Raw genomic sequence first — 226,751 nt, 5'->3', positions numbered from 1 at the left:
AGCGCGTCGCCGAGCGCGCCGCGCAGGGCCGCCGCCTGCGGGACCTCGCGGGCCTCGGCGACTGACGGTCCTTGCCCTGGCCCGGCGGCGCGGGCCCACCTCTGCCGCCGTGCCTCCGGGGCGTCACTCCACGGCAGTGATGAGCACCGCCACCGACGGGCGGCCCGGCAGGGCCTCGCTCACCGCCGCGCGGACCGCGAGCGCCACGTCCAGGGCACGGTGCCCGCGGTCCGTCGCGAGCTCCACACGCGCGTGGCGGCGGGGCAGCGCGCCCGCCGCCGGGCGGCGCTCCTCCAGGTGCACGGCCGGACCGAGCGTCCCCGTCAGCCGGGTCACGCCGGGCACCGCGAGGGCGGCCCGCCCGCGCGCGCCTCGTCGCCGTCGCCCGGGGGCGCCTGACCCGCGGGCGTGCGGGGCGTTTCCGGGCGTACGTTCCCGTCGCCGGCGCCCTCGTCCAGGAGCGCCGTCACCCGCAGGTCCACCTCGTCGACCACCAGGCCGAGCCGGTCCGCCGCCTCGTGGAGCGCGGCCCGCAACCGGTCCGCCGCGGTCGGCAGGGGCTGGACGGCGGCCGCGAAGTCCGCCGTGATCCGCAGTGGTCCGGGCGGCAGCGCGCTCGGCGGTGGCGGCACGGCAGCGACGTACGACCCACCCGGATCGGCCGGGGCGACGCGGACCGTGCCCAGCCGCACCCCGGTGACCCGTTGCGCCGCATGGCGCAACACACCGTCCACCGCCGATTCCGTCACCCACGTGCCGTCCCGCGCGCCGCCGAGCGGCAGTACCCGCCCGAGGCCCAGCTGCCTGCGCACCGCCTGGGTCCACCCGTCACCCGTCATGACTCCACCCTGCCGCATCCCTGGAGCGCTATCGCGCAACCCGTCTTAATGTGGGCAAAGAAAGCAGATCCCCTTGCGAAACGGACGGGACGGCCATGACCGACACCGGAGAGCGGAACACGTCTCAGACGCTCCAGAAGGACTTCCCTGGTGACGGCGCGGCGGGCGCCACCAGGCGCGGCGGCGGCGCCCCCGGGAGCCGGGGCCGTACCACCATCGCCGACGGAGTCGTCGAGAAGATCGCGGGACTCGCCGCGCGTGACGTCGAAGGCGTGCACGCGATGGGCGGCGGCCTCGCACGCACTTTCGGGGCCGTGCGCGACCGGGTCCCCGGCGGCACGAAATCCGTCTCGCGCGGCGTGAAGGCCGAGGTCGGCGAGGTGCAGACGGCGCTCGACCTGGAGATCGTCGTCGAGTACGGCGTCTCGATCGCAGACCTCGCCCAGGACGTACGGGAGAACGTGATCGCGGCCGTCGAGCGCATGACCGGCCTCGAGGTCGTCGAGGTCAACCTCGCGGTCAGCGATGTGAAGCTGCCCGACGAGGAGGACGAGGAGCAGCCACAGGGCCGCCTCCAGTAGCGCGTCAGATCCAGATCCCACTCACCCAGTCGCGTCTCGCGACGCGAAGGAGCGCACGATGAGCATGGCCGTGATCGGCATGGTGGCGGGAATGGCGCTCGGTTTCGCCGGATACTTCGGCGGATTCGGGGCGTTCCTGCTGGTGGCCGCCCTGGGCGCCGTCGGCTTCGTGGCCGGGCGGTTCCTGGAGGGCGACCTCGAGCCCGGCGAATTCTTCCGCGCCCGCGGCGACCGGCGGCGGTGAGCGGTGGCGGCACAGGTCGCGCCGGGGGAGCGCGGCGCCACCCGGATCGCCGACCGGGTCGTCGCGAAGATCGCCGCGCGGGCGGCGCGCGAGGCGGTGCCTGCCGTGCCCGACGGCGGGTCCCCGCCGCACGCCACGGTCTCCGTGGCCCCCCAGGCCTCCGGCTCCGCCGGAGCGGGGGAGGCGCCCTTCGGTACCGCCCGCGTCCGCGTCAGTCTCGAACTGGACTACCCCTGCGACATCGGCCGCCAGTGCGGTGCCGTGCGTCACCAAGTCGCCCAGCGGGTAAGGGCGTTGGCGGGGATGGACGTACCCGAGGTGGTGGTCCAGGTGGAGCGGCTGCACTCGGCGCGGACACGCGCCGCGGCACAGGGGAGGACACGATGAGCGAACCCCCGGGGAGCGGCGGCACACAGCCGCTGCCGGTCGTCGAACAGGCGCGGCGGGACGAGGACGAGCTCGGCCAGTCGGCCTCCGGTGCCACCTACCATCCGCTGCCCACGCTCTCCGCCGACGGCAAGGCCGCCCGCTTCTGGTCGCCGCGCCGGGTGCCCGCCGCCCTCCTCGCCCTGCTGGTCCTGGCCGGCGCCGGACTGCTCCTGTACGACGTCGTCGCCGTGCGGGCCGGCCACCCCGCGATGGGCTGGCGGCGCGAACTCGCCCACCAGCTCGGTGAGCGGCCCCTCGACGACGCCGCGGTGCTCGCCGGGGCCGCGGTCGCCGCACTCGCCGGACTGTGGCTCGTCGTGCTCGCCGTCACGCCCGGGCAGCGCGCGCTGCTGCCGATGCGGCGCAGCGACCCCGACGTACGCGCCGGGCTCCACCGCGGCGCCGCCGCCATGGTGCTGCGCGACCGGGCGACGGACGTGGCGGGCGTGCAGAGCGCGCGGGTGCGCATGACGCGTTCCAAGGTGGATGTGCGCGCCGTCTCGCACTTCCGTGAACTCGACGACGTACGCGGCGACCTGGACGCCACGCTGACCGAGGGCATCCATGGCCTCGGTCTCGCGCACACCCCACGGCTCTCGGTCCACGTCGCCCGGCCCGGAAGGAAGGGATGAGCGCCATGCTCCGCACGGTCAACCGCGTGCTCCTCGCCCTCACCGGGCTCGTCCTGCTCGTCGCCGGCGGCTCGGTGCTGGCCATCGGGCTCGGCGCCTCGCCGCCCTCCTGGTGGCTCCACGAAGGCCGCCACGACGTGCTGGTCAGCGCCGCGGACCGGGCCCGCTGGCGGGACGAGGGATGGTTCTGGCCCACGGTCATCGCGGTGCTCGCGCTGCTCGTCCTGCTCTCCCTGTGGTGGCTCTCGGCGCAGCTGCGCAGGCGCCGCCTCGCGGAGGTCCTGGTGGCGACCGGGGACGGCGAAGGCGCGCTGCTGCGCGGACGCGCCATGGAGGACGTCCTGGCCGGGGAGGCCGAGACACTGGACGGTGTCGAGCGCGCCCAGGCCGCACTGAGGGGACGGCGCACCACGCCGCGGGCGCGCGTGGACCTCGCCCTGGCACCCGACGCGTCGCCCTCCGACGCGCTGCACCGCTTCTCCTCGGAGGTCCTGACACACGCCCGCGACTCGGCCGGCCTGGCGAGCCTGCCCGCCACAGTGCGGTTGCGCGGCGTCAGACACCGCGCGGAACGGGTCAGCTGAGGCTGAGGCTGAGGTCCGGGTGTCAGGACCGCGGCGCGGTCAGAAGCCGCTGCGTGCCCCTCCGTCCACCGGCAGCATGATTCCCGTCAGGTACGAGGCCGCGGGCGAGAGCAGGAACGCCGCTGCTCGGCCGAACTCCTCCGGTGTGCCGTAGCGGCGCAGTGGGATGCCCGCCTCGTTGGCCGCGCGGGTCGCCTCCGGGTCCGGGGAGAGGCCGTCGAGCTGGCGCATGCGGTCGGTGCCGATGCGGCCGGGCAGCACACCGACGACGCGGATGCCGCGCGGGCCCAGCTCGTCCGCCAGGGACTTGGCGAAGCCGGCGAGCCCCGGCCGCAGCCCGTTGGAGATCGTCAGGCCCGCGATCGGCTCGTACACCGAACCGGACAGCACGAACCCGATGACGCCGCCTTCGCCCAGCTCGGCGGCGGCGGCCCTGGCAAGCCGTACCGCGCCCAGGAAGACCGCCTCGAAGGCCGCCTGCCACTGCTCGTCGGTGTTGTCCGCGACGAAGCCGGGCGGGGGCCCGCCGACGCTGATCAGTACGCCGTCGAAGCCGCCGAAACGCTCGCGCGCCGCCGCGATCAGCCGGCCGGCGACCGCCGGGTCGGCGTTGTCGGCGGCGACACCGACCGCGTTCGGGCCGAGCTCGGCGGCGGCCTCGGCGACGGTCTTCTCGTCGCGCCCGGTGACGACGACCTTCGCGCCGTCCGCGACCAGCTGGCGCGCGGTGGCGTTGCCGAGGCCGCGGGTGGCGCCGGTGACTACGTAGACACGGTCCTTCAGTCCAAGATCCATGGCCCTATCCTCCCGCTTCCTCGGCGAAGAGCGCGAGGGCGGTGTTCACCAGTCCGATATGGCTGAATGCCTGCGGGAAGTTGCCGAGCTGACGGCCGGACACCGGGTCGTACTCCTCCGCGAGCAGCCCCACGTCGTTGCGGAGCGACACCAGGTGCTCGAACAGTGCGTGCGCCTCCTTCACGCGCCCCGTCATGTGCAACGCGTCCACCAGCCAGAACGAGCAGACGAGGAAGGTGCCCTCCTCACCGGGCAGACCGTCGATCTCCTTCTGGTCGGAGGTGTAGCGGCGCAGCAGACCGTGGTGGGTGAGGTCCGCGCGGACCGCGTCGATCGTGCCGATGACGCGCGGGTCGTCGGGCGGCAGGAAACCGGTGTGCGGGATGAGCAGCAAAGAGGCGTCCAGTTCATTGGAGCCGTAGGACTGCGTGAAGGTGTTGCGCTCCGGGTCGTACCCCTTCTCGCACACCTCGCGGTGGACCTCGTCCCGCAGCTCCCGCCAGCGGTCCGGGTCGCCGCGCAGCTCGGGGTTCTCCTCCAGGGCGCGCACCGCACGGTCCGCGGCGACCCACACCATCACCTTCGAGTACACGAAGTGGCGGCGCGGACCCCGCACCTCCCACAGCCCCTGGTCGGGCTCGCGCCACTTCTCCCGCAGGAATTCCAGGAGGCCCAGCTGAAGGTTCCAGGCCACCGGGCGGCGGGTGAGGCCGGAGCGGTGCGCGAGCGCGAGGGAGTCGATGACCTCGCCGTACACGTCCAGCTGGAGCTGCTCCACGGCTTCGTTTCCGACGCGCACGGGTGCCGAGCCCTCGTAGCCGGACAGCCACGGGATCTCGTACTCCGGAAGGCGCCGCTCACCGGCGAGGCCGTACACGATCTGGAGGTCGGCGGCGCTGCCCGCGACCGCCCGCAGCAGCCAGTCGCGCCAGGCCTCGGCCTCCTCCAGATAGCCGGCCATGAGCAGCGCGCCCAGCGTGAGCGTGGAATCGCGCAGCCAGCAGAAGCGGTAGTCCCAGTTGCGTACGCCGCCGATCTCCTCGGGCAGGGAGGTGGTGGGGGCGGCCACGATGCCGCCGGTCGGGGCGTAGGTGAGCGCCTTGAGGGTGATGAGGGAGCGCATCACCGCGTCGCGGTACGGACCGTCGTACTGGCAGCGGGCGGCCCAGGCGCGCCAGTCCTCCAGGCAGTGGCGCAGCGCCTCGTACGGGTCGACGAGGGGCGGGCGCGGCTCGTGCGAGGGGTGCCAGGTGAGAACGAACGCGACTTTCTCCCCCTCCTGGACGGTGAACTCGGAGTAGGTGCCGAAGTCGCGGCCCCAGGTGCGCACCTCCGGTTCGCTGCGCAGCCACACGGAGTCGGGCCCCGCGACCGCGACGCGGTGGCCGTCCACCTTGCGCATCCACGGCACGACCGAGCCGTAGTCGAAGCGCAGCCGCAGCGTGCTCTGGACGGTGACGCTGCCCTTGAGGCCCTCGACGATGCGTACGACGTCGGGGGCGCGGTCGCGCTGCGGCATGAAGTCCGTGACGCGCACGGAACCCTCCGCCGTGTCCCACTCGGAGTCCAGGACGAGGGTGTCGTCGCGGTAGGCGCGGCGGGTGCAGGGGCCCGCGTCCTTCGGGGAGACGCGCCAGTGGCCGTTCTCCTCGTCGCCGAGCAGCGCGGCGAAACAGGCGGCGGAGTCGAAGCGGGGCAGGCAGAGCCAGTCCAGCGAGCCGTCCCTGCCGATGAGGGCGGAGGTCTGGTGGTCGCCGATGAGTGCGAAGTCTTCGATGGGTCGGGACACGGTGAACGGGTTCCCGGGAAAGGGCCCGGTCAACCGGCGGAGGTCAGACGGCTGCCGGCGCCGTCTCCTGCGCGGGGGCCTCCGCGGCGGCCGCCCGGTCACGGCGCTCCCTGCGGACCAGCACCACCCAGCCGATGGGGACGCCCGCGGCGAACAGCCACCACTGGACCGCGTACGCCATGTGCGCGCCGATGCCGCTGTGGTCCGGTTCGCCGATCAGTTCGGGGGAGCCGTCGCGGGGCTCGGGCGAGGTCAGCTCGATGTAGCCGCCGAGGACCTGCTTGCCGAGGCTGTCGGCCTGCTGGCCGCTGCTGATCAGCATGATCTGACGGTCCGGCAGGCCCCGGACGTCCTTGATGCCGCTGGCCGCGGACGTCTCGTCGGCCATCAGACGGCCGGTGACGATCACTTCGCCCTTCGGCGGGGCGGGGATCTCGGGGAAGGCGGTCTGCGGGCCGTCCGCCGGGATCCAGCCGCGGTTGACGAGCAGGACCTTGCCGTCGTCCAGGACGAACGGCGTCAGGACGTGGAAGCCGACCTTGTCGTCGTCGTTGGTACGGCGCCGCACGACGACCTCGTGCTCCGCGTCGAACGTCCCCTTGGCGCTCACCCGGCGGTACAGGTCCGTCCTCGGCACCTCGTGGCCGGGGGAGGTGAGCTCCTCGGCCGGGACCGGATCGGCGGCCAGCGCCTTGGAGATCCGCTCGTTCTGCGCGACGCGGTGCTCGTGCCGGTGCAGCTGCCAGAAACCCAGCTCGACCATCACGGGGATGAGAACGAGGGCGATCAGGGTGAGGATCACCCACTGCCGGGTCAACAGGAAGCGGTACACCCCACGACGGTACAACTCGGTCGTGGGGCGTCTGTGCGTGGGGTGGGGCAATTCAAGGGCCGGGCATGTCGGGCGTTCATACCTTGTCGATGATGCCCACCCGCCCCTCGGCGCGTGAGCAGTGGGCGCCGCAGTACCAGTGGCCGTCCGCCTCGACGCCCTGGCCGATGATGCGGCACCGGCAGTGCTCGCAGATGGGCGCCATGCGGTGGATGGCGCAGGAGAAGCAGTCGAAGACGTGCACCGCTCCTTGGGCATGGATCTCGAAGGACATGCCGTAGTCGTTTCCGCAGACCTCGCAACGTGCCATGCGCCACAGGGTGGGACGCCTCGGCGGCACGGGGCGGGTGGCCGGCGGGCGAGTCGCCGGCAATCACCCGTCTGACGGTCACCGCCCCGGTCTCACTGCCCTGCTCTCCCCGCGACGCTCCCCGCCCGGTCTCACTCCGGTGTCGCGGGCGTCACGTCCTGGAGGAGCTGCCCGAAGGCGGCCTCGTCGATGACCGGCGTGCCGAACGAGCGCGCCTTGACGGTCTTGGAGGTGCCCGAGTCCGGGTCGTTGGTGACGAGCAGGCTGGTGAGCCGGGACACACTGGTCGCGATGTGCAGACCCGCCTCGACCGCCCGGTCCTCGAGCAGCTCGCGCTCCACGGAGGTGTCTCCGGAGAACGCGACCCGCATGCCCTGCTTGAGCGGTTTGCCCGGTTCGTAACGCCCGGGGTTCGGATACGGGCACGGCTGCCGCTTGCGCGAGGGGCGCCAACTCCCCGGGCGGTACGACGAGGAGGGTGCGGGCCCCGTCGACTGGCGGCCGATGCGGGGCGCGCCGTCCGACCACTCGGTGAGCGGGCGGCACTCCAGGAGCGGCAGGCGCACATTGCCGCCGGCCGCCGCGAGCAGGCTCGGGCGGAACGCCTCGGCGAGCACGCGCGCGTCGTCCAGGGCGTTGTGCGCGTGGCGCTGCTCGACGCCGAAGTGCGCGGCCAGCGACTCCAGCTTGTGGTTGGGCAGCGGCAGCGCGAGCTCCTTGGAGAGCGCGATGGTGCACAGCCGTTGGCGCACGGGGGCGGTGCGTTCCGCGCGCGCGTACTCCCTGGCGATCATCGACCAGTCGAAGACGGCGTTGTGCGCGACGAGGACACGTCCTTCGAGGCGGCTCGCGAACTCCTCGGCGATGTCCTCGAACAGGGGCGCGCCCGCGAGCGTCTCGCTGGTGAGGCCGTGGATCCACACGGGTCCCGGGTCGCGCTGGGGGTTGACCAGCGTGTACCAGTGGTCCTCGATCTCCCCCTGGGCGCCCACCCGGTAGACGGCCGCCGACACTATGCGGTCGTCGCGGGCCAGGCCGGTGGTCTCCACGTCGACGACCGCGTACCCCGTTGGATACGCGGCCGGCCAGGGGGCGGCGGACGCTGCGGTCGTGCGGTCTTCGAGCATGGTCAATGAGGATACGGGCCGCGACCGACAGTCAGGTCCCCGGTCAGGTTCCCGGTCGGATTGCCGGTCAGTTCCCCGGCCCGAGAAGGCCCGTCACCAGAGCCGTGACGGAGGTGGTGAACAGCGCCTCCGGATCGAGGGGTCCGGCCAGCGCGCGGGCGAGCGCGGCGTCCCGCTCCGCCGTCGTCGCCGTCCACAGTTCGTCCTCTCCGGGGTGTTGCGCGGGCGCGCGTTCCCGGTTGCGTTCGACCAGGACGTGGCCGACGACGAGGACCTGGACGGCGCGCACGGCGTCGGCCGCGCGGGCGCCGCGCAGCCCCGCCTCGTGCACCTCGTGGACCAGGGAGCGTTGGGCGGGCAGGAACATCCGTTCCGTGAGGCCGCGTTCGTGGACCATCGCGACGAGGTGCGGGCGGTCGAGCAGCCGGCGGCGCAGGGTACGGGCCACGGAGACGACGCGCCGGGCGGGGGTGCGGCCGACGGGACGGATCTCACCGAGATCGGCGAGGGTGCGCTCGACGAGGGCGTCCAGGAGCGACTCGCGGTTGCCCACGTGCCAGTAGATCGAGGTGACGGCGGTGTCGAGCTCGGCGGCGAGCCCGCGCATCGTCAGGGACCGCGGGCCGTCCCGCTTGACGAGGCGCGCGGCGGCGTCGAGCACGTCCTCCCGGCTGAGGTGCGTACGCGCCTTTTCGCCCTTCGCGTCTTTACCCTTCACGGCTCCTGTTGTAACTGTGTTACAGAACCCCCGCAAGTCGGGCCCCGCAAGTCCGGCCCCCGCAATCCCGGCCGCGGACCCGTGAGTCCGCGCTGACGAAGGGTGGTACGACATGGCACGCGTACGGTACGGGGCGCGCACCGAGGCGGAGATCGCCGCCGCGCGCACCGCGAGTTCCCGGCTCCCCGACATCTGGTCCACGGGCGTCGTCGCTCTCTGGGAGAGCGATCCCGACGCGGTCGCGGCGGTCCTGCCGCCGCCCCTGAAACCCACCGGGCGCCCCCTGGTGCGGGCGAACATCAGCAGGGTGGACCTGCCGGGCTATCCGCTCGGCGCGGGCTCCGTGGCCGTCGCCGCCGAGCACGGGGGAGTGTCCGGCTGGTATCCGCTGGTGATGCCGATGACCCATGAGCGGGCCCTGATCGGCGGTCGCGAGGTCTTCGGGGAGCCGAAGAAGCTCGGCGAGGTCGAGGTGGAGCGCGACGGCCTGGTCGTGCGCGCCTCGCTGGCCCGGCACGGCATCGCGTTCGTGGAGGTGCGCGGCGCGGTCAACGGCGCGCTCCCCCTCCCCGAGCCGACCCGCAAGACGGACTTCTACTTCAAGTTTCTGCCCGCGGTGGACGGTTCGGGCTTCGACGCGGACCCGGTGCTCGTGCACTGCGTACGCAACGAAAAGGTCCGCAAGCTGGAGAGCGTCACCGGCGACGTCGTCCTGCGGGAGTCGATGTACGACCCCGTGGCCGACCTGCCGGTGCGCGCGGTCGTGGAGATCACCATCGGTGAGAAGACCATCGACCAGCGGGGCCGCGTCGTGGAGCGCGTCAGCGCGCAGGCCCTGCTGCCCTACATCCACCAGCGCTACGACGACCCGGCGCAGATCCTCGACGGCCCGCCCGAGGGGAGCGTCTGAGATGGAGCTGCGCGAAGGGCAGGTCGCCGTCGTCACCGGCGCGGCGAGCGGCATCGGGCTCGCCATGGCGCGGCGGTTCGCGGCGGACGGCCTGCGGGTGGTCCTCGCGGACGTCGAGGAGGGCGCCCTGGAGAAGGCCGCCGCGGGTCTGCGCGCGGACGGGGCGACCGTGCACGCGCGCGTGGTCGACGTCGGCGCGCGCGAGCAGGTGCTCGCCCTCGCCGATGACACGTACGACAGGTTCGGCGCCGTCCATGTGCTGTGCAACAACGCGGGCGTCGGATCGGGCGCCGAGGGCCGCATGTGGGAGCACGACCCGAACGACTGGAAGTGGGCCTTCGAGGTCAACGTCTGGGGCGTCTTCCACGGCATCCAGGCCTTCGTGCCCCGGATGCTCGCGGGCGGTGAGCCGGGGCACGTCGTCAACACCTCCTCCGGCGACGGCGGCATCGCGCCGCTGCCCACCGCCTCCGTGTACGCGGTCACCAAGGCGGCCGTGGTGACGATGACCGAGTCCCTGTACGCGCACCTGAAGGCGGAGCACGCGCGCGTGGGCGCATCGGTGCTCTTCCCCGGCCCCCACATGCTGCGCACCGGCCTGTGGGAGTCGCACCGCAACCGGCCCGGCAGGTACGCCAAGTCCCGCCCCCGCAGGACTCCTTACCGCAGCCTCGACCAGTGAGAGGCCGCGATGAAGGAGGCCGGCCAGGAGGTGCGGTTCACGCCCGTCGAACAGGTCGCGGACTTCGTGGCCGAGGGCATCGCGGCCGACCGTTTCTGGCTGCTCCCGGAGAGCGAGCACAGCGACCGGCAGATCAGGGCGCGATCGCGGTCGATGCTGGACCGCTCCGACCCGGCGTACCTCGAACACTTCATCCTGGACTGAAGGGAGCGCCGTCGATGAGCGCTCAGGACCCGTACCTGATCATCTCCTCCGACTGCCACGCCGGTCTCCCCACCGAGGAGTACCGCCCCTACCTGGACAGCCGTTTCCACCGTGCCTTCGACGACTTCCTCGGCGAGCGGGACGCCCGCCGCGAGGAGGCGACCCGGCTCGGCATCCGCAACGACGCGTTCGCCGCCAAGTGGTTCCAGGACAACGAGGAGGGCCTGCGGGGCGGCTGGGACACCGCGCAGCGCCTCAAGGAGCTGGACGGCGACGGGGTGGCCGCCGAGGTCGTCTTCCCCGACGCGGACGCCGTGGACAGCCGGACGGCCGCCCCCTTCGGCGTGGGTCTCGGCCTCTCCGGGGACCAGGACCCCGACCTCGGCATGGCGGGCGCGCAGGCGCACAACCGCTGGCTCGCCGACTTCGTCTCGGAGCACCCCGAACGGCACTGCGGCGTCGCCCTGCTGCCGATCACCGGCGAGGTCGACCGGGTCGTCGCCGAGGTCCACCGCGCCAAGGAGTCGGGGCTCGGCGCGCTGATGATCCCCTCCATGTGGGTCGACAAGGCGCCCTACCACGACCGGCGTTACGACCCGGTGTGGGCGGCGGCGGCCGAGTGCGGCATGCCCGTCGTCACGCACTCGGGGGCCGCGCCCCGCCATGAGTACGGCGACCACCTCGGGATCTACGTCTCCGAGGTGACGTGGTGGCCCGCGCGCCCCCTGTGGTTCCTGCTCTGGTCCGGCGTCTTCGAGCGCCACCCCGGGCTGAAGTTCGGCGTCGCGGAGTCGGGCTGCTGGTGGCTGCCGAACCTCCTGTGGTTCATGGACCGCCTCTACCTCGGCGCGCACGGCGGCAAGAAGCTCTCCCCGTTCGCCGAGCTGAAGCGCCCGCCGCACGAATACCTGGACCGGCAGCTCTTCGTCTGCGCCACCAACACCAAGCGCCGCGAACTCGCCCAGCGCTACGAGATCGGCGTAGACAACATCCTCTGGGGCAGCGACTTCCCGCACCCCGAGGGCACCTGGCCCGACACGCGCGCGTGGCTGCGGAAAACCTTCCACGACATCCCCGTGGCGGAGACCCGCCGCATGCTGGGCCTGGCCGCCGCCGAGGTCTTCGGCTTCGACACGGAGAAGCTGGCGCCGCTGGCCCGCCGCATCGGCCCGACGCCCGCCGACCTCGGCCAGTCCGTCGAGGGCGCGGGGCAGGCGGCCGTGGAGGCCTCCTGGGCCCGCTCGCGCGAGGTGGGCCGCCACTGGCTGACCGACCACGACTTCCCGGCGCTGGGGGTGACCCCGTGACGGAGGAGCGCTACACCGTCATCTCCGCCGACTGCCACGCCGGCGCCGATCTCCTCGACTACCGGCCCTACTTGGAGTCCCGCCACCACGACGCGTTCGACGCCTGGGCGGCCACGTACGTCAATCCCTACGAAGACCTCCTCGCGGACACCGCCGACCGCAACTGGAACTCGGACCGCCGCATCGCCGAGCTCGAAGAGGACGGCATCGTCGCGGAGGTGGTCTTCCCGAACACCATCCCGCCGTTCTTTCCCTCGGCGTCACTGATGGCCCCGGCCCCGACCCGCGAGGAGTTCGAGCTGCGCTGGGCGGGGCTGTGCGCCCACAACCGCTGGCTCGCCGACTTCTGCGCCGCCGCGCCGGGCCGCAGGGCGGGCGTCTTCCAGATCCTCCTGAACGACGTCGACGAGGCCGTGGCGGAGATCCACCGCGCGGTGACGGCGGGCCTCACGGGCGGGCTGCTGCTGCCCGGCACACCGCCGGGCTCGGGCCTGCCGGAGCTGCACTCATCGGCGTACGACCCGATCTGGGCGGCCTGTGCCGAGTTGGGCGTGCCGGTCAACCACCACGCGGGCTCGGCCTCGCCGCCGCTCGGCGAGGAGCCCGCGGCGCGCGCGGTGTTCATGGTGGAGACGACGTGGTTCTCGCACCGGGCACTGTGGCACCTCGTCTTCGGCGGCGCCTTCCGCCGCCACCCGGGCCTGCGGCTCGTCCTCACCGAGCAGGGCTCCGGCTGGATCCCCGGCGTCCTGGACATGCTGGACTACTACCACGCGCGCCTCGTCGCCGCCGCGACGAAGGCGGGCACCGCCGACACGGCCGAGTCCAAGTTCGGCGCGGGCCTCGCCGATTCCATGGGCAAGGGCCCCTCCGAGGTGTGGCGCGAGAACTGCTTCGTCGGCGCCAGCTTCATGCGCCCGCACGAGGCGGCCCTGCGCCACCGCATCGGCCTCGACAAGATCATGTGGGGCAGCGACTATCCCCACGACGAAGGCACCCACCCCTACTCGCGCGAAGGCCTGCGCGTCGCCTACGCCGGCCTGCCCAGGGACGAGATCGCGGCCATGGTCGGCGGCAACGCCGCCCGCGTCTACGGCTTCGACCTGGAGCGGCTCGGCCGCATCGCCGCGCGCGTGGGACCGACGGTCCAGGAACTGGACCAACCCCTCAAGGAGGCCCCCGCCGACGCGACGAGCCCGGTCTTCGCGCCGGGAGGGTCGGTACGGGTCTGGTGACGCGGGTGGTGCGATGCTCCCTGCGTGACTGAAGCAACGCACGAGGAAGCACACGGCGGCGCCCTCGGCACCCGGCTCAACTGGCTGCGGGCCGCCGTCCTCGGGGCCAACGACGGCATCGTCTCCACCGCGGGCCTCGTCGTCGGCGTCGCGGGCGCCACCGACGACCGCGGCACCCTGCTGACGGCGGGCCTCGCGGGGCTGCTCGCCGGGTCCATGTCCATGGCCGCGGGCGAGTACGTCTCCGTCTCCACGCAGCGCGATCGGAGAAGGCCGCCCTGGCCATGGAGAAGCGCGAACTGCGCGAGCAGCCCGAGGCGGAACTGGCCGAGCTGACCGACCTGCTGGAGGAGCGCGGGCTCAGCCGTGCCGTGGCCCGCGAGGCCGCCGAGCAGCTCACCGAACGCGACGCGCTGCGCGCCCACGCGCGCGTGGAGCTCGGCATCGATCCCGACGACCTCACCAACCCCTGGCACGCCGCCTGGGCCAGCTTCGTCGCGTTCACGGTGGGCGCGCTGCTGCCGCTCCTCGCCATCGTCCTGCCGCCGGCCGGCTGGCGCCTCGGCGTCACCGTCGGCTCGGTCCTCGCAGCCCTCGCGCTGACGGGCTGGAGCAGCGCACGCCTCGGCGCGGCGGCGGCGCGCCCGGCCGTGGTGCGCAACGTGGGGGGCGGGGTGCTCGCGATGGCGGTCACCTACGGGGCGGGGGCCCTGCTCGGCGCCGCCGGGGTGTGAGACCGGCCCGGCGGCCCATGGCCCCGGCTTTGGCGGGGATCACCAACAACTGCTCCCGTACCGCCGGTAATACTTGTCGGTAACAACCCCTAGTCGCGGACGAAGAGCCGTTCTACGGTGCACGCATGTCCCCGAACCTGCCCGATGTCGTGCTGTGGTCCATACCCGCCTTCGTGCTGCTCACGGTCGTCGAGATGGTGAGCCACCGGATCCACCCCGATGAGGAGGCCGCGGGGTACGAGACCAAGGACGCCGCCACCAGCGTCACCATGGGCCTCGGCAGCCTCGCCTTCGACTTCCTGTGGAAGATCCCGATCGTCGCGATCTACTCGGGCGTCTACGCGCTGACGCCGCTGCGCGTGCCCGTCCTGTGGTGGACGATCCCGCTGATGCTCCTCGCGCAGGACTTCTTCTACTACTGGTCGCACCGGGGCCACCACGTCATCCGCATCCTGTGGGCCTGCCACGTCGTGCACCACTCCAGCCGCAAGTTCAACCTCACGACAGCGCTGCGCCAGCCCTGGACGAGCCTCACGGTATGGCCGTTCTACCTGCCGCTCATCGCCTGCGGCGTCCACCCGGCGGCGCTCGCCTTCTGCTCGTCGGCCAACCTCGTGTACCAGTTCTGGATCCACACCGAACGCATCGGGAAGCTCCCACGCCCCTTCGAGTACGTCTTCAACACGCCCTCGCACCACCGCGTGCACCACGCCTCCCAGGGCGGCTACCTGGACCGCAACTTCGGCGGCATCCTCATCATCTGGGACCGCCTGTTCGGCTCCTGGGTCGCCGAGACCGACCGGCCCGTCTACGGCCTGACGAAGAACATCACCACGTACAACCCGCTGCGCGTCGCCACCCACGAGTACGTCGCCATCGCCAAGGACCTGAAGGCGGCCACCAGTTGGCGCGAGCGGGCCGGGCGGGTCTTCCGCGGCCCGGGCTGGCAGCCGAAGGCCACCGAGCCGCCCACGCCCGCCGTGCGGGGCGCGGAGACCGCCCCGGCCACCGTCGCGGAGCGCGCGGCGTGACGGCCCCGCCCGCGCCGAGGCTGCTCCTCGGTCTCTTCGGCCTTGCCGCGCTCGGCGACCTCGTCGCGCTTCTCGCCGCCTGGGACCCCGGCCACGCCGTCCTCAAGCCGCTGCTCATGCCGCTCCTCGCGGCGTACGTCCGGACGCGGCGCGGCCCGCGGCTGCTGGTCACCGCCCTCCTCTTCGGCTGGGGCGGCGACACCCTGCTGCTCTTCGACACCGAACCCGCCTTCCTCGCGGGAATGAGCTCCTTCGCTGCCGGGCACCTCTGCTACCTCGCGCTCTTCAAGCGGTACGGCGACACCGGGAGGTACGCGGGCCCCGGCGGCTCACCCCGCGCGCGTGGGGCGGCGCTCGGGGCCGCGTACACCCTCGCGCTCCTCGGGACCGTGGCGCTGCTCTGGCCGGACCTGCCCGCCGACATGCGCGGCCCCGTCGCGGGCTACAGCCTGCTGCTCACCACCATGGCGTTCGGTGCGACCACCCTGGGGGCGGCGGCCGCGGCGGGAGGGGCGCTGTTCCTGCTGTCGGACACGCTCATCGCCACCGGCGTCGCCGACTGGCCGCAACTGCCCAGGCCCGACTTCGCGATCATGCTCACCTATCTCGCGGCGCAGTTCCTGCTGGCCCGAGCCGTGCTGCGGGAAGCGGCGCTGCGGGGCAGCGGAAGTCACCACCGGATCGGCACCGGCACCGCGGTCAGCAGCGCCGACAGCGCCACGACCACCCCCAGCGCCACCACTTCCCGGCGCGCGGGAGCATAGGCGCCGGCCCGGTCGCCCGCGCCGCGCAGCCGGCGGCGGGCCAGCAGCGCGAGCACCGCGATGACGGCCACCAGCAGCCCCTTGGCGAGCAGCGTGCGGCCGTACGCCGTCCCGGTGAGCTGGTCGGCGACCGTGCCCGGCGGCATCCGGCGCAGCGTGCTGAAGACCCCCGTCACGGTGATCGCCGCGAACAGCAGGGCGGCCACGCGCGCGTAGAGGCCGAGAACGCCGACGCCCGCCTCCGGAGCGGTCGCCCGCCACTGCCGCAGTATCCGCAGGACGTACAGCAGACCGCCCGCCCAGAGCGCCGCGCACGTCAGATGCACGAGCGTCAGCCCGCTGCCGACCAGGGGGTGGTCCTCCACCGGGGGATGGGCCCGCAGCGCCTCCGCGACGATCACCGCCGCCAGGGGGAGCGCGGCCGAGGAAGGGCGCCGTGAGCGGGCGCACAGCGCGGCCACGACGAAGGCGTTGACCTCCAGGAGGGCGAGCCTGCCGTCACGGGAGCCGGACAGCCGCCCGAGGTCCAGGTCGGACAGCTGCTGCGGGACGAGGTTGCCGTTCGCCACGATCGTGGCGAGCACCAGCGCCGCCCCGCACCCCGCCCACGCCGCGTACGCCGACCAGCAGCGGGGCGCCCGGTCCAGCGGCGCCCCCGGGACACGCCGCGCGAGCCGCGTCGCGAACACCTCGCCCACCTGAAGGCACAGCGCCGCGAACATGACCGTCCGCAGGAACGTGATGCCGCTGGTACCGGGCGCCAGGGCCTCGCCGGTGCCGCGCAGCGCCGCCGGGGGGCCGAGCAGCGGGATCAGCGAGGCCGCGGCCAGCAGGACGAGCACGGCCACCGCGCGGCCCAGGGGACGGGCCGCCACGTCGGCCGTTGCCTCGCCCCCGGGCTCGGCGGACGGTCGTATGGGGCTCACCACAAGATCTTCACCAGGGGTCCGCGAGGCGGGCAAGTCCTGAGGGACAAGTGGGGCAATACCGTTCCGACCGGACCATCGCGTTCGGCCCGGTACCGCCCGCCCCCTCAGAGCCAGCGGGGCAGGTCGCCTCCCCAAGGGCCGGGTGGCCGAGCCCAGTTGGCCGGGCCGCCCGCGAAGGAGAAGGGCGGCAGGGCGTGCCGGAGCCGCCCGAGCGGCCCGTCCGTCTCGGCGAGCCAGGGCCAGGGGCCGTCGTACGCCGCCGCGGGACGACCGTCGCTCGGGCCGCCGCTCGGACCGCTCCCGTCCGCCTCGCCGGGCTCTGCGAGGTCTTCGCCGGGCTCTGCCAGGTCCTCGCCGGGCTCTGCCAGGTCCTCGCCGGGCTCCGCCAGGCCCTCGGCGGCCGGCCCCGTCAGCCACGCGGCCGTGTGCGCCAGCGCGAGCCGCGCCAGGTACGTCCCGCCCGTCAGGGACCGCTCCGTGAGCGAGCGCAGGACGGCCGCCGCGAGGAGATGGCCCGTGCCGTGGTCCAGCGCCTGGGCGGGCAGTGCGCCCGGCCGCTCGGCGGACCCCTCGACGGCGGCGATCCCGGTCGCCGCCTGCACCAGACTGTCGAAGCCGCGCCGCCCCGCCCACGGCCCGTCCGCCCCCCACGCGGACAGCTGGGCGAGGACGGCGCCGGGCCTGCGCCCGGCCAGTGCCTCGGGTGAGAGGCCGAAGCGGTCGAGGGCGCCCGGCCGGTAGCCGGTGACGACCACGTCGGCGCGTTCCAGCAGGTCGTCGAAGGCCCGCCGGTCCGCGCGGGCGCCCAGATCGAGCGTGGCCGAGCGCTTTCCGAAGCCCGTGTCCGCGTGCTGGTCGGGCAGTTCCGGCAGCCCCGGCGGATCGACCCGCAGCACGTCCGCGCCGAGCAGCGCGAGCGTGCGGGTGGCGACGGGGCCCGCGATGACCCGCGTCAGATCGAGCACCCGCAGCCCCTGAGCGGGCAGCGCCGGATCGCCGTCGAGCGGCGGGAGGGGCCGCGCGGGCCCCTCATCGATCCGCTCGCGCAGCAGCAGCGGGCGCCCGGCCACCGCCGCGCCCTGCGGATGCGCGGCCCACTCCCGTGGCGACCGCAGCGCCACGGCGAGGCCCCCGGCGGCGTACACGGCGTCCTCCACCTCCACGGCCGACCGCTCGGCGAGGAGCGCGCCGACCGCGTCCGCTTCAACGGACGGTGTGAGCCCGAGGGCGGCCGTCAACGCCGCCCGGTGGTGCGGGTAGTTGGCGTGCGTACGCACCCAGCCGTCCGCGGTGCGCCAGAAGCGGGACAGCGGCGCGAAGGAGACCGGCGCGCGCCCGTCCACCAGCAGCTGCCGCTCACTGGTGAACGCGGTCGCGACGGCCCCGTCGTCGACCCGCACCCGCGGTACCTCCCGCCCCGTGCGGTACGCGGTCGACTCGGCGGCGGCCAGCGCGCAGACCCCCACGCAGGCACGGGCGAGCCCCATGACGGGCAGCCGTGCGGGCAGGGCGCCCGCGCGCGGGACGACCGAGACCCGGGAGACGAGGGCGGGGTCGCCACCGAGCGCCGCCCAGGCGGCGCGCGTACCGTTCAACGGTGTTTGCATCATGCACGCACTATGGCGTACGGAAAAGGCCCCACGGACGGTGAGGGCCGGGCGGTGCGCACCGCCCGGCCCCCAGCGTCACGCAGGCGCGCTACTTCCGCACGGCGTCCAGCGCGTCGGCCATGCCCGCGCCGTAGAAGCCGTTCTTGTTCGTGCCGCCCTCACAGACCGCGTCCACCTTGCCGTCACCGTCGAAGTCGTACGGATCGGTGCACGCCATCGCGTCCGCCTGGCGGTACAGGAGCGACTTGATCCGCGCCACCGAGGCGTGCGGATGCGTGGACTTCAGCAGCGCGACGACGCCCGCTGCGTGCGGGGACGCCATCGACGTACCGCCCTTGTAGCCGAACTTGCCGCCCGGCAGCGTGGACAGGATCCTGCCGTCGACGGCCGGCGGCCGCGGCGCCTGGTACTCGGTCCTGTCGCCGCCGGGTGCCGTGATGTCGATGACGCCCCGGCCGTAGTTCGAGTACGACGCCTTGAGCCCCTTCGCACCGGTCGCCGAGACGGTCACGACGCCGGGCAGCTGCGACGGGAGGTCGAGGCAGTCCTTCGTCTTGATCGTGCGCGGCACCGGTGTGGTGTCGTCGGGGCTCGTCTTGTCGAGGATCTCTTCCTGGGCGAGGTCGGTCTTGGCGTTGCCCGCGGCCGCGACGTTCACCGCGCCCTTGCGCTCCGCGTACCGCGCGGCCCGGCCGACCGCGTCGACCAGTGCCTTCTGGTCGGCGTCCGTCTTGCAGTTGAAGAGCCACGGGTCGGTGTAATAGCTGTTGTTGGTCACGTCGACGCCGTGGTCGGCCGCCCACATGAAGCCGCAGACGACGGCTTCCGTGTAGTACATGCCGGTCGCGGGCTCCGCCACCTTCAGGCTCGCGACCTTCACGCCGGGCGCGACGCCCGTGACACCGGTGCCGTTCTTCGCGGCGGCTATCGAGCCCGCCACATGCATGCCGTGGTCGCTCTCCTTGGCCACCGGACGCCACGCGTTGTCCTTCTGGACGGGCACGCCGCCCAGACAGCTCGCGGACGCCCGCCGGTCGAAGTTCGGCGCTATGTCGGGGTGCGTGTCGTCCACCCCGGAGTCGAGCACCGCGACCGTGACCTCGCGGCTGCCGAGCGAGATCTCGTGGGCCTTGTCCGCCTTCATGGCGGGCAGGTCCCACTGGAGCGGCTCCAGCTCGTCCTGGCCCGCGGCCGCCTTGCCCGCCGCGGCCTTCGCCTCGGCGGCGGTCAACGGCCGCTCGGAGTCGAGGGCGTTGTCGGACTGCGCGGACAGCGGAGCCGTCCGGGTCGCACCCGCCGAGTCGACGCCCTTCACCTTGCGGATCGTCTTCGCGAAGTCCGGGTTCGCCGAGTGGACGACGATGACGCCGATCTTGTCGTACGCGATGACGACGTCACCGCCGGCCTTGGCGATGGCCCGCTGGACGCGCGCCGAAGTGCCCTTGCCCGGGCGGACGTTGACCACGTAGCTCATCGACGCCGCATCCGAACCGGCAGCCGACGCGGAGGACGCCGAAGCGGGCGCGTCCGGCATCGAGGCGGGCCGCGCCGACGCCGAACCCGGCAGGAAGGCGACGGCCGAGGCCACCGCGACCCCGACGGGAAGGGCCAGCGCCCGGCGGGAACGCGGGAAGCCGGTGGTGGTCCTGCCGTGGGACCTGGACATCTCCATGCCCCCCGTCACTTCTTCTTCACGGCGTCGAGCGCGTCGACGAGACCGCTGCCGTAGAAGCCGTTCTTGCCCTTGCCGCCGCTCTCGCAGACCGCGTCGACGTCACCGTCGCTGTCCGGGTCGTACGGCTCGGCCGGGCACTCCAGGGGATCGGCCTGCTTCTTCAGGAGGCGCTGCAGTTCGGCGGGGCCCGCATTGGGGTGCGTGGACTTCAGCAGCGCGGCTACGCCCGCGGCGTGCGGCGCGGCCATCGACGTACCGCGCAGCCAGCCGTACTCGCCGTTCGGCATGGTGGACAGGATGTTGCCGTTCTTCGACGGGGTGTCGGCCGGCAGCTGGAACTTGTCGCCGCCCGGCGCCGTGACGTCCACGACGCCCTTGCCGTAGGTGGAGTACGACGACTTGAGGTTCTTGACGCCCGTCGCGCTCGTCGTGACGACGCCCGGCAGCTGGGTCGGCACGTCCAGGCACTCGCTCGGGTCGATGGTGCGGGTGACCGGCGTGGAGTCGTCGGGGCTCGACTTGTCGACGATCGCGTCGGAGGCCAGGTCGTGGTTGGAGTTGCCCGCCGAGGCGACGTTCAGGATGCCCTTGCCCCGGGCGTACAGCTGGGCCCGGTTCACCGCGTCCAGGATGGCCTTCTGGTCCGGGTCGTCCTTGCAGTTGTACAGCCACGGGTCCACGTAGTAGCTGTTGTTGGTGATCTCGACGCCGTGCTCGGCGGCGAACACGAACGCGCAGACCACGTTCTCCGGGTAGAACAGCTCGTCGACCGGGTCGGCGACCTTGATGCCCGATATCTTCACGCCGGGCGCGACACCCGCGACACCGACGCCGTTGCGCGCGGCGCCTATCTCACCCGCCACATGCGTGCCGTGGTAGTGGTCCTTGTTCGCCGGACGCCAGGCGCCGGCCGAGGTGTCCGCCTTGCCGCCGACACAGCTCGCGGACTGTGCCGCCGAGAAGTTCGGGGCCAGGTCCGGGTGGGTGTCGTCGACACCGGTGTCGATCACCGCGACGGTGACCTTCTTGCTGCCCGGGTTGATCTTCGCCGCCTTGTCGGCGCCGATCGCCCGCAGGTCCCACTGGTCGGCCTCCATCGGCTCGGCGCCCGGCGTGGCGCTCCGCTTCAGGGACGTGGCTTCGGCCTTCGACAGCAGCTTGGCCTTGCCGTCGTCCGTGGTGCCGGCCGCCCGCAGCGGAGCGGTGTGGGTCGCGCCGGCGGACTGCACACCGCGGACGCCACGCATCCGCTCGCCGAACCCCGGATCCGAGGAGTGCGCGACGATGACGCCGATCTTCTCGTGCGCGACGACGACGGAGCCGCCGGCCTTGGCTATCGCCCGCTTCACGTACGCGACCGTCTTGTGGTCGGTACGGGTGTTGACGACGTACGCGAAGACGGGGGCGTCCTTCGCGGCTCGGGCCGACACGGGGGCGGGTGACTCGTTCGGGGCCGCCGACGCGGCGCCGGGGACGAAGCCCACCGAGGCGGCGAGCGCGACACCGAGCGGCAGGGTGAGCGCTGTGCGGCGTCTTGAACGCAGATGAGCCATGGGGTCTCCACATCATCCGGATACGGAACTGCCCGAACACAGCTGGGTGCTCGGGCAGGTACATGACGGGTCGTGCAGGGGTGAAGCTATCCCCCGAACTCCCAGGCCAGCAATGGCCCGTAACAGAATCCGGAAAGATCCGGGAGTGATCAGGGAGTCGGGGCGCGTCGTACGCGCCGTCGTGACGTTGAGCAGACAACAGAAGCAACATCAACCCCTGTCGGATCACGCCCCATGGCCCTAGCATCGCCAACCGTGGCTCACGTGATCCGCGTCACGCCGGAAAGTGAGACCAGGCAGCACATGGAAAAACTGTCCGTCCCCACCCCACCCGCACCACGAGGAGACTCCGTGGCCACCGACGCACCGCCCCCTTCGAAGGGTGGCGCAGGAAAAGAACCCGCTCCCCACGCGCCCTCCACGGAGGAGTTCACCGAGGTGCAGGAGAGCGCGGAGTTCGGCGAACTGCGCCGCGCACACCGCTCGTTCGCCTTCCCCCTCACCGTCGCCTTCATCACCTGGTACCTCGTGTACGTCCTGCTCTCCAACTACGCGGGCGACTTCATGGGCACCAAGCTGTTCGGCAACATCAACGTCGCCCTGGTACTCGGCCTCGGCCAGTTCCTGACGACGTTCCTCATCGCCTGGTTCTACTCGCGGCACGCCGCGGCGAAGCTCGACCCGAAGTCCGAGGCGATCAAGTCCCGTATGGAGTCCGGAAACTCCGGTGGTTCCGGCAACTCCGGCAACTCCGGCAACTCCGGCAACTCCGGCAACTCCGGTAACTCCGGCAACAAGGAGGGCGACGCATGAGCCGCGCGCAGACCGCCGTCATCGACCTCGCGGCGGCGTCCGACGCCTCCCAGCACCGGCCGCTGATCATCAGCCTCTTCGCCGCCTTCGTCGTCGCCACCCTCTTCATCACCGTCTGGGCCGGCCGCCAGACCAAGAGCGCCGCCGACTTCTACGCGGGCGGCCGCCAGTTCACCGGCTTCCAGAACGGCCTCGCGATCTCCGGCGACTACATGTCCGCCGCGTCCTTCCTCGGCATCGCGGGCGCCATCGCCCTCTTCGGCTACGACGGCTTCCTGTACTCCATCGGCTTCCTCGTCGCCTGGCTCGTGGCGCTCCTCCTGGTCGCCGAACCGCTGCGCAACTCCGGGCGCTACACCATGGGCGACGTCCTCGCCTACCGCATGCGCCAGCGCCCCGTCCGCACGGCCGCCGGCACCTCCACCATCGTCGTCTCGATCTTCTACCTGCTCGCGCAGATGGCGGGCGCGGGCGTCCTGGTCTCCCTGCTGCTCGGCATCACCTCCGACGCCGGCAAGATCCTCATCGTCGCCCTCGTCGGCGTCCTGATGATCGTCTACGTCACCATCGGCGGCATGAAGGGCACCACCTGGGTGCAGATGGTCAAGGCCGTCCTGCTCATCACGGGCACCGTGCTCATCACCTTCCTCATCCTGCTGAAGTTCGACTTCAACGTCTCCGACCTGCTCGGCTCGGCCGCCTCCAACAGCGGCAAGGGCTCGGCGTTCCTGGAGCCCGGCCTCAAGTACGGCGTGAGCGCCACCTCGAAGCTGGACTTCATCTCGCTCGGCATCGCCCTCGTCCTCGGCACCGCCGGCCTGCCGCACATCCTGATCCGCTTCTACACCGTGCCCACCGCCAAGGCCGCCCGTAAGTCCGTGAACTGGGCGATCGGTATCATCGGCGCCTTCTACCTGATGACCATCGTGCTCGGCTTCGGCGCCGCGGCCCTCCTCAAGCCCGGCGACATCATCGCCTCCAACAAGGCGGGCAACACGGCGGCGCCCCTCGCCGCCCTGGAGATCGGCGGCGGTGGCGACTCCACCGGCGGCGCGATCCTGCTCGCGGTGATCTCCGCGGTCGCCTTCGCCACTATCCTCGCGGTCGTCGCGGGCCTCACCCTGGCCTCGTCGTCGTCCTTCGCGCACGACATCTACGCCAACGTCATCCGCAAGGGCAAGGCCACCGAGAAGGAGGAGATGAAGGCCGCCCGCTGGGCGACCGTCTTCATCGGCGTCGTCTCCATCGCGCTCGGCGCCCTCGCCCGCGACCTCAACGTCGCGGGCCTGGTCGCCCTCGCCTTCGCCGTCGCGGCCTCCGCGAACCTGCCGACGATCCTCTACAGCCTGTTCTGGAAGAGGTTCACCACCCAGGGCGCGCTCTGGTCGATCTACGGCGGCCTCACCGCCGCCGTCGGCCTCGTGCTCTTCTCCCCGGTCGTCTCCGGCAAGCCCACCTCGATGTTCCCCGACGCGAACTTCGACTTCTTCCCGCTGGAGAACCCCGGCCTGATCTCCATCCCGCTGGGCTTCCTGCTCGGCTGGCTCGGCTCGGTCCTCTCCAAGGAGAAGCCCGACAAGGGCAAGTACGCCGAGCTGGAGGTCAAGTCCCTCACCGGCGTCGGAGCCCACTGACCGGCATTTGTTCACACGTTCGTAGCGGCCGCGTCGTAGAGTCCTACGACGCGGCCGCCGCGTTCCTCGTGGCAAATGGCCCATGGCGTTGTCAGAGGTGTCGCGTAAGGTCGAAGGCAGTGGGACCCATGAGAAATCCGACCGCCGGGGAGGGGGCCGCAGTGCTCATCGACACGTTTGGCCGCGTAGCCACTGACCTGCGCGTATCGCTGACCGACCGCTGCAATCTGCGGTGCACGTACTGCATGCCGGAAGAAGGCCTGCAGTGGCTCGCCAAGCCGGACCTGCTCACGGACGACGAGATCGTCCGCCTCGTCCGGATCGCCGTCACCCACCTGGGCATCCGCGAGGTCCGCTTCACCGGCGGCGAGCCCCTGCTGCGCCCCGGCCTCGTCGGCATCGTCGAGCGCTGCGCCCAGCTGGAACCCCGCCCGAAGATGTCCCTGACGACGAACGGCATCGGCCTCAAGCGCACCGCGAAGGCGCTCAAGGCCGCCGGCCTGGACCGGGTCAACGTCTCGCTGGACACCCTGCGCCCCGACGTCTTCAAGACGCTCACCCGGCGCGACCGCCACAAGGACGTCCTCGAAGGCCTCGAAGCCGCCCGCGACGCCGGCCTCACCCCGGTCAAGGTCAACACCGTCCTGATGCCGGGCCTGAACGACGACGAGGCCCCGGACCTCCTCGCCTGGGCCGTCGAGAACGACTACGAGCTGCGCTTCATCGAGCAGATGCCCCTCGACGCCCAGCACGGCTGGAAGCGCGACGGCATGATCACCGCGGGTGACATCCTGCAGTCCCTGCGCACCCGCTTCGAGCTCACCGAAGAGGGCTCCGGAGAGCGCGGCTCGGCACCCGCCGAGCGCTGGATCGTCGACGGCGGCCCGCACCGCGTCGGCGTCATCGCCTCCGTGACCCGCCCCTTCTGCTCGGCCTGTGACCGTACGAGGCTGACGGCCGACGGCCAGGTGCGCACCTGCCTCTTCGCCACCGAGGAGACCGACCTGCGCGCGGCCCTGCGTGCCGCCCCCGAAGGCGGCGCGGACGGCGCAGAGGGCTCGGACGCCTCGGACGAGGAGATCGCCCGCATCTGGAAGCTCGCCATGTGGGGCAAGAAGGCCGGCTCCGGCCTGGACGACCCCTCGTTCCTCCAGCCGGACCGCCCGATGTCGGCGATCGGCGGCTGACCCTAATAACTTAACGCCGACGCGACCTGCGCTGTAGTATTTCCCCGTCGTGAACGGTCTCTCCGGGCATGACGAAGGGCCCGGCTCCTGCCAGAGCGAGGCCCTTCGCGCAGTAGTTCACGAGCCCGGTCGCCTTCTACTCGACCGGGCTCGCTGCGTTTCGCAGCACACCGATCGCGACCGTCTCATGGGTGGGCGCCCTATCGGACGAACTGCCCCACACATCCGGTGATCGTTACGAGTAAGCCGAGCAGCCCGATCCAGACCTGCCACTTCTCAGGACCGGTCCAGCGCTCACGTGGCTCCCAGCGACGATCATTCATTTATCCACCCCCCTTCACCAGGGAAATGGCCGCACGGAACCACACGCGGAAAGACTGTGGTGGTGTGCGTCGTTCCGACGGGGGATGCGGAACGCGAAGGAAGTATCCCATGGTGGTCCCCGCACCCGGCACTGGAACCACATGATTGATCTGAGCTTTTCTTGAGCTGGGCAGGTCAGGCGCCATGCCCAAGGAGCCCTGAAGGGTGGAGAGTTGCCGGAGTCCGCTCAGCGCTTCCCGGCTTCACCTCTCGTTGGCGCGGGACTCCCACTCGGACAGCGTCACGACTTCCTTCAACATGCCGCGTATGCCGAGGAATTGGGAGAGGTGCTCGCGGTGCTCCTCGCACGCGAGCCACGTCTTGCGGCGCTCCGGGGTGTGGATCTTCGGGTTGTTCCAGGCGAGGACCCAGACCGCGGCCGCGCGGCAGCCCTTGGCGGAGCAGATCGGCGTCTCGTCACTCACAGTCGCGTCCAAAAACGTTCCGGAACAAGGCGACGCCGAGCAGCCACGGGGGGAGCTGCCCGGCGTCGGTCTGTCGCTCCGACGGGGGATGCGGAGCGCGTACGAAGTATGTCACGGGCGACCCGGTGACCGGCACCGGAACTACATGATTGATCTGAGCGTTTCTTGAGCTTGGCGGAACGTCGACGGTCAGTTCTGCCCGCGTGAAGGGCCGCGCTGCTGGTCGTACGCGGCACCCAGGGGATCTTCCGGGACGGATTCCGCGGGCCCGACCGTGGCGGGCGGCGCCAGCATTGGCCGAGAAGGAGCGGGTACGAACGTCGACGGAAGCGAACGGTTGCTCTCGCGGCCCGCGTTGGCGATCACCACGGAGATGTACGGGAGCAGGACGCCGAGCACCAGGGCGACGATGGCGACATGCCGCTCCACGTTCCACAGCACGGCCGCGGCGACGACGGAGACGGTCCGCACCGACATCGAGATCACATACCGGCGCTGCCGGCCACGTACGTCCTCCGCGAGCCCCTGCCGGGCTCCCGTGATCCGGAAGACCTGGTTACCGCTCTGCTTCCGCATCACGTTCCACCACCCTGTCCGCTGTGCCGGACTCTCCCCGGTATCTACCCCGGCCCGGCTCACTCCACGTTACGCCTGAGCTGCGCAGCCCACGAGACCGGGGCAGGCCTCGCCTCGGCGGGAATCCTGCGCCCCGCCACGTATGGGGGCGCCCGACATGCGCGGTACGGCGCACGGGCCGACACTGGCGGTAATGCTCACGTAGAGCCGTACAAGGAGGCAGCTATGGGCTGGTTGTGGGCGATCATCGTGGGATTCGTGCTGGGGCTGATTGCCAAGGCGATCCTGCCCGGTAAGCAGCACAGTCCGATCTGGCTCACCACGGTGTTCGGCATCATCGGAGCCGTCCTGGGCAACTGGCTCGCGACGCAGTTCGGCATCAACGAGACCAAGGGCATCGACTGGGGCCGCCACGCCCTGCAAGTGGCCGCGGCGGTCGTGATCGTCGGCCTGGGCGACGCGCTCTACAAGATGGTCCGGGGCAACAGACGCACGGCCTAGCAGCCGCACGGAAACGGCATGGCAGCCGCACAGAAGGGGCCGGTCCGCATGGACCGGCCCTTCTGTGCGCGTCTGCGTGCCGGGCGCGGGCTGGTCAGCCCGCCGCCGTGACCTCGACCGCCGCCAGGTTCTTCTTGCCGCGCCGCAGCACCAGCCACCGCCCGTGCAGCAGGTCCTCGCGGGCCGGCACGGCGTCCTCGGCGGCGACCTTGACGTTGTTCACGTAGGCCCCGCCCTCCTTCACCGTGCGCCGGGCGGCGGACTTGCTCGCCACCAGGCCGACCTCGGCGAACAGGTCCACGACCGGGCCCAGCTCGGAGACCTCGACACGCGGCAGCTCGGAGAGCGCCGCCGCCAGCGTCGCCTCGTCCAGATCCGCCAGCTCGCCCTGGCCGAAGAGCGCCTTGGACGCGGCGATGACCGCCGCGCACTGGTCGGCGCCGTGCACCAGCGTCGTCAGCTCCTCGGCGAGGGCGCGCTGCGCGGCGCGCGCCTGCGGACGCTCCTCGGTCTGCTTCTCGATCTCCTCCAGCTCCTCACGGGACTTGAAGGACAGGATCCGCATGTACGTCGTGATGTCCCGGTCGTCCGTGTTCAGCCAGAACTGGTAGAACGCGTACGGCGTCGTCATCGTCGGGTCGAGCCAGACGGCCCCGCCCTCGGACTTGCCGAACTTGGTGCCGTCCGACTTGAGCATCAGCGGCGTGCCCATGGCGTGGACCGTGGCGTCCGGCTCCAGGCGGTGGATCAGGTCGATGCCCGCGGTGAGGTTGCCCCACTGGTCGCTGCCGCCGGTCTGCAGCGTGCAGCCGTACCGCCGGTAGAGCTCCAGGAAGTCCATGCCCTGGAGGAGCTGGTAGCTGAACTCCGTGTAGGAGATGCCCTCCTGGGACTCCAGGCGCCGGGCGACCGAGTCCTTGGTGAGCATCTTGTTGACCCGGAAGTGCTTGCCGATGTCGCGCAGGAACTCGATCGCGGACATGCCCGCGGTCCAGTCGAGGTTGTTGACCATCGTCGCGGCGTTCTCGCCCTCGAAGGACAGGAACGGCTCGATCTGCGAGCGGAGCCGGGCCACCCAGTTCGCGACCGTCTCCGGGTCGTTCAGGGTGCGCTCGGCGGTGGGCCGCGGGTCGCCGATCTGTCCCGTGGCGCCGCCGACCAGCGCCAGCGGGCGGTGCCCCGCCTGCTGGAGCCGGCGGACGGTGAGGACCTGCACGAGGTGCCCGACGTGCAGGCTCGCCGCGGTGGGGTCGAAGCCGCAATAGAACGTGACGGGACCGTCCGCGAGCGCCTTGCGCAGTGCGTCTTCATCGGTGGAGAGGGCGAAGAGCCCTCGCCACTTCAGCTCGTCGACGATGTCCGTCACGGGTCTCGCGTCTCCTTGGATGTACTGCTGCGTGTGCTGGTCTGCACGGATGTGCAGGGTCCGAGGTTATACGCCCTGGCTGATCGAACTCATATTGAAATCCGGGACGCGCAGCGCGGGCATCGCGGCCCGGGTGAAGTAGTCGCCCCACTCGCGCGGCAGCGTCTTCTCCGTACGGCCCGCCTCCGAGGCCCGGCCGAGCAGGTCGACCGGCGATTCGTTGAACCGGAAGTTGTTCACCTCGCCCACGACCTCGCCGTTCTCGACGAGGTAGACGCCGTCCCTGGTCAGGCCGGTCAGCAGCAGGGTGGCCGGGTCGACCTCGCGGATGTACCAGAGGCAGGTGAGCAGCAGGCCGCGCTCGGTGGCGGCGACCATCTCCTCCAGGAAGCGGTCGCCGCCGCCGTCCAGGACGAGGTTGTCGATGGCGGGCGTCACCGGCAGGCCGGTGAGGGCGGCGCCGTGCCGGCTGGTGGCGAGGTGGGCGAGTTCTCCGGCGCGGATCCACTCGGTGGCGGTCAGCGGCAGGCCGTTGTCGAAGACGGACGCGTCACCGTCGGAGGCGTGCGCGAGCACGAACGGCGCCGACTCCAGACCGGGCTCGTGCGGGTCGCTGCGCAGCGTCAGCGGCAGCTGAGCGATCCGCTCGCCGAGGCGCGTGGCACCCCCCGGCTTGGAGAACACCGTGCGGCCCTCGGCGGCGTCCCGGGCCGAGGAGGACCACATCTGGTAGATCAGCAGGTCGGCCACGGCGGTCGGCGGCAGCAGCGTCTCGTACCGCCCGGCGGGCAGGTCGATACGCCGCTGGGCCCAGCCGAGGCGCCGGGCCAGCTCGGCGTCGAGGGCGGCCGGGTCGACGTCCTTGAAGTCCCGGGTGGCGCGTCCCGCCCAGGCCGACTTGGTGCGGTCCGGCGACTTGGCGTTGAGCTCCAGGGTGCCGTTGGGCTGGTCGTGCCGCAGGCGCAGCCCCGTCGACGTACCGAGGTAGCTCGACACGAACTCGTGGTTCGCGAAGCCATACAGCTCACGGCCGCCCGCGCGGGCCCGGGCGAAGGCCTCGCCGAGGGCGGGGGCGAAGTCCGCGAAGACCGCCGAGGAGGTCTCCGCCGGAGCGTCCGTGAAGTCGGGGGAGGCGGCGGTGCCGGTGACCAGGGGCTGCGCGTCCTCGGCGGGGCCCGCGTGCCGGGCGGCCTCCTCGGCGGCCCGCACCAGCGGCTCCAGGTCGTTCGCGGTGACGGCCGAGCGCGAGACGACGCCCGAGGCGGTGCCCTCCTTGCCGTCGACGGTGGCGATGACGGTCAGGGTGCGGCCGCGGGTGACGCCGTTGGTGGTGAGGGCGTTGCCCGCCCAGCGCAGGTTCGCCGTCGACTCCTCGTCGGCGATGACGACGCAGCCGTCGGCGGTGGACAGTTCGAGGGCGCGCTCGACGATCTCGTGCGGCTTGGTGGCGCTGCGGCTCATCGGCCGGCCTCCTGCGTGGTGTTCAGAATGTTCACGCCCCGGAACAGGGCCGAAGGGCAGCCGTGCGAGACCGCGGCGACCTGGCCCGGCTGGGCCTTGCCGCAGTTGAAGGCGCCGCCGAGTACGTACGTCTGCGGGCCGCCGACGGCGGCCATGGAGCCCCAGAAGTCGGTGGTCGTGGCCTGGTAGGCGACGTCGCGGAGCTGTCCGGCGAGCCGCCCGTTCTCGATCTTGTAGAAGCGCTGCCCGGTGAACTGGAAGTTGTACCTCTGCATGTCGATCGACCAGGACCGGTCGCCGACCACGTAGATGCCGCGGTCGACGCCCGCGATCAGGTCCTCCGTGGAGAGCCCGCCGGGGTCCGGCTGGAGCGACACGTTCGCCATGCGCTGCACCGGCACGTGGCCGGGGGAGTCGGCGTACGCGCAGCCGTTCGAGCGCTCGAAGCCGGTGAGCTTCGCGATGCGCCGGTCCAGTTGGTAGCCGACGAGCGTGCCGTCCTTGATCAGGTCCCAGGACTGCGCGGCGACGCCCTCGTCGTCGTAGCCGATGGTGGCGAGTCCGTGCTCGGCGGTCCGGTCGCCGGTGACGTTCATCAGCGACGAGCCGTACGCCAGCTTGCCGAGCTGGTCGAAGGTGGCGAAGGACGTGCCCGCGTACGCCGCCTCGTAGCCGAGCGCGCGGTCGAGCTCGGTGGCGTGGCCGATGGACTCGTGGATGGTCAGCCAGAGGTTCGACGGGTCGACGACGAGGTCGTAGGAGCCCGCCCGGACGCTCGGCGCCCGCATCTTCTCCGCCAACTGCTCGGGGATGCGCTCCAGCTCGCCCTGCCAGTCCCAGCCGGTCCCGGTGAGGTACTCCCAGCCCCGTCCGACCGGCGGCGCGATCGTGCGCATCGAGTCGAACTCACCGCTCGACCCGTCCACGGCGACCGCGGTGAGCTGCGGGTGCAGGCGGACCCGCTGCTGCGTGGTCACCGTGCCCGCCGTATCCGCGTAGAACTTGTTCTCGTGCACGGTGAGCAGTGAGGCGTCGACGTGCGCGACCCCGTCGGCGGCCAGCAGCCGTGCGCTCCAGTCGGCGAGGAGCCCCGCCTTGTCCTCGTCGGGCACGGAGAAGGGGTCGATCTCGTACGACGACACCCAGGTCCGGTCGGCGTGCACGGGCTCGTCCGCCAGCTCCACCCGCCCCCACTGCCCGAAAGGCGTGGGAGGTGCCCCCACGGACCCCGCGGCCTTGATGACCTGCGCGGACAGCTTGGCCATGGCCACGGCCTGCGAGGCGACCCGGGCCGCGGCGTCCATCGTCAGGTCGACGCCCGAGGCGAACCCCCAGGTCCCGCCGTGCACGACCCGGACCGCGTACCCCAGGTCCGTGGCGTCCGAGGTGCCGGACGGCCGGGCGTCCCGCAGCTGCCAGGACGCGCTGCGCACCCGCTCCAGACGGAAGTCCGCGTGGTCGGCGCCGAGCGCCCGCGCGCGGGCGAGCGCGGCGTCGGCGAGAGCCCGCAGCGGCAGCGCCGTGAAGGCTTCATCGATGGAATGAGGCACGAATGTCTCCCTGCTGTCGGCACCGGTCGGTCCGATCATGTCGCGCCCGACGGGTCGGCGGCCAGAGCTTTCTGTAGGGACCCCACAGCGAGTCCTTCGCGCCACTGTCGGTCACCGATTCTCCGTATCGCGGAAGGTACCGATAGGTTTTCGAGGTACCAGACCGCTTATCGAAAGGGTGATCCGTTGAGCCGCTCGGTTCTCGTCACCGGAGGAAACCGGGGCATCGGCCTCGCCATCGCCCGCGCCTTCGCCGACGCCGGCGACAAGGTCGCGATCACCTACCGCTCGGGTGAGCCGCCGAAGGAGCTCACCGACGCCGGGGTCCTCGCCGTGAAGTGCGACATCACCGACGCCGAGCAGGTGGAGCAGGCCTACAAGGAGGTCGAGGAGAAGCACGGGAACGTGGAGGTCCTGGTCGCCAACGCGGGCATCACCAAGGACCAGCTCCTGATGCGTATGTCGGAGGAGGACTTCACGTCCGTCCTCGACACCAACCTCACCGGCACCTTCCGCGTCGTCAAGCGCGCCAACCGCGGCATGCTGCGGGCCAGGAAGGGCCGCGTCGTCCTGATCTCCTCGGTCGTGGGCCTCATGGGTGGCCCGGGGCAGGCCAACTACGCCGCCTCCAAGGCGGGTCTGGTCGGCTTCGCGCGCTCGCTCGCCCGTGAGCTCGGGTCGCGCAACCTCACCTTCAACGTCGTCGCGCCCGGTTTTGTCGACACCGACATGACCAAGGTGCTGACGGACGAGCAGCGTGAGGGCATCGTCTCTCAGGTGCCGCTCGGCCGTTACGCGCGCCCCGAGGAGATCGCCGCCGCGGTGAAGTTCCTCGCGTCCGACGACGCCTCGTACATCACTGGAGCCGTCATCCCCGTTGACGGCGGATTGGGCATGGGTCACTGATCACCATGAGCGGAATTCTCGACGGCAAGAAGATCCTGATCACCGGCGTCCTGACGGAGGCCTCCATCGCCTTCCACGCGGCGAAGGTCGCCCAGGAGCAGGGCGCCGAGGTCATCCTGACCGCCTTCCCGCGGCCCACCCTCACCGAGCGCATCGCGCGGAAGCTGCCCAAGCCCGCCAAGGTCATCGAGCTGGACGTGACCGACCAGGAACACCTGGACCGGCTCGCGGGCCTGGTCAAGGACGAGCTCGGCGGCCTGGACGGCATCGTGCACTCCATCGGCTTCGCGCCGCAGGGTGCCTTCAACTTCCTGGAGGCGACCTTCGAGGACGTCTCGACGGCGATGCACGTCTCGGCGTTCTCCCTGAAGTCGCTCACCATGGCCTGCCGCCCCCTGATGACGAACGGCGGCTCCGTCGTCGGTCTCACCTTCGACGCGCAGTACGCCTGGCCGAAGTACGACTGGATGGGTCCGGCCAAGGCCGCCCTGGAGGCCACCTCGCGCTACCTCGCCCGTGACCTGGGCAAGGAGAACATCCGCTGCAACATGATCTCGGCGGGCCCGCTCGGCTCGATGGCCGCGAAGTCCATCCCGGGCTTCTCGGAACTCGCCGACGTCTGGAACAGCCGCTCCCCGCTGGAGTGGGACATGGCCGACCCGGAGCCCGCGGGCCGTGGCATCGTCGCCCTGCTCTCCGACTTCTTCCCGAAGACCACCGGCGAGATCATCCACGTCGACGGCGGCGTGCACATGATGGGTGCCTGACCAGGCCTTACGTACGAAGATGACGCCCCGTCCCCCGCAGTGCGCGGGAGGCGGGGCGTCACCCGTTCGGCCCCCCGGCCGGGCGGCGGCGGGGGAGGGCCGCGCACCCTGAAGTGTGCGTCTCTCCGGTGCGGTGCTCGCCGCTCTCGCCCTGCTGGTCGCCGTGCCCACGGGCGCCGCGTCCCTCGGCGACACCGGTCCCGAGCGCCACGCGCGCGGGAAGCAGGGCGACCGGGAGCCCCGGCCCTTCGGCGCGGAGTGCCGCGTCGGCGTCCACGGCTCCGCGGTCATCGCGTACTGCCACAACCCGTACCCCGAGACCGACCGGGTCCGGCTGCACGTGGAGTGCGACCGGTGGTGGGACATCGACGTCGACAGCGCCCCGGTCGAGGCGGGCCCCGCCCAGACCGTGCGGCTGGCCGGGCGGTGCTGGAAAGAGGTCCGCTCGGCCTGGGTCAGCCACGAGAAGTGAGGGCCGGCCCCGGCCACCAGAAGTGAGGGTCAGCCCCGGGTGAGCCGCTCCGGGCGGCACATGAAGGGGTAACTCGCCGCTTCCGCCGCGGCGGCCTCGGTGTCCCGCGCGCGGATCGCCTCGACCAGACGGGCATGGTCCATGTGGGCCTCGGGGCTCAGGTCCTTGCCGATGTCCTCGCGCAGCCAGTCCCGCAGGACCTCGCCGAGGTCGGCGTACAGCGCCGTCATGACATCGTTGTGGGACGCGGCCACCACGGCCATGTGAAGGGTCGCGTCGGCCGTCACGAAGGCCTCCGCGTCTCCCGCCGCCCAGGCCTGCTCGCGGCGCGCGAGCAGGCCGTCGAGCTGCTTGAGGTCGCGCTCGGTGCGGCGCTCGGCGGCGAGCTTCGCGGCGCTCGACTCCAGCGTGCTGCGCAGTTCGGCGATGTGCCGGGGGTCGGCGTCGGCGAACCTGCGGTGCATCACGCCCGCCAGCTCGCTGGTCGCGACGACGAAGGTGCCGGAGCCCTGGCGGATGTCGAGCAGGCCGTTGTGCGCGAGGGCGCGGACGGCCTCCCTGACGGTGTTCCTGGCCACGCCCAGCTGTTCGACCAGCTCCGGCTCGGTGGGGATGCGGGAGCCGACCGGCCACTCGCCCGAGGCGATCTGGTTGCGCAGCTCGGAGATGACCTGTTCGGAGAGCGCCGAACGGCGCGGAGTGGTCAGCGGCATGACGTTCCTTCGTGCGAGAACCGGAACCGATTGGACAGCCAATCATCCCATGATTCTATGATGGACCCATGGCTAGTGAGGAAACCACGACGATGACACCGACGGCGACACCCTCCCCGCGTACCGGGACGACGGAGAAACAAGCCCCCACGCGCGCGTGGGCGACGCGTCTGGTCATCGTCGGCATCGTCCTCGCGGCCCTCAACCTCCGCCCGGCCATCACCAGCCTCGGTGCCCTTCTCGAAGAGGTGCGCGACGGCCTCGGCATGAGCGGCACCCTCGCCGGACTCCTCACCTCCGTGCCGCCGCTCTGCTTCGCGTTCTTCGGCGTCATGGCGCCCAGGTTCGCCCGCCGCTTCGGCCCGAGCGCGGTGGTCTGCGTCGGCATGGCCGCGATCGCCGCTGGCCTGGTGATACGTCCCTTCGTCGGGGGCACGGCCGGCTTCCTCGCCGCCACCGCGCTCGCCCTCATGGGCATCGCGGTCAGCAACGTCCTGATGCCGGTCATCGTCAAGCGCTGGTTCCCCGACCGGGTCGGCTCCATGACCGGCCTGTACTCGATGGCCCTCGCGCTCGGCACCTCCCTCGCCGCCGCCCTGACGGTCCCGATGACCGACGCGCTGGGCGGCCGCTGGCAGACCGGCCTCGCCGTCTGGGCGGCGCTCGCCGTCGTCGCCGTCGTGCCGTGGATCCCGCTCGTCCGTGACCGGAGCGCGGCCTCCGCCGCCCCGGAGCACGTCAGCACCACCGTCCGGCACGAGGACGCGGAGCTGCGCATCACCCACAGCCGCACCGCCTGGGCCCTCGCCGTCTTCTTCGGACTCCAGGCCACGGCCGCGTACATCACGATGGGCTGGATGCCGCAGATCTTCCGGGACGCGGGCGTCCCCGCGGGCGAGGCGGGCGTCCTGCTCGCCGTCACGATGGCCATGGGCGTGCCGCTGGCGTTCGTCATCCCCAGGGTCGCCACGCGCCTGACCAACCAGGGCCCCGTCGTCCTCGTCCTCGGTCTCTGCGGCCTCTCCGGATACGCGGGCCTCTACCTCGCCCCCGCGGGCGGCGCATGGGTCTGGGCGCTGCTGCTCGGCGTCTCCAACTGCGCCTTCCCGCTCGCCCTCACCATGGTCGGCATGCGGGCCAAGAGCAGTGTGGGCGTGGCCAAGCTCTCCGCCTTCGCGCAGAGCACCGGCTATCTGATCTCGATCCCCGGACCGCTCCTGGTGGGCGTCCTCTACCAGCACAGCGGCGGCTGGGGCCTGCCGATCGCGCTGATGGCGGGCCTGATGGTGCCGCAGATCATCGTCGGCACCCTCGCGGGCCGCAACCGCACGGTCGAGGACGAGGTGGCCGCCAGGGCGGCCAGGACGGCCCCGACGGCCTGACCCCGGCGGCGGGGGCACGGGTCAAGGGTGCGAGACTTGCGGTATGCCCGTCCTTGACCCGAACCCCCAGAACGGCCAGAAGAAGCTGCTCATCGTGCTCGGCTCGATGCTGGCCATCACCGTGATCATCGGCATCATCGCCTCCATCGCCTCCCCGTGAGCTGACCCCGGCAGCGGTCCGAACGCGCTCCGAGAGGGCGGATGGTGGGGTTAGCACCCCCATCCCCTAGGGGGTCAGTGTCAGGGTCAAGTGGGTGGATCACCGGATGGGCCCAGGGCCGCCGATCGCCTAGTTTCGAGTTGTGCCCGCGACGCAGCGGGCACGGACCACTCGAAGACCACGGAGGCGGCATGTCGGTCCGTACGCACACCCGGCGCGACCCCGCGGAGTCCGGCAGCGTCGAGATCCAGCTCCCGTGGTGGGCCGTCGCCCTGCCCGCCATCGCCTTCGCGGCCCTGCTCCTGCTGGTCCTGAACCCCGCGGACGCGCACGCCGCGAGCAGCGAGCCCGTCGTCACCACCCTCATCGAGCGCATACAGGCCCTGATCTCGCGGACGACCCCGTGAGGCAGGCCCCGCCGGAGGCGTCACCCGTGCCGGGCCACCGCCTCAACTACCTGCGCCCCGTGGCGCGTTTCATGCGAAGCTGGGACGCATGAGCGTCGCAGAACCCCGCAGGATTGTCCTCTTCCGGCATGCGAAGGCCGACTGGCCGCAGGTCTCCGACCACGAGCGGCCGCTCGCCGACCGGGGCCGCAGGGACGCCCCCGTCGCCGGACGCAAGCTGGCCGACAGCGGCATCCCCTTCGACCTGGCCCTCTGCTCGACCGCGACCCGGACCCGCGAGACCTGGAAGCTCGCCGTCCAGGAGCTGCCGCAGCGGCCGAAGACCATCTACGAGGAGAGGCTGTACGAAGCCTCTCCCGGCGAGCTGATCGCCGTGCTCAACGAAACCCCGGACGACGTGCGGAACGTCGTCCTGATCGGTCACAACCCCGGCATCCAGGGCCTGACCGACGTGCTGGCCGGGGAGGCCGAGGACGACGCCCGGGAGCGGCTGAACCGCCGGGGCTTCCCGACCGCCACCTTCTCCGTCCTCACGTACTCCGGCTCGTGGAAGGCGCTCGAACCGGGCGTGGCCACCCTCGTCGACTACTGGGCGCCGTCCGAGTAACCCTCCACCGTCCCTCCTTTCCGTTGATACGCGGACGGGGCCCCGCACCACGCGGTGCGGGGCCCCGTCCGTGCGTACGCCGGGCAGCGAAGGAAGCGGCCGGCTGTCAGTCATGGGAAGCGGCAGGCCGTCAGCCGTGGGAAGCGGCCGGCTGTCAGTCCAAGTGGGTGTCCGCCGCCTCGACCTCTTCGCGGGTAATGCCGAGGAGGTAGAGGACGGTGTCCAGGAAGGGCACGTTCACCGCGGTGTGCGCGGCCTCGCGGACCACCGGCTTGGCGTTGAAGGCGACACCGAGCCCGGCCGCGTTCAGCATGTCGAGGTCGTTCGCGCCGTCGCCGATCGCGACGGTCTGCTCCAGCGGGACCCCCGCCTCCTTGGCGAAGCGGCGCAGCAGCCGGGCCTTGCCCGCCCGGTCGACGATCTCGCCGGTCACCTTGCCGGTGAGCTTGCCGTCGACGATCTCCAGGGTGTTGGCCTGGGCGAAGTCGAGGCCGAGACGCTCCTTCAGATCATCGGTCACCTGGGTGAAACCGCCCGAGACGACGCCCACTTGATAGCCGAGGCGCTTGAGGGTGCGGATGAGGGTGCGGGCCCCCGGGGTGAGCCGGACCTCGGCGCGGACCTTGTCGACGACCGACGCGTCGAGACCCGCCAGCAGCTCCACGCGCGCGTGCAGCGACTGCTCGAAGTCCAGCTCGCCGCGCATCGCCGCCGCCGTCACCTCGGCGACCTCGGCCTCGCAGCCGGCGTGCGCGGCGAAGAGTTCGATGACCTCGTCCTGGATGAGCGTCGAGTCGACGTCCATCACGACCAGGCGCTGCGCGCGGCGGTGCAGGCCCGCCGCGACGACCGCGACGTCCACGCCGAGCTTCGCGGCCTCTATGGCGAGGGCGGTGCGCAGCGGCTCGGTCCCGGTGCCGGACACCGCGAACTCGACGGCGGTGACCGGGTATTTGGCGAGCCGGAAGATACGGTCGATGTTGCCGCCGGTGGCCGTTATCCGGGCGGCGATCGCGGCCGTCGACTCCGACGTCAGCGGGTGGCCGAGCACCGTCACGAGCGAGCGCCCGAGGCCGCGCGGACGGTTGTCGCCGATGCCCGAGATGATCTCGGCCTGCATCTTCATGGACTCCGCCCAGCTGTGGACGGTGGCGCGCAGATCGCCCTCCAGGCCGGCGGGCGGCGCGGTCACGAGCGCGCACAGCACGATCCGGCCGCGGGTGACGACCTGCTCGATGTCGACGACGTCGACGGAGTAGGCGGCGAGGGTGTCGAAGAGGCCGGCGGTGAGGCCGGGGCGGTCCTTGCCGAAGATCTTGACGAGGAGCGTCGGGATGTCGGCCGGCTGAGGGGGCTGCGGAGCACTCATGGTGATCCCTACGGTATCCGCCCCCTCCGCGTCGGCGCCCGGGCGGTCCGCGTGCCGGACACCGCGGACCGCCACGCCGCACGAAGGCGTACGTCAGCGTGGCCCGCGCGGTGCCTTCGGGGGTGGCGGGGGTGGCGGCGGCGGGGGAGGCCAGTCGCCCGGCCGGGGGCGGGGGCGGGCCGGCTTCGGCCGAGGACGAGGCGGCGGCACGATCGGCCCCACGACCGTGGGCGCGCTGGACACGTCCGGTGGCGGCCGCAGGTAGGGGTTGGTGTCCGGGTTCGGCGGCCGGTGCGGTGCGCCGGGGCGGTACGGCCCCGCCTCGTCCCTCGCGGCTCCGGCTCCGGCTTCGTCCCGCCCCGCAGCGGCCTCGTCCGCCGCCTTCGGGTTCCCCGAGCCGGACCCTGATCCCGAGCCGGACCCTGATCCCGAGGCCGAGCCTGACTCCGAGGCCGAGCCTGACCCTGGTTCCGAGGCCGAGCCTGATTCCGAGCCCGGTCCAGAGCCCGACCTCAAGTCAGACTCCGGCCCCAAGCCCCAGCCCGAGCCAAACCTCGCAGCCGCAGCCGACCTCGCACCCGTACCCGCAGCCGTACCCGACCCCACAGCCGCAACCGACCCCGCAGCCACAGCCGCCCCCGAAGGCGGACGCAGGGCCAGGGCCAAAGCCAGCGGCGCAGCCCGCCCGCCCGCTGCCCCCGTCGCGTACGCGAGCACCGCCCCCGCCGCCCCCGCCCCGAACCCCCACGCCGCCCCGAGCCACGCCGCCGCACCCACGCGGCCGTGCAGCTCGATCCCCGCGCCGAACGCGTCGATGCCGAACACGGACAGCGAGGCGTCGGCGGACACCCCGGTCAGCCACACCAGCAGCGGAAGCCCGACCGCGGTCGCGGCCCCGAGCCGAACCCCGCAGCGCCCGGCGAACCCCAGGGCGCCCGCCGTGCGCGCCGAAGCTTCCCGAGCCACTGGAGTCCGTACCGCCGTCAGCACCCCCGCGAACAACATCATCAGGGCGGCCGCCACCCCCAACAGCCATACTCTGCCGTCGAGTTCGGCAAGGCGCCCCAGTGTGAGCGCCCGCTCCGAGCTTCCGGAGAGCAGGTCGTCCACCGGATCCGGCAGGAAGCGCGCGAGGACGCCCGTCGCGCTGCCGTCCCACGGGACGCAGAGCCCCACGGGGACGCCGAACCACACGCCGTTCGGCGCCCCGAGCAGCGCGGCACCGGCGATCCGCCGGGGGTGATCGTCGCCGGTCATCGCGTACGCCGCCGCGGCGAACCCCGCGGCGACCGCCACCAGCGCCACCGTGATCAGCGCGGAAGCCGCGGGCCGCACCACCCGGTGCAGCGCGCCGAGGCCCCGCGGCAACGGCGTGCGGCGCGACGCGAGCAACGCGATGAGCAGGACACCGGCCGCCCACACCGTCCCGCCGAGCAGCGTCGGCGCGGTGTCGACGGTGAACCCGACCGAGGCCTTGGCCTGCGCCAGATCCCCGAGCCGGTCGGGCAGCAACCCGCCGATGCCCCCGATATCCCCGACGTCCCCGATGTCGCCAAGGCCGTCGCGCAGCTTGTCGCCGATCCCGCCGGGCAACCGGTCGAGCCCTTCCTCGATGCCCTTGTCGATCTCCTTGTCCATCTCCTTGTCGAGGCCGAGCCGCTCGCCGTCGATCGTGACGACGTCATGCCCCGCCCAGACGAGCCCCGCGAGCATCGCCAGGAAGAGCGCGATCACCGCGCCCGCCCGCGCGATGAGTTCGGCGGGGCTGATGACGACCCCCGCCATGCGCAGCGACCGCAGGAAGAAGTGGGCGAGGAGCAGCGCTCCGACCAGGCCCACGCCCAGTGGCGCGATATCGACCGCCGTGGTCGCCTCGGCCTCGTCCAGACCGAACGCCGAGACGTCACCGGACGGTGTGACCGAGCCGCCCGCGCCGAGCGCCACCGTCGCGGCCGTCACCGGCCCGAGGGAGCCCACCGAGTCCGCCCCGAGCAGATGCAGCCCCAGCGCGGCCGTCCCCGCCATGCCGATCAGCGACCAGCTCACCGCGGCGACCGCGCAGAGCAGTACGTCGCCCCACCGCACGCTCCGGCCTTCGCCCTTGTCCGCACCGGCCTGCATAGGACCCCCGAACCGCAGTGCGCCGCCCCGTCACCACGCCGTTCGCGCTCCATACGAAACATGCGTTTCACGCATCTCATGCGTGTAATGGCCGGGATGGGCGCTTACTACTCTCCAGGGCGGTTTCTGCCCCGTCAACGGGGCAACCGAACAGGCCCGTACTCAGTCTTCACAAGGCCCGACTTTCGGTCAGAGGCCTCCTCCTGAAATAGTTCCTCCCGATGTTCGACATCCCTAGACTCCCCATCGACGGGGGCTAGCTCGGGGGACAACTCAGTGGGGCATGGAGTGCCGGAACTCGTACTGGAATTGAATGGAAGGACCTGGACGCTTGACGCGTCCAGGCCATACACCCTCGGACGTGATCCGCAGGGGGATATCGCGCTCGACGACGCCAGGGTCTCCTGGCGTCACGCCACGATCAGCTGGAGCGGGCGCAGTTGGGTCATTGAGGACCACGGCAGTACCAACGGCACCTTCGTGCAGGGCCAGCGGATCCATCAGATGGAGATCGGCCCCGGTTCGGCCGTGCACCTCGGCAACGCGACCGACGGCCCGCGGCTGAATCTGTCCGGCGCCGTAGGCGCGTCCGCGGCGCAGCAGTACGCCCAGCAGGCCGCGCCGCAGCAGCACGCGCCCCAGCAGGAGGCTCCCGGCTGGGCCGCGCAGGCCGGCGGGCAGCAGGCCCCGCACCAGCAGGCCCCGCACCACCAGGTCCCGCACCAACAGGCACCCCAGCAGCAGGCCCCGTACCAGCCGCAGCAGCAGGGCTGGCAGCAACAGCACCAGCCTCAGCAGCACCAGCCGCCGCAGCAGCCACACGTGCCGCAGCAGTCCGGTCCCGCCGAGCAGCTCGCGCAGAAGAATCCCGGTTCCGGCGGCGCTGCGGGGGCCCCGCCGGTCTACGGCGATCGCAGCCCGACGACGTTCCACCAGCTGGCGCTCGGCCGCAAGATGCGCATCGGCCGCGCCCTGGAGAACGAGCTGGTCGTCTCCGACCTCCAGGTATCGCGCCACCACGCCGAGTTCACGGCGACGCCCGACGGCCGCTTCGAGATCCACGACCTCGGCTCGCACAACGGCACGTACGTCAACGGCCAGCCGATCGCGAAGTCCTCGACGGTCCTCATCGGCCCGAACGACATCGTCGGCGTCGGCCACTCGACGTTCCGCCTCGTCGGCGGGCAGCTCGAGGAGTTCGTCGACACCGGTGACGTCTCCTTCTCGGCCCGCCACCTCACGGTCACGGTCGACGGCGGCAAGCAGATCCTCAAGGACGTCTCCTTCGGCGTCCCGGAGAAGTCGCTCATCGCGGTCATCGGCCCCTCCGGTTCCGGCAAGTCCACCCTGCTCAAGGCGCTCACCGGCTACCGGCCCGCCAACCAGGGCGACGTCCTCTACGACAACCGGAACCTGTACAAGCAGTTCGCCGAGCTGCGCCAGCGCATCGGTCTGGTCCCGCAGGACGACATCCTGCACAAGGAGCTGACCGTCAAGAAGGCCCTGAAGTACGCGGCCAAACTGCGCTTCCCGGCCGACACCACGGAGGCCGAGCGCCAGTCCCGCATCGACGAGGTGCTGCGCGAGCTCAAGCTGGACATCCACAAGGAGAAGAAGGTCACCTCCCTCTCCGGTGGCCAGCGCAAGCGCGTGTCGGTCGCCCTGGAGCTGCTGACCAAGCCCTCGCTGATCTTCCTGGACGAGCCGACCTCCGGCCTCGACCCGGGCATGGACCGCGACGTCATGCAGCTCCTGCGCGGCCTCGCCGACGACGGCCGTACGGTCCTCGTCGTCACGCACTCGGTCGCCGAGCTGGCGATCTGCGACAAGCTCCTGGTGATGGCACCCGGCGGCTCCGTGGCGTACTTCGGCCCGCCGGAGGAAGCCCTCAACTTCTTCGGCTACAGCACCTGGGCCGACGTCTTCTCCGCTTTCGAGAACTACCGCGACTACGACTGGGCGGGCCGCTGGAAGGGCTCGCAGCACTACCAGATGTACGCCGCGGACATCGACGCCGTCGCCGCGCAGTCCGCACCGATGCCGCCCCCACAGGCGGTGAAGCCGCCGAAGCCGCAGGGCTGGGGCTCCCAGCTGTGGACCCTGATCCGCCGCTACACCTCGGTCATCGCCTCCGACAAGGGCTTCCTCGGCCTGATGGTGATCCTGCCGGCGGTCCTCGGCATCGTCAGCGTCGTCATCCCGGCCGACTTCGGCCTCGCCCCGCCGAAGCCGCCCGCCAAGTTCAACGGCGACGCCGGCACGATCATGCTGATCCTCGCGGTCGGCATGTGCTTCTCGGGCGCGGCCAACTCCGTACGTGAGCTGATCAAGGAACGGGTCATCTACGAACGGGAACGGGCCACCGGCCTCTCCCGCTCGGCGTACCTGATGTCCAAGGTCATCGTCCTCGGCGTGATCACGGCCTTCCAGGGCGTCATCATCTGCGCCATCGGCTTCGCCCCGCGCGAGCTGCCGGAAGAGGGCCTGATCATGCCCCCGGCCGTGGAGATCTGCCTGACGATCATCGCGCTCGGCTTCACCTCGATGATGTTCGGCCTGGTCATCTCCTCGCTGGTGAAGACCGCCGAGAAGACCATGCCGCTCCTGGTCATGTTCGCGATCGTCCAGGTCGTGTTCACCGGCGTCCTCTTCCAGGTCTACGGCTCGCCGGGCCTGGAGCAGTTCGCCTGGCTGATGCCGTCGCGCTGGGCCATCGCGGGCGCGGGCGCCACGCTCGACCTCGCGCACCTGATGCCGCCCTGGGACGCGAAGAACCCCACCGACCTGGACCCCCTGTGGGAGCACTCGGCCGGACAGTGGGGCATCAACATCACGGTCCTGCTCGCGCTCGGCATCATCTGCGGTGTCGCGGTCGCCCGCCTGCTGCGCCGGCACGAGCCCGAGGTCATGCGCAAGTAAGCACGCCACGACGTACTGAAGACGTACTACGTGCGTACCGGCATACGAGAAGGGCGGCACCCCACGCGGGGTGCCGCCCTTCGGCGTCTGCGGACCGAGTCTTCGGCTGAAGAGGTCCAGTGATCAGGCGATCAAGGTCAGTAGGCGCCGTTCACGTTGTCCATCGAGCCGTACCGGTCGGCGGCGTAGTTGGCCGCGGCCGTGATGTTGGCGACCGGGTCGTAGATGTTCGTGGACGTGCCCTCGACGTGATACGCGTCGAACGTCGGCTTGATGACCTGGAGCAGGCCGATCGACGGGGTGCCGTTGATCGCGTTGATGTCCCAGCCGTTGATGGCGTTCGGGTTGCCCGAGGACTCCCGGAGGATGTTGCGGTGCAGACCCTCGTAGGAGCCGGGGATGCCCTTGGCCTTCATGATGTCCAGGGACTGGCGGATCCAGCCGTCCAGGTTGTTGGCGTAGACGGGCTTGCGGGCGGCGGCGCGGCTCGCCGCCTCCTTGGCCTTGCGCTCGTCCTCGGCCTTCTTCTTCGCGGCGGCCTCGTCGGCGGCCTTCTTGTCGGCGGCGGCCTTCGCGGCGGCGTCCTTCGCCTGCTTGTCGGCGTTCGTCTGCTGCTTGGCGACACCGGCGTGCACCGCCTGCTGCGCGTGGGAGGACGCGGCGAAGGCGACGGGGGAGACGTCGGCGGCCTGGGCACTGGCCTCGGGGCTGCCCGGCACGAGGGAGAAGGCGAGGGCGGCGGCACCGAGCGTGGCGACGCCGGCGATCGAGAACTTCTGGGCCTTGGTCAGGTTGTTGCGACTATGACCAGGAGCGGTGTACTGGGACATGCGAAAGGGACCTCTTCAAGTAGCGGAGGTCGCCCTGGGCCGGTGGGGGACAGTTGCTTACCCGACACAAACGCCGCGGTGCGAGAACCGCGGCGCCGAGCGACGAGTGCAATTCTTAGCGGCCGCAAAATTCTGTGGCAAAGGTGTGACGTACGATCCCGGGTAGTGGATCAGGGGGTGCGAGCACACCCCAAAGGACCCCGTGCCCCGCGTACGCAAAGGGGCCTCTCCTCCACTAGGCACCCTCGTACGTGACGCGTGTCCTATGCGCGGCCTCACATCAGGGGCGTAACAGTCTCACCAATAGTTGCCGCAGCAATGCGCTCCGTGAGGCCCCGAAATCCCGGCCGTCCCACCCCCTGCCCACACGCGGCGCACGCACACATGCCCCTCCTATGGGCCTAGGGCTCGGGGCCCAGGCGGGGGCCGCCACAGGTCGGATACGCACTGTCACACCCCGCCGGTACGGTGTGGCCATGAGTCAAGGACCCCGATCAGGTCTGAACGCGGTGAGTGCCGCGCTGCTCGCCATGAGCAGGCATCTGGAGGTGCGCGACGTCCTCAAGACGATCGTCGCCTCGGCCCGCGACCTGCTCGACGCCGAGTACGCCGCGCTCGGGGTCCCCGACGACCACGGCGGCTTCGCCCAGTTCGTCGTCGACGGCGTCAGCGACGAGCAGTGGAAGGCCATCGGCCCGCTCCCCAGACAGCACGGCATCCTCGCCGCGATGCTCCGGAAGGCCGAGCCCGAGCGCCTGGCGGACGTGCGCGAGGACCCCCGCTTCGAGGGCTGGCCCGCCGCCCACCCGGACATGTCCGACTTCCTCGGCCTCCCGATCCGCTACGGCGACGAGACGCTCGGCGCCCTCTTCCTCGCCAACAAGCGATGCCCCAAGCCCCAGGGCGGCTGCGGCTTCACCGCGGACGACGAGGAACTGCTCTCCCTCCTCGCCCAGCACGCCGCGATCGCCCTCAGCAACGCCCGCCTGTACGAGCGCAGCCGCGAGCTGACCATCGCCGAGGAGCGCTCGCGCCTCGCCCACGAACTGCACGACGCGGTCAGCCAGAAGCTCTTCTCGCTGCGCCTGACCGCCCAGGCCGCCGCCGCCCTGGTGGACCGCGACCCCTCCCGGGCCAAGGGCGAACTGCAGCAGGTCGCCGCGCTCGCCGCCGAGGCCGCCGACGAACTGCGCGCCGCCGTCGTGGAGTTGCGCCCCGCCGCCCTGGACGAGGACGGCCTGGTCGCCACCTTGCGTACGCACATACAGGTGCTGCACCGCGCGCACTCCGCCGAAGTCACCTTCGAGAGCAACGGCGTACGGGCGCTGCCGGCCTCCCAGGAGGAAGCCATGCTCCGCGTCGCCCAGGAAGCCCTGCACAATGCCCTGCGGCACTCCGGGGCCGCACGGGTCCAGGTGCTCCTCGACAAACGGGGCGCCGGCGCCGTGCTGCGCGTCGCCGACGACGGCACGGGCTTCGACCCGAAGGCCATACGGCGCGCGGGGCGGCACTTGGGCCTGGTCTCCATGCGGGACCGGGCGAGCGGGGTCGGCGGACGGCTGACCGTGGAATCGGTGCCCGGCAAGGGCACGACGATCGAGATGGAGGTCCCCGGTGGCTGACGCGGTGCGCAGAGCGAGGAACGGGATCCGGGTGCTGCTGGTCGACGACCATCAGGTGGTGCGCCGCGGTCTGCGGACGTTCCTGGAGATCCAGGACGACATCGAGGTCGTCGGCGAGGCCTCCGACGGCGCCGAAGGGGTGGCGCAGGCCGAGGAGTTGAAGCCGGACGTCGTCCTGATGGACGTCAAGATGCCCGGCATGGACGGCGTAGAGGCGCTGCGCAAGCTCCGCGAACTGGCCAACCCCGCGCGCGTGCTCATCGTCACCAGCTTCACCGAGCAGCGCACGGTGGTCCCGGCCCTGCGCGCGGGCGCCGCGGGGTATGTCTACAAGGACGTCGACCCGGACGCCCTCGCCGGCGCCATCCGCTCGGTGCACGCGGGACACGTCCTGCTCCAGCCCGAGGTGGCGGGCGCGCTGCTCTCCCAGGAGGAGGCGCACGGCGGCCACGGCAGGGGCGGTTCACTCACCGAGCGCGAGCGGGAGGTCCTCGGCCTGATCGCCGACGGCCGCTCGAACCGCGAGATCGCCCGCGCCCTGGTGCTCTCCGAGAAGACCGTCAAGACGCACGTCTCGAACATCCTGATGAAACTGGACCTGGCCGACCGCACCCAGGCCGCGCTCTGGGCCGTACGCCACGGCATGGCCGGCTGAGCCGCAGCGGATCCTCTCCTTCCGCAATGAGATGCATCCGGAATGAGATTCATACCGTCGTGTGAGTGTCACCCGGATGGCGCATCCTGCGCGCCGCCCGACCGTTCTCCAGTGCGTGCCGCGGCGGCTGGCCGCGGGAAACGCAAGGAGGGCGCAGAAGTGAAGAACCTGAAGAAGGCGGCGGCCGTCACGCTCGTGGCGGGTGGCCTCGTCGTCGCCGGTGCCGGTCTCGCCTCCGCGACCGGCGGCGCCCACGCGCACGGCAAAGCCGTCGAGTCGCCGGGCGTCGGCTCCGGCAACCTGGTCCAGGCGCCGGTGCACGTCCCGGTGAACGCCGTCGGCAACACCGCGACCGTCATCGGCGCGCTCAACCCCACCTTCGCCGACGACGGCGTCAACCACTGACGGACGCCCGTCGGCCAACGGGCAGAAGGAAGACTTCCCATGAACATCGCCAAGAAGGCCGCGCTGGCCGTCACCGTCGCCGGTCTCGCCGCGGGCGCCTCCGCCGGTGCCGCTTTCGCCGACACGACCGCCACCGGCGCCGCCACGCAGTCCCCGGGCGTCGGCTCCGGCAACCACGCCGAGGCCCCGGTCGACGTCCCGGTGAACGCCACCGGCGACAGCGCCAACGTGATCGGCGCGCTCAACCCCACCTTCGGCAACGCCTCGGCGAACCACTGACGCACCACCCACGCGCCACGCCCCTGGCATGGAAGGCCCCGCGGACCACTCGGCCCGCGGGGCCTTCCCGCACCCCGCTCCGCGCCCCGCCCCGCGCGGAGCCGCCGTCAGCCCCGCTCCCGCTCCTCCACGTATGCGTTGTAGGCGGCCACCTGCGCCCGCCTGGCCGTCCGCTCGACCGGCCGCAGCGCCTGCCCCCGCGCGGCCATCTCCGAGGCGCTCACGGCGCCGCCGTGGCCGTTCTCGTACGCCAGGGAGATCAGCAGGCCGACCCGCTGCGCCAGCTCCAACACCCGTACCGCACGCGGCGGATACCCGGGCGCCAGCAGCTCGCGGCCCGCCTCCGCCCGCGCCCGGTACGCGTCGAGCGCGGCCTCCGCGACCGGCCCCGACGCCGCGACGTCGAGCTGGGACAGGACCCGCGTCGCGTCCCGCAGCGCCTCCGCGAGCTCGCGCTCCGCCTCACCGAGCGAGGGCACGTCGGCCGGCGGCGCCTCACGGACCGGCAGACAGTGCCAGAGGACCTCCACATGCACGTCGCCCTCGGGCCCCGCCTCGTACACCTCGGGCACCAGCCCGTACGGGGCGCCGAACCCGACGACGGCCTCCTCCGCCTCCAGGGCGCGCGCGTTGAACTCGGGCGGCCCGCTCAGCCCGAGCGGGTGCCCCGGCGCGGGCAGCGCCACCCGAAGGCCCGTCACACCGAGCGTGCGCAGCCGGCCCATCGCGAGCGTCAGACCGACGGGCCCCGATTCCCCGGGAAGCCCTTCCACCCGGTGCACCGCGTCGTCGCCGACCATCGCGAGCACCGCGTCATCCGGAGATGCAAAACCGGCCAAAAGGGCATTTCCCCATGCGGCCAACCGTCCTGAGCGTGGATCCGAGAGCATGCACACAGCCTAAGGACCGGCCTCGCGACAGGAACGCCCGACCGGTGGCGTAGGTTTTATCCGGGGGCCGCGTCCACCGGCGCGAGCGACGACCGAGACTGCAATGGGAGACAGCGCGCTCATGAGCGATGTACTGGAGCTTGAGGACGTATCTGTGGTCCGCGAGGGCCGGGCTCTGGTGGACCAGGTCTCCTGGTCGGTCAAGGAAGGGGAGCGCTGGGTCATCCTCGGCCCGAACGGCGCCGGCAAGACCACCCTTCTCAACATCGCCTCCAGCTACCTCTTCCCGAGCACCGGCTCCGCCACCATCCTCGGCGAGACCCTCGGCAAGCCCGGCACCGACGTCTTCGAGCTCCGCCCGCGCATCGGCGTCGCCGGCATGGCCATGGCGGACAAGCTCCCCAAGCGCCAGACCGTCCTCCAGACGGTGCTCACCGCCGCGTACGGCATGACCGCCGGCTGGCGCGAGAACTACGAGGACGTCGACGAGCAGCGCGCCCGCGCCTTCCTCGACCGCCTCGGCATGAGCGACTACCTCGACCGCAGGTTCGGCACCCTCTCCGAGGGCGAGCGCAAGCGCACCCTGATCGCCCGCGCCCTGATGACCGACCCCGAGCTGCTGCTCCTCGACGAGCCCGCCGCGGGCCTCGACCTCGGCGGCCGCGAAGACCTCGTACGCCGCCTCGGCCGCCTCGCCCGCGACCCGATCGCCCCCTCGATGATCATGGTCACGCACCACGTCGAGGAGATCGCCCCCGGCTTCACCCACGTCCTGATGATCCGCCAGGGCAAGGTCCTCGCCGCGGGCCCGCTGGAGCTGGAACTCACCTCCCGCAACCTCTCCCTCTGCTTCGGCCTCCCCCTCGTCGTCGAACAGCGGGGCGAGCGCTGGACCGCCACGGGCCTGCCCCTCTCCTGAGGGGCGCGCCCCCGCCCGCCTGATCGCGCCCTGTCCCGAAAGGGACACGCGGTCCTACCATGGCCCCCGTGGACATCGACGCATGGGTGTGGTGGCTGATCGGCGCCGCCGCGCTCGGAATCCCGCTCGTACTGACCGCGATGCCGGAGCTCGGCATGCTCGCCGTGGGGGCCGTCGCGGCCGCCGTGACCGCGAGCCTCGGCGGCGACACGGTCCTCCAGGTGCTCGTCTTCGCCCTGGTCTCGGTCGCGCTCATCGCCGTCGTACGCCCCATCGCCACCCGGCACCGGGCACAACGGCCCGAACTGGCCACCGGGGTAGAGGCGTTGAAGGGCAAGTCGGCCGTCGTCGTCGAACGGGTCGACGGCTCCGGCGGCCGCATCAAGCTCGCGGGGGAGATCTGGTCGGCCCGCTCGCTCGACAGCGACCTCGCCTACGAGGCGGGCCAAGAGGTGGACGTCGTGGAGATCGACGGAGCGACGGCCATCGTCATGTGAATGCCCCACGGGCCGTGCGGCGGTCTGACAGACTCGACCAGCAAGATCTTTGAGAACCCGCGGACAAACGCCGAGGCATGAAGGGTACGGGGAGTCACGATGCAACCCATCATCATCGTCCTGATCATTCTGGTGGTGCTGGTCTTCATCGCCCTGATCAAGACCATCCAGGTCATCCCACAGGCCAGCGCCGCCATCGTTGAGCGCTTCGGCCGCTACACCCGCACGCTGAACGCCGGACTGAACATCGTCGTCCCGTTCATCGACTCCATCCGCAACCGCATCGACCTCCGCGAACAGGTCGTCCCCTTCCCGCCCCAGCCGGTGATCACCCAGGACAACCTGGTGGTCAACATCGACACGGTCATCTACTACCAGGTCACCGACGCCAGGGCCGCGACCTACGAAGTCGCCAGCTACATCCAGGCGATCGAGCAGCTCACCGTCACCACGCTGCGCAACATCATCGGCGGCATGGACCTGGAGCGGACCCTGACCTCCCGCGAGGAGATCAACGCGGCCCTGCGCGGCGTCCTCGACGAGGCCACCGGCAAGTGGGGCATCCGCGTCAACCGCGTCGAGCTCAAGGCGATCGAGCCGCCGACCTCCATCCAGGACTCGATGGAGAAGCAGATGCGCGCCGACCGCGACAAGCGCGCCGCGATCCTCCAGGCCGAAGGTGTCCGCCAGTCGGAGATCCTGCGCGCCGAGGGCGAGAAGCAGTCCGCGATCCTGCGCGCCGAAGGTGAGGCCAAGGCCGCGGCCCTGCGCGCCGAGGGCGAGGCCCAGGCGATCCGTACGGTCTTCGAGTCCATCCACGCCGGCGACCCGGACCAGAAGCTCCTCTCCTACCAGTACCTCCAGATGCTCCCGAAGATCGCCGAGGGCGACGCGAACAAGCTCTGGATCGTCCCCAGCGAGATCGGCGACGCCCTCAAGGGCCTCGGTGGCGCGCTCGGCAACTTCGGCCCCATGGGCGGCGGTTCGGTCCCCGCACAGGCCAAGGAGCGCCGCGAACAGCCGCCGATCGACTGACGCGAGAAACCCGCGCCCCTTCGGGGGCGCGGGCACGGCGCTAGGCGGCGGGCTGCGCCAGCCACTCCGGCAGCGAAGCCAGTTCGCCCCGGCCCAACGACAGCAGCATCGCGTCCGCCGGCGTCGGCTCGAACGGCTGCCGCAGCAGCGGCATCCCGGCCTCCTCGGGCGTCCGATTCGCCTTGCGGTGATTGTCCGGCGCACACGAAGCCACCGTGTTCAGCCAGGAGTCGGCGCCGCCCTGCGAGCGCGGCACCACGTGGTCCACCGTCGTCGCGCGTCTGCCGCAGTACGCGCACCGGTGCTGGTCGCGGACGAGGACTCCCCGCCTCGACCAGGGAGCCCGTCTTCGGAACGGCACCCGGACGTATCTGCAGAGCCTGATCACCCGCGGCACCGGAATCTCGACCGCCGCCGCACGCACACGGAGTCCCGGGTGGGCCTGCTCGACCACCGCCTTGTCCTGGAGCACCAGAACGACGGCCCGGTTGAGCGACACCGTCGAGAGCGGCTCGAAGCTCGCGTTCAGCACCAGCGTGTCCCGCATCAACCTGCCCACCTCCCGTATGCAGCGGCCCACCGCCCGGCGGGCTGGGATCAACTCTGGCCGGGCACGCCGAGATGGACAACGCAATAAAAAATGCCCGTCCCTGATCACTTCCATGACCAGGGACGGGCAAACAATCGGTGAACGGTCAGTTCTCCGCGGGGACGGCGTACTCACCGACGAGCTGCGCACGCGCGAGCGTGTGGAACCGCAGGTTGAAACCGACGACCGCGGGCGAGGCGTCCGAGTCCGGACCCAGCTTCTCCTGGTCCACCGCGTACACGGTGAACACATAGCGGTGCGCCGGGTCGCCGGGCGGCGGCGCGGCACCACCGAACTCCTTCGTCCCGTAGTCGTTGCGCACCTGCACCGCGCCCTCGGGCAGCCCCTCGAACTTGCCGCTGCCCGCACCGGCCGGCAGCTCGGTGACCGACGCCGGGATGTCGAAGACGGTCCAGTGCCAGAACCCGCTGCCCGTAGGGGCGTCCGGGTCGAAGCACGTCACGGCGAAGCTCTTGGTCTCCGGCGGAAAGCCCTCCCACCGCAGCTGCGGCGAGGTGTTCCCGCCGGACTGGACCTGAGCGTCCTTAAGGACGGCCCCCGGCTCGACGTCCTCGCTCACGACCGTGAACGACGGCACGGGCGGGTGGAAGTCATGGGGAAGCGGCGGCCTCTTCGGCTCGGTCACGTGAGCACCTCCTGGTCGATTGCTGTGCGTCCGAGCCTAGAACCAGTTGCGCTTGCTGCCGACCTGGGACAGCCACTCGTTCAGGTACGCCGACCAGTCCGTGCCCTGGAAGTCGTTCAGACCCACCTTGAACGACCGGAACGAGTCGCTGCCCTCGCTGAACATCCCCGGCTTCTTGTCCATCTCCAGGACGACGTCCATCTCCCGGTCGTCCGCGACGAAGCTCAGCTCCACCTGGTTCAGACCGCGGTACTGCTGCGGCGGGTAGAACTCGATCTCCTGGTAGAAGGGCAGCTTCTGGCGCGTCCCCCGGATGTGGCCGCGCTCCATGTCGGCGCTCTTGAAGCGGAAGCCCAGCTGGATGAAGGCGTCCAGGATGGCCTGCTGCGCCGGCAGCGGGTGCACGTTGATCGGGTCCAGGTCGCCGGAGTCCACGGCGCGCGCGATCTCCAGCTCGGTGGTCACCCCGATGTTCATGCCGCGCAGCTCCTGGCCGTCGATGCTCGTGACCGGCGTCTCCCAGGGGATCTCGAGACCGAACGGCACCGCGTGCACCTCATTGGCCAGCAGCGTGAAGGCACCGCCGAGCCGCTGCTTGGCGAACTCGATGTCCTGCTTGGTCTCCTGGTCGCCGCCCTCGACCTCGACGCGGGCCTGGAGACCGACGGAGAGCCCCTCGATCTGCTGGTCAACGGATCCGCCCTGGATCCGCACCTCGCCCTGGACCACGCCGCCCGGGACCACGTTGACCTCGGTCAGCACGGTCTCGACGGAGGCACCGCCGGCCCCCAGACTCGCGAGCAGCTTCTTGAACCCCATGACTCTCCTCCCCAGGCACCGGCCTGTGGCTCATCTCGACTGAATCCTTGATCGGTACAAACGCGGGGCGACCCCGCCCGGTTCCACGCCGGCACCTCGCCCACCGGGTGACCCGAAGCCATCCGTATATACAGACCGGGTGCAGTACGCTCGTTAGGCATGATCGACGCGGCCCCTGACCGTACGCCCTTGACCCGAGACTTCTTCGACCGCCCTGTCCTGGAGGTCGCACCCGACCTCCTGGGACGTGTCCTCGTACGCGACTCGGACGACGGACCGATCGAACTCCGCCTGACAGAGGTGGAGGCGTACGCGGGAGAAGCCGACCCGGGCTCACACGCCTACCGGGGCAAGACCCCCCGTAACGCCGTGATGTTCGGCCCGCCCGGACATGTGTACGTCTACTTCACCTACGGCATGTGGCACTGCATGAACCTCGTGTGCGGCCCGGAGGGCATGGCGGGTGCCGTGCTGCTGAGGGCCGGCGAGATCACGGAGGGCGCCGAGCTCGCCCGCAAGCGTCGACTCTCGGCCCGCAACGACAAGGAACTGGCCAAAGGCCCGGCCCGGCTCGCCACGGCCCTTGACGTGGACCGGTCGCTGGACGGCGCGGACCTCTGCGGAGACGCGAACAGCCCCTTCAGGATCCTGACGGGCACGCCTGTCGAAGCCAAGCAGGTCAGCGAGGGTCCGCGCACCGGAGTAGGGGGAGAGGGGTCGGTCCACCCCTGGCGGTTCTGGACGGCCAACGACCCTACGGTCAGCCCGTATCGGGCCCATGTGCCCCGCCGCCGCCGAACTTGACTCGGCCAGGGGGGCCTCCGTAATGTGGTCCGAGCCGCTGAACCGGTCCCGGCAATCTGCCGGTAGCTGGAAGCGGCCAACCACTACTGACGACTTCCCCTCGGTGAGGGCTTATTTCGCGTGCTCGCATGTCGAAATTTGAACTCGCGGAACTCGATTATGAGTTGCGGAGGGAATCCGCTAACGTAGTGAACACGCCGAAAGGCAAAGGCCCTCCAGCGGCCACCGGAAATGAAATCCGAACCGGGAACGGAACGGAAAACGGATCTGGTAAGGTTGGAAACACGAAATACCGAAGGGAAGCGCCCGGAGGAAAGCCCCAGACAAGGTCTGCGGGTGAGTACAAAGGAAGCGTCCGTTCCTTGAGAACTCAACAGCGTGCCAAAAGTCAACGCCAGATATGTTGATACCCCGACTCACTTCGGTGAGTTGAGGTTCCTTTGAAAAAGTCCTGTACGGCAATTTGATCGTGCAGGCGACACAGCGAGGACGCTGTGAACCGGGAGATTATTCCTCTCCTTGGTTCCGCTCTCGTGGTGTTCATCCCGATTACGGGAAAACATTCACGGAGAGTTTGATCCTGGCTCAGGACGAACGCTGGCGGCGTGCTTAACACATGCAAGTCGAACGATGAACCACTTCGGTGGGGATTAGTGGCGAACGGGTGAGTAACACGTGGGCAATCTGCCCTGCACTCTGGGACAAGCCCTGGAAACGGGGTCTAATACCGGATAACACACGCTCAGGCATCTGAGTGTGTTGAAAGCTCCGGCGGTGCAGGATGAGCCCGCGGCCTATCAGCTTGTTGGTGAGGTAGAAGCTCACCAAGGCGACGACAGGTAGTAAGCCTGAGAGGGCGACCGGCCACACTGGGACTGAGACACGGCCCAGACTCCTACGGAGGCAGCAGTGGGGAATATTGCACAATGGGCGAAAGCCTGATGCAGCGACGCCGCGTGAGGGATGACGGCCTTCGGGTTGTAAACCTCTTTCAGCAGGGAAGAAGCGAAAGTGACGGTACCTGCAGAAGAAGCGTAACTAACTACGTGCCAGCAGCCGCGGTAATACGTAGGGCGCAAGCGTTGTCCGGAATTATTGGGCGTAAAGAGCTCGTAGGCGGCTTGTCACGTCGGTTGTGAAAGCCCGGGGCTTAACCCCGGGTCTGCAGTCGATACGGGCAGGCTAGAGTGTGGTAGGGGAGATCGGAATTCCTGGTGTAGCGGTGAAATGCGCAGATATCAGGAGGAACACCGGTGGCGAAGGCGGATCTCTGGGCCATTACTGACGCTGAGGAGCGAAAGCGTGGGGAGCGAACAGGATTAGATACCCTGGTAGTCCACGCCGTAAACGGTGGGAACTAGGTGTTGGCGACATTCCACGTCGTCGGTGCCGCAGCTAACGCATTAAGTTCCCCGCCTGGGGAGTACGGCCGCAAGGCTAAAACTCAAAGGAATTGACGGGGGCCCGCACAAGCAGCGGAGCATGTGGCTTAATTCGACGCAACGCGAAGAACCTTACCAAGGCTTGACATATACCGGAAAGCATCAGAGATGGTGCCCCTTGTGGTCGGTATACAGGTGGTGCATGGCTGTCGTCAGCTCGTGTCGTGAGATGTTGGGTTAAGTCCCGCAACGAGCGCAACCCTTGTTCTGTGTTGCCAGCATGCCCTTCGGGGTGATGGGGACTCACAGGAGACTGCCGGGGTCAACTCGGAGGAAGGTGGGGACGACGTCAAGTCATCATGCCCCTTATGTCTTGGGCTGCACACGTGCTACAATGGCAGGTACAATGAGCTGCGAAGCCGCGAGGCGGAGCGAATCTCAAAAGCCTGTCTCAGTTCGGATTGGGGTCTGCAACTCGACCCCATGAAGTCGGAGTTGCTAGTAATCGCAGATCAGCATTGCTGCGGTGAATACGTTCCCGGGCCTTGTACACACCGCCCGTCACGTCACGAAAGTCGGTAACACCCGAAGCCGGTGGCCCAACCCCTTGTGGGAGGGAGCTGTCGAAGGTGGGACTGGCGATTGGGACGAAGTCGTAACAAGGTAGCCGTACCGGAAGGTGCGGCTGGATCACCTCCTTTCTAAGGAGCACTTCTAAGCCAAGCTTGCTTGGTTCAGAGGCCACTACGTCGGCAAACGATCGACGGTGGTTGCTCATGGGTGGAACGTTGACTACTCGGCCTGGTTCACGGGTCGGAGGCTGTAAGTACTGCTCGCAAGGGCGACGTGGAAAGCATGATCTCCGGACGGGGGCTGGTCGGGCACGCTGTTGGGTATCTGAGGGTACGGGCTTGTTCCCGACCTCAATGCCGACCCCAGTGAAGGTTCGCTTTGGCGGGCTGTGATGGGTGGTTGGTCGTTGTTTGAGAACTGCACAGTGGACGCGAGCATCTGTGGCCAAGTTTTAAGGGCGCACGGTGGATGCCTTGGCACCAGGAACCGATGAAGGACGTGGGAGGCCACGATAGTCCCCGGGAGCCGTCAACCAGGCTTTGATCCGGGGTTTCCGAATGGGAAACCCGGCAGTCGTCATGGGCTGTCACCCGCTGCTGAACACATAGGCAGTGTGGAGGAACGCGGGAAGTGAAACATCTCAGTACCCGCAGGAAGAGAAAACAACCGTGATTCCGGGAGTAGTGGCGAGCGAAACCGGATGAGGCCAAACCTACGACGTGTGATACCCGGCAGGGGTTGCGTCGTGGGGTTGTGGGATCTCTTTCATAGTCTGCTTGAGACGAGTCAGAAACCGTTGATGTAGACGAAGGACATGCGAAAGGTCCGGCGTAGAGGGTAAGACCCCCGTAGTCGAAACATCAGCGGCTCGTTTGAGAGACACCCAAGTAGCACGGGGCCCGAGAAATCCCGTGTGAATCTGGCGGGACCACCCGTTAAGCCTAAATATTCCCTGGTGACCGATAGCGGATAGTACCGTGAGGGAATGGTGAAAAGTACCGCGGGAGCGGAGTGAAATAGTACCTGAAACCGTGTGCCTACAAGCCGTGGGAGCGTCGGGATGGAGCTTGCTCCATCCTCGTGACTGCGTGCCTTTTGAAGAATGAGCCTGCGAGTTTGCGGTGTGTTGCGAGGTTAACCCGTGGGGAAGCCGTAGCGAAAGCGAGTCCGAATAGGGCGATTTAGTAGCGCGCTCAAGACCCGAAGCGGAGTGATCTAGCCATGGGCAGGTTGAAGCGGCTGTAAGAGGTCGTGGAGGACCGAACCCACCAGGGTTGAAAACCTGGGGGATGACCTGTGGTTAGGGTGAAAGGCCAATCAAACTCCGTGATAGCTGGTTCTCCCGAAATGCATTTAGGTGCAGCGTCGTGTGTTTCTTGCCGGAGGTAGAGCACTGGATAGGCGATGGGCCCTACCGGGTTACTGACCTTAGCCAAACTCCGAATGCCGGTAAGTGAGAGCGCGGCAGTGAGACTGTGGGGGATAAGCTCCATGGTCGAGAGGGAAACAGCCCAGAGCATCGACTAAGGCCCCTAAGCGTACGCTAAGTGGGAAAGGATGTGGAGTCGCACAGACAACCAGGAGGTTGGCTTAGAAGCAGCCACCCTTGAAAGAGTGCGTAATAGCTCACTGGTCTAGTGATTCCGCGCCGACAATGTAGCGGGGCTCAAGCGTACCGCCGAAGTCGTGTCATTGCGATATATACCCCCAACGGGGATCGTGATGGGTAGGGGAGCGTCGTGTGCCGGGTGAAGCTGCGCCGGAAGGCAGTGGTGGACGGTTCACGAGTGAGAATGCAGGCATGAGTAGCGATACATACGTGAGAAACGTGTGCGCCGATTGACTAAGGGTTCCTGGGTCAAGCTGATCTGCCCAGGGTAAGTCGGGACCTAAGGCGAGGCCGACAGGCGTAGTCGATGGATAACCGGTTGATATTCCGGTACCCGCTGTGAAGCGTCAAACATCGAGCCCATTAATGCTAAGGCCGTGAAGCCGTTCCGGACCCTTCGGGGAAAGGAAAGTGGTGGAGCCGTAGCCCAAGGTGGTAGTAGGTGAGTGATGGGGTGACGCAGGAAGGTAGTCCAGCCCGGGCGGTGGTTGTCCGGGGTAAGGTGTAGCCCGTCATCTAGGTAAATCCGGATGACATGAGGGTGAGACCTGATGCCGAGCCGATTGTGGTGAAGTGGATGATCCTATGCTGTCGAGAAAAGCCTCTAGCGAGTTTCATGGCGGCCCGTACCCTAAACCGACTCAGGTGGTCAGGTAGAGAATACCGAGGCGTTCGGGTGAACTATGGTTAAGGAACTCGGCAAAATGCCCCCGTAACTTCGGGAGAAGGGGGGCCATCACCGGTGATGAGTCTTGCACTCTGAGCTGGGGGTGGCCGCAGAGACCAGCGAGAAGCGACTGTTTACTAAAAACACAGGTCCGTGCGAAGCCGTAAGGCGATGTATACGGACTGACGCCTGCCCGGTGCTGGAACGTTAAGGGGACCGGTTAGTGCACTTTCGGGTGTGCGAAGCTGAGAACTTAAGCGCCAGTAAACGGCGGTGGTAACTATAACCATCCTAAGGTAGCGAAATTCCTTGTCGGGTAAGTTCCGACCTGCACGAATGGCGTAACGACTTCTCGACTGTCTCAACCATAGGCCCGGTGAAATTGCACTACGAGTAAAGATGCTCGTTTCGCGCAGAAGGACGGAAAGACCCCGGGACCTTTACTACAGTTTGATATTGGTGTTCGGTTCGGCTTGTGTAGGATAGGTGGGAGACTGTGAAGCATGCACGCCAGTGTGTGGAGTCGCCGTTGAAATACCACTCTGGTCGTGCTGGATGTCTAACCTCGGTCCGTGATCCGGATCAGGGACAGTGTCTGATGGGTAGTTTAACTGGGGCGGTTGCCTCCCAAAGAGTAACGGAGGCGCCCAAAGGTTCCCTCAGCCTGGTTGGTAATCAGGTGTTGAGTGTAAGTGCACAAGGGAGCTTGACTGTGAGACCGACGGGTCGAGCAGGGACGAAAGTCGGGACTAGTGATCCGGCGGTGGCTTGTGGAAGCGCCGTCGCTCAACGGATAAAAGGTACCCGGGGATAACAGGCTGATCTTCTTCCCAAGAGTCCATATCGACGGGATGGTTTGGCACCTCGATGTCGGCTCGTCGCATCCTGGGGCTGGAGTCGGTCCCAAGGGTTGGGCTGTTCGCCCATTAAAGCGGTACGCGAGCTGGGTTTAGAACGTCGTGAGACAGTTCGGTCCCTATCCTCTGTGCGCGTAGGAATATTGAGAAGGGCTGTCCCTAGTACGAGAGGACCGGGACGGACGAACCTCTGGTGTGCCAGTTGTCCTGCCAAGGGCATGGCTGGTTGGCTACGTTCGGAAAGGATAACCGCTGAAAGCATCTAAGCGGGAAGCCTGCTTCGAGATGAGTATTCCCACCCCCTTTGAGGGGTTAAGGCTCCCAGTAGACGACTGGGTTGATAGGCCAGATCTGGAAGCCCGGTAACGGGTGGAGGTGACTGGTACTAATAGGCCGAGGGCTTGTCCTCAGTTGCTCGCGTCCACTGTGTTGGTTCTGAAACAACGAACAGTTGTGTCGGCTGAACAGCGTCACTATCTAATTGAAGAGTGTGCTTGTTCGCTGCCCTGTTTGAGATCCTGCTCTACAGCGGGATATTTCATAGGGTTTCGGTGGTCATAGCGTGAGGGAAACGCCCGGTTACATTCCGAACCCGGAAGCTAAGCCTCAAAGCGCCGATGGTACTGCAGGGGGGACCCTGTGGGAGAGTAGGACGCCGCCGAACAATTTTTGGAGGACCCCTGGTCCCAGCGTCCACGCTGGGACCAGGGGTCCTTTTGTTTTGTCGAAGCGCGCCGGCACCCCGGCTGCGCGAGAATGACTGCGGTACCGAAGACTAGGAGTCACCGATGTCCACCAACTCTCCCGACGAGCGACCGGACCGCGAGCAGCGCGGCCGGGACGGTGGCGACCGGGGCGGATACCGCGGGGCTCCACGGCGGGACAACGACCGCGGCGGAGACCGTGGCGGCTTCCGGCGCGATGACCGTCGCGACAACGACCGTGGCGGTGACCGCGGCGGCGACCGCGGTGGTTTCCGTCGCGATGACAACCGCGGTGGCGGCTTCCGTGGGCGGGACGACCGCCGGGACGATCGCCGTGAGGGTGACCGTGACCGGGGTGGGCGTCCGCCGTTCCGCCGCGATGACCGGCCCAGCGGGCCTCGCCGTGATGAGCGTGGTGGCGACCGTGACCGTGGTGGTTTCCGCCGTGACGGTGACCGGCCGGCCTTCCGCCGCGATGACCGTGGCGGCGACCGTCGTGACGACCGCCGCGATGACCGCCGTGATGATCGCGGTGGCGATCGTGGTGGGTTCCGGCGTGATGACAATCGCGGTGGTGGGTTCCGCGGGCGTGATGAGCGTGACAGTGGTGGGCGTCCGCCGTTCCGTCGTGACGACCGCCCCAGTGGGCCCCGTCGTGACGACCGCCGCGATGACCGGCCCAGCGGGCCTCGCCGTGATGAGCGTGGTGGCGACCGTGACCGTGGTGGTTTCCGCCGTGACGGTGACCGGCCGGCCTTCCGCCGCGATGACCGTGGCGGCGACCGTCGTGACGACCGCCGCGATGACCGCCGTGATGATCGCGGTGGTGACCGTGGTGGGTTCCGGCGTGATGACAATCGCGGTGGTGGGTTCCGCGGGCGTGATGAGCGTGACAGTGGTGGGCGTCCGCCGTTCCGTCGTGACGACCGCCCCAGTGGGCCCCGTCGTGACGACCGCCGCGACGACCGGCCCAGCGGGCCCCGTCGTGACGACCGCCGCGACGACCGGCCCAGCGGGCCTCGCCGTGACGACCGTGGTGGCTTCCGCCGTGACGGTGACCGGCCGGCCTTCCGCCGCGATGACCGTGGCGGCGACCGCCGTGACGACCGCCGCGATGATCGCGGTGGCGATCGTGGTGGGTTCCGGCGTGACGACCGTCGCGACGACCGCGGTGGTGACCGCGGTGGCTTCCGTAGGGACGACAGCCGTGGTGGCGGCGGTTACCGCGGGCGTGACGACCGCGGCGGACCGCGCCGTGACGACAGCCGTGGCGGCGGGCGCCCCGGTGGCTTCCGTGGGCGTGACGACCGGCGTGACGGCGACCGAGGTGGGTACCGCGGTGGGCGTGACGACCGGGACCGTGAGCGCGAGCCCATCAAGCGGCTGCCGATCCCGGACGATGTCACCGGGCACGAGATCGACAAGGACGTACAGCAGGAGCTGCAGAGCCTTCCCAAGGGGCTCGCGGAGGACGTCGCCAGGAACCTGGTGATGGTCGCCAAGCTCCTCGACGAGGACCCCGAGCAGGCCTACGCCTACTCGCGGATCGCCCTGCGGCTGGCCTCCAGGGTCGCTGCCGTGCGCGAGGCCGCCGGCTTCGCCGCGTACGCGAACCAGAAGTACAGCGAGGCGCTCGCCGAGTTCCGGGCCGCGCGGCGGATGACGGGCAGCGTCGAGCTGTGGCCCGTCATGGCGGACTGCGAGCGGGGGCTCGGCCGGCCCGAGAAGGCGCTGGAGATGGCCGGTGCGCCCGAGGTGCACAAGCTGGACAAGGCGAGCCAGGTCGAGATGCGGCTCGTCGCCGCCGGTGCCCGTCGTGACATGGACCAGATCGACGCCGCCATCGTCACCCTGCAGAGCCCCGAGCTCGCCTCGAACTCGGTGCAGCCCTGGACCGCGCGGCTGCGCTACGCCTACGCCGACGCGCTCCTCGCGGCCGGACGTGAGGACGAGGCGCGCGAGTGGTTCGCGAAGGTCGTCGAGTCCGACAAGGACGGCAGCACCGACGCGTCGGACCGGCTCGCCGAGATGGACGGTGTCGAGTTCGTCGACGCTCTGGTGGAAGACGACGAGGACGCGGATGTCGAGCAGGTCGCGCGCGCCGAGGCGGTGATGGACGCCAAGGACACCGAGGACGCCGCGTACACCAAGGATGCCGAGGACGTCGAGGACTCCGAGGGCGCCGGCTCGCACGACGCGGAGTCGGATGACGACAAGCACTGATCAGTGAGCACGGACTGATCGGCGGTACGACGAACGGGCGGGACTCCCTGGAGGAGTCCCGCCCGTTCGTCGTATACGGGGGCGTACGGGGACGTGTGCGTCAGAAGGCGAGGGCGCGCAGGACCAGGCCCGTGGCCGGCTTCGGGCCGAACGACGTGGACTTGCGGGGCATCGTCACGCCCTGGCGGGCCAGGGCGCGGACGACCTCCTCGCGTACCGGGTGCATCAGTATCGCCGTGCCGCCGTCGCGCTCGGCCTTCTCGACGGTCGCCGCCGTGTCGTGGATGTACGCGATGTGTTCCGGGGCGTCCGGGATGCGCCACACATGGTCGAGCAGGGTGGCGTGCAGGACCGTCGCGTCCAGGGTGCGCCAGGCCTCGGGATAGTCGCCCGGGATCGTACGGGTGAGCAGGTCCGGCGAGGGCCGGTCGACGAGGTGGAAGGCGCCGTCGCCCGCGAGGACGAAGGCGTTGCTCTTGGCGGCGGCCTCGGCCAGGGCGTCGAGTGCGTCGCCCAGCGAGCCCTCGACGGTGCGTACGCGGAAGGAGTCGCCGAGGGCGGTGAGGGCCTCGGACACCGGCAGCCGGTGGAGGTAGCGGTGGATGGCGCGGACGCGCAGGGGATAGCGGGCGGTGTCGACGAGCAGGACCAGGCCGTAGTCCCAGGCGCTCGGCGAGGGGTGCTCGGCGCGCAGGCGCAGGTTGGTCGCCCAGCGGTGGTGACCATCCGCGATCAGTGCCTGGTGGGCGGCCAGATCTGACTGGATCTCGGCGATCTCCGCCGGGTCCGTCACGGACCACAGGCGGTGCTGGAAGCCGTCCTCGGTGGTCGTCGAGAGGAGGGGCGCGCGCTCGGCTGTGCGTTCGATGACGGCCATCGCGCCGGAGGCTCCGCCGCCGCTCGTGCTGCCGCTGTCGCTGCGGTAGGTCAGCAGGAGCGGTTCCAGGTTGGCGGAGGTCGCCCGCATGAGGGCGGCGCGGTCCTCGACCACGTGCGGCATGACGTCCTCGTGCGGCAGGACGACGCCTTCCTCGGCCTTGGAGAGGCGGAGCGCGCCGATGATGCCGCGCTGGAGGATCTCGTTGTCCCGCTGTTCGTAGACGTACAGGCTCGGTTCGGCGTCCGGGGCGAGGATGCCTTCGCGGAGCCAGGCGTGCAGGGTGTCCGCCGCCTGCTGGTTGCGGGCGGCCGGGGTGGTGGCCTGCGGCAGGATCAGCCGGACGATGTTGTGCGGGTCGGCGGACTCCAGGTGGAGCAGACCGTCGGGACGTACGACCACGTCGTACGGCGGTGAGGTCACTGCGGCCAGACTGCCGACCTGTTCGGGGACGTAGCGCACGCCCCGGAACGGGATCAGGTCGAGGCCGGCTGCGTCCGTGTGACCCGCTGTGTTCATTGGGGCATCGTATGTGTGTCAGTGGCATGAGCGATGATCGGGGGAGTGGGATCGATCGAGGAGCGATGTGTAATGAGCCAGACCGCAGGCCACGGTGCGGGCGGGAGCGCCAGGACGCGGCCCGAGGGCAGCAGCCGGGCGCTGAGTGAGGCCTATGACACGGCTCTGCTCGATCTGGACGGGGTGGTGTACGCGGGCGGTCACGCCATCGCGTACGCCGTCGAGTCGCTCGGGACCGCGCGTGAGGGCGGGATGCACCTCGCGTACGTGACGAACAACGCGCTGCGCACGCCGGACGCGGTGGCGGAGCATCTGACGGATCTCGGTATCGAGACCGCCGCGTCGGATGTGATCACTTCGGCGCAGGCCGTGGCCCGCCTGGTGAGTGAGCATGTGCCCGAGGGGGCGCGGGTGTTGGTGATCGGCGGTGAGGGGCTGCGGGTCGCGCTGCGGGAGCGGGGCCTTGAGCCGGTCGAGTCGGCGGACGACGATCCGGCGGCGGTCGTGCAGGGGTACGGCGGGCCGGATCTGGCGTGGGGGCGCTTCGCCGAGGCCAGTTACGCGGTCGCGCGGGGTGTGCCGTGGTTCGCGTCGAACACCGACCTGACGATCCCGAGTGCGCGGGGCATCGCGCCGGGCAATGGCGCGGCGGTGGAGGTCGTACGTATCGCTACGGGCGCGGAGCCGCAGGTGGCGGGCAAGCCGCTGCCTCCGATGCACCGGGAGACGATCCTGCGGACGGGGGCCGAGCGGCCGCTGGTCGTGGGCGACCGGCTGGACACGGACATTGAGGGCGCCTTCCACGGCGGGGTGGACTCGCTGCTCGTGCTGACGGGTGTCACGGACGGCGCGCAGCTGGTCGCCGCGCGGCCGGAGCACCGGCCGACGTACGTGGACGCGGATCTGCGCGGCATGCTCACCCGGCAGCCCGAGGTCGCCCCCGTGGAGGGCGGATTCGGCTGCGGCGGCTGGACCGCCGTGGTGCGGGGCGGTGAGCTGGCGCTGGACGGTGAGGGCGAGGTCATGGACGGGCTGCGGGCGCTGTGCGCGGCGGCCTGGACGGAAGCGGGGGGCGGCGTGTGCGAGCTCGATGCGGGCAAGGCGTTGTCGCGGCTCGGGGTGTAGGGGCGGGCGTCCTCAGGGGCCTCGGCCCCTGCACCGCCGCCGCTCGCTCAACTCCCGCTCACGGAATGTCGCTCACGGGTTCTCGCCTCGGTCGATCAGTTCGTCCGTCGTCGTGTGCTTGCGCCAGTAGCCCGAGAACGACACCCGCTTGCGGTCGAAGCCGCGCTCGGTGACCAGGTGGCGGCGGACCGCCTTGACGGTCGAGGACTCGCCGGCGATCCAGGCGTAGGGCGTGCCCTCGGGGAGCGCGGCGCCGCGGATCGCGTCCGGGGTGGTGCCCTCCCTGGTGAGCCAGTGGATCTCCGCGTCCGCCTCGGTGGGCAGGGTCTGGCGGTCGGCCAGGTCGTGGACCTCGATCCAGACGCGTGTCGGCAGGGCGGGCGGGAGGGTTTCGAGGATGGCCGCGACCGCCGGGAGCGCCGACTCGTCGGCGGTCAGGAGCAGCCAGTCGGTGTCCCGCGGCGGCCGGAAGTCGTACGCCGCGTTCTCCTCGTCGACCGGGGCGAGGACGCCGACGCGGGCGCCGGGCCGCGCGGTCCGTGCCCAGCTGGTGGCGGGGCCGTCGGCGGGTGAGGGGGCCGCACCGTGGACGGCGAAGTCGACGATCAGTTCGTCGGGGTCGCGGCGCAGGTCGCGGGTCGTGTACGTACGCATGATGCCGCGCACCGCCGGGTCGAGGGCGCACCACGCGGCGTACCAGTCGGAGGCGTCGCCGGTGTCCGTGTCCGGCATCACGGGCTCGTCCTGGCCCGGGTGCGGCAGGAAGATCTTGATGCGCTGGTCGAGGCCGGCGGACGCCATCCGCCGCAGGCCGGGGCCGCCGAAGGCGACGCGGATCATGGCGGGCGTCAGGTGCTCGGCGCGCAGGACCTGGACGTCGAAGTACTGGTACGGGGAGTCGGTCATCGCTTGAGCCTCTTCGACCTCTCGACGGCGGCGGCGAGCGCGTCGCCATGGTGGGCGCACCGCGTCTGCCGAGGGCGGATCAAGGGCAGTGCGAGGGTAGGCTAACCTAACCCGGTGTTGGTCGACAGTCCCCCAGAACCTCGCGCGCAGACCGCTCCCGCGCCCCCGAAACGCCTTGCGATACGCACGGTCGGGCTGCTCGTCTCGGCGGCCCTCCTCCTGCTCGTCTTCCTCGCGAGCATCGCGGTCGGCGCCAAGTCGATGCCCCTGGACCAGGTGTGGCACGGGCTGTTCCACGACTCGGGGACGTACGGCGACGTGGTCGTGGGGGAGCGGCTCGCGCGCAGCCTGCTCGGGCTGCTCGCCGGTGCCGCCCTCGGCCTGTCCGGCGCCGTCCTCCAGGCGCTCACCCGCAATCCGCTGGCCGACCCCGGGCTCCTCGGCATCAACCTGGGCGCGTCATCGGCGGTCGTCACCGCCATCAGCTTCTTCGGCGTCACCTCGCTGAGCGGCTATGTGTGGTTCGCCTTCCTCGGGGCGTCGCTCGTCGGTGTCCTGCTCTATCTCCTGGGCGGTGCGCGCGGCGCGACGCCGGTGCGGCTCGCGCTCGCCGGTACCGCGATCAGCGCCGCGCTCTACGGCTACCTCCAGGCCGTCATGATCATGGACGGTGCCGCGCTCAACAAGATGCGGTTCTGGACGGTCGGTTCGCTGGCCTCCGCCAACATGGAGACCATCCGGCAGGTCCTGCCCTTCCTCGCGGTCGGCACCGTGCTCGCGCTCGGCCTCGCCCGGCCGCTGAACGCCATGGCCATGGGCGACGACACCGCACGCGCGCTCGGCGCCCACCTCACGCGTACGCGCGCGCTGTCGATGGCGGCGGCGACGCTGCTGTGCGGGGCCGCGACCGCCGCCTGCGGGCCGATCGTGTTCGTCGGCCTGATGGTGCCGCACATCGTGCGCTCCTTCACCGGGCCCGACATGCGCTGGATCCTGCCGTACGCGGCCGTCCTGTCGCCGGTCCTGCTGCTCGGCGCGGACGTCGTCGGGCGGATCGTGGCGCGGCCCTCGGAACTCCAGGTGGGGATCGTGACCGCCGTCATCGGCGCACCCGTCTTCATCCTTCTCGTACGACGGCGGAAGTTGGCCCAGCTGTGAAGGCGATACGCACCCGGGGCGGCTACTCCGTCCGGCTCGATGTCCGCACGGCCGTGGTCGTCGCCCTGCTGGTCGTCGCCGCGCTCGCCGCGAGCGTCGTCCTGATCGGCACCGGCGACTTCGAGATCCCGGCCGCCGATGTCGTGCGCACCCTGCTCGGCGACGGCAACGCCGGGCAGGAGTTCATCGTCAACGAACTGCGGCTGCCACGGGTCCTCGTCGGGCTCCTGGTGGGCGCGGCCCTCGGACTCGGCGGCGCGCTCTTCCAGTCCATCGCCCGCAACCCGCTGGGCAGTCCCGACGTACTCGGCCTCGGGCAGGGGGCGACCGCCGGCGCGCTCACCATGATCGTCCTGTTTCAGGGCAGCGCGGTCGCGGTCGCGGGCGGCGCGCTCGTCGGCGGTCTCGTCACCGGCCTCGCCATCTATCTGCTGGCCTGGAAGCGCGGGGTGCACGGCTACCGGCTCGTCCTGGTCGGCATCGGCGTCTCCGCCTTCATCACGGCCGTCAACGGCTATCTGCTCACCAAGGCGGACTTCGTCGACGCCGCCCGCGCCGTCGTCTGGATGACCGGCTCCCTCGACGGCCGCGACTGGGACCAGGTCTGGCCGCTGCTCGTGCTCTGCGCCGTCCTCGTGCCGCTCGTCCTCGTGTACGGGCGTCCGCTGCGGATGCTGGAGATGGGCGACGACGTCGCGAACGCGCTCGGCGTACGCGTGGAGCGCACCCGCCTCGTCCTGCTCACCGCCTCCGTGCTGCTCACCGCGGCCGCCACCGCCGCCGCAGGTCCCGTCAGCTTCGTGGCGCTCACCGCGCCGCAGCTGGCCCGGCGCCTCACGCGCTCGCCCGGCCCGAACCTCATGCCTGCCATGTTCATGGGCGCCGCTCTGCTGATCGTCGCGGACTTCGCCTCGCAGCGGGCCTTCGGCGCCGACCAGTTGCCCGTCGGCGTGGTCACCGGCGTACTCGGCGGCGGCTATCTGCTGTGGCTGCTCGTCACGCAGCGCAAGGCGGGGCGGATATGAGGCCGCGGGTGCCCGCCGGGCCGGGAAGTCCCGCCACGAACATGAACTCGTACCACCCCCCGACCAGGAGCGTGCTGCTGTGAACCGGCTCATCGCCGACGACGTCACCCTCGGCTACGACCAGCGCGTCATCGCGGAGAAGCTGTCCGTCGAGATCCCCGACAACTCCTTCACCGTGATCGTGGGGCCCAACGCCTGCGGCAAGTCCACGCTGCTGCGCGCCCTGTCCCGGATGCTCAAGCCCGCCGCCGGGCGGGTGCTGCTCGACGGGAGCGTCATCCAGTCGATGCCCGCGAAGAAGGTCGCCAAGACGCTCGGGCTGCTGCCGCAGTCGTCCATCGCGCCCGACGGCATCACGGTCGGCGACCTGGTCGCGCGCGGCCGCTACCCCCACCAGGGGCTTCTGCGGCAGTGGTCGAAGGAGGACGAGCGGATCGTCGACGAGTCGATGGACGCGACGGGCGTACGCGAACTCGCCGATCGCTATGTCGACGAACTCTCCGGCGGCCAGCGCCAGCGCGTGTGGATCGCCATGGCGCTCGCCCAGCAGACGCCGCTGCTGCTGCTCGACGAGCCGACGACGTTCCTCGACATCCAGCACCAGCTCGACGTCCTTGACCTGTGCGCCGAGCTCCACGAGAAGCAGGGCCGCACCCTCGTCGCCGTCCTGCACGACCTGAACCACGCCGCCCGCTACGCCACCCACCTCATCGCCCTGCGCGACGGCGCGGTGATCGCCGAGGGCGCGCCCGCCGACATCGTCACGGCGGAGCTGGTGGAGCAGACCTTCGGCATCCAGTGCCGGATCATCGACGATCCGGAGAGCGGGACGCCGCTGGTGATCCCCGTGGCCCGGGCGGGGCGCAGCACTCCGACCCGAGCGGCTAGAGCAGCGACCTGAGCTTCAGCAGGTCCCGGAAGCCCGCCTCCAGCTTGACCCGGCCCGAGGCCCAGGCCTTCGCGAAGCCGAGCTCGCCGTCCACCATCGCGACCAGGTCGTCGCCGGTCATCGCCAGGCGGATCTCGGCCTTCTCGCGGGGCGGCCCCGGGTGGGTGCCGAGCACCGTGATCCGGCCGTTCTCGAGCCGGCCGGTGAAGGTCACGTCGAGGTCGGTCAGACGGCAGCTCAGCGAGCGGTTCAGGGCGGCGGCACCGCGCACGTCGCCGTCGGCGGACGCGAGGGTGTCCGAGAGTCTGTCGAGTGCCGTACGGCACTCCGCCATGGTCGCCATCGTGATCGACGGTACCGCAGCGCTTCGGGGTAGCGTCGTGCCATGAGCGACTCTCACGCGGGCCCCGAAGAGGGAGAGGCGGCGGAGCCGGAGCCTCTGGTTCCGGACGAACCGTCGTACGACCCGGCCGCGCCCGCGCCCCTCGGTGTCGAGCGCACGCCCACCGGTAACGCAGAGGTGGACGCCGGCCTCGCCCGGCTCGGCGACGCCGACCACCTCGCCACGGACGGCCACATCGAGGTGTACGAGGATGTACACCGGGGCCTGCGCGACGCGCTGACCGCGCTCGACCAGCGCCCCGGTCCACCGGCGCCCGCAACAGCGCCCGCATCATCTGACAACAGGAGCTGAACCGAACGTGGCAGGAGTGGCACGACGCCGCCTCGACGCCGAGCTCGTCCGCCGGAAGCTCGCGCGCTCGCGCGAGCACGCGAGCCAGCTGATCGCCGCCGGCCGCGTCTCGGTCGGCAAGACCGTCGCGACCAAGGCCGCGACGCAGGTGGAGACGGCCGCCGCGATCGTGGTCTCGCAGGACGACAGCGACCCCGACTACGTCTCGCGCGGCGGGCACAAACTCGCGGGCGCCCTCGCCGCGTTCATGCCGCGGGGGCTGGTCGTCGAGGGGCGGCGCGCCCTGGACGCGGGCGCCTCCACCGGCGGCTTCACGGACGTGCTGCTGCGGGCCGGTGCCGCGCACGTCGTCGCCGTCGACGTCGGGTACGGCCAGCTCGCCTGGTCGCTGCAGAGCGACGACCGGGTCACCGTGAAGGACCGGACGAACGTACGCGAGCTGACGCCCGAGGCGATCGACGGCGTGCCCGTCGACATCGTCGTCGGCGACCTCTCCTTCATCCCGCTCGGCCTGGTGCTGCCCGCCCTCGTGCGGTGCGCGGCCCCCGACGCGGACCTGGTGCTCATGGTCAAGCCGCAGTTCGAGGTCGGCAAGGAACGGCTCGGCAGCGGCGGCGTGGTGCGCAGCGCAGAGCTGCGGGCCGATGCCGTGCGCGGCGTCGCGCGGCAGGCGTGGGGGCTCGGCCTCGGGGTACGCGGGGTGACCGCCAGCCCGCTGCCCGGGCCCTCCGGGAACGTCGAGTACTTTCTGTGGCTGCGCGCCGGGGCCGACGAGCTGGACCCGGCGGACGTTGACCGTGCCGTGGCGGAGGGGCCCCGTTGACCGAGAGCCGAGTGACCCAGACCAGAGCGCGTACCGTTTTCCTGCTCGCGCACACCGGACGGCCCGCGGCCATCCGCAGCGCCGAGCTGGTCGTCCAGGGGCTGCTGCGCCATGGCATCGGCGTACGGGTCCTCAAGGCGGAGGCGGCGGACCTGCCGCTGCCCTCCGAGGTCGAGTCGGTGCAGGAGGCCACGGCCGACTGCATCGACGACTGCGAGCTGATCGTCGTGCTCGGCGGCGACGGGACGCTGCTGCGCGGCGCCGACTTCGCGCGGGCCTCCGGAGTGCCGATGCTCGGCGTCAACCTCGGGCGCGTGGGCTTCCTCGCGGAGGCCGAGCGGGACGACCTCGACCGGGTCGTCGACCGTGTGGTCACCAAGACGTACGAGGTCGAGGAGCGCATGACGATCGACGTCATCGTGCACCGCAACGGCGACATCGTGCACCGCGACTGGGCGCTGAACGAGGCCGCCGTCCAGAAGGTGTCGCCCGAGCGGATGCTCGAAGTCGTCCTGGAGATCGACGGGCGGCCGGTCACCGGCTTCGGCTGCGACGGCATCGTCTGCGCGACACCGACCGGTTCGACGGCGTACGCGTTCTCGGCGGGCGGGCCCGTGGTGTGGCCGGAGGTGGAGGCGCTGCTCATGGTGCCGATCAGCGCGCACGCCCTGTTCGCCAAGCCGCTGGTGACCTCGCCCGACTCTGTGCTCGCCGTCGAGGTCCAGCCGCACACCCCGCACGGGGTGCTGTGGTGCGACGGGCGGCGGACCGTCGAACTGCCCGCCGGGGCGCGGGTGGAGGTGCGCAGGGGCGCGGTGCCGGTACGGCTCGCGCGGCTGCACCACGCGTCGTTCACCGACCGGCTCGTCGCCAAGTTCGCGCTGCCGGTGGCCGGTTGGCGGGGGGCGCCCCACTAGTCGTACGGGCGAGGGCGTTACCCGTCGTACGGGTCGGGCGGGTGAGGGCGTCACGTTCCTGCGACCACCGAGATCGCCCGCTCGCGCATGACGGCGCGCACCGGGAGCCCGGTGGCCAGCTGGGTCAGCAGCAGCGTGCCCGTCGCGACCCCGGCGGGCACCGGCCACGGCAGGTACGGCAGGGCCGCGCCGAACGCCGTGCTGAGGATCGGCGCCAGCGTGCCCAGCGCGATCGCGCCGCCGAGCAGCAGCGCGGTTCCGGCGACGACCACGGCCTCCCAGGCCGCCATGGCCCGCACCTGGGCGCGCTGACCGCCCACCACCCGCAGCAGCGCCACGTCACGGCGGCGCTCGAAGGAGATCATGGCGAGGGTGTTCGCCGCGGCGATGGCGGCGAAGCCCGCGTAGAGCCCCGTGCCCACGTAGTCGAGCCAGACCTCGCCGGGGCTGCCGGCCGAGCCGGTGTGGTGCTGGGCCGTCGTGTGCATGCCGATCTTGGTGAGGCCGAAGCCCACGACGAGGACGAGGGGCACGACCGCGGCGGAGAAGCGGCGGGGCTGCGAGCGGACGTCGAGCATCGCGAGCCGGGCGCTCGGGCCGAACCGGCCGACCAGCGCCGAGACCAGCCAGGCCGCCGGGCCGACGATGCGCGGACCGAGCAGACCGGCACCGGCGCAGAAGAGGATGAGCACGAGGAACGCGCCCTCGCTCGCCTCGGCCGCGGGCTGCTTCGACAGGAGCACCGAGACGGCGCAGGCCCCCGCGACCGCGATCACCCCGAGCGGCGCCCGCAGCATGCCGAGACCGCGCCGCCCTGTCGACGCCTCCGAGAGCGCGCGGGCCGGGCGCAGCAGGGAGAAGCGCAGCGCCGAGAGCAGGGCCGCGAGCGTCGTCGTCACCACGGCCACGCCGACGCACACCGGCAGCGCGAGCCAGCTGAAGCGGAAGTCGGCCTCGGCGGGCAGCAGCCCGTGGGAGACCATGCCCGCGTGCCACCAGCGGGCGCCGAAGCCGCCGAGCACGAAGCCGGCGAGGGAGGCGGGGACGGACGCGGCGAGGGCCTGCGCGGCCACCGCGCGGCGGACCTGGCGGGGCTTGGCACCGATGGAACGGACCAGGGCCAGCTCACGGTGCTGCTGCGCGACGGCGGTGCCCATGGTCGAGATCACCACGAATATCGACATGTAGATGGAGCCGATCAACAAGACGACCGCCATGTCGCCGACGCCGTTCTCCGCGATCTGCCGACGCGTCGAGGCGGAGAGCCCGGTAGTGCCGCCGGTGCTTGTCGTGGTGAGCATCATCGTCGACGCGCTCACCACGGTCGCCGCGAAGAGCGCGGCCACCGCCGTGCCCACGAATGCCGGGCGGTGCGCGCGCAGCGCCGCCTGTGCCAGTCCTGTCGTCATGTGGATCATGGTCGCGGTGGGGCAGGGCGGGCACCATGCGGCGGGCCGGTGGATCTTGCTGGGGGTAGCCCCACCCGGGGTGCGGCGCGCCTTCGTGAGGCCCACTCCCGCGAGTGACAGCGGGCCCGGACGCGCCGCCACCACCTGGGCCTTCACCAAAGGAGCGCAGGGCCCGTCGCACACCGGGCCCGTGACCTCGTAAGGTCGTGTCCGTGTTGGAGGAGATGCGGATACGGTCGCTCGGAGTCATCGACGACGCGGTCGTCGAGCTGTCACCAGGGTTCACCGCCGTGACGGGTGAGACCGGCGCGGGCAAGACGATGGTGGTCACGAGCCTTGGCCTGCTGCTCGGCGGGCGCGCGGATCCCGCCCTGGTGCGGATCGGCGCTAAGTCGGCGGTGGTGGAGGGCCGGCTCGCTGTGCCCGCCGACTCCTCGGCGGCCGTGCGCGCGGAGGAGGCCGGGGCCGAACTGGACGACGGGGCGCTGCTGATCAGCCGTACCGTCTCGGCGGAAGGGCGCTCCCGGGCGCATCTCGGCGGGCGCTCGGTGCCGGTGGGTCTGCTTGCCGAACTCGCCGACGACCTGGTCGCCGTGCACGGCCAGACCGACCAGCAGGGCCTGCTGAAGCCCGCCAGGCAGCGCGGCGCCCTCGACCGGTACGCGGGCGACGCGGTGGCCGTGCCGCTCGCCAAGTACACGGCCGCGTACCGCAGGCTGCGGGCCGTCACCGCCGAGGTCGAGGAGATCACCACGCGCGCGCGGGAGCGCGCCCAGGAGGCGGATCTGCTGCGCTTCGGCCTCGAAGAGATCGGCGGTGTCGAACCGCGCGCGGGCGAGGACATCGAACTCGCCTCCGAGGCGGAGCGGCTCGGCCACGCGGAGGCCCTCGCCTCCGCCGCCACGTCCGCGCACGCCGCCCTCGCGGGCAACCCCGAGGACCCCGAAGGCATCGACGCCTCGACGCTCGTGGCGGGCGCTTCCCGGGCCCTTGAGGCGGTACGTTCCCACGACTCCGCCCTGTCCGCCCTCGCGGAGCGCCTCGGTGAGATCGGGATCCTGCTGGCCGACGTGGCCCAGGAACTCGCCGGGTACGCCGACGACCTGGACGCCGATCCGCTGCGGCTCGCCGCGGTCGAGGAGCGGCGGGCCGCGCTGACCCAGCTCACCCGGAAGTACGGCGCGGACATCGACGCCGTGCTGGCCTGGGCCGAGGAGGGCGCCGCGCGCCTGACCGAGCTGGAGGGCGACGACGACCGGCTCGACGAACTGGTCGCCGAGCGGGACGCACTGCGGGCCGAACTGGCGGGGCTCGCCCAGGCGTTGACCGAAGCGCGGCAGGAGGCCGCCTCGCGGTTCGCGGCGGCCGTCACCGAAGAGCTCGCCTCACTGGCGATGCCCCACGCGCGCGTGTCGATCGCCATCAGCAGCACGGAGGTTCCCGAGGGGGCCGACGGCGTCATGATCGGTGGCCGCACGGTCGCGTACGGCCCCGCGGGCGTCGACGAGGTGGAACTCCTCCTCGCCCCGCACCCGGGCGCACCGCCTCGGCCCATCGCCAAGGGCGCGTCCGGCGGTGAGCTGTCGCGCGTGATGCTCGCCGTCGAGGTGGTCTTCGCGGGCACGGACCCGGTCCCGACGTACCTCTTCGACGAGGTCGACGCGGGTGTCGGCGGCAAGGCGGCGGTCGAGATCGGCCGGCGCCTCGCGCGGCTGGCCAAGTCGGCACAGGTCGTGGTCGTCACGCACCTTCCGCAGGTCGCGGCGTTCGCCGACCGGCAGCTGCTGGTCGAGAAGACGCACGACGGCATGGTGACCCGCTCCGGGGTCCAGGTCCTGGAGGGCGAGGACCGCGTGCGGGAGTTGTCGCGGATGCTGGCGGGCCAGGAGGACTCGGAGACGGCCCGCGCGCACGCGGAGGAACTGCTGGCGACGGCCAGGGCGGACATGTAGCCGCCCCGCCAGGGGCGCGGGGAACTGCGCGAGCGGCCGTCGATATGACGCGGACGCGTCTGATGAGTGGCCGTGCAGACGCGTCCGCGGGTCGTGGGGGGTGAGCGCGCAGTTCCCCGCGCCCCTGAAGGTCGCTTCCACGGCCGCCTGGTAAGTGGACCTGCGAGGTGGGGGAGCGGACCCACTACGCCGGGCGGCGCGTCGACCTGTACGCGGGGCCCGCTGCCGCCGTCGGCGCCGCAGCCGGGGTCGCCGCGCTGCTGTTCGGGATCTCGGCGGCCGGGCAGAGCCGCCACGGCCGTGCTTCGCGCCGGGCGCGCCGGGGCTGCCGCGCGAGGGGCCCGGCGCGGTCGTCGGCGCCTCCTCCATGGGCGCGGCGGCGGCCGTACTCCCGTGCGGTGGTCGCGGGGGCGTAACGGGAACATGCGCCCCCCCGGACACCAGCGCGTCGAAGTGCCTGCGCGGGGCGGCGCGGGCCGCCACAATCTCCGTAACGCGCCACCACGCCACCACCACGCCACCACCCCACGACCTCACCCGTGTGGGTGATACCGCCCACGGAGTTGCCCCGCCAGAAGCGGAAGTGACCTTTCAGCTGTGCCGGAACAGCCGTACGGGCTGGCATTCTTGGCGCAGCACCTGCCCGAACCCGCCCGAGCACCGCCCGACGCAGACCCAGGAGTCCCGGCCACGTGAGCCACGTGAGCAGCCACTCGCCGCACGGACAGGCGCCGCTGCACACCGTCCAAGTCCTCGGCGGCGGCAGCGCGGGCAGCAGCGCGCATGTCAGATCGCTGGCCGCGGGCCTCGCCGCCCGGGGCGTGCGGGTCACCGTGTGCGCCCCCGAGGAGGCCGCCCGCGTCTACGACTTCACCGGCGCGGGCGCCCGCCACGTCCACGTGCCCCGCAGCGGCGACCCCGTCTCCGTCGCCGCACTCCGCGTGGCCTGTGCCGACGCCGACCTGGTGCACGCGCACGGGCTGCACGCCGCCGTCCGCGCCGTCCTCGCGCTGACCGGCCGCCCCACGCCGCTCGTCGTCACCTGGCACCACCACGCGCACGCGGCAGGGGCCCGCGCCCGCGTGCTGCGGCTGCTGGAGCGGCGCGTCGCCAAGGCCGCCTCCGTGGTCCTCGGCGCCTCGTCCGACCTCGTCGACCGGGCCCGCCGCAGAGGCGCCAGGGACGCCCGCCTCGCGGCGGTGGCGCTGCCGGCACCCCACCGCGCAGGCCTCCCGGAAGCCGTCGACGAGGAACCGGACCGGCTCCTCCACAAGGCCCGCGCCGAACTGGGCGCCGTGGACCGCCCGCTGGTCCTCGCCGTCGGCGCACTGCAACAGGGCCGTGGCTACGACGTGCTCCTGGACGCCACGCGCGCGTGGCGGCACCTGGACCCACTGCCCCTCCTGGTCGTCGCGGGGGAGGGCCCGGAGCGGGCCGCCCTCCAGCACCGCATCGACACCGAGCAGCTCCCGGTCCGCCTCGTCGGACGGCGCGACGACGTCCCCGAACTCCTCGCCGCCGCCGACCTCGCGGTGCTGCCCAGCAGCGCCGAGCCCCGCCCGGTCCTCGTCCAGGAGGCCCTGCACGCGCGCGTGCCGCTCGTCGCCGCCGCGGTGGGCGGCGTGCCCGACCTGGTCGGCGACGCCGCCGAACTCGTCCCGCACGCGGACGCCCAGGCCCTCGCCACCGCTGTCGTACGCCTGCTCGCCGACCCGGCGCGCAGGGCGGAGCTCAGGGACAGGGGCACGGCCCAGGCCGCCACATGGCCCTCCGAGGACGACACGGTCACCCAAGTCCTCAGCGTGTACGACGAGTTGACCCAACCGGTGCCGTACAGCTGAGCCCGGTACGGGCCCCTACGTCACATGCCTGCGCGCCCGCAGCGCCAGGCTCAGCGCGAGGACCGTCTGCGGGTCGTCGAGGTCCGTGCCGAGCAGCTCGCTGATCCGGGCGAGGCGGTTGTACAGCGTCTGCCGGTTCAGGTGCAGCTCGCGCGCCGTCTCCGCCTTGCGGCCCGCGTGCGCCAGGTACGTCTGGAGGGTGGGCAGCAGCGGCGGCTTGGAGCGCTGGTCGTGGGCGCGCACCGGGCCGATCGCACGGTCCACGAACGCCGCGAGGACCCCGTCCTCGTCATGGCGGTGCAGCCGCCACAGCAGCAGGTCGATGTCCAGGCGCCGCGCGTCGTACCAGGGCCGGTCGGTCAGGCCCTGCGCGGCCGTCGCCGTCTCCGCCGCGTGGCCCGCCGACGCCGCCGCCCAGCCGCCCGCGACGCCGACCACGACGACCGGCGGCTGCGCCCCCGGCCGCTGCATCCCGGCCCGCTCGACACCGGCCCGCAACGCGGCGGCGACCCGGTCGGCCACCGCCGTACGCTCAGACTCCGACCGCAGGCCGAGCAGCAAAGGCACGCGGCCCTCGACGGGACGTACGCCGAGCAGCACCGGCACGCCCACCGACGCCAGCTCCTCCGCGACCGCCCGCGCCAGCACCGCCCAGCCGCCCCCGGTCGGCAGCCCGTCCGCGAGCCGCATCACCACCGGAAGCAGCGGGCTCCCGGCCGGGCCCGGCTTGAAGCCGAGGACGCGGGCCTGCGCCGGGGCGTCGTCGGCCGCGATCCGCCCCTCCGCGAGATCGGTCAGGAAGTCGCCCCGGCCGCGCGCCGCGAGCTCCTCCTCCTGGCGGGCCTGCATCAGCACCACCGCGAGGCTGCTCGCCGCCCGCTCCGCCGCGATGCGGTGCACCGGCAGTGGCGCCGACTCCACGGCGAGCAGCACGAGCCGTGCCCGCACCGAGCCGGGGCCCGGCCCGCCGCCCGGCACGTCGACGATGACGGCGCTCGTCGGCGGACCCTCCCGGTCGGCGGGACGGCCCCGGAGTCCTTCCCACACCTGAAGCGGATCCGCGCACTCCGTGCCCGCCCCGGCGGCGTACAGGAGCTGCCCGTCCGCCGTCTCCAGGAACACCGGGTTGCCGCTGAACTCCGCGAGGACGGCGAGGACCTGCGGTACGCCGCCCCCGCCGAGCAGCGCCTGAGTGCACCGCCCGTGCACCTCCTCGGCCTGCTGGAGCAGCGCGTAATGGCCGTTGACGATCTCCGTGTGCACCTCTTCGGTGACCGTCACGAACGGCACCTCGCGGTGCAGCTGCACCAGCGGCAGACCGGCCGCCCGCGCCGTCTCCACGATCGCCGCCGGCAGCCGTGCGAAGCGCGGCCCCAGCTCCACGACCAGCGCCGCGATGCCCCGCTCGGCGAGCTTGCGCACGAAGGCCCGCTGCTCGGCCGGGCGCGCCCCGAGCCCGAGCCCCGTGGTGAGCAGCAGCTCGCCGCCCTTGAGCAGCGAGGCGATGTTCGGCACCTCGCCCGCATGCACCCACCGCACGGTCCGCTGCAACCGGTCCGCCCCCGCGACGACCTCGGGGAGCCCGCCGCGCAGACCGGGAAGTTCCAGCGCGCGCTGCACGGTGATGCCGCCCTGAGTGCCCTGACTGTCCATGGCGCGGACGCTACCGGGGCGCACGTCACCGGAACATCTCCGACCGGTCACAGCGGCGGCCGACGGGCCCCCGCAGGGCGACAACTCGTCGCTTCCGTGCGGGGATTGCGCGACCCCCTGTCGCTTGTGGCGTACGTCACGCCACGGCAGGGTGCCCGCCATGCCAGAGCAACAGAGCACACCCGAGGTCCACCGCCTGAAGGCGAACTCCGTCGGTGTCGTCGGCGTCGTCTTCATGGCGGTCGCCACCGCCGCGCCCATCACCGCCATGACCGGCAACCTCCCGATCGCCGTCGGCGCGGGCAACGGCACCGGCGCCCCCGCCGGCTACCTCTTCGCGACGCTCGTCCTGACGGTCTTCTCCATCGGGTACGTCGCCATGGCCAAGCGGATCACCGCCGCCGGCGCGTTCTACGGCTACATCTCGCACGGCCTCGGCCGCATCGCGGGCATGGCCTCGGGGATGCTCGCCGTCCTCGCGTACATCGTCTTCGAGGCGTCGATCGTCGGCGTCTTCTCGTACTTCGCGCAGACCACCGTCGAGGACCAGCTCGGCGTCGACCTGCCGTGGATCGTTTACGCGGCGGCGATGCTCGCGGGCACGGCCGTCCTCGCGTACTTCGACATCAACCTCACGGCGAAGGCCCTCGGTGTGATGCTCGTCGCGGAGATCGCCGTCCTCTTCGCGGTCGCCACGGCAGTGCTGCTCCACGGCGGCGGCCCCGACGGCATACCCGTGGAGCCCATCAACCCCAAGAACGCCTTCACCGGCACCTCCGCCGGGCTCGGCCTGTTCTTCGCCTTCTGGTCGTGGGTCGGCTTCGAGTCGACCGCGATGTACGGCGAGGAGTCGCGCGATCCCAAGCGCGTCATCCCGCGGGCGACCCTCGTCTCGGTCGTCGGCGTCGGCCTCTTCTACATCTACGTCTCCTGGATGACGATCGCCGGAAACGGCCTGAGCGGCTCGGTGAAGGTCTCCCAGTCGACCAGTCCTCTGGACCTGTTCTTCGACCCGGCGCACAGCTTCATCGGCGCCTGGGCGGTCGACACCTTCCAGTGGCTGCTGATCACCGGCTCCTTCGCCTGCGGGATGGCCTTCCGCCAGTGCGCGGCGCGCTACCTGTACGCGATCGGGCGCGAGGGGTTCCTGCACCCCGCCCTCGGCCGCACCCACCCCGCGCACGGCTCCCCGTACATCGCCTCGTACGTCCAGTCCGTCATCGCCGTCGCCCTGGTGGGCGCCTTCTGGCTGACCGGGCAGGACCCGTACATCCACCTGTACACGCTGCTCGCGATCCTCGGCACGATGGCGATCCTCATCGTGCAGACGCTGTGCTCGTTCGCCGTGATCGGCTACTTCCGGCGCAACCACCCCGAGGACCGGCACTGGTTCAAGACCCTGCTCGCGCCGCTGCTCGGCGGCATCGGCATGATCGCCGTCGTCGTCCTGCTGGTGATCAACATGGACACGGCGGCGGGTTCGGCCGCCGACTCGCTGCTGTTCGAGGCCATTCCCTGGATCGTCGGCCTCGTCTTCCTCGGCGGCCTGGGCCTCGGCCTGTACCTGCGGGCCAGGCACCCGGGGCGCTACGAGATCATCGGCCGCGTCGTCCTGGAGGACGCGGCCGAACGCACGGACGGCGACGGGGATCCCGTCGCCGTCCCGAGCCAAGCGGTCCGCTAGCCCCCGTACGCCCCCGAAGCCGTCAGCCGCAGTGCCGTGTCGATCAGCGGCACGTGGCTGAAGGCCTGCGGGAAGTTGCCCACCTGGCGCTGGGCCGCGGAGTCCCACTCCTCGGCGAGCAGCCCCAGGTCGTTGCGGAGCGCGAGCAGCTTCTCGAAGAGCTTGCGGGCCTCGTCGACCCGGCCGATCATCGCGAGGTCGTCGGCCATCCAGAACGAGCAGGCGAGGAACGCGCCCTCGTCACCCTCCAGGCCGTCCAGGTTCTCCTCGTCGCCGGAGGTGGGGTAGCGCAGGATGAACCCGTCCGGGGTGGACAGCTCCCGCTGGATGGCCTCGATGGTGCCGATCACGCGCTTGTCGTCGGGCGGCAGGAAGCCCATCTGCGGGATCAGCAGCAGCGAGGCGTCCAGCTCCTTGGAGCCGTAGGACTGCGTGAAGGTGTTGCGCTCCGGGTCGTAACCCTTCTCACACACGTCCCGGTGGATGTCGTCGCGCAGCTCGCGCCACTTCTCCAGCGGGCCGTCCGCGTCCCCGGACTCCAGGAGCTTGATGGTCCGGTCGACGGCGACCCAGGCCATCACCTTGGAGTGCACGAAGTGGCGGCGCGGCCCGCGCACCTCCCAGATGCCCTCGTCCGGCTCGTCCCAGTGGTCCTCCAGGTAGCGGATCAGCTTGAGCTGGAGCAGCGAGGCGTAGTCGTTGCGGGCCAGGCCCGTCATGTGCGCCAGGTGCAGCGCCTCGGTGACCTCGCCGTACACGTCCAGCTGGAGTTGGTGGGCGGCGCCGTTGCCCGCCCGGACCGGCTGGGAGCCCTCGTAGCCCGGCAGCCAGTCCAGCTCCGTCTCGCCCAGCTCGCGCTCGCCGGCGATGCCGTACATGATCTGGAGGTTCTCCGGGTCGCCCGCCACCGCGCGCAGCAGCCACTCGCGCCACGCGCGGGCCTCCTCGCGGTAGCCGGTGCGCAGCAGCGACGACAGGGTGATCGCGGCGTCCCGCAGCCAGGTGAAGCGGTAGTCCCAGTTCCGCGAGCCCCCGATGTCCTCGGGCAGCGAGGTGGTGGGCGCCGCGACGATCCCGCCGGTCGGCGCGTAGGTGAGCGCCTTCAGGGTGATCAGCGAACGGATCACGGCCTCGCGGTAGGGGCCGTGGTACGTGCAGTGCTCGACCCAGTCCCGCCAGAAGTCCTCCGTGGCGGTGAGCGCCGCCTCGGGCTCCGGCAGGGCGGGCTGGCTCTTGTGCGAGGGCTGCCACGAGATGGTGAACGCGATCCGCTCACCCGGCGCGACCGTGAAGTCCGAGTACGTCGTCAGGTCCTTGCCGTAGGTCTCGGCCTCGGCGTCCAGCCACACGGAGTCGGGGCCCGCCACGGCCACCGTCCGGTGGTCGACCTTGTGCACCCAGGGCACCACACGCCCGTAACTGAAACGCATCCGCAGCGCCGAGCGCATCGGCACCCGGCCGCTGACGCCCTCCACGATACGGATCAGCTGGGGTGCGTCCGTGTCGCGCGGTGGCATGAAATCGATCACGCGGACGGTGCCGCGCTGGGTGTCCCACTCCGATTCCAGCACCAGGGAGTCGCCACGATAGGTGCGGCGAGCCGCCGTGGGCGGCTCCTCATCCGGTGCGTACGCGGGCCCGAGGCGCCAGAAGCCGTGCTCCTCGGTGCCCAACAGGCCGGCGAAAACGGCGTGGGAGTCGAAGCGGGGAAGGCACAGCCAGTCGACTGTGCCGTCCCGGCAGACCAGGGCTGCGGTCTGCATGTCTCCGATGAGTGCGTAGTCCTCGATGCGCCCGGCCACGTGCATCTCCAGTCGAACGGCCACGTTCGCCCCGCGGGGCGCTTACTTACTGTCAGCGGTCAAGTGATCGTTGCCAGCGCTTGTTCCGGGTGCAAGGCGGGGTGGTGCCGTGTGCCGGATGGGGCTCGGCAGCGAGTGTCCGAGCAGGATACGACGCACGTTGGTGATCTGCGCGCCCCTCCTGGCAACGAGCTGCGGCCGAACGGGTGAGCGGCAGGTGAGAGGCGGTGTCCGTGCGGTTCGCGGGCGTGTGGGTCCTGTGACGGCACCGTGTGCGCCCGATGGCGGAGCGTGGCCGGAGGCAGGCTCCTCCCGTCGCTGATACCCTGGTAGCCCGTGAGCCGGTGGTCATAGAACCCCCGAACCGCAGCGACGGCACCTCCCCCGAATCCCTGGTGAGGCCGCCGGTACGCACCTCCAGACCGCGACCACGGGAGCCCCCTCTTGGCCATGCAGACCGCTGCTTCTCGAAACAGCACAGCCACGACGACCAAGCACATCTTCGTCACCGGGGGTGTCGCCTCCTCCCTCGGCAAGGGGCTGACCGCCTCCAGCCTTGGCGCGCTGCTCAAGGCCAGGGGTCTGCGCGTCACCATGCAGAAGCTCGACCCGTACCTGAACGTCGACCCGGGCACGATGAACCCCTTCCAGCACGGTGAGGTGTTCGTCACCAACGACGGCGCCGAGACCGACCTGGACATCGGCCACTACGAGCGCTTCCTCGACGTCGACCTCGACGGCTCGGCCAACGTGACCACCGGCCAGGTCTACTCCCAGGTGATCGCCAAGGAGCGGCGCGGCGAGTACCTCGGCGACACCGTCCAGGTCATCCCGCACATCACCAACGAGATCAAGCACCGCATCCGCCGCATGGCCACCGACGACGTCGACGTCGTCATCACCGAGGTGGGCGGCACGGTCGGCGACATCGAGTCGCTGCCCTTCCTGGAGACCGTCCGCCAGGTCCGCCACGAGGTCGGCCGCGACAACGTCTTCGTGGTGCACATCTCGCTGCTGCCCTACATCGGCCCCTCGGGCGAGCTGAAGACCAAGCCGACCCAGCACTCGGTCGCCGCCCTGCGCAACATCGGCATCCAGCCCGACGCGATCGTGCTGCGCGCCGACCGCGAGGTCCCGACCGCCATCAAGCGCAAGATCTCGCTGATGTGCGACGTCGACGAGGCCGCCGTGGTCGCCGCCATCGACGCCAAGTCGATCTACGACATCCCGAAGGTGCTGCACACCGAGGGCCTCGACGCCTACGTCGTACGCAAGCTCGACCTGCCCTTCCGTGACGTCGACTGGACCCAGTGGGACGATCTGCTTGACCGCGTGCACAACCCGAAGCACGAGGTCACCGTCGCCCTGGTCGGCAAGTACATCGACCTGCCCGACGCTTACCTCTCGGTGACCGAGGCCATGCGCGCCGGCGGCTTCGCCAACCGCGCCCGCGTCAAGGTCAAGTGGGTCACCTCCGACGACTGCAAGACCCCGGCGGGCGCCAAGAAGCAGCTCGGCGACGTCGACGCGATCCTGATCCCCGGCGGCTTCGGCGAGCGCGGCGTCGACGGCAAGGTCAGCGCCATCCAGTACGCCCGCGAGAACAAGGTGCCGCTGCTCGGCATCTGCCTGGGCCTCCAGTGCATCGTCATCGAGGCGGCCCGCAACCTCGCGGACATCCCGGACGCCAACTCCACCGAGTTCGACGCGGCCACCGCCCACCCGGTGATCTCCACCATGGCCGAGCAGCTCGACATCGTCGCGGGCGAGGGCGACATGGGCGGCACGATGCGCCTCGGCATGTACCCGGCCAAGCTGGCCGAGGGCTCCATCGCGCGTGAGGTCTACGACGGCAAGGAGTACGTCGAGGAGCGTCACCGCCACCGCTACGAGGTGAACAACTCCTACCGCGCCGACCTGGAGAAGAAGGCCGGGATCCTGTTCTCGGGCACCTCCCCGGACGGCAAGCTCGTCGAGTACGTCGAGTACCCGCGCGAGGTGCACCCCTACCTGGTCGCCACCCAGGCGCACCCGGAGCTGCGCTCCCGCCCGACCCGCCCGCACCCGCTCTTCGCGGGCCTGGTGAAGGCGGCCGTCGAGCGGCAGGAGAGCGCGCGCACGGCGGGCGCCGAGCCGGGCAAGTAGCACCGGTCGAGTTACGGTTGCCGGGGTGCGCGCCCTTCGGGGCGCGTGCCCCGGTTTTCGTTTGCACGTGTGGGAGGACAGCGCGACATGACCATCAAGGACACCGCCGAGGAGTGGCAGGTCACAGCCACCCAGACCCCCTTCGTCGGGAACAAGACCTCGGTGCGCACCGACGACGTGGTCATGCCCGACGGGTCCGTCGTCCACCGCGACTACCAGGTCCACCCCGGCTCGGTGGCCGCCCTCGCGCTCGACGGGGAGGGCCGCGTCCTGGTCATCCGCCAGTACCGCCACCCCGTCCGCCAGAAGCTCTGGGAGATCCCCGCGGGCCTGCTCGACGTCCCCGGCGAGAACCCGCTGCACGCCGCGCAGCGCGAGCTCTATGAGGAGGCGCATGTCAAGGCCGGGGACTGGCGTGTCCTGACCGACGTCTACACCACCCCCGGCGGTTGTGACGAAGCCGTGCGGATCTTCCTCGCGCGCGATCTCGCCGAGGCCGAGGGCGAGCGCTTCGAGGTCTTCGAGGAGGAGGCCGACATGGAGGTCACCCGGGTGCCGCTCGACGAGCTGGTGCGCGGGGTGCTCGCCGGTGAGCTGCACAACAACTGCCTGGTCGTGGGCGTGCTTTCGCTGTACGCCGCGCTGAACGGCGACGGCGTGGACGCGCTGCGCCCGGCCGAGGCGCCCTGGCCGGCCCGCCCCTTCGAGGCGTAGCACCCGGGAAGACGGGACGGAACAGGGTGGCGGCGCACGAACGGCCCCACCGATATGACGATCCGCTGATCCGATCGGGGGACTTGTGGGCGTCGCGCGACCGGGGGCGCCGCAGGGCCTGAACTAGGCTCTGAAAGCGTCCCGCCCAAAGTCCCGGCGGGTTCGTGCGCACGCGGACGGGAGTGACCCGTGACGGATCAGGCGGTCGACACGGACGGTACGGCGGCGGGTGGTGTGGTGCCCTCGCACGCCGACGCCGACGCCGATTCGGAGTCGACCGGTGCCCAATTCGTCGGTCGGCTCCGGGAGTTGAAGGAACTGCGCGCCGACATCGACCGGGCGGGGCTCGACACCCTGTCCGGCCGCAAGGCGCCCCGCGCCCGCGTCCTGCTCATCGCGGGCCGCCCCGGCTCCGGCCGCACCGCGCTCGCCGAGGAACTCGCGCGACAGCTCGCCGCCGACTACCCCGACGGCCTGCTGCGGGCCCGCCTCACGGAGCCCGACGGCACGCGGGTCCCCACGGAACGCACCGCCCGCGAACTCCTCGACGCCCTGGCCGTCCCCGCACCGCCCGGCGCCTGCGAGGACACCCTGTCCGAACTGTTCAGGGACGCCCTGAAGGAGCGCAGGGCCCTGCTCCTCCTCGACGACGCGGTCGACGCCGAGCAGGTCGACCCGCTGCTTCCGGACACCCCCGACTGCCTGGTCGTCGCCGTCTCCGGGGGCCCGCTCACCGGCATCCCCGACGTCCGGCCGTGCACGCTCGGCGGCCTGGACAAGGCGGCCGCGGTGGAACTGCTCGCCCGCGCCGCCGGACCCGTACGCATCACGGTGGACCCGCGCGCCGCGGAATCCCTGGTCGAGGCGTGCGAGGCGCACCCGGCGTCCCTCATGCTCGCCGGGGGCTGGCTCTCCGCGCGGCCCAAGGCCGCCGTCGCCGACCTGGCCAAGCAGGTGCACGACCTGGCCGAGGAGACCTCGCCGCTCGCGCGTGTCTTCCGGCAGGCGTACGCCACGCTCTCGGGCCCCTCCGCGCGGATACTGCGACTCCTCTCCCTCGCCCCGGCCGGGCACGTCGACCCGCACACCGCGTCCGCGCTCGCGGGCTGCTCGGTCTCCGGGGCCAAGGCCGCGCTCGGGGACTTCGCCGCCCTCGGGCTCGTCAGGCCCGTGGAGTCCTCGATCCCGCAGTACGAGGTGCCGGGCTGCCTGGTGCCGCTGCTGCGCAACCTCACCGAGACCCTGGACCGCCCGGCCGAGATCCAGCTGGCCCGGGCCCGGATGCTGGAGCGGACGGTACGGCTGCTCCAGGCCTGCCGGGCGGTCACCGAGACGGACGGCGCCGCCGCCCGCGACAAGCACGAGGGACTGCCGCGCGCCGTCCGCTTCCCCTGCCGCGCCGACGCCGCGCAGTGGCTGCGGATCCGGCAGCCCGCGCTGCTCGCCGCCGCCCGGCTCGCGGTGGCCGACGGCGAGCTGGACACCCTCGCGCGGCGCCTGATGGCGGCCCTGACCCGGGCCCTGGTCGCGCACCGCGGACCCGAGGACGCCGCCCCCGAGCTCTACGGCATCCACCGGCTGGTCCTCGACGTGGCCGAGCGGCGGGACCTGCCGCGCGAGAAGGCCGCCGCGCTGCTGAACCTCGCCGATCTGGACGCGCGCACGGGTCGTACCCGCGAGGCGCTGGCGCGCTACCGGGCGGCGCTGGATGCGGGACGGGCGGCGGCCGATCCGTACGCCACCGGACGCGCGATGGAATCCGTAGGCGGCGCCTATCAGGAGCTCGGGGACTGGTCCCGGGCCTGCGACTGGTACGGCCGGGCCCTGGCCCAGCGCCTCGCCCGCGGTGAGCGCGCCGACGCCGCCCGCCTGTACGGCCGCATCGGCGTCGTGCACACCTACGCGGGCCGCTATGGAGAGGCGCTGCGCAACTGGAGCTCGGCAGTCACCGGCCACCGCAAGAACGGCGATGTGGCCGCCCAGGCAAGGGCGTTGAGCGAGATGGCGCGCGTGCAGGAGTACGCGGGCCGGCCCGAGGAATCGCTGCGTACCTGCCAGGAAGCCGTCGAGTGGGCACGGCACGCCAAGGACGTACGCCTCCAGGCGGCGCTCCAGCTGCGCCTCGCGGACACCCTGGAGCGGCTCGGCGACCCGGCGGCCGCCCGGCTGCACAGGGGTGCCGCCGAGCGCATGCTGGGAACTGAGCACCAGGAAGCTGTGAGGCTTGAAACAAACGGTGGAGCAGCGCCTTCCGCCTACGAAATCCGTAGTGCATCCGCAGAAGATTGAAGCTTTGAAAGGCTAGACAGCGGGAAATCCTTCATTAGACTGGCTCCGCCGCGTACATCCGTGGTGCCCCCCGCTGCGCCGTCGCGTGCACCGGTCTGGGGTGCATTGCCCGAAAAATCCCCTGAGCCAAGGACCGTGATCGACGATGAAGGTCGGCATCCCCCGCGAGGTCAAGAACAACGAGTTCCGGGTGGCCATCACCCCCGCCGGCGTGCACGAGCTGGTGCGCCACGGCCACCAGGTCGTCATCGAGCGGAACGCCGGCGTCGGCTCCTCGATCACGGACGACGAGTACGTCTCGGCCGGTGCCCGGATCCTGGACACCGCCGATGAGGTCTGGGCCGCCGCGGACCTGCTCCTGAAGGTCAAGGAGCCCATCGCGGAGGAGTACCACCGCCTCCGCAAGGACCAGACCCTCTTCACCTACCTGCACCTCGCCGCGTCCAAGGAGTGCACGGACGCGCTCCTGGAGTCGGGCACCACCGCCATCGCGTACGAGACCGTCGAGACCGCGAACCGCGCGCTCCCGCTGCTCGCCCCGATGTCCGAGGTCGCGGGCCGCCTCGCCCCGCAGGTCGGCGCCTACCAGCTGATGGCCGCCAACGGCGGCCGCGGCGTCCTGCCCGGCGGCGTCCCCGGCGTGGCCGCGGGCAAGGCCGTCGTCATCGGCGGCGGCGTCTCCGGCTGGAACGCCGCGCAGATCGCCATCGGCATGGGCTTCCACGTGACCTTGCTCGACAAGGACATCAACAAGCTCAAGGAAGCCGACAAAATCTTCGGCACGAAGATCCAGACCGTCGTCTCCAACGCCTTCGAGCTGGAGAAGGCCTGCCTGGAGGCCGACCTCGTCATCGGTGCCGTCCTCATCCCGGGTGCCAAGGCCCCGAAGCTGGTCACCAACGAGCTGGTCTCCCGCATGAAGCCGGGAAGTGTTCTTGTCGACATCGCGATCGACCAGGGCGGCTGCTTCGAGGACTCGCACCCGACCACGCACGCCGAGCCGACCTTCCCGGTCCACAACTCGGTCTTCTACTGCGTGGCCAACATGCCCGGCGCGGTGCCCAACACCTCCACCTACGCGCTGACCAACGCGACGATGCCGTACATCGTCGAGCTGGCGAACCGCGGCTGGGTCGAGGCCCTGCGCCGCGACCCGGCGCTGGCCCTGGGTCTCAACACCCATGACGGCAAGGTCGTTTACAAGGAGGTCGCCGAGGCCCACGGTCTCGACCACGTCGAGCTGGAGTCGCTCCTCGGCTGACCCACGTGACCGACTTCGGTCGGTCCCGGACGCTTTCGGTGCCTTCCGTCAACGAAAGTCGTCAATCTCACGCCCACGGCCGGACCTTGAGAGGGGTCCGGCCGTATGCGTATCAGTGTGGACACGCTCAACTCGCCTTGAACGTCGCCCTTTAACCGTTTCGCCCACCCCGGAAACGCGCCGTCGGTGAGCCGTGCGCCCTTGACATCGGGGTGTTCCGTTGCCGACACATCGGGGCCGGTCCGGCGGATTGTGTTGCTGCGGAGTGGTGACACGCCATAGAGTCGCCAACCGTCGGCATGGTGCCACGCTGACCTATCGAGAAATTTCCTGGTCACCAAGGAGGTAAGACGACTTGTGAATGAGTCGACATTTGCTCCCGGGGGTGGTCAACCAGGAATGTCTGTGCGGGACCAAGGACCCGTCGGGCTCGAGGCTGTCGGCTCCGTCGCTGTCCGCACCTTCGAAGCCCGGCAGAGCCCCCAGCCGACACAGTCAGCACCCCAGAGCATGGATGGCCATCACGTGAACGCCATGGCCGGCGACCGGAGTGGCGATAACACCCACACCCACCTCGCCGACTACGAGGAACTGCCCCAGGGGCACTTCTACGACCCCGACGCCGAGTACGAGCCCGATCCGGAGTACGCGGCCACGCTCGCGCCGGACGCCGCCCGTCAGCGCCGTGAGCGCATCGGCCCCACGGGACGCCCGCTGCCGTACTTCCCGATCCCGGGTCCGCTGACCGACCACGGTCCGGCGAAGATCATCGCGATGTGCAACCAGAAGGGCGGCGTCGGCAAGACGACGTCGACCATCAACCTGGGCGCGGCCCTCGCGGAGTACGGACGCCGGGTCCTGCTCGTCGACTTCGACCCGCAGGGCGCCCTCTCCGTGGGCCTCGGGGTGAACCCGATGGAGCTGGACCTGACGGTCTACAACCTCCTCATGGAGCGCGGCATGTCCGCCGACGAGGTGCTCCTGAAGACGGCGGTCCCCAACATGGACCTGCTGCCCAGCAACATCGACCTGTCGGCCGCCGAAGTGCAGTTGGTGAGCGAGGTCGCGCGCGAGTCCACGCTCCAGCGGGCGCTCAAGCCGCTGATGCAGGACTACGACTACATCGTGATCGACTGCCAGCCCTCGCTCGGCCTGCTCACGGTGAACGCCCTGACGGCGGCTCACAAGGTGATCGTGCCGCTGGAATGCGAGTTCTTCGCGCTGCGCGGTGTGGCCCTGCTGACGGAGACCATCGAGAAGGTCCAGGAGCGGCTCAACCCCGACCTGGAGCTCGACGGCATCCTCGCGACGATGTACGACTCCCGCACGGTGCACAGCCGTGAGGTGCTCGCGCGCGTGGTCGAGGCCTTCGACGACCACGTCTACCACACGGTCATCGGACGCACGGTCCGCTTCCCGGAGACCACGGTCGCCGGTGAGCCGATCACGACGTACGCCTCCAACTCGGTCGGCGCGGCCGCCTATCGTCAGCTCGCCAGGGAGGTGCTCGCCCGGTGTCACGCCGAGTGAGTCTGCCCGGGGCCGACGAACTGTTCCGCACGACCGGGGGGACGGCTCTCCAGTCGTCGTCCCCGCGGCGCCCGGCGAACGGCGAGGCGAGGGTGCCCGCCCCGGCGGGCGAGAGCGACGAGACGGCGGCCACGGCCGAGAGCAGCACGCAGGGCGACGGCGGTGAGGCGGCCGAACACGCCGCCGCCGACGCGGAGTCGGGCTCCGGCGAGTCCCGCAGCCGCGGCGCCGGTGACGCGGACAAGAGCACGGGACGCGGTTCGTCGTCTGCGGCGGCGCAGGAAGGTTCTGCCGCCCAGGGCGGCGGCAAGTCCGGCGGCTCGTCGACCGCGCAGGCGCGGCGCCGGGCACGGGCGGCCAACCGGCGGCCGAGCGGCCGCGAGCGGCACGACGAGAAGATCACCGTGTACGTCTCCGCCGAGGAGCTGATGGACCTCGAACACGCGCGCCTCGTGCTGCGCGGCGAGCACGGCCTCGCGGTCGACCGCGGGCGCATCGTGCGGGAGGCCGTCGCGGTCGTCCTCGCGGACCTGGAGTCGCGGGGGGACGCGAGCATTCTCGTACGACGGCTGCGCGGGCGGTAGGAGTAGCGTTCCCGCCTGATGGCCATGAACGACGACCCCGCGCCGCAGCCTGCCCGCCGACGCGCCCTGGGGCGCGGGCCGGGGGCGGCTTCGGTGGAGCCTGTCGCGGAGCCGGAGCCGGAGCCCGTCGCGGAGCCGGAGCCGGAGCCCGTCGCGGAGCCGGAGCCGGAGCCCGTCAAGGAGCCGGAGCCTGCCGCCGCACCCGGCGACGGGCGGTTCAAGGTTCGGCTCGCGAACTTCGAAGGGCCCTTCGATCTGCTGCTCCAGCTCATCGCCAAGCACAAGATGGACGTCACCGAGGTCGCGCTGTCCAAGGTGACCGATGAGTTCATGGCGCACATCCGGGCCATGGGGCCCGACTGGGATCTCGATCAGACGACCGAGTTCCTGGTGGTCGCCGCCACGCTGCTCGACCTGAAGGCGGCCCGGCTGCTGCCCGCCGCCGAGGTCGAGGACGAGGCCGATCTCGCGCTGCTCGAAGCGCGGGACCTGCTCTTCGCGCGGCTGCTCCAGTACCGCGCGTACAAACAGATCGCGGACATCTTCAGCGGGCGGCTGGAGGAGGAGGGCCGGCGCTATCCGCGCACGGTCGGGCTCGAACCGCACCATGCCGAGCTGTTGCCGGAAGTCGTCATCAGCATCGGCGCCGAGGGGTTCGCCAAGCTCGCCGTGAAGGCGATGCGGCCCCGCGCGAAGCCGCAGGTGTACGTCGACCACATCCACGCCCCGCTGGTGTCCGTGCGGGAGCAGGCGGCGCTGGTCGTCGCCCTGCTGCGGGAGCGGGGGGAGGTCGGCTTCCAGGTGCTCGTCCAGGACGCGGGGGACACCCTGACCGTCGTCGCGCGCTTCCTGGCCCTGCTGGAGCTCTACCGGGAGAAGGCCGTCGCCCTGGACCAGGAAGACCCCCTGGGAGAGCTGACGGTGCGCTGGACCGGCGGCGACAGCGCCGAGGAGCCGGCCGTGACGGACGAGTTCGACCGGGCCCCCGAGCCGATGGAGGAGAAGGCGTGAGTGCTCAGAGCCCTGCGGGGGACCTGGCCGGCGCGGTCGCGGACCTGGAGCTGCGGCCCGCTCTGGAGGCCGTCCTGATGGTCGTGGACGAGCCGGCCACCGAGGAGCACCTGGCGAAGATTCTCCAGCGGCCGCGGCGCGCGGTCGCCGACGCGCTGCGCGAGCTGGCCGACGAGTACACCGTGCAGAAGCGGGGCTTCGAGCTGCGGCTCGTCGCGGGCGGCTGGCGGTTCTACACCCGGCCCGAGTACGCCGCGGCCGTGGAGGGCTTCGTGCTCGACGGGCAGCAGGCGCGGCTCACCCAGGCGGCCCTGGAGACCCTCGCGGTGGTCGCGTACCGCCAGCCGGTCAGCCGTTCGCGGGTCTCCGCGGTGCGCGGCGTGAACTGCGACGGCGTGATGCGCACGCTCCTCCAGAGGGGTCTGGTGGAGGAGGCGGGCGCGGAACCCGAAACAGGTGCGATCCTGTACAGGACGACGAACTACTTTCTGGAGCGGATGGGCCTGCGCGGCCTGGACGAGCTTCCGGAGCTCGCGCCCTTCCTCCCCGAGGCGGACGCGATCGAGGCCGAGAGCCAGGAAGGCGTTCCGTCGTTCGACCCGGACGCACCCGATGCGCTGGGGTACGAGTACCCCCAGGACACAGCCGACTAGACGGAACTTTTGATGCGAAGCAGCAACGGCAGGAACAGCAGCGGAAACAACGGCGGGAGCCGTGGTGGCAACAGCGGCGGCCGTGGCAGCAGCGGTGGCCGCGGCAATTACCGGGGTGCCGGTAACAGCCGCGACGACAGGCAGGGTCCCAAGCAGGGCTTCGGCCAGGGAGGCAAGCAGGGCGACAAGCGCGACGACAGGCCGAGCCGGCCGAGCAAGCCGCGCCCCGAGGAGCGTCGCTACGACGTGAACCCCGCCGACGGCGGCCCCGGCCCCCGCAAGGGCCGTGGCGCGGCCGCGCGCGGTGGCGCCAAGGGCGGCCCCCGCACCTCCCAGGGCACCGGCGCCCGCGGCAGCCGTCGCGGCGCACCCGCGACGTCCCGCGAGTTCGACGTCCGCCAGGAGGAGCGCAACCGCGAGCGGTACGCGGACAAGCCCAAGGTGAACATCCCCAAGACCTTCCCCGGCGCCGAGCAGGAGGGCGAGCGGCTCCAGAAGGTCCTGGCCCGCGCGGGCTACGGCTCGCGCCGCGCCTGCGAGGAGCTGGTCGACGAGGCCCGCGTCGAGGTCAACGGCGAGATCGTCCTTGAGCAGGGCCTGCGCGTCGACCCCGAGAAGGACGAGATCAAGGTCGACGGCCTGACGGTGGCCACGCAGTCGTACCAGTTCTTCGCGCTGAACAAGCCCGCCGGTGTCGTCTCCACCATGGAGGACACCGAGGGCCGCCAGTGCCTCGGCGACTACGTGACCAACCGCGAGACGCGGCTCTTCCACGTGGGACGGCTCGACACCGAGACCGAGGGCGTCATCCTGCTCACCAACCACGGTGAGCTCGCGCACCGCCTGACCCACCCCAAGTACGGCGTGAAGAAGGTCTACCTCGCGCACATCGTGGGCCCGATCCCGCGTGACCTGGGCAAGCAGCTCAAGGACGGCATCCAGCTGGAGGACGGCTACGCCCGCGCGGACCACTTCCGCGTCGTCGAGCAGACCGGCAAGAACTACCTCGTCGAGGTCACCCTGCACGAGGGCCGCAAGCACATCGTGCGGCGCATGCTCGCCGAGGCGGGCTTCCCGGTCGACAAGCTGGTGCGGGTGGCCTTCGGGCCGATCACGCTCGGCGACCAGAAGTCCGGCTGGCTGCGGCGCCTGTCGAACACGGAGGTCGGCATGCTGATGAAGGAGGTCGACCTCTAGGCCTTACCGGCCTTCGGGGAATCCCTTGCGTGGACCACCCCCCTCTCTTTATAGTCATCGAGACCATAAAGAGAGGGGGGTGGTCGTGCATGCAGGGATACGACAAGCACGCCTACGAACCGTTCGCCGTCACCGTCGACCTCGCGGTGTTCACCATCCGCGAGGGCACGCTGCACGTGCTGCTCGTCGAGCGCGGCCAGGAGCCGTACGCGGGGCGCTGGGCGCTGCCCGGCGGCTTCGTGCTGCCCGACGAGTCCGCCGAGAGCGCGGCGCGGCGCGAGCTCGCCGAGGAGACCGGCCTCGCGGACGTCACCGGGCTCCACCTGGAGCAGGTGCGCACCTACAGCGAACCGGACCGCGACCCGCGCATGCGGGTCGTCTCCGTCGCGTACGCGGCGCTCGTCGCCGACCTGCCGGAGCCACGCGGAGGAGGCGACGCGGCCCGCGCGGCCTGGCTGCCGTACCGCCCGGCGGCCGACCGCCCGCTCGCCTTCGACCACGACCGGATCCTCGCCGACGCCCACGACCGGATCGGCGCCAAGCTGGAGTACACCGGGCTCGCCACGGCCTTCTGCGCCCCCGAATTCACCCTCGGCGAGCTACGACAGGTCTACGAGGCGGTGTGGGGCGCGGAGCTCGACCCCGCCAACTTCCGGCGCAAGGTCGTCGGCACCCCGGGGCTCGTCGAGGCCGTCCCCGGAGCCGCGCGGCTGACCGGCGGCCGCGGAAAGCCCGCGGCGCTCTTCCGCGCGGGCACCGCCACCACCCTCCACCCGCCGCTGCCGCGCCCCACCACGGAAGGACGGACCTCATGAAGCGCGCCGCCACCGGAGCCCTGCTGGGCCTCGCCCTCGGGGACGCGCTGGGTTTCCCCACCGAGTTCAACGACGTGCCGTCGATCCTCGCCAAGTGCGGGCCCTGGCGGGGCATGGAGCTGCCGAAGTCCGCGTACATCACGGACGACACGCAGATGACCCTCGCGCTCGCCCGCGCCCTCAAGGCGGCCGCCGAGCGCGGTCTGTGCGGCCCCGAGCGGTTCGCGCACCTCGCGCGGCGGGAGTTCGTCGCGTGGAACGAGTCGCCGGACAACAACCGCGCCCCTGGCACGACCTGCATCCGGGCCTGCGAGCTGCTCGCCGACGAGGGGCGGGCCTGGTGGGACGCCAGCCAGCTGCACTCCAAGGGGTGCGGCGCCAACATGCGGGTCGCGCCGCTCGGGCTGCTGCCCGGCATCGACGACGACGTGCGGGCCGGCGCCGCCCAGCTGCAGTCCGCGCTCACCCACGGCCACCCCACCGCGCTCGCCGCGAGCGACCTGACGGCGTACGCGGTGCGGCTGCTGGCCCGGGGCGCGGAGCCGATGGGCCTGGTCGGCCTGCTGCGCTCGTACGCGCTGGAGAACCGCACCCGCTACCGGGAGGCATGGCTCGGCGACCTGTGGACGCGCGCCCAGGCGTCCTCGCCGGAGCGGTTCGTCGCCCACGGCTGGGACGAGTGCCTGGCCGTCCTGGAGCGGCTGGAGGGAGCGCTGCGGCATGCCAACCCCGAGACCGACCCCTGCCTGGCCACAGGTGAGGGCTGGATCGCCGAAGAGGCGCTCGCCACCGGGCTGCTCTGCTTCCTGATGTTCGTCGACGAGCCGGTCACCGCGCTGCGCAGGGCGGCCTGCACATCCGGCGACTCGGACTCGATCGCCTGCCTGGCGGGGGCCTTCGCCGGTGCCCACCTCGGCGCCGACGCCTGGCCCGCCGAGTGGGTCGAGCGGATCGAACACCGGGACGAGCTGCTGGCGTTCGGGGCGCTCTGGGACGCCTGAGCCCGGCGGTCCCGGCCGGCTCAGGCCGCCAGGGCCGAAGCCCGCCGGGCGCGCAGGAGGAAGTCCGCGACCCGGTCCTGGTCCGGCTCGGCCGGCAGCGGGCTGTCCCGGACCGCCTCCCGCGCCTCGGCAGCGAGGCGGTCCATCCACGCCTCGACCTCCGGCCAGGGCACCTCACCGCGCTTGACCGCGAGGAGCGGCTCCCGCTGGCCGCCGACGTCGATCGTCAGCTCACCGGTGCGCAGCAGATCCCGGCAGGACATGAGCAGGCGCAGCAGATGCATGGCGTGCTTCCAGCGGGGGCCGCCGTGGAGGCGGATGTCCGCGTCCAGCTTCTTGCGCTGGCCGGCCGCGTAACCGCTGAAGGTGGCGTGGACCCGGCGGGAGAGGAACGCCCCGCGCAGCGCGAGCAGTTCGCGGCCGGTGTCCGTGACGTGTTCGACGTGCGGGGAGTGCAGGCACTCCAGGATGTTCGGGTTGGCGCGCAGCGCGAGGGCGCAGAACCGCTCCAGCTCCCAGGAGAACTGCTCCTCGGCCGGGCCCTCGACATGCGTCGGCGGCTTCGCGAAGCGCCAGAACAGCGTGGTCGGCGCCTGGAAGACACCTCTGCGGTCGGTGTCGCTGTCCTGCGTGGCCAGACCGAAGGCCCGCGAGCCCATCACGCACGCGTAGATGGTGTGGTCGCGGACCAGAGCCAGGTCCGTGGCCCGGCCCGGGCCGAGGTCGAGGGCGCGGTCCTGAGGGTGCATGCGGGGAGCGTACGGCGGCTGCCGGGGGAGGGCGTTCGAATTTCCGGCGGGAAAGCCGCTCCCGTCTCGGCAGACGGGCGCCGCGCGCTCCCGCCCCGGGCGCTGACTACGCTTGCCGTACAGCAGTCAGACGTACGCGAGCGAGGAGCAGCACTGTGGCGGTACGAGCGGTCCGGGGCGCCGTCCAACTGGAGCGGGACGAGGCCGGGCACATGGGCGAGCAGGTCAGGGCGCTGCTCACCGCCATCCTGGAGCGGAACGGACTGACGGACGACGACCTGATCAGCATCTGGTTCACGGCCACGCCCGACCTGCACGCCGACTTCCCCGCGGCGGCCGCACGCGGCATCGGCCTCGCCGACGTACCGCTGATCTGCGCCCAGGAACTGGACATCGAGGGCGCCATGCCCCGCGTCGTCCGCGTCCTCGCCCACATAGAGACCGACCGCCCCCGCTCCGAGATCGCGCACGTCTACCTCGGCGCCGCCGCCGCACTCCGCAAGGACATCGCCCAGTGAGAACCGCCCTCGTCATCGGCACCGGCCTGATCGGCACCTCCGCCGCCCTGGCCCTCGCCTCCCGCGGCGTCACCGTCCACCTCGCCGACCACGACCCGGCGCAGGCCCGCACCGCCGCCGCGCTCGGCGCGGGTACCGACGAATCCCCTGAGGGACTTGTCGACCTCTGCGTCGTCGCCGTACCGCCCGCGCACGTCGCCGCCACCCTGGCCGACGCCATGCGGCGCGGGGCCGCCCGCGCCTACCTCGACGTGGCGAGCGTCAAGGGCGGCCCGCGCCGCGAGCTCCAGGCGCTCGGCCTCGACCTCACCCCGTACATCGGCACGCACCCCATGTCCGGCCGCGAGCGCAGCGGCCCGCTCGCCGCCACCGCCGACCTCTTCGAGGGGCGGCCCTGGGTGCTCACCCCGACCCGCGACACCGACACCGAGGTGCTCAACCTCGCCCTGGAGCTGGTCGCGCTCTGCCGGGCCGTGCCCGTCGTCATGGACGCCGACGCCCACGACCGCGCGGTCGCCCTCGTCTCCCACATGCCGCACCTGGTCTCCAGCATGGTCGCGGCCCGCCTGGAGCACGCCGAGGAGACGGCGGTGCGCCTGTGCGGCCAGGGCATCCGCGACGTCACGCGCATCGCCGCCTCCGACCCCCGGATGTGGATCGACATCCTCTCCGCCAACCCCGGCCCGGTCGCCGACCTCCTGGCGCAGGTCGCGGACGACCTGGACGAGACCGTGACGGCGCTGCGCGCGCTCCAGTCCGCCGACGAGGAGAAGCGCAGCCAGGGCGCCGCGGGCGTCGAGAGCATGCTGCGGCGCGGCAACGCGGGCCAGACCAGGGTGCCCGGCAAGCACGGCTCGGCCCCGGCGGCGTACGAGATCGTCGCGGTGCTCATCAACGACCAGCCCGGCCAGCTCGCCCGCATCTTCGGCGACGCGGACCGCGCGGGCGTCAACATCGAGGACGTACGCATCGAACACGCCACCGGCCAGCAGGCGGGCCTGGTGCAGCTCATGGTCGAGCCGAAGGCCGCGCCCGTGCTCAGCGCGGCGCTGCGGGAGCGGGGCTGGTCGATCCGGCAGTAGGCGGCCCGCGGGGGCCCGTGGAAGGGGCTGTCGGGGCCGGGTGCGCGAGCCAGTAACCTTGTGCGGGGCGTGTTCGCGCCCCGCCACCCCGCCCCGCGTACCGCGAAAGGTGCCCGCCCCCCGTGGAAACCGCAGCAACCGCCGCCCCGGCAGCAGTGATCGTCGCCATCGACGGGCCCTCCGGCACGGGCAAGTCGAGCACCTCCAAGGCCGTCGCCGCCCAGCTCGGCCTCAGCTACCTGGACACCGGCGCCCAGTACCGCGCGATCACCTGGTGGATGGTGCACAACGGCATCGACCTCACCGACCCCAGCGCGATCGCCGCCGTCGCGGGCAAGCCCGAGATCGTCTCCGGCATAGACCCGGGCGCCCCGACCATCACGGTCGACGGCACGGACGTCGCGGGCCCGATCCGCACCACCGAGGTCACCTCCAAGGTCAGCGCGGTCAGCGCCGTCCCCGAGGTGCGCGCCCGCATCACCGAGCTCCAGCGCGCCATCGCCCGCTCGGCGGACAAGGGCATCGTCGTCGAGGGCCGCGACATCGGCACGACCGTGCTGCCCGACGCCGACCTGAAGATCTTCCTCACCGCCTCGCCCGAGGCACGCGCAGCCCGCCGCTCCGGCGAGCTGAAGGGCGCCGACGTCAAGGCGACCCAGGAAGCCCTGATCAAGCGGGACGCGGCCGACTCCAGCCGCAAGACGTCCCCGCTGGCCAAGGCCGACGACGCCGTCGAGGTCGACACCACCGAGCTCACGCTCCAGCAGGTCATCGAGTGCGTCGTCACCCTCGTCGGGGAGAAGCGGGCCGCGAAGTGACCGAAGGTGCTTCGGAGCGGGGCGCGGAGGTCGGCCGCCGCATCGGCGTCGGCCTCATGTACGGCCTGTTCAAGCCGCGGGTCCTTGGCTCCTGGCGGGTGCCCGCACGTGGCCCCGTGATCCTGGCCGTCAACCACGCGCACAACGTGGACGGCCCGATGGTCATGGGCGTCGCGCCCCGGCCGACGCACTTCCTGATCAAGAAGGAAGCGTTCATCGGCCCGCTCGGCCCCTGCCTGGAGGCCATCGGCCAGGTGAAGGTGGACCGCTCGATCGCCGACCGGACGGCCATCACCCGCGCCCTCGGCGTCCTGGAGCAGGGCGGCTGCCTCGGCATCTTCCCGGAGGGCACCCGGGGCGAGGGCGACTTCGCCTCGCTGCGCGCCGGACTCGCCTACTTCGCCGTCCGGTCCGGCGCCCCGATCGTCCCGGTCGCGGTACTGGGAAGCACCGACAAGCGCGGACGGCTGGTAAAGCAGCTGCCCCCGCTGCGCAGCCGGGTCGACGTCGTCTTCGGCGACCCGTTCGAGGCGGGCGACGGCAGCGGCCGCCGCACGCGCAAGGCGCTGGACGAGGCGACCGTGCGCATCCAGGAGCGGCTCTCCGCCCACCTGGAAAACGCCAGGCGCCTGACCGGGCGCTGAGCGAGACTTATCAAGTAGTGCCCCGGTCCGACGTACGGGCCGCTGCACCGATCACCACGATGAACGACGAGGTACGGACTTCATGAGCGACCAGATCCAGCCCGAGGGCGACGGCTTCGCCGAGCACGACCACGGGGCGCTCGGCGACGCCGAGTACGCGCAGTTCATGGAGCTCGCCGCCGAGGAGGGCTTCGACGTCGAGGACGTCGAGGGCGCCATCGAGGAGGCGGGCCACGGCCCGCTGCCCGTCCTCGCCGTCATCGGCCGCCCCAATGTCGGCAAGTCGACTTTGGTGAACCGCATCATCGGCCGCCGTGAGGCCGTCGTGGAGGACCGCCCCGGCGTGACCCGCGACCGCGTCACCTACGAGGCCGAGTGGTCGGGCCGCCGCTTCAAGCTCGTCGACACCGGCGGCTGGGAGCAGGACGTGCTCGGCATCGACGCGTCCGTCGCCGCCCAGGCGGAATACGCCATCGAGGCCGCGGACGCCGTGGTCTTCGTCGTCGACGCCACGGTCGGCGCCACCGACACCGACGAGGCGGTCGTACGCCTGCTGCGCAAGGCCGGCAAGCCCGTCGTCCTGTGCGCCAACAAGGTCGACGGCCCCTCCGGCGAGGCCGACGCCACCGCCCTGTGGGCGCTCGGCCTCGGCGAGCCGCACCCCGTCTCCGCGCTGCACGGCCGCGGCACCGGCGACATGCTGGACGCCGTCCTGGAGGCGCTGCCCGAGGCGCCCGAGCAGACCTTCGGCACGGCCATCGGCGGCCCCCGCCGCATCGCGCTCATCGGCCGTCCGAACGTCGGCAAGTCCTCCCTCCTGAACAAGGTGGCGAACGAGGACCGCGTGGTCGTCAACGAGATGGCGGGCACCACCCGCGACCCGGTCGACGAACTCATCGAGCTGGGCGGCGTCGTCTGGAAGTTCGTCGACACGGCGGGCATCCGCAAGCGCGTCCACCTCCAGCAGGGCGCCGACTACTACGCCTCGCTGCGCACCGCCGCCGCCGTGGAGAAGGCGGAGGTCGCGGTGATCCTCATCGACGCCTCCGAGAGCATCTCGGTCCAGGACCAGCGCATCGTCACCATGGCCGTCGAGGCGGGCCGCGCGATCGTGGTGGCGTACAACAAGTGGGACACCCTCGACGAGGAGCGCCGCTACTACCTGGAGCGGGAGATCGAGACGGAGCTCGCGCAGGTCGCCTGGGCGCCCCGGGTCAACGTCTCCGCGGCCACCGGCCGGCACATGGAGAAGCTCGTCCCGGCGATCGAGACGGCCCTCGCGGGCTGGGAGACGCGCGTGCCGACCGGCCGGCTGAACGCGTTCCTGGGCGAGATCGTCGCCTCCCACCCGCACCCGGTCCGCGGCGGCAAGCAGCCCCGCATCCTCTTCGGCACCCAGGCGGGCACGAAGCCGCCGCGCTTCGTCTTCTTCGCGTCGGGCTTCATCGAGGCGGGCTACCGCCGCTTCCTGGAGCGCCGCCTGCGCGAGGAGTTCGGCTTCGAGGGCACGCCGATCCACATCTCGGTGCGGGTGCGCGAGAAGCGCGGCCGCAAGAAGTAGCCGCCAAGTGGGTGTACGCCGCCGAGTGGGTGTACGCCGCCAAATGGGTGTACGTACGTGAATGCCCGGCCCCCCGATTCCGGGGGGCCGGGCATTTCGCTGTGCCCGGGGCTCTCAGAGCTCGCGGCGGGGGGGCGGTGGCAGGGCCGCGGGGACGTGGTGGTGGCCCGTGGCGTGCGGGTCGTGCTGGCCGTAGCGACCCAGCTGGAACTGCCCGAAGTACTGCGTGCCGTACGGCCCCGTGCCGAAGGCGGTGAACCCCAGATGCTCCTCGCCACTGCGGTCGCCCGGCAGGGCCCGGAAGGCTCGGCGGTACTCCGAGTACAGCGTGTCGTAGATCGGTGTGGCCGAGCGCTCGCCCGTGGCGTCCTGCGCGGTGCGCATGGACGGGATCGGGTTCTGATACGCCGGTCGGGAGCGGGAGGGGTCGTATGTGTGCACGTCTGTGCCAACGAAACCGCCGCCCGACGGATGCGGGGGCGGCGTCGCTTTCCGGCTCGGGCAGGAGCGTGACCGGCGCGTTCGCGGCTCGGGACGCTTGCGCGGGCACCCGGTCGGGTCCGTGTCCGGGCCCGGGCGGGTGTCCGCGCGGCTCCGGTCAGGTGTCCGCCGCCCGGCCCGGTCAGGTTCCGGCGAGCGGCATCATGGACGCGACGAGCTGCCCGCGGGCCGCGGTCCTGTCCAGGGCGTCCCGCAGCAGGTCCTCGCGCGGCTGGCGGCCGATGGAGCCGGCCGGGGCGGCGAAGAGCAGCACGCTCTGCGTCTTGTTCGCCGCGGCCCGCCAGGCATCGGTGACCTGGAGCGGCTGGTGCGCCTGCCACCAGGCGACGGGGGAGCCGCCGGCCGTGCCGGGTTGCAGGACGGCGTGCAGCCGGCCCATGGCGAGCAGTACCGACCAGCCGTGCAGCACGGGCGGGAGGCCGTCGAGGGAGACCACCGGCATGAAGCCCTGCTCGATCAGGAGCGGCAGGAACTCGTCGCCGCTGTCGGTCGCGGCGCCCGGGCGGGCGATGGGCCCGGTGGGCTCCACGACGAGCGCGGGGCGCAGCTCGCCCTCGATGAGGACCAGGCCGCTGGTCACGCCGAGCACGGCCTGGCTGGGGGCGGTGTCGCCGGGTCCCTGGGCGTCCTCGCCGGTGATGGACCGCACGGCTCCCTGGAGCTGCTCCTCGGAGACCGTGACGATCTGGGAGGGCAGGCAGGTGGCGTGGGCGAAGGCGAGCACGGCGGTCTCGTCGCCGATGAACAGGACCGTGCTGGTGCGTTCCTGTTCGGAGTCGCCCGGAGTGCGGCAGGACGTGCAGTCGTAACTGCCCGGGGTGTTCTCTCCGGCGAGCAGCCGGTCGGCTTCTTCGTCGCCGATCTCGGCGCGTACGTCGTCGCTGACGTCGAGCATGCGCGGCACGGGTGGCTCCTCGGGATCGTCACAGGGGGTGCTTGGGGTGGGTGTGCCGAGCCGGGGGGTGCCCGGCTCATGAGAAGACAACGGCGGATCAGTGGCGCAAGTCACGGATGGCGGTGAACGGAATCGAACCATCCACGGCGGAGCGTGAGCCGACCGCCGGAATACGTCACTCCGCGCCAACGGTCCTGCCGCACAGGGGAGTTGGACCGGCGAGGTGGGTCATGGATTCAGGGGGGCGCTGGTCGATAAATGCGGATAACAGCGAATGAAGTGGGTGGCCGGATCTCGCTGTTACCGAAGGTAACGCGCAATTGGCCTGGACCACTGCTGGGCCTGCCGGGCCCGAGCCTCCGTCCGGGTGGGGTCGCGGCCGCGGCGGCGCGGCATGTCCCGAGGCCGCGCCGTCGCTGCCTAGCGTGACCCGATGCACCTGACGCATTATCTGACGAATCCGACGCCGGCCGCGCGTCTCACGTCCATGAGCGTGGTCGTGGGCGTGGCCCTGGCCGCGGTGGCGCTGCCACCGGCCACCGCGGCCGCGGCTCCGCCGTCGCTGCCGGCGGCCCCGCCCGCGGAGTTCGACTGTTCCACCGCCAAGGGGCCCTGGGACTGCCTCGCCCAGTGCGAGAGCGGCGGCAACTGGCAGACCAACACGGGCAACGGCTACTACGGAGGGCTCCAGTTCTGGCAGCCCACCTGGGAGGCGTACGGCGGGCTCAAGTACGCGCCGCGCGCCGATCTCGCCACCAGAAAAGAACAGATCAAGGTCGCCGAGAAGGTGCTGCGCACCCAGGGCTGGAAGGCCTGGCCCTCCTGCTCCAAGAAGGTCCGGATCGACAGGTTCGACCGGCGGGAGCAGGACGAGCGAGGCGACCGGAGTGATCGGGGCGCGCGGGAGCGGGGCGGACGGGGCGCGCACGTCGTCGCGCGCGGGGAGACGCTGAGCTCGATCGCCCAGCGGTACGGCGTCAAGGGGGGCTGGAAGGCCCTCCACCAGGCCAACGAGGACGTCGTCGGGAGCAACCCGCACCTGCTCGGCACCGGCGCGCGGCTCGTCATTCCCGGGCGGCGCTGAACTCCGCCGCCTCACCGCTGCGGACCACCGCGCCCCGGCGCAGCTCATGCACCAGGACCGCCGTCCGGCTCGCGCGTTCGCGCCAGGCGGGCGGCAGTCGCTGTTCGGCCACGACCACGCAGGTGTCCGGGCCCGCCAGGTCGGCCAGCAGGGCGTGGCTCCGGGCCGCGACGGGCGGTGACATGCCCTGCGTCGGTTCGTCCACGAGGATCACCGAGGCCCGCGCGAGCAGGGCCCGGGAGAGGGCGAGCATGCGTTGCTCGCCGCCCGAGAGGGTGCCCGCGCGGCGGGAGAGCAGGGGGCGCAGCTCGGGATAGGCGGTCAGGGCGTGGCCGAAGCCGCCGTCGGCGCGGGAGAGCTCCAGGTTCTGCGCGACGGTGAGGGAGGAGAACACCGCCCGGCGGTCCGGTACGAAGCACAGGCCGCGGGCCGCCCGTTCGTGGGCCGGGCTGCGGGTGATGTCACGTCCGTCGTGGCGCACGGCTCCCGCGGAGAGGGGGAGCGTGCCGGCCAGGGCGCGCAGGGCCGTGGTGCGCCCGGAGCCGTTGCGGCCCAGGAGGACGGTGAGGGCGGCGGCGGGCGCGGCCAGCGTGATGCCGTGCAGGGCCTCCAGGGGGCCGTAGCGGACGTGGGCGTCGCGCAGTTCGATGCCCCTCATGCGGCGCCTCTCATTCGACGTGCCCTGTTTCGGGGGCCGCTTCCCGTGCTCCGGGGGTCGTTTCCAGTACGTGGTGCGGTGGGCCGGAGGCGACGATGCGGCCCGCCGCCATCACGTGCACGGTGTCGGCGAGGTCCGCCACCAGGTCGAGGTCGTGCTCGACGACGAGGAGCGCCACGCCGTCGGCCGCCAGGGCGCGCAGGAGGGTGGCCAGGGCGGCCGTCTCGGCGTCGTCCAGGCCGGCGGCAGGCTCGTCCAGGAGCAGGGTGTGGGGCGTGCCGGCGAGGGCTCTGGCGAGTTCGGTGCGGCGCAGCGTGCCGGTGGGGAGGCCGGTCGCCGGTCGGGTGCGGAGGTGCGTCAGGTCCAGGAGGCGGAGCGCGAGGGGAGTGGCCCGGGGCACGGCCCCGGGGTTCTGTTCCGCGCCCACCCGGACGTTCTCCGCGATCGTCAGGGACGGGAAGAGCGCCGGTTGCTGGAAGGTGCGGGCCATGCCGAGGCGCGTACGGGCGTGGGCGGGGAGCCTCGTGATGTCGCGGGCGCCGAGTGTGACGCGGCCCGTGTCGGGGCGCAGGGTGCCGGCCAGGCAGTGGAAGAGGGTGCTCTTGCCCGCGCCGTTGGGGCCCACGATCGCGGTGACCCGGCCGCGGGGAACGGAGAGGGTCACGTCGCGCAGGGCGGTGAACCCGTCGTAGGCGAGGGTGAGGTGGTGGGCCGTCAGTGGCGGTGGCCCGCCGGGGCCGCCGAGGCCGCTGGTGGCGGTGGGAGGGGGCGGCGCGGGGCGTGGCCGTCGGGCGGGGCACCGGGCGCGGGTGCCGACGGCCCCGGGCGGGCCTGCGGGCGCGGCGGAGGGCGTCGCGGGCGGCCGTGCCGAGGGCGGTGAGGCGGACCGGGCGGTGGAGGCGGCGCGTGGCGGTGCGCAGCGCCTCGTAGGGCCCGCCGGGGAAGCGGCCGATCAGCACCGCGAGGACGCCGACCACCGCAGCGGCGACGCCGCCCCGCGCGCCTGCGTCCAGGCCGACCAGCAGGGCCGCGGCCGCCAGTGCCCCAAGGACGCTGTCCGAGCCGAGGACCACCACCGCCGCGAACCAGAGGAGCCCGCGCACGGGGTCGTACGCCCCCGAGTCGAACGCCCGCTGGCCCATCGCGAGCATCCCGCCGCCCAGCGCGGCCAGCGCCGCCCCGGTGACGAACGCCCCGAGCTTGAGGGCCCGCACGGGCACCCCCGCGGCCGACGCCCCCGCCTCGTGGTCCCGCATCGCGGCGAGGGCGCGCCCCGTACGGCCTCGTCGCAGCGCGGTGACGACGAGCAACGCCCCGGCCAGGAGCGCGAGTTCGAGGACGTAGTAGGCGCGGTCGCCCGCGAGGCCCGCGGGGCGGTCCACGGTCAGCCCCGAGGTCGCGTACGGCTGGGTGAAGACGAAGCGGCTGACACCCACGCCGACCGCGAACGTCGCGAGGGCCAGCGCCAGGCCGCGGCGGCTGATCGCGGGCCAGCCGGTGAGCAGGCCAAGCGGCGCGACGAGCAGGACCGCCACGGCCAGGGCCGGCAGGTGCGGGAGTGCGGGCAGGCCGGGGAAGCGCCCCGCCGCGAGGAGGGCGGTGAACAGGGCGCCGAGGCCCGCGTACGCCGCCTGGCCGAGGGAGATCTGGCCGCCGCGGCCCGTGACGATCACCAGGGACAGGAGGATGACCGCGAGCGCCGGGACCTGGACGGCGGTCGTCAGGTCCGTGCCCGCGAAGCCGAGGGGGATGAGGAAGAGGACCGCGGCCACTATCCAGGCGCCCGGCGGGGTCGGCACCCGGGCCGTCGCCGTGCGCGGGAGCGCGTCCTTGGACCCGACGCCGGGCAGGACGAGGGCGGCGAACAGGAGCGCGAGCACGAAGAGGTTCGCCCCCGCGGTCTGCACGAGCTGTTCCGCCGGGCCCCCCGGGTGCAGGCGCGTCAGATGGCTCTGCGCCACCCCGAGCCCGAGGGCCACGGCGACCGCGACGGGCAGGCTGCGCATCCCGGCCGCCACCGCCACCGCGACCACTTCCATCACCAGCAGCGGCATGCCGTACGGGTCCAGGCGTACGAAGGGGGCGAGGAGGACGCCGGTGAGGCCCGCCGTGAAGGAGCCGAAGGCCCAGCCCGCCGCGGCCACCCGGTCCGCGTCGACGCCATGGAGCACGGCGAGCCCGCGGTCGTCGACCACCGCGCGCAGCGCGCCGCCGAAGCGGGTCCAGCGGGTGACGGCCCCGACGGCCGCCGCGAGGGCGAGGGCCGCCCCCAGCGGAACCCATGCGGTGGCCGGGAGCAGTGTGGGGGCGTCGTCGCGGGCGCCCGGGCCCCACAGCAGGGCGGCGCCGCCGACGAGGAGGACGAAGACGCCGAGGGAGGCGACCAGCGTCTGGGCGGGATCGCCGCCGAGGACCGCCAGGGGGCGGAAGACCGCGCGGTCGAGGAGCAGGCCGATGCCGGGTGCGACGACGAGCAGGGTGAGCGCCGCGGCGAGCGGCAGCGGCCAGTGCCATTCCGCCGTCAGCTGGCGCAGGACGTAGGCGCAGACCATGGCGATCGCGCCGTGCGCGAAGTTGAGGACACCGGTGGCGCGGTACGTGACGATCAGGCCGATGCCGGTGAGGGCGGCGGCGCCGCCGACCGAGAGCCCGGCCAGCGTCAGGTCGTAGCTCAGGGACGCCACCGGTCAGGGTCCCGGGGCCGGTTCGGGGGCGGTCGGCGGGGCGCCCGGCTCCGGGGGCCCCGGTTCGCAGACCGGGCAGGGGGCCAGGGCGCCCGCGGCGAGGATCGTGGCGTCCGCGGGGACCGCCTCCGGCTTGCCCGCGACCAGGGGGCAGTCCGAGCGGTGCCAGAGCGTGCCGCCGGGGACCATGAGGAGCGCGCCGCTGGTGGCCACGGGAGCCTTGGGCCGCTCGTCGGCCCCGGTGGTGCCGGTCGCCACCAGCAGGCCGTACAACTCCTCGACGCGCGCCGCCGCCAGGGCGCTCCTGCCGTGGGTGAGGAGCACCGTGCCCGCCACGATCAGCGCGGCGCCCGGCACCGTGCAGGAGGCGAGGTAGGGCAGCTGCCGCTCGGCGAAGCGTTCCCCCGAGACGCCGTACCAGCCGAGCACGCAGAGCACCGCGCCGCCGGCGAGCGCCGCGAAGGCCGCCCACAGCACGGGGTGCGCGGCGCGCGGCCGGGTCGGGCCGGACGCACCGGCCGTCCGAACTGTCTGAGCCGCCCGCATCGAGGCCCCCTGGGACACGTCGTCGGTCACATCAGCAACGTCGGTGGGCTGTCCATGTCAGCCGATGGCTTGCACTATGCCTTCTGCGAGCTGACCCTGAAAGCACCGGGCCGTCACGGCCCGGACCGACACCCGGTGGTGAGCCAGATGGTTCTCGGGAGCAACCCCAGGCGGGGCGCGACGCTGGCGGTCGCCGCGGCCCTGCTGCTCGGCCCGGCCGCCGTGGCCTGCGGCGACGACAGCGGCGGCGGGGGCGGTGGCACTCCGCCCGAGCCGTCCGTGGCGAAGACGAGCGGACCAGCCGACGACACCGACGACACCGACGACACCGAAGGCGCCACCGCGCCCGCCGACCCGGCGGCCGCGGAGAGGGAAGTGCGGGAGAACTGGGAGAAGTTCTTCGACCCCGAGGTTTCGCTGAAGGACAAGGAAGCCGTCCTGGAGAACGGGGCCAAGATGCGCGCCGTCCTGGAGGGCTTCAGCGGCGACGAGCGCGGCAAGCAGGTCGCCGCGGAGGTCGGCGAGGTCGAGTTCACCTCGGCCAAGGAGGCCGACGTCACGTACGCGCTGACCCTGAAGGGTGCCACCGCGCTGCCGGGCGCCTCCGGTACGGCCGTCGACCAGGACGGCACCTGGAAGGTGTCGGTCAAGACCCTCTGCGCGCTGGTGAAGCTGAGCGGTAATGCGTCGCCCGGCCCGGGCTGCTGAGGCGCTGCTCGTCGCGGCCCTCCTCGTGGGCGGCGCGGCCTGCGGGTCCCGGCTGCCCGAGAGCGACTTCGAGCGGCGCGGCACGGCGCCCGGGCCCGCGCGGGGCGCGCCGGTCAGGGTCGGCATCATCACCAGCGCGACCAGCCCGGTGGGCGGCGCCGCCTTCACCGGGCCGCGCGACGGGGCGAAGGCGTACTTCGACCGGTTGAACGCGCGCGGCGGCATCCAGGGACGCCAGGTGGAGGTGCGCACCTGCGACGACGGCGGCAGCGGCGTCGGCAACAACGACTGCGTGCGCGAGCTCGTCGAGGAGCAGCAGGTCGTCGCGCTGGTGGCCACCGCCGCCCTGGACTACGCGGGCGCCTCCCGGGTCTCCCGCGCGCGGGTGCCCGACATCGGCGGACAGCCGATCGGCTCCGCGTACGACACGTATCCGCACCTGTACGGGATCTACGGCAGCCTCGCCCCGCGCAAGGGCGAGCCCGGCTGGGACGGTGAGCTGTACGGCGGCACCGAGGTCTACCGCTACTTCAAACGGGAGCACGGCGCGCGGACCGCCGCCGTCGTCTCCTACAACCAGGCCGCCTCCGCCGCGTACGCCCGCCTCGTGACGAGAGGCCTGAAGGCGGAGGGCTACAAAGTGGTCACCGAACAGGTCGACTTCGCGCTGCCCAACTTCCGCGCGGCCGCAGCCGACCTGAAGGAGCAGGGCGCCGACCTGGTCTTCGACGCGATGGACACGCACGGCAACGCCCGGCTGTGCGAGGCGATGGACGAGGTCGGGGCGGAGGTCACCGCCAAGGTCACCAACGTGCAGAACTGGACCTCGACCGTCGGCGAGGACTACGAGGACGCGCCGCGCTGCCGCAACGCCCTGTGGGCCACCGGATCGAGCAGGAACTACGAGGACACCGGGCATCCGGCCGTACGGGAGTTCCGCGCGGCCATGAAGGGGCAGACGCTCTCCCAGTGGCAGCTGGAGGGGTGGGCCGCCGCCATGTGGTTCACCGACGCGGCGAAGGCCTGTCTGAGCGGAGAGAGTGAGGTCACGCGCGCGTGCGTGGACGGATACATGAACCGGAACGAGCCGTATTCGGCGCGCGGACTGCTCCTGCCCGTGACCTTCGAGCAGCGGTCCGAGCCCCCGGCGCACCGCAGGACGTGTCTGTCGGTGGCCCGTTGGCGGGACGGGAAAGGCTGGGTCACCCAAGGAGCAGAAATGGCCGAGAACTGCTTCGACGTTCCGCAGCTCGCCTACCAGCCTTGATGGGTGAGGGCGCGGAGAAGTTCCCGCTCTTGGCTCTCGATCACGTATCTGTTTCAAAACAGGATGGTGCTAGCACCCAACCCTTGGCCAAGAATTACCGTCTAACCCTCCGGTAGGCGGACGAGGGGGACTGTCCGCATGGAAACGCGGGATACGGGGACGCATGCACATCTCTTTCCTGATACACAACGCGTACGGGATCGGAGGGACGATCCGGACGACGTACAACTTGGCGAACACGCTGGCCCAGCAGCATGACGTCGAGATCGTCTCCGTCTTCCGGCACCGCGACGAGCCGGTGTTCGCGCCTGACCAGCGCGTCCGCCTGAGCCACCTCGTGGACACGCGCAAGGGCAGCCCGGGCTACGACGGGGAGGACCCCGAATATCTGCGGCCCGCCCGGACGTTCCCGAGCGCCGAGGGCCGCTACGACCAGTACAGCGCCCTCACCGACCGGCGCATCGCCGCGCACCTCGGGGCCCTCGACGCGGACGTCGTCGTCGGCACCCGGCCCGGGCTCAACGTGCACATCGCCCGCCAGACCGCACGCGGCCCGCTGCGCGTCGGCCAGGAGCACCTCACGCTCGACAGCCACTCCAGGGAACTGCGCCGGCAGCTGCGCAGCGTCTACCCGCGCCTCGATGTCCTGACCACGACGACCGAGGCCGACGCGCGCGCCTACACCCGCAAGATGCGGCTGCCCGGCGTCCATGTGCAGGCCCTGCCGAACCCCGTGCCCGCGCCCGGCATAGAGCCCGCCGACGGCACCCACAAGTGGGTCGTCGCGGCCGGGCGGCTCGCCCCCGTCAAGCGGTACGACCTGCTGATCAGGGCCTTCGACAAGGTGCGGCGCGAGCGCCCCGACTGGCGGCTGCGGATCTACGGCAGCGGCAAGCAGAAGGAGAAGCTGCGCGCCCTGATCGACGAGCTGGGCCTGTACAACCACGTCTTCCTCATGGGCCCCGCCCATCCCATCGAGCCCGAGTGGGCCAAGGGTTCCATCGCCGCCGTCACCTCCAGCCTGGAGTCCTTCGGCATGACGATCGTCGAGGCGATGCGCTGCGGTCTGCCCGTCGTCGCCACCGACTGCCCGCACGGCCCCGGCGAGATCATCGACAACGGCGTCGACGGGCGCCTCGTCGAGGTCGGCAACCCCGACGCCATCGCAGGCGGACTGCTCGAACTCATCAACGACGACTCGCTCCGGCACCGGATGGCGGACGCGGCGCTCCAGGACTCGGAGCGCTTCGACCCGGCCCGCATAGCCGAGCGCTACGACGCGATGTTCTCCGGGATGCTCACCCGCGGAAGCTCGCTCGGGGGCCGGCTGCGCGGCTCCCTGCACCGCACGCGCGGCGCGCTGCTCGGGGGCGCGTACGCGGTGCGGGACCTCCGACGCGTCCAGACGAAGGGATCGACCGCATGACGGCCTTGGCCACCCCGCACGCCGAGTCGCACGCCGAGGACGACCACGAGGCGTCCACGGCGCCACGCGCCGACTGCGTCGCCGACTCGGCCGGGGGCCTCACCTTCGACGTGACGGACCCCGGCGAGGCCGGGACGCAGGACGCCGCCCATCTGCTGCTGCGCCGCCGCGACGCCGACTCCGCCGAGGACTACGTCCGGCTGCCGCTCTCCCCGTCGGCCGACGGGCGGCTGCGGGCCGCGCTGCCCAGCACCGTCGAGCTCGCCGAGGGCCGCTGGAACGCGTACGCGCAGGTCTCAGGCGGTGAGCCGCGCCGCCTGAGACCGGGCGTGAACGACCTGCGCTCACTGGTCGACCGCGCGCCCAGCGGCAGCCGCGGCCATGTCGCGGTACGCATCCCCTATGCGACGAAGCAGGGCAACCTCTCCGTGCGCAGCTGGCTGCGGGCGCCGCACGCCGAGGCCGGCGAGATCGAGCTGGCGGACGGGGCCATGACCGTCCACGGCCGGATCTACGGCACGTCGCTGACCGACGCCGCGTACGCCGAGGCCGTCCGGCGCGCCGAACCCGGCCTCGTCCACCGGGCCGAAGTCACCGCCGAGGGGCCGCGGTTCGCCTTCGGGCTGCGCCACGGCCTGCTCGCGGAGAGCGGGCCAGGCCCCTGGGACCTGTGGCTGCTCCCGGCCGGCGAGAGCGGACCGCGCGTGCGCCTGGCCCGGCTCCTGGACGACGTGGCGGACAAGAAGGCGATCTTCACGTATCCGGTGGTGCGCTGCGAGACGGAGCACGGGGTGCTGGAGGCGGGCCCGTACTACACCATCGACAACGACCTGTCCGTCCGCGTGCGCGAGGCCCGGGGCGGCCCGCAGTCGCCGTAGGACTCCCGCCGGCAGGCGCGTTCGCGTCTGCGGGTGCCGGGTGGCTGGTCGCGCAGTTCCCCGCGCCCCCTTACGGGGGCTGTCCGCAGCCCACCGTCCTTCAGGACCGTCACTGTCCTGAAGGACGGGCACAATCGCGTCCATGTTGGAGACCTCGGCACGACTGCTCCGCCTGCTCTCCCTGTTGCAGGCCCACCGCGAATGGTCCGGCGCGGACCTCGCCGACCGCCTGGGCGTCACCTCGCGCACCGTCCGCCGCGACGTGGACCGGCTGCGCGAGCTCGGCTACCCCGTCAACGCCAGCCCCGGCACCGGCGGCGGCTACCAGCTCGGCGCGGGGGCCGAGCTGCCGCCGCTGCTCCTGGACGACGACGAGGCGGTCGCGGTCGCCGTCGGGCTGCGCACCGCCGCCGGCCAGGGCATCGAGGGCATCGGCGAGACCTCGGTACGGGCGCTCACCAAGCTGGAACAGGTGCTGCCGGGCAGGCTGCGCCGCAGGGTGAGCGCCCTGCACGCCTTCACCGTGCCGATGCTGCGCGCCCCGAGCCGGCAGGGCCTGGACCCCGCCCTCCTGACCGAACTCGCGGGCGTCTGCCGGGACTCGGAACGGCTGCGCTTCGACTACCGTGACCACGGGGGAAGTTCGAGCCGCCGCACCGTGGAGCCGCACCGCCTGGTGTGCACCGAGCGCCGCTGGTACCTCGTGGCGTGGGACCTGGAGCGCGAGGACTGGCGTACGTTCCGCGTGGACCGGCTCACGCCGAAGCCGCCGCACGGGCCGCGCTTCGCGCCGCGCACCCCGCCCGCCGACGACCTGGCCGCGTACGTCTCCCAGGGCGTCTCCACCCGCGCGTTCGCCGCGCAGGCCGTGGTCCGCCTCCTCGTGCCGCTGGCGGAGGCCGCCGAGCGGATCTCCCCGGCCGACGGCACCCTGGAGGCCGAGACCGAGCGGAGCTGCCTGCTGCGCACGGGGGCGGCGAGCCTGGACGTGATGGTCTTCCACGTGATGTTCATGGGGCTGGAGTTCGAGGTCGTCGAGCCCGCCGAGCTCACCGACCGGATGGAGACGTTCAGGGACCTCCTGAGCCGGGCCCTGGACCGGGGTGCTCCGTCTGCGGATCCTCGGGGACCCGGTCGTCGGCGGTCGGCGCCGTGAACGCCGCGTACTCGGGATGGTGCAGGTCGAAGGCCGGGGACTCGGAGCGGATCCGGGGCAGCGTGACGAAGTTGTGCCGGGGTGGCGGGCAGGACGTCGCCCACTCCAGGGAGCGCCCGAAGCCCCACGGGTCGTCGACCTCGACCTTCTTCCCGTACTTGGCGGTCTTCCAGAGGTTGTAGAGGAACGGCAGCGTCGACATGCCCAGCAGGAACGCCCCGATGGTCGAGACGGTGTTGAGGACCGTGAAGCCGTCGGCCGCCAGATAGTCGGCGTAGCGGCGCGGCATGCCCTCGGCGCCCAGCCAGTGCTGGACGAGGAACGTCGCGTGGAAGCCCACGAAGAGCGTCCAGAACTGGATCTTCCCGAGCCGCTCGTCGAGCATCTTGCCCGTCAGCTTCGGCCACCAGAAGAAGAAGCCGGCGAAGGTGGCGAAGACGACGGTGCCGAACACCACGTAGTGGAAGTGCGCGACGACGAAGTAGGTGTCGGTGACGTGGAAGTCGAGCGGCGGCGAGGCCAGGATGACGCCGGTCAGCCCGCCGAACAGGAAGCTCACCAGGAACCCGATCGCCCACAGCATGGGCGTCTCGAAGGACAGCGAGCCCCTGAGCATCGTCCCGGTCCAGTTGAAGAACTTCACGCCCGTCGGGACCGCGATCAGGAACGACATGAACGAGAAGAAGGGCAGCAGCACCGCACCCGTCGCGAACATGTGGTGCGCCCACACGACCACCGACAGGCCGGTGATGGTCATCGTCGCGCCGACCAGCGTCAGGTAGCCGAACATCGGTTTTCGGCTGAAGACCGGGATGATCTCCGTGATGATGCCGAAGAACGGCAGCGCGATGATGTACACCTCGGGGTGCCCGAAGAACCAGAAGAGGTGCTGCCACAGCAGCGCGCCCCCGTTCTCCGAGGCGAAGACGACGGAGTGGAAGCGCCGGTCCGCCTCCAGGACCAGCAGCGCGGCGGCGAGCACGGGGAACGCGATCAGCACCAGGATCGACGTGAACAGCACGTTCCAGGTGAAGACGGGCATCCGGAACATCGTCATGCCGGGCGCGCGCATCCCGATGATGGTCGTCAGGAAGTTCACCGCGCCGAGGATCGTGCCGAAGCCGGAGAGCGCGAGCCCCATGATCCACAGGTCGGCGCCGATGCCCGGCGAGCGCTCCAGGCTGTTGAGCGGGGCGTACGCGAACCAGCCGAAGGCCGCGGGACCGCTCGGCACGAGCAGTGAGCCGAGCACCATCAGGCCGCCGAAGAGGAAGAGCCAGTACGAGAGCATGTTCAGCCGCGGGAAGGCGACGTCCGGCGAGCCGATCTGAAGCGGCATGATCTCGTTGGCGAAGCCCGCGAACGTCGGCGTCGCGAAGAGCAGCAGCATGATCGTGCCGTGCATGGTGAAGGCCTGGTTGAACTGCTCGTTGCTCATCAGCTGGAGCCCCGGCCGGGCCAGCTCGGCCCGCATCATCAGGGCCATCAGACCGGCGGCCAGGAAGAAGACGAACGACGTGATGAGGTAGAGGTGACCGATCTTCTTGTGGTCCGTGGTGGTCAGCCACTCCACCACCACCCGGCCGGGTCGCCGCTCCCGCACCGGCCCCCGAACCGCCCGCACCGTCTCGGTCCCCATCGCCCGCCCCTTCGCCATCGCGTCCTGGGCCTGCCCGAAGCCTGTTCGAAGCTCCGGCCATGATGCTCGCCCCGGCGCCGACTCCGACAGGGGGCGTACGCCGCTTCCGGGCGGGCGGCGCGGAGGGGGCGCTGGGCCGGAACCATGAATTCCCTATGCACCGTCACCACCGGTCCGCGGGGCTTGGATTCCGAAATGCGGAGGGTTCGTCAAGAGGGCGCGGGATTATTCGGGGTGCGCTATTGACGGGGTCGTGGGGGCGGCTTCCCGGTGGACCGAAGACTTCCGGGAATTACTCCGTCAGACGTACGGAACCGCCCATACGTGTGACGGAGTTCGACCGAAACGCACGTCGTGATCCTGTGACAAAAGCGTGACCGGAGAGGTATCCGTGACGCATGGTGTCCGGCCCCCCGGCCTTCCCCGGCGCTGCCGCGCCGCCTAACGTGGCGTCCATGGCACCTATTCCGACCCCTCCCGCAGAGCCCCAGGACAGCCCGGACCGTTACGTGGGCCTGGCGGCCGAAGCAGCCGAGCGGCAGGCGCGCGAGCACGGCTGGTCCACTGTCAGGTCGCTGCCCCCGGGGGCGATCATCACCATGGAGTACCTCGCGGGGCGGCTCAATTTCGAGGTCCAGGAAGGCGTCGTGACACGCTCTTGGAAGGGCTGAGCGCCCCGCCACGACGCTGAGCGCCCCGCCACGACGAAGGCCCCGGCTCCTCGACGGAACCGGGGCCTTCGCGATGCGGGGGACGGCTGGGCTGCGGGGGAGGGCTGTGCGTACCGGCCCCCGCCGTCCGTGGAGGTCAGCCGCCCGCCACCGGACGGGCCGAAGCGGTGCCGCGCGTCGCGCGGTCGGAGTGCGGCGGCCTGCGGCTGTAGCGTCACCGGGGTGCGCTCCGAGCGGGCCGTGTGCGGGCCGGGCGCGAGGTAGGCCGGGTCCGCGCCGAGCGGGCCGCGCCGACCGGCTCACGGGCGGGCACCGGCTCCTGCGCGACGGGACGCTGGGGCACCGTCGCGGGGGCACCGACAGGGACTCCGGCGGGGGCCGCCACGGGCTCGGGCAGCAGCGCGGTCCCGGTGCGGCGGGCGCGCCAGGCCTCGCGGACGCCGAAGATCACGCCCTCGATCCGGGTGATCAGCGGCTCGAACCAGGGCAGCGCGAGGAGGATGAGCAGGCCCGCGGCCCAGCCCAGGAAGACGTCGCTCAGCCAGTGCGTACCGAGGTAGACGGTGGTGAGGCCGACGCTCAGCGAGACCACGGCCGAGACGGCCGAGAGGTAGCGGCGGGTGCGCGGGGTCGAGGCGAGATAGGCCAGGATTCCCCAGGTCACGACGGCGTTGGCGGTGTGGCCGCTGGGGAATATATCGCCGCCGAGCCACATCTCGTTGGAGCCGATCGTGGTCGCGTAGTGCGGACCGAGGCGGCCCATGCCGATCTTGGCGGCGCCGACCGTCACATTGAGCAGGAGCAGCGAGGCGCCGAACATCAGCAGCGGGCGCAGGGTGTGCTGGCGCCAGGAGCGCCAGCCGAGCCAGGCCGCGACCATGACGGCCGTGGGGCCGCGCTGGCCGAGGACGACCCAGTAGTCGAGGAAGGCGTGGATCTCCGGCCACTGCTGGTAGGGCCGGAAGAACATGACCTGCCAGTCGAACCGCACCAGCCACGAGGTGGTGAGCACGGCGACGACGATGGCGAGGTAGAAGGCCAGGGTCGCGCTGAAGAGCACGACCCGGTGCCGGCTCATCCTCGGCACGTCGAGGTGGGTCGGTCGTTCCGGCTCACGGTCGAGCCGGGCGAAGACCCGGTCAAGACGGGTGAGGTTTCGTTCGGTACGCACCCAATCGACGTTACAGCGGGTGAGTCCGGCACTAGGCCGAATCAGTGGCTTTGTGATGACGATGTGATGTGGGATTCATCTCAGGGCCGTGTGTATTCCGGGGGATTCCCTATTCGGCCTTCATCGCATTGCTCAATTCGTTGATCGTTTTCGATGTCGTTTTATGGGCCTTATGAATTCGTTCACCGGAGGCCGGTGTGGAATTTCCCTGCCGCTCACCGCGGTAGCCGAAACGATCATGACGGGATCACGGCGGGCCCGAGCCGTGCAGCCAGAACGCCCCGTACACCGCGCCGGCCACGGCCACACCCCCGAGGACCAGCGCCGACCTGGACGTACGCAGCCGGGCCAGGGCCACCGCGAGGGGCAGCAGCAGCGGGAAGGCGGGCAGCAGAAGGCGCGGCTTCGAGCCGAAGTAGCCCGCCGCGCACAGCGCGAGCGCGACGACGATCCCGGTGTAGAGGAGCAGCGGCAGGGGCTGGCGCTGCCGCACGCCGACGACGTACAGCCAGACCACCAGCGCCACCCCGACGATGAGGCCGAGCCCCGCGAGGGCGCCGGGGACGGAGGTGAACTTGTCGCCGATGAAGCGCGCGAAGGCGTAGCCGAAGTCGAAGCCGTTGCCCCAGCCCGCCTGGACGTCGAGATAGCCGAAGAGGCCGCCGCCCGTGCGGTGGCCGACCCACAGCACGTACCCCGCGGCGCCGAGCGGCGCCAGGAGCACCCCGAGGAGCATGCGCAGGCCGGCCCGCCGCTCCCGGTGCACCCGCACGGCGGCCGTCACCCAGATCGCGGCGACCACCGCGGCGCCCACCGGCCGGGTCAGACCCGCCAGGGAGGCCAGCAGGCCCGCGAGGATCCAGTCCTCCCTGAGCAGGGCGTACAGCGACCAGGCGGCCAGCGCCGTGAACAGGGACTCGCTGTACGCCATCGACTGCACGACGCCGACCGGGAGCACCGCCCAGAGCGCGACGGCGCAGACCCCGGCCCGGCGCCCGTACAGATGGTCGGTGACCGCGAAGATCCCCGCGGCGGCGAAGAGCGACGCGAGCCAGCTCACCGCCAGCCCCGCGTCGGCGTACGACAAGGGACTGACCGCCGCGCCGAGCCGCTCGAGCCAGGGCAGGAGCGGGAAGAACGCGAGGTTCGAGTGCACGCTGCCGTCGGGGAGCGTCACCTCCCAGCCGTAGCCGTGCTCGGCGACGCGGGTGTACCAGAGCGAGTCCCAGCGGGCGGCCAGCAGCGTGTGCGGGCTCTTGCCCGCCACCGCCCCCCACACCGCGAGCACCGCGAGACCCAGCGCGCGCACCCCGGCGTACACCGCGAGGGCGGGCGCCGCGCGGCGCAGCGCGAAGCCGGTCGACGGCGGTGAGGGGCGTTGATCAAGATCGGTCACGGGCTCGATTATCGGCCGTGGCGGGAACCGGATGCCCGCCAGGGGCGCCCGGGAGCACGGACCGGGCGCGCAGGGCGTGGCGCACGCCACACCACGTCCGTACAACCATGAGAGGTCCGCCACGCGCCCCAGGGATGAACTCGCGTACTCTGGCCGCTCACTCGCCTTTGTCCGCGCCGCCGGAGCAGCCAGTCCCCATCCCGCAGGCCGCCGAAGCGAGGGACCACTGGGAGGTACGTACATGTCCGGGACGACCACGGCCGCAGCACCGCAGGGCCGTCGGGGATCCGGGGCCGTTTCCGGGGCCAACCGCTGGCTCGTGCTCGTCGTCCTCTGCGTCAGCCTGCTGCTGGTCGCCGTCGACGCCACCGTCCTGCACGTCGCCGTGCCCGCGGTCACCGAGGACCTGCGGCCCGGCGCGATCGAACTGCTGTGGATCGTGGACATCTATCCACTGGTCTGCGCCTCGCTCCTCATCCTCTTCGGCACGCTCGGCGACCGCGTCGGGCGCAGACGCGTCCTCTTGTTCGGGTACGCCCTCTTCGGCGTCGCCTCGGCGGTCGCGGCCCTCGCGGACAACGCGCAGGTCCTGATCGCGGCCCGGGCGCTGCTCGGCGTCGGCGGCGCGATGATCATGCCCGCGACGCTGTCGATCCTGCGCCAGGTCTTCCCCGACCGGCGCGAGCGGGCCGTCGCCATCGGCATCTGGAGCGCGGTGGCCGCCGTCGGCGCGGCCGTCGGACCCCTGCTCGGCGGGTTCCTCCTGGAGCACTTCTGGTGGGGCTCGGTCTTCCTCATAAACATCCCGCTGATGCTGGTCAGCCTGCCCATCGGGCGCTGGCTGCTGCCCGAGTCGACCGGCGAGCGCGACGGACCGTGGGACGTGGTCGGCGCGCTGATGGCCGCGGGCGGACTCTTCGGCGTCGTGCTCGGCGTGAAGCGGCTCGGCGGCGGCGAGTCGCCGCTCGGCGCCACGACGCTGCTCTCCCTGGCCGTGGGCGCCGCCCTGCTCACCGGCTTCGTCCGCAGGCAGCGGCGGCGCGAGCACCCCCTGGTCGACCTGTCGATGTTCCGGCGGCCCGCGTTCAGCACCTCGGTCGGCTGCATCGTGCTCGCCATGCTGGCGCTCGTCGGCCTGGAGCTGATCGCCGCCCAGTACCTCCAGCTGGTCCTCGGCCTCTCCCCGCTGGAGACCGGCCTGCGGCTGCTGCCGCTCACCATCGCCGCGATGGCCGCGGGCCTCGCCGGATCGAAGCTGCTGCACCGCTTCGGGCCGCGCACCATGGTCTGCACGGGGTTCTGCCTCACCGCGGCCGCCGTGGTGGTACTGACCGGCATGGGCGGCCACGCCAACGACACCCTGCTGCTCACCGGCTTCGTCCTGCTCGGCTTCGGCCTGGAGACCACGCTCTTCGGCGCCTACGAGTCGATGCTCAGCGAGGCCCCGCCCGCACAGGCCGGCAGCGCCGCGGCGATCGGCGAGACCTCCTACCAGCTGGGCGCGGGCATCGGCATCGCGCTGCTCGGCACCGTCATGAACGCCGCGTACGCGCCGGGGCTCTCCTCGGTGCCGGGCGTCCCGGCGGCGGACAGCGCGGCGGCGAGCCACTCGCTCGGCGAGGCGTACGAAGTGGCCTCGCGGCTCGGCGGCGGGGCGGGCGAGGCCCTGCGCGCCACGGCCCGCGACTCCTTCGTGCACGGCCTGCACGTGACGCTGCTGGTCAGCGCCGGACTCCTGCTGCTCGGCGCGCTCGCTGCGCTGAGGCTGCCGCGGGCCATGGAGTGCGGGGCGCCCGCGGCCCGGCCCGAGCAGGCGATTCCGGCACCCCGGGACCCCGCGGGTGTGGGCGCGAAGTCCCTGCGCTGAGCCACCCTGGACGCGCGGTCCCGCCGCTGAGCCGCCCTGGACGTGCGGGACACCGCGTCGTAACGTCAGCGCGAGCCATAGCTGACTACCACTGCTAGTTTTGTGCCGCCGGAGGCCCGCATGTCCGCAAGCGCCCGCACCCCGCTGCCGCCCTTCGACCCCGCCGACCCCCTCGGCATCGACGACCTCCTCGACCCCGACGACCTCGCGATCCGCGACACCGTGCGGTCCTGGGCCGCCGACCGGGTCCTGCCGCACATCGCCGACTGGTACGAGAAGGGCGAACTGCCCGGCATCCACGAGCTGGCCCGCGAGCTCGGCTCCCTCGGGGCGCTCGGCATGTCACTGGAGGGGTACGGCTGCGCGGGCGCGAGCGCCGTCCAGTACGGGCTCGCCTGCCTGGAGCTGGAGGCCGCCGACTCCGGCATCCGCTCCCTGGTCTCCGTGCAGGGCTCCCTCGCCATGTACGCCATCCACCGCTTCGGCTCCGAGGAGCAGAAGCAGCGGTGGCTGCCCGGGATGGCCGCCGGCGAGATCATCGGCTGCTTCGGCCTGACCGAGCCCGACCACGGCTCGGACCCGGCGTCCATGCGGACGTACGCGAAGCGGGACGGCGCCGACTGGCTGCTCAGCGGCCGGAAGATGTGGATCACCAACGGCTCGGTGGCCGGGGTCGCCGTCGTCTGGGCGCAGACCGAGGAGGGCATCAGGGGCTTCGTCGTACCGACCGACGCGGCGGGGTTCTCGGCGCCCGAGATCAAGCACAAGTGGTCGCTGCGCGCCAGCGTCACCAGTGAGCTGGTGATGGACGAGGTGCGGCTGCCCGCCGACGCGGTCCTGCCGGCGGTCGTCGGCCTGAAGGGCCCGCTCAGCTGTCTGTCCCACGCGCGCTACGGCATCGTCTGGGGTGCGATGGGTGCCGCCCGGTCGTCCTTCGACGCGGCGGTGGAGTACGCGAGGACCCGCGAGCAGTTCGGCCGGCCCATCGGCGGCTTCCAGCTCACCCAGGCCAAGCTCGCCGACATGGCGGTCGAGCTGCACAAGGGCGTCCTGCTCGCCCATCATCTCGGGCGGCGCCTGGACGCCGGCAGGCTCCGGCCCGAACAGGTCAGCTTCGGCAAGCTCAACAACGTGCGCGAAGCGATCGAGATCTGCCGCACGTCCAGGACGATCCTGGGGGCCAACGGGATCTCGCTGGAGTACCCCGTCATGCGGCACGCGACGAACCTCGAATCGGTGCTCACCTACGAGGGCACCGTCGAGATGCATCAGCTGGTGCTGGGCAAGGCGCTCACCGGCCTCGACGCCTTCCGGTGACCCCGGCCGGGTCCCGGTGAGCGGGCTTGCCCCTAGCTCTGGTTGAAAAAGCCGTCCGAGGGGCGGCTCGTGGCCTCGCCGTTGACGATGTGCGTGTCGGCGGGGGTGAGCAGGAAGACCCGGGTCGCCACGCGCTCGATCGAACCGCGCAGGCCGAAGGTGAGACCGGCGGCGAAGTCGACCACGCGCTTGGCGTCCGTGGGCTCCATGGACGTGAGGTTCATGATGACCGGGACACCGTCCCGGAAGAGCTCGCCGATCGCGCGCGCGTCCCGGAAGCTGTCCGGGGTCACGGTCCCGATCCGGCGCCCGTCGTCCACGGCCTTCTCGTCGGCCACCCGCACGCGCGGGTCGGTGACCCAGGCCTCCGGCTGACCGGGCCCCTCGTCCCGGTCGTCTTCGTAGCCGTCGTCGTAGTAACGCTCGTCGTTGTTGTCGTCGACGAGCCCAAGCCAGGCACTCGCCTTGCGCACCGATCCCATGGACGCCTCCTCTCACAGCGGTTTCCCTGCGTTCCGCATTCCTATGCTCGTCCATGATGCGGATGGTGCGCCAAGTGGATAGTCGCCGCGCGGGGTTTTCGTGACGGTACTGGTGCACAGTCAACACGCCGACGCATGCCGTACTTCAAGGGCCGTACTGTGCACGCACGCTGACACAGAGTGAAATATGATTGTCGACGGCGTATGGGTGACGGCGGGTGCGTACGGGTGAACGGCTCTCGCTGCGATGCGGGAGTTGATCGACTACGGGCCGCTCGGGGAAGTCGTCTTGTTCGGAATCGTCAGGCCCTGTAGCCATCGCCTCGGCGAGGGACTGAAGACCCAGTGGATGGCGCACCTGTGCGGCCTGTGCCTCGCACTGCGCGGTGACCACGGGCAGTTCGCCCGCGTCGTCACCAACTACGACGGCCTCATCATCTCCGTCCTGACGGAGGCTCAGGCCGGGCGGTCGACCGGGGCGGCGGCGCACCACAAGACCCTGCCCCCTGCGCGGCATGCGGACCGCCTCCGTCTCGCTGGTGCTGGCCTCGGCGAAGGTCAGGGACCATGTCGTCGACGGGGACGGGCTGCTGGCGCGGCGTCCGGTGGCCGCCGCCGCGCGGCGCGTGGCCAGGAGCCGGGACAGGGCGGGTGCCCGGACCGGCTCCGCGGTGGGCTTCGACACGGCGGTCCTGGTGGACGCCGTCGAACGGCAGGCCGGGATCGAGGCCTTGGCGGGGCGCGGCACGTCGCTGCTCACGGTCACCGAGCCGACCGAGACCGCGGCGGCCTTCGCGCACACCGCGGCCCTCGCCGGACGGCCGGGGCAACGCGGCGCCGCTCGCCGAGGCGGTCCGCCTCTTCGGCCGCCTCGCGCATCTGCTCGACGCGGTGGAGGGCAGGGAAGCTGACGCCGCGTCGGGCGCGTGGAACCCTCCCCCAAGCTCTTAAGGAGCAGGGGGACCCCCATCCGCGACGGGCACCTCCCTCGCCGAGGCCCGCCGCCTCGCCGACGACGCGTTGCACGGCATACGCCTCGCGCTGCGCGAGGTGGAATTCACCGACGGCAAGCTCGCGCACGTGTTGCTCGCGCACGAACTGGGCCGCTCGGTCGACCGCGCCTTCGGGACCGACGCGTGCGGGCACGGCCACCAGGTGACAGCCCGTCAGCCCCGTCAGCCCCCTCAGGCGGGCTCCTTCGGGCCCCCGCAGCAGGGGCCGCAGCAGGGCGGCGGCTCCTACGGGAACCCGGCCGGTGGTCCGTACGGCTCGCAAATCCGTACGGCGGGGTCGGTGGTCCGTACGGGGGCGGCAATCCGTACGGAGGTGGCGCGCCCGGCGGGCCCGGCGGGCCGGGTGGCTTCGGTGGCGGGCCCGCCTTCGAGCCGCAGCCGCCCAAGCCGGGCAAGCGCGGCTTCTGGGCGGGCTGCGCGGTCGCCATCGGGCTGTGCTGCACCTGCAAGATGTGCTGCGCCGACGAGTACGAAGGGCCCTGGTCCCGCAAGAAGCGCGAGGGCTGCTGCAACGGCTGCGACGGCAATGGCGACTGCGGCTGCCGCGGCATCTGCGAGTGCTGCTCCTGCTGCGACTGCGGGCTGTAGGCCGCTCGGGTAACGGGACGTCAGCCCTTGACCTCCGGTGGGGAGATCCGGGAGGTCCTGATCGCCGAGGCCCGGGTGCCCCACTTCTTCAGGATGCGGTCGTACGTGCCGTCCTCGATCAGGTGGTTCACCGCCGCCCGGAACGCCGGCGCCAGCTTCGTGCCCTTCTTGAAGGCGAAGCCGACGTCGAGGCGGCGGTACTCGCCGAGGAACCGCAGTCCCTCCTGCTGCCGCACGGCGTAACGCAGGCCGTTGATGGTGGACATCACCACGTCGGCACGGCCCTGCCGCAGGGCGGGCCAGACGGCGCCCGGCTCGGCGTACGTCTTGACGGCGTACGGCTCCTTACCGGCCTCCGCGCAGAGGTGCTTGTTGTCCTCCAGCGTCACCTCGAAGGTGGTGCCGGCGCCGGTCGCCACGTTCAGGCCGCAGAGCTGTTCGAAGTGGGTGATCTTCGTCAGCTCGCTGTCCTGACGGACGGCGAAGCCCTGGCCGTCGTTGATGTACGTGACGAAGTCGATGGTCCTGCGACGCTCCTCGGTCACGCCGAAGTTGCCCGTGCCGAGGTCGTACTTGCCGCTGCCGAGGGCCGGCAGGATCGCCTCGAAGCTCGCGGCCTCGCGTTTCAGCCGCAGCCCGAGGACCTTGGCGACGGCGTCCGCGAAGTCGATGTCCTGCCCGGTGATCGTCCTGCCGTCCTCCCGGTAGAAGGCCCCGGGCGGGGTGCCGCCGACGGAGGCGGCGACGCTGAGGGTGCCCCGGTCGCGTACGTCCGGCGGCAGGAGCCGGGCGGCCGCCGGGTTCTTCTCGACCGAGGAGACGACATCCGTGGTGGGAATCCTGCCGGTCTTTCCGGCGGGGGCGGCGCCGCCCGTGGTGTCGGCGGCGCCCCCGGAGCCGCAGGCCGTGAGGGCGAGGGTGGCGGCGGTGATCAGGGCGAAGGCCGCCGGGATGCGGCGGGAGCGCTCGGGTGCGGGCATGGCTGTGCTCATGACTGTGCTCTCATGGCGTGGTTCTCCAGCTGGGCAGGGCATAGCGAGGCGGGGGGTGGTGCGGTCGTTCGAGGGGAGGGGTGTCACCGCTCGCGGCGGGCGGAGCGGTGAGGTGCGCGTGTGAAGGCGAGGGTGACGGCGCACGGGCGCGCGGCCGTCGAAGCGAGCGGAGCGTGGGGGCCGACCCGGGCGCGGCGGAGCCGGCTCAGCGGATGCGGAGCGGGCTCGGGCGGTGCGTGCGGCGCAGGGGGTCGGCTCAGGAGGGCATCAACAAGACGCCGACCACACTCGACCGAAGTCGATGTGGGAGCGCGTGACCAGCCACTGCTGCGGATGCATGGGCCAAGTGGAACAGGCATTCGGTGGTGCGTCAACTGCCCTGAGACGTAAGGCTCATATGCTGGACAGCCTTGACAGCGGGCGCGAAACGGCCCGTAATCTCGAGGCGGATCGAGCTGAGGGGCTCGGTCCATGTGAAGGCGTCACCCGTGTTCGAACTCCCGTATCCACGGAGCCTTCCGCATGCCTTCCGGCACCTTCGCCAAAGCAGATCCCGTAGATCCCGTAGATCCCGAAGCGGCCTCCGCCGCGCCCCGCATCGTGCCCCGGCCCCGCGCGGGCCAGTGGACGGCCGCCGCTCTCGTCCTCGCGCTGCTCGCGCTCGCCGTCAGCTCCGTCGCCCGCAACGAGGCGTTCCAATGGGACGTCGTCGCCGACTACTTCACCACGGCGGCCGTGCTGCGGGGCCTCGGGCTCACGCTCTGGCTGACCGCCGCCGTCATGGTGCTCGGCTTCGCGCTCGGCACGCTGCTCGCCGTGGGCAGGCTCTCCACCAACCCGGTTCTGCGCAGCGTCAGTTGGGGCTACGTCTGGTTCTTCAGGTCGATGCCGATCCTGGTCCAGCTGCTGTTCTGGTTCAACATCGGGGCGCTGTACCCGCAGGTGTTCGGCGTCAGGACGGTCGACCTCCTCGGGCCCGTGACCATCGCCGTCATCGGGCTCACCCTGCACGAGGCCGCGTACGCCGCCGAGGTGGTGCGCGGCGGCATCCTCTCCGTCGACCGCGGGCAGATCGAGGCCGCGCGGTCGCTCGGTCTCGGACGGTGGCGCCGCGGGTGGCGCGTCGTGCTGCCGCAGGCGATGCGCTCCATCGTGCCGCCCGCGGGGAACATGCTGATCGGCACGCTCAAGGGCACCTCCATCGTCAGCGTCATCGCGGTGCAGGACCTGCTCTACTCCGTGCAGCTCGTCTACCACCGCACCTACCAGGTCATCCCGCTCCTGCTGGTCGCCACCCTCTGGTACGTCGTGGTCACCTCGGTGCTCGGCGTCGGGCAGTACTACGTCGAGCGGTACTACGCGCGCGGCTCGGAGCGTGCCCGGTGAGGCACTCGCTGGTGATCGTGGGCGCCGGTCCGCGCGGCACCGGGATCCTGGAACGCCTCGCGGCCAACGCGCCCGAGCTGTACGCGGGTCCGGGCCTCGACATCCACCTCGTGGACCCCCACCCGCCGGGCGGCGGCCGCGTCTGGCGGCACGACCAGTCACCCCTGCTCTGGATGAACTCGCAGGCCAAGGACGTCACGATGTTCACCGACGACACGGTGGAGGTCGCGGGCCCCGTCCTGCCGGGCCCGTCCCTCGACGAATGGGCCGGACTCGACGGGCGCGCCTTCGCCGGGCGCCGCGAGCAGAGCCGGTACCTGCGCTGGGTGTACGAGAAGGCCGTGGCCGGTCTGCCGCCCGGCACCGTCGTCCATCACCACCGGCGCAGGGCGGTGCGCGTGGCCGGGCCGCGCGCGGGCCGCCAGGCGGTGTGGCTGGAGGGCGTCACGGCGCCGCTCGCCGCCGACGCCGTCGTCCTCGCGCAGGGCCACCTCGACGCCGAACCAGACGACGAGCAGCGGGAGTTGGCGGCCCATGCCGAGCGGCACGGGCTCGTGCACCTGCCGCCCGACTTCACCGCCGACACCGACCTCACGCGCCTCGCCCCCGGCGAACCGGCGCTCGTACGCGGCTTCGGGCTCGCCTTCGTCGACCTGATGGTGCTGCTCACCGAGGGGCGCGGCGGCCGCTACGAGGGGGACGCCCACGACACGTACGTCCCCTCAGGGCGCGAGCCCGTCCTGTACGTCGGCTCGCGGCGCGGCGTCCCCTACCACTGCAAGATCGGCTACGACTGGACGGGCGAACCCCCGCCACTGCCGCGCTACTTGGGGCCCGCACAGATCGACGAACTGCTCGCCCGCCCCGGCGGCCACGACTTCCGGCGCGACGTGTGGCCGCTCATCGAGAAGGAACTCGGCTTCGCCCACTACCACCGCCTCCTCACCGCCCACCCCGAACGCACCCGCATGGCCTGGCGGGACTTCGAGGAGAAGTACGACGCGTGCGCGCCCGGCAGCCCCGAGCGCGACGCCCTCGTCGCCTCCGCCGTGCCCGACCCCGCCGACCGGCTCGACCTCACCGCCCTCGACCGGCCGCTCTCCGGGGTGCGCCACACCTCGTACGAGGCACTCCAGGAGGGCCTGCGTGGCCACATCGCCCGCGACCTCGCCCGCCGGCACGACCCGGCGCACAGCCCCGACCTCGCCGTCTTCCTCGGACTCCTCTCCGTCTACGGGCAGCTGACGCGGCTCCCGGACGTCGGGACGTGGTGGCACGGCTTCTTCAGCCTCCTCGCGTCCGGACCGCCCGGGCCGAGGCTGCGGCAGCTGCTCGCCCTCTCGCGCGCCGGTGTCGTGCGGTTCCTCGGCGCCGACGTCGACGTGGCCGCCGAGGGCGGGGTGTTCCGGGCCCGGAGCGCCACCCTGCCGGGGCATGTCACCGAGGCCCGCGCGCTCGTCGAGGCGCGGCTGCCGCAGCCCACCGTGGCGCGCACCCGCGACCTGCTGCTGCGCGCCCTGCACGCCGAGGGCGCGGCGGTGACCGGAGCGGGCCTGCTCGCCGTCCACCCCGCCGACGGACGGGTCCTCGACCGCGCGGGCGTGCCCCACCCGCGGCGCTTCGCGCTCGGCCCGCACACCAACGCGCGCGGCGCGGGCGCCTTCACCCGGCCGCGCACCAACAGCCCGTCCTTCCGGCAGAACGACGCCACCGCGCGCGCCCTGCTCGACATCCTGGGAGCCGCACGATGACCGTCACCAAGGCCAGTGAAGACACGGACGCCACGAACGCCATGGTCGAAGTCCGCTCCGTACGCAAGTCCTTCGGCCCCCTGGAGGTCCTCAAGGGCGTCGACCTGACGGTGGCGGCCGGGGAGGTGACCGTGATCCTCGGTCCCTCCGGATCCGGCAAGTCGACGCTCCTGCGCATCATCAACCACCTGGAGAAGGCCGACGCGGGGTGGGTGAGCGTCGGCGGCGCGCTGATCGGCTACCGGCGTTCCGGCGACAAGCTGTACGAGCTGCCCGAACGCGAGGTGCTCAAGCAGCGCACCCGGATCGGCTTCGTCTTCCAGGACTTCCGTCTCTTCCCGCACCTGACCGTCCTGGAGAACGTCGTCGAGGCCCCCGTGTGGGCCCTGAAACGGCCCCGCGACGCGGCCACCGCGAGCGCCGTGGCCCTGCTCGCCCGGGTCGGACTCGCCGACAAGGCGGACGCCTACCCCCGGCAGCTGTCCGGAGGGCAGCGGCAGAGGGTCGCCGTCGCCCGCGCGCTCGCCCTGGAGCCGGGGCTCCTGCTCTTCGACGAGCCGACCTCCGCGCTCGACCCGGAGCTGGTGGGCGAGGTCCTCGACGTCATCAAGGGTCTGGCGCGGCAGGGCACCACGATGATCGTCGTCACGCACGAGATCGGCTTCGCCCGCGAGGTCGCCGACACCGTCGTCTTCATGGACGACGGGCGCGTCGTCGAACGGGGCGCACCGGACGACGTACTGAACGCCCCGCGGCACGCCCGCACCAAGGCGTTCCTCTCCAAAGTCCTGTAGCCGCAAATCCGACCCGCCGAGAAAGGTTCAGCCGATGACCGACCACGGAAACGGCCGTGGCCCCCTGCACCTCGCCGCCGCCGTCGACCTCCCCGGAACGTACGAGCCCGGCCCCTACGCCGAGCTGGCGCTGCTGGCCGAGCGCGGCGCCCTGGACTTCGTCACGCTGGGGGACTCCTTCGCGCGGCCCGGCCCCGACGCGCTCGCCGTGGCCGCCGGGATCGTGCCCGCCACCGGCCGCGTCGGGCTCGTGCCGACCGTCACGACCACGCACACCGAGCCGTTCCACGTGCAGGCCGCGGTGGCCACCCTCGACTGGGTCAGCCGCGGCCGGGCCGGCTGGACCCTGGACGTGTCGGCGACCGAGGCCGAGGCCCGGCTCTTCGGGCGGCGCGGCGCCGCGCCGCCCGAGGAACTGTGGCGCGAGGCCGGTGAAGTCGCCGACGTGGCCGCCCTGTTGTGGGACAGCTGGGAGGACGACGCGGAGATACGGGACGTGGCGAGCGGCCGCTTCATCGACCGGGACAAGCTGCACCACGTCGACTTCGAGGGGCGCACCTTCTCGGTGCGGGGCCCCTCCATCGTGCCGCGGCCCCCGCAGGGCCACCCCGTACGGGTCGTCGACGCCACCGCCCCGCCCGCCCGCGAGGTCGCCGCCCGGCACGCGGACGTCGCCCTGGTGCGCGTCGCCTCCGTCCGTCAGGCCGACGCCGCGCGGGCCGAACTGCGGGGCCTCGCTGCACGGTCCGGACGCGACCCGGACACGCTGCGGGTGTTCGCCGCCCTCGACGTGGACCTCGGCGGCGGCGAGTGCGCCGCCGAGCCGGGCCACGGGGGAGGGCCGCTGCCCACCGCCGAGGGGACCGTGTACCGGGGCGGGCCCGTCGACCTGGCCGAGCTGATCGCCGACTGGCACCGCGCGGGCGCCGTCGACGGCTTCCATCTGACGCCGGTCGAGCCGCGCCGCGACCTGGAGCGGCTCGTCAACGGAACGGTCGCGCTGCTCCAGCACCGCGGTCGGTTCCGCACCTTCTATCCGGGCAGCACGCTCCGGGACCACCTGGGGCTCGCCCGGCCCGCCAACCGTCACACCGCGCACACCGCGCTCACGGGGGAGCCGTCATGAGCAAGCAGATCCATCTCGCCGCCCACTTCCCGGGCGTCAACAGCACCACCGTCTGGTCCGACCCGAGGTCCCGCTCCCACATCGACTTCTCGTCCTTCGAGTACCTGGCCCGCACCGCGGAGCGCGGCCTGTTCGACTTCTTCTTCCTCGCCGAGGGGCTGCGGCTGCGCGAGCACAAGGGGCACATCCACGACCTGGACGTCGTCGGCAGGCCCGAGTCCCTCACCGTCCTGGCCGCGCTCGCCGCCGTCACCGAGCGGCTCGGCCTCGCGGCCACCGTCAGCGCCACCTTCAACGAGCCCTTCGAACTGGCCCGCAGGTTCGCCTCCCTCGACCACCTCAGCGCGGGCCGCGCCGCCTGGAACGTCGTCACCACCTCGGACGCCTTCACCGGCGAGAACTTCCGCCGCGGCGGCTACCTCGACCGGGCCGACCGGTACACACGGGCCGCCGAGTTCCTGGCGACGGCACGGCAGCTGTGGGACTCCTGGACGCCGCAGGGCCGGCCGCGCCCCTTCGCGCACCACGGGGAGCACTTCGGAGTCGAGGGCGAGTTCACCGTGCCGCGCTCCCCGCAGGGGCACCCCGTGGTGATCCAGGCGGGCGACTCGCCGGAGGGGCGGGAGTTCGCCGCCTCCGCCGCCGACGTGATCTTCACCCGGCACGGCACGCCGGAGGCCGGCCGCGCCTTCTACGCCGACGTGAAGGGGCGCCTCGCGAAGTACGGGCGGACCGCAGACGACCTGAAGATCATGCCCGGGGTCACCTACGTCCTCGGCGACACCGCCGCCGAGGCCCAGGAGAAGGCCGCCGAGATCCGCCGCGCGCAGGTCTCCCCGCAGAACGCGATCCTCGCCGTGGAGCAGGTCTGGGGCGTGGACCTCTCCTCGTACGACCCGGACGGGCCGCTGCCCGACATCGACCCGGACCCCGCGTCGCAGCTGGCCCAGGGCCGCGTGAAGATCGGCGACCCCCTCGCCGTCGCGGAGAAGTGGCGGGCCCTGTCCGAGGCCAAGGGACTCTCCATCCGTCAGACCGTCATCGAGACCACCGCCCGCCAGTCCTTCGTCGGCACCCCGCGGTCGGTCGCCGAGGAACTGGTGGAGTCCGTCCGCACCGACGCGGCCGACGGCTTCATCCTCGTCCCGCACCTCACCCCCGGCGGGCTCGACGACTTCGTCGAGAAGGTGGTGCCCCTGCTCCAGGAGCGCGGCGCGTACCGCACGGAATACCGGGGCGCGACGCTGCGCTCACACCTCGGGCTGCGCGAGCCCGTATGGAAGGGTTGATCACCATGAGCACCCAGCACACGGAGCAGGCTTCGGACATGGATCCCGCGGCGGACTGGAAGCGCTGGCACGCCCTGCGCACCGAGACGGTCGCGGCCCCCTACGGGCCGCTCTCCCTCATCGGCACGCACTGGCTCGCGGACCATCCGGATGGTTCAATTCCGGACATTCCCGGGCAGTGGGCCGAGACCCCCGACGCGGTCGTCCTGACCGCCGGCGCGGAAGACGGTCTGACCGTCGACGGAGCACCCCTGGACGGCGAGGTCCGGCTGGCCGCCGACAGCGGCCCGGCCGCGGCCCGTGTCGCGCACGGGGAGCGCCGGCTGGTCGTCATCCGGCGCGAAGGCCTGTGGGCGGTACGTGACTTCGACCCGGACGCCGCCGCGCGCCGCGCCTTCAAGGGCATCGACGCCACCCCCTACGACGCGCGCTGGGCCGTGCCCGGACGCTTCACGCCGTACGGTGAGGACCGCACCGTCACGGTCGGCAACGCGGACGGCAAGGAGCGTGGCCTCGGGCTCGGTGGTGAGCTGTCCTTCCGGCTGGGCGGGACCGAGCACACCCTCCAGGTGAGTGTCGAGGCCGATGGATCGCTGTGGGCGGTCTTCGCGGACGCCACCAGCGGGGTCTCCAGCTACCGCTTCCGTTTCCTGCGGCCCGCCGCGCCCGACGCCGAGGGGCGCACCACGGTCGACTTCAACCGGGCGCTGCTGCCGCCGTGCGCCTTCGCCGACCACTTCATCTGCCCTTTCCCGCCGCCGGGCAACACCCTGGCCACGGAGATCGCGGCGGGCGAGCGGAATCTCCTCGGCCGCTGAGCCGGCCCTGACGGCAGGGGAGAGCGGGACCGGTGCGCGGCCGAAAGGCGCCCTTGTGCGGCCGGTCCTCGCCCCCCAATACTCCCGAGCAGCGCTTGTCAGGAGCACGGCATAACCGGAATCCGGGCTTGCTCTTTGGCTGCGCCTCACGGGTCCTCAACCCACAAGGACCCACTGACTTCCCTCGGGAGGGAACAACGTGAGGATCAAGCGCACCATCCCCCACACCGGCATGGCGAGACGTACCCGTCTGCTCGCGATAGCCACCGGGCTCGTCGCCGCCGGAGCGCTCGCCGTCCCCGCGGCCAACGCGCAGGACGGCATGGCCACCTTCAGCGCCTCGCAGCTGGAACAGGCCAGCGACGCCGTGCTCGAAGCCGATGTCGCGGGCACCGCCTGGGGCATCGACCCGAAGACCAAGCAGGTCGTCGTCACCGCCGACAGCACGGTCTCCAAGGCGGAGATCGCCGAGCTCAAGGCGGCCGCCGGGTCCAACGCCGGTGCCCTGAAGATCGAGCGCACCCCGGGCAAGTTCCAGAAGTACATCTCCGGTGGCGACGCCATCTACGCGAGCAGCTGGCGCTGTTCGCTCGGCTTCAACGTCCGCAACGGCAGCACCTATTACTTCCTGACCGCCGGACACTGCACCGACGGCGCGGGCACCTGGTGGGCCAACTCGGCGAAGACGACCGTGCTCGGCACCACGCACGGCTCCAGCTTCCCGACGAACGACTACGGGATCGTGCGCTACACCAACACCTCGATCACCAAGTCGGGCACCGTGGGCAGCCAGGACATCACGAGCGCCGCCGACCCGACGGTCGGACAGAACGTGACGCGTCGCGGCTCCACCACGGGCACGCACAGCGGCCGGGTCACCGCGCTGAACCAGTCCGTCAACTACGGCGGCGGCGACATCGTCTACGGCATGATCAAGACCACGGTCTGTGCCGAGCCCGGCGACAGCGGCGGCCCGCTGTACGCGGGTTCCACCGCGCTCGGGCTGACCTCCGGCGGCAGCGGCAACTGCTCGTCCGGCGGCACGACCTTCTTCCAGCCGGTCACCGAGGCGCTGCGCGCGTACAACGTCAGCGTGTACTGAGCACGGCGTACCGAGCTCGGCGTACTGAGCTCGGCGTACTGAGCAAGGCGAGCCCCCGCCCGGCCTCCGGGCGGGGGCTCGTCCGCCGTCATGGGTCTCGCCCTCTCCCGGGGGGCGAGCTACCTTCGAAGGGGACGACCGAGACGCCCGCTTCGGACCCTGGGGGGCCGGCATGGTCGAGGAACTGCTGACGGCGGGCGTGGCCGCCGGGTCCGTCGGAGCGGTCTATGTCCTGGCCGCGGCGCGCGTCGTCAAGCAGTACGAGCGCGGCGTGGTGCTGCGGCTCGGAAAGTTGCAGCAGGCGGTGCGCGGCCCGGGGTTCACCATGATCGTGCCCTTCGTGGACCGGCTCCGTAAGGTCAACATGCAGATCGTGACGTTGCCGGTGCCCGCGCAGGACGGCATCACGCGGGACAACGTCACGGTGCGGGTGGACGCCGTCATCTACTTCAAGGTGGTGGACGCCGCCGAGGCCGTCATGCGGGTGGAGGACTACCGGTTCGCGGTCTCGCAGATGGCGCAGACGTCCCTGCGGTCGATCATCGGCAAGAGCGACCTGGACGATCTGCTCTCCAACCGCGAGAAGCTCAACCAGGGCCTGGAGCTGATGATCGACAGCCCGGCCATCGGCTGGGGCGTGCAGATCGACCGCGTCGAGATCAAGGACGTGTCGCTGCCGGAGACCATGAAGCGGTCGATGGCCCGCCAGGCCGAGGCGGACCGCGAGCGGCGGGCCCGCGTCATCAACGCCGACGCCGAACTCCAGGCGTCCAAGAAGCTCGCCGAGGCCGCCCACGAGATGGCGGAGGAGCCCGCGGCGCTCCAACTGCGCCTGTTGCAGACCGTGGTGGCCGTCGCCGCCGAGAAGAACTCCACCCTCGTCCTGCCCTTCCCGGTGGAGCTGCTGCGCTTCCTGGAGCGGGCTCAGCAGGCCCTGCCGCAACAGCCTCCACCGGCGGGAACCGGACAGGACTAGTCCTCACAGGCTGACGACCCTCCCGTGGCGGGCCGTGTTTGCAGTGCGAATCCGGCGTGGTGCGAGGGGGTCGCACGGTGGCCGAGGGGCGCACTGCTGTTTCCGCGTGCGCGTCCTGAAGTAGACCTTGTGTGCGACCGCAATGCGTCGGGATAGTGGGCCGGGTAATTGGCATGGACGCGGCTATGTCAGCCGGCTCATTCATGCCTCGTACTCCTTGCGACCCGTCAGGCCCCCACGCCGGACGGGTCGTTCCCCCCACAGGAGGTCGTGAGTTGAAGCACCGACGCATATCCAAGCGGCGTGCCGCCGTGGCAGGCGCGGGCATCGCCGCGCTGGTCGCCGCGGGAGTCACCTTCCAGACCGCGAACGCGAGCGAGAGCACGCCGGACCCCACCCCGGACGTCCTCTCCGTGGCGAAGGCCGGAAAGCTCGCATCGACCCTGACCCAGGAGCTCGGCGCGGACGCCGCGGGCACGTACTACGACGCCAAGGCCAAGGCCCTCGTCGTGAACGTGCTGGACGAGAGCGCGGCGGACGCCGTGGAGTCCGCGGGCGGCAAGGCCAGAATCGTCGAGAACTCCCTCGCGGAGCTCAAGAGCGCCCGCGCCACGCTCGACGAGAAGGCGGCCGTGCCCGGCACCTCGTGGGCGATGGACCCGGCCACCAACAAGGTCGTCGTCACGGTGGACCGCACGGTCGAGGGCGCCGCGCTCGACAAGGTCGGCTCGATCGTGAAGAGCTTCGGCGGCAAGGCCGAACTCAAGCACAGCAAGGGCGAGTTCAAGGCCTTCCTCGCCGGCGGCGACGCGATCTTCGGCGGCGGCTCGCGCTGCTCGCTGGGCTTCAACGTCGTCAAGGACGGCCGGCCCCACTTCCTGACGGCGGGCCACTGCGGCAACGCGGTCAAGAGCTGGTCCGACGCGCAGGGCGGCCAGGAGATCGGCACCACGGTGGAGTCGAGCTTCCCGGGCGACGACCACGCCCTCGTGAAGTACACGGCCGACACCCCGCACCCGAGCGAGGCGAACCTCTACAACGGCAGCGCCCAGGCGATCGCCAAGGCGGGGGAGGCCACGGTCGGGCAGAAGGTGCAGCGCAGCGGCAGCACCACGCAGCTCCACGACGGTGAGGTCACCGCCTTGAACGCCACGGTGAACTACCAGGAGGGTCAGGTCGACGGCCTGATCCAGACCACGGTCTGTGCCGAGCCCGGCGACAGCGGCGGCGCGCTCTTCGCCGGTGACACCGCGCTGGGTCTCACCTCGGGCGGCAGCGGCGACTGCTCCTCCGGGGGCGAGACCTTCTTCCAGCCGGTGACGGAGGCCCTGAGCGCCTACGGAGCGGAAATCGGCTGAGGCCGAGGCTGCCGGACGTTGTGAGCCCCGCCCCCCCCCGCGACCTGCGGGGGGGGCGGGGGTCACACGGTTCTGTCCACGGGTTCCCCCGCGGCCCTCAGGGAGCGATGGTCCTGCCGTACTTCGTGCCGCTGAGGTCGATCGGACCGTTGACCGGTCGGCCGCGCCGGGCGGACAGGACGAGGGTGACGACCACGCCGACGAGCGCCCAGGCGGCCAGGACCAGGAGCGGTCCGGTGAGCGCGTTCCCCTCGAAGTACGCGATGGAGCGCGCCGACCAGGTGCCCGCGCCGGGCGGCAGCCAGGGCCCGATCGCCTTCCAGAACGCCGGCAGCATGGGCAGCGGGAAGGCGCCGCCCGCGCTCGGGTTGCCCCCGATGACGATGATGAGGACGGCCAGGCCGATGCCCACGATGCCGGTGAGCGCCTGGAGGGCGAGCGTGATCGCGCCGACCCCGAAGACGACCAGGGCGCCGAGGCCCCACAGGCCCATGACGCTGCCGGGCAGGGCGCCGAGGATGGGCCCGATGATGATCGCGCCACCGAGCCCGCCGGCGATCGAGTAGAGCGCCATGGTGCCGAGCCTGATGATCGCGCGCGGCACGTTCGGGGCCCGGGAGCCCGCGCTGATCGCGAGGATCGACGCGCAGAGATAGCCGCCGACGCACCAGCCGACGACCAGGTAGAAGGACGAGAGTCCGTTGAAGTCCTTGTTCGAGGCGGCGGCCACGTCCTCGGTCTTCACCGTGCGCTTCTCGGCCGCGTCGACCTCGGTGAGGAGCGTGGTCAGGGTCCGGGAGAGCGCGGTGCCGCCGCCGGAGGCGACCAGGAGGGTGTCGGTCGTGCCGCGCGGGTCGACCACCAGGGCGCCGTCGATGTCGCGGTGCATGATCTGGCGCCGGGCCGTGGCCTCGTCCTTGAGGACGCGGGGGTCCAGCGGGTCGCCGGGGAGCTTGTTCAGCCTGTCGGCGGTCTGCCCGGCCGCGGGGCCCGGGGCGACCACGCCGAAGGCCACGTCCTTGGGTCTCGGGTCGTGCAGCGCCCCCACGTAGGAGGCGATGAACAGCAGCTGGAGGGCGAGTACGCCGATGACGAGCATGGCGGCTCGCGGGGTGACGGCGTTCTTCAACTCATCGGCGAACCTCATGCCCCCACGCTCCGGGGCACCGGTCGTTCTCGCAGGTGGGATGGGCCGAACGGGCGATACCGAGGGCTTACGGGAAGGGGCCTCGTACGCCTGTCGTACATGCGTTCGAAACTTGGTCTATGGTGGAGGTGGGGGATACGAGATCGGATCGGTTCAGGGTTACAGGAGGTGCGTGTGCCCGACTTCACGCATCTGCACACCGTCTCCGGGTTCTCCCTGCGGTACGGCGCCTCGCACCCGGAGCGGCTCGCCGAGCGCGCCGCCGAGCGGGGCATGGATGCCCTCGCGCTCACCGACCGGGACACCCTCGCGGGCACCGTCCGGTTCGCCAAGGCCTGCGCGAAGGCAGGGGTGCGGCCGCTCTTCGGCGCCGAACTCGCGGTGGCGGAGCCCGCCCCGGCCAAGGGCGAGCGGCGACGGGCCCCCGTGCGCGGCGGCGCCTTCATCGACGAGTCGACCCCGCGCGTGACCTTCCTCGCCCGCGACGGCGCCACCGGCTGGGCCGCGCTCTGCCGCCTGGTCACCGCCGCGCACCGCGCCGACGCCGGCGGCACCGACGGACAGCCCGTCCTGCCGTGGCAGGAGAACCACGGCGAGGGCCTGACCGTGCTGCTCGGCCCCGCCTCCGACGTGGGGCGCGCGCTCGCCGCCGGGCGACCGACCGGGCCGCCCGCCTCCTCGCGCCCTGGCGTGAGCGGTACGGCGATGCGCTGCGCCTGGAGTCCGTCTGGCACGGCCGCGAGGGCACCGGACCCGGCTCGCTGCGCCTGGCCGCGCGCACCGTCGGCTTCGCCGCCGAGCAGGGGGTGCGGCCCGTCCTGAGCAACGCCGTGCGCTACGCCGACGCCGGGCAGGGCCCCGTCGCCGACGTCCTCGACGCCGCGCGCCGCCTCGTCCCCGTCGACCCGACCAAGGAACTGGACAGCGGCGAACGCTGGCTGAAGGGCGCGGACGACATGCTGCGCGTCGCCGAGCGCGTCGTCGAGGCCGCGGGCTTCCGCCGCGACACCGCGCACCGCCTGATCGAACAGACCCGGGCGACCGCCGCCGCGTGCCTGGTCGACCCCGAGGACGACCTCGGCATCGGGACCGTGCACTTCCCCGAGCCGCGCCTGGTCGGCGCCGGGCGGCGCACCGCGCAGCGCGTCCTCGCCTCCCGGGCGGCGGCGGGCATGGTGCTGCGGGGCTACGACTCCCGGCGCGAGTACTGGGAGCGCATGCACCACGAGCTGGACATCATCGAGTTCCACGGCTACGCCTCCTACTTCCTGACCGTGGCCCAAGTGGTCGACGACGTACGCGGCATGGGCATCCGGGTCGCGGCGCGCGGCTCCGGCGCCGGGTCCCTCGTCAACCACCTCATCGGCATCGCGCACGCCGATCCCGTCGAGCACGGGCTGCTCATGGAGCGGTTCCTGTCCAAGCGGCGGCGCGTCCTGCCTGACATCGACATCGACGTGGAGTCCGCCCGCCGCCTGGAGGTCTACCGCGCGATCATCGGCCGCTTCGGCACCGAGCGGGTCGCGACCGTCGCCATGCCCGAGACCTACCGAGTGCGCCATGCCGTACGCGATGTGGGGGCCGCCCTGTCCATGGACCCGGCCGACATCGACCGCGTCGCCAAGGCCTTCCCGCACATCCGCGCGCGCGACGCCCGCGCCGCGCTGGCGGAACTGCCCGAACTGCGTTCGGTGGCCGAGGAGTTCGGCGGTCGTGCCCGGCTGTGGGAACTGGTCGAGGCCCTCGACGCGCTGCCGCGCGGCGTCGCCATGCACCCGTGCGGGGTGCTGCTCTCCGACGCCTCACTGCTCGCGCGCACGCCCGTCGTGCCCACCAGCGGCGAGGGCCTGCCCATGTCGCAGTTCGACAAGGAGGACGTGGAGGACCTCGGCCTGCTCAAGCTGGACGTGCTCGGCGTGCGGATGCAGTCGGCGATGGCGCACGCGGTGACGGAGGTCGCGCGGGCCACGGGGGAGCGGGTCGACCTGGACGCGGTACCGCCGGGCGACCCGGCGACGTACCGGCTCATCCAGTCCACCGAGACGCTCGGCTGCTTCCAGATCGAGTCGCCGGGCCAGCGCGACCTGGTCGGACGGCTTCAGCCCTCGACCTTCCACGACCTGGTGGTCGACATCTCGCTGTTCCGGCCGGGCCCGGTCGCGGCCGACATGGTGCGGCCCTTCATCGAGGCCAGGCACGGCCGCGCGCCCGTCCGCTACCCGCACCCGGACCTCGCGGAGCCGCTGAAGGAGACGTACGGCGTCGTCGTCTTCCACGAGCAGATCATCCACATCGTGGACATCATGACCGGCTGCGGGCGCGACGAGGCGGACCGGGTGCGGCGCGGGCTCTCCGACCCCGAGTCGCAGGGGCGCATCCGGTTCTGGTTCGCGCAGCACGCGGCGGCCAAGGGGTACGACGCCGAGACCATCGCCCGCGCCTGGGAGATCGTCGAGGCCTTCGGGTCGTACGGCTTCTGCAAGGCGCACGCCGTGGCCTTCGCCGTGCCGACGTACCAGTCGGCGTGGCTGAAGGCCCATCACCCGGCCGCGTTCTACGCGGGGTTGCTCACGCACGACCCCGGCATGTACCCGAAGCGGCTGCTGCTCGCGGACGCGCGGCGGCGCGGGGTGCCGATCCTGCCGCTGGACGTGAACCGGTCGGCGGTCGCCCACCGTATCGAACTGGTGTCCGAGCCGCAGCCGGTGTGGGGCCTGCGCCTCGCCCTCTCCGACGTGCACGGCATCAGCGAGGCCGAGGCCGCGCGCATCGCGGACGGGCAGCCGTACGCCTCCCTCGTCGACTTCTGGGAGCGGGCCAGGCCCTCGAAGCCGGTCGCGCAGCGGCTCGCCCAGGTCGGCGCGCTCGACGCGTTCGGCGCCAACCGCCGCGACCTGCAACTGCACCTGACGGAGCTGCGGCGCGGCGGCCGGGGAGCGGCCGGGGCCCAGCTCCCCCTGGCCGGCGGGCGCAGGACGGCGCCCGCCGGCCTGCCCGACCTGGACGACGCGGAGCGACTCAGCGCCGAACTGGGCGTCCTCGGCATGGACTCCTCGCGCCACCTCATGGCGGACCACGGCGCCTTCCTGGCCGAGCTGGGCGTGCTCAGCGCCCGGCGGCTGCGCGAGGCCGAGCACGGCGCGACCGTCCTGGTCGCGGGCGCCAAGGCCGCCACGCAGACCCCGCCGATCCGCTCCGGCAAGCGGGTCATCTTCACCACCCTTGACGACGGCACGGGCCTGGTCGACCTGGCCTTCTTCGACGACGCGCACGAGCGGTGCGCGCACACCGTCTTCCACTCCTGGCTGCTGCTGGTGCGCGGCGTGGTGCAGCGCCGCGGGCCGCGCAGCCTCAGCGTCGTCGGCTCGGCGGCGTGGAACCTCGCCGAGCTGGTGGAGGTGCGCGAGGAGGGCGGCCTCGACGCGGTGGCACTGCGCCTGGCGGAGCCCGGGCCCGAGCCCGGACCCGAGCCCGGACCCGAGTCCGCCGAGCCGAAGCCCGGACAGGGCCCGGACCCGGACCCGGTGGCGGGCGGCCGCCGCATCCGTATGGCCACGGGGTACGAGATGCACCCCTGGGCGGATCTGCGCCCGGCGGGCGAGGGGTCGGCGGGCACCAGCAGGAAGTTGTGGCACCAGAGTCCGGGGAGCGCGGGATGAACACCTTCGACGACGCCCACGGTGGCGGCGCGAGCACCCTCTACGTGCGGTTCCTGCTGGCGCCCATGTACGAAGCGCTGCTGCCCCGACTGGTCGACCTGCTCGGCGAGTTCACCCCGCAGGTCGAGGCGCTCCCGCCCGACGCCGCCCTCATGGACGTCCGTGGCGCGCGGCGCTACTTCGGCCGGAACCCCGTCGAACTGGCCGCGCTGATCCGGGTACGGGCGCTCGCGCTGTACGGGGTGGAGTGCGCCATCGGCGCCGGGCCCGGCCCGATGCTGGCGCGGATGGCCGCCCGTGGCGCCGCGCCCGGCGTGACCCGTGCCGTGCCCGAAGACCCGGAAGGCGTACGCAGGTTCCTCGCCGAGCGGCCGGTCGGCGAACTGCCGGGCATCGGCCGCGCCACCGCCCGCACCCTGTGCGAGTACGGCCTCGACTCCCTCGGGAAGGTCGCCGCCGCGCCGCTGTCCACCCTGCAACGGCTGGTCGGCGCCCGTGCGGGCCGCGAGCTGCGCGAGAAGGCACGGGGCATCGACCGCACCCGGGTCGTACCGAACTCCGCGGCGCGCTCGATCGCCGCCGAACGCCCCTTCCCCCGCGACGAGCTGGACCCCTTCCGGCACCGCCGCGCCCTGCTCTCCGGCGCCGAGGAGCTGGGCGTCAGGATGCGCGGCGAGGACCAGGTGTGCCGCGCGCTGACCCTCACCGTGCGGTACGCGGACCGGAGCACGACCGTCCGGACCCGGACCCTGCCCGAGCCGACCGCGCACTCCACCGCGCTGACCACGGCCGCGTACCGCATGTACGAGGCGCTCGGCCTGCAACGGGCCCGGGTGCGTGCCATCGGACTGCGCGCCGAGGGGCTCGGCCCGGCCGAACGCGCCGCCCACCAGCTGACGTTCGACCCGGCGGACGAGAAGGCCCGCCGCATCGAGGAGGTGGCCGACCGGGCCCGGGAGAAGTTCGGCCCCGGCGCGATCGTGCCGGGAACGCTGGCGGCGTGAACCGCGCCGCGCGGGACCTCAGCACACCTTCAGGGATCTCCAGGGGTTCTTCAGAGCATGATGAGCAGTCGCGTGTTCGGCTTGAGCTTCCTGTTCACCGAACGGCTCTGCACATAGACCTCCAGCTTGGGGTTGTTCCCCGCCTTCACCGAGACGGTGCCCTGGATGCCCGTACCGAACAGGAGGCTGCGCGCCGCGTCGCCCGTGTAGGCACGGTCGGTGTCCTTCTCGACCACGATGACCTCCTTGTTCGGCTGGACCTGGGCGCGGGCGCCCAACTGGTAGTAGCAGGCGCCGCGTTCATACGTCACACCCGGGTGCGAGTCGACGAAGGGGCGGATCTCGGCCTCCTTGTCCACCTTCAGGAGCCGGTACTTGTTCGCCGGAATCGGTTCGAGGTTCGCCCGCACCTCGTCGATCGAGATGTCCTGGCCGACGGCGAAGAGGTTCTTCGTGCCGCGCACCCCCTTCTCGCGGGCCCGCAGGAAGCTGGTCGCGGCGGCGCGCACGGTGCCGATCGCCTCCTCGACGCCCTCCTGGGAATCCGCGTCCCAGATGGCGATGTTGCCGGCCGGGAAGCCGTAGTTCTGCGCGGTCCGCTTGGCCAGGGAGTTCGGCACGAGGATCGCGGACGTCCAGTGCTCGGGAAGCCCGCCCATCTTCGCCGCGATCCTGTCGAGCCAGGGGCCGAGGATGGTCATGTCGCCGTCGTGGCGCCGGTCGCCGCCCGAGGCGTTCTCCTCGCCGTCCGTCACCACGATCTGGAGGAAGCTGTGCTCGCCGTACTCCTCCCATATGTGCCCCAGGTCGTCGAGGGACTTCAGGGAGGCCTCGATGAGGGCCGTGGCGCCGTTGTTGACGCGGTACAGGCCTCGCATGGACGGCAGGTGCTTCACGTCCATGTCCCACACCAGGTTCTCCACCCGGTGGTCGAAGGAGTAGAGGCTGATCCGCGTCTCGTGGCCGAGGCTGTCCGACTCGGCCTTGAGGCCGGCCACGAACTCGTCCACGACGCGCACGAGTTGGTCCTGATGCGGCCGCATGGAACCCGAACAGTCCACGACCAGCGCGACGTGATTGACCTTGTGCTGGATCCTGTTGGCGGACATGGCTCTGCTCCTTCTACGAGGCGGCTTGCCGAGGCAGCTTGCCGAAGTGATTTCACTCTATGAGGAGGCACTGACAACGCCGTCCGGCGCTTCAAGGGGTAGCCCGTGGGCGTAAGTCCGCGGGCCCATGCCCAGGTCAGGGCGGTGCGCCTACGATCGGGTCATGCATGCGACGCGGGGCGCCCCCGCTCTGCCGACCTCACCGTCCGTCACCGCCGCCGAGTGGGCGCCGCGCGCTTGGCGGCCGCGTGCGTGGCTGACGCCGGTGGCCTGGTGCGCCGGGCTCGGCTACCCCTTCGCCGTGTACTTCGTGATGCTCGACGGGCGCGGCGGTTTCAGTGCCCTGACCGTCGCCCCGCTGATCGTCCTCACCGCGCTGGTCGCCGCGCTCCTGCGGAGCAGGCCGCTGCCCGCGCTCATGCTGCTGCTCGTCGGGTGGGCCGCCGCGCGCACGCAGACGCAGAACATGGAGGTGGCCTACCTCCAGGTGCTGCTCGGCGACCTCGCCGTCGGCTACATCGCCGCCACCCGGCCGCGCCGCACCTCGGTCGCGGCGGCGGCCTTGGCGCTGGGCGCGCAGTTCGGCACGCATCTGACCTCCCTCGGGCAGACCCCGGCCCGGGCCGTGCAGCTCGCCGTGTTCCTCGCCCTGGCGGTGCTCGCCGCGTGGCTGGGGGGCGACTCCGTGCGTGAGCGCCGTACGCACGCCGTGGCCCTCGCCGCGCAGGCCGCCGAGCAGGCGGCCACCGCCGAACGGCTGCGTATCGCAAGGGAGTTGCACGACATGATCGCGCACAGCATCGGCGTCATCGCCATCCAGGCGGGCGTCGGCAGCCGCGTCATCGACACCCAGCCCGCCGAGGCACGCAACGCCCTCACCATCGTCGAGGCCACCAGCAGGGAGACCCTCGCGGGGCTGCGGCGCACCCTGGTCGCGCTGCGCCGGCCCACGGGGCCCGGGCGGAGGGCGGGCGCCCCTGGCCCCCGGCCTCGCCTCGACCGCCTCGTCGCCTCGACGCGCGACGCCGGGGTCCGCGCCGCCGTGCGCCTGCGGGGCGAACAGCGGCCGCTGCCCGCCGACATCGACCTGGCGGCGTTCCGGATCCTCCAGGAGGCCCTCACCAACGTCGTACGGCACGCGGGCGCCGACACCTGCCGGGTGACCGTCGAGTACGGCGCCGGCGAGGTGGGCGTGGAGGTCGAGGACGACGGCCGTGGCGGGCTGCCCGCGGGCGCCGGGTACGGCATCGTCGGCATGCGCGAGCGCGCCGCCCTGCTGCACGGCCGCTTCACCGCCGGGCCGCGCCCCGAGGGCGGCTTCCGGGTGACGGCCCGGCTGCCCGTGCCCACGGGGGAGACCCGGTGACGGCGGTCCGCGTCGTCCTCGCCGACGACCAGCCGCTGGTCCGCGCGGGCCTGCGCGTCCTGATGGCCGACGCCCCGGACATCGACGTCGTGGGAGAGGCGGGCACGGGCACCGAAGCGGTGCGCCTGGCCAGGGACGCACGCCCCGACGTCGTCGTCATGGACATCCGCATGCCCGGCATGGACGGCATCGAGGCCACCCGCCTGATCAAGGAGGGCGGGGGACCGGTCCGTGTCCTCGTCCTGACCACCTTCGACGACGACGAGTACGTCTACGGCGCGCTCCGGGCCGGCGCGAGCGGCTTCCTCGTCAAGGACATGGCCCTGGAGGACATCCTCGCGGCGATCCGCGTGGTCGCCGCCGGGGACGGGCTGATCGCGCCGAGCGTCACCCGGCGCCTGATCGAGGAGTTCGCCGCCCGCCCCGAGCCGGGCCCGCCGTCGGCGCCGCGCTCGGTGGAGGCCGGGGCGAAGGGCGGGGTGAAGGGGGCGGTGGAGGGCATCACCGGCCGGGAACGCGAGGTCCTCACCCTCATCGGGCGCGGCCTGTCCAACGCCGAGGTGGCCGCCCAGCTCTTCATCACCGTGGCCACGGTGAAGGCGCACGTGGCACGCCTGTTCACCAAGCTCGACGCCCGCGACCGGGTCCAGCTGGTCATCATCGCGTACGAGGAGGGCCTGGTGGCTCCACCGCGGTGACGGCGGAGGGTGGCGTCACCGGAACCGTGCCAGTGAACACTGGAAGTTTTGCCGACGCGCGACTTCACTCCTCACCTACCGGCGCGTAGCTTGTCGTGTACGCAACAGCCTGGTGATCCGGATCCCGGGGCATCCCGCCATCGCACCTTCCTTGAGCCGCGAGGAGATCACACGATGCTGCCCTGGAGACGCGCCCTGCGCGCGCTCGCCGCCGCCCTGCTCATCACGGGCGCGGCCACCACCCTCGCCCCGGCGGCCACCGCCGACACCACGGCACAGGCCGCCACCGCCTCCGTGTCGAGGGGCTGGAACGACTACGACTGCCAGCCGTCCGCCGCGCATCCCCGCCCCGTCGTCCTCGTGCACGGCACCTTCGGGAACTCCGTGGACAACTGGGTCGTCCTCGCGCCCTACCTCGTCGCGCGCGGCTACTGCGTCTACTCCCTGGACTACGGCCAGTTGGAGGGCGTGCCGTTCTTCCACGGGCTCGGGCCCATCGAGAAGTCGGCCGAGCAGCTCGACGGCTTCGTCGACAAGGTGCTCGCCTCGACGGGCGCGAAGGAGGCGGACCTCGTCGGTCACTCGCAGGGCGGCATGATGCCCCGTCACTACCTCAAGTTCCTCGGCGGCGCGGACAAGGTGAACGCCCTCATCGGCCTCGCGCCCGACAACCACGGCACCACCCTGCTCGGCCTCACCAGGCTGCTGCCGTACTTCCCGGGCGTCGAGGACCTGTTGACCACCAAGACGCCGGCCCTCGCCGACCAGGTGGCCGGATCGCCCTTCCTGACGAAGCTCAACGCGGGCGGGGACACCGTGCCGGGTGTGCGCTACACCGTCATCGCCACCAAGTACGACGAGGTGGTCACTCCGTACCGCAGCCAGTTCCTCGACGGCCCCGGCGTACGCAACGTCACCGTCCAGGACCTGTGCCGCGCCGACGTCTCCGAGCATGTGGCCGTCGGCATCCTGGACCGCGTCGCCCACCACGAGGTGGCGAACGCGCTGGATCCGGCGCACGCCACCCCGAGCACGTGCCTGTCCTAGGAGGACATCGCCGGGCGGTTCAGGCGCCTCATCGGCCGTGGCGTCCGGCCGCGCGGCGGCGCGTCGTGGCGAACATCGCCGCGGCGCCGACGGCGAGAGCGGCGGCACCGCCCATCGCGATGTACGAGGTGGTGCTGTCGCCGCCGGTCTCGGCGAGGTTGTCGCCGGTGGCGGCGGTGGCGGGCTTCTCGGCGCCGCCGTTCACCTCGGGTTCGTTGCCGGAGGTCCCCGCGGCGCCGGCGGCCTTCTCGGCATCGGCGGCACCGGCGGCCGGGGCGGCCTCCGTGGCCTTGGCGCCCGTCTTCGCATCGGAGTCGCCGTGGCCGTGGTGCTCGACCGAGGACTTCTCGGCGCCCGCCGCGATCTCCTCGTCCGAGGGAGCCGACGCGGCGGGGGCGGAGCCGGAACCGGAGCCGCCGGTGTCCTTGCCGAAGACGACGTCGGAGCAGGTGTAGAACGCCTCGGGGGAATCCGAGCGCTGCCAGATCGAGTAGATCAGGTGGCGGCCCGACCGGGCGGGGACCTTGCCGTCGAAGACGTAGTCGCCGTTCTCCATCTTCGGGTCCTTGACCTCGACGAAGGGCTTCTCCTCCAGGTCCGACCACTTCAGGGGCTTCGTCGGGTCGTACGACGCCTTCGTGACGTACAGCGCGAAGGAACCCCGGTGCGGAGCCGTGCCCTTGTAGCGGAAGGTGTGGTCCCCGGCGGACAGCTTGCTGGACGGCCAGTCGGCGCGCGGCAGGTCGAGTCCCTTGTACTTGTCGTTGCCCGCGCTGCACAGCTTGCCGTCGGGGATGATCTGCCTCGACTTCCCGGCGGCGTTGGCGATGTTCACGCCGTTCCAGTCGTAGAAGGCCTGCGTGCCGCTCGCGGCGACGGCGGCCTTGCAGGCGGCCGACTCCGGGGACTCCGGGCCCTCCTGGAAGCAGGCCGAGACCCGGCTGACCGGATCCGTCATCGAACCGTGCGCGGCGGCGGGCTGCGCCGGCAGGACGGTCAGAGCGGTCAGGGCGAGCGGGGCGACTCCGGCGGCGGCGATCGCGGCGGCCTTGCGGCGTGCGGGCATGCGGGTTCTCCTCAAACGGCGGTTCAGAGGGGCGCGGGGCGGTGGCGAACGGGCGGCACCGCCCCCCGATCACCAGCGGCACCGACGGTTCGGCACCGCCCCGGTGACCGGAAAGCTAACCCCTGAGATCCGCGAAATCCCCTGCTGAGGAGGGGAAACGGAGATCCTTATGGTGCGTTTAAGGGAGGGCTAACCAAGGGCTCAGGTGGAGCCCCGGTCACGGATGCATCCGCGCTCCCTTCAGTACCTTGTCCACCGCGCCCCGCGGCCCGTGGACGGCGAGCCCCACCACGTCCAACTCGTCCCCGGTGACGGCGCGGACGGCCGCCCGGTTGTCGGTGTCGTTGCCGGTGGCGAACAGGCCGGAGGTGAACACCGAGCACGGCAGGCCCCGCCCCAGCGCGCGCCGCCGGGCGGCGGTCAGCACCTCCTTGCCACCTTCGAGGACGAGCACCGGCTGCCGGAACATCGGCAGGTAGGCGGTGCCGTCGGCGTCCTCGTACGGCTCCCCGACGAGCTCGGGCAGCCGAGTGCCGAGCCCGCTCACGAGGAACGCGGTCACGTTCAGCCGCTGCCAGCTCTCCAGGTCGTCCCGGAGCAGTACGGCGATCTTGGTGTCGAAGCGGACGGGCGGCCGGTCGGTGGCGGCGGCCGTGGCGGGGGCGGCGGTGGCAGCCGGAGGAGTAGGCGCGGTGGCGGTGTCTGTGCTCATGCGTCGAGACTGCCGATCACCGCGCGCCCCGGTCTTGTACGTTCTTTGCATGGCGGCCGGCGAGAAGATCACCGCGTGGCGTCCCACGGTGCGGGGAGTGACGGAGGTCTTCCACGCCCACTTCACGCGCCACTCCTACCCGATGCACGTGCACGACACCTGGACGCTGCTGATCGTCGACGAGGGCGCGGTCCGCTACGACCTGGAGCGGAACCCGCACGGCACCCCGCTCGGCACGGTCTCGCTGCTGCCGCCCCAGGTCCCGCACAACGGCTCAGCGGCCACCCCGGACGGCTTCCGCAAGCGCGTCCTGTACCTGGAGGCGACGGAGGACGGGCCGCTCGACCCCTCGTTCATCGGACCCGCCGCGGACGCCCCCGACCTGGTCGACCCGCTGCTGCGGCGCCGCATCGGACAGCTCCACACGGCCCTCGCGCACCCGGGCGACGAACTGGAGGCGGCCGCCCGGCTCGCGCTCGTCGCGGAGCGGCTGCGCGAGCGGCTGCGTCCCCGCCCGGCCGGGGCGGCGGACCCGCCCCGACCGCCGGGTCGCGGCCGCCCTGCGCGAACTCCTCGACGCACGCGTGGTCGAGGGCATCGCCCTGGAGGAGGCCGCCGGTCTCCTGCACGCGCACCCGGCGCACCTGGTGCGCTCCTTCACGGCGGCGTACGGCATCGCCCCGCACCAGTACCTGACGGCCCGCCGCGTGGACCGGGCGCGGCGCCTCCTGCTGGCCGGACGGCCGCCCGGCGAGACGGCGGCGGCCTGCGGCTTCTACGACCAGTCACATCTGACCCGGCACTTCAAGCGCGTGGTGGGCGTCCCGCCTGGCCGCTACGCCCGCGGCCGCTGACGACGCTCTCACCCCAGCCACCGGTACCGCCGCTCCGGCCGCCCCGTCCCGCCGTAGCGCAGCGTCACCTCGGCGCGGCCCGTGTCCACGAAGAACTCCAGGTAGCGGCGGGCGCTCACGCGGGAGAGCGAGCCCGCCGCCGCGCACTCCGAGGCCGACAGGCCCCCGGGATGCTCCCGCAGGGTCTGCTCCACCAGCTCGGCGGTGTGGGCCGCGAGGCCCTTCGGCAGCTCCCGGGAGCCGGGCGGCCGCGTGCCGAAGATCTGGTCCACGTCCTCCTGGCGCGCCTGACCGAGCCCGTCGAGCCGCGCCCGCACCGCCGCCACGTGCCGCAACTGCTCTTGCAGCGCCGCCTGGTTGAACGGCTTGATCAGATAGTGCAGGGCCCCCGCGCGCAGCGCCGCCCGTACGATCCGGGCGTCCCGCGCCGCCGTGATGAACAGGGCGTCAACCGGCCGGCGCCCCGGATCACGCTCCTCGGCGGCCCGCAGCTCCCGGAGCACCGCGAGTCCGTCCATGTCGGGCAGATAGACGTCGAGGAGCACGAGGTCGGGGCGGAGCCGTTCCGCCGCGCCGAGCGCCTCGGCGCCGGTGTGGGCGGCGCCGACCACGGTGCATCCGGCCACCGCGGCGACGTACCGGCTGTGCAGCTTGGCGACCATGAAGTCGTCGTCCACGACCAGGACCCTTGTCATCGCCGCAGGCTATGGGCGTGACCACAACGACCACAACGTCCATTGGTTCCGGAAGAGAGACAGGTTGTCAACGCCCGGGCAACATGTGGGCCACCTCACATCCGCATGTCCCCCGCAAGGTCCCTTCGACGTACCGACTGGTGGTGGCACCCGTGCGCCTGCGCACACCCCTCGCCCTGCTCGGCGCCGCGCTCCTCACGCTCGTGGCGCCGCCCCTGCTCACCGCGGGCAGCGGCGCCGAGACCGGCACCCAGATCCCCGGCCTGCGCTTCATGGTCCCCAACACCCCCGGCGGCGGCTACGACATCACCGCCCGCACCGCGGCGAAGAACGCCGAGGACGCCGGACTCACCCACAACATCGAGGTGTTCAACCTGCCCGGCGCCGGCGGCACCGTCGGCCTGACCCGGCTCGTCGGTGAGCACGGCAACGGCAAGCTCGCCATGTCCATGGGGCTCGGCGTCGTCGGAGCCGCACGCTCCAACCACTCCCCGAAGACCCTCTCCGACACCACCCCGATCGCCCGGCTCACCGAGGAGCAGGACGTCGTCGTGGTCGCCAAGAACTCCCCGTACAAGACCATCGGCCAGCTCATCGGGGCCTGGAAGAAGAACCCCGGCAAACTGCCCGTCGGCGGCGGCTCCGCGCCCGGCGGCCCCGACCACCTCGCCCCGATGCTGATGGCGCGCGCCGTCGGGATCGAGCCGAAGAAGGTCAACTACGTGCCCTTCGACGGCGGCGGCGAACTGCTCGCCTCCATCCTCGGCAGCAAGGTCGCCTTCGGCGTCTCCGGAGTCGGCGAGTACCTGGACCAGATCAAGTCCGGGGAGCTGCGCCTGCTCGCCGTGACCGGGCCGAAGCGGGTGCGCGGCCTGGACGGGCCCACCCTCAAGGAGTCCGGCTACGACGTGGAGTTCACCAACTGGCGCGGCATCGTCGCCCCGCCCGGCCTCAGTGACACCGAGCGCGAGAAGCTCACCGTACTGATCACCAAGCTGCACGCCTCGCCCGAGTGGCGCAAGTCCCTCAAGACCAACGGCTGGGACGACGCGTTCCTGACCGGCGAGAAGTTCGGCGACTTCCTGGACGCCCAGGACAAGCGCGTCGTCTCGGTGCTGACGGAGTTGGGGCTGTGACCACCACCGACGTCACCCCCGAGCGCCCGGACCGCCGTGCCTGGCTGCGCGAGCACTCCGAACTCGGAGTCAGTGTCCTGCTCCTTGCCCTCGGCGCGCTCGTCCTGACCGACGCGCTCACCATGGACGTGGAGATCGCCCAGCGCGGCCCGATCGGCCCGAAGACCGTGCCGGTCGCCGTCGGCATCGGCCTGCTCGTCGTCGCCCTGCTGCTCGCCGTCGACGTACTGCGCGGCGGCCGCGGGGAGGCCGAGAGCGGCGAGGACATCGACCTGTCCGAACCCGCCGACCGGCGCACCGTGCTGCTCCTCGCGGGCGTCTTCCTCGCCGCCGCCGTCCTCATCGAACCGCTCGGCTTCCCCGTCACCGGCGCCCTGCTCTTCTGGGGCTCGGCGTACGCGCTCGGCAGCCGGCACCTCGACCGCGATCCGCTGATCGCCGCCGTGCTCTCCGTCGTCACGTACGTGATCTTCAACAACCTGCTCGGCGTTCCGCTGCCGGGCGGCCCCCTGATGGGAGTGCTGTGACATGAACGCCTTCACCTCCCTCATCGACGGCTTCGGCACGGCCCTCACCCCGGTCAACCTCCTGTGGGCCGCCGTCGGCGTCCTCCTCGGCACCGCCATTGGCGTCCTGCCCGGCATCGGGCCCGCGATGGCGGTCGCCCTGCTGCTCCCGGTGACGTACGGACTCGAACCGACCGGCGCCTTCATCATGTTCGCCGGCATCTACTACGGGGCCATGTTCGGCGGCTCGACCACCTCGATCCTGCTCAACACCCCCGGCGAGAGCGCCGCCGTCGTCGCCGCCATGGAAGGCCATCCGATGGCCAAGGCGGGACGCGGCTCCCAGGCCCTCGCGGCCGCCGCCATCGGCCACTTCGCGGGCGGCATGATCGGCACGCTCCTCCTGGTGGCGCTCGCCCCGACCGTCGCCGACCTCGCCGTCGACATCGGCGCGCCCGACTACTTCGCGATCATGGTGCTCGCCTTCATCGCGGTCACTTCGGTGCTCGGCTCCTCCCGCATCCGCGGCCTCGCGTCCCTCTTGATCGGCCTGACGATCGGCCTGGTGGGCCTGGACCAGATGACGGGCCAGCAGCGGTTGACGTTCGGCTCGCTCCAACTCGCCGACGGCATCGACGTGGTGATCGTCGCGGTCGGTCTCTTCGCGATCGGCGAGGCCCTGTGGGTCGCCGCGCACCTGCGCCGCACCAGCGCCGAGGCGATCCCCGTCGGCCGCCCCTGGCTCGGCAGGGCCGACGTACGGCGCACCTGGAAGTCCTGGCTGCGCGGCCCCCTCATCGGCTTCCCGTTCGGCGCGATCCCGGCCGGCGGCGCGGAGATCCCCACCTTCCTCTCCTACGTCACCGAGAAACGCCTCTCCAAGCACAAGGACGAGTGGGGCAAGGGCGCCATCGAAGGCGTCGCGGGCCCCGAGTCGGCGTCGTCCGCGTCCGCCGCGGGCACCCTCGTCTCCATGCTGACGCTCGGCCTGCCCACGACCGCCGTCGCCGCCGTGATGCTCGCCGCATTCCAGCAGTACGGCATCCAGCCCGGCCCCCTGCTCTTCGAACGCGAACCCGACCTGGTCTGGGGCCTGATCGCCTCCCTGTTCGTCGGGATGGTGCTCCTGCTGGCCCTGAACCTGCCCCTCGCCCCCCTCTGGGCGAAGCTGCTGCGCATCCCGCGGCCCCACCTCTACGCGGGCATCCTGTTCTTCGCCGCGGTCGGCGCCTACGCGGTCGGCGGCGAACCGGTCGACCTCGTCATCCTGCTCGTCATCGGCCTGATCGGCTTCGGCATGCGGCGCTACGGCCTGCCCGTCCTGCCCGCCGTCATCGGCGTCATCCTCGGCCCCAACGCCGAGCAACAGCTGCGCCGCGCGCTGCAGATCAGCGACGGCAGCGTCCGCGGACTCGTCGACACGCCCTTCTCCCTGACGGTCTATGGCCTCATCGTCCTGATCGTGACGTGGCCGTTGTGGAAGAAGGCGCTGTCGCGGGTACGTCGCCGTGACATAGACGTGGAGGCATGACGACGACACCCAGCACGTTCACGGGCATCCGCCCCGCCACCGTCGCCGACGTGCCCGCCGTGCGGGCGGTGACCGACGCGGCCTACCGCCACTACATCGAACGCATCGGGGTCGTCCCCGCGCCGATGGAGGCCGACCACGCGGCCGACGTGGCGGCGGGCCGGGTGTACGTCACCGGGGACCCGGTCGTCGGCGTCCTGGTCCTCGTCCCGGTCACCGCACCGCGCGAGGACACCCATCTCTTCCTGGAGTCGATCGCGGTCCGCCCCGATGCCGCGGGCAAGGGGGTGGGCCGCGCCCTGCTGGCCTTCGTGGACGCACACGCGCGCGCCCTGGGCCTGCCGGAAGTCCGGCTCTACACCAACGCGTTGATGTGGGAGAACCAGAAGATCTACCCCCGGTACGGGTACGACCTCGTGGAGCGGCGCGTCGAGGGCCCGTACGACCGGCTGCACTACCGCAAGCGGCTGACCACTTGAGGGGCTCTCATCCTTCCGGCCACCAGGTCCGCTGGACGTCCTTGCGGACCTCCGGCCTCTCCCTCGGCTGGACCTCGGCTTCCTGGCGTTCCCGCACCCGGCGGCTGACGGACTTGCCGACGGGCTTGTGCGTGGTCACTCGGCGCATGGCTGCCTCCCTGCCTTACCGATGTCCACCGAAGCGGCGCGCTAGACCTCCCCGCCCCACCTTTCTGATCGAGCACCTGCCCGAACCGGCGGCCGGGGCGGGCTACGACCCCCCTGGCAGCAGCCCCCCACGCGCCAACGACTCCAGTTCCGCGAGGGCGCGCAGGGCCGCCGACGCGGCGGTAGGGTCCTCGGTGGGCAGGGTGCTTGCCTCGAACTCGTCCTCGTCCAGGCGCAGGACCGTCGCGCCGTCCGCCGAGCACCACAGGTCGAGGTCCAGGTCCTCCACCGTCAGGAGTGAGCCGTCGCGGGACGCGGGGCGCGTCACGTCGCAGTACCAGCCCTTGAGGGTGCCGTCGGCGGCGTACACCTCCTTGATCGCGTACCAGCGGTCGCGCCAGTAGTGCTCGGTGAAGACGTCGCCCGGTTCGAAGCGGACGAAGCCGAAGTCGCGGACGCCGGGGGCCGCCCAGGGGGCCCGGACCGTGATCCGGGTGCCGTCGTCCTGGAGGAGCCCGGCCGGGTAGCGGATCTTGGTGCGGCCCGCTTTGACGAGGGCGATCTCCAGGGTGGGCAGGGGCTCAGCCGAAGTCTCGGACATGGCGCACCTCCGTACCGCAGACCTCGTAGCCGAACCAGTCGTTGATCGCCAGCATCGGTTCGTTCCCGGCGTCGTTGCCCGTGAACGCCTCCGTGCAGCCGGCCGCGCGGGCGCGGTGCAGGGAGTCGTTCTTCACGAGCTTGGCGAGGCCCCGGCCGCGGTGGGCGCGCGCCGTGCCCGTCATGCCGGAGGCGTAGCGGCCCGCGCCGTCCGTGCGGGCCAGGCTGAACGCCGCGGGGCGGCCGTCCACCAGGGCCACCGTGGTGAGCTCCTGGCTGACCAGCGGATGGTGCCAGGTCTCGGCGAGCCAGTGCTCGTAGTCCGTGAACTCCGCGGCCACGTCGCCCGGTTCGTCCGCCACCGTCTCCGCGTCGAGCGCGAAGAGCGGCCGCGCGTCGTCCGCGTACACCGAGCCGCTGACCAGCTCCACCCCGGCGGGCGGCTCCCGGCGGGGCGGCAGCGTGGCGTGCGCGAGGTCCAGGCGCAGGAAGTGCGCGCGACGGCTCGCGCGGTAGCCGTGGCGGGCGGCGAAGGCGAGGTTCGCCGGCTCGTCGAGCACCCACGAGTAGACGGTGGTGGCGCCCGCGTCCGCCAAATGTTCCTCGGCGGTGCGCAGCAGGAGCGTTCCGGCGCCGGTACCGAGCCGCTGCGGGTGCACGTAGACGTTGGCGAAGCCCTGGCCCGGCTCGGGGCTGTCGTAGGCGATGCCCACCTGCGCCGTACCGATGACCTCACCGTCGGCCTCGGCGATCAACTGCCGGTAGCGGGAGTCTGGATGGGCGTGCGCGCGGTCGAAGGACACGGAGTCGGGGGTGGCGAGCATGGCGGGCACACACGCCCGCCGTACGGCGGCGAAACCCGCGTCGTCCGCGGCGGCGGTGGCGGCGTCGGCGCGGAGGGCTCGGACGATCACAGTCATGGGGCCGCACGGTACGCGGGGGCACGCGGGGGTGCCTCCCATTTTCCGGGGGCGCTCGGCACTCCCGGGGCCAAGGCGGGGCACACCGGCCTTCCGCCGGGCGCCGCCGGGTGACGTGTGCCGCCGGAGGCAGGTAGTGCGGGACAATCGCTCCGTGACTTTGAAGATCGACATCGACGCGGACGCGGGCGACGCGCCCTACGAGCAGGTGCGGGCCCAGATCGCCGGACAGGTCCGCTCGGGCGAGCTGCCCGTCGGCTACAAGCTGCCCACGGTCCGGGGGCTCGCCCAGTCGCTGGGGCTCGCGGCGAACACGGTGGCCAAGGCCTACCGGGCCCTTGAGGCCGACGGGGTCATCGAGACCCGGGGCCGCAACGGCACGTTCGTCGCCGCCGCGGGGGACGCCGCCGCGAAGGAGGCGTCCAACGCCGCGCAGGCGTACGCCGAGCGGGTCCGGCGGCTCGGTCTCTCCGAGGACGACGCCCTGGCCGCCGTACGCGACGCCGTGCGCGCCGCGTACGGGACGTCCGGCTAGCGCGCCGCCGCGACAGGCTTCCCGCGGACTGCCTTACCGCACGAGCACGACCGAGTTGATCGGCGTGAAGTCGTACGGCGCGTATTCGCCCACGTAGCGCTGCACGGGGTAGCAGTTGGTTCCGTTGTACCCCTTGCAGATCTGGAAGCCGGCGCCGCCGGTCTGGTTGTTGACGATCACGCGGACGCCGGTCACGTTGGACAGGTTGTGGGCGCCGTAGCGGTAGAAGATGTTCTTGGTCAGGATGGTGCCGTTCGCCTCACGGATGCAGACCGCTCCCGACGGACAGGGCGTTGCCGCGGTGGCGCCGGGAGCCACGGCGAGTCCGACGGCGCTGAGAGCGAGAGCCATGCCTGCGGCCGACGCAACGAGCTTGCGCAATGTTCCCCCTAGGTCGTGATGTAGCTCGTGATCCAGGTCGTGATGCCCCGGTCCGGGCGTCGTGGACCCGAACGTAGACCTGGCCGGCCGGGGCGCACCAGAGCGTCCGCACAGGTCGTGACCTGGGGTGCCGACGAGCATCGGGAGGCGGAAGCGTCATCGACAATGCCATGGATGTGCGATTCAGCCGTCACAGATACAGCCCCGCGTCCACCCCCGCCCGCCCTTCCCGCTGGTCCGGGACCGACGTCGGCGTCGTACCGCGCCGCAGGGCGAAGAGCTCGGCGAGGGTGGCGCCGTCGCGGGAGATGCCCTCCTCCGTGCCGAGCCACTCCACCGCCTCGGGGCGGGTCAGCGCGCCGACCTCGATGCGGGCCAGGCAGCGGCCGGGGCGGACGACCGCCGGGTGCAGGCGCTCCAGGTCCTCGTTGGTCGTGACGCCCACCAGGACGTTGCGGCCCTGGCCGAGCAGTCCGTCCGTGAGGTTGAGGAGACGGGACAGCGCCTGCCCCGCCGTGTGCTTCGCCTCGCCGCGGATCAGCTCGTCGCAGTCCTCCAGGAGCAGCAGCCGCCAGCGCCCCTTCGCCGTGCCGTCGTCCTCACCGATCGCGATGTCCATCAGATAACCGACGTCACTGAAGAGCCGCTCCGGATCCAGGACGCAGTCCACCTGGCACCAGTCGCGCCACGACCGGGCCAGCGTCCGCAGCGCCGACGTCTTGCCCGTGCCCGGCGGCCCGTGCAGGAGCAGCAGGCGCCCGGAGATGTCCTCCGGCGTCGTCTTCATCAGCTTGTCCATGGCGTCGGCGACCGGCGCCGTGTAGTTGGGCCGCACCTCCTCCCACGTACCGGCCGAGATCTGCCGGGTGGTGCGGTGCGGGCCGCGCCGCGGAGACACGTACCAGAACCCCATGGCCACGTTCTCCGGCTGGGGCTCGGGCTCGTCCTGCGCGCCCTCCGTGGCCTGCTTCAGGACGCGCTCGGCCAGCTCGGCGCCGGTCGCCGTCACCGTGACGTCCGCGCCGCGGTTCCAGCGGGAGATCAGCAGCGTCCACCCCTCGCCCTCGGCGAGCGTCGCGCTGCGGTCGTCGTCGCGGGCCGCCCGCAGCACCGTCGCCCCGGGCGGGAGCAGCGTCACGCCGGACTTGACGCGCTCGATGTTCGCGCTGTGCGAGAAGGGCTGCTCGCCCGTCGCGAAGCGGCCGAGGAACAGCGCGTCCACGACATCCGACGGAGAGTCGCTGTCGTCGACGTTGAGCCGGATCGGCAGGGCGTCGTGAGGGTTCGCAGACATGCCGCCATGATCCGGCACGCACCCGCCCTCGTGCATCCGGTTTGCAATGGTGCGAGTCCTGTCGCGGTGGGACGAAACCTGTCCCACCGCCGAGGCCCCCCGATACACTGGTCGCCGATGGGACGTCATGGGGGGTTCTCGGGGGCACGGCGGTGGCGGCTCACCGCACTGCTCGGTGTTGCGCTGACCGCGCTGGCCCTGGCGGTCACCCTGGTCAACACGCTGCCCGGCGACGGAGGCAGCACCGCGGGCACCACCCCCGACGGCGACAAGGTGCACGGCACCCCCGCGGTCCCGCCCGGCGCGGCCGCGCCGGAGGTGGGCTGGGGCTTCACCCACACCCAGTACAGCGCGGACGACGGCGAGCCTGCGGCGGTCGAACGCGTCCGCGCCGAACTCGCCGGGCAGCGGCGGCCCGTCCCACAGATCCAGCACGTCATGGGCTGGGGCGCGGGCAACCCCGAGCCGGTCAAGGGACGTTACGACTTCTCCGAGATGGACCGGCGCATCGACTTCGTCCGGGCGAGCGAGGGCACGCCCGTGGTCACCCTCTGCTGCGCCCCCGACTGGATGAAGGGCGGCGAGCCCGGCGCGGACAACACCGACTGGAGCCGGCGCGCCCTGGAGACCGCCCCGGACCGAGCGCACTACGACGACTTCGCGAAGCTCGCCGCGACCATCGCCAGGCGCTACCCCGACGTACGCCACTTCATCGTCTGGAACGAGTTCAAGGGCTTCTGGAACGAGGAGAAGGCCCGCTGGGACCACGAGGGCTACACCGAGCTCTACAACCTCGTCCACAAGGAGCTCAAGAAGGTCGACAAGGACATCATGGTCGGCGGCCCCTACCTGGTCATGGACAGCGTCCACCCGCGCCAGAGCGCCAACGCCTCACAGGTCAAGGGCCCTTGGGGCCGCCTGGACCAGCGGGTCCTGGACGCCTTCACGTACTGGAACAAGAACAAGGCGGGCGCGGACTTCGTCGTCGTCGACGGCGCCAGCTACACGGCCGACGACGAGATGTTCCCCGACGAGTTCAAGGCCACCGACAAGCTGACGGCCGTCGGCGAGTGGGTGCGCGAGCGGACCGGCGGCCTGCCCCTGTGGTGGGCCGAGTACTACGTGGAGCCGGGCGACAGCCAGGACGACCGCGACGACTGGTCCGAGGCGCACCGCGTCGCCGTCCAGGCGTCGGGCCTGATGGCGATGGCCCGCGGCGGCGCCACCAGCGGCTTCTACTGGAACCCGCAGAAACGGGGCGCCAAGTGCGCGGGCTGCCTGTGGACGCCCACCCAACGCGCCGACGGCGGCCGCGAGCTGCCCATGCTGGAGCTCATCGAGCGGTTCGGCGCGGAGTTCGGCCCCGGCACGGAGTTCGAGCACGTCACGATCGCCGCCGACGACCGGCCGGACGTCCGCGTGCTCGCCGACGACGAGGCGGTGCTCGTCGTCAACACCCTCGACCGGCGCGTCAGTGCCGAGGTCGACGGCAAGCGGTTCGACATGGAGGGGTACGAGGTGAAGTGGCTCCAGCGCTGAGCCCCGCACCCCTGCCCGCGCCCCCGCCGTCAGTCCCGCTCACGCCATCGTCAAGAACCGCTGGATCAGCGACGCCAGCAGCACCGCGAGCAGCGGCAGCGAGAACCAGAAGCTGCTCTGGAGCCACCGCTGCTGCCGCACGCCCGGCGCCGCCGCGACCCGTACCACCTCGCGCGTGGTGAGCAGCAGCACCAGCGCGACGGCGGCGAGCGCGCCCACCACCGACCACGGCGTCCACGTCACCTTCGGCCCCACCGGCCCCGGGTCGGCCTCGGGCACCCTGCCGTCCGGCTGCTCCCGCAGGCTGTAGAGGGCCGCGTCGTCGTTGGCGAAGACCTTCTTCAGCTCCCGGCGGTCGTCGAGGTGGCGCAGCAGCCGCTGCTCCCACGTCGGCGAGTAGCCCGCGTCCAGCTGGAGAGAGGTCGACTGGCTGCTGTTGATCATCAGGTACGAGTGGGGCCCCGCGTCCCTGAGCGCCTTCACCAGGCCGGAGACAAGGGCCGGGTCGGCGGGCGCGAGTGTGGGGACGTAACTGATCTTCTCCATGTCACGGGCGCCCCACGGCAGCGCCGGCGTCACGTTCTCGACGGTGTCGTCGCTCATCCAGAGCAGCCGCACCGTCGGGTCGTCGTGCGCGTACACGTACTCCATCGCCGCGACCTCGCCGGGCCGGATCCGCTCGAAGGGTTCGTTGCCCCAGCGCGCCACGAGGAAGCCGCCCATCAGCACGAGCCCGGCCATCAGCGCGGCAAGCGGGGCGAGGCTCACCCGGTCGCGGTCCCGCTCCTCGGCGGTGACACCCGCGCGCGGGAACAGCGCGAGCCCGGCGAGCAGGGCCGCGCCCGGCAGCGCGAACATGAAGACCCGCAGGGCCATCTCACCGCCGTACGACTGCATGGCGAAACCGAGGAACGGCACGAAGGTGAGGACGAGCAGCGAGCGCTCGCCGTACCGGCAAAAACGCCGCCGCCACCAGCCCCAGCAGGCGAACGCCAGGACGGCGCCGGCCATCGCCACACGCACGTACAGCACCAGTTGGTGCGTCGAACTGCCGCCCTCGATGCGTCCGGAGACCGAGGACGACACATTGCCGCCGAGGCCGCCGACCCCGCCGAACAGTTCGTCGAAATGCCCCGACCAGTACGGCTCGGCGAGGAAGCCCAGCCAGCTGAGGACCATCACCGTGAAGAGCGTCGGCAGGCCGCGCAGCTCCGAGCGGCCGACCAGGACGAGCACCGTGAGGACGCCGAGCATCACGAACGGCGTCAGCTGGTGCGCGGGCACGGTCGCCGCGAAGAGGCCGACGAGGATCAGGAGCAGCACCGCGCGCTCCCGGCGGCCCGTCGGCTCCACCTCGCTCTCACCGGGACGCCGCTTGGCCCACAGCACGCGCGGGGCGCGGAACCACACCAGGAGTACGGCGACGAAGGCGATGTAGAGCAGATACGTGAAGCCCTGCGGGGAGAAGTAGTCCTGGCCGACCCAGCCACTCAGCACGAAGATCCACAGGCCCGCCCACTTGGCGCGCCAGGCCGCCCGCACGGAGCGCACGAGCAGGAACATCGGCGCCAGGTAGAGCAGTTGCATGGCCGTCGGCCACCAGCGGATCACCTCGGTCATGTCCGAGACACCGCAGGCCTCGGCGACGAACGTGGCCGCGGCGAAGAACCCGGGCCAGCTCCAGCGCGCGTCCAGGTCGGGCACCGCGGTGCCCGTCCGGTCGATGTACTCCAGGAAGCCCAGGTGCTGCCAGGCCGTGGCGAACCGCGGCTCGGCCTCGATGACCGCGGGCAGCGCGTGCAGCGACACGACGGTGGCGAGCAGCGTCACCAGCAGGAGGCCCTTGAGCGGCCGGTCCATCCACAGCAGTACGGCGAACACGACGACCAGGAGCGCGGCGCCGGCCAGCGTCGGCACCGGCAGCACGGAGATCAGGCCGAGCCCGCCCATGCCGTCCAGGTCCTCCTCGCCGAGGCCGAGGACGGGCAGCCAGTACAGGGCGAGCGCGGCGGCGAGCAGCAGCGCCACGAGCAGCACGCGGAGCCGGCGGGCGCGTGGGGGAGCGGACGCCTCGGGTTCCTCGGGTGTGAACTCCTCGGTGCCGCCCGGTGCGGCGGACTCCTCCCGCGAAGGCTCCGCGGGCCCCGCCGGCTCCGGAGGAGGCGAGGAAGGCCCTGTGACCGGGGTTCTCGGCGCCCATGTGGGCCGGTGGTCCATGTCGTCCCCCTCGGTCTGCGCCACGGGCGGGCCCGGCCGCACGTCCGGCCTGCGTTCCTGATGTTCGAAGTCGAGCTGTACGGCGAGCTGAAGCGTGTCCGAGTCCAGCGACTCCCGCAACGCCCAGGCGGGCCCGTGCCGCTCCTTGCCTCCCGGCGGGGCGGCGGGCGCGTCCGGCGTGCCGAGGTCGGCGAGGTCCCCGTCCGGGGCCGCCGCGCCACCGGCCGGCCCGGCCGAGGGGGCCGCCCGCGCCACGCGGTACAGCTTGGGCGCCGCGATCGCCACGATCACGGTCAGGCCGGCGATCTCCGCGATGCCCGCGCCGGTCAGCCCCATCCGCGGCAGCAGGATCAGCGTGAGGCCGAGGACCAGCACGCACAGCAGCCCCTGGAGCCAGGCGATCCCGGAGGTCTCGCTCTGGGCGCGCCGCACCGCGAAGTACGTCTCCATGACCACCCGCAGCAGCGCCCCCACCGCGAACCAGCGCAGCAGCCCAGTGGCAGCGTCCGCGTACCCCTGGCCGAACACGCGCAGCACGAGCGGCGCGGCCAGGAAGAGGATGCCGCAGACCGGCAGCATGATCACGGTCATCCGGCGCAGCGCCGCACGGGTGTTGGCGGCGAGCAGCGCCGGGTCGTGCGCGCCCTCGACGGTCAGGGAGGCGCCCATGTTGATGGCGAAGAGGTTGACGGTGCCGCCGATGGTGGTGGTGATGTAGAAGTACGCGTTGTCGACCGAGCTGACCTGCGAGGCGACGATCACCGGGACGAGATAGACCACGGCCAGCGAGAAGAGCGAGCCGGTGTAGTCGCCCGCCAGGAAACGGCCGATCTCGCGCAGCGTCGGCGGCCTCGCCCTGCCGTCGGTGGCCTTCACATGGCGCGGCACCAGACGCCGGAAGACCAGCCAGCCGAGCGGGATCACCGATACGAGGATGGAGGCGACCCAGGAGACGAAGACGCCCGCGGTCGGGATCGCCGCGGCCATCGCGACGAGCAGCGCCAGCTTGGCCACGGAGAAGACGGTGTTGCCGACGGGCACCCACAGCGCGTTGCGCAGCCCGGTCAGCACGCCGTCCTGGAGGGTCAGCACCGACCAGGCCACGACGGCGAGGACGAACCCGACGCCGTGGACGGGCCCGTGCAGGAAGCGGTACGAGGGCCCCCACACGTCGAGGGTGAGCAGAAAGACCACCGCGGCGAGCGCCACCGCCACCGAACTGGCCACGTACGTACGGAAAATGAGGCGGCCCGTGGCGCGGCCCGCGACCGGGATGAACCGCGCCAGCGCGCCGGTCAGGGTCAGGGCGGTGAGCCCCGCGAGGAGCTTCATCGCCGCGATCGCCGCCGAGCCCTGGCCGACCGCCGACTCCGAGTAGTAGCGGGCGGCGGCCAGCCAGAAGCCGACGCCGAGCACTCCGGAGATGCCCGTGTTGAGCATCAGCGCGTAGGCGTTGCGGAACAGCGGGCTGCCACCGCCCGACCCCGGCAGGCGTATGCCGCGCGGCCCGCCGGACGTGCCGGCCCGGGCGGTGGTCGTGTCAGACACGGGAACGGATGGCCTTCCGGCGGACCTGTCGGGCTCTGCGGACCAGCGCGTACCCCTTGGTCAGGGCGTGGTCCACGGCGAACGTACGGGCGAGGGCGCGCCCCTCCACCAGGCGCTCGAACTCCTCGGCCCCGGTGGAGCGGCGCACGGTGACCCGCCGCAGGGCGTAGGGGCCCTGGGCGCGGCAGGCCAGGGAGTTGCCGACGGCGAGCGACTGGGCGAACCCCGCCTCTCGCACCCGCGCGCGCACCCGGCGGCTGGAGTAGCCGTAGGGGTAGGCGAAGGAGGCGGGCCGGGTGCCCAGCTCGTCGGCCACGATGTCCCGGCAGCGGCACAGCTCGGACCACAGCTCCTCGTCGCGGAGCTGGTCGAGTTCGGGGTGGGTGTGGCTGTGCCCGCCGATCTCGGTGCCCGCTGCGGCCAGTTCGCGCACCTGGTCCCAGTCGAGCATCAGGTCGAGGCCGCCCCCGGTGTCGTGCTCCCCGCGCAGCCAGCCCGTGGAGACGAACAGGGTGGAGGCGAAGCCGTGCTCGGCGAGCACGGGCAGCGCGTGGCGGTGCACGCCCTCATAGCCGTCGTCGAAGGTGATCAGGACGGGGCGGTCCGGCAGCGGGGCGCCCGGCGAGCGCCAGGCGGCGGCCAGCTGGGCGGTGGTGAGCGGGGTGAAGCCCCGCTCGCCGAGCACCTCCATCTGGCGTGCGAACGCGTCGGGTGACACCGACAGATCGTGCGTCGCCTCGTTCGGCAGGCGCGCGACCGAGTGGTACATCAGTATCGGCACGGGTCCCGTGCTCATGCGGCAGCCCCCTCGCCGCCCGTGCCCCGTACCCCGCCCGGCTCCCCGCCGATCTCCACGACGCGGAACGCGGCGGCTCCCCTGCGCGCACGGACGCTGCCGAGTACGTACCCCCCGGCCGCGGCGGCCACTCCCGTCACGATGGCACCCGCGCGCCCCACTCCGCCGGGCCGCCCGAGCACGGCGTCCCGCAGACCGCGGCCGACCCCGGCGGGCAGTACCCGCGTGGTGTAGCGCCGCTCGGACTCAAGCCCCTTGCCCGCGCCGACGCTCCGGGACACCAGCGCCTTCGAGAGGCCCTCGGCGTACGCCCTCGTACGGAAGTAGCGGAACCGCTCCCGCGCCCCGGGCACCCGGTGGTGGATCACCGCCCGGTCATCGGTCAGCAGGACGGCGTCCGGCCGGGCGCGGGTGAGGCGGATGCAGAACTCCGTCTCCTCGCAGCCCAGCGGCCGTCGGTCGCCGTCCCTGCCGATGCCGGTCGCGAAGCCGCCCGCCACGTCGAAGGCGGAGCGGCGGAAGGAGGCGTTGCCCCCGAGGACGTTGCGCACCCGCGCCCGGCCCTCGGGATGCCCCCGGTACGTACAGCCGACGACCCAGTCGAACTCCTCGGGGAACCAGGTGGGCCGCCGTCCCGACTCCCACAGGGGCAGGGTGCGCCCGCCGACGGCGAACACCCGCGGGTCCTCGAACGCCTCGGCGAGGTGGCGCAGCCAGTCCCGCTCGGCCACGGCGTCGTCGTCGAGGAAGGCGATGACGGAGCCGCGCGAGGCGGCGATGCCGGTGTTGCGCCCCGCCGAGAGGCCGCGGGGGCCCGCGTTGGCGAGCACCCGCACCTCACCGCTCTCCCCGGCTTCCTTGTACTGCCTGGTCAGCCGGTCCAGGAGCGAGGCGTTGTGATCGACCACGAGCAGGGTCTCCCGGGCCGTCAGTGACTGCGCGCGCACCGAGGCGACCGCCGCGAGGATGTCCTCCCAGCGGTCCTCGGTGTACACGCAGACGACGACGGATATGTCCGCGCTCAAGACACCTCTCCCTGGCCCTTGCGGAACGGAAGGCCCCGCGCCGCCGCGCGCCGCGCCCCGCGTCTGCCGCGGCCGGAGCGCTCGGTGAGGATCACCTTCAGTACGCGGATGCCGTCGCGGACGGCTCTGAGGTTGCTGGCGCCGTGTATCCGCAGGTACTCGTGGCTCGGGATCTCCTGCACCTTGAGCCCGGCCTTGACGACCCGGATGTTCATCAGGGTCTCGACCTCGAAGCCGGTGCAGTCGAGCTCGATCTCGTCGAGGCAGTGCCGCCAGAAGGCGTTGTAGCCGTAGCACAGGTCGGTGTAGCGCGCGCCGAACTTGGCGTTGACCACGGAGCACAGGACGTGGTTGCCGACCTTGCGGATCGGCGTCATGTCGTCCGTGCCGCCGCCGTTGGCGAACCGCGAGCCCTTGGCGAAGTCCGCGCCCGAGACGAGGGCGGAGACGTACGAGACGATCTCCTGGCCGTCGGCGGAGCCGTCGGCGTCGACCATCACGATGATGTCGCCCGTGCACGCGGCGAAGCCGGTGATCAGGGCGTCGCCCTTGCCCTTGCCGAGCTGGCGCACCACCTTCACGTCCGGCCACAGCTCGCGGGCGACGGCCACCGTGTCATCGGTGGAGTTGCCGTCCACGAGGACCACCTCATGGATCCAGTCGGGCAATGTCTTGAATACGTAGGGAAGATTCTCCGCTTCGTTCATCGCGGGTATCACCACACTCACCGGCGGCGTGATCGCCAAGTGCGTGGAGATCGGGCGATAGTTCCTGGAGATCTCTTCCAGCGGGTCCTGGCCGGCGTCCGCCGGGCGCACAGAAGAAGTCATGACGGTGGTCCCTCTCGTCCGGTGGACCACCCGCCCCCGGGCGGTCCGGTAATTGATCCGGTTCGAAAGGGGGGTTCTCACTCGAGCATGACGAAACAGATCTCCGTGCATGCCGAGTGAGCTGGCATCGCGCGGGACGTGACCCGGCCGAAGAGCGATCACCGGGCACGGCACCCCCCTACCGCGCCCCGCGCCGGTACCATCGCGATCTTGAGCCCTCCCCTGGATCGCATTACATGATGGACCGTTGCGGGTGGATGTACGACGGTATTGATGATTGAGACTGTATGGCAAGACCTGGAACGTTGCCTCGCGTTTTACATGATTTGAGCAATCTATGCGGTCACATTCGGACTGCCCTATTCCTTGCCCGGCTGCCTGCTTGTCTCCTTGCCCGACTCCTTGCCAAGGGATCGGATTTGGCCCATCCGCTTGAGTAATTTATCGGCAGGTCCGAAGAATTCCGGCCTGGACAGCACGGTGTTCCGCAGTGCCCGGACCGGAGCGCGCCGCGCCCGGTGCCCGAGAGCCACCGGGTGGCGCAGCGCCACCCACCCCTCCGACACGGCCAGTTCGCGTGTCTTCAGGGAGTCCTTGTAGTCCTTCTGGCCGCGGCCGAGATCGAGGTACGCGATCCCGTCGGCGGCGGCAGCCTCGGCCATGCGCAGGTGCAGGACGAGGCCCGGCGAGTACTTCGCGAACGCCGGGTCGTACGCGGGGAACCAGCAGGCGAGGACCCGCTCGCTGCGCAGCCCGAAGTGCGCGGCGACCGGCACGTCGGCCACGTAGAGCACCGAGAGGATCCCGGCGAACGAGCCGGTCCTGGTGTGGAAGAGCCGGCGCACCAGCTCGGTGATCCAGGGATGCGCGAAGCGGTCGCTGCGCCCCGTCCTGCGGTACTGCGCCGACTTCCAGCCCATCAGGGTGGCCAGGGCCCCGGGGTCGCGCTCGTCGTGGACGTAGCGCACCGCCCCGTGGTCGCGCCCGAGCCTGCGCTGCTTGGCCAGCGTCGACCGGGTGAACTTCGGTGCCTTGGCGCGCAGTTGGCCGAGATAGACCTCGTAGCCCCGGTCGACGTCCATGACGGGAGAGGGGAAGCTGCCGGCGGCACCCGCCTCGAACGGGCCCTGGCCGCCGACCAGGTGATCGAACTCCCACAGCACGAGCCCGCAGGCCCGCAGCAGCTCCTGGGCGTCCCAGCGGAAACCGGGGCGGTGCACCAGCCCCTGGCAGTCGGAGACGCCGAGGCCGACGGCGCGGCCCACACCGGTGACGGACCGCTGGAAGGGGAAGAACGCCGCCGGTTCGCCGTCCTCGCGTACGACGGCGATCCGCACCCCGCGCCGGCCGTGCGCCGTGGCGAGGGTGAACTCCGGGGCGAGGAAGGGGTTGGCGAGCTCAGGCGAGCCGTCGAGGTGCGCCTTGGACTGAAGGGCGGTCCACGCCGCCCGGTCGGCGGCGGTGAGTTCGCCGGGGCGGTGCACGGTGATGTTCACGTCAGGTGGTCCACCTTCTCGCCGCACGGCGGCGCAGGCGCCGTGCCACCGTCAGCAGGAGAGCGAGAGCGCTGAGGACGGTGACGGTGACGACCCCGCCGCGCACCGACCACACGCGCAGCGCCAGCATGCCCTGCGCCACGAGGAGGTTGACCGCGACGGCGCCGGCCACGGCGGCCACGGCGCGGCCCAAGGGCGCGAGCGCCCGCAGCGCGGCGGCGAGCGCGGCCGAGGGTGCGGCGAGGAGGAAGAAGAGGGTGAAGGGGCCGCGCAGCGGCGAACTCAGGTCGACGAGCGCGAGCGTCGCGCCGACGCCCCCCACGGCGACGGCCGCTCCCGCGAGCAGCGGCAGCAGATCCTTGTCGCGGCCCCGCACGGTGCGCCGCCCCGTGTCCGATGGCGGCGCCTTGCTCCCGATGGTCTGCATTGGCGACTTTGCCCCCCGACGCGCCGGATGCCGGGCTTCAATGTCGCGCAGTCCCTGGCGACCCGTCAAGACGCGGAGGAAGCGTGCAGATGTTCCCGTCAGACGGCTGTGACAGGGGTGAACTCCCGGCGCGGCGAAGCGAATTGTTTTGGAAATCGTTGACATGGACACTATCGACGGGCCGGAGTGCGTGCTACCACGGTCGAGGCGGAAACCCTGCTAAGGGAGGTTCCATGAGATTGTCCCGCATCACGGCATATACGTCCTCGCTCCTCCTCGCCGCCGCCTTCGCCCTCACCGGGGCCACGGCGGCTCAAGCGGACCAGAACGCCGCAGCCACCGGCTATGTGGCGCTCGGCGACTCCTACTCCTCGGGCGTCGGCGCCGGCAATTACGACAGCGCGAGCGGCGACTGCAAGCGCAGCAAGCGCGCCTACCCGGCACTCTGGGCGGCATCGAACTCACCCTCCAGCTTCCACTTCACGGCCTGCTCGGGAGCCCGTACGGGTGATGTTCTGGCGAATCAGCTGGGCCCGCTCGGATCCGGCACGGGCCTCGTCTCGATCACCGTCGGCGGCAACGACGCGGGCTTCGCCGACGTCATGACGACGTGTGTGCTCCAGTCCGAGAGCAGTTGCCTGTCCCGCATCGCCCAGGCGCGCGCGTACGTCGACTCCACACTCCCCGGCAACCTCGACAAGGTCTACTCGGCGATCAGCGCGAAAGCTCCGGCCGCCCGCGTGGTGGTGCTCGGCTACCCCCGCTTCTACAAGCTGAGCGGCTCCTGCACGACCGGCCTCTCCGAGCGCGAGCGGGCCGCCATCAACGACGCCGCCGACTACCTCAACACGGCCACCGCCAAGCGCGCGGCCGACCACGGCTTCACCTTCGGCGACGTCACCCGCACCTTCACCGGCCACGAGATCTGCTCCGGCAGCGCGTGGCTGCACAGCGTGAACTGGCTCAACATCGGCGAGTCCTACCACCCCACGGCCGCCGGACAGTCCGGTGGCTACCTCCCCGTGTTCACCTCGGCGGCCTGACCCCCACCGGCTGAACCGACGCGTACGGCGAGTAGGAGCCCCCGCCCGTCGGGGTCTCCTGCTCGCACGTCACCGAGTACGCCACGGCGTTGGACGCGGTGGTCACGGGAGCGCGCACCTGCACGCTGATCGTGTTCGTATACGTCCCGCCGTCCTGGTCGTACGCCGTCTCGACCTGACTCACCTGCTTCGTCCTGCCGCTCCCGGCGGGGAAGGACAGCGTCTTCCACCCCGGCTCGCTCGGCTCCCCGGTCTTCGTGACCCAGCGGTACTCGACCTCGACCGGTACCCGCCCCACCGTGAACGCCGCCGTGAAGGACGGCGCCTGACCGGCCGCCGGCGGACATCGCCCCTCGTACTGGGTGTGGGCCCCGGAGACGTGCACCTTGACGGTCTGGGCGGGCGGAGGGGTCGTACCGTTACCGCTCCCGCCGTCGCCTCCGCCGCCGTCGGTCTTGCCCCCGCCGGACCCGCCGGACCCGCTGGACCCGCTGGACCCGCCGGATCCGCCGGATCCGCCGTCCGAGCCTTCCGACGCGCTGCCGCCCCCTCCCTTACCGCCCTCGCCTGCCTTGCCGTCCTCGCCGCCCTTGCCGTCCGAAGAGCCATCACCGGCGCCTTCTGAACTGCTGCTGCCACTGCCGCCACCGCCGCCGTCGCGGCCGATCAGCGCGTACGCGAGTCCGCCGAGGGCCAGCGCCAGTGCGATGAGCCCGGCGATCAGGACGGCCGTGCGGCGGCGCGGCGTCGGCCCGGTGGTCGTGGTCGTCGCGGTGTCGGCAGCCGTGGAGGCGGGCGCGGGCCGGGGTGAGGCGGCGGGGAAGGGGGTGGGGGGAGTGGGGCCCGTCGGTCCGCGTTCGGCCGTGACGGTCGGCTGGTGCGGGAGCGGGGTCTCGGTGAGTGGCCTGCCGCCCGAGACGATGAGCCGCAGATCGCGTTCGGCGTCGGCGGCCGGCATCCGCTCCTCCGGGTCCTTGCGCAGCAGCCCCTCGATGACCGGGGCGAGCGGCCCCGCGGCGCGGGCGGGCGGCGGCTCCTCGTCCACGACCGCGCGCAGCGTGCTCAGCGGGGTGTCCTGGCGGAACGGCGAACTGCCCTCGACGGCCGCGTAGAGCAGCACCCCGAGGGACCACAGATCGGACGCGGGGCCTGGGCTGCGGCCCAACGCCCGCTCCGGCGCCAGGAATTCGGGCGATCCGACGACCTCCCCGGTCATCGTCAGCGCGGAGCTGCCCTCGACCGTCGCGATGCCGAAGTCCGTGAGGACCACGCGGCCGTCATTGGCGATCAGTACGTTCCCGGGCTTCACGTCGCGGTGCAGGACCCCGGCGTCATGGGCGGCGCGCAGGGCCGCGAGCACCTCGGCGCCGATCCGGGCGGCGCGCCGCGGCGGCAGCACGCCCTCCGCGTCGAGCACGTCGGAGAGCGAGAGGCCCCGCACGATCTCCATGACGATCCACGGGCGGCCCCCCTCCGTCGCGACGTCGTAGACGGTGACCACGTTCCGGTGGGGGATGCGGGCGGCGGCCCATGCCTCCCGCTCCAGGCGGGCGTACAGCCGGTCGATGTCGTCCGCCGGGAGCCCGGCGGGCGCGCGCACCTCCTTGACGGCGACCTCACGCCCGAGCACGTCGTCCCTGGCCCGCCACACGGTGCCCATGCCGCCCTCGCCCAGCGGCGCCAGGAGGCGGTACCGCCCGGCGATCACGCGCTCTGGCTGACTCACGGGGCGCCCCCATCCGCAGCGGTGCGATTCTCCACAAAAGTAGCAACCGTCCGCGTGGATGACGACAGGTGAGATAGCCCACGCAAGGACCCCTGGACCGCTGGCTGGTCGAGCTGTATGTCCAACTCGCCCTGGAATCGGTCGTATTCGGAGAGTAGTCGTCAACCCCCTTGTGGGGGTGGTGAATCCTGCGACCGGGATACACGTGTGTCACGACGGGGCGATAGGGTTAACCTGCCCTGGGCCGGGTGCCCTCGTACGGGTGGGGAGTGACATGGAACAGATAACGGTGCGCAGCAGGGCGCGTGTCCCTGCGATCACTTGTGGGAGCAGCGCGAGCAGCTCGCGCCTCGACCGTCACCTCTCGGTGCTGGGCGGCCCTGCCGTCCCGCAGCGCGAGGCGCACGAGGCGACGCTGCTGATGCGTGAGCTCACCTCACGTGACGCCGTGCATGCCCGTGGCAGCAGGGGCTCTCGAGTGAGGCACGTCTCGCTCTTCGCGCCGCTGCGCAGGCTGCGGCGGACGCTTTTCGGCGGACGCTGATCACGGGTGGTCCCCGGGACTGAGCCGCCGCTCCGCGGCGGATCTTTCCCACCCACCCGCTCACCCCTCCTCCCTCCCCCCGTCACGCGGCTCAGATCAGTGCGAACTGCCCCCCGGGTCCCTCTTCACGGTGGTCGAGGACGGACGCGGGGCGCCGCGCCCCGTCGGGCGCGGGCAGTACTCCCGCTCGGCCCAGCTCGTCCACGGTGATCCGGCGACCGTCTTCCCCCGCCAACTCCTCCTGGTCCGGAGCGAGTTCCGCGATCAGCGCGAGAACCGTGATCAGCTCAAGCAGCTCAGAGGTCCAGGCCTGCGGCCATGCGGCAGGCCGGATCGCCTCCAGCGTCCCCGGCTCCGCGCCCCCTCCCGCCGCGCGCGCCGCGAACCACCGTTCGAGCACCCGCACCCCGCTCACCTCGAACTCCCACGCCTCCTTCGGCACCGGTGAGATCACACCCTCATCGCCGACCCGCAGAACCCGCTCCTCGGCTTCGTACGACAGTGAGCCGGGGCGCGCGGGCAGGGGCGCGCGGACATAGGGCCTGCGCCCTCCGGGCAGCTTCGGGCGCTCGCCGTCGCCGCGCAGGTGCAGCCGCAGCAGCCGCTCACCGAGCTCCACGCCCCGCGCCCACAGACCCGCGTCGGCCGTGAGCGGTACCCGGCAGCCCGCCGCCGAGCCGGACGCCGTGGCGAGCACCCACGCGAGCAGCGCGCGAGCCGTGACCTCCTGGCCCAGCGCCTGCGACAGATGCCCGAGCAGCCCGGGCGCCACATTGGGCTCACGGCCCCCGGGGCGGCGGAAGAGCGGCCGGATCCGCCCCGGCCGCCCGGCCGGTGAGTGGCCGTCCGGCAGCACGGCCGAGGCGAGGACCACCGGTCCCGCGGCCCCGGCGACGTACCCCTGTTCCACCGCGAAGAGCTGGCCCGCGCCCGCGACCCGCCACAGCTCGGGCCGGGCGACGTCGATGAGGCGGTGGTCGGGGATCAGCCACTGCTCGTCGAAGGGACCGTGCAGGATCCGGAGGGGCTCGGGGCAGGGGCCCCGCTCCCCGGCGAGCCGGCCCGTCCCGCCCCGGTGGCCCGGGAGTTGGGCGACCGCGGTGTGCGGGGTGCGGGAGCGGGTCGGGCGGAACAGCGCCTCGCGCTCGGCGCCCTCGGCGCGGACGAGGGCGGCCCAGCGGGCCTTCAGAGAGACGGCGTCCGGTCCCATCGGCCACCCGCGGCCCGGCCGGAGCGGTGCGACGGACCACGGCATGAGGTCCGCGAGCAGCGGCGCTTGGTCGTGCGTCACGCCCGGCATCGTACGACGGGGGCGCCCCGGCCCGTCACGTCGCGTCGAGAGTGACCGAGAAGGAGAAACGGTCGCCGCGGTAGTGGATGCGGGCCACGTCCAGGGTCCGGCCGTCCTCGTCGTACGTGATGCCCGTGTAGTGCAGGATCGGGCTGAGCAGCGGCACTTGGAGGAGCCGGGCGGTCTCCGGGTCGGCGAGGGTGGCCTCGACGGTGTCGGTGATGCGGCTGATGCGCACCCCCACCACGTCGCGCAGGACCTTCGTCATCGGCCAGCGCACGAGGTCATCCGGGTCGATGCGGGCGGCCAGTTCCGGGCGGATGTAGTTGCGGGCGTGGTTGGTCGGCTCGCCCGTCTTCTCGTCGCTGCGCAGCCGGTGGTACGTCGCCACCTCGGCCGAGTCGGGGAAGTGCCCGGCCAGTTCGGCGGGGAGCGGGGCGGTGCCGTGTTCGAGGAGCCGGGTGGTCATGCCCGACTGCTGGGCCACGATCGCGTCGACCGAGCCGAGCAGCCGCACCGGTGAGCCGCGTCGCGCGCTCGGCTCGATGAAGGTGCCGCGCCGCCGGTGGCGGGTGATGAGCCCCTCGTCCTCAAGCTCCTTGAGCGCCTGCCGCATGGTCAGCACGCTCACCCCGTAGTGCCCCGCCAACTGCTCTTCCGTGGGCAGCCGGAGCGGGGCGTCGGGGGTGCGGCCGAGTATCGACGCGCGCAGGGACTGCGACACCTGGTACCAGAGCGGCAGTTTCCGATTCAGGACGATCGAGTCCGGGGCGAAGGCGGTCACGGTCTCTCCGAATCAGTCGCGCTGCAATCAGTTGCGGAAGTGGCGCTCCAGACCCTGCCATACGTCGTCGTAGCCGCGCTGAAGGTGGGACGCGGTGGCCGCCTGCTCCGTCGCCGTCACCGGCCACCGGGTCTCGAACATGAAGGCGAGGCCGTCGTCGATCTTCTGCGGCTTCAGCTCGGCGGCCGACGCCCTCTCGAACGTCTCGCGGTCGGGGCCGTGCGCGGACATCATGTTGTGCAGCGAGCCGCCGCCCGGTACGAAGCCCCCTTCTCCGGCCGTCTTGGCGTCGTACGCGCCTTCGATCAGCCCCATGTACTCGCTCATCACGTTCCGGTGGAAGTACGGCGGCCGGAAGGTGTCCTCGCCCACCAGCCAGCGCGGCGCGAACACGACGAAGTCGACGCCCGCGAGGCCCGGGGTGTCGGACGGCGAGGTGAGCACCGTGAAGATCGACGGGTCCGGGTGGTCGTAGCTGATCGAGCCGATGACGTTGAAGCGGTGCAGGTCATAGACGTACGGGACGTGATTGCCGTGCCAGGCGACGACGTCGAGCGGGGAGTGGCCGTAGGTCGCGCGCCAGAGGTTGCCGCAGAACTTGTTCACCACCTCCACCGGGCCCTCCACATCCTCGTACGCGGCGACGGGCGCCCTGAAGTCCCGTGCGTTCGCCAGGCCGTTGGCGCCGATCGGGCCGAGGTCGGGGAGCTGGAAGGGGGCGCCGTAGTTCTCGCAGACGTACCCGCGCGCGCTCTCGTCGAGCAGTTCCACGCGGAAGCGGACGCCGCGCGGGATCAGCGCGACCTCACCCGGCTCGGCGCGCAGCAGCCCGAACTCGGTGCGAAGCAGCAGCCCGCCGTGCTCGGGCACGATCAGCAGCTCGCCGTCCGCGTCGCTGAACACCCGGCCCGTCATGGAGGAGTTGGCGTGGTAGAGGTGGATGCCCATGCCGGTGCGCTGCGCCGCGTCGCCGTTGCCGCCGAGGGTCCACAGGCCCGCGAGGAAGTCCGTGCCGGGCGCTGGCGCCGGCAGCGGGTTCCAGCGCAGCCGGTTCGGGTCGGGCACCGTCTCGGTGAAGGGGGCCGTGCGGATCGCGCCGTTGCCCGCGCGGGTGAACTCGGGGTGCGCGGCCGAGGGGCGGATGCGGTACAGCCACGAGCGGCGGTTGTGCGCGCGGGGCTCGGTGAAGGCCGAACCGCTCAGCTGCTCGGCGTAGAGGCCGAGGGGCGCGCGCTGCGGGGAGTTGCGGCCGTGGGGCAACGCGCCGGGCACCGCCTCCGAGCCGTGTTCGTTGCCGAAGCCGGAGAGATAGGTCAGCTGCTCGGCCGTCTTGCGCGCGTCGCCCTCGCCCGCTCGGCTCGCGTCCCTCACGTGGTCCCCGCTCATCATCGCTCCCTCGTGACTGATTCCTATGGGACACCGTAGGATTCGGATTTTGCTTCCGCAAGAGGAAACGCCCTCTTCCTGCCCGGCCGGGCGCCCGGCTCCGGCCCGGCAGCGACCGGAATGTGGGCGCGGGAAGCCGGGAGGCCGAGTGGTGCCCTACTCTCCCGGAATGCCTCACCGCAACCCGCCCAAGGAATCGCGGCCCCCGGCCTCCCTGCGCCACGTGCCAGTGCAGGAGCGCAGCGCGGAGCGCCTGACCCGGATCCTCGACGCCTGCGCCGCCGTCCTGGACGAGGTCGGCTACGAAGACCTGACCACCCGCGCGGTCGCCCGGCACGCGGGCGTCCCGATCGGCTCGGTCTACCGCTTCTTCGGCAACAAGCGCGCCCTCACGGACGCGCTCGCCCACCGCAATCTCGACGCCTACGCCGAGCGGGTCGCCGCAAGGGTGAGCGGTGTCGGACACGCCGACTGGCGCGGCGCGGTCGACGCCGCCTTCGACGAGTACCTGGCGATGAAGCGCACCGTGCCGGGCTTCGGCCTCGTCGACTTCGGCGTTCCCTCGGCGCCGGACGCGATGCCCGACGCGAACGTCCAGGTGGCGGAGCGGGTGGCGGCCCTGCTCGCGGACCACCTCGGCAGTCCGCTGGACGAGCGGCTGCGCCGGACCGTGCTCGTCGGCGTCGAGGCGGTCGACGCGGTGCTCCAGCTGGCCTTCCGCGGCCGTCCCGCCGGGGACCCGGACCTCGTCGAGGAGGCACGGACCCTGCTGCACGCGTACTTCGCGCGGACGCTGGACTGAGCGCTTCCGCCGGACGGCTCCCAGCCGCACCGCGTTGACCTGGAGTTTTGCGCTTATTGCTCGCGCGTCAACATCTTGTTAACGCGCGATTGCGGGTCCTACCGTCAACCGAACCGCCAGACCTGGTGGGAGTTCGATGGTGAACGTTAGGTAGCCCCCATGCTGACAATCCTCGGATTCGTCATGATCGCCACCTTCCTGGTGCTGATCATGATGAAGAAGATGTCGCCGATCGCGGCGCTGGTGCTGATCCCCGCCCTCTTCTGCGTGTTCGTAGGAAAGGGAGCCCATCTCGGGGACTACGTCCTCGACGGCGTCGGCAATCTGGCACCCACGGCGGCCATGCTCATGTTCGCCATCGTGTACTTCGGCGTCATGATCGACGTCGGCCTCTTCGACCCGATCGTCCGGGGCATCCTGCGCTTCTGCAAGGCGGACCCGATGCGCATCGTGGTGGGCACCGCCGTGCTCGCCGCCATCGTCTCCCTCGACGGCGACGGCTCGACCACCTTCATGATCACGGTCTCGGCGATGTACCCGCTGTACAAGCGCCTCAAGATGAGCCTCGTCGTGATGACGGGCGTCGCGGCCACCGCCAACGGCGTCATGAACACCCTGCCCTGGGGCGGTCCGACGGCCCGCGCCGCGACCGCGCTGAAGGTCGACGCGGCCGACATCTTCGTCCCCATGATCCCGGCGCTCGCCATGGGCCTGGTCGCCGTGTTCCTCCTCTCGTACGCGCTGGGCCTGCGGGAGCGCAAGCGGCTCGGCGTGCTGTCGCTGGACGAGGTGCTGGAGAAGGAGACGGCCGAGGAGACGGTCCTCGTGGGCGCGGGCGGCGGCGACGAGCGGACGTCGCTCACCAAGGGGGCCACCGGCGGCACGGCTTCCGGCACGGACGGCGTCGGGACGGAGGGCGCCGAGGGTACCGGGGCCGCCTCAGCCGCCTCAGACGGCTCGGATGCCTCCGACGACGACGGGTTCCAGGGGCTCGACCCCCACCGCGCCACCCTCCGCCCCAAGCTCTACTGGTTCAACGCGGGCCTCACCGTTCTCCTGCTCACCGCCATGATCATGGAGTGGCTGCCGATCCCGGTCCTCTTCCTGCTCGGCGCCGCGCTCGCCCTCACGGTCAACTTCCCGCACATGCCCGACCAGAAGGCCCGTATCGCCGCCCACGCGGAGAACGTCCTCAACGTCACCGGCATGGTCTTCGCCGCTGCCGTCTTCACCGGCGTCCTCACCGGCACCGGCATGGTCGAGCACATGGCCGACTGGCTCGTCGGCGCGATCCCCGAGGGCATGGGCCCGCACGGCTTCTATGGGCCTGCCGGTCCTGAGGCCAGGCGCACGGCGTCTCCACCCATCGCCCCGCCTCCACGCTTCGCCCGCGTCGCGATGTCGTGTACGTGCTCGTCGGCATGGCCAAGGTCGAGTTCGGCGACCACACCAGGTTCACGGTCAAGTGGGCCGTGCTCACCTCGCTGGTGGTGCTCGGCGCCGGAATCCTCTTCGGCATCATCTGATGCCGTACGCCATACCCGGGCCCGGTGGCAGGGGCTGGCTGCTCCGTCTCGTCATCGCCTTCGGCTTCGCGCAGGGGGCGGTTTCGATGGCGCGGCCCGCCGTCTCCTACCGGGCCCTCGCGCTGGGCGCCGACGAACGCGCAGTCGGCGTCATCGCGGGCGTGTACGCGCTGCTGCCGCTCTTCGCCGCCGTACCGCTCGGCCGCAGGACCGACAACGGGCGGTGCGCGCCGCTGCTGCCCCTCGGCGTCGTCCTGATCTCCGGCGGTTGCGCCCTGAGCGGCCTGGCGGGTTCCCTCGGCGCGATGGCCGCGTGGAGCGGCGTGATGGGGCTCGGCCACCTCTGCTTCGTGATCGGCGCGCAGTCGATCGTCGCCCGGCAGTCCGCCCCCGCCGAACAGGACCGCAACTTCGGGCACTTCACCATCGGCGCCTCGCTCGGCCAGCTGGTCGGGCCGATCGCCGCGGGCGCCCTGATCGGCGCCGACATGGGCCGCACCAGCGCGCTCGCCCTGCTCGTCTCGGCGGCGGTCGGCGCGGTGTCGCTGACGTCGCTGTGGCGCATCGAGCACATGCGCCACGCGCCGGCCGTGCGGCAGCGGGACGAACGGGTTCCCGTACTCGGCATCCTGCGCGCCCGGGGCGTGCCCGCGGGCATCTTCATCAGCCTCGCCGTGCTCTCCGCGACGGACATCCTCACCGCCTACCTGCCGGTGGTCGGCGAACACCGAGGCATCGCGCCCGCCACCGTCGGACTGCTCCTGAGCCTGCGGGCCGCGTCGACCATCGCCTGCCGCCTGGTGATGACGCCGATGATCCGACTGCTCGGCAGGACGGCACTCCTGACCGGCTCGTGCCTGCTCGGCGGAGTCCTGTGCGCGGGGATGGCGCTGCCCGTACCGGTGTGGGGCCTCGCCCTGATGCTCGGCGCGCTGGGCTTCTGCCTCGGCGTGGGACAGCCGCTCTCCATGACGACCGTCGTCCAGGCCGCTCCCGCCGGCGCCCACTCGACGGCCCTGGCCCTACGCCTCACCGGCAACCGCCTCGGCCAGGTCGCCGCGCCCGCATCGGCGGGCCTGGTGGCAGGAGCGGCGGGGGTGGCGGCACCGTTCGTGATGCTGGGCGGCTTGCTGCTCGTCGCGGCGAGCCTGGGCACGCGGACTTCCCGCCCTTGACGGCAGCCCACCCAGGGGCGCGGGGAACTGCGCGCTCAGCCACGTACGTCCCGCACCGTCAGACGCGGGCAAGCCTGCGGCACAAGGCGGTCGGCGCCGAGCACGGCCTTGCCCCAGGGGCGCGGGGGCGCGCCCAGCCCCCGACAACCCGCACCGGCAGACAGCCAGAGGCACCCGGCACGGGAAACGCCCCGGAGGCGTCGACAACCTCCGGGGCGCAACTACCCGTACAAAGCCACCAGTTACGGGACGATCTTGAGCAACCGGTTGGGCGAACCGGTACCCGGGTTCGTCACGACACTCGGCGTGGACCCGTTCACCAGAGCGGAAGCGACCTGCGCCGGCGTGGCCGACGTGTGGCCCGCCAGATAGACCGCCGCCGCGCCCGCGACATGCGGGGTCGCCATCGACGTACCGGAGATGGTGTTGGTCGCCGTGTCGCCGGTGTGCCAGCCCGCCTTGATGGAGACGCCCGGCGCGAAGATGTCCAGGACCGAGCCGTAGTTGGAGAAGCTCGCCCGAGCATCGGTGTTGCTGGTCGCGCCGACCGTGATGGCCGCGGGGACGCGCGCGGGCGAGGAGTTGGCGGCGTTGGTGCTCTCGTTGCCCGCGGCGACCGCGTAGGTCACGCCGTCGGCGATGGAGTTCTTCACCGCGGTGTCCAGCGAGGTGGAGGCGCCGCCACCGAGCGACATGTTGGCCACGGCCGGGGCCCCGGCGGTGTGGTGCCTGGTCACCCAGTCGATGCCCGCGATGACCCCGGCGGTGGTGCCGGAGCCGTTGTTGTCGAGCACGCGCACGGCCACGACCTTGGCGTTCTTGGCGACGCCGTACGTCTTGCCCGCGACGGTCGTGGCGACGTGCGTCCCGTGGCCGTTGCCGTCCTGGGCGGTGGTGTCGCCGTCCACGGCGTCGTAGCCGTTGACCGCGCGGCCGCTGATCTCCGAGTGCGAGATCCGCACCCCGGTGTCGATCACGTACGCGGTGACGCCGGAGCCCGCGGTGTCCGGGTAGGTGTAGCTGCCGTTCAGCGGCAGCCTGGCCTGGTCGATGCGGTCCAGACCCCAGGGGGCGTTCGTCTGCGTCGCGTCGGCCCGAACCCGCTGGTTCTGCTCGACGGAGGCGACCGCCGGGTCGGCGGCGAGGCGTCTCGCCTCCGCCGCGCTCAGCTTCGCGGTGTAGCCGTTGAGCGCGGACTTGAAGGTCTTCGTGACCGAACCGCCGTACTCGGATATGAGGTTCTTGCCCTGGCTCGTGGCGGCCTTGAGGCCCGAGCTCTTCTTCAGCGTGACGATGTAGCTGCCCTTGACGGCGTCGGCGGAGCCGGCCGCGATCACGGTGCCCTCGGCGGGGGCGGCCTGGGCGGGCAGAGCGGTGACCGTGCCGAGAACGGCGGCGGCGGCGGTCGAGATCGCGGCGGCGATCACAGTCTTCTTGCTACGCGGCATTGCCATTACGAGGGAGTCCTCCTCATAGGCGGCGCGCCCGGGGTGGGGCACGCGACTGTGGGGGGTGTGCGCGTGATCGCACACACAGAAGGGAGCGGTGCGGTTCCGCTCCCGTCGCGAGCAGTAGCGTGGCCCCTCCACAGGGGTAGATCAAGAGAGTCGACGCGTTGTCATGCGTATGTCACGCAACGGAAATCAAATTCCGGGCAAATGCGCGGTGAATGTGGGGTTTTCGGCCGGGTGGGGCCCCACCCGGCCGTGACGGTCCTCGGCTCGGTCAGCCCCGCCCGCGCTCCTCGAAGTCCCACACCGCGCGCGGGCCGGGACCGACCGTCAGGGTCGAGTGGCCCAGCCGCTCCACGTGACGCTTGTGCACGGCCTTGTTCAGTACGAACGTGAACTGCCGCAGGCCCACCCGGTCACGCGGCACCGCGTCGAGGCGGATCGTGGTCCCGCCGCGGTCCGCGACGACGCCGCCGCCCGCCGTGGGGCGTACGACGAACCCGCCGGCCCGCAGCAGCGGCACCGTGTTGTCCAGGTCGCGCGAGGTCACCGCGAGGCGGACGGAGGCCACGTCGCGCATCAGGCGGTCGCGGTAGACGTCGGGGAGGTAGCGCTCCCGGCCGACGTCACCGGGGTAGGAGGCCGGTTCCGTCTTGCCGCGCGGGTCGGCGAAGTACTCGGGCCGGTACTCCATCGCCCAGGTGCCGAAGGTGTCGTACTGATCGGTGGTGAAGACCGCGTCGAACCACGGCACCGGCACCCCGTCGCCGAAATCGCGGGTCTGCTGGAACCGGACCGGATCGGTGATCCCCTGGTCCCGCAGCCGTTCGAGGACGGTCGCCAGGTCTCCGTCGCGTTCGGTGGAGATGGCCAGGCCCGCCCCGCCGAGAGGCGTGTCGGGCACATCGCCCACCCCGAAGATCTCCAGGTAGGTCTCGCGGCCCTTCAGATAGCGGCCGGTCCAGGTGTAGCCGTCGGACCCGGTCGTGGTGCGGACCTCGAAGTCGGCGAATTTCCGCAGATACCCGGAGTGTTCGACGGCGTCGGCGGTCTCCCGGTCGACGACTCCGTAGGCGTGGTTGTAGAACAGCAGCTGCCGCTCGCGCGGCGGCTTCTCCTCGGCGTGAGCCGTGCTCACGCTTCCTCCGGTCGCCCCGAGGAGGGCGGCGGCGAGGGTCACGGTCAGGGCCAGGGTCATACGCAACTTCCGGCGCAGCAGCATACGGGCGACAGTAGGGCCGCGGAGGCGGCGGACGGGGCTGTTCCGACGCGCCTGCCGGATAAAGCCCCCGATCGGCTACGTACGGGGCTCCTGGGGTTCCTGGGCTCCTGGGGCGCCCGGCCGCCCTGGTGCCGGAAAACTATCAGCGCTAGTTTGTACCGCGGACGACTACCTGGAGGAATGCGATGAAGGCCCACGACGGCATGTACAAGGCCCACGACGGCATGTACATCGACGGCACCTGGCGCCCGGCCGCGGGCACCGACATGATCACGGTCGTCGACCCGGCCGACGAACAACCCCTCGGCCAGGTCCCGGCCGGCACCGCCGAGGACGTGGACGCCGCGGTGCGCGCGGCCCGCGCCGCCCTGCCCGGCTGGGCCGCCACGCCGCCCGCCGAGCGCGCGGCCCTCATCGGCGCGCTCCGCGACCGGCTGGTCGCCCGCAAGGACGAGATCGCCGCGACCGTCACCGCCGAACTGGGCGCCCCGCTGCCGTTCTCGCAGGCCGTGCACGCCGGGGTGCCGATCGCCGTCTGCGGTTCGTACGCCGAACTGGCCGCGGCGCACCCCTTCGAGGAGAAGGTGGGCAACTCCACCGTCTACCTGGAGCCGGTCGGCGTGGTCGGTGCGATCACGCCGTGGAACTACCCCCTCCACCAGATCGTCAACAAGGTGGCCCCCGCGCTCGCGGCGGGCTGCACGGTGGTGCTCAAGCCCGCCGAGGACACCCCGCTCACCGCCCAGCTCTTCGCCGAGGCGGTGCACGAGGCGGGCGTCCCCGCGGGCGTCTTCAACCTCGTCACCGGCCTCGGCCCGGTCGCGGGGCAGGCCCTCGCCGAGCACGAGGGCGTCGACCTCGTCTCGTTCACCGGCTCGACGGCGGTCGGCAAGCGGATCGGCGCCACGGCGGGCGCGGCGGTCAAGCGCGTCGCCCTGGAGCTCGGCGGCAAGTCCGCCAACGTCATCCTGCCGGGCGCCGACCTCGCCAAGGCCGTGGCCGTCGGTGTCGCGAACGTCATGTCCAACTCCGGGCAGACGTGCAGCGCGTGGACCCGCATGCTGGTGCACACCGACCGGTACGACGAGGCGGTGGAGCTGGCGGCCGCCGCCGCGGCCAAGTACGGCCCCCGGATCGGCCCCGTCGTCAACGCCAAGCAGCGGGCGCGCGTGCGCGGCTACATCGAGAAGGGCGTCGAGGAGGGTGCCCGGCTCGTGGCGGGCGGCCCCGAAGCGCCCAAGGAGCAGGGCTACTTCGTGCAGCCGACCGTCTTCGCCGACGTCACCCCGGAGATGACCATCGCCCAGGAGGAGATCTTCGGCCCCGTGCTCTCCCTCATCCGCTACGAGGACGAGGACGACGCCCTGCGCATCGCCAACGGCACGGTGTACGGTCTCGCGGGCGCCGTCTGGGCGGCCGACGACGCGGCGGCGGTGGCCTTCGCCCGCCGCATGGACACCGGCCAGGTCGACATCAACGGCGGCAGCTTCAACCCCCTTGCCCCCTTCGGTGGTTACAAGCAGTCGGGCGTCGGCCGCGAGCTGGGCGCGCACGGCCTGATGGAGTACCTCCAGACGAAGTCGCTCCAGTTCTGATACCCAGCCGTTCGAGCCCGCCCGCTTCCCCAAGGAGTACGTGAACGTGGTCCGCGCCGCCATCCTCCCCGCCGTCGGCTCCCCGCTGGAGATCGCCGACATCGACCTTCCTGAGCCAGGTCCCGGCCAGGTGCGGGTGCGTCTCGCCGCCGCCGGGGTCTGCCACTCCGACCTGTCCCTGTCCAACGGCACGATGCGGGTCCCGGTGCCCGCCGTCCTCGGCCATGAGGGCGCGGGCACCGTGGTCTCCGTCGGCGAGGGCGTCACCGGGGTCGCCCCCGGCGACGGCGTCGTCCTCAACTGGGCGCCGTCCTGCGGCACCTGCCACGCCTGCTCGATCGGCGAGGTGTGGCTCTGCGCGAACGCCGTCGCGGGCGCCGCCGACGTCTACGCGAAGCGGCCGGACGGCACGGACCTGCACCCCGGCCTGAACGTCGCCGCGTTCGCCGAGGAGACCGTGGTCTCGCAGCGCTGCGTCCTGCCGGTGCCGGACGGCGTCCCGCTCGCCGACGCGGCCCTGCTCGGCTGCGCCGTCCTGACCGGGTACGGCGCCGTGCACCACTCGGCGAAGGTCCGCGCGGGGGAGAGCGTCGCGGTGTACGGCGTGGGCGGCGTCGGCCTCGCCACGCTCCAGGCCGCCCGGATCGCCGGTGCCTCGCGGATCGTCGCGGTCGACGTCTCCCCGGAGAAGGAGGGGCTGGCGCGCTCGGCGGGCGCCACCGAGTACGTGGTCGCCTCGGAGAAGACGGCCCGCGACATCCGCGGGCTCACCGGTGGCCAGGGCGTGGACGTGGCCGTGGAGTGCGTGGGCCGCGCGGTGACGATCCGCACCGCCTGGGAGTCCACGCGACGCGGCGGCCGCACCACGGTCGTGGGCATCGGCGGCAAGGACCAGCAGGTCACCTTCAACGCCCTGGAACTCTTCCACTGGGGCAGGACCCTCTCCGGCTGCGTCTACGGCAACTCCGACCCGGCGGCGGACCTGCCGGTCCTGGCCGAGCACATCCGGGCGGGACGCCTGGACCTGAGCGCCCTGGTGACCGACCGCATCACCCTCGACGGCATCCCGACGGCCTTCGAGCACATGCTCGCGGGCAAGGGCGGCCGGGCGTTGGTCATCTTCTGAACCGAGGCGCCGCCGGGCGGGTGGGTGGTGCGGCTCGGTCACGCCGTGCCGGGGCGAACCGCCGCGGCGTGGAGCGGGCTTCACTCCTGCCGGGAAGGGCGCGGCGACTGGTCACGCCGCTGTGGGTGGACCGCCTACGCGTGGGAAGGACTTGGCCCCCGCCAGGAACACCAGCGTCGTGACCACGAACGGCCACGTGAAGGCGTGGCCGCCGGACGGGGCGAAGAGGGCCGCCATGGCCGGGGCGACCGCCGTCGCGGCGCCGGCGCCCACGAGTGCGTACGCGAGGGCCGCGGGTCGCGCCGGCAGGAAGACGCCGCACAGGGCGAGGGCGACGAGGACGGAGTTGTATCCCGTCGTGCCGTCGGCGATCCGCGCGGCGGGCGCGCCCAGTGCCCACGCCGTGGCGATCCCGACGGCGCTGCCGAGACACGCCACGCCCGCCGCCCGCCGGTCGGCGAGGAGGAGGCCGAGGAGCAGGAGCGCGCCCACGTACCACTGCGGCATGAAGAAGATCTGCGCGAAGTCGGCGAAGAAGCCGCGGGCCAGTTCGGCCGGCCCGAGCGCGGTGGTGCCGGTCGCGGGCCGGGGGAGGGCGGCGAGGCCCTCGCCGTGGTGCCAGACCCGCCGGAAGCCGGGCGCGCCGATGGTCATGACGCTCGCGACCAGGCAGAACGGCAGGGTGAGCGACGGCAGCCCCCAGACGCCCAGCAGGTGGACCACGGCCGCCGTCACGACCGTGACGACCACGCAGGCCGCGAGTGCCAGCAGCGCCGTCGAGAGGTGGCGCGTGCCCAGGAAGACGGCGCAGCAGAGCGCGGTCAGGCAGGCGTTGAACCCTTCGAGGCCGGTCCCGACCCGGTCGCGGTCCGCGCCGAGGAGCCGCGCGGTGGCCGTACCCACGGCGGTGCCCGCCAGGCCGTAGAGCCCGTACTCCCAGCCGGCCGCGGAGAGCGCGAGGCAGAAGACCGCGCCCGCGACGGCGCTCGGCAGGAAGGTGACCTGGGCCTGCCCGCGCAGCACCTGGGCGGCGAAACCACGGAGGCGGGGCGGGCGGCCAAGTACCCGCGCCCCGGCCCGGGCCGAGCCCCCCGCGGCCTTCGCCGAGCCCTCGGCGCCCGGCGCATCCGTCGCGTGTCCCACGGTCCACCCCCGCGTTACGTCCGTGTTTCGTCCGGCAGGACGGGTGCAGAGTACATCTACGGGGGGTCCTCGCTTGTAGTACTGTAATCGTAGTGGTAGGGGTGTAGTACTACGGATGGAGTGACGTCAATGGTGCGCAGGAACGACGAACGGCGTGCGGCTCTGGTCGACGCCGCCATCGAGGTGCTGGCCAGGGAGGGCGCCCGCGGGCTGACCTTCCGCGCGGTCGACGCCGAGGCCGGGGTGCCGACCGGCACCGCCTCCAACTACTTCGGCAACCGCGACGACCTGCTGACCCAGGCGGGCGCCCGGGTCTACGAGCGGCTCCAGCCCAGCGAGGAGGAGGTCGAGCGCCAGCGCACCGCCGAGCCGGACAAGGAGACGTACAAGACGCTGATGTGCGAGGTCGTCGGGCGGGTCAGCGGCTTTCGCACCGGCTATCTCGCCCTGCTCGAACTGCGCCTGGAGGCGACCAGGCGCCCGGACCTGCGTGCCGTCCTCACCGAACGCGTCCGGGCGGACCTCGACGCCAACGTCGCCTACCACGAGGGCTCCGGCCTGCCCGGCGACGCGACCGCCGTGCGGCTGCTCTACCTGGCCTTCAACTGGCTCATCGTGGAGCAGCTCACGCTGCCGGGCGTGCTCTCGGAGGCCGAGCGGGACGCACTCGTGGACGCGGCGGTGGAGCGCATCGTCACCGAGTGACCGGCCCCGGCGGTCCTAGAGGTCTTCGATGCCGAGGTGGGCGCCGAACGCCCGCGCCCCGGCAGGGGTGACCTTCACGGCGCGCTGCGAGCCGATCCGTACGCACCACCCCGAGTCCAGCGCGTGCCCGCACAGCGCCGCGCCCGCGACCCCGGCCAGGTGGGGCCTGCGCTCGGTCCAGTCCAGGCAGGCGCGGGCCAGCGGCCGGCGCCCACCGCGCGCGAGCTCGATGCCCAACTCCCCGAACCACGCCACGCCTTGGTCGGTCAGGGCGAAGCCGGTGTCCTGCCGCAGCAGGCCGCGCGCCGTCATCGCCCCGGTGATCGTGATCCCGAGCCGCCCCGCCAAGTGGTCGTAGCAGGTGCGGCCCCGCGCCATCGCGCTGCCCGCGCCGGACTCGCGCAGCGTGCCGGGCTTCGCGGTGGCCCCGGGCACCGCGTGGGCGGCGAGGTCCTCCACGAGCTGCGCGACCCCGGCGTCGGCGAGCCGGACGTAGCGGTGCCTGCCCTGCCGTTCCTCGGCGAGCAGCCCGCCCGCGACCAGCTTCCCCAGGTGTTCGCTGGCCGTCGACGCGGCGACCCCCGCGTGCCGCGCCAGCTCACCGGCGGTCCAGGCCCGCCCGTCGAGCAGCGCGAGCAGGCACGCGGCGCGTGTCTCGTCCGCGAGGAGCCCGGCCAGGGAGGCGAGGGCGAAGGCGCTGTCGTTCTTGCCGGATCGGGGCGTCATACGGTCACGATGCCGCACGGACGCTTCGGCCGGCGCCGAAGCGTATGGGGGCGCCGGAGGGCCCCACTGCCGTCAGCGTCCCCGCACCGCGCCGCCCACCTGCTCGTACTGCAACGCCAATCCGTCGAGCAACGCCCTGAGGCCCGTCTCGAAGGCGCGTTCGTCGATGACCTGCTGGCGGTCCGCGAGGAGGTGGGCCTGGCCGAGGTGGGGGTAGTCCGCCGGGTCGTACGCCGTCTCGTCGTCCACGAAGCCGCCCGCGAAGGAGCCGAGCGCGGAGCCCATGATGAAGTACCGCATCAGCGCGCCGATCGACGTGGCCTGCGCGGGTGGCCAGCCCGCGTCGACCATCGCCCCGAACACGGCGTCCGCGAGCCGCAGTCCCGCCGGGCGGCGGCCGGGGCCGCGGGCGAGCACCGGAACGATGTTCGGGTGCCGGGTGAGCGCGGCCCGGTAGGAGACCGCCCAGTCGTGCAGCGCCGTACGCCAGTCGCGCCCGTCGTCCGCGTCGAACATCGACAGGTCGACCTGCGCGCTCACCGAGTCGGCGACCGCCTCCAGGATCTGGTCCTTGGTGCGGAAGTGGTTGTAGAGGGACGGCCCGCTGACGCCCAGCTCGGCGGCGAGGCGGCGCGTGGAGACGGCCGCGAGGCCCTCCGCGTCCACGAGGGCGCGCGCCGTCTCGACGATGCGTTCTCGGCTGAGGAGGGGCTTGCGCGGTCGGGCCATGCGGCACATAGTAGGGCTGCCAACAGAAACTAGCAGTGCTAATTTAAATGTCGACGTAAAGAGGGTGCCCGCGATGAACCTGGAGCTCAGCGAGGAGCAGACCGCCGTCCGGCAGCTGGCCGAGGAGTTCGTCGCGCGCGAGATCACCCCGCACGTCGTCGAGTGGGACCGCGCCGAGAGCGTCGACCGGGCCCTCGTGAAGAGGCTCGGCGACGTCGGCTTCCTGGGGCTCACCATCGACGAGGAGTACGGCGGTTCGGGCGGCGACCACCTCGCGTACTGCCTGGTCACTGAGGAGCTGGGCCGCGGCGACTCCTCCGTGCGCGGTATCGTCTCCGTCTCGCTCGGCCTCGTCGCCAAGACCATCGCGTCCTTCGGCAGCGAGGAGCAGAAGCGGCGGTGGCTGCCGGGCCTCACCTCCGGCGAGTACGTCGGCTGCTTCGGGCTCACCGAGCCGGGCACCGGCTCCGACGCGGGCAACCTCACCACCAGGGCCGTGCGCGACGGCGACGACTACGTGGTCAACGGCGCCAAGATGTTCATCACCAACGGCACGTGGGCCGATGTCGTCCTCCTCTTCGCACGCACGAACGACACGCCCGGGCACAGGGGCGTCTCCGCCTTCCTGGTGCCCACCGACACGCCCGGCCTGAGCCGCCGCACCGTCCACGGCAAGCTCGGCCTGCGCGGCCAGGCCACCGCGGAGCTCGTCCTGGAGGACGTCCGCGTCCCGGCCTCGGCCATGCTGGCGCCCGAGGGCAAGGGCTTCTCCGTCGCCATGTCGGCGCTGGCCAAGGGCCGCATGTCGGTGGCGGCCGGCTGTGTCGGCATCGGACAGGCCGCTCTGGACGCCGCGGTGAAGTACGCCGGTGAGCGCGAGCAGTTCGGCAGGACCATCGCCCACCACCAGCTGGTCCAGGAGCTGATCAGCGACATCGCGGTGGACGTGGACGCCGCGCGCCTGCTCACCTGGCGGGTCGCCGACCTCATCGACCGAGGGCGGCCCTTCGCCACCGAGTCCTCCACGGCCAAGCTCTTCGCCTCGGAGGCCGCCGTGCGCGCCGCCAACAACGCGCTCCAGGTCTTCGGCGGCTACGGCTACATCGACGAGTACCCGGCGGGCAAGCTGCTCAGGGACGCCCGCGTGATGACGCTCTACGAAGGCACCAGCCAGATCCAGAAGCTGGTCATCGGCCGCGCGCTGACGGGCGTCTCCGCCTTCTGAGCGCGGGCCGCCCGCGCGGGGGCCGTGCGGGGGCCGAGCAGGCGCCGGAGTACGGGGGTTGAGTACGTGAGTTGAGTACGGGAGCGGATGTGGCGGGGCCGCCTCTGGATCAGGGTGAGGCCATGAGTGACACTCCGGTCAAGCAGCAGAGCACCACCGCCTACTACGGTCAGGCGGTCGCGTCGTTCGCCGTGGCGCTCGGCGCGACGGCGGTCGGCATCTACAGCCTCGATGTCAGCGGCTGGATCCGCGCCTTCCTCGCCGTCTCCGTCCTGTACCTGACGACATCCGCGTTCACCCTGGCCAAGGTGGTCAGGGACCGGCAGGAAGCCGACCAGATCGTCAGCCGTGTCGACCAGGCGCGCCTGGAGAAGATCCTCGCCGAGCACGACCCGTTCAAGCCCGTCTCCTGACCGCTCGCTAAGCGCTTGCTCACCATCAGGGGTATGGTGTCCCCTCCCGAATGCTGAGGAGTGGACATGAGCGCGGCGGAGGAGACCGGCGTCGAGGAGCGGCCGTGGGGCGAGGTCAGCCCCGACGCGGCCAGGCGGCTGCTGATCGCCGCCGTCGAGGCCTTCGCCGAGCGCGGCTACCACGCGACGACGACCCGTGACATCGCGGGTCGCGCGGGGATGAGCCCCGCCGCGCTGTACATCCACTACAAGACCAAGGAAGAGCTGCTCCACCGCATCAGCAGGATCGGCCATGACAAGGCCCTCGCCATCCTGCGCACCGCGGCGGACGGCGAGGGCACCGCGGCCGAGCGGCTCGCGGCGGCCGTGCGCTCCTTCGTCGGCTGGCACGCCGCCCACCACACGACCGCGCGCGTGGTGCAGTACGAGCTGGACGCGCTCGGCGAGGAGCACCGCGCGGAGATCGTCGCGCTGCGCCGCCAGTCGGACGCCGCGGTGCGGGAGATCATCAACGACGGGGTGCGGGCGGGGGAGTTCGACGTCCCGGACGTGCCCGGCACCACGCTCGCCGTGCTCTCCCTCTGCATCGACGTGGCCCGCTGGTTCAACGTGGCGGGGCACCGGACGCCCGACGAGGTCGGCGCGCTCTACGCCGACCTCGTGCTGCGGATGGTGGGTGCCCGTCCGCAGGTGGCTCAGAAGTAGTAGCGCGACACCGACTGGGCCACGCACGCGGGCTTGTCGGCGCCCTCGCGCTCCACGGTCACCTGCGCCGTCACCTGCACGCCGCCGTCCTTGGTGGGCGTCACGTCCGTGAGCGTGGCGGTCGCCCGCAGCCGGGAACCGACCGGCACGGGGGAGGGGAAGCGGACCTTGTCGGTGCCGTAGTTGATGCCCATCCTCATGCCCTCGACCCGCATGATCTGCGGCACCAGGGCCGGCAGCAGGGAGAGGGTCAGATAGCCGTGCGCGATGGTCGTCCCGAAGGGGCCCGCGGCCGCCTTCTCGGCGTCCACGTGGATCCACTGGTGATCGCCCGTGGCCTCGGCGAAGAGATCGATCCGCTTCTGGTCGATCTCCAGCCAGTCGCTGTATCCCAGCTGCCCGCCGACTCCGGCGCGCAGTTCCTCGGCCGACGTGAAGATCCTCGGCTCCGCCATGTCCCTGGCCTCCCAGACGTGTGCGACATACACCAACCGCGCGGACTAAGCGCTTGCTCAGCATGCGGGGTGCGCCGACGCGTGTCAACGGACCCGGGCCCGGCACTTGACCCTCACGTGACGTCAGACCGCGGGCTCGTACGTCCGTCGGCGCGGACCGGACGCGGACCGCCGCCGCCGGCCGGGCGCGTCGGCACCCTGAATCCGCCGCCGGACCAGCCATTAGGGTTCGTGGGGTGCCCCAGATTCCAGAGAAGGTCCACGAACTCACGGTCGGCCAGCTGTCGGCCCGCAGCGGCGCCGCCGTCTCCGCCCTGCACTTCTACGAGTCCAAGGGCCTCATCAGCAGCCGCCGCACCTCGGGCAACCAGCGCCGCTACCACCGGGACACGCTGCGCCGCGTCGCCTTCATCCGCGCCTCCCAGCGCGTCGGCATCCCGCTCGCCACGATCCGCGAGGCGCTCGACTCGCTGCCCGAGGAGCGCACGCCCAACCGCGAGGACTGGGCGCACCTCTCGGAGCACTGGCGCTCCGAACTGGACGAGCGCATCAAGCAGTTGGGCCGGCTGCGCGACCACCTCACGGACTGCATCGGCTGCGGCTGCCTGTCCCTGGAGACCTGCGTGCTCTCCAACCCGGACGACGAGTTCGGCGAGCGGCTCACCGGCTCCCGCCTGATGGTGGAGCGCCGCCACCGGTCCTGAGCGCGGAAGGGGGGCGGCACGCGGGCCCACTCGCCGCACGGGGTGAGAGGCGGCGCGCGGTCACTCGCGGCACTCGGGCTGAGGCCGCGCGCGGCATCACCCCGTAGTGCACGGGGCGGTGCGCGGTCACCCGTAGTGCAGGGGCGCCGCGCGGGTCACCCGTAGTACCGGGGCCGCGCCGGCTCACTCGTACTCGGTGCCGCCCTTGCGCGTCAGATACGCCGTGCTGACCGCCTTCGCGATGGCCCGCCCGCCGGTCACCGGGCTGTAGCGCTCCACGGCCGGCCGGATCACCACGCCCTCGCGCAGATGCAGCTCGCGCCCCGACACCGTCTCGCGGCCCGAGGCGAGCTCCAGGACGCGGCCGGCGTCGTAGGGACCCTCGTACAGCCGCGGCACCAGCGGCAGTTCGCCGTCGAGCAGCCGCGTCGCGTCGAGCCAGCGCACGTGGCCGTCGATCTCCGCGCTGACGTCGAAGACGGCGTACCCGAGCGTGTCGCGCCGCCCGTCCGCGCCGTACGACAGGTCCTGCACCCCGTCGCCGTACACCTCGCCGAAGAGGCCGACCCGGCGCGCCCCGAGCCGCTCGGCGAGCTTCGCCGTGACGGCCGCGACGCCGTGGCCGTGGACCGCCCGCCAGTACAGATTGCGCGGATCCTCCCGCAGGGCGAGCGACTTGGCGCCGAAGCCCTTGGAGGAGACGTGGACGCGCCCGCTCCCGGCGACGTACGTCATGAGGCAGGCCGAGCCGTGCAGCTTCTCGGTCACGACGACCGGCTCGCCGGGCGCGAAGATGTCCGGGTAGCGCTGGATGTTCTCGATGTCGACCCACGGGAGCAGGTCCGGCGCGGCCTCGGCGTCGCCGCTCATCGTGGGCGGGATCGGCGGCACCCACTTGGTGATGCCGAGCCGCTCCGCGAAGTCCGTGCCCTCCCGCGCCGCCCGCGCCAGGTCGACGTCCGCGAGCGCCGCCGGGCGGCACACGATGCCCTGGGACAGCTCGCCGCGCAGCCGTACCGCCTTGACCCGGTCCTGTTCGCCGCCGGCGAGACGGCCCGTGAGGCCCAGTTCCTCGATCAGCGCGGCCGGCAGGACCGCCTGCTCCGGGATGTACACCGCGCTGTCGCCGGTCCGGTAGGCGCCCTTCGCGACGACCGCGCGGTACAGGCCCACCTGGGCGAGTTCGAGGGCCTCGGCGCCCGGATGCCGGTGGATCGTCAGCGTCTCGGCGGTGACGCGCAGCGTCGACATGGGAGGGTGCTCCTCAGGTACTCGGGAAGATCCTTCATCGCCGGTCACCCTCTCCAGAGGTCATATCAGAGGACTATCGGATTTTCCGTGTGGTATGGAACCGTGGGCGTCATCACTCAGGGGGAGGGCCGATGTCCGTTGCCATCTGCTCGTTGAAGTGGGACGCGGCGCGGAACGAGCCGCAGTCCATCAGGTACGACAGCGACGGCTACCACCTCGTGCGGTTCCCCTACGGGGCCGATGAGGAGTCGTACGACCCGTGGCACATGCATGATCCGGCCAAGGGCGGCACCAGCCCCGCGCGGTTCCCGAGCGCCCGCTCGGGGCTGATATGGCCCAGCCACGACGGCTGGGGCGTGCTCTCCGCGCTGGTCTTCTGGAAGCCGGACGGTGGCCCCACCGAGTACCGCGCCCGCTTCGTCCGCGACCCGCTGGGCCTGGCGACCGGGTACGACTCGACGGGCACCACCGACTCCGCGCCCACCAGGGGCAGTCAGTTCAGGTCGTACGTGTGGCAGATGTTCGTCCACCCCCAGACGCCCGTCGGGCTGAAGATCTCGGCACGCGGCGTGGGAGACGCGAGGCTCGCCACGCCGCTGACGCACGCCCAGTTCAAACTCGCCATACACACGGACGTGATCAGGCCCTGAGCCGAGCCCGCATCACGTTCTGACCGCGCCGTTCCTCAAGGCCTCAGACCCGCAGATCCTCAGGCCCTCACGCCGACACCAGTGTGCGCAGTGCGCGCGCCCGTGCACGGGCCACCGCGTCCGGCGTGAGCACCGGAGCGGGCACGACGATGCCGCAGCCCGTGCAGACCGCCCCGGAGGACGGCTCGTGCGCCAGGCCGCGCTTCCACACCAGGGAGGTGTCCCCGCAGACCGGGCAGGACGCGCCCGGCTCCCGCTCCAGCGCCGCGATCAGGCGCCGCAGCACTTCGGCGAGGGGGGCCCGGGGGTGGACGTCGGGGTCGTCGCACCAGGCGACCCCGCAGCCGCCCCAGGTGCGGCGGTGCCAGTCGTCGTCGCTGCCGGGGCGCCTGAGCCCGTCGTGCTTCTCCTTGCGGCGGCGCTCGGCGAAGTCCGCCTCGTAGGCGAGCCAGACCGCCCGTGCCGCCTCCAGCTCCTCCAGCGCGGCCACCAGCCGCGCCGGATCGGGCGACCTGTCCTCGCACCCGAATCCCGCCCGGGAGCACAGATGGTCCCAGGTGGCCCGGTGTCCGTATGGGGCGAACCTCTCCAGGCACTTGCGCAGCGAGTAGCGCCGCAGTGCCAAATCGTTCCGCGGATCACGTACCTGTCTCGCGAGACTCCGGAATCCGGCCATCGCCCTGCACCTCCGTCACACGTACTTCGTCCTGGTACCCCGTGTTCCGTATCTGCCGCCGTCGCAGTCGAGTCGAAGTCGAAACGACGTCGCCGAGTAGACGTATCGACACGCGATTCGGCTCCCTTTCGGGACGACCCTTCTTCGCCTGCCCGCCTGAGCTGTGGTGATGCGCCCATGAGGGGGGCGCGTTGTGGTGATTCGGAAAAGGCGAAGGTTGTTCATCTTTCGAGTTCGCCAACCCGCCAGTAGCCTCCGCCGCAACCGCCTTCCGCAGGACCCGGAGGAGCACCCATGCGACCACGCACCGTCAGACCCAGAACCCTCATGGCGGGGGCCGCGCTCGCCCTCGGTGCCGGTCTCCTGGCACCGCTGCCCGGAGCCGGGGCCGCACCGGGGCAGCCGGCCGCCGGGAAGGAGCGCGAGGAGAGCACCGACTACTGCGAGGGCCGGTGCGCGGACATCCTGCCGCCGGGGGCCAACGGCAACGCGACGCTCGCCGAGATCCTCTCCCACCGCGTCCTCGGCACCCAACCGCCGCACGCCGACGACCAGTTGGCTCCCTACGACGCGCTCTCCTCGGGCTACCCCTCACTCACCGACGAGCGGCTCACCGAGTTCTTCGACGACGCCTCCTTCGGCGTGCGCGACGGCCAGGTCGCCTCCGTCACCAGGCCGCGCGACGACGTGACGATCACCCGTGACAAGAAGTACGGCGTGCCGCACATCAAGGGCACCACCCGCTACGGCACCGAGTTCGGCGCGGGCTACGCCGCCGGGCAGGACCGGCTCTGGCTCATCGACCTCTTCCGCCACATAGGCCGCGGGCAGCTGACCTCGTTCGCGGGCGGCGCGCCCGCCAACCAGGGGCTTGAGCAGCAGTTCTGGCCGCAGGCCCCGTACACGGAGAAGGACCTGGAGAAGCAGGTCGAGTACATCAGGTCGACGCAGGGCGAGCGCGGCAGGCAGGCCATGGAGGACGCGCAGGCCTACATAGACGGGCTCAACGCCTACCGCGTGAAGGCGAAGAACGGCCGCTACTTCCCCGGCGAGTACGTCCTGACCGGCAAGATCGACGCGATCACCAACGCCGGCGAGATCGAACCCTTCAAGGTCACCGACATGATCGCGCTCGCCTCCGTCGTCGGCGGCCTCTTCGGCAACGGCGGCGGCGGAGAGGTCGAATCCGCGCTCTCCCTCCTCAAGGCCCAGGAGAAGTACGGCGTCGAGAAGGGCACGAAGGTCTGGGAGTCCTTCCGTGCCCGCAATGACCCCGAGGCCGTCCAGACCATCCACGACGGCACGAGCTTCCCGTACGCCGGGAAGCCGGAGAAGGCACGCGGCACCGCCATGCCCGACCCCGGCTCCGTCGAGCGCGAGCAGCTCGTGTACGACCGCGAGGGGGGCGCGAAGACGGGCGCGAAGGAACCGGTGAAGGCCCCGAAGAAGCTCAAGCCACTCCAGGGCATGTACGACAAGGGCGTCCTGCCTGCCGACCTCTTCCGTCCCGACGGCCACAAGAAGGGCATGTCGAACGCCCTGCTGGTCTCCGGCAAGCACACCGCGAGCGGCAACCCCGTCGCCGTCTTCGGCCCGCAGACCGGCTACTTCGCGCCGCAGCTCCTCATGCAGCAGGAGCTCCAGGGCCCCGGCATCAGCGCACGCGGCGTCTCCGTCGCGGGCGTCGGGATGTACGTCCAGCTGGGGCGCGGCCAGGACTACGCCTGGTCGGCGACGTCCGCCGGGCAGGACATCACCGACACGTACGCCGTCGAACTGTGCGAGCCGGGCGGCGGCACCCCCACCAAGCGGTCCACCGGCTACCTCTACCGGGGCACCTGCACGCCCATGGAGAAGCTGGAGCGCAAGAACGCCTGGAAGCCGACCCTCGCCGACTCCACGGCCGCCGGCGCGTACCGCATGCAGGTCTTCCGCACCAAGTACGGAATCGTCACGCACCGCGCGAGCCTCGACGGCAAGCCCGTCGCGTACGTCTCGCTGCGCTCCACCTACCGTCACGAGGCCGACTCGATCATCGGCTTCCAGATGCTGAACGACCCCGGATACGTGAAGGACGCCGCGAGCTTCATGAAGGCGGCGCAGCACATCAGCTATGCCTTCAACTGGTTCTACGCCGACTCGCGCGACATCGCGTACTACAACAGCGGCGCCAACCCGGAGCGGGCGGCGGACATCGACCCGGCGCTGCCGGTCAAGGCCCAACAGGAGTACGAATGGCGTGACTTCGGCCCCGAGAACAACACCTCGGCGCAGACCCCGCCCGCCGAACACCCGCACTCCGTCAACCAGGACTACTACATCTCTTGGAACAACAAGCAGGCCAAGGACTTCAGCACGGCAGGCTTCGGCGTCAGCGCCGTGCACCGCGGCGATCTGCTCGACGGGCGGGTCAGGAAGCTCACCGAGGCGGGTGGCGTCACCCGCGCCAAGCTGACACAGGCCATGTCCGAGGCCGCCGTCACCGACCTGCGCGGCGAACAGGTGCTGCCGGAGCTGCTGAAGGTCGTACGGAGCAAGCCGGTCACCGACCCGCAACTGGACACGGCGGTGCGGCAGTTGGAGGCCTGGCGCGCAGCGGGCGCCCAGCGCAACCAGACGGCCGCGGGCTCCAAGACGTACGCCCACCCCGACGCCGTGCGCGTCATGGACGCCTGGTGGCCGCTGCTGATCGAGGCCGAGTTCAAGCCGGGCATGGGCAAGGAGCTGTACGACGCCCTGACCGCGCAGCTGGCCACCGACGAGGCACCCTCGGCGGGCCACGGGCCGACCGGGGCGCACGCCGGATCGGCCTTCCAGTACGGCTGGTGGGGGTACGCCGACAAGGACCTGCGCAAGGTCCTGGGGCAGCCGGTCAAGGGCGAACTGGCCCACACCTACTGCGGTGACGGCAAGCTCGACGCCTGCCGCGACGCCCTGCTGACCACCCTCGCGCAGGCCGTCGCGAAGCCCGCCACGGAGGTCTATCCCGGCGACGACGCGTGCAAGCCCGGCGACCAGTGGTGCGCGGACGCGATCATCCACCGGGCGCTCGGCGGCATCACGCACAAGCCGGTCCAGTGGCAGAACCGCCCCACCTACCAGCAGGTCGTCGAGTTCCCCCGCCACCGCCCCTAGGGCCTGTCCGACCATGCCCGCCTGCCTCGCGACGCCATGCACGCTCCCCCGAGCTCTTCGAGCAGGGGGTGCCCCCACTCGCCGCACCGGGCGCTGAGCCAAGTACATCCAGTACGAGGCCCTACGCCCGGCACGCCGAGAGCACGCACCTGACGCCGCGGGGCCGCCCTCCGGGCGACGACGGGAATGGTCAGACAGGCCCTAGCCATCAGGCCATCGCGATCCGCCCCGCGGCGAACACGGCGCGCGCCAGCTCCTCGTGGCATACGTCGCTGTGCGCGCCGGCGGGCGGCCCGCCGCGCCGCACCACCGACGCCGAGTCCACGCTCACGCACCCCTTGGCGGGCAGCCTCTCGCCGAGCTTGATCCGCTTGGTGCCCTCCACCGCCCGGATGCCGTGGTAGCCGACGGCGCCCCAGCGCTCCCACAGGTTCAAAAAGCTCGTGGAGTCACCGGCCAGCTTCGACGCCAGGGGGTAGAGCCGCCCCAGGGCGTCGTCGTGGCGCGAATAGCAGGAGACGAGGGGGCCGTCGATACGCCGCTGTACGCCGCGCAGGGCGCCGCCGCGTGACCTGTCATGGGGCAGCCGGTCGGCGAACGCGTAGTGCGAGAAGGCCCCTTGGAGCAGCGTCACCGACTTCACCGTGCGGACGTCGGCGGGCATGCCGCGCAGCGCGTACGCGACGAGGCGGGCGCCGAAGCTGTGCCCGATGAGGTGCACCCTGATCCGGGGCGCGTCGGCGGCGAGCAGGCCGATGGCGGGGCCGAGCCCCCCCACCGCGCCCGCCCGGCGCTTCATCGCGTAGTAGGTGCCCTGGCGCAGCAGCTCGTGGGCGCCGTTCCACACCCGCTTGCGCGGGGCGCCGAGGAGTTCGGGCTGCCCGGTGTCCGCGCGGGCCGCCGCGAGTATCTCGCAGACCTGGACCGCGTCGTCGGTGAGCATGGCGGGCTCGCCCGCGCCGGTGTCCTCACCGAGGTGGCGGGCCGGGCTCGTCTCGCGCAGGGAGACCAGCTCACGGACGTGCCGCCCGAACTCGTAGAGGCGGGAGGGGACGTCCGAGCGCTCCGCCAGCAGCTCGGCGAGGCGGTCGAGGGTCGGGCCGTGGTCGGGGAAGGCGCGGTCCAGCGCCTGCCGGGTGGCCGCGTCGAGCACCGGCCCGCCCGGCGGGACGGGGGCGGCGGGCGCCGCCGAGGGCTCGAAGTCGGGGATGGGTTCGTCGGGGAAGCGGATGGCGGGCCAGAGCACGCCGACGTAGCCGAGGCGCACCTCCGGCGCGGCCAGGCGCTGACAGGGGGCGAAGAAGCGCCGGTACAGCGAGCGGGCGCCCTTCTTGTCGTTGTTCCAGCCGTGCGCGAAGACCAGCAGATCGGTGACGCGTGCGCGTTCCGTGCCGGACAGCAGCTCCGCGCGCTGCGCGGTGTCGACGTCGCCGTCGGCGTCGAAGGTCAGTTCCCAATAGGGCTCCACGCCCGTATGGTCCTGCCGCTTCGGCAACCTGGCCATACTCCGCGCACGTCAGGTCAGTTCGCGCTCCCGGGTCTCGGGCAGCGCGAGGACGCACACCAGCGACACGACCGCCATCGCGCTCACGTACCAGCCGACCGACGAGGAGCCGAACGCCGCCTGGAGCCGGGTCGCCACCAGCGGCGACACCGCGCCGCCGAGCACGCCGCCGAGGTTGTAGGCGAGCGAGGCGCCCGAGTAGCGCACGTTCGTGCCGAACAGCTCAGGCAGGTAGGCGCCCATCGGGCCGTAGACCACGCCCATGCAGAACAGGGCACCGCCGAGCGCGAGCGCGATCAGCACGGGCCGCTCGGTGTCCAGGAGCGGGAAGAGCACGAACCCCCACACCACCGAGAGCCCCGCGCCCGCCAGGACCAGCTTGCGCCGCCCGTCGCCGTCGGAGCGCGTCGCGGCGAGCCAGGTGCCGGCCGCGAGGAAGAGACAGGCCACGAGGGACAGCCCCAGCATGGTGTTGCGGGGGACGTCCAGGGTGCCGGTGGCGTAGGCGAGGCAGTAGGTCGTCGCGGTGTAGAAGAGGCCGTAGGCGACGACCATGCCGCCCGCGCCGAGCAGCAGTTCGCGCGGATGGTGGCGCAGCACGTCGAGCGTGGGGACCTTGCTGGCCTCCTGCGCCTCCATGACCTTCGCGAACACCGGCGTCTCGCTGATCCGCAGCCGCACGAAGAGGCCGACGCCGACGAGCAGGAAGGAGAGCAGGAACGGCACCCGCCAGCCCCAGCCGCGGAACGCGTCGTCGGAGAGCACGGCCGAGAGCAGCCAGAAGACGCCGGTCGCCGCGAAGAAGCCGACGGAGGGCCCGAGCTGGGGGAAGGCGGCGTACAGTCCGCGCTTCTTCTTCGGCGCGTGCTCCACCGCGAGCAGCGCGGCCCCGCCCCACTCGCCCCCGAGCCCGATGCCCTGGAGGAAGCGGAGCAGGATCAGCAGCAGCGGCGCCCAGATGCCGAGGGTGCCGTAGCCGGGCAGGAGCCCGACGAGGGCGGTCGACAGGCCCATCAGGAGCAGCGAGGCCACCAGGACGGACTTGCGGCCCACCCGGTCGCCGAAGTGACCGAAGACCACCGAGCCGATGGGCCGCGCGGCGAACGCCACCGCGTACGTGGAGAACGACGCGAGGGTGGCGTTGACCGGGTCGAGGGTCGGGAAGAACGCCTCGTTCAGGACGAGGGCGGCCGCTGTGCCGTAGATGTAGAAGTCGTAGAACTCGATGGCCGTCCCGATGAAGGAGGCGACGGCCACCCGGCGCAGGCTCTCCGGGCTGCCGTCGGCGCCCTGCGCGTCGGGGGCCGGCTGTCTCTCCGCTGCTGTCGTTTCGCTCCGCACGAGCGGCACTCTCATGGTGGATGTAGGGGCCAGTCAATACTTGGGACGGCCTGTCTCGCCCAATGAGACCGCCGGAGACCGCAGGTGGGGCCTGGCGGCCGCCCCTCTTCCGCCATCACATACCGACTGGTTAGTCTGCCGTGTCAGGCGGGCGCCCGAGCTGTGGTCGAATCGTGGCCGAGTCCGTGGCCGAGTCCGTGGTCGAGTCCGACGTCGAAGGAGACCGGTCGTGGAGACCCTGCGGGACAAGGGAGTTGTCGTCACCGGGGCGGGGGGCGGGATCGGAGCCGCGCTCGCCCGCCGCTTCGCCGCCGAGGGGGCGCGCGTCGCCGTCAACGACCTGGACGGAGCCAAGGCGCGAGCCGTCGCCGACGAGGTGGGCGGCATCGCCGTCCCCGGAGACGCCTCCGTCATCGTGCCGCAGGCCGTCGAGGCGCTCGGCGGCACGGTCGACGTGTACTGCGCCAACGCCGGACTCGGCTCCGGCGGCGACGAGGCCGCGCCCGAGGAGGTCTGGGCCGCGGCCTGGGACGTCAACGTCATGGCGCACGTCCGGGCGGCCCACGCGCTGCTCCCCGGCTGGCTGGAGCGCGGCAGCGGCCGTTTCGTCTCCACCGTCTCCGCGGCCGGGCTGCTCACCATGATCGGCGCCGCGCCCTACAGCGTGACCAAGCACGGCGCGTACGCCTTCGCCGAGTGGCTCTCGCTCACCTACCGCCACCGCGGGCTCAAGGTCCACGCGATCTGCCCGCAGGGCGTGCGCACCGACATGCTCGCCGCCACCGGCACCGCGGGCGACCTCGTCCTCGCGCCCACCGCGATCGAACCGCAGGACGTCGCCGACGCGCTCTTCGCGGGCATGGCCGAGGACCGCTTCCTGATCCTGCCGCACCCGGAGGTCGCCGCGTACTACGAGGCACGCGCCGCCACCCCCGACAAGTGGCTGGCCGGCATGAACCACATCCAGCAGAAGTGGGAGGCGACGCAGCGGTGACCACATCCCCCGCGATCCCGGACGGCTCGATCTACGCCGCCAAGCCCTGGCTCGCCCGCCTCAACGACGCCCAGCGCGGCCCCGTCACCCCCGCCGCCTCCGTGGTGCACGCCTTCCGCGCCGCCGTCGCCAGGGCCCCCGAGCACACCGCCCTCGCCTACTTCGACGGCCGCCTGAGCTACCGCGAGACCGACGCCCTCAGCGACTCCGTCGCCGGACACCTCGCCGCGCGTGGCGTCGCACGCGGCGACCGCGTCGCGATCCTCCTCCAGAACACCCCGCACTTCGTGCTCGCGCTCCTCGGTGCCTGGAAGGCGGGCGCGACGGTCGTGCCCGTCAACCCGATGTACAAGTCGGCGGAGGTCGGTCACGTCCTCGCCGACGCCGGCGTGACCGCGCTGATCTGCGCGGACCGCGCCTGGGAGACGTACCTGCGCGACACGGCGGCGGGCTCGTCCGTGCGCGTCGTGCTCACCGCCTGCCAACTCGACCTGCAGAGCAGGGGCGACACCCGCGTCCTGGACTTCGAGCGACTGCCGGTCCCGGCCGACGCCGACGACCTGGTGGCGGTCGCGCGCCAAGGGCTGCCCGCCCCCGCCGGCCGCGAACTCGGCCCCTCCGACGTGGCCCTCATCAGCTACACGTCCGGCACGAGCGGCACCCCCAAGGGCGCCATGAACACCCACGGCAACATCACCTACAACGCCGAACGCCAGCGCACCGGCGCCGGCATCCCCCAAGGCGCCTGCTACTTCGCGCTGGCGCCGCTCTTCCACATCACCGGCATGGTCGCGCAGCTGGCGGGGTGCATCACCAACGCGGGCACGCTCGCCCTCAGCTACCGCTTCGAGGCCGGGGTGGTCCTCGACGCCTTCGCCGAGCACCGCCCCGCGTACACGGTCGGCCCCTCCACGGCCTTCATGGCGCTCGCCGCCCACCCCTCGGCGACCCGCGCCCACTTCGACTCCTTCGTGCTGATCTCCTCGGGCGGCGCGCCGCTGCCCCCGGCCCTCGTGGAGAAGTTCCGCGCCGCCTTCGGGCCCTACCTCCACAACGGCTACGGCCTCACCGAGTGCACCGCGCCCTGCGCCTCCGTGCCGCCCGGTCAGGAGGCGCCCGTCGACCCGCTCTCGGGGACCCTCGCCGTCGGCGTCCCGGGGCCCGAGACGGTCGTACGCATCCTGGACGAGGCCGGTCAGGAGGTCCCCTTCGGCGAGCACGGCGAGATCGCCGTGAGCGGACCCCAGGTCGTGCCCGGCTACTGGCGGCGGCCCGACGCCACCGCCGAGACCTTCCCCCGCGGCGAACTGCGCACGGGCGACATCGGGTTCATGGACCCGGCCGGCTGGCTCTACGTCGTCGACCGCAAGAAGGACATGATCAACGCCTCCGGCTTCAAGGTCTGGCCGCGCGAGGTCGAGGACGTCCTCTACACGCACCCGGCCGTACGCGAGGCGGCGGTCGTCGGCGTGCCCGACAGCTACCGGGGGGAGAGCGTCAAGGCGTACGTCAGTCTGAGTCCGGGCAGCGACACCCGCCCGGCGGAACTGACGGCGTACTGCGAGGAGCGGCTGGCCGCGTACAAGTACCCGCGCGAGGTCGAGATCCTGGCGGAGCTGCCGAAGACCACAAGTGGGAAGATCCTCCGGCGGGAACTGCGTTCCCGTCCGAAGAACAGTCAGTGACACGAAAGGCAGGTGGCGGCAGTGGCCAGGACGACGGACGGTGACGGCACGCCCGTCCCGCAGCGGCTGCTGGCCGCCGCCACCCGGCTCTTCGCCGACCAGGGCTACGACCGCACCTCGGTGCAGGAGATCGTGGAGGCGGCCGGCGTCACCAAGGGCGCGCTCTACCACTACTTCGGCTCCAAGGACGACCTCCTGCACGAGGTCTACGCCCGTCTGCTCCGCGTCCAGCAGGAGCGGCTCGACGCCATCGCGGACACGGACGCCCCGATCGAGCGCCGGGTCCGCGACGCCGCCGCCGACGTCGTGGTCACCACCATCGACAACCTCGACGACGCCTCGATCTTCTTCCGCTCCATGCACCACCTCGGCCCCGAGAAGAACAAGCAGGTGCGCGCCGAGCGGCGCCGCTACCACGAGCGCTTCCGGGCCCTGATCGAGGAGGGCCAGGAGTCGGGCGTCTTCTCCACGGCGACCCCTGCGGACCTGGTGGTGGACTACCACTTCGGCTCCGTCCACCACCTGTCCACGTGGTACCGCCCCGACGGCCCCCTGACTCCCCAACAGGTGGCGGACCACTTGGCGGACCTGCTCCTGCGGGCCCTGCGGCCTTAGGCGCGCCCCCGAAGGGGCGCGGGGAACTGCGCGAGCAACCAGCTACGAGCCCGCACCCGCCACAAAACCTGCCGCGGCAGACGCAACCGCGCCCCGGCGGAGGCCTCAGCGCACAATTCGCCGCGCCCCGCCAGAGCTACACGTACCGCTTGAGCTCCCGCCGGGCCAAGGACCGCTGATGCACCTCATCGGGCCCATCGGCCAACCGCAGCGTCCGCGCCGCGGCCCAGAGCTCCGCCAGCGGAAAGTCCTGGCTCACCCCGCCCGCGCCATGCAACTGCACGGCCCGGTCGAGGATGTCGACCACCGCCCGCGGCGTGGCGATCTTGATGGCCTGGATCTCCGTGTGGGCACCGCGGTTGCCGACCGTGTCCATCAGCCAGGCCGTCTTCAACACCAGCAGCCGCAGCTGCTCCACGGCGACCCGCGCGTCCGCGATCCACTCCTGTACGACGCCCTGCTGGGCCAGCGGCTTGCCGAACGCCGTACGCGCCACCGCCCGCCGGCACATCAGCTCGATGGCCCGCTCGGCCATGCCGATCAGCCGCATGCAGTGGTGGATGCGGCCGGGCCCGAGCCGCGCCTGCGCGATGGCGAAGCCACCGCCCTCCTCGCCGATCAGGTTCGCGGCGGGCACCCGGACGCGGTCGAAGACGACCTCCGCGTGGCCCCCGTGGTAGTGGTCCTCGTAGCCGTACACCCGCATGGCGCGCCGCACTTCGAGGCCCGGGGTGTCGCGCGGGACCAGGACCATGGACTGCTGGCGGCGTAGGTCGGCGCCGTCCGGATCGGTCTTGCCCATCACGATGAAGATCTCGCAGTCGGGGTTCATCGCCCCGGAGATGTACCACTTGCGGCCCGAGATGACGTACTCGGAGCCGTCCGGTGACCGCTCGATGAGGGTGGTGATGTTGGTGGCGTCCGACGACGCCACCTCCGGTTCGGTCATCGCGAACGCCGAGCGGATCTCCCCGGCGAGCAGCGGCTCCAGCCACCGCTTCTTCTGCTCGGCGGTGCCGAACTGCGCGAGTACTTCCATGTTGCCGGTGTCGGGCGCCGCGCAGTTCAGCGCGGTCGGCGCCAACTGCGGGGAGCGGCCGGTGATCTCGGCGAGCGGCGCGTACTGGAGGTTGGTGAGCCCCGCGCCGTGCTCCGGGTCGGGAAGGAAGAGATTCCACAGGCCCTGCCTGCGGGCCTCTGCCTTCAGTTCCCCGACGACGGCCGGGGTCTCCCACGGCGAGGCGAGGGCGGCGCGCTGCTCGTCGGCGACGGCCTCGGCCGGGTACACGTGCTCGTCCATGAAGGCGAGCAGCTTGCCGCGCAGCTCTTCGGTGCGGGCGTCGAATGCGAAGTCCATGGCGCTGTCTCAGCCTTCCTGTTCCTGGAGCGTGCGGCGGCCGTGCTCGATGAAGACCGGCACCAGCTCGCCGATCCGGTCGAAGCCCGCGCCGACCGTCTGGCCGAGCGTGTAGCGGTAGTGAATGCCCTCCAGGATCACGGCGAGCTTGAACCACGCGAACGCGGTGTACCAGGAGACCGCCGAGACGTCGCGCCCCGAGCGCGCGGCGTACCGTTCGATCAGCTCGGCCGGGTCGGGGTGGCCGGGCGCGCCCGCCGTGGTGCTGACGGGGGAGTCCGGCACCTCCAGCTTCGCGCTGTACATCACGAGCAGGCCGAGGTCGGTGAGCGGATCACCGAGGGTGGACATCTCCCAGTCGAGGATGGCCTTGATCCGGTCGTCCCCGCCGATCAGGACGTTGTCCAGGCGGTAGTCGCCGTGGACGACGGTCGGCGCGGGCGAGGCGGGCAGGGAGCGCCCGAGCGCCGCGTGCAGCTCGTCGATGCCGGCGAGGTCGCGGTTGCGGGACGCGTCGAGCTGCTTGCCCCAGCGGCGCAGCTGCCGGTCGAGGAAGCCGTCGGGCCGCCCGAAGTCGCCGAGGCCGACGGCCGCCGGGTCCACGGCGTGCAGGTCGACGAGCGTGTCGACGAGGCCGAGCACGGCGGCGCGGGTGCGCTCGGGGCCGAGCGGCGCGAGCTCCTCCGAGGTGCGGTACGGCGTGCCGTCCACGAACTCCATCACGTAGAAGGGCGCGCCGATGACGGTGTCGTCGTCGCAGAGCAGCACAGGCGCGGGCACCGGCACGTTCGTGGGGTGCAGCGCCTCGATCACCCGGTGCTCGCGCTTCATGTCGTGCGCGGTGGCCAGCACGTGGCCGAGCGGGGGCCGCCGCACGACCCAGCGCGAGGCGCCGTCCGTCACGGCGTACGTGAGGTTGGACCGGCCGCCCTCGATGAGCCGGGCGGTGAGCGGTCCGCCCACCAGGCCCGGCCGCTCACGGTCGAGGTGGCCGCGCAACTGGTCCAGGTCGAGGCCCGGCGGGTGGTCTGAGCTCATCTTCGCTCCTGATCGGCGTGGCGGTGGCGTGCCACCCCATGATGCCGACCAGTCGGTATGCCGTCCAGAGCGAAAAGCGCCCCCTTGCGGGGCGCAGGGGGCGGGCGGTGACGGGCTAGTGATCGTCCCAGTGTCCGTCGTGGGCGGCGTGCCGATGTCCGTCGTGCACGTAGTCGACGTGGTCGCCGTGCAGGACGGAGTCGTGGCCGCAGCCGTCGCCGTGCTGGTGGTCATGGCCCTGGTGGGCGACGTGACCGGCCGGCTCGCACTCGTCGTAGTGGTCGGTGTGGCGCCGGTGCAGGTGGCCGTCGTGCGCGTAGTCGACGTGGTCGCCGTGCGGCACCTCGGGATGGCCGCAGGCCGGACCGTGCACGTGATCGTGCACCGGGTGGTCGTGATGGAGCGTGGTCATGACGCGCACCTTCTGTGACTTCCGGGGAGGCTGACACTCTCAGGCTAGCCCTCGATGCCCCTTCTATTCGCTTATGTCACTCTGGCGATGTTTCCCTGCCCTCCGCACAGGTGACCCGTGCGGATGTTCCGTGAAAGCGACCCCAGGAAAGCGACTCCATGAAGGCGATCAGCTACAGCGGCTACGGCGGACCCGAAGTCCTCGAATACGCCGAGGTGCGCGACCCCAAGGTCGGCCCCGACTCCGTCCTCGTGAAGGTGCGGGCCGCGGCCGTGAACCCCGTCGACTGGAAGTGCCGCGAGGGCTACCTCGACGCTCTCCTCGACCCCGTCTTCCCCGTCATCCCCGGCTGGGACGTCGCCGGAGTGGTGGTCAAGCCGGGCGCCTCCGCCCCCGAGTTCGCGGTCGGCGACGAGGTCATCGGCTACGTACGCGAGGACTTCCTCTCCCGCGGCACCTTCGCGGAGTACGTCGCCGCGCCCGTGCGCACCCTCGCCCCCAAGCCGCGCAACCTCAGCTTCGAGGAGGCCGCGGGGCTGCCGCTCGCCGGGCTCACCGCCTACCAGGTGATGGTCAAGGCGCTCCAGGTCAAGGACGGCGACACCGTCCTCGTGCACGCGGCGGCCGGCGGCGTCGGCTCCCTCGCGGTGCAGCTCGGGCGGCACGCGGGCGCCCGCGTCATCGGCACGGCCAGCGAGCGCAACCACGACTTCCTGCGGGAACTGGGCGCGGAGCCGGTGACGTACGGGGAGGGGCTGGTCGACCGGGTCCGCGCCCTGGCCCCGGAGGGTGTCGACGCGGCCTTCGACACGATCGGCGGCGACACCCTCAAGGCGTCCGCCGAACTCCTCACGACCGGCGGCAGGCTGGCGTCCATCACGGACGGCGGGGTGCTCGGCCTCGGTGGCCAGTACTGCTTCGTCCGCCCCGACGCCGCCGACCTGCTGCGGCTGACGGAGCTGGCGGAGCAGGGAGTGGTGACGGTCCACGTCGACAAGACGTTCCCGCTGGAGCGGGCCGCCGACGCCCACCGGCTGAGCGAGGAGGGCCGCACCCGCGGCAAGATCGTCGTGACGGTGGACGGGCAGGACTGACGCGAGGCCTCTGCTCTCCCGTTCGCCGGCCGATGCCGGGGGTTCCCGGCCGGTGTCAGACCACCATCGCCGCCGCGCACCCCGCCAGCGCCAGGGTGCACAGCGCCGCCGTCCACGCGCCCCGCACGGTCAGCGTCCGGGGACGGCGGTCGGTCAGCGCCAGCATCCTGCGGTGGGCGACCGCGAGGAAGCCGAGCCAGAGCAGCAGGCACAGGGCGCAGGCCAGGATGCCGGTGGCGGTGGGGCCGTGGTGCAGTACCGCGCGGGCGGCGAGGACCGCCGCGACCGTGCAGGACAGCGTCGTACGCCGCCACGCGAGCCGCGTCCGCTCCGGCTGGAGCCCGGGGTCGCGCTCCGGCGCCTGCCCCGGGCCCGGGGCGCTCATCCCTCCCACCCGAAGAGCACGACCACCACCATGGCGAGCGCCACCACGGCGACGACCAGGCTCAGCACCGTCGGGAAGCGGCCCGCGGGCAGGTCCTCGCCGCGCCGCATGGCCCGTTCGCAGCGCACCCAGTGGTTGACCGCCCGCAGCGAGCACAGGACGCCCGCGGCGAGCAGCGCGAGCGCGAGCCCGATCCGCCAGCCCCAGCGCAGGTCCGGCAGGAACTGGTCGACGGCGAAGCCGCCGCCGATCAGCGCGAGCGCGGTGCGCAGCCAGGCCAGGAAGGTGCGTTCGTTGGCGAGCGAGAAGCGGTAGTCGGGGGTGTCGCCCTCCTCGCGGATGCGTTCGGGCGCGAACCACAGCCTCAGACTCCGTACGAAATTGCTCACCGCCGCACCATAAGCCGTGCACCTGGGGGCCCAGGCGATCAGCTCGCGCGGTACGCCCTCAGCCGGTGGTGGGCGTCGAGCCCGTCCGGCACCCACTCCCATTCGCCGAGCCGCCGCTCCAGCTCGTCCTCGGTGAGGAAGGCATGCCAGGCGACCTCCTCCACCTGCGGACTCACCGGCAGCTCGCAGCGCACTTCATAGAGGTACGCCCACCAGGACTTCCCCGCCCCGTCGTCGTAGAGGAACTTGAACAGCGGCCTGGGACGCGGCAGCCCCTGGACGCCGAGCTCCTCCTCCGCCTCGCGCAGCGCCGCGTCGTCGCAGGACTCCCCGGCCCCGACCACACCGCCCACGAACATGTCGTACAGGGAGGGGAAGACCAGCTTCGTCGCGGTGCGGCGGTGCACGAAGACGCGCCCCTCGGCGTCCCGCGCCTGGATGAACACACAGCGGTGGCGCAGCCCGCGCGCGTAGGCCTCACCGCGCGGGGCCTCGCCGATGACCTCGTCGTTCTCGTCGACGATGGTCAGCATCTCTTCACGGGGGTCGGGCAGGGGCCCGCGGTGTGTCGTCATGCGGGCCATCCAACCTCACTGGCCCATGACGTACTTGACCGTGGGCCCCGCCGTCCAGCCGCCGTCGACGGCGAGCTCCGCGCCCGTCACGTACGACGCGGCGTCCGAGAGCAGGAAGACCACGGCGGCCGCGATCTCGTGAGCCTCGCCGACCCGGCCCATCGGGGTGTTGGGGTACCTGCCCTCGCCCCTCTCGATGCCGACCTCGGCGGTCATCGGGGTGTACGTCATGCCGGGGTGGACGGAGTTGACGCGGATCCGGGCCGTGCCGAGCTCCACCGCGCCGATCTTGGTGAGGCCGCGCACGCCCCACTTGGAGGCGCCGTACCCGGCGGTGAGCGCGAGGCCCATCAGACCGGCCGCGGAGGAGATGTTGACGATGGAGCCGCCGCCCGCCTCCTTCATGGCCGGGACCACGGTCCTCATACCGATGAAGACGCCGGTGAGGTTGATGTCGAGGACCTTGCGGAAGTGCTCGACGGACTCCGACTCCAGCAACTGGCCGGTCGATATACCGGCGTTGTTCACCAGGCCGTGCAGGCCGCCGAACTCGGCGGCCGCGAGGTCCGCCACGCGCCGCCAGTCGTCCTCGGAGGTCACGTCGTGGTGCGCGAAGCGGGCACGCCCGCCCAGCTCGGCGGCGGTGGCCGCGCCCTCCTCGTCGAGCACGTCGGTCAGCACGACGTTCGCACCCGCGGCGACCGCCTGCCGGGCGGCCTCGGCGCCGAGACCGCGGGCGGCGCCGGTGATGAGGACGGTCTTGCCGGTGAGGTCATGGGCAGGCGTGGTGGCAGCGGCAGTGTCAGTGGTGGTGGTCGTGCCGGTCATGGGGTCTCCAAGGTGGGGAGCGGGGCCCGCAGCAGGGCCGCGGTGGTCTCGACGAGGTCGGTGAGGAAGACGTCCTCGCCGGTCAGCGGGGTGGTGCCCGCCAGGTACTGACGGGCGCGGTCGGCCATCGCGGCGCCGATCATCGTGAGGGCGAGGTCGAGCCGCTCCAGGCGGACCGGCTCCGGGACGGTGGGGGCGAGGCACTCCTCCAGCCTCCCGATCAGCTCCCAGTAGACGGTGCCGTCGATGGTCGGATGCGGGGTGCGGGTGCGCACGCCGCTCTCGTGGCTGAGCTGCGCGGAGATCCGCAGGCAGCGCCGGCCGCGCTCGGTGCGCAGCTCGGTGGCCTCGGCGGTGACCAGGGCGGTCAGCAGGGCGCGCAGGCCGCGCGGGCCGGTGTCGCCGCCGGTGCGCGCCAGGCCGGCGGCGAGCACCCGCTCGGTGCGCTCCTGGCGGGCGGCCATCACCGCGTCCAGGAGGCCGCCGCGGGAGCCGAAGTGGTACTGCACGGCGGAGGGGTTGCTCTGTCCGGCGATGCGGACGATGTCCCGCAGCTGGGCGCCGTCGACGCCCTGCGCGGCGAAGACCTCCTCGCCGGCGCGGATGAGCTTCTCCCGGGTCTCGGTACCGGATGTCCTGGCCATGGCCACCACTCTAATGCTGGCCATTATTAATAGCCACCGCCGGGATCGACCGCCCGAGGCCGACTCGCCCGGCCCGGCCTGTTGACGTGCGCCTCCGCACTGCCCAGGATCTGACCCACCGGTAACTTCGCGGGCCCTGTCGAGGAGGACGACCCCTATGGCGTACGACGCAGACGTGATCGTGATCGGGGCGGGACTCGCCGGACTGGCGGCCACCGCGGAACTCGTCGACGCGGGCCGCCGGGTCGTCCTCGTCGACCAGGAGCCCGAGCACTCCATCGGCGGCCAGGCCCACTGGTCCTTCGGCGGGCTGTTCTTCGTGGACTCGCCCGAGCAGCGGCGGCTGCGGATCAAGGACTCCCACGCGCTGGCCCTCCAGGACTGGATGGGCACCGCCGCGTTCGACCGCCCGGAGGACCACTGGCCGCGCAAGTGGGCCGAGGCGTACGTCGACTTCGCGGCAGGCGAGAAGCGGTCCTGGCTGCACGGGCAGGGTGTGCGGTTCTTCCCCGTCGTCGGCTGGGCCGAGCGCGGCGGGTACGACGCGCAGGGCCACGGCAACTCCGTGCCGCGTTTCCACATCACCTGGGGGACGGGCCCGGGGCTGCTGGCGCCGTTCGTGCGGCGGGTGCGCGAGGGAGTGGCGCGCGGCCTCGTCGAGCTGCGGTTCCGCCACCGCGTCACCGGCCTCGGACGCAGCGCGGGCACCGTCGACACCGTCACGGGCGAGATCCTCGAACCGTCCGACGCCGAGCGGGGCAGGGCCAGCAGCCGCGAGGTGACGGGCACCTTCGAGCTACGGGCCCAGGCGGTGATCGTCACCTCGGGCGGCATCGGCGGCAACCACGACCTCGTCCGCGCCAACTGGCCGGAGCGGCTCGGTGCCCCGCCCGAGAAGATGATCTCCGGGGTGCCCGCGCACGTGGACGGCAAGATGCTCGGCATCGCCGAGGCCGCGGGCGCCCACCTCATCAACCGCGACCGCATGTGGCACTACACCGAGGGCATCGAGAACTGGAACCCCATCTGGGAGCGGCACGGCATCCGCATCCTGCCCGGACCCTCGTCCCTGTGGCTGGACGCGCGCGGCGACCGCCTGCCCGTGCCGCTCTTCCCCGGCTTCGACACGCTCGGCACCCTCGAACACATCATGAGGACCGGGTACGACCACACGTGGTTCGTGCTCAACCAGCGCATCATCGGCAAGGAGTTCACCCTCAGCGGGTCGGAACAGAACCCGGACCTGACGGGCAAGTCCGTGCGCGGCGTCATCGACCGCGCGCGGGCCGACGTGCCGGGACCCGTCAAAGCCTTCATGGACCACGGCGTCGACTTCGTGGTGGAGAAGGACCTCGGCGCGCTCGTGCGCGGCATGAACGCGCTCACGGGGCACTCGGCGGCCCCGCTCATCGACGAGGCCGCCCTGCGCCGCACCCTCGCCGCCCGCGACCGCGAGATCGCCAACCCTTTCACCAAGGACCTCCAGGTGACCGCCATCCGCGGCGCCCGCAAGTTCCTCGGCGACCGCCTCATCCGGGCCGTCGCCCCGCACCGCCTCCTGGACCCCAAGGCCGGTCCGCTCGTCGCCGTACGCCTCAACATCCTCACCCGCAAGACACTCGGCGGCCTGGAGACCGACCTCTCCTCGCGCGTCCTGACCGAGGGCGGCGCGCCCCTGCCGGGCGTGTACGCGGCCGGGGAGGCCGCCGGATTCGGCGGCGGGGGAGTGCACGGCTACCGCTCGCTCGAAGGCACCTTCCTCGGCGGCTGCCTCTTCTCGGGGCGCGCGGCGGGCCGGGCCGCCGCCCGCGCCGTGAGTTGAGCAGCTCTTTACCGAGGAGGGTTCTCCCAGGTGAAGGGCGAAGTCTGAGGATTTCGCAACGAGTTGGTGAAGGAGGCAAGGGTAGGCTGGCCTTGACGTGGACTGGTGCCTACCGGTTTGCTGTGCGTGATCATCCGTACGCGAGCCGCGCCGGGGAGGAAGTCCCGCGGTGTCACCACCCCCACCCCCACTGGGCCGCTCCCGCAAGAAAAGGGCCGCGGCGCACGCCTTCGACGCCGCACTCGACGACGCCGAACTCGTAGGCGCCCGGGCCGCGTTGGCCCAGGGGCGCTGGATCGAGGCGCGCGCGCTGCTCGCCGCCACCGGCGACGACTGGGACCGCAGGGGCCACCGCTTCGACGTCCTCGCGCAGGAACCTTCCACCACGGCCTGGGCCCGCGACTGGCGGCTCGTGGAACCGGAGAGCTACGACGCCGAGGTGCTGCTCGCCTTCGCCGCCGTGCACAAGGCGCTGCGCGGCAAGGAGCGTTCGGACCGGGCGCGCGCCCTGTGCCGCGAGGTGGCCGGCCGCGCCCCCGCCGACCCGACGCCCTGGCTCGCGCTGCTGCTGCTCGAACGCTCGCTGGGCCGCGAGGAGGACGTCGTACGCCTCTTCGACGAGGTCCGCCACCGCCACCCCGAGCACCACCACGCCCACCACCTGATGGTCGCCCGGCTCGCCGAGCGGCGCCCCGCGGCGGGCCAGGACCCGCTGCACGAGGTCTACGACTTCGCCTCCTGGGCGGCCGAACAGGCGCCCGCCGACTCCCCGTTGGCGGTCCTGCCGGTGGTCGCGCACGCCGAGCGCTACCGCGTCCTCGCCACCGCCGGCATGGAACCTGCCGACCCCATGGCGAGCACGCACTGGACGGGGCGGCGCGCCCGCGGCGTCATGAAGGCCGCCTTCGACTGGTGGCTGGAGTGGGAGACACCCGACGAGCAGGCCCACCCGCGCTGCCACGTCGACCTCAACTTCCTCGCCCACGCGAAGTCCTGCGAGGGCAGGGCCGCCGAGGCCGCCGTGCTCTTCCACCGCATCGGACGGCACGTGACCCCGGCCCCCTGGTCCTACCCGGACCGCGATCCGCACGAAGCGTTCACCACCGCGCGCGCCACCGCGCTCGGCTCCGCCTGAACGCCGGGACACACGCCTGAATACCCGTAAATATCCGTACCTCTGAGATCCGTACCCCTGAAAGGACGACCGCGCCATGGCGACGGGCAGTTCGAGCACGAGCGGCACCAGATCCCTCAGCGAACCGACGGGTGACAGCGGGATCAGCACGTACAAGGGGCAGGAACGCGCGCTGCGCGCGGGCCGCCTCGGCACGGCGGGCCTCCTGCTCTCCGTGCTCGCCGCGACCGGCCCCCTGATGGTCGTCGCCGGCGTCATGCCCACCACCTACGGCGTGATGGGCATCGTCGGACAGCCCCTGCTCTTCCTCATCCTCGGCGTCGTCCTCGCGCTCTTCAGCCTCGGGTACGCCGAGATGAGCCGGCACGTCCACAACGCCGGCGCCTTCTACGCGTACATATCCCGCGGCCTCGGCGGCACCGCGGGCGCCGGCGCCGCGCTGGTCGCGCTCGTCGCCTACAGCGCCCTCCAGGCGGGGCTGTACGGCCTGCTCGGCTTCGAGGTGTCCGGGCTGCTCCACACGTACTTCGAGATCGAGGTCGCCTGGTGGATCCCGGCGCTGGCCACCGTGGCCCTGGTCGCCGTCCTCGCCTGGCTGAAGATCGACCTCAACGCGCGCGTGCTCGGCGTGCTGCTGCTCATCGAGGTGGCGCTCGTCGTCATCTTCGACATCGCGGCCATCGCCGACCCGGCGAAGGAGGGGCTGTCCCTGCACGCCTTCAACCCGGACACGCTCACCGGCGCGGGCGTCGCCACGTCGCTGTGCTTCTGCATCGCGGCCTTCACCGGCTTCGAGCAGGCCCCCGTGTACGCCGAGGAGACCAGCCGCCCCCAGGTCGTCGTCGCCCGCGTGATGTTCTTCGCCGTCGGCTTCGTCGCCGTCTTCTTCGCGCTCAGCTCCTGGGCGCTGACGGTCGCCGCGGGGCCCTCCGGCATCGTCGGGGCGGCCGAGAAGCAGAGCGCGGGCCTGCTGTTCGACCTCACCGAGTCCCGGCTCGGCGGCACCTTCACCGACGTACTCCACGTGCTCTTCGTGACCGGCATGTTCGCGGCCATCCTCAGCTTCCACAACGTGGTCGCGCGGTACGCCTTCGCGATGGGCCGCGAGAGGCTGCTGCCCGCCGCGTTCGGCCGCACCAACACCGCGACCGGCGCCCCGGGCACCGGCTCGCTGCTCCAGACCGTCATCTCCGTCGTGGTCGTCGTGGGCTTCGCCGCCGCCGACGACGGCGGAGCGGGCGACCCGACCGCCCCCGTGCTGCACCTGTTCACCTGGGGCGGCAACATCGGCGCGCTCGGCGTCATCCTGCTGATGGCCACCGCGTCCGTCGCCGTCATCGTCTTCTTCGCCCGCCGGGGCGCCGCCCGCGCCCAGGCCTGGCGGATCGCCGCCTCCGCGCTCGCCGCGGTCGGCCTGCTCGTCATCGCGGCGTACACCGTCAAGGACTTCGACGTCCTCGTGGGCGCGGGCCCGGACTCGGCGCTCAGCTGGGTGCTGCCCGGCATCATCTTCCTGGCGGCGCTCATCGGTGTGGCGTACGGGACGATCCTGCGCTCCCGCGACCCCGAGGCGCACGCCCGCATCGGTCTGGGCAACGAGGCGTTCCAGCTGGAGAAGGCGTCTTCCTCGCCGGGGGCGTGACGGTCGCTCCCGGCTCGGCCAGGTGCGGTCCGTCCCCGGCTCCGCCGAGTCCGTCCGCAAGCGCGGACGGGCTTGATCGTTCGTGGCCGCGCCGACGATTTCGGCGCGGCCACGAGATTTCGGCGGCTCCCCGGGACGGTTCAGGCGGCCTCCGGAAAATCCAGCCCCTGCGGCGTTTGGGGAGCGGGGTCCGGGGCGGGGCCCCGAGGCGGTGCCGAACCCCGGCCGCTAGATGATCAGGGAGAGCACCAGGACCAGGCCTCCCGCCACCACCGAGATGATCGTCTCCATCACCGACCAGGTCTTGATCGTCTGGCCGACGTCAAGGCCGAAGTACTCCTTGACCAGCCAGAACCCGGCGTCGTTGACGTGCGAGAAGAACAGCGAACCCGCGCCGATGGCCAGCACGAGCAGTGCCGCGTGCGAGGTCGACATGTCGGCGGCGAGCGGGGCGACGAGACCGGCCGCCGAGATCGTCGCGACCGTCGCCGAGCCCGTCGCGAGCCGGATCGCCACCGCGATCAGCCAGGCGAGCAGCAGCGCGGGGATCGACCAGTCCTTGGAGAAGTCCAGGATCATCTGGCCCACGCCGACATCGATGAGCGTCTGCTTGAAGCCGCCGCCCGCGCCCACGATCATCAGGACGCCCGCGATCGGGGCGAGCGACTTCTCGACGGTCGTCGACAGGCGGTCCTTGGTGAAGCCGGCCGCACGGCCCAGCGTGAACATCCCGACGATCACCGCGGCCAGCAGCGCGACCAGCGGCGAGCCTATGACGTCGAAGACCCGCTGCACGGTGGTCTCGGGGTCGTCGACCACGATGTCCACCAGAGCCTTGGCCAGCATCAGCACGACGGGCAGCAGCACGGTCGCCACCGTGGTGCCGAAGCCGGGACGCTTCTCCAGGTCCTCCGAGGGACGCTGCGGGATCATCTTCTCGGGGGCGGGTACGTCCACCCAGCGCGCCGCGAACTTCGAGAACAGCGGCCCCGCGATGATCACCGTCGGGACCGCGACCAGGACGCCGAGCGCGAGGGTGACACCGAGGTTGGCCTCGACCGCGTCGATGGCGACGAGCGGGCCGGGGTGCGGCGGGATGAGCCCGTGCATCACGGAGAGACCGGCCAGCGCCGGGATGCCGATGCGCATCAGTGAGTAGTTGCCGCGCTTGGCGACCATCAGGACGACCGGGATCAGCAGCACGATGCCGACCTCGAAGAAGAGCGGCAGACCGATGACGGAGGCGATGAGCACCATCGCCCACGGCATCGCGCGTCCGCCCGCCCGTCGCCCGCCGCCACCCTTCTGAAGAGGGACCTGCGGCCCCGCCCCTCCCCATTTGGCGAGGATCGTGTCGACGATCTGGTCGGCACCCCCGGAGTCGGCGAGCAGCTTGCCGAGGATCGCGCCGAGCGCGATGAGCACACCGACGCCCGCGACCGTCGAGCCGAGCCCGGCGGTGAAGCTGGCGATGGCCTTGTCGAGCGGGGCGCCCGCGAAGGCCCCGAGCGCGAGCGACCCGACGGTCAGCGCGAGGAACGCGTGCAGCTTGAACTTGGTGATGAGCAGGACGATGACGGCGATGCCCGCGAGGACGGCGATCCCCAGCTGGGCATGGCCCGCCGAGGTGATCGGCTCGACGGGGTCCGCTGCCAGCATCTCGACGCTGAGATGAGTCACGGTGGCTTCCTAGGACGTGGGTATGGGGGCGCCCCTTCGAGAGGCGCGGGGAACTGCGCGACCAGCCACATGCGGCCCGCGGGCGAGGTGTTTAGTCGAGGTCCCGCAGGGCCTCAACGGCCCGCCCGGCGATCTCCTCCGGAGATCCGGCGACATCGACGGCCACGCCCGCCTCATCCGCCCCTAGGGGCTGCAACGTGGCGAACTGCGAGTCGAGGAGCGCCGTCGGCATGAAGTGCCCCTTGCGCTGCCGCATCCGGTCCGCGATGAGCTCGCGGTCCCCGGTGAGGTGGACGAAGACGACGCCGGGGGCGGCGGCCCGCAGCCGGTCCCGGTAACTCCGCTTCAGCGCGGAGCTGCTGACGACACCGCCGCGCCCCTCCCGCCCGTGCGCCCAGGCGCCGATGGCGTCCAGCCAGGGCCAGCGGTCGTCATCGGTGAGCGGGGTGCCGGAGGACATCTTCTCGACGTTCTGAGGCGGGTGGAAGTCGTCGCCCTCGGCGTACGGGACGCCGAGCCGGTCCGCGAGCAGGGGGCCGATCGTCGTCTTGCCGGTCCCTGCCACGCCCATGATCACGACCACGTGGGGGGTGTGCTGCTGCCGCATCGTGCTCTCGCTGTCTTCATCGACATCGGTCGGTTCGTTCACGTCACTGAAACCCATTAGGTATGACGAATTCAAGAGGCTGTGACATAAAAGTCTGACTTATTGTTCACGTGCCTCTCCTCGTAGGCTTTCGTCATGACCGCACAGGCCCGAGGGCTGCACTCCCGCGTACTGGAAAGCCTCGGGCCCGCCATCACCGCGGGCGAGTACCCGCCCGGCAGTGTTCTGCGCACGGACGAGCTGGCCCAGCGGTTCGAGGTGTCCCGCTCCGTGATGCGCGAGGCGGTCCGGGTCCTGGAGTCCATGCACCTCGTCGCGTCCCGGCGGCGGGTGGGCGTGACCGTACTGCCCACCGAGCAGTGGAACGTCTACGACCCGCAGGTCATCCGGTGGCGTCTCGCCGGCGCCGACCGGCCCCGCCAGCTGCGCTCCCTCACCGTGCTGCGCTCCGCGATCGAACCCGTCGCCGCCGGACTCGCCGCCCGGCACGCCACGGCCGCGCACTGCGCGGAGCTGACCGAGTGCGCGCTCGGCATGGTCGCCCACTCGCGCGGCCACCAGCTGGAGGGCTACCTCAAGCACGACGTCGCCTTCCACCGCGTCATCCTCAACGCCTCCGGCAACGAGATGTTCGCCCGCCTCGGCGACGTCGTCGCCGAGGTGCTGACGGGGCGCACCGCCCACCAGGTGATGTTCGAGGACCCGGACCCGCCCGCCGTGTCCCTGCACGTCCAGGTCGCCGAGGCGGTCAGGGAGGGTGACGCGGTCCGCGCGGAGGCGCTGACGCGCGAGATCGCCCTCGGCGCGCTCGAAGAGCTGGACATCCTGGCGCCCTGACGCCGGGGGTGCGGGCGAGTCGGCGACAGCGGCCGGGCTCGGCGGCGAGGGACGGGTCGGCGGCGAGGGACGGGTCGGTGACAATGGACGCCATGTCCCGACGCGCCGCACGCCCCACGTCCTGCCCCTGCGGGCACCCAGAGCCGTACGAGAAGTGCTGCGGCCGCCTGCACCGCGGCGAGGCCGCCGCCGGCAGTCCCGAGGAGCTGATGCGCTCCCGCTACAGCGCCTTCGCGGTACGGGACGAGGCCTACCTCCTGCGCACCTGGCACCCGAGGACCCGGCCGCCCCGCGTCGAGTTCGACCCGGCGCTGCGCTGGGTGGGCCTGGACATCGAGGAGACCGGCGAGGGCACCGCCTTCCACACCACGGGCACGGTCACCTTCCGGGCCCGCTACACCGACGGCGGCCGCCCGGAGGTCCTGCACGAACACAGCCGCTTCGAGCGCCTCGACGGCGCCTGGGTCTACGTGGACGGCAGCTTCATCGCCTGAGCGCATCCGACGGGACCCGGCCACCGCGACCCCCGTGCGCGTGGGACTGCTGGGAAGCGGAGGTTCACACGGGGTGTGATCCGGCGGGGCGTGCCCGTGCGCCGGGCTCGCCCGAAGCCGCCGACGGGCCCAAACGCCCTGGACCGGCCGCCTGTTCGACCCCGCCGGGCGGCCCCGCACATAGGCGGGAACCCTCGCTGCGGCCGACCGGCGCCGCCAGTAGCGTCTGCCTGCCCCCTCCCTCACGCAGTCCCGTATGCCGTGCGATGGAAGAGGCTCCCGATGGCCGACACCGGACAGCACCAGCACCGTCACGAGCGCTACATGGGCGGCACCCCGGAAGCGGAGCGCCGGATCTTCGAACGCCTGGCCCATGAGCTGATGAAGGTCCAGGAGAAGAACCGGCGCGCGAGCCGGACCAAGGACCTGGAGCGCACCTTCCACGCCAAGGCCGCGCTCGGCGTGGAAAACGCCAGGATCCGCTTCCACGACGACCTCCCCGACGCCCTGCGCGGCGGCTTCGCGCAACCCGGCGCCACCTACCCGGCGACCGTGCGCCTCTCCAACGCGGGCGGCATCCGGCAGGCCGACGGCGCGCCCGACCTGCGCGGCATCGCCGTGCGCGTGGCGGTGTCCGCCGAGGAGAGCCACGATCTGCTCGCCACCAACCACCCGGTGTCGCACGCCCGTGACGCCCGCGAGTTCGTGGCCTTCGCCAAGGCCATGGCGGGCGCCACCACGCGCGTACGCAAGGCCGTCGGGCTCTTCGTCAGGCTGCCGCTCGCCGTCGGCCCGTCCACGGCCGCCCGCATGCGCCGCAACATCCGCGCCGCCACCCGCCGCACGGTGGAGAGCCTGGCGGGCGAGACGTACTGGAGCCGCAGCGCCATCCTGTGGGGCGAGGCGGGCCCGGTCCGCTATCTGCTGCGGCCCGCGGGCCACGCCACCGCCGGCGGCACCCGCCCCGAACGGCGCGACCCTCACTACCTGCGCCGTGAACTGGAGGCCCGCCTAGTCCGCCAGGACATCGCCTTCGAGCTGTGCGTCCAGCGGTATGTCGACGACAAGCGCACCCCCGTCGAGGACGGCGCCGTGGAGTGGCCCGAGTCCCTCGCGCCCGCGCTGCCCGTCGCCACGCTCACCGTGCCGAGCCAGGACCTCGAGACCGCGCGGGCGCGCGCCGCGGGCGGACGCGTCGAGACGATCGGCTTCAACCCGTGGTTCACCACGGACGACTTCCGTCCCCTCGGCAACCTCAACCGGGCCCGCAAGGCCGCGTACGAAGCGAGCGCCGCGCACCGCCACGGCCTGCGCTTCGTCACCGGGGAACCGCTGCGCAACAAGGTGCTGGGCGCCCCGGCCGGCGCCGCGTTCCGGCTCCTGAACCGCGCTGTGCCCTGGCACCGGCTGCCCCTGTCCGCGAGCCTGCTCAACCTCGTCTTCCTGCGCAAGGCGCTGCGCCGCCGCAACCTCATCGACACCGACGTGCACGAGGCGCCGCCCAAGGCCATGCCGGTGCCCGCCCCAGCCGACGAACACCTGCGCACCGTGCGGTCCTACGACGGGACGTACAACGACCTCTCCCGCCCCGCCATGGGCGCCGTGGGCGCGCCCTTCGGACGCAACCTCAAGCCTGTCCACCGGCCCGACCTCTTCGACGTCCCGAACCCGGTGACCGTCAGCCGCCAACTCCTTTACCGCGACACGTTCCTGCCCGCGACCTCGCTGAACGTCCTGGCCGCGGCCTGGATCCAGTTCCAGGTCCACGACTGGGTCAACCACCGCCGCCACAAGCCGGGCGGCGAGAGCGTCGAGGTGCCGATGCCGCCCGGCAGCACCTGGCACAACACGCCGGGCGGCCCGGCCGAGCGCGTGATGCGCTTCGCCGAGAACGAGGGCATCGCGCTCCCCGGCGGGCAGCCGCCGGTCCTCTTCGCCAACACCGCCTCCCACTGGTGGGACGGCTCCGAGGTGTACGGCGAGAACGAACGGACCGCGAAATACCTGCGCGAGCCCGATGGCGGAGCCGGACTCCGCCTCGACGAGGGCCACTTGCCCCTAGGTCCGAACGGCGTCCCGCTGACCGGGTTCGCCGACAACTGGTGGCTCGGCCTCAGCGCCATGCACACCCTCTTCGCCCGCGAGCACAACGCGGTCTGCGCCGCGCTGCGGCACGCCTACCCCTCCATGAACGAGGAGAGCGTCTACCACACGGCGCGCCTCGTCGTCTCCGCGCTCATCGCCAAGATCCACACGGTGGAGTGGACCCCGGCGATCCTCGCGACCGAGGCGATCGACCTCGGGCTGCGCACCAACTGGGAAGGACCGCCGGACAGCTGGCTCCAGAAGCTCGGCCTGTGGCTGCTCGAATCCCACTCGCTGACCGGCATCCCCAAGACCCTGCCGGACCACCACGCCGCGCCGTACTCCCTGACCGAGGACTTCGTCACCGTCTACCGCATGCACCCGCTGATCCCCGACGACTTCGAGATGCGCGAACACCGCTTCGGGCAGCGCCTGGAGACCCTCGGCTTCCGCGACGTCCAGGGCACCGCCGCCGAGGGCGCCATCCGCAAGACGGGCCTCGCCGACACGCTCTACTCCTTCGGCATCGCCCACCCCGGCGCGATCACCCTGCACAACTTCCCGCGCGCGCTCCAGCGGTTCGAGCGCGACGGCGAGATCATCGACCTGTCCGTGGTCGACCTGGTCCGCACCCGCAGGCGCGGCGTGCCCCGCTACAACGACTTCCGGGAGGGCCTGCACAAGCAGCGCATACGCTCCTTCGAGGAGCTCTCCCAGGACCCGGTGACCGTCGCCCGGCTGAGGGACGTCTACCGCTCGGTCGACGAGATCGACACGGTCGTCGGCCTGTTCGCCGAGAACCCGCCGCACGGCTTCGGCTTCAGCGACACGGCCTTCCGCGTCTTCATCCTGATGGCGACGAGGCGGCTCCAGAGCGACCGCTTCCTGACCGTCGACTTCCGCCCCGAGATCTACACCCCGCTCGGCATCGACTGGGTCCAGAAGGGCGGCATGAACTCCGTCCTGCTGCGGCACTGCCCCGAGCTGGCGGGCCTGTTGCCGCGCGGGGCGAGCGCGTTCGCGCCGTGGCGCCAGGTGCAGCCGGTGGCCGAAGGCGGCGGGCGTGACACCCGCTGAGGGGCACGAGGGGCTGGCCGATCTGTTCGCCCGGCCCTTCCTGGAGACGCTCTGGCGCCGCCGCACCCACCGGGTGAGCCGCGGCGCCACCGTCCCCGCGGGCTCGATGACCTACCGCTCGCCCCACGCGCCGCACCCCCTCACGGAGCTGGAGGAGGCGGTCCTGATCGCGCTGACGGGCCGCACCGGCCTCACCATGCCGGACCGCCCCTTCGACGCCCCGCGCGACGGCAAGCCGATCATGGCCAAGCCCAACATGACCATGGCCGGCCGTACCGCGGGCAGCCCCGACAACGCGCAGGGCACGCACTTCTTCCTGATCAACGACGCGGGGACGTACTTCCTGCGCCGGCTGCCCCCGGCACCCGACCTGCCGCTCGACGCCGAGCACCTCATCGAGCGGGCGCGGCAGGCGAAGGTCCGCGTCCTCGACCACCGCCTCGACGTCGCCGGGGGACTGCGCGACTTCCCGGCCTACCTGGACTCCAACGGCTTCCTGTCCAACCTGCCGGGGACGACGCTCCTGTTCCCGGTGGTGGACCTCTCCCACCAGTACATCGACGCCCTGATGTACCTGCTCACCCAGCCGGACGGGGCCCGCCCCACCCTCGTCGACGACCGCAACTTCTACCGCCCGGCGGGCGTGAAGAAGTGGATCGCCAACGGCTTCCTCAACGGCGCCCTGAAGCTGCCGCTCGGCGCGCTCGGCCCCCTGCGCACCCAGATCGAGGCGGACCTGCTCCTCCAGAACCTCATGCTCTCCGCCGAGGCGATGGGACTCGGCGCCTGGATCCACGCCTCCCTCAACCCCCAGATAGCCCTCGGCGACCCGAAGTTCTCCCGCGCCTACGGCAAGATGCTCGGCTTCTCCTTCGTCACCCCGCGCTGGCGCCTGCCGGACGTGTGGCGCTGGCACGTCCCGCTCCCGAAGTACGCGGCCGTGCGCTCGCACCCCGTGGGCCTGACCGCCCCCGACGGCGAGCCCCTCATCGAGGCCGCCTGCCCGCCCGCGCACCACTCGATGACGGACGCGGGGGACGCGGTCGTACGCGCCGAGTTCGGCCCCGGCGGCGTCTACACCGACAAGGACGTGCGTGCGCAGGATGTACGGCGCAGATGTCCCGCGCGCAGTCGACCACCCGCTCCTCGTACTCGCTCGCCTCCGCGAGGTAGCGCGGCCGCTTTCCCGCGCATACGGACGCGATCCACGTACCCGGGGCGTGGCTCCAGGTCCACCACGTGGAGGAGGAGTACTACGAGAGGTTCTTCACGAACGGGCTGACGGACGTGCACCGCCGGCACGGGGCCCTGTGGGACACCTGACGGGTCCTCGCGCCCAGGCGGTACATCACGCCAGTGCCGGCACCGCGCAGGCGATGAGCAGCGGCCCCGGCTCCGCGAAGCCCCGCTTCAGGGAGGCCGCGAACTCCTCGGCCGTCGTGGCCCGTTCGGCGGGCACGCCCATGCCGCGCGCCAGCGAGACGAAGTCCAGGGCGGGGCCGGAGAGGTCGAGGAGCCGCCGCGCCCGCGCCCCGTCCGCCGTCGCGCCGACCGCCCCGAGCTCCAGCTTCAAGATCGCGTACGAGCGGTTGTCGAAGACGACCGTCGTGACGTCGAGGCCCTCGCGCGCCTGCGTCCACAGGGCCTGCGGCGTGTACATCGCCGCGCCGTCCCCCACGAGGGCGAGCACGGGCCGGTCGGGGCAGGCCACGGCCGCCCCCGCCGCGAGCGGCAGACCCTGCCCCATCGAGCCGCCGGTCAGCGTCAGCCAGTCGTGCGGCGGCGCCCCCGCCGTCGCCCCGGGCAGCCAGATGCCCGAGGTGTTGGCCTCGTCGACGACGATCGCCTGCCCCGGCAGCAGCGCCCCGATCACCGCCGCCGCCGACTCGGCGGTCAGCTCACCGGAGGGCAGCGCGGGCCGGACCGCCGCTTCCCGCACGGGGGAGACACCGGCCCCGACCACCTCGGCGAGGCCCTCGAGCGCGGCCGGCACGTCCTCCGCGCCCGTCGCGAGCGTGTGCACCGCGCACTCCTCGGGCACCAGCGCGCCGCCCTGCCCGGGGTGGGCGAAGAAGGCGACCGGCGGCACCGCCCCGGCGAGCACCAGGTGCCGTATGCCCCCCAGTTGGTGCCGCGCGCCCGCCGCGAGGTAGGCGAGCCGCTCCACGACGGGCCGGCCCGCGCCCCGCTCCAGGCGCGCCGGGAACGTCTCGCACAGCAGCTTCGCCCCGGTGGCCGCGGCGACCCGCCCCGCGGCCACGAGCCCCGCCCGCGCGGCCGCCCGCCGAGCAGCAGGGCGGCACCGGCACCGGACCGCAGCGCCTCGGCGGCGCCCGTCACCGCGTCCACCGACACGAGGCCGCGCCGCGGTGGCGGCGGGCATGGCCGTGGGCTGCCCGTCCGCCTCGGACCAGGACACGTCGGCGGGCACGACCAGCGTCGCGATGGCGCCCGGCGGTCCGGTGGCCGCGGCGACGGCCTGCGCGACGTCCCCGGCGAGTTCACCGGCGTGATACGTACGCCGGGTCCAGGCCGACACGGTGCGGGCGAGCGCCCCGATGTCGGACTCCAGGGGCGCGTCGAGCCGCTTGTGACGCAGGGCGTGGTCGCCGACGACGTTGACGACAGGCGTCGCGGCCCGGCGCGCGTTGTGCAGGTTGGGCAGGCCGCCCGCGAGGCCGGGGCCCAGATGCAGCAGCGTGCACGCGGGGCGCCCGGTCATCCGCCCGTATCCGTCGGCGGCCCCCGTCGCCACGCCTTCGAAGAGGCACAGCACCGGCCGCAGCGCGGGTGCCTCGTCGAGTGCGGCCACGAAGTGCATCTCGGAGGTGCCGGGATTGGCGAAGCACGCGCGGACGCCACCGCCCACGAGGCCGTCGATCAGGATCTGCGCTCCGTTCGGCATGGCGTTCCGCCTCTGCTCGGTGGCCGGGGCGCGCGGTCGGCGCCGCCGCCCGGTGCGGGGGAGAGGCCAGTCTTCACGGGGTGCGGGCCGTTCGCGGCAGCCGGGATCCGGCCAGCCGCCGGGGGCCCGCCGGGCCCGAACCTGCGCCGGTAGTCGGACGGGCTGAGCCCCGTCTCGCGGCGCAGCCTGGCCCGCAGATTGGCGGCGGTGCCAAGGCCGCTGCGGCGCGCGACCACGTCGAGGCGTTCCTCGCCGCGCTCGATGAGGCGGCAGGCCAGGGCCACGCGCTCGGCGGTGAGCCAGGCCAGCGGTGTGGTGCCCAGCTGGGCGCGGAAGCGGCGGTGCAGGGTCGCGGGGCTGAGCCCGGCGCGCGCCGCGAGGCCGGTCACGGTGAGCGGCTCGTCCAGCCGCTCCTGCGCCCAGGCGAGCACCGGGGCGAGGGACTCGTCCCGCACCTGGGGAACCGGCCGCTCCACGAACTGCCGCTGCCCGCCGTCCCGGTGCGCCGCGAACACGAGACGCCTGCTCACGGAGTTGGCGACCTCGGCGCCGAAGTCCTTTCGCACGATGTGCAGGGCCAGATCGAGGGCGGCCGCGCTGCCCGCCGCGGTGAGGATGTCGCCCTCGTCCACGAAGAGCACGTCCGGTTCGAGCCGCACGGCCGGAAACAGCTTCCGGAAGGAGTCGGCCCACTGCCAGTGCGTGGTGGCCCGGCGCCCGTCGAGGATGCCCGCCTCCGCGAGCGCGAAGGCGCCGGTGCACAAGCTCATGATCCGGACGCCGCGCGCGTGGGCCCGCCGGATGGCGTCCCGTACGGCCGGGGCGCGCGGCACGGTGTTGTCCGGCCGCCCCGGCAGGATCAGCGTGTCGGCGCTCTCCACGGCGTCGAGTCCGGGTACGCCGGTGAGGGTGAAGAACCCGTGGTTCATGCGGACGCCGGGCCTCGGCGTGCACAGCACGACGTCGTAGAGGGCTCCGGGCAGGCCGAGTTCGGGCCGGGGCAGGCCGAACACCTCGGTGGCGGCGCCGACTTCGAAGGGATTGGTCCCCTCGTCGACGACGACCACGACCCGGTGCGGTGTCCGCCGCGCGGCCGGTTGCGAGGATCCTTGCGCCATATGCGGTTTCTAGCACTCGTGGCGGCGGTCCGTCACGTCGCAAGATCACCTCATGAACAGCGAACCCGTGACCCCTGCCCCCCTGACCGGCGATCCCATCGCCCTCGACCAGGCCCTCGCCTCCTTCGACGCCCTGTGGAGCCCCCGCATCGTCACCACCGTCAACGACTACGACGTACGCGTGGCCAAGGTCGAGGGCGAGCACCTCTGGCACGTCCACGACGACACCGACGAGTTCTTCCTCGTGCTCGGCGGCGAACTCCGCATCGGCCTGCGTGAGCCCGCGGGGGAGCGCACGGTCACTCTGCCGCGGGGCTCGGTCTTCACGGTCCCGCGCGGCACCGAGCACAAGCCGTCCGCCCCCGACGGGGCCCGCATCCTGCTCTTCGAACCCACCGGCACCTCCACGGTCGGGGACCGCCACGAGGACGTCCCCGCCCACGTGGACGCCACGACGGGGCACGCGCTGACCGAGTAACCGCCACCGCTCGCCGCCCCCCTCGTATGGGACCCGTCAAGACGCCCGCCACCCCCGTATGGACGGCGTCAACGACGGCCGAAAACGAACGAAAGGGAGCTTTCCTCGAACCGTTCACGCATCTACTTCCTCAGGAGCTCACGATGGCCGATGTGGCCTTCGTCGTCACCACGATCGCGGTCTTCGCGCTGGTGGCCCTTGTCGCCAAGGGGGTGACGAAGCTGTGACCGCCGAGAACGTCGTCGGCCTGGTCGTGGCCGTCGCCCTCCTGGGCTATCTCGTCCTCGCCCTCGTCTTTCCCGAGAGGTTCTGAGTACGGATATGAGCCCCGTCCTTGCCGGCGTGCTCCAATTGCTCGCTCTCATAGCCGCGCTCGCCCTGGCCCACCGCCCGCTCGGTGACCACATGGCCCGCGTCTACGGCTCCAAGAATCATCTGCGCGTCGAGAAGTGGCTCTACCGGGCCATCGGCGCCGACCCCGACTCCGAGATGCGCTGGACCGCGTATCTGCGCGGCGTCCTCGCCTTCTCGGCGGTCGGGGTCCTCTTCCTCTATCTGCTCCAGCGGCTCCAGGGCGCGCTGCCCGGCTCGCCGGGCTTCCGATCCATCGACCCGGACCAGGCGTTCAACACCGCCGCCTCCTTCGTGGCGAACACCAACTGGCAGTCGTACTCCGGCGAACAGGCCATGGGCCACGTCGTGCAGACCGCCGGCCTCGCCGTGCAGAACTTCGTCTCGGCGGCGGTGGGGATCGCCGTGGCGGTGGCCCTCGTACGCGGCATCGCGCGCTCCCGCACCGGTGAGCTCGGAAACTTCTGGGCCGACCTGGTGCGCGGCGTCGTCCGCGTCCTGCTGCCGATCTCCGTGGTCGGCGCGCTCGTCCTGGTCGCCTGCGGCGCGATCCAGAACTTCGCCGGCATCCACGAGGTCGGCCAGTTCCTGGGCGGCACGCGGCAGTGGAACGGCGGCGCGGTCGCCTCGCAGGAGGTCATCAAGGAGCTGGGCACGAACGGCGGCGGCTACTTCAACGCCAACTCCGCCCACCCCTTCGAGAACCCCGGCCCCGTCTCCAACCTCTTCGAGATCTTCCTGATCCTCGTCATCCCCTTCTCGCTGACCCGCACCTTCGGCAAGATGGTCGGCTCCGTCCGCCAGGGCTACGCGATCCTCGCCACGATGGCGACGATCTGGCTCGGCTTCACCGCGCTGATGATGTGGACCGAGTTCCACCACGGCGGTCCGGCGTTCGACCTGGCCGGCGGGGCGATGGAGGGCAAGGAGACCCGGTTCGGGATCGGCGGCTCGTCGATCTTCGCGGTGGCCACCACGCTCACCTCCACCGGCGCCGTGAACTCCTTCCACTCCTCCTACACCGGCTTCGGCGGCGGCATCGAGATGCTCGGCATGCAGCTCGGCGAGATCGCCCCCGGCGGCACCGGCTCCGGCCTCTACGGCATGCTCGTGATGGCGGTCATCGCCGTGTTCATCGCGGGCCTGATGGTCGGCCGCACCCCCGAGTACCTGGGCAAGAAGATCGGCACCCGCGAGATCAAACTGGCGGCCTGCTACCTCCTGATCACCCCGGCGCTCGTGCTCGGCTTCACCGCCGTGTCGATGGCGCTGCCCACGCCCAAGGAGTCGATGCTCAACTCCGGGGCGCACGGCTTCTCCGAGATCCTGTACGCCTTCACGTCCGGCGCCAACAACAACGGCTCGGCCTTCGGCGGCCTGAGCGCGGACACGACCTGGTTCAACACCACGATCGGTCTCGCCATGCTGCTCGGCCGCTTCCTGCCGATGGTGTTCGTCCTCGCGCTCGCCGGTTCGCTGGCGGAGCAGCAGCCGGTCCCCAGGACCGCGGGCACCCTGCGCACCGAGAAACCGCTCTTCACCGGGTTGCTGGTCGGCACGATCATGATCATCACCGGTCTGACCTACTTCCCCGCCCTCGCGCTGGGACCGCTTGCCGAGGGGCTGGCGTCATGAGCACACACACCAAGGAACACGAGATGGACCGCCGGGACGAGGGGCCGGCCGCGACCCGCGCGCCCCACCAGGACGTGCCGAGCGGGCACAGGCCCCCGGACGAGGGCAAGGTCGGCGCGGGCCTCTTCGACCCCGCCCAGCTGCTGAGGTCCCTGCCCGACGCCTTCCGCAAGCTGCACCCGCGGGTCATGGCCAAGTCCCCGGTCATGTTCGTGGTCCTGACCGGCTCGGTGGTCACCACCGTGCTCGCGGTGAAGGACCCGGGGAACTGGTTCGGCTGGGCGATCACCGCCTGGCTCTGGCTGACCACCGTCTTCGCCAACCTCGCCGAGGCCGTCGCCGAGGGCCGTGGCAAGGCGCAGGCCGACACGCTGCGCAAGGCCAAGACGGACACGGTCGCGCGCCGCCTGACCGGCGGCACCGAGGAGCACGTCCCCGGCACCGACCTGCGCGTCGGCGACCTGGTGGTCTGCGAGGCGGGCGACATCATCCCCGGCGACGGTGACGTCGTCGAGGGCGTCGCCTCCGTCGACGAATCCGCGATCACCGGCGAGTCGGCTCCCGTCATCCGGGAATCCGGCGGTGACCGCTCCGCCGTCACGGGCGGTACGAAGGTCCTCTCCGACCGCATCGTCATCAAGATCACGACGAAGCCCGGCGAGACGTTCATCGACCGCATGATCAACCTCGTCGAGGGCGCGGCCCGCCAGAAGACGCCCAACGAGATCGCCCTGAACATCCTCCTGGCGTCCCTCACCATCGTCTTCCTGCTCGCCGTCGTCACGCTCAAGCCCTTCGCGATCTACGCCGGGGCCGACGGCCAGACCTCCCTGATCGTCCTGACGGCGCTGCTCGTCTGCCTCATCCCCACCACCATCGGCGCCCTGCTCTCCGCGATCGGCATCGCGGGCATGGACCGCCTGGTGCAGCGCAACGTCCTCGCCATGTCCGGCCGGGCCGTCGAGGCCGCGGGTGACGTCTCCACCCTGCTGCTCGACAAGACCGGCACCATCACACTCGGCAACCGTCAGGCCGCGGAGTTCGTGCCGGTGCGCGGCACCACCGAGGCCGAGGTCGCCGACGCCGCCCAGCTCTCCTCGCTGGCCGACGAGACGCCCGAGGGCCGCTCCATCGTCGTACTCGCCAAGGAGAAGTACGGCCTGCGCGAGCGCCACCAAGGGGAGCTGACCGGCGCCCAGTGGGTGGCGTTCACGGCGCAGACCCGCATGTCCGGAGTGGACGCCGACGGCCGCCGGGTCCGCAAGGGCGCGACCGGCTCGGTCATCGCCTGGGTCGAGGAGCGCGGGGGAGAGGTCGCCGAGGACGCGCGGGAACTCAACGACCGCATTTCGCAGGCCGGCGGCACGCCGCTGCTGGTGGCCGTGGAAGACGCTGACGGCGCCCGGGTCCTCGGGGTGATCCACCTCAAGGACGTCGTCAAGGAGGGCATGCGCGAACGCTTCGACGAGCTGCGCCGCATGGGCATCAAGACCGTCATGATCACCGGCGACAACCCGCTGACCGCCAAGGCCATCGCGGACGAGGCGGGCGTGGACGACTTCCTCGCCGAGGCCACGCCCGAGGACAAGATGGCGCTGATCAAGCGCGAGCAGGCCGGCGGCAAGCTGGTCGCGATGACGGGCGACGGCACCAACGACGCCCCCGCCCTCGCCCAGGCGGACGTGGGCGTGGCGATGAACACGGGTACGTCGGCCGCCAAGGAGGCCGGCAACATGGTCGACCTCGACTCGAACCCCACGAAGCTGATCGAGATCGTGGAGATCGGCAAGCAACTCCTCATCACGCGGGGCGCGCTGACGACGTTCTCCATCGCCAACGACGTCGCGAAGTACTTCGCGATCATCCCGGCCATGTTCGCGGTGGCGTACCCGGGCCTCGACAAGCTCAACATCATGAACCTGTCGTCGCCAGAATCCGCGATCCTCTCCGCGGTGATCTTCAACGCCCTGATCATCGTCGCGCTGGTGCCCCTGGCCCTGAAGGGCGTGCGGTACCGCCCGATGAGCGCGGACCGGATGCTGCGGCGCAACCTCGGCGTCTACGGCCTCGGCGGGCTCGTCGCCCCGTTCATCGGCATCAAGATCATCGACGGACTCATCTCCCTCATCCCCGGCATTGGGTGACGCGCTCATGAACAACTCCGTAGGCAACACCGCCCGGCTGCTCGGCGCGGGCCTGCGCGCCCTCCTCGTCCTGACCCTGGTCTGCGGCGTCCTCTACCCGCTCGCGGTGACCGGCGTCGCCCAGGCCCTCTTCCACGACAAGGCCAACGGCTCCGAGATCAAGGCGGACGGCAGGGTCGTCGGCTCCGAACTCATCGGCCAGCGCTACGACCTCCCGCTCAAGAAGGGCCAGAAGACCCCCGAGCCCGACCTCAGGTGGTTCCAGCCGCGCCCCTCCAACGGCCTCGGTGAGAACAGCGTCAACACTCAGTACGAGCTGCTCCTGTCCGGCGCCACCAACCTGGCCGGTGACAGCAAGGAGCTGATCGCCCAGGTGAAGAAGGCGAAGGCGGCCGTGGTCAAGGACAACTCCACGGCCAACCACGAGGTGGCACCCGCCGACGTACCCCCCGACGCGGTCACCTCCTCGGGCTCCGGCCTGGACCCGCACATCTCCCCGGCGTACGCCGCCCTCCAGGTCCACCGCGTGGCGGAGAGGAACCACGTGAGCGTGGCCCGGGTCCGGAACCTGGTCGACGAGCACACCGAAGGACGGACCCTCGGCTTCATGGGAGAACCGCGCGTGAACGTCCTGCGGCTCAACATCGCCCTCGCGGAACTGACCGGGCGGCGCCACGGCTCCTGACCACCTGACGAGGCCGTGGGGTACTCCGGGCGGACAACACGGAATTCACGATGCACGACCGCGATGAACCCGTCCGTCGCGCCGGAGCGTGATAGTTGTCCTTGGGCAGGCCTTACCACCTCCTGGAGTGCCCGTCATGACCCCTGGCGTCACTGTTCGGGACGAATACCCCGAACTTAAGGAAATCGCCCTGTTCGCGGAGCGGTTCGCGCACGAGATCGAGACGTTCGTCCCGGGAACGCGGTCCGAAACGGACGCCGCCGCCCCGTTCGTCGCAGGGTTCACCGAGTCGGTGGTCCGTTGCCTGGATGCCGCTGTGCCCGAGGAGCAGATCAAGCGGGCGCTCCGGCCTCTGCGCGCGGCATTGAAGGTGTCGCCACTCGTGCTGCGGGCACAGGAGCAGCGGCGCGGGTACCCCGGTGACTTCGAGATCATCGAGCAGATCGTGTCGGGGGACACCGAAGCCGAGCCCGGGACGACGGGCTGGTTCATCGACTCCTTCCTCCAGGCATCGCCCATCACACAGCAGCACCGGAACAAGATCGCGCATCAAGGAGAGCTGATCCGCCGCACGTTGGCCCGCCGCCCGCACGGCAGGCACGGGCGGCGGATCCTGCTCATCGCCTGCGGCGGTGCCGCCGACCTTCGTACCGTCGAGCCCGGGTTGTTCGGCCACGAAGACATCGTCGTACTCAACGACATCGATCCGGACGCGCTGGCGCATGCCGGTACGCAGGTAGCCCCCGGCGTGGACGAGCACCTCTTCGGGGTGTGCGGGAACGTGTTCACCGTCCTCCCCGAGCTGGCCGCGCACGGGCCGTACGACGCGATCCTCGCCGGTGGCCTCTTCGACTACCTGCCGGACCGCCCCGCCCGGCTGCTCATCACCTACGCCATGACCCGGCTGTGCGCCCCGGGCGGCGTCTTCTATTTCTCCAACATCAGCACCGGCAATCCGTTCGGTCACCTGATGAAGTACCTCGCCGACTGGCCGCTGATCGAGCGCGGGGAGTCCGACGTCCATGCGTTGGTGGCCGCGGCGGCCCCGAACCAGACGCGGCGGGCCGTCATCCGCCGGGACGCGACGGAGTTCACGCTGCTGACGGAACTGACCAGACGCCAGGAGCCGGCCCCCGCGGGCTGAGTGCGAGAGACAAGGGGAGCAGCGGGAGTGCCGGGACACTCACGGGTGACCCCGCAGCGGTGCTGCTTGGTTGGCCCACCGCAAGGGCCCAGGATGGCAGCCGAGTTGCCGAACACTCATATAGAGGGCGCGACCCAGGCAAGTCAGGAGTATTCACCATATGAGCGACAGCTATCCGGCCATCACGAAGGTCCTCACGGGGACGTTCGGTGTCGATCCCGACGAGGTCCACCCCGAGGCCACCTTCGACAGCCTCGGCCTCGACTCACTCTCGCTCGCCGAGCTCTCCCTGCTCGTCGAGGAGCGCACGGGGCAACGGCTCGAAGACCTGCCGCCGACCGCGACGCTGGCCGATGCCGCGGCGGTGCTCGACCGGTCGGTGGCCTCGGGAGGTTCGACCGTGCCAGCCCCCGGCGGCACGGAGCGATGAGCGAGCGCGCGATCGCCGTGACCGGCCTGGGCATGGTGACCCCTGCGGGGGTGGGCGCCCGGGCCA

Annotated in this window: 200 protein-coding genes, 3 rRNA genes and 10 pseudogenes (2 of these 213 only partly in view); 129 read left to right on the top strand and 84 right to left on the bottom strand. The window is 71.8% G+C overall.

What is annotated here, in order from left to right; translation table 11 throughout:
• Positions 1–65: the final stretch of an enoyl-CoA hydratase/isomerase family protein gene (locus KKZ08_RS08720; protein WP_223773898.1), read on the top strand. Its footprint begins 739 nt before the window's first position; only the last 65 of its 804 coding nucleotides appear in the window; its start codon lies beyond the left edge, outside the window; it ends in the stop codon at positions 63–65.
• A gap of 58 nt (positions 66–123) precedes the next feature.
• Here the strand turns inward: KKZ08_RS08720 and KKZ08_RS08715 are convergent.
• Positions 124–839 (bottom strand): annotated as a pseudogene (locus KKZ08_RS08715) (nucleopolyhedrovirus P10 family protein).
• Between the two features lie 95 nt (positions 840–934).
• On the opposite strand from KKZ08_RS08715, the gene KKZ08_RS08710 reads away from it, so the two are divergent.
• From KKZ08_RS08710 to amaP, 5 genes are read left to right on the top strand one after another with little or no spacing between them, the layout of a single operon-like run.
• Positions 935–1,420, top strand: a complete 486-nt coding sequence (locus tag KKZ08_RS08710) for an Asp23/Gls24 family envelope stress response protein (protein WP_223773897.1) — start codon at positions 935–937, stop codon at positions 1,418–1,420.
• Positions 1,421–1,478: 58 nt separating this feature from the next.
• Positions 1,479–1,664: a hypothetical protein gene (locus tag KKZ08_RS08705; RefSeq protein ID WP_223773896.1), complete on the top strand. Its 186-nt coding sequence runs from the start codon at positions 1,479–1,481 to the stop codon at positions 1,662–1,664.
• 3 nt (positions 1,665–1,667) lie between these two features.
• Complete coding sequence (locus KKZ08_RS08700; RefSeq protein WP_223773895.1) at positions 1,668–2,051, top strand: Asp23/Gls24 family envelope stress response protein; 384 nt, start codon at positions 1,668–1,670, stop codon at positions 2,049–2,051.
• Positions 2,048–2,725, top strand: a complete 678-nt coding sequence (locus KKZ08_RS08695; RefSeq protein WP_223773894.1) for a DUF6286 domain-containing protein — start codon at positions 2,048–2,050, stop codon at positions 2,723–2,725. Before KKZ08_RS08700 ends, KKZ08_RS08695 begins: the two co-directional genes overlap by 4 nt.
• Positions 2,722–3,309 (top strand): alkaline shock response membrane anchor protein AmaP, encoded by a 588-nt coding sequence (gene amaP, locus KKZ08_RS08690; protein WP_223773893.1) that lies wholly within the window; start codon positions 2,722–2,724, stop codon positions 3,307–3,309. Before KKZ08_RS08695 ends, amaP begins: the two co-directional genes overlap by 4 nt.
• A 39-nt stretch (positions 3,310–3,348) precedes the next feature.
• On the opposite strand, the gene KKZ08_RS08685 is transcribed toward amaP, so the two are convergent.
• From KKZ08_RS08685 to KKZ08_RS08660, 6 genes are all read right to left on the bottom strand, one after another.
• A complete protein-coding gene (locus tag KKZ08_RS08685) occupies positions 3,349–4,104 on the bottom strand; it encodes an SDR family oxidoreductase (RefSeq protein ID WP_223773892.1) in 756 nt (251 codons plus the stop codon).
• 4 nt (positions 4,105–4,108) lie between these two features.
• Positions 4,109–5,893: a glycoside hydrolase family 15 protein gene (locus KKZ08_RS08680; protein ID WP_223773891.1), complete on the bottom strand. Its 1,785-nt coding sequence runs from the start codon at positions 5,891–5,893 to the stop codon at positions 4,109–4,111.
• A 43-nt stretch (positions 5,894–5,936) separates the two neighbouring features.
• Complete coding sequence (locus KKZ08_RS08675) at positions 5,937–6,725, bottom strand: SURF1 family protein (protein ID WP_223773890.1); 789 nt, start codon at positions 6,723–6,725, stop codon at positions 5,937–5,939.
• A gap of 76 nt (positions 6,726–6,801) precedes the next feature.
• Complete coding sequence (locus tag KKZ08_RS08670) at positions 6,802–7,035, bottom strand: hypothetical protein (RefSeq protein ID WP_223773889.1); 234 nt, start codon at positions 7,033–7,035, stop codon at positions 6,802–6,804.
• Between the two features lie 131 nt (positions 7,036–7,166).
• Complete coding sequence (locus tag KKZ08_RS08665; RefSeq protein ID WP_223773888.1) at positions 7,167–8,162, bottom strand: DEDDh family exonuclease; 996 nt, start codon at positions 8,160–8,162, stop codon at positions 7,167–7,169.
• 67 nt (positions 8,163–8,229) lie between these two features.
• Positions 8,230–8,880, bottom strand: a complete 651-nt coding sequence (locus tag KKZ08_RS08660) for a TetR/AcrR family transcriptional regulator (protein WP_223773887.1) — start codon at positions 8,878–8,880, stop codon at positions 8,230–8,232.
• Between the two features lie 112 nt (positions 8,881–8,992).
• On the opposite strand from KKZ08_RS08660, the gene KKZ08_RS08655 reads away from it, so the two are divergent.
• From KKZ08_RS08655 to KKZ08_RS08625, 7 genes and pseudogenes are all read left to right on the top strand, one after another.
• On the top strand, positions 8,993–9,790 hold the full coding sequence (locus KKZ08_RS08655; protein WP_223773886.1) for an acetoacetate decarboxylase family protein: 798 nt from the start codon (positions 8,993–8,995) through the stop codon (positions 9,788–9,790).
• A 1-nt stretch (position 9,791) separates the two neighbouring features.
• A pseudogene (locus tag KKZ08_RS08650) lies at positions 9,792–10,676 on the top strand (SDR family NAD(P)-dependent oxidoreductase).
• 14 nt (positions 10,677–10,690) lie between these two features.
• Positions 10,691–11,983, top strand: coding sequence for an amidohydrolase family protein (locus KKZ08_RS08645; RefSeq protein WP_223773885.1), 1,293 nt, complete (start codon positions 10,691–10,693; stop codon positions 11,981–11,983).
• Positions 11,980–13,218 carry an amidohydrolase family protein gene (locus KKZ08_RS08640; protein ID WP_223773884.1) on the top strand — a complete coding sequence of 413 codons (1,239 nt, stop codon included), beginning with the start codon at positions 11,980–11,982 and terminating at the stop codon, positions 13,216–13,218. Before KKZ08_RS08645 ends, KKZ08_RS08640 begins: the two co-directional genes overlap by 4 nt.
• A gap of 24 nt (positions 13,219–13,242) precedes the next feature.
• Positions 13,243–13,952, top strand: a pseudogene (locus KKZ08_RS08635) (VIT family protein).
• 125 nt (positions 13,953–14,077) lie between these two features.
• Positions 14,078–14,983: a sterol desaturase family protein gene (locus KKZ08_RS08630; RefSeq protein ID WP_223773883.1), complete on the top strand. Its 906-nt coding sequence runs from the start codon at positions 14,078–14,080 to the stop codon at positions 14,981–14,983.
• A complete protein-coding gene (locus tag KKZ08_RS08625; RefSeq protein ID WP_223773882.1) occupies positions 14,980–15,747 on the top strand; it encodes a lysoplasmalogenase in 768 nt (255 codons plus the stop codon). Before KKZ08_RS08630 ends, KKZ08_RS08625 begins: the two co-directional genes overlap by 4 nt.
• On the opposite strand, the gene KKZ08_RS08620 is transcribed toward KKZ08_RS08625, so the two are convergent.
• The 4 genes from KKZ08_RS08620 to KKZ08_RS08605 all read right to left on the bottom strand — a co-directional run bounded on the left by KKZ08_RS08620 (position 15,654) and on the right by KKZ08_RS08605 (position 21,514).
• Positions 15,654–16,622, bottom strand: coding sequence for a CopD family protein (locus KKZ08_RS08620; protein WP_223778964.1), 969 nt, complete (start codon positions 16,620–16,622; stop codon positions 15,654–15,656). The two genes, KKZ08_RS08625 and KKZ08_RS08620, sit on opposite strands and share 94 nt — an antisense overlap.
• Positions 16,623–16,780: 158 nt before the next feature.
• Positions 16,781–18,286 carry a CoA transferase gene (locus KKZ08_RS08615; protein WP_223773881.1) on the bottom strand — a complete coding sequence of 502 codons (1,506 nt, stop codon included), beginning with the start codon at positions 18,284–18,286 and terminating at the stop codon, positions 16,781–16,783.
• Between the two features lie 88 nt (positions 18,287–18,374).
• The gene (locus tag KKZ08_RS08610; RefSeq protein ID WP_223773880.1) at positions 18,375–19,958 is read right to left on the bottom strand and encodes a S8 family serine peptidase; all 1,584 of its coding nucleotides are present in this window, start codon (positions 19,956–19,958) and stop codon (positions 18,375–18,377) included.
• Positions 19,959–19,966: 8 nt separating this feature from the next.
• Positions 19,967–21,514, bottom strand: coding sequence for a S8 family serine peptidase (locus tag KKZ08_RS08605; RefSeq protein ID WP_223773879.1), 1,548 nt, complete (start codon positions 21,512–21,514; stop codon positions 19,967–19,969).
• A gap of 303 nt (positions 21,515–21,817) precedes the next feature.
• On the opposite strand from KKZ08_RS08605, the gene KKZ08_RS08600 reads away from it, so the two are divergent.
• The 3 genes from KKZ08_RS08600 (at position 21,818) to moaA (ending at position 25,148) form a co-directional block, all read left to right on the top strand.
• Positions 21,818–22,327 (top strand): DUF485 domain-containing protein, encoded by a 510-nt coding sequence (locus tag KKZ08_RS08600; protein ID WP_346657867.1) that lies wholly within the window; start codon positions 21,818–21,820, stop codon positions 22,325–22,327.
• Positions 22,324–23,961: a cation acetate symporter gene (locus KKZ08_RS08595; RefSeq protein ID WP_223773877.1), complete on the top strand. Its 1,638-nt coding sequence runs from the start codon at positions 22,324–22,326 to the stop codon at positions 23,959–23,961. The genes KKZ08_RS08600 and KKZ08_RS08595 overlap by 4 nt, the downstream gene beginning before the upstream one ends.
• Before the next feature lie 161 nt (positions 23,962–24,122).
• Entirely contained in the window at positions 24,123–25,148 is a 1,026-nt protein-coding gene (gene moaA / locus KKZ08_RS08590; RefSeq protein ID WP_223778963.1) for a GTP 3',8-cyclase MoaA, read from the top strand.
• A 566-nt stretch (positions 25,149–25,714) separates the two neighbouring features.
• Here the strand turns inward: moaA and KKZ08_RS08585 are convergent.
• Both KKZ08_RS08585 and KKZ08_RS08580 read right to left on the bottom strand, forming a co-directional pair.
• The gene (locus KKZ08_RS08585) at positions 25,715–25,936 is read right to left on the bottom strand and encodes a hypothetical protein (RefSeq protein ID WP_223773876.1); all 222 of its coding nucleotides are present in this window, start codon (positions 25,934–25,936) and stop codon (positions 25,715–25,717) included.
• Positions 25,937–26,125: 189 nt separating this feature from the next.
• On the bottom strand, positions 26,126–26,512 hold the full coding sequence (locus KKZ08_RS08580) for a DUF3099 domain-containing protein (protein ID WP_223773875.1): 387 nt from the start codon (positions 26,510–26,512) through the stop codon (positions 26,126–26,128).
• 225 nt (positions 26,513–26,737) lie between these two features.
• Here KKZ08_RS08580 and KKZ08_RS08575 point away from each other — a divergent pair, with 225 nt between their 5' ends.
• Complete coding sequence (locus tag KKZ08_RS08575; protein ID WP_223773874.1) at positions 26,738–27,013, top strand: GlsB/YeaQ/YmgE family stress response membrane protein; 276 nt, start codon at positions 26,738–26,740, stop codon at positions 27,011–27,013.
• 94 nt (positions 27,014–27,107) lie between these two features.
• On the opposite strand, the gene tyrS is transcribed toward KKZ08_RS08575, so the two are convergent.
• The 3 genes from tyrS to KKZ08_RS08560 all read right to left on the bottom strand — a co-directional run bounded on the left by tyrS (position 27,108) and on the right by KKZ08_RS08560 (position 31,390).
• Entirely contained in the window at positions 27,108–28,379 is a 1,272-nt protein-coding gene (gene tyrS, locus KKZ08_RS08570; RefSeq protein WP_223773873.1) for a tyrosine--tRNA ligase, read from the bottom strand.
• A 66-nt stretch (positions 28,380–28,445) separates the two neighbouring features.
• The gene (locus KKZ08_RS08565; RefSeq protein ID WP_223773872.1) at positions 28,446–29,840 is read right to left on the bottom strand and encodes a metallopeptidase TldD-related protein; all 1,395 of its coding nucleotides are present in this window, start codon (positions 29,838–29,840) and stop codon (positions 28,446–28,448) included.
• A complete protein-coding gene (locus tag KKZ08_RS08560; protein ID WP_223773871.1) occupies positions 29,837–31,390 on the bottom strand; it encodes a TldD/PmbA family protein in 1,554 nt (517 codons plus the stop codon). The genes KKZ08_RS08565 and KKZ08_RS08560 overlap by 4 nt, the downstream gene beginning before the upstream one ends.
• A 186-nt stretch (positions 31,391–31,576) precedes the next feature.
• On the opposite strand from KKZ08_RS08560, the gene fabG reads away from it, so the two are divergent.
• The 3 genes from fabG to KKZ08_RS08545 all read left to right on the top strand — a co-directional run bounded on the left by fabG (position 31,577) and on the right by KKZ08_RS08545 (position 33,535).
• Positions 31,577–32,296 carry a 3-oxoacyl-[acyl-carrier-protein] reductase gene (gene fabG / locus KKZ08_RS08555; RefSeq protein WP_223773870.1) on the top strand — a complete coding sequence of 240 codons (720 nt, stop codon included), beginning with the start codon at positions 31,577–31,579 and terminating at the stop codon, positions 32,294–32,296.
• 5 nt (positions 32,297–32,301) lie between these two features.
• Complete coding sequence (fabI, locus tag KKZ08_RS08550; RefSeq protein WP_223773869.1) at positions 32,302–33,063, top strand: enoyl-ACP reductase FabI; 762 nt, start codon at positions 32,302–32,304, stop codon at positions 33,061–33,063.
• Positions 33,064–33,178: 115 nt separating this feature from the next.
• Positions 33,179–33,535, top strand: coding sequence for a hypothetical protein (locus KKZ08_RS08545; RefSeq protein ID WP_223773868.1), 357 nt, complete (start codon positions 33,179–33,181; stop codon positions 33,533–33,535).
• 29 nt (positions 33,536–33,564) lie between these two features.
• On the opposite strand, the gene KKZ08_RS08540 is transcribed toward KKZ08_RS08545, so the two are convergent.
• A complete protein-coding gene (locus KKZ08_RS08540) occupies positions 33,565–34,248 on the bottom strand; it encodes a FadR/GntR family transcriptional regulator (RefSeq protein ID WP_223773867.1) in 684 nt (227 codons plus the stop codon).
• A 92-nt stretch (positions 34,249–34,340) separates the two neighbouring features.
• On the opposite strand from KKZ08_RS08540, the gene KKZ08_RS08535 reads away from it, so the two are divergent.
• The 4 genes from KKZ08_RS08535 (at position 34,341) to KKZ08_RS08525 (ending at position 36,804) form a co-directional block, all read left to right on the top strand.
• Positions 34,341–35,630 carry a CynX/NimT family MFS transporter gene (locus tag KKZ08_RS08535; RefSeq protein ID WP_223778962.1) on the top strand — a complete coding sequence of 430 codons (1,290 nt, stop codon included), beginning with the start codon at positions 34,341–34,343 and terminating at the stop codon, positions 35,628–35,630.
• Positions 35,631–35,673: 43 nt separating this feature from the next.
• A complete protein-coding gene (locus KKZ08_RS38605) occupies positions 35,674–35,790 on the top strand; it encodes an SGM_5486 family transporter-associated protein (RefSeq protein ID WP_150166275.1) in 117 nt (38 codons plus the stop codon).
• A gap of 191 nt (positions 35,791–35,981) precedes the next feature.
• Positions 35,982–36,197, top strand: a complete 216-nt coding sequence (locus tag KKZ08_RS08530; RefSeq protein ID WP_223773866.1) for a hypothetical protein — start codon at positions 35,982–35,984, stop codon at positions 36,195–36,197.
• An 88-nt stretch (positions 36,198–36,285) separates the two neighbouring features.
• On the top strand, positions 36,286–36,804 hold the full coding sequence (locus KKZ08_RS08525) for a histidine phosphatase family protein (RefSeq protein ID WP_223773865.1): 519 nt from the start codon (positions 36,286–36,288) through the stop codon (positions 36,802–36,804).
• Between the two features lie 154 nt (positions 36,805–36,958).
• Here KKZ08_RS08525 and serB read toward each other — a convergent pair whose 3' ends face one another.
• Together serB and KKZ08_RS08515 are read right to left on the bottom strand one after the other, a co-directional pair.
• Positions 36,959–38,173 (bottom strand): phosphoserine phosphatase SerB, encoded by a 1,215-nt coding sequence (gene serB / locus KKZ08_RS08520; protein ID WP_223773864.1) that lies wholly within the window; start codon positions 38,171–38,173, stop codon positions 36,959–36,961.
• A 93-nt stretch (positions 38,174–38,266) separates the two neighbouring features.
• Entirely contained in the window at positions 38,267–40,294 is a 2,028-nt protein-coding gene (locus tag KKZ08_RS08515; RefSeq protein ID WP_223773863.1) for a streptophobe family protein, read from the bottom strand.
• Between the two features lie 288 nt (positions 40,295–40,582).
• On the opposite strand from KKZ08_RS08515, the gene KKZ08_RS08510 reads away from it, so the two are divergent.
• Positions 40,583–43,213: an FHA domain-containing protein gene (locus tag KKZ08_RS08510; RefSeq protein WP_223773862.1), complete on the top strand. Its 2,631-nt coding sequence runs from the start codon at positions 40,583–40,585 to the stop codon at positions 43,211–43,213.
• 137 nt (positions 43,214–43,350) lie between these two features.
• On the opposite strand, the gene KKZ08_RS08505 is transcribed toward KKZ08_RS08510, so the two are convergent.
• Positions 43,351–44,043, bottom strand: a complete 693-nt coding sequence (locus KKZ08_RS08505; protein WP_223773861.1) for a transglycosylase SLT domain-containing protein — start codon at positions 44,041–44,043, stop codon at positions 43,351–43,353.
• Between the two features lie 476 nt (positions 44,044–44,519).
• On the opposite strand from KKZ08_RS08505, the gene KKZ08_RS08500 reads away from it, so the two are divergent.
• The 4 genes from KKZ08_RS08500 to KKZ08_RS08485 all read left to right on the top strand — a co-directional run bounded on the left by KKZ08_RS08500 (position 44,520) and on the right by KKZ08_RS08485 (position 47,004).
• Positions 44,520–45,665 carry a GAF domain-containing sensor histidine kinase gene (locus KKZ08_RS08500; protein ID WP_223773860.1) on the top strand — a complete coding sequence of 382 codons (1,146 nt, stop codon included), beginning with the start codon at positions 44,520–44,522 and terminating at the stop codon, positions 45,663–45,665.
• Positions 45,658–46,320, top strand: a complete 663-nt coding sequence (locus KKZ08_RS08495; RefSeq protein ID WP_223773859.1) for a response regulator transcription factor — start codon at positions 45,658–45,660, stop codon at positions 46,318–46,320. Before KKZ08_RS08500 ends, KKZ08_RS08495 begins: the two co-directional genes overlap by 8 nt.
• Positions 46,321–46,479: 159 nt before the next feature.
• Positions 46,480–46,725, top strand: a complete 246-nt coding sequence (locus tag KKZ08_RS08490; protein WP_223773858.1) for a chaplin — start codon at positions 46,480–46,482, stop codon at positions 46,723–46,725.
• Between the two features lie 39 nt (positions 46,726–46,764).
• The gene (locus tag KKZ08_RS08485) at positions 46,765–47,004 is read left to right on the top strand and encodes a chaplin (protein WP_223773857.1); all 240 of its coding nucleotides are present in this window, start codon (positions 46,765–46,767) and stop codon (positions 47,002–47,004) included.
• 107 nt (positions 47,005–47,111) lie between these two features.
• Here KKZ08_RS08485 and KKZ08_RS08480 read toward each other — a convergent pair whose 3' ends face one another.
• Positions 47,112–47,894 carry a hypothetical protein gene (locus tag KKZ08_RS08480; protein WP_223773856.1) on the bottom strand — a complete coding sequence of 261 codons (783 nt, stop codon included), beginning with the start codon at positions 47,892–47,894 and terminating at the stop codon, positions 47,112–47,114.
• A 121-nt stretch (positions 47,895–48,015) separates the two neighbouring features.
• Between KKZ08_RS08480 and KKZ08_RS08475 the strand changes: the two genes are divergently transcribed.
• From KKZ08_RS08475 to KKZ08_RS08465, 3 genes are all read left to right on the top strand, one after another.
• On the top strand, positions 48,016–48,813 hold the full coding sequence (locus tag KKZ08_RS08475; protein WP_223773855.1) for an ABC transporter ATP-binding protein: 798 nt from the start codon (positions 48,016–48,018) through the stop codon (positions 48,811–48,813).
• Between the two features lie 59 nt (positions 48,814–48,872).
• Positions 48,873–49,310, top strand: a complete 438-nt coding sequence (locus tag KKZ08_RS08470) for an NfeD family protein (protein WP_223773854.1) — start codon at positions 48,873–48,875, stop codon at positions 49,308–49,310.
• 99 nt (positions 49,311–49,409) lie between these two features.
• Positions 49,410–50,345 carry an SPFH domain-containing protein gene (locus KKZ08_RS08465; protein WP_127912969.1) on the top strand — a complete coding sequence of 312 codons (936 nt, stop codon included), beginning with the start codon at positions 49,410–49,412 and terminating at the stop codon, positions 50,343–50,345.
• Positions 50,346–50,385: 40 nt separating this feature from the next.
• On the opposite strand, the gene KKZ08_RS08460 is transcribed toward KKZ08_RS08465, so the two are convergent.
• The 3 genes from KKZ08_RS08460 to KKZ08_RS08450 all read right to left on the bottom strand — a co-directional run bounded on the left by KKZ08_RS08460 (position 50,386) and on the right by KKZ08_RS08450 (position 52,399).
• Positions 50,386–50,892, bottom strand: coding sequence for an HNH endonuclease (locus KKZ08_RS08460; RefSeq protein ID WP_223773853.1), 507 nt, complete (start codon positions 50,890–50,892; stop codon positions 50,386–50,388).
• Positions 50,893–51,040: 148 nt separating this feature from the next.
• Complete coding sequence (locus KKZ08_RS08455) at positions 51,041–51,580, bottom strand: YbhB/YbcL family Raf kinase inhibitor-like protein (RefSeq protein ID WP_223773852.1); 540 nt, start codon at positions 51,578–51,580, stop codon at positions 51,041–51,043.
• Positions 51,581–51,616: 36 nt separating this feature from the next.
• Positions 51,617–52,399 (bottom strand): sporulation protein, encoded by a 783-nt coding sequence (locus tag KKZ08_RS08450; protein WP_223773851.1) that lies wholly within the window; start codon positions 52,397–52,399, stop codon positions 51,617–51,619.
• Positions 52,400–52,561: 162 nt separating this feature from the next.
• Between KKZ08_RS08450 and KKZ08_RS08445 the strand changes: the two genes are divergently transcribed.
• The 6 genes and pseudogenes from KKZ08_RS08445 (at position 52,562) to KKZ08_RS08420 (ending at position 61,218) form a co-directional block, all read left to right on the top strand.
• Positions 52,562–53,203 carry a DNA-3-methyladenine glycosylase gene (locus KKZ08_RS08445; RefSeq protein WP_223778961.1) on the top strand — a complete coding sequence of 214 codons (642 nt, stop codon included), beginning with the start codon at positions 52,562–52,564 and terminating at the stop codon, positions 53,201–53,203.
• Positions 53,204–53,765: 562 nt separating this feature from the next.
• Positions 53,766–55,286: ribosomal RNA gene (locus KKZ08_RS08440) — 16S ribosomal RNA — on the top strand.
• 313 nt (positions 55,287–55,599) lie between these two features.
• Positions 55,600–58,701: ribosomal RNA gene (locus KKZ08_RS08435) — 23S ribosomal RNA — on the top strand.
• A gap of 137 nt (positions 58,702–58,838) precedes the next feature.
• A 5S ribosomal RNA gene (rrf, locus tag KKZ08_RS08430) occupies positions 58,839–58,955 on the top strand.
• The 16S, 23S and 5S rRNA genes sit together here, the layout of an rRNA operon.
• A 124-nt stretch (positions 58,956–59,079) precedes the next feature.
• Positions 59,080–60,051: pseudogene (locus KKZ08_RS38950) on the top strand (hypothetical protein); the annotation flags it as partial.
• Positions 60,052–60,378: 327 nt separating this feature from the next.
• Complete coding sequence (locus KKZ08_RS08420; protein ID WP_223778960.1) at positions 60,379–61,218, top strand: tetratricopeptide repeat protein; 840 nt, start codon at positions 60,379–60,381, stop codon at positions 61,216–61,218.
• 100 nt (positions 61,219–61,318) lie between these two features.
• On the opposite strand, the gene KKZ08_RS08415 is transcribed toward KKZ08_RS08420, so the two are convergent.
• The gene (locus KKZ08_RS08415) at positions 61,319–62,614 is read right to left on the bottom strand and encodes a DUF1015 domain-containing protein (RefSeq protein WP_223773850.1); all 1,296 of its coding nucleotides are present in this window, start codon (positions 62,612–62,614) and stop codon (positions 61,319–61,321) included.
• A gap of 72 nt (positions 62,615–62,686) precedes the next feature.
• Here KKZ08_RS08415 and KKZ08_RS08410 point away from each other — a divergent pair, with 72 nt between their 5' ends.
• Entirely contained in the window at positions 62,687–63,739 is a 1,053-nt protein-coding gene (locus tag KKZ08_RS08410) for an HAD-IIA family hydrolase (protein ID WP_223773849.1), read from the top strand.
• Between the two features lie 72 nt (positions 63,740–63,811).
• On the opposite strand, the gene KKZ08_RS08405 is transcribed toward KKZ08_RS08410, so the two are convergent.
• Positions 63,812–64,645 (bottom strand): siderophore-interacting protein, encoded by an 834-nt coding sequence (locus tag KKZ08_RS08405; RefSeq protein ID WP_223773848.1) that lies wholly within the window; start codon positions 64,643–64,645, stop codon positions 63,812–63,814.
• 114 nt (positions 64,646–64,759) lie between these two features.
• Between KKZ08_RS08405 and KKZ08_RS08400 the strand changes: the two genes are divergently transcribed.
• The 3 genes from KKZ08_RS08400 to KKZ08_RS08390 all read left to right on the top strand — a co-directional run bounded on the left by KKZ08_RS08400 (position 64,760) and on the right by KKZ08_RS08390 (position 67,729).
• Positions 64,760–65,803 carry an iron chelate uptake ABC transporter family permease subunit gene (locus KKZ08_RS08400; protein WP_223773847.1) on the top strand — a complete coding sequence of 348 codons (1,044 nt, stop codon included), beginning with the start codon at positions 64,760–64,762 and terminating at the stop codon, positions 65,801–65,803.
• A complete protein-coding gene (locus KKZ08_RS08395) occupies positions 65,800–66,828 on the top strand; it encodes an iron chelate uptake ABC transporter family permease subunit (RefSeq protein WP_223773846.1) in 1,029 nt (342 codons plus the stop codon). Before KKZ08_RS08400 ends, KKZ08_RS08395 begins: the two co-directional genes overlap by 4 nt.
• 79 nt (positions 66,829–66,907) lie before the next feature.
• On the top strand, positions 66,908–67,729 hold the full coding sequence (locus tag KKZ08_RS08390; RefSeq protein ID WP_223773845.1) for an ABC transporter ATP-binding protein: 822 nt from the start codon (positions 66,908–66,910) through the stop codon (positions 67,727–67,729).
• Here the strand turns inward: KKZ08_RS08390 and KKZ08_RS08385 are convergent.
• Entirely contained in the window at positions 67,713–68,060 is a 348-nt protein-coding gene (locus tag KKZ08_RS08385) for an alkyl sulfatase C-terminal domain-containing protein (RefSeq protein ID WP_223773844.1), read from the bottom strand. The two genes, KKZ08_RS08390 and KKZ08_RS08385, sit on opposite strands and share 17 nt — an antisense overlap.
• Positions 68,061–68,102: 42 nt before the next feature.
• Here KKZ08_RS08385 and KKZ08_RS08380 point away from each other — a divergent pair, with 42 nt between their 5' ends.
• The 3 genes from KKZ08_RS08380 to KKZ08_RS08370 are packed head-to-tail and all read left to right on the top strand — an operon-like array spanning position 68,103 to position 70,151.
• Positions 68,103–68,411: a hypothetical protein gene (locus KKZ08_RS08380; protein WP_223773843.1), complete on the top strand. Its 309-nt coding sequence runs from the start codon at positions 68,103–68,105 to the stop codon at positions 68,409–68,411.
• 7 nt (positions 68,412–68,418) lie between these two features.
• Positions 68,419–69,234, top strand: coding sequence for a TlyA family RNA methyltransferase (locus KKZ08_RS08375; RefSeq protein ID WP_223773842.1), 816 nt, complete (start codon positions 68,419–68,421; stop codon positions 69,232–69,234).
• Between the two features lie 11 nt (positions 69,235–69,245).
• Positions 69,246–70,151 (top strand): NAD kinase, encoded by a 906-nt coding sequence (locus tag KKZ08_RS08370; protein ID WP_223773841.1) that lies wholly within the window; start codon positions 69,246–69,248, stop codon positions 70,149–70,151.
• A 50-nt stretch (positions 70,152–70,201) separates the two neighbouring features.
• Here the strand turns inward: KKZ08_RS08370 and KKZ08_RS08365 are convergent, their stop codons facing one another.
• Positions 70,202–71,560 (bottom strand): FtsX-like permease family protein, encoded by a 1,359-nt coding sequence (locus KKZ08_RS08365; protein WP_223773840.1) that lies wholly within the window; start codon positions 71,558–71,560, stop codon positions 70,202–70,204.
• Positions 71,561–71,784: 224 nt separating this feature from the next.
• Between KKZ08_RS08365 and recN the strand changes: the two genes are divergently transcribed.
• Together recN and KKZ08_RS08355 are read left to right on the top strand one after the other, a co-directional pair.
• On the top strand, positions 71,785–73,512 hold the full coding sequence (recN, locus tag KKZ08_RS08360) for a DNA repair protein RecN (RefSeq protein WP_223778959.1): 1,728 nt from the start codon (positions 71,785–71,787) through the stop codon (positions 73,510–73,512).
• 692 nt (positions 73,513–74,204) lie between these two features.
• Positions 74,205–75,353: a glycosyltransferase family 4 protein gene (locus KKZ08_RS08355; protein ID WP_223773839.1), complete on the top strand. Its 1,149-nt coding sequence runs from the start codon at positions 74,205–74,207 to the stop codon at positions 75,351–75,353.
• 15 nt (positions 75,354–75,368) lie between these two features.
• On the opposite strand, the gene KKZ08_RS08350 is transcribed toward KKZ08_RS08355, so the two are convergent.
• The gene (locus KKZ08_RS08350) at positions 75,369–77,006 is read right to left on the bottom strand and encodes a PucR family transcriptional regulator (protein ID WP_223773838.1); all 1,638 of its coding nucleotides are present in this window, start codon (positions 77,004–77,006) and stop codon (positions 75,369–75,371) included.
• Positions 77,007–77,166: 160 nt separating this feature from the next.
• Here KKZ08_RS08350 and KKZ08_RS08345 point away from each other — a divergent pair, with 160 nt between their 5' ends.
• Positions 77,167–78,690 carry an APC family permease gene (locus KKZ08_RS08345; protein WP_223773837.1) on the top strand — a complete coding sequence of 508 codons (1,524 nt, stop codon included), beginning with the start codon at positions 77,167–77,169 and terminating at the stop codon, positions 78,688–78,690.
• On the opposite strand, the gene KKZ08_RS08340 is transcribed toward KKZ08_RS08345, so the two are convergent.
• On the bottom strand, positions 78,687–80,516 hold the full coding sequence (locus tag KKZ08_RS08340) for a glycoside hydrolase family 15 protein (RefSeq protein WP_223773836.1): 1,830 nt from the start codon (positions 80,514–80,516) through the stop codon (positions 78,687–78,689). The genes KKZ08_RS08345 and KKZ08_RS08340 overlap by 4 nt on opposite strands.
• 426 nt (positions 80,517–80,942) lie before the next feature.
• On the opposite strand from KKZ08_RS08340, the gene KKZ08_RS08335 reads away from it, so the two are divergent.
• The 11 genes from KKZ08_RS08335 to KKZ08_RS08285 all read left to right on the top strand — a co-directional run bounded on the left by KKZ08_RS08335 (position 80,943) and on the right by KKZ08_RS08285 (position 93,692).
• Positions 80,943–82,637: a CTP synthase gene (locus KKZ08_RS08335; RefSeq protein WP_223778958.1), complete on the top strand. Its 1,695-nt coding sequence runs from the start codon at positions 80,943–80,945 to the stop codon at positions 82,635–82,637.
• Positions 82,638–82,724: 87 nt separating this feature from the next.
• Positions 82,725–83,351, top strand: coding sequence for an NUDIX hydrolase (locus KKZ08_RS08330; RefSeq protein ID WP_223773835.1), 627 nt, complete (start codon positions 82,725–82,727; stop codon positions 83,349–83,351).
• A gap of 309 nt (positions 83,352–83,660) precedes the next feature.
• Positions 83,661–85,640 (top strand): tetratricopeptide repeat protein, encoded by a 1,980-nt coding sequence (locus tag KKZ08_RS08325; protein WP_223778957.1) that lies wholly within the window; start codon positions 83,661–83,663, stop codon positions 85,638–85,640.
• A 145-nt stretch (positions 85,641–85,785) separates the two neighbouring features.
• Positions 85,786–86,901, top strand: a complete 1,116-nt coding sequence (ald, locus tag KKZ08_RS08320) for an alanine dehydrogenase (RefSeq protein WP_223773834.1) — start codon at positions 85,786–85,788, stop codon at positions 86,899–86,901.
• A 399-nt stretch (positions 86,902–87,300) separates the two neighbouring features.
• Entirely contained in the window at positions 87,301–88,431 is a 1,131-nt protein-coding gene (locus tag KKZ08_RS08315; protein ID WP_205039437.1) for a ParA family protein, read from the top strand.
• Positions 88,416–89,015, top strand: a complete 600-nt coding sequence (locus tag KKZ08_RS08310) for a hypothetical protein (protein WP_223773833.1) — start codon at positions 88,416–88,418, stop codon at positions 89,013–89,015. The genes KKZ08_RS08315 and KKZ08_RS08310 overlap by 16 nt, the downstream gene beginning before the upstream one ends.
• Before the next feature lie 18 nt (positions 89,016–89,033).
• Complete coding sequence (locus KKZ08_RS08305; RefSeq protein ID WP_223773832.1) at positions 89,034–90,026, top strand: segregation/condensation protein A; 993 nt, start codon at positions 89,034–89,036, stop codon at positions 90,024–90,026.
• Entirely contained in the window at positions 90,023–90,679 is a 657-nt protein-coding gene (gene scpB / locus KKZ08_RS08300; RefSeq protein WP_223773831.1) for an SMC-Scp complex subunit ScpB, read from the top strand. The genes KKZ08_RS08305 and scpB overlap by 4 nt, the downstream gene beginning before the upstream one ends.
• Before the next feature lie 12 nt (positions 90,680–90,691).
• Positions 90,692–91,876, top strand: coding sequence for a pseudouridine synthase (locus KKZ08_RS08295; protein WP_223773830.1), 1,185 nt, complete (start codon positions 90,692–90,694; stop codon positions 91,874–91,876).
• Positions 91,877–91,965: 89 nt separating this feature from the next.
• A complete protein-coding gene (locus KKZ08_RS08290; RefSeq protein ID WP_223773829.1) occupies positions 91,966–92,691 on the top strand; it encodes an NUDIX domain-containing protein in 726 nt (241 codons plus the stop codon).
• Positions 92,688–93,692, top strand: a complete 1,005-nt coding sequence (locus KKZ08_RS08285; protein ID WP_223773828.1) for an ADP-ribosylglycohydrolase family protein — start codon at positions 92,688–92,690, stop codon at positions 93,690–93,692. Before KKZ08_RS08290 ends, KKZ08_RS08285 begins: the two co-directional genes overlap by 4 nt.
• A gap of 20 nt (positions 93,693–93,712) precedes the next feature.
• Here KKZ08_RS08285 and KKZ08_RS08280 read toward each other — a convergent pair whose 3' ends face one another.
• The gene (locus tag KKZ08_RS08280; RefSeq protein ID WP_223773827.1) at positions 93,713–94,441 is read right to left on the bottom strand and encodes a nucleotidyltransferase domain-containing protein; all 729 of its coding nucleotides are present in this window, start codon (positions 94,439–94,441) and stop codon (positions 93,713–93,715) included.
• Positions 94,442–94,596: 155 nt separating this feature from the next.
• Here KKZ08_RS08280 and aroH point away from each other — a divergent pair, with 155 nt between their 5' ends.
• The 5 genes from aroH (at position 94,597) to der (ending at position 99,064) form a co-directional block, all read left to right on the top strand.
• On the top strand, positions 94,597–94,959 hold the full coding sequence (gene aroH, locus KKZ08_RS08275; RefSeq protein ID WP_223773826.1) for a chorismate mutase: 363 nt from the start codon (positions 94,597–94,599) through the stop codon (positions 94,957–94,959).
• Positions 94,956–96,041: a prephenate dehydrogenase gene (locus KKZ08_RS08270; RefSeq protein ID WP_223773825.1), complete on the top strand. Its 1,086-nt coding sequence runs from the start codon at positions 94,956–94,958 to the stop codon at positions 96,039–96,041. Before aroH ends, KKZ08_RS08270 begins: the two co-directional genes overlap by 4 nt.
• A gap of 122 nt (positions 96,042–96,163) precedes the next feature.
• Positions 96,164–96,859 (top strand): (d)CMP kinase, encoded by a 696-nt coding sequence (cmk, locus tag KKZ08_RS08265; RefSeq protein ID WP_223773824.1) that lies wholly within the window; start codon positions 96,164–96,166, stop codon positions 96,857–96,859.
• Complete coding sequence (locus KKZ08_RS08260) at positions 96,856–97,503, top strand: lysophospholipid acyltransferase family protein (RefSeq protein WP_223773823.1); 648 nt, start codon at positions 96,856–96,858, stop codon at positions 97,501–97,503. Before cmk ends, KKZ08_RS08260 begins: the two co-directional genes overlap by 4 nt.
• 82 nt (positions 97,504–97,585) lie before the next feature.
• Complete coding sequence (gene der, locus KKZ08_RS08255) at positions 97,586–99,064, top strand: ribosome biogenesis GTPase Der (RefSeq protein ID WP_223773822.1); 1,479 nt, start codon at positions 97,586–97,588, stop codon at positions 99,062–99,064.
• A gap of 114 nt (positions 99,065–99,178) precedes the next feature.
• Here der and KKZ08_RS08250 read toward each other — a convergent pair whose 3' ends face one another.
• On the bottom strand, positions 99,179–99,505 hold the full coding sequence (locus tag KKZ08_RS08250; protein WP_223773821.1) for a hypothetical protein: 327 nt from the start codon (positions 99,503–99,505) through the stop codon (positions 99,179–99,181).
• Positions 99,506–99,686: 181 nt separating this feature from the next.
• Positions 99,687–100,469, bottom strand: a complete 783-nt coding sequence (locus KKZ08_RS08245; protein ID WP_223773820.1) for a hypothetical protein — start codon at positions 100,467–100,469, stop codon at positions 99,687–99,689.
• Between the two features lie 424 nt (positions 100,470–100,893).
• Here KKZ08_RS08245 and KKZ08_RS08240 point away from each other — a divergent pair, with 424 nt between their 5' ends.
• The gene (locus tag KKZ08_RS08240; protein WP_223773819.1) at positions 100,894–101,544 is read left to right on the top strand and encodes a transglycosylase family protein; all 651 of its coding nucleotides are present in this window, start codon (positions 100,894–100,896) and stop codon (positions 101,542–101,544) included.
• Here the strand turns inward: KKZ08_RS08240 and KKZ08_RS08235 are convergent.
• The 4 genes and pseudogenes from KKZ08_RS08235 to KKZ08_RS08220 all read right to left on the bottom strand — a co-directional run bounded on the left by KKZ08_RS08235 (position 101,525) and on the right by KKZ08_RS08220 (position 105,432).
• Positions 101,525–102,202, bottom strand: coding sequence for an ATP-binding cassette domain-containing protein (locus tag KKZ08_RS08235; RefSeq protein WP_223773818.1), 678 nt, complete (start codon positions 102,200–102,202; stop codon positions 101,525–101,527). The genes KKZ08_RS08240 and KKZ08_RS08235 overlap by 20 nt on opposite strands.
• A 10-nt stretch (positions 102,203–102,212) precedes the next feature.
• Positions 102,213–102,866: an ATP-binding cassette domain-containing protein gene (locus KKZ08_RS08230; protein WP_263303399.1), complete on the bottom strand. Its 654-nt coding sequence runs from the start codon at positions 102,864–102,866 to the stop codon at positions 102,213–102,215.
• A 382-nt stretch (positions 102,867–103,248) separates the two neighbouring features.
• Positions 103,249–104,886, bottom strand: a pseudogene (locus KKZ08_RS08225) (ABC transporter permease); the annotation flags it as partial.
• A gap of 3 nt (positions 104,887–104,889) precedes the next feature.
• Entirely contained in the window at positions 104,890–105,432 is a 543-nt protein-coding gene (locus KKZ08_RS08220) for a hypothetical protein (RefSeq protein ID WP_223778955.1), read from the bottom strand.
• A 147-nt stretch (positions 105,433–105,579) separates the two neighbouring features.
• Here KKZ08_RS08220 and KKZ08_RS08215 point away from each other — a divergent pair, with 147 nt between their 5' ends.
• The 5 genes from KKZ08_RS08215 (at position 105,580) to KKZ08_RS08195 (ending at position 110,867) form a co-directional block, all read left to right on the top strand.
• Positions 105,580–106,140 (top strand): hypothetical protein, encoded by a 561-nt coding sequence (locus tag KKZ08_RS08215; RefSeq protein WP_223773817.1) that lies wholly within the window; start codon positions 105,580–105,582, stop codon positions 106,138–106,140.
• Positions 106,115–107,407, top strand: a complete 1,293-nt coding sequence (locus KKZ08_RS08210; RefSeq protein ID WP_223773816.1) for an ABC transporter substrate-binding protein — start codon at positions 106,115–106,117, stop codon at positions 107,405–107,407. Before KKZ08_RS08215 ends, KKZ08_RS08210 begins: the two co-directional genes overlap by 26 nt.
• 163 nt (positions 107,408–107,570) lie before the next feature.
• The gene (locus KKZ08_RS08205) at positions 107,571–108,833 is read left to right on the top strand and encodes a glycosyltransferase family 4 protein (RefSeq protein WP_223773815.1); all 1,263 of its coding nucleotides are present in this window, start codon (positions 107,571–107,573) and stop codon (positions 108,831–108,833) included.
• Complete coding sequence (locus tag KKZ08_RS08200) at positions 108,830–109,711, top strand: hypothetical protein (RefSeq protein WP_223773814.1); 882 nt, start codon at positions 108,830–108,832, stop codon at positions 109,709–109,711. The genes KKZ08_RS08205 and KKZ08_RS08200 overlap by 4 nt, the downstream gene beginning before the upstream one ends.
• 142 nt (positions 109,712–109,853) lie before the next feature.
• Entirely contained in the window at positions 109,854–110,867 is a 1,014-nt protein-coding gene (locus KKZ08_RS08195) for a YafY family protein (RefSeq protein ID WP_223773813.1), read from the top strand.
• Here KKZ08_RS08195 and ctaD read toward each other — a convergent pair.
• On the bottom strand, positions 110,782–112,506 hold the full coding sequence (gene ctaD / locus KKZ08_RS08190) for a cytochrome c oxidase subunit I (protein ID WP_223773812.1): 1,725 nt from the start codon (positions 112,504–112,506) through the stop codon (positions 110,782–110,784). The two genes, KKZ08_RS08195 and ctaD, sit on opposite strands and share 86 nt — an antisense overlap.
• Positions 112,507–112,961: 455 nt before the next feature.
• Between ctaD and KKZ08_RS08185 the strand changes: the two genes are divergently transcribed.
• Entirely contained in the window at positions 112,962–113,177 is a 216-nt protein-coding gene (locus tag KKZ08_RS08185) for an I78 family peptidase inhibitor (protein WP_223773811.1), read from the top strand.
• Between the two features lie 136 nt (positions 113,178–113,313).
• Here the strand turns inward: KKZ08_RS08185 and KKZ08_RS08180 are convergent.
• Positions 113,314–114,348: pseudogene (locus KKZ08_RS08180) on the bottom strand (phosphatase PAP2 family protein).
• A 247-nt stretch (positions 114,349–114,595) separates the two neighbouring features.
• Complete coding sequence (locus KKZ08_RS08175; RefSeq protein WP_223773810.1) at positions 114,596–115,744, bottom strand: glycosyltransferase family 39 protein; 1,149 nt, start codon at positions 115,742–115,744, stop codon at positions 114,596–114,598.
• A 241-nt stretch (positions 115,745–115,985) separates the two neighbouring features.
• Between KKZ08_RS08175 and KKZ08_RS08170 the strand changes: the two genes are divergently transcribed.
• Positions 115,986–117,611, top strand: a complete 1,626-nt coding sequence (locus KKZ08_RS08170) for an MFS transporter (protein WP_223773809.1) — start codon at positions 115,986–115,988, stop codon at positions 117,609–117,611.
• A gap of 120 nt (positions 117,612–117,731) precedes the next feature.
• On the top strand, positions 117,732–118,928 hold the full coding sequence (locus tag KKZ08_RS08165) for an acyl-CoA dehydrogenase family protein (protein ID WP_223773808.1): 1,197 nt from the start codon (positions 117,732–117,734) through the stop codon (positions 118,926–118,928).
• A 32-nt stretch (positions 118,929–118,960) separates the two neighbouring features.
• Here KKZ08_RS08165 and KKZ08_RS08160 read toward each other — a convergent pair whose 3' ends face one another.
• A complete protein-coding gene (locus KKZ08_RS08160) occupies positions 118,961–119,410 on the bottom strand; it encodes a cell division protein SepF (protein WP_223773807.1) in 450 nt (149 codons plus the stop codon).
• A gap of 289 nt (positions 119,411–119,699) precedes the next feature.
• On the opposite strand from KKZ08_RS08160, the pseudogene KKZ08_RS08155 reads away from it, so the two are divergent.
• Positions 119,700–121,011 (top strand): annotated as a pseudogene (locus tag KKZ08_RS08155) (DUF5685 family protein).
• Positions 121,012–121,031: 20 nt separating this feature from the next.
• Here the strand turns inward: KKZ08_RS08155 and KKZ08_RS08150 are convergent.
• Positions 121,032–122,003 (bottom strand): ABC transporter substrate-binding protein, encoded by a 972-nt coding sequence (locus tag KKZ08_RS08150; protein WP_223773806.1) that lies wholly within the window; start codon positions 122,001–122,003, stop codon positions 121,032–121,034.
• A 522-nt stretch (positions 122,004–122,525) separates the two neighbouring features.
• On the opposite strand from KKZ08_RS08150, the gene KKZ08_RS08145 reads away from it, so the two are divergent.
• The 9 genes from KKZ08_RS08145 to KKZ08_RS08105 all read left to right on the top strand — a co-directional run bounded on the left by KKZ08_RS08145 (position 122,526) and on the right by KKZ08_RS08105 (position 132,603).
• Positions 122,526–123,389 carry an amino acid ABC transporter permease gene (locus KKZ08_RS08145; protein WP_223773805.1) on the top strand — a complete coding sequence of 288 codons (864 nt, stop codon included), beginning with the start codon at positions 122,526–122,528 and terminating at the stop codon, positions 123,387–123,389.
• Complete coding sequence (locus KKZ08_RS08140; protein WP_223773804.1) at positions 123,386–125,140, top strand: FAD/NAD(P)-binding protein; 1,755 nt, start codon at positions 123,386–123,388, stop codon at positions 125,138–125,140. Before KKZ08_RS08145 ends, KKZ08_RS08140 begins: the two co-directional genes overlap by 4 nt.
• Entirely contained in the window at positions 125,137–125,934 is a 798-nt protein-coding gene (locus tag KKZ08_RS08135) for an amino acid ABC transporter ATP-binding protein (protein ID WP_276573890.1), read from the top strand. Before KKZ08_RS08140 ends, KKZ08_RS08135 begins: the two co-directional genes overlap by 4 nt.
• Before the next feature lie 34 nt (positions 125,935–125,968).
• Positions 125,969–127,060, top strand: a complete 1,092-nt coding sequence (locus tag KKZ08_RS08130) for an LLM class flavin-dependent oxidoreductase (RefSeq protein ID WP_223773803.1) — start codon at positions 125,969–125,971, stop codon at positions 127,058–127,060.
• Positions 127,057–128,349, top strand: a complete 1,293-nt coding sequence (locus tag KKZ08_RS08125; RefSeq protein ID WP_223773802.1) for an NtaA/DmoA family FMN-dependent monooxygenase — start codon at positions 127,057–127,059, stop codon at positions 128,347–128,349. The genes KKZ08_RS08130 and KKZ08_RS08125 overlap by 4 nt, the downstream gene beginning before the upstream one ends.
• A 5-nt stretch (positions 128,350–128,354) precedes the next feature.
• The gene (locus tag KKZ08_RS08120; protein WP_223773801.1) at positions 128,355–129,167 is read left to right on the top strand and encodes a DUF1684 domain-containing protein; all 813 of its coding nucleotides are present in this window, start codon (positions 128,355–128,357) and stop codon (positions 129,165–129,167) included.
• A gap of 199 nt (positions 129,168–129,366) precedes the next feature.
• A complete protein-coding gene (locus KKZ08_RS08115; RefSeq protein ID WP_223773800.1) occupies positions 129,367–130,269 on the top strand; it encodes a S1 family peptidase in 903 nt (300 codons plus the stop codon).
• Positions 130,270–130,441: 172 nt separating this feature from the next.
• Entirely contained in the window at positions 130,442–131,245 is an 804-nt protein-coding gene (locus KKZ08_RS08110; RefSeq protein ID WP_223773799.1) for a slipin family protein, read from the top strand.
• Between the two features lie 275 nt (positions 131,246–131,520).
• On the top strand, positions 131,521–132,603 hold the full coding sequence (locus KKZ08_RS08105) for a S1 family peptidase (RefSeq protein WP_223773798.1): 1,083 nt from the start codon (positions 131,521–131,523) through the stop codon (positions 132,601–132,603).
• A gap of 97 nt (positions 132,604–132,700) precedes the next feature.
• On the opposite strand, the gene KKZ08_RS08100 is transcribed toward KKZ08_RS08105, so the two are convergent.
• Positions 132,701–133,750, bottom strand: a complete 1,050-nt coding sequence (locus KKZ08_RS08100; protein WP_223773797.1) for a DUF3533 domain-containing protein — start codon at positions 133,748–133,750, stop codon at positions 132,701–132,703.
• A 174-nt stretch (positions 133,751–133,924) separates the two neighbouring features.
• On the opposite strand from KKZ08_RS08100, the pseudogene dnaE reads away from it, so the two are divergent.
• Positions 133,925–137,409 (top strand): annotated as a pseudogene (gene dnaE, locus KKZ08_RS08095) (DNA polymerase III subunit alpha).
• Positions 137,406–138,413 (top strand): hypothetical protein, encoded by a 1,008-nt coding sequence (locus tag KKZ08_RS08090; protein ID WP_223773796.1) that lies wholly within the window; start codon positions 137,406–137,408, stop codon positions 138,411–138,413. Before dnaE ends, KKZ08_RS08090 begins: the two are co-directional and overlap by 4 nt.
• Before the next feature lie 50 nt (positions 138,414–138,463).
• On the opposite strand, the gene KKZ08_RS08085 is transcribed toward KKZ08_RS08090, so the two are convergent.
• Entirely contained in the window at positions 138,464–139,522 is a 1,059-nt protein-coding gene (locus KKZ08_RS08085; RefSeq protein WP_223773795.1) for a vWA domain-containing protein, read from the bottom strand.
• A gap of 163 nt (positions 139,523–139,685) precedes the next feature.
• Between KKZ08_RS08085 and KKZ08_RS08080 the strand changes: the two genes are divergently transcribed.
• The 3 genes from KKZ08_RS08080 to KKZ08_RS08070 all read left to right on the top strand — a co-directional run bounded on the left by KKZ08_RS08080 (position 139,686) and on the right by KKZ08_RS08070 (position 142,633).
• Positions 139,686–140,888: a sensor histidine kinase gene (locus tag KKZ08_RS08080; RefSeq protein ID WP_223773794.1), complete on the top strand. Its 1,203-nt coding sequence runs from the start codon at positions 139,686–139,688 to the stop codon at positions 140,886–140,888.
• Positions 140,885–141,586, top strand: a complete 702-nt coding sequence (locus KKZ08_RS08075; protein ID WP_223773793.1) for a response regulator transcription factor — start codon at positions 140,885–140,887, stop codon at positions 141,584–141,586. The genes KKZ08_RS08080 and KKZ08_RS08075 overlap by 4 nt, the downstream gene beginning before the upstream one ends.
• Before the next feature lie 174 nt (positions 141,587–141,760).
• On the top strand, positions 141,761–142,633 hold the full coding sequence (locus tag KKZ08_RS08070) for an alpha/beta fold hydrolase (protein WP_223773792.1): 873 nt from the start codon (positions 141,761–141,763) through the stop codon (positions 142,631–142,633).
• A gap of 28 nt (positions 142,634–142,661) precedes the next feature.
• Here the strand turns inward: KKZ08_RS08070 and KKZ08_RS08065 are convergent, their stop codons facing one another.
• Both KKZ08_RS08065 and KKZ08_RS08060 read right to left on the bottom strand, forming a co-directional pair.
• A complete protein-coding gene (locus KKZ08_RS08065) occupies positions 142,662–143,699 on the bottom strand; it encodes a lytic polysaccharide monooxygenase (RefSeq protein ID WP_223773791.1) in 1,038 nt (345 codons plus the stop codon).
• 217 nt (positions 143,700–143,916) lie between these two features.
• On the bottom strand, positions 143,917–144,411 hold the full coding sequence (locus KKZ08_RS08060; protein WP_223773790.1) for a DUF2000 domain-containing protein: 495 nt from the start codon (positions 144,409–144,411) through the stop codon (positions 143,917–143,919).
• Positions 144,412–144,460: 49 nt separating this feature from the next.
• Between KKZ08_RS08060 and KKZ08_RS08055 the strand changes: the two are divergent.
• Positions 144,461–145,265: pseudogene (locus KKZ08_RS08055) on the top strand (AraC family transcriptional regulator).
• Between the two features lie 8 nt (positions 145,266–145,273).
• On the opposite strand, the gene KKZ08_RS08050 reads toward KKZ08_RS08055, so the two are convergent.
• Entirely contained in the window at positions 145,274–145,960 is a 687-nt protein-coding gene (locus KKZ08_RS08050) for a response regulator (RefSeq protein ID WP_223773789.1), read from the bottom strand.
• A 152-nt stretch (positions 145,961–146,112) separates the two neighbouring features.
• Here KKZ08_RS08050 and KKZ08_RS08045 point away from each other — a divergent pair, with 152 nt between their 5' ends.
• The 4 genes from KKZ08_RS08045 to KKZ08_RS08030 are packed head-to-tail and all read left to right on the top strand — an operon-like array spanning position 146,113 to position 149,612.
• Positions 146,113–147,096 (top strand): tripartite tricarboxylate transporter substrate binding protein, encoded by a 984-nt coding sequence (locus KKZ08_RS08045; RefSeq protein ID WP_223778953.1) that lies wholly within the window; start codon positions 146,113–146,115, stop codon positions 147,094–147,096.
• On the top strand, positions 147,093–147,623 hold the full coding sequence (locus KKZ08_RS08040; protein ID WP_223773788.1) for a tripartite tricarboxylate transporter TctB family protein: 531 nt from the start codon (positions 147,093–147,095) through the stop codon (positions 147,621–147,623). The genes KKZ08_RS08045 and KKZ08_RS08040 overlap by 4 nt, the downstream gene beginning before the upstream one ends.
• A gap of 1 nt (position 147,624) precedes the next feature.
• Positions 147,625–149,133, top strand: a complete 1,509-nt coding sequence (locus KKZ08_RS08035; RefSeq protein WP_223773787.1) for a tripartite tricarboxylate transporter permease — start codon at positions 147,625–147,627, stop codon at positions 149,131–149,133.
• On the top strand, positions 149,130–149,612 hold the full coding sequence (locus tag KKZ08_RS08030; RefSeq protein ID WP_223773786.1) for a GNAT family N-acetyltransferase: 483 nt from the start codon (positions 149,130–149,132) through the stop codon (positions 149,610–149,612). Before KKZ08_RS08035 ends, KKZ08_RS08030 begins: the two co-directional genes overlap by 4 nt.
• A 7-nt stretch (positions 149,613–149,619) precedes the next feature.
• On the opposite strand, the gene KKZ08_RS08025 is transcribed toward KKZ08_RS08030, so the two are convergent.
• The 3 genes from KKZ08_RS08025 to KKZ08_RS08015 form a co-directional block, all read right to left on the bottom strand.
• Positions 149,620–149,760, bottom strand: coding sequence for a hypothetical protein (locus KKZ08_RS08025; RefSeq protein WP_223773785.1), 141 nt, complete (start codon positions 149,758–149,760; stop codon positions 149,620–149,622).
• Between the two features lie 102 nt (positions 149,761–149,862).
• The gene (locus KKZ08_RS08020) at positions 149,863–150,360 is read right to left on the bottom strand and encodes a DUF402 domain-containing protein (protein ID WP_223773784.1); all 498 of its coding nucleotides are present in this window, start codon (positions 150,358–150,360) and stop codon (positions 149,863–149,865) included.
• The gene (locus KKZ08_RS08015) at positions 150,341–151,279 is read right to left on the bottom strand and encodes a GNAT family N-acetyltransferase (protein WP_223773783.1); all 939 of its coding nucleotides are present in this window, start codon (positions 151,277–151,279) and stop codon (positions 150,341–150,343) included. Before KKZ08_RS08015 ends, KKZ08_RS08020 begins: the two co-directional genes overlap by 20 nt.
• A gap of 154 nt (positions 151,280–151,433) precedes the next feature.
• Here KKZ08_RS08015 and KKZ08_RS08010 point away from each other — a divergent pair, with 154 nt between their 5' ends.
• Positions 151,434–151,814, top strand: a complete 381-nt coding sequence (locus KKZ08_RS08010; protein WP_223773782.1) for a GntR family transcriptional regulator — start codon at positions 151,434–151,436, stop codon at positions 151,812–151,814.
• A gap of 33 nt (positions 151,815–151,847) precedes the next feature.
• Here KKZ08_RS08010 and KKZ08_RS08005 read toward each other — a convergent pair whose 3' ends face one another.
• Positions 151,848–152,165 carry a hypothetical protein gene (locus KKZ08_RS08005; RefSeq protein WP_223773781.1) on the bottom strand — a complete coding sequence of 106 codons (318 nt, stop codon included), beginning with the start codon at positions 152,163–152,165 and terminating at the stop codon, positions 151,848–151,850.
• A gap of 220 nt (positions 152,166–152,385) precedes the next feature.
• On the bottom strand, positions 152,386–153,489 hold the full coding sequence (locus tag KKZ08_RS08000; protein ID WP_223773780.1) for a DUF5925 domain-containing protein: 1,104 nt from the start codon (positions 153,487–153,489) through the stop codon (positions 152,386–152,388).
• Between the two features lie 117 nt (positions 153,490–153,606).
• Between KKZ08_RS08000 and KKZ08_RS07995 the strand changes: the two genes are divergently transcribed.
• Positions 153,607–155,028 (top strand): xylan 1,4-beta-xylosidase, encoded by a 1,422-nt coding sequence (locus KKZ08_RS07995; RefSeq protein WP_223773779.1) that lies wholly within the window; start codon positions 153,607–153,609, stop codon positions 155,026–155,028.
• A 39-nt stretch (positions 155,029–155,067) separates the two neighbouring features.
• Here the strand turns inward: KKZ08_RS07995 and KKZ08_RS07990 are convergent, their stop codons facing one another.
• The 6 genes from KKZ08_RS07990 to KKZ08_RS07965 form a co-directional block, all read right to left on the bottom strand.
• Positions 155,068–158,685, bottom strand: coding sequence for a lipopolysaccharide biosynthesis protein (locus tag KKZ08_RS07990; protein ID WP_223778952.1), 3,618 nt, complete (start codon positions 158,683–158,685; stop codon positions 155,068–155,070).
• A gap of 100 nt (positions 158,686–158,785) precedes the next feature.
• Positions 158,786–159,589: a polysaccharide deacetylase family protein gene (locus KKZ08_RS07985; protein WP_223773778.1), complete on the bottom strand. Its 804-nt coding sequence runs from the start codon at positions 159,587–159,589 to the stop codon at positions 158,786–158,788.
• Positions 159,586–160,614, bottom strand: a complete 1,029-nt coding sequence (locus KKZ08_RS07980) for a glycosyltransferase family 2 protein (RefSeq protein WP_223773777.1) — start codon at positions 160,612–160,614, stop codon at positions 159,586–159,588. Before KKZ08_RS07980 ends, KKZ08_RS07985 begins: the two co-directional genes overlap by 4 nt.
• The gene (locus KKZ08_RS07975; protein WP_223773776.1) at positions 160,611–161,444 is read right to left on the bottom strand and encodes a glycosyltransferase family 2 protein; all 834 of its coding nucleotides are present in this window, start codon (positions 161,442–161,444) and stop codon (positions 160,611–160,613) included. The genes KKZ08_RS07980 and KKZ08_RS07975 overlap by 4 nt, the downstream gene beginning before the upstream one ends.
• A 359-nt stretch (positions 161,445–161,803) precedes the next feature.
• Positions 161,804–162,940 (bottom strand): GNAT family N-acetyltransferase, encoded by a 1,137-nt coding sequence (locus KKZ08_RS07970; RefSeq protein ID WP_223773775.1) that lies wholly within the window; start codon positions 162,938–162,940, stop codon positions 161,804–161,806.
• A 1-nt stretch (position 162,941) separates the two neighbouring features.
• Complete coding sequence (locus KKZ08_RS07965) at positions 162,942–163,367, bottom strand: hypothetical protein (RefSeq protein WP_223773774.1); 426 nt, start codon at positions 163,365–163,367, stop codon at positions 162,942–162,944.
• Positions 163,368–163,600: 233 nt separating this feature from the next.
• Here KKZ08_RS07965 and KKZ08_RS07960 point away from each other — a divergent pair, with 233 nt between their 5' ends.
• Positions 163,601–164,410: an SGNH/GDSL hydrolase family protein gene (locus KKZ08_RS07960; RefSeq protein ID WP_223773773.1), complete on the top strand. Its 810-nt coding sequence runs from the start codon at positions 163,601–163,603 to the stop codon at positions 164,408–164,410.
• Here the strand turns inward: KKZ08_RS07960 and KKZ08_RS07955 are convergent.
• Positions 164,394–166,136, bottom strand: a complete 1,743-nt coding sequence (locus KKZ08_RS07955; RefSeq protein WP_223773772.1) for a serine/threonine-protein kinase — start codon at positions 166,134–166,136, stop codon at positions 164,394–164,396. The two genes, KKZ08_RS07960 and KKZ08_RS07955, sit on opposite strands and share 17 nt — an antisense overlap.
• Before the next feature lie 274 nt (positions 166,137–166,410).
• Between KKZ08_RS07955 and KKZ08_RS07950 the strand changes: the two genes are divergently transcribed.
• Entirely contained in the window at positions 166,411–166,680 is a 270-nt protein-coding gene (locus tag KKZ08_RS07950; RefSeq protein WP_223773771.1) for a hypothetical protein, read from the top strand.
• Between the two features lie 91 nt (positions 166,681–166,771).
• Here the strand turns inward: KKZ08_RS07950 and KKZ08_RS07945 are convergent, their stop codons facing one another.
• Genes KKZ08_RS07945 through hmgA form a run of 3 tightly spaced genes read right to left on the bottom strand, consistent with a single transcriptional unit; the run spans position 166,772 to position 170,141 of the window.
• Complete coding sequence (locus KKZ08_RS07945; RefSeq protein WP_223773770.1) at positions 166,772–167,980, bottom strand: type ISP restriction/modification enzyme; 1,209 nt, start codon at positions 167,978–167,980, stop codon at positions 166,772–166,774.
• A gap of 25 nt (positions 167,981–168,005) precedes the next feature.
• Entirely contained in the window at positions 168,006–168,755 is a 750-nt protein-coding gene (locus KKZ08_RS07940; protein WP_223773769.1) for a GntR family transcriptional regulator, read from the bottom strand.
• Between the two features lie 27 nt (positions 168,756–168,782).
• Positions 168,783–170,141, bottom strand: coding sequence for a homogentisate 1,2-dioxygenase (gene hmgA, locus KKZ08_RS07935; protein ID WP_223773768.1), 1,359 nt, complete (start codon positions 170,139–170,141; stop codon positions 168,783–168,785).
• A 169-nt stretch (positions 170,142–170,310) separates the two neighbouring features.
• Here hmgA and KKZ08_RS07930 point away from each other — a divergent pair, with 169 nt between their 5' ends.
• The 3 genes and pseudogenes from KKZ08_RS07930 to KKZ08_RS07920 all read left to right on the top strand — a co-directional run bounded on the left by KKZ08_RS07930 (position 170,311) and on the right by KKZ08_RS07920 (position 173,644).
• Positions 170,311–170,943: a TetR/AcrR family transcriptional regulator gene (locus tag KKZ08_RS07930; protein WP_223773767.1), complete on the top strand. Its 633-nt coding sequence runs from the start codon at positions 170,311–170,313 to the stop codon at positions 170,941–170,943.
• A 159-nt stretch (positions 170,944–171,102) separates the two neighbouring features.
• Positions 171,103–172,469: pseudogene (locus KKZ08_RS07925) on the top strand (citrate:proton symporter).
• Positions 172,469–173,644 (top strand): MFS transporter, encoded by a 1,176-nt coding sequence (locus KKZ08_RS07920; RefSeq protein WP_223773766.1) that lies wholly within the window; start codon positions 172,469–172,471, stop codon positions 173,642–173,644. The pseudogene KKZ08_RS07925 and the gene KKZ08_RS07920 overlap by 1 nt, the downstream one beginning before the upstream one ends.
• Before the next feature lie 242 nt (positions 173,645–173,886).
• Here KKZ08_RS07920 and KKZ08_RS07915 read toward each other — a convergent pair whose 3' ends face one another.
• On the bottom strand, positions 173,887–175,098 hold the full coding sequence (locus KKZ08_RS07915; protein ID WP_223773765.1) for a S8 family peptidase: 1,212 nt from the start codon (positions 175,096–175,098) through the stop codon (positions 173,887–173,889).
• 271 nt (positions 175,099–175,369) lie between these two features.
• Positions 175,370–176,317 (bottom strand): DUF5829 family protein, encoded by a 948-nt coding sequence (locus tag KKZ08_RS07910; protein ID WP_223773764.1) that lies wholly within the window; start codon positions 176,315–176,317, stop codon positions 175,370–175,372.
• Positions 176,318–176,520: 203 nt separating this feature from the next.
• On the opposite strand from KKZ08_RS07910, the gene KKZ08_RS07905 reads away from it, so the two are divergent.
• Together KKZ08_RS07905 and KKZ08_RS07900 are read left to right on the top strand one after the other, a co-directional pair.
• Positions 176,521–177,912 carry an aldehyde dehydrogenase family protein gene (locus KKZ08_RS07905; protein ID WP_223778951.1) on the top strand — a complete coding sequence of 464 codons (1,392 nt, stop codon included), beginning with the start codon at positions 176,521–176,523 and terminating at the stop codon, positions 177,910–177,912.
• Positions 177,913–177,958: 46 nt separating this feature from the next.
• The gene (locus KKZ08_RS07900) at positions 177,959–179,038 is read left to right on the top strand and encodes a Zn-dependent alcohol dehydrogenase (protein ID WP_223778950.1); all 1,080 of its coding nucleotides are present in this window, start codon (positions 177,959–177,961) and stop codon (positions 179,036–179,038) included.
• Positions 179,039–179,149: 111 nt separating this feature from the next.
• Here the strand turns inward: KKZ08_RS07900 and KKZ08_RS07895 are convergent, their stop codons facing one another.
• On the bottom strand, positions 179,150–180,061 hold the full coding sequence (locus tag KKZ08_RS07895; RefSeq protein ID WP_223778949.1) for an urea transporter: 912 nt from the start codon (positions 180,059–180,061) through the stop codon (positions 179,150–179,152).
• Positions 180,062–180,310: 249 nt separating this feature from the next.
• On the opposite strand from KKZ08_RS07895, the gene KKZ08_RS07890 reads away from it, so the two are divergent.
• Complete coding sequence (locus tag KKZ08_RS07890; protein ID WP_223773763.1) at positions 180,311–180,886, top strand: TetR/AcrR family transcriptional regulator; 576 nt, start codon at positions 180,311–180,313, stop codon at positions 180,884–180,886.
• Positions 180,887–180,901: 15 nt separating this feature from the next.
• Here KKZ08_RS07890 and KKZ08_RS07885 read toward each other — a convergent pair whose 3' ends face one another.
• Together KKZ08_RS07885 and KKZ08_RS07880 are read right to left on the bottom strand one after the other, a co-directional pair.
• Positions 180,902–181,612 carry a winged helix-turn-helix domain-containing protein gene (locus tag KKZ08_RS07885; RefSeq protein WP_223773762.1) on the bottom strand — a complete coding sequence of 237 codons (711 nt, stop codon included), beginning with the start codon at positions 181,610–181,612 and terminating at the stop codon, positions 180,902–180,904.
• A gap of 72 nt (positions 181,613–181,684) precedes the next feature.
• Positions 181,685–182,341: a TetR/AcrR family transcriptional regulator gene (locus KKZ08_RS07880; protein WP_223773761.1), complete on the bottom strand. Its 657-nt coding sequence runs from the start codon at positions 182,339–182,341 to the stop codon at positions 181,685–181,687.
• 73 nt (positions 182,342–182,414) lie between these two features.
• On the opposite strand from KKZ08_RS07880, the gene KKZ08_RS07875 reads away from it, so the two are divergent.
• The 3 genes from KKZ08_RS07875 (at position 182,415) to KKZ08_RS07865 (ending at position 184,684) form a co-directional block, all read left to right on the top strand.
• The gene (locus tag KKZ08_RS07875) at positions 182,415–183,566 is read left to right on the top strand and encodes an acyl-CoA dehydrogenase family protein (protein ID WP_223773760.1); all 1,152 of its coding nucleotides are present in this window, start codon (positions 182,415–182,417) and stop codon (positions 183,564–183,566) included.
• Between the two features lie 122 nt (positions 183,567–183,688).
• Positions 183,689–183,979 (top strand): YiaA/YiaB family inner membrane protein, encoded by a 291-nt coding sequence (locus KKZ08_RS07870; protein ID WP_223773759.1) that lies wholly within the window; start codon positions 183,689–183,691, stop codon positions 183,977–183,979.
• A 66-nt stretch (positions 183,980–184,045) separates the two neighbouring features.
• Entirely contained in the window at positions 184,046–184,684 is a 639-nt protein-coding gene (locus KKZ08_RS07865) for a TetR/AcrR family transcriptional regulator (RefSeq protein WP_223773758.1), read from the top strand.
• On the opposite strand, the gene KKZ08_RS07860 is transcribed toward KKZ08_RS07865, so the two are convergent.
• Positions 184,675–185,139 carry a MaoC family dehydratase gene (locus KKZ08_RS07860; protein WP_223773757.1) on the bottom strand — a complete coding sequence of 155 codons (465 nt, stop codon included), beginning with the start codon at positions 185,137–185,139 and terminating at the stop codon, positions 184,675–184,677. The two genes, KKZ08_RS07865 and KKZ08_RS07860, sit on opposite strands and share 10 nt — an antisense overlap.
• A 236-nt stretch (positions 185,140–185,375) precedes the next feature.
• Here KKZ08_RS07860 and soxR point away from each other — a divergent pair, with 236 nt between their 5' ends.
• Positions 185,376–185,843: a redox-sensitive transcriptional activator SoxR gene (gene soxR, locus KKZ08_RS07855; RefSeq protein WP_223773756.1), complete on the top strand. Its 468-nt coding sequence runs from the start codon at positions 185,376–185,378 to the stop codon at positions 185,841–185,843.
• A 183-nt stretch (positions 185,844–186,026) separates the two neighbouring features.
• Here soxR and KKZ08_RS07850 read toward each other — a convergent pair whose 3' ends face one another.
• Entirely contained in the window at positions 186,027–187,094 is a 1,068-nt protein-coding gene (locus KKZ08_RS07850) for an RNA ligase (ATP) (RefSeq protein WP_223773755.1), read from the bottom strand.
• Between the two features lie 131 nt (positions 187,095–187,225).
• On the opposite strand from KKZ08_RS07850, the gene KKZ08_RS07845 reads away from it, so the two are divergent.
• A complete protein-coding gene (locus KKZ08_RS07845) occupies positions 187,226–187,744 on the top strand; it encodes a hypothetical protein (RefSeq protein ID WP_223773754.1) in 519 nt (172 codons plus the stop codon).
• Positions 187,745–187,811: 67 nt separating this feature from the next.
• Here KKZ08_RS07845 and KKZ08_RS07840 read toward each other — a convergent pair whose 3' ends face one another.
• A complete protein-coding gene (locus KKZ08_RS07840) occupies positions 187,812–188,420 on the bottom strand; it encodes a hypothetical protein (RefSeq protein WP_223773753.1) in 609 nt (202 codons plus the stop codon).
• A gap of 294 nt (positions 188,421–188,714) precedes the next feature.
• Here KKZ08_RS07840 and KKZ08_RS07835 point away from each other — a divergent pair, with 294 nt between their 5' ends.
• Positions 188,715–191,555, top strand: a complete 2,841-nt coding sequence (locus tag KKZ08_RS07835; protein ID WP_223773752.1) for a penicillin acylase family protein — start codon at positions 188,715–188,717, stop codon at positions 191,553–191,555.
• 208 nt (positions 191,556–191,763) lie between these two features.
• Here KKZ08_RS07835 and KKZ08_RS07830 read toward each other — a convergent pair whose 3' ends face one another.
• Positions 191,764–193,059 (bottom strand): serine-threonine protein kinase, encoded by a 1,296-nt coding sequence (locus KKZ08_RS07830; protein WP_223773751.1) that lies wholly within the window; start codon positions 193,057–193,059, stop codon positions 191,764–191,766.
• Positions 193,060–193,071: 12 nt separating this feature from the next.
• Complete coding sequence (locus tag KKZ08_RS07825; RefSeq protein ID WP_223778948.1) at positions 193,072–194,325, bottom strand: MFS transporter; 1,254 nt, start codon at positions 194,323–194,325, stop codon at positions 193,072–193,074.
• 304 nt (positions 194,326–194,629) lie between these two features.
• On the opposite strand from KKZ08_RS07825, the gene KKZ08_RS07820 reads away from it, so the two are divergent.
• From KKZ08_RS07820 to KKZ08_RS07810, 3 genes are read left to right on the top strand one after another with little or no spacing between them, the layout of a single operon-like run.
• Positions 194,630–195,394: an SDR family oxidoreductase gene (locus KKZ08_RS07820; RefSeq protein WP_223773750.1), complete on the top strand. Its 765-nt coding sequence runs from the start codon at positions 194,630–194,632 to the stop codon at positions 195,392–195,394.
• Entirely contained in the window at positions 195,391–197,079 is a 1,689-nt protein-coding gene (locus KKZ08_RS07815) for an AMP-binding protein (protein WP_223773749.1), read from the top strand. The genes KKZ08_RS07820 and KKZ08_RS07815 overlap by 4 nt, the downstream gene beginning before the upstream one ends.
• A 21-nt stretch (positions 197,080–197,100) precedes the next feature.
• A complete protein-coding gene (locus tag KKZ08_RS07810; protein ID WP_223773748.1) occupies positions 197,101–197,694 on the top strand; it encodes a TetR/AcrR family transcriptional regulator in 594 nt (197 codons plus the stop codon).
• Positions 197,695–197,830: 136 nt separating this feature from the next.
• Here KKZ08_RS07810 and KKZ08_RS07805 read toward each other — a convergent pair whose 3' ends face one another.
• The 3 genes from KKZ08_RS07805 to KKZ08_RS07795 all read right to left on the bottom strand — a co-directional run bounded on the left by KKZ08_RS07805 (position 197,831) and on the right by KKZ08_RS07795 (position 200,501).
• Positions 197,831–199,051 carry an acyl-CoA dehydrogenase family protein gene (locus tag KKZ08_RS07805; protein ID WP_223773747.1) on the bottom strand — a complete coding sequence of 407 codons (1,221 nt, stop codon included), beginning with the start codon at positions 199,049–199,051 and terminating at the stop codon, positions 197,831–197,833.
• A gap of 9 nt (positions 199,052–199,060) precedes the next feature.
• Entirely contained in the window at positions 199,061–200,089 is a 1,029-nt protein-coding gene (locus tag KKZ08_RS07800) for a phosphotransferase family protein (RefSeq protein ID WP_223773746.1), read from the bottom strand.
• A 115-nt stretch (positions 200,090–200,204) separates the two neighbouring features.
• The gene (locus KKZ08_RS07795) at positions 200,205–200,501 is read right to left on the bottom strand and encodes a hypothetical protein (RefSeq protein WP_223773745.1); all 297 of its coding nucleotides are present in this window, start codon (positions 200,499–200,501) and stop codon (positions 200,205–200,207) included.
• Between the two features lie 158 nt (positions 200,502–200,659).
• Between KKZ08_RS07795 and KKZ08_RS07790 the strand changes: the two genes are divergently transcribed.
• Entirely contained in the window at positions 200,660–201,595 is a 936-nt protein-coding gene (locus KKZ08_RS07790) for an NADP-dependent oxidoreductase (protein WP_223773744.1), read from the top strand.
• A 55-nt stretch (positions 201,596–201,650) separates the two neighbouring features.
• Here the strand turns inward: KKZ08_RS07790 and KKZ08_RS07785 are convergent, their stop codons facing one another.
• Genes KKZ08_RS07785 through KKZ08_RS07765 form a run of 5 tightly spaced genes read right to left on the bottom strand, consistent with a single transcriptional unit; the run spans position 201,651 to position 204,416 of the window.
• Entirely contained in the window at positions 201,651–201,980 is a 330-nt protein-coding gene (locus tag KKZ08_RS07785) for a DUF202 domain-containing protein (protein ID WP_223773743.1), read from the bottom strand.
• Positions 201,977–202,369 carry a DUF202 domain-containing protein gene (locus tag KKZ08_RS07780; protein ID WP_223773742.1) on the bottom strand — a complete coding sequence of 131 codons (393 nt, stop codon included), beginning with the start codon at positions 202,367–202,369 and terminating at the stop codon, positions 201,977–201,979. Before KKZ08_RS07780 ends, KKZ08_RS07785 begins: the two co-directional genes overlap by 4 nt.
• Positions 202,370–202,407: 38 nt before the next feature.
• The gene (locus KKZ08_RS07775) at positions 202,408–202,944 is read right to left on the bottom strand and encodes an NUDIX domain-containing protein (RefSeq protein ID WP_223773741.1); all 537 of its coding nucleotides are present in this window, start codon (positions 202,942–202,944) and stop codon (positions 202,408–202,410) included.
• 15 nt (positions 202,945–202,959) lie between these two features.
• Entirely contained in the window at positions 202,960–203,772 is an 813-nt protein-coding gene (locus KKZ08_RS07770) for a glucose 1-dehydrogenase (RefSeq protein ID WP_223773740.1), read from the bottom strand.
• Positions 203,769–204,416 carry a TetR family transcriptional regulator gene (locus KKZ08_RS07765; protein WP_223773739.1) on the bottom strand — a complete coding sequence of 216 codons (648 nt, stop codon included), beginning with the start codon at positions 204,414–204,416 and terminating at the stop codon, positions 203,769–203,771. Before KKZ08_RS07765 ends, KKZ08_RS07770 begins: the two co-directional genes overlap by 4 nt.
• 157 nt (positions 204,417–204,573) lie before the next feature.
• Here KKZ08_RS07765 and KKZ08_RS07760 point away from each other — a divergent pair, with 157 nt between their 5' ends.
• The 3 genes from KKZ08_RS07760 (at position 204,574) to KKZ08_RS07750 (ending at position 209,015) form a co-directional block, all read left to right on the top strand.
• The gene (locus KKZ08_RS07760; RefSeq protein WP_223773738.1) at positions 204,574–206,238 is read left to right on the top strand and encodes an FAD-binding dehydrogenase; all 1,665 of its coding nucleotides are present in this window, start codon (positions 204,574–204,576) and stop codon (positions 206,236–206,238) included.
• A 169-nt stretch (positions 206,239–206,407) separates the two neighbouring features.
• Positions 206,408–207,373 (top strand): hypothetical protein, encoded by a 966-nt coding sequence (locus KKZ08_RS07755; RefSeq protein WP_223773737.1) that lies wholly within the window; start codon positions 206,408–206,410, stop codon positions 207,371–207,373.
• A gap of 76 nt (positions 207,374–207,449) precedes the next feature.
• Positions 207,450–209,015, top strand: a complete 1,566-nt coding sequence (locus KKZ08_RS07750) for an APC family permease (RefSeq protein ID WP_223773736.1) — start codon at positions 207,450–207,452, stop codon at positions 209,013–209,015.
• A gap of 228 nt (positions 209,016–209,243) precedes the next feature.
• On the opposite strand, the gene KKZ08_RS07745 is transcribed toward KKZ08_RS07750, so the two are convergent.
• The gene (locus tag KKZ08_RS07745; RefSeq protein ID WP_223773735.1) at positions 209,244–210,695 is read right to left on the bottom strand and encodes a gluconate:H+ symporter; all 1,452 of its coding nucleotides are present in this window, start codon (positions 210,693–210,695) and stop codon (positions 209,244–209,246) included.
• 91 nt (positions 210,696–210,786) lie between these two features.
• Positions 210,787–211,302, bottom strand: coding sequence for a gluconokinase (locus KKZ08_RS07740; RefSeq protein WP_223778947.1), 516 nt, complete (start codon positions 211,300–211,302; stop codon positions 210,787–210,789).
• Positions 211,303–211,437: 135 nt separating this feature from the next.
• On the opposite strand from KKZ08_RS07740, the gene KKZ08_RS07735 reads away from it, so the two are divergent.
• From KKZ08_RS07735 to KKZ08_RS07720, 4 genes are all read left to right on the top strand, one after another.
• Positions 211,438–212,139 (top strand): FadR/GntR family transcriptional regulator, encoded by a 702-nt coding sequence (locus KKZ08_RS07735; RefSeq protein WP_223773734.1) that lies wholly within the window; start codon positions 211,438–211,440, stop codon positions 212,137–212,139.
• A 92-nt stretch (positions 212,140–212,231) separates the two neighbouring features.
• Positions 212,232–212,633 carry a YchJ family metal-binding protein gene (locus KKZ08_RS07730; protein WP_223773733.1) on the top strand — a complete coding sequence of 134 codons (402 nt, stop codon included), beginning with the start codon at positions 212,232–212,234 and terminating at the stop codon, positions 212,631–212,633.
• Positions 212,634–212,915: 282 nt separating this feature from the next.
• Positions 212,916–215,795: a peroxidase family protein gene (locus KKZ08_RS07725; RefSeq protein ID WP_223773732.1), complete on the top strand. Its 2,880-nt coding sequence runs from the start codon at positions 212,916–212,918 to the stop codon at positions 215,793–215,795.
• Positions 215,782–217,077, top strand: a complete 1,296-nt coding sequence (locus KKZ08_RS07720; protein ID WP_223773731.1) for a hypothetical protein — start codon at positions 215,782–215,784, stop codon at positions 217,075–217,077. Before KKZ08_RS07725 ends, KKZ08_RS07720 begins: the two co-directional genes overlap by 14 nt.
• A gap of 66 nt (positions 217,078–217,143) precedes the next feature.
• Here the strand turns inward: KKZ08_RS07720 and KKZ08_RS07715 are convergent, their stop codons facing one another.
• Together KKZ08_RS07715 and KKZ08_RS07710 are read right to left on the bottom strand one after the other, a co-directional pair.
• Positions 217,144–218,700: an acetolactate synthase large subunit gene (locus KKZ08_RS07715; RefSeq protein ID WP_223773730.1), complete on the bottom strand. Its 1,557-nt coding sequence runs from the start codon at positions 218,698–218,700 to the stop codon at positions 217,144–217,146.
• Positions 218,676–219,818 carry a helix-turn-helix domain-containing protein gene (locus KKZ08_RS07710; RefSeq protein ID WP_223773729.1) on the bottom strand — a complete coding sequence of 381 codons (1,143 nt, stop codon included), beginning with the start codon at positions 219,816–219,818 and terminating at the stop codon, positions 218,676–218,678. Before KKZ08_RS07710 ends, KKZ08_RS07715 begins: the two co-directional genes overlap by 25 nt.
• Positions 219,819–219,900: 82 nt before the next feature.
• On the opposite strand from KKZ08_RS07710, the gene KKZ08_RS07705 reads away from it, so the two are divergent.
• The 9 genes from KKZ08_RS07705 to KKZ08_RS07665 form a co-directional block, all read left to right on the top strand.
• Positions 219,901–220,296, top strand: a complete 396-nt coding sequence (locus KKZ08_RS07705; protein WP_223778946.1) for a cupin domain-containing protein — start codon at positions 219,901–219,903, stop codon at positions 220,294–220,296.
• A 26-nt stretch (positions 220,297–220,322) separates the two neighbouring features.
• A complete protein-coding gene (locus KKZ08_RS07700) occupies positions 220,323–220,523 on the top strand; it encodes a hypothetical protein (RefSeq protein ID WP_223773728.1) in 201 nt (66 codons plus the stop codon).
• Positions 220,520–220,609, top strand: coding sequence for a K(+)-transporting ATPase subunit F (kdpF, locus tag KKZ08_RS07695; RefSeq protein ID WP_037802756.1), 90 nt, complete (start codon positions 220,520–220,522; stop codon positions 220,607–220,609). Before KKZ08_RS07700 ends, kdpF begins: the two co-directional genes overlap by 4 nt.
• Before the next feature lie 8 nt (positions 220,610–220,617).
• Entirely contained in the window at positions 220,618–222,282 is a 1,665-nt protein-coding gene (gene kdpA / locus KKZ08_RS07690; protein ID WP_223773727.1) for a potassium-transporting ATPase subunit KdpA, read from the top strand.
• Complete coding sequence (gene kdpB, locus KKZ08_RS07685) at positions 222,279–224,426, top strand: potassium-transporting ATPase subunit KdpB (RefSeq protein ID WP_223773726.1); 2,148 nt, start codon at positions 222,279–222,281, stop codon at positions 224,424–224,426. Before kdpA ends, kdpB begins: the two co-directional genes overlap by 4 nt.
• 7 nt (positions 224,427–224,433) lie before the next feature.
• A complete protein-coding gene (locus KKZ08_RS07680) occupies positions 224,434–225,111 on the top strand; it encodes a potassium-transporting ATPase subunit C (RefSeq protein ID WP_223773725.1) in 678 nt (225 codons plus the stop codon).
• A gap of 136 nt (positions 225,112–225,247) precedes the next feature.
• Positions 225,248–226,255: a class I SAM-dependent methyltransferase gene (locus KKZ08_RS07675; protein WP_223773724.1), complete on the top strand. Its 1,008-nt coding sequence runs from the start codon at positions 225,248–225,250 to the stop codon at positions 226,253–226,255.
• Between the two features lie 160 nt (positions 226,256–226,415).
• The gene (locus KKZ08_RS07670) at positions 226,416–226,685 is read left to right on the top strand and encodes a phosphopantetheine-binding protein (protein ID WP_223773723.1); all 270 of its coding nucleotides are present in this window, start codon (positions 226,416–226,418) and stop codon (positions 226,683–226,685) included.
• On the top strand, positions 226,682–226,751 hold the 5' portion of the coding sequence (locus tag KKZ08_RS07665) for a beta-ketoacyl-[acyl-carrier-protein] synthase family protein (RefSeq protein ID WP_223773722.1). 1,175 nt of this gene lie beyond the right edge of the window; only the first 70 of its 1,245 coding nucleotides appear in the window; its start codon is at positions 226,682–226,684; its stop codon lies beyond the right edge, outside the window. The genes KKZ08_RS07670 and KKZ08_RS07665 overlap by 4 nt, the downstream gene beginning before the upstream one ends.

Source organism: Streptomyces sp. 135 (assembly GCF_020026305.1).
Classification (GTDB): Bacteria; Actinomycetota; Actinomycetes; order Streptomycetales; family Streptomycetaceae; genus Streptomyces.
Note: the sequence above shows the minus strand (reverse complement) of the source record. Positions and strands in the feature narration are given on the sequence as shown.

Excerpts from the sequence above, each read along its gene's own strand:
- KKZ08_RS08285 (WP_223773828.1), top strand. The coding sequence starts at position 92,688 with ATGAAGCGCGCCGCCACCGGAGCCCTGCTGGGCCTCGCCCTCGGGGAC.
- KKZ08_RS08540 (WP_223773867.1), bottom strand. The coding sequence starts at position 34,248 with ATGCCGCTGACCACTCCGCGCCGTTCGGCGCTCTCCGAACAGGTCATC.
- KKZ08_RS08280 (WP_223773827.1), bottom strand. The coding sequence starts at position 94,441 with ATGCACCCTCAGGACCGCGCCCTCGACCTCGGCCCGGGCCGGGCCACG.
- KKZ08_RS08710 (WP_223773897.1), top strand. The coding sequence starts at position 935 with ATGACCGACACCGGAGAGCGGAACACGTCTCAGACGCTCCAGAAGGAC.
- KKZ08_RS08130 (WP_223773803.1), top strand. The coding sequence starts at position 125,969 with ATGACCGACCACGGAAACGGCCGTGGCCCCCTGCACCTCGCCGCCGCC.
- KKZ08_RS08195 (WP_223773813.1), top strand. The coding sequence starts at position 109,854 with ATGTTGGAGACCTCGGCACGACTGCTCCGCCTGCTCTCCCTGTTGCAG.
- KKZ08_RS07805 (WP_223773747.1), bottom strand. The coding sequence starts at position 199,051 with ATGGACTTCGCATTCGACGCCCGCACCGAAGAGCTGCGCGGCAAGCTG.
- KKZ08_RS07920 (WP_223773766.1), top strand. The coding sequence starts at position 172,469 with ATGCCGTACGCCATACCCGGGCCCGGTGGCAGGGGCTGGCTGCTCCGT.
- KKZ08_RS07880 (WP_223773761.1), bottom strand. The coding sequence starts at position 182,341 with ATGGCCCGACCGCGCAAGCCCCTCCTCAGCCGAGAACGCATCGTCGAG.
- KKZ08_RS08410 (WP_223773849.1), top strand. The coding sequence starts at position 62,687 with ATGAGCCAGACCGCAGGCCACGGTGCGGGCGGGAGCGCCAGGACGCGG.
- KKZ08_RS07735 (WP_223773734.1), top strand. The coding sequence starts at position 211,438 with ATGACCGCACAGGCCCGAGGGCTGCACTCCCGCGTACTGGAAAGCCTC.
- KKZ08_RS08165 (WP_223773808.1), top strand. The coding sequence starts at position 117,732 with ATGTCCGCAAGCGCCCGCACCCCGCTGCCGCCCTTCGACCCCGCCGAC.
- KKZ08_RS08665 (WP_223773888.1), bottom strand. The coding sequence starts at position 8,162 with ATGCTCGAAGACCGCACGACCGCAGCGTCCGCCGCCCCCTGGCCGGCC.
- KKZ08_RS08345 (WP_223773837.1), top strand. The coding sequence starts at position 77,167 with ATGCCAGAGCAACAGAGCACACCCGAGGTCCACCGCCTGAAGGCGAAC.
- KKZ08_RS08005 (WP_223773781.1), bottom strand. The coding sequence starts at position 152,165 with ATGGCTCTCGCTCTCAGCGCCGTCGGACTCGCCGTGGCTCCCGGCGCC.
- KKZ08_RS08385 (WP_223773844.1), bottom strand. The coding sequence starts at position 68,060 with ATGGCGACCATGGCGGAGTGCCGTACGGCACTCGACAGACTCTCGGAC.
- KKZ08_RS07675 (WP_223773724.1), top strand. The coding sequence starts at position 225,248 with ATGACCCCTGGCGTCACTGTTCGGGACGAATACCCCGAACTTAAGGAA.
- KKZ08_RS08610 (WP_223773880.1), bottom strand. The coding sequence starts at position 19,958 with ATGGAGATGTCCAGGTCCCACGGCAGGACCACCACCGGCTTCCCGCGT.
- KKZ08_RS07715 (WP_223773730.1), bottom strand. The coding sequence starts at position 218,700 with ATGCCGAACGGAGCGCAGATCCTGATCGACGGCCTCGTGGGCGGTGGC.
- KKZ08_RS08335 (WP_223778958.1), top strand. The coding sequence starts at position 80,943 with ATGCAGACCGCTGCTTCTCGAAACAGCACAGCCACGACGACCAAGCAC.
- hmgA (WP_223773768.1), bottom strand. The coding sequence starts at position 170,141 with ATGAGCGGGGACCACGTGAGGGACGCGAGCCGAGCGGGCGAGGGCGAC.
- KKZ08_RS08000 (WP_223773780.1), bottom strand. The coding sequence starts at position 153,489 with ATGTCTGCGAACCCTCACGACGCCCTGCCGATCCGGCTCAACGTCGAC.
- KKZ08_RS08030 (WP_223773786.1), top strand. The coding sequence starts at position 149,130 with ATGACGACGACACCCAGCACGTTCACGGGCATCCGCCCCGCCACCGTC.
- serB (WP_223773864.1), bottom strand. The coding sequence starts at position 38,173 with ATGAGTGCTCCGCAGCCCCCTCAGCCGGCCGACATCCCGACGCTCCTC.
- KKZ08_RS08505 (WP_223773861.1), bottom strand. The coding sequence starts at position 44,043 with ATGTCCCAGTACACCGCTCCTGGTCATAGTCGCAACAACCTGACCAAG.
- KKZ08_RS07725 (WP_223773732.1), top strand. The coding sequence starts at position 212,916 with ATGGCCGACACCGGACAGCACCAGCACCGTCACGAGCGCTACATGGGC.
- KKZ08_RS08100 (WP_223773797.1), bottom strand. The coding sequence starts at position 133,750 with ATGAGGTTCGCCGATGAGTTGAAGAACGCCGTCACCCCGCGAGCCGCC.
- KKZ08_RS07945 (WP_223773770.1), bottom strand. The coding sequence starts at position 167,980 with ATGCCGGGCGTGACGCACGACCAAGCGCCGCTGCTCGCGGACCTCATG.
- KKZ08_RS07785 (WP_223773743.1), bottom strand. The coding sequence starts at position 201,980 with ATGAGCGCCCCGGGCCCGGGGCAGGCGCCGGAGCGCGACCCCGGGCTC.
- KKZ08_RS08210 (WP_223773816.1), top strand. The coding sequence starts at position 106,115 with ATGCGTCGCCCGGCCCGGGCTGCTGAGGCGCTGCTCGTCGCGGCCCTC.
- kdpA (WP_223773727.1), top strand. The coding sequence starts at position 220,618 with ATGAGCCCCGTCCTTGCCGGCGTGCTCCAATTGCTCGCTCTCATAGCC.
- KKZ08_RS08450 (WP_223773851.1), bottom strand. The coding sequence starts at position 52,399 with ATGGGGTTCAAGAAGCTGCTCGCGAGTCTGGGGGCCGGCGGTGCCTCC.
- KKZ08_RS08365 (WP_223773840.1), bottom strand. The coding sequence starts at position 71,560 with ATGACGACAGGACTGGCACAGGCGGCGCTGCGCGCGCACCGCCCGGCA.
- KKZ08_RS07850 (WP_223773755.1), bottom strand. The coding sequence starts at position 187,094 with ATGTCGACGCTGCGCGTCACCGCCGAGACGCTGACGATCCACCGGCAT.
- KKZ08_RS07800 (WP_223773746.1), bottom strand. The coding sequence starts at position 200,089 with ATGAGCTCAGACCACCCGCCGGGCCTCGACCTGGACCAGTTGCGCGGC.
- KKZ08_RS08160 (WP_223773807.1), bottom strand. The coding sequence starts at position 119,410 with ATGGGATCGGTGCGCAAGGCGAGTGCCTGGCTTGGGCTCGTCGACGAC.
- KKZ08_RS07965 (WP_223773774.1), bottom strand. The coding sequence starts at position 163,367 with ATGCAGACCATCGGGAGCAAGGCGCCGCCATCGGACACGGGGCGGCGC.
- KKZ08_RS08515 (WP_223773863.1), bottom strand. The coding sequence starts at position 40,294 with ATGCAGGCCGGTGCGGACAAGGGCGAAGGCCGGAGCGTGCGGTGGGGC.
- KKZ08_RS07760 (WP_223773738.1), top strand. The coding sequence starts at position 204,574 with ATGGCGTACGACGCAGACGTGATCGTGATCGGGGCGGGACTCGCCGGA.
- KKZ08_RS07985 (WP_223773778.1), bottom strand. The coding sequence starts at position 159,589 with ATGAGCACGGGACCCGTGCCGATACTGATGTACCACTCGGTCGCGCGC.
- der (WP_223773822.1), top strand. The coding sequence starts at position 97,586 with ATGAGCGACCAGATCCAGCCCGAGGGCGACGGCTTCGCCGAGCACGAC.
- KKZ08_RS07930 (WP_223773767.1), top strand. The coding sequence starts at position 170,311 with ATGCCTCACCGCAACCCGCCCAAGGAATCGCGGCCCCCGGCCTCCCTG.
- KKZ08_RS07830 (WP_223773751.1), bottom strand. The coding sequence starts at position 193,059 with ATGGCCAGGTTGCCGAAGCGGCAGGACCATACGGGCGTGGAGCCCTAT.
- ald (WP_223773834.1), top strand. The coding sequence starts at position 85,786 with ATGAAGGTCGGCATCCCCCGCGAGGTCAAGAACAACGAGTTCCGGGTG.
- KKZ08_RS07975 (WP_223773776.1), bottom strand. The coding sequence starts at position 161,444 with ATGACTTCTTCTGTGCGCCCGGCGGACGCCGGCCAGGACCCGCTGGAA.
- KKZ08_RS08530 (WP_223773866.1), top strand. The coding sequence starts at position 35,982 with ATGTCGGTCCGTACGCACACCCGGCGCGACCCCGCGGAGTCCGGCAGC.
- KKZ08_RS07990 (WP_223778952.1), bottom strand. The coding sequence starts at position 158,685 with ATGCTCAACACGGGCATCTCCGGAGTGCTCGGCGTCGGCTTCTGGCTG.
- KKZ08_RS07905 (WP_223778951.1), top strand. The coding sequence starts at position 176,521 with ATGTACAAGGCCCACGACGGCATGTACATCGACGGCACCTGGCGCCCG.
- KKZ08_RS08070 (WP_223773792.1), top strand. The coding sequence starts at position 141,761 with ATGCTGCCCTGGAGACGCGCCCTGCGCGCGCTCGCCGCCGCCCTGCTC.
- KKZ08_RS07960 (WP_223773773.1), top strand. The coding sequence starts at position 163,601 with ATGAGATTGTCCCGCATCACGGCATATACGTCCTCGCTCCTCCTCGCC.
- KKZ08_RS08535 (WP_223778962.1), top strand. The coding sequence starts at position 34,341 with ATGACACCGACGGCGACACCCTCCCCGCGTACCGGGACGACGGAGAAA.
- KKZ08_RS08110 (WP_223773799.1), top strand. The coding sequence starts at position 130,442 with ATGGTCGAGGAACTGCTGACGGCGGGCGTGGCCGCCGGGTCCGTCGGA.
- KKZ08_RS08080 (WP_223773794.1), top strand. The coding sequence starts at position 139,686 with ATGCATGCGACGCGGGGCGCCCCCGCTCTGCCGACCTCACCGTCCGTC.
- KKZ08_RS08200 (WP_223773814.1), top strand. The coding sequence starts at position 108,830 with ATGACGGCCTTGGCCACCCCGCACGCCGAGTCGCACGCCGAGGACGAC.
- KKZ08_RS38605 (WP_150166275.1), top strand. The coding sequence starts at position 35,674 with ATGCCCGTCCTTGACCCGAACCCCCAGAACGGCCAGAAGAAGCTGCTC.
- KKZ08_RS08170 (WP_223773809.1), top strand. The coding sequence starts at position 115,986 with ATGTCCGGGACGACCACGGCCGCAGCACCGCAGGGCCGTCGGGGATCC.
- KKZ08_RS08185 (WP_223773811.1), top strand. The coding sequence starts at position 112,962 with ATGGCACCTATTCCGACCCCTCCCGCAGAGCCCCAGGACAGCCCGGAC.
- KKZ08_RS08135 (WP_276573890.1), top strand. The coding sequence starts at position 125,137 with ATGACCGTCACCAAGGCCAGTGAAGACACGGACGCCACGAACGCCATG.
- KKZ08_RS07750 (WP_223773736.1), top strand. The coding sequence starts at position 207,450 with ATGGCGACGGGCAGTTCGAGCACGAGCGGCACCAGATCCCTCAGCGAA.
- KKZ08_RS08050 (WP_223773789.1), bottom strand. The coding sequence starts at position 145,960 with ATGACAAGGGTCCTGGTCGTGGACGACGACTTCATGGTCGCCAAGCTG.
- KKZ08_RS07875 (WP_223773760.1), top strand. The coding sequence starts at position 182,415 with ATGAACCTGGAGCTCAGCGAGGAGCAGACCGCCGTCCGGCAGCTGGCC.
- KKZ08_RS08630 (WP_223773883.1), top strand. The coding sequence starts at position 14,078 with ATGTCCCCGAACCTGCCCGATGTCGTGCTGTGGTCCATACCCGCCTTC.
- KKZ08_RS07765 (WP_223773739.1), bottom strand. The coding sequence starts at position 204,416 with ATGGCCAGGACATCCGGTACCGAGACCCGGGAGAAGCTCATCCGCGCC.
- KKZ08_RS08685 (WP_223773892.1), bottom strand. The coding sequence starts at position 4,104 with ATGGATCTTGGACTGAAGGACCGTGTCTACGTAGTCACCGGCGCCACC.
- KKZ08_RS08035 (WP_223773787.1), top strand. The coding sequence starts at position 147,625 with ATGAACGCCTTCACCTCCCTCATCGACGGCTTCGGCACGGCCCTCACC.
- KKZ08_RS08580 (WP_223773875.1), bottom strand. The coding sequence starts at position 26,512 with ATGCGGAAGCAGAGCGGTAACCAGGTCTTCCGGATCACGGGAGCCCGG.
- KKZ08_RS08655 (WP_223773886.1), top strand. The coding sequence starts at position 8,993 with ATGGCACGCGTACGGTACGGGGCGCGCACCGAGGCGGAGATCGCCGCC.
- KKZ08_RS08350 (WP_223773838.1), bottom strand. The coding sequence starts at position 77,006 with ATGGACAGTCAGGGCACTCAGGGCGGCATCACCGTGCAGCGCGCGCTG.
- KKZ08_RS08240 (WP_223773819.1), top strand. The coding sequence starts at position 100,894 with ATGCACCTGACGCATTATCTGACGAATCCGACGCCGGCCGCGCGTCTC.
- KKZ08_RS08465 (WP_127912969.1), top strand. The coding sequence starts at position 49,410 with ATGCAACCCATCATCATCGTCCTGATCATTCTGGTGGTGCTGGTCTTC.
- KKZ08_RS07730 (WP_223773733.1), top strand. The coding sequence starts at position 212,232 with ATGTCCCGACGCGCCGCACGCCCCACGTCCTGCCCCTGCGGGCACCCA.
- KKZ08_RS07870 (WP_223773759.1), top strand. The coding sequence starts at position 183,689 with ATGAGTGACACTCCGGTCAAGCAGCAGAGCACCACCGCCTACTACGGT.
- KKZ08_RS07860 (WP_223773757.1), bottom strand. The coding sequence starts at position 185,139 with ATGGCGGAGCCGAGGATCTTCACGTCGGCCGAGGAACTGCGCGCCGGA.
- KKZ08_RS08565 (WP_223773872.1), bottom strand. The coding sequence starts at position 29,840 with ATGAGCCGCAGCGCCACCAAGCCGCACGAGATCGTCGAGCGCGCCCTC.
- KKZ08_RS08145 (WP_223773805.1), top strand. The coding sequence starts at position 122,526 with ATGCCTTCCGGCACCTTCGCCAAAGCAGATCCCGTAGATCCCGTAGAT.
- KKZ08_RS08330 (WP_223773835.1), top strand. The coding sequence starts at position 82,725 with ATGACCATCAAGGACACCGCCGAGGAGTGGCAGGTCACAGCCACCCAG.
- KKZ08_RS08025 (WP_223773785.1), bottom strand. The coding sequence starts at position 149,760 with ATGCGCCGAGTGACCACGCACAAGCCCGTCGGCAAGTCCGTCAGCCGC.
- amaP (WP_223773893.1), top strand. The coding sequence starts at position 2,722 with ATGAGCGCCATGCTCCGCACGGTCAACCGCGTGCTCCTCGCCCTCACC.
- KKZ08_RS08595 (WP_223773877.1), top strand. The coding sequence starts at position 22,324 with ATGAGCCGCGCGCAGACCGCCGTCATCGACCTCGCGGCGGCGTCCGAC.
- KKZ08_RS08470 (WP_223773854.1), top strand. The coding sequence starts at position 48,873 with ATGGCCCCCGTGGACATCGACGCATGGGTGTGGTGGCTGATCGGCGCC.
- KKZ08_RS07775 (WP_223773741.1), bottom strand. The coding sequence starts at position 202,944 with ATGACGACACACCGCGGGCCCCTGCCCGACCCCCGTGAAGAGATGCTG.
- KKZ08_RS08500 (WP_223773860.1), top strand. The coding sequence starts at position 44,520 with ATGAGTCAAGGACCCCGATCAGGTCTGAACGCGGTGAGTGCCGCGCTG.
- KKZ08_RS08575 (WP_223773874.1), top strand. The coding sequence starts at position 26,738 with ATGGGCTGGTTGTGGGCGATCATCGTGGGATTCGTGCTGGGGCTGATT.
- KKZ08_RS08695 (WP_223773894.1), top strand. The coding sequence starts at position 2,048 with ATGAGCGAACCCCCGGGGAGCGGCGGCACACAGCCGCTGCCGGTCGTC.
- KKZ08_RS08605 (WP_223773879.1), bottom strand. The coding sequence starts at position 21,514 with ATGGCTCATCTGCGTTCAAGACGCCGCACAGCGCTCACCCTGCCGCTC.
- KKZ08_RS08645 (WP_223773885.1), top strand. The coding sequence starts at position 10,691 with ATGAGCGCTCAGGACCCGTACCTGATCATCTCCTCCGACTGCCACGCC.
- KKZ08_RS07840 (WP_223773753.1), bottom strand. The coding sequence starts at position 188,420 with ATGGCCGGATTCCGGAGTCTCGCGAGACAGGTACGTGATCCGCGGAAC.
- KKZ08_RS07910 (WP_223773764.1), bottom strand. The coding sequence starts at position 176,317 with ATGCTGCTGCGCCGGAAGTTGCGTATGACCCTGGCCCTGACCGTGACC.
- KKZ08_RS08380 (WP_223773843.1), top strand. The coding sequence starts at position 68,103 with ATGAGCGACTCTCACGCGGGCCCCGAAGAGGGAGAGGCGGCGGAGCCG.
- KKZ08_RS08015 (WP_223773783.1), bottom strand. The coding sequence starts at position 151,279 with ATGACTGTGATCGTCCGAGCCCTCCGCGCCGACGCCGCCACCGCCGCC.
- KKZ08_RS07790 (WP_223773744.1), top strand. The coding sequence starts at position 200,660 with ATGAAGGCGATCAGCTACAGCGGCTACGGCGGACCCGAAGTCCTCGAA.
- KKZ08_RS08670 (WP_223773889.1), bottom strand. The coding sequence starts at position 7,035 with ATGGCACGTTGCGAGGTCTGCGGAAACGACTACGGCATGTCCTTCGAG.
- KKZ08_RS08405 (WP_223773848.1), bottom strand. The coding sequence starts at position 64,645 with ATGACCGACTCCCCGTACCAGTACTTCGACGTCCAGGTCCTGCGCGCC.
- KKZ08_RS08480 (WP_223773856.1), bottom strand. The coding sequence starts at position 47,894 with ATGCTCTCGGATCCACGCTCAGGACGGTTGGCCGCATGGGGAAATGCC.
- KKZ08_RS08235 (WP_223773818.1), bottom strand. The coding sequence starts at position 102,202 with ATGAGGGGCATCGAACTGCGCGACGCCCACGTCCGCTACGGCCCCCTG.
- KKZ08_RS08415 (WP_223773850.1), bottom strand. The coding sequence starts at position 62,614 with ATGAACACAGCGGGTCACACGGACGCAGCCGGCCTCGACCTGATCCCG.
- KKZ08_RS08290 (WP_223773829.1), top strand. The coding sequence starts at position 91,966 with ATGCAGGGATACGACAAGCACGCCTACGAACCGTTCGCCGTCACCGTC.
- KKZ08_RS07915 (WP_223773765.1), bottom strand. The coding sequence starts at position 175,098 with ATGGCAATGCCGCGTAGCAAGAAGACTGTGATCGCCGCCGCGATCTCG.
- KKZ08_RS07885 (WP_223773762.1), bottom strand. The coding sequence starts at position 181,612 with ATGACGCCCCGATCCGGCAAGAACGACAGCGCCTTCGCCCTCGCCTCC.
- KKZ08_RS07865 (WP_223773758.1), top strand. The coding sequence starts at position 184,046 with ATGAGCGCGGCGGAGGAGACCGGCGTCGAGGAGCGGCCGTGGGGCGAG.
- KKZ08_RS08485 (WP_223773857.1), top strand. The coding sequence starts at position 46,765 with ATGAACATCGCCAAGAAGGCCGCGCTGGCCGTCACCGTCGCCGGTCTC.
- KKZ08_RS07740 (WP_223778947.1), bottom strand. The coding sequence starts at position 211,302 with ATGCGGCAGCAGCACACCCCCCACGTGGTCGTGATCATGGGCGTGGCA.
- KKZ08_RS08065 (WP_223773791.1), bottom strand. The coding sequence starts at position 143,699 with ATGCCCGCACGCCGCAAGGCCGCCGCGATCGCCGCCGCCGGAGTCGCC.
- KKZ08_RS08090 (WP_223773796.1), top strand. The coding sequence starts at position 137,406 with ATGAACACCTTCGACGACGCCCACGGTGGCGGCGCGAGCACCCTCTAC.
- KKZ08_RS07770 (WP_223773740.1), bottom strand. The coding sequence starts at position 203,772 with ATGACCGGCACGACCACCACCACTGACACTGCCGCTGCCACCACGCCT.
- kdpB (WP_223773726.1), top strand. The coding sequence starts at position 222,279 with ATGAGCACACACACCAAGGAACACGAGATGGACCGCCGGGACGAGGGG.
- KKZ08_RS07890 (WP_223773763.1), top strand. The coding sequence starts at position 180,311 with ATGGTGCGCAGGAACGACGAACGGCGTGCGGCTCTGGTCGACGCCGCC.
- KKZ08_RS08150 (WP_223773806.1), bottom strand. The coding sequence starts at position 122,003 with ATGAGCACAGCCATGCCCGCACCCGAGCGCTCCCGCCGCATCCCGGCG.
- KKZ08_RS07795 (WP_223773745.1), bottom strand. The coding sequence starts at position 200,501 with ATGACCACGCTCCATCACGACCACCCGGTGCACGATCACGTGCACGGT.
- KKZ08_RS08085 (WP_223773795.1), bottom strand. The coding sequence starts at position 139,522 with ATGTCCGCCAACAGGATCCAGCACAAGGTCAATCACGTCGCGCTGGTC.
- KKZ08_RS07670 (WP_223773723.1), top strand. The coding sequence starts at position 226,416 with ATGAGCGACAGCTATCCGGCCATCACGAAGGTCCTCACGGGGACGTTC.
- KKZ08_RS07845 (WP_223773754.1), top strand. The coding sequence starts at position 187,226 with ATGTCCGTTGCCATCTGCTCGTTGAAGTGGGACGCGGCGCGGAACGAG.
- KKZ08_RS08305 (WP_223773832.1), top strand. The coding sequence starts at position 89,034 with ATGGCCATGAACGACGACCCCGCGCCGCAGCCTGCCCGCCGACGCGCC.
- KKZ08_RS08615 (WP_223773881.1), bottom strand. The coding sequence starts at position 18,286 with ATGATGCAAACACCGTTGAACGGTACGCGCGCCGCCTGGGCGGCGCTC.
- KKZ08_RS08220 (WP_223778955.1), bottom strand. The coding sequence starts at position 105,432 with ATGCGGGCGGCTCAGACAGTTCGGACGGCCGGTGCGTCCGGCCCGACC.
- KKZ08_RS07950 (WP_223773771.1), top strand. The coding sequence starts at position 166,411 with ATGGAACAGATAACGGTGCGCAGCAGGGCGCGTGTCCCTGCGATCACT.
- KKZ08_RS07700 (WP_223773728.1), top strand. The coding sequence starts at position 220,323 with ATGGGACCCGTCAAGACGCCCGCCACCCCCGTATGGACGGCGTCAACG.
- KKZ08_RS08020 (WP_223773784.1), bottom strand. The coding sequence starts at position 150,360 with ATGTCCGAGACTTCGGCTGAGCCCCTGCCCACCCTGGAGATCGCCCTC.
- KKZ08_RS08120 (WP_223773801.1), top strand. The coding sequence starts at position 128,355 with ATGAGCACCCAGCACACGGAGCAGGCTTCGGACATGGATCCCGCGGCG.
- KKZ08_RS08215 (WP_223773817.1), top strand. The coding sequence starts at position 105,580 with ATGGTTCTCGGGAGCAACCCCAGGCGGGGCGCGACGCTGGCGGTCGCC.
- KKZ08_RS08475 (WP_223773855.1), top strand. The coding sequence starts at position 48,016 with ATGAGCGATGTACTGGAGCTTGAGGACGTATCTGTGGTCCGCGAGGGC.
- KKZ08_RS08600 (WP_346657867.1), top strand. The coding sequence starts at position 21,818 with ATGGAAAAACTGTCCGTCCCCACCCCACCCGCACCACGAGGAGACTCC.
- KKZ08_RS08460 (WP_223773853.1), bottom strand. The coding sequence starts at position 50,892 with ATGCGGGACACGCTGGTGCTGAACGCGAGCTTCGAGCCGCTCTCGACG.
- KKZ08_RS08295 (WP_223773830.1), top strand. The coding sequence starts at position 90,692 with ATGCGAAGCAGCAACGGCAGGAACAGCAGCGGAAACAACGGCGGGAGC.
- KKZ08_RS08060 (WP_223773790.1), bottom strand. The coding sequence starts at position 144,411 with ATGAGCACAGACACCGCCACCGCGCCTACTCCTCCGGCTGCCACCGCC.
- KKZ08_RS07835 (WP_223773752.1), top strand. The coding sequence starts at position 188,715 with ATGCGACCACGCACCGTCAGACCCAGAACCCTCATGGCGGGGGCCGCG.
- KKZ08_RS08125 (WP_223773802.1), top strand. The coding sequence starts at position 127,057 with ATGAGCAAGCAGATCCATCTCGCCGCCCACTTCCCGGGCGTCAACAGC.
- KKZ08_RS08315 (WP_205039437.1), top strand. The coding sequence starts at position 87,301 with ATGTCTGTGCGGGACCAAGGACCCGTCGGGCTCGAGGCTGTCGGCTCC.
- recN (WP_223778959.1), top strand. The coding sequence starts at position 71,785 with ATGCGGATACGGTCGCTCGGAGTCATCGACGACGCGGTCGTCGAGCTG.
- KKZ08_RS07995 (WP_223773779.1), top strand. The coding sequence starts at position 153,607 with ATGGGACGTCATGGGGGGTTCTCGGGGGCACGGCGGTGGCGGCTCACC.
- KKZ08_RS07680 (WP_223773725.1), top strand. The coding sequence starts at position 224,434 with ATGAACAACTCCGTAGGCAACACCGCCCGGCTGCTCGGCGCGGGCCTG.
- KKZ08_RS08705 (WP_223773896.1), top strand. The coding sequence starts at position 1,479 with ATGAGCATGGCCGTGATCGGCATGGTGGCGGGAATGGCGCTCGGTTTC.
- ctaD (WP_223773812.1), bottom strand. The coding sequence starts at position 112,506 with ATGGGGACCGAGACGGTGCGGGCGGTTCGGGGGCCGGTGCGGGAGCGG.
- KKZ08_RS08205 (WP_223773815.1), top strand. The coding sequence starts at position 107,571 with ATGCACATCTCTTTCCTGATACACAACGCGTACGGGATCGGAGGGACG.
- KKZ08_RS08525 (WP_223773865.1), top strand. The coding sequence starts at position 36,286 with ATGAGCGTCGCAGAACCCCGCAGGATTGTCCTCTTCCGGCATGCGAAG.
- KKZ08_RS07710 (WP_223773729.1), bottom strand. The coding sequence starts at position 219,818 with ATGGCGCAAGGATCCTCGCAACCGGCCGCGCGGCGGACACCGCACCGG.
- fabI (WP_223773869.1), top strand. The coding sequence starts at position 32,302 with ATGAGCGGAATTCTCGACGGCAAGAAGATCCTGATCACCGGCGTCCTG.